The 222,786-nt window shown below is 67.1% G+C and carries 210 protein-coding genes, 6 tRNA genes and 2 pseudogenes (2 of these 218 cut by a window edge); 88 read left to right on the top strand and 130 right to left on the bottom strand.

Translation table 11 applies throughout. The features are described from left to right. Positions 1-1,433, bottom strand: partial view of a class I poly(R)-hydroxyalkanoic acid synthase gene (gene phaC, locus AC5WJ1_RS06260; protein WP_135705029.1) — the 5' portion only. The gene continues 337 nt to the left of window position 1, outside the view; only the first 1,433 of its 1,770 coding nucleotides appear in the window; it begins with the start codon at positions 1,431-1,433; its stop codon lies off the left edge, out of view. Positions 1,434-1,866: 433 nt separating this feature from the next. Between phaC and AC5WJ1_RS06255 the strand changes: the two genes are divergently transcribed. Then, positions 1,867-2,097: a hypothetical protein gene (locus AC5WJ1_RS06255; RefSeq protein ID WP_494476421.1), complete on the top strand. Its 231-nt coding sequence runs from the start codon at positions 1,867-1,869 to the stop codon at positions 2,095-2,097. A gap of 10 nt (positions 2,098-2,107) precedes the next feature. Here AC5WJ1_RS06255 and pgeF read toward each other — a convergent pair whose 3' ends face one another. Both pgeF and AC5WJ1_RS06245 read right to left on the bottom strand, forming a co-directional pair. Continuing rightward, on the bottom strand, positions 2,108-2,911 hold the full coding sequence (gene pgeF / locus AC5WJ1_RS06250; protein ID WP_494476420.1) for a peptidoglycan editing factor PgeF: 804 nt from the start codon (positions 2,909-2,911) through the stop codon (positions 2,108-2,110). After that, entirely contained in the window at positions 2,895-4,142 is a 1,248-nt protein-coding gene (locus AC5WJ1_RS06245) for an RluA family pseudouridine synthase (protein ID WP_494476419.1), read from the bottom strand. Before AC5WJ1_RS06245 ends, pgeF begins: the two co-directional genes overlap by 17 nt. A gap of 17 nt (positions 4,143-4,159) precedes the next feature. Between AC5WJ1_RS06245 and AC5WJ1_RS06240 the strand changes: the two genes are divergently transcribed. Then, the gene (locus AC5WJ1_RS06240) at positions 4,160-4,990 is read left to right on the top strand and encodes an outer membrane protein assembly factor BamD (protein WP_133096836.1); all 831 of its coding nucleotides are present in this window, start codon (positions 4,160-4,162) and stop codon (positions 4,988-4,990) included. 83 nt (positions 4,991-5,073) lie between these two features. On the opposite strand, the gene yoaA is transcribed toward AC5WJ1_RS06240, so the two are convergent. Genes yoaA through AC5WJ1_RS06225 form a run of 3 tightly spaced genes read right to left on the bottom strand, consistent with a single transcriptional unit; the run spans position 5,074 to position 8,346 of the window. Continuing rightward, positions 5,074-7,281: a DNA repair helicase YoaA gene (gene yoaA / locus AC5WJ1_RS06235; RefSeq protein ID WP_494476418.1), complete on the bottom strand. Its 2,208-nt coding sequence runs from the start codon at positions 7,279-7,281 to the stop codon at positions 5,074-5,076. A 22-nt stretch (positions 7,282-7,303) separates the two neighbouring features. Next, on the bottom strand, positions 7,304-7,507 hold the full coding sequence (locus tag AC5WJ1_RS06230) for a DUF465 domain-containing protein (protein ID WP_013956445.1): 204 nt from the start codon (positions 7,505-7,507) through the stop codon (positions 7,304-7,306). Between the two features lie 35 nt (positions 7,508-7,542). Continuing rightward, positions 7,543-8,346 (bottom strand): hypothetical protein, encoded by an 804-nt coding sequence (locus AC5WJ1_RS06225; protein WP_135705024.1) that lies wholly within the window; start codon positions 8,344-8,346, stop codon positions 7,543-7,545. A gap of 143 nt (positions 8,347-8,489) precedes the next feature. On the opposite strand from AC5WJ1_RS06225, the gene AC5WJ1_RS06220 reads away from it, so the two are divergent. Further along, complete coding sequence (locus AC5WJ1_RS06220) at positions 8,490-10,835, top strand: Tex family protein (protein ID WP_133096833.1); 2,346 nt, start codon at positions 8,490-8,492, stop codon at positions 10,833-10,835. A 57-nt stretch (positions 10,836-10,892) separates the two neighbouring features. Here the strand turns inward: AC5WJ1_RS06220 and AC5WJ1_RS06215 are convergent, their stop codons facing one another. Next, positions 10,893-12,251, bottom strand: coding sequence for an ATP-binding protein (locus AC5WJ1_RS06215; protein ID WP_135705022.1), 1,359 nt, complete (start codon positions 12,249-12,251; stop codon positions 10,893-10,895). After that, positions 12,248-12,919, bottom strand: coding sequence for a response regulator (locus AC5WJ1_RS06210; protein ID WP_133096831.1), 672 nt, complete (start codon positions 12,917-12,919; stop codon positions 12,248-12,250). The genes AC5WJ1_RS06215 and AC5WJ1_RS06210 overlap by 4 nt, the downstream gene beginning before the upstream one ends. A 221-nt stretch (positions 12,920-13,140) precedes the next feature. Between AC5WJ1_RS06210 and AC5WJ1_RS06205 the strand changes: the two genes are divergently transcribed. Then, the gene (locus AC5WJ1_RS06205) at positions 13,141-14,883 is read left to right on the top strand and encodes a glycosyltransferase family 39 protein (RefSeq protein WP_494476526.1); all 1,743 of its coding nucleotides are present in this window, start codon (positions 13,141-13,143) and stop codon (positions 14,881-14,883) included. A 65-nt stretch (positions 14,884-14,948) separates the two neighbouring features. Beyond that, on the top strand, positions 14,949-16,004 hold the full coding sequence (locus AC5WJ1_RS06200; protein WP_135705021.1) for a bifunctional UDP-4-keto-pentose/UDP-xylose synthase: 1,056 nt from the start codon (positions 14,949-14,951) through the stop codon (positions 16,002-16,004). 33 nt (positions 16,005-16,037) lie between these two features. Here the strand turns inward: AC5WJ1_RS06200 and AC5WJ1_RS06195 are convergent, their stop codons facing one another. The 11 genes from AC5WJ1_RS06195 to AC5WJ1_RS06145 form a co-directional block, all read right to left on the bottom strand. Beyond that, complete coding sequence (locus AC5WJ1_RS06195; protein WP_133096830.1) at positions 16,038-17,117, bottom strand: alpha/beta fold hydrolase; 1,080 nt, start codon at positions 17,115-17,117, stop codon at positions 16,038-16,040. Positions 17,118-17,395: 278 nt separating this feature from the next. Next, complete coding sequence (locus AC5WJ1_RS06190; RefSeq protein ID WP_135705019.1) at positions 17,396-17,800, bottom strand: hypothetical protein; 405 nt, start codon at positions 17,798-17,800, stop codon at positions 17,396-17,398. A gap of 233 nt (positions 17,801-18,033) precedes the next feature. Beyond that, positions 18,034-18,501, bottom strand: coding sequence for a hypothetical protein (locus AC5WJ1_RS06185; protein ID WP_240745949.1), 468 nt, complete (start codon positions 18,499-18,501; stop codon positions 18,034-18,036). Positions 18,502-18,782: 281 nt separating this feature from the next. Further along, complete coding sequence (locus AC5WJ1_RS06180) at positions 18,783-20,684, bottom strand: potassium transporter Kup (RefSeq protein WP_135705018.1); 1,902 nt, start codon at positions 20,682-20,684, stop codon at positions 18,783-18,785. Positions 20,685-21,002: 318 nt separating this feature from the next. After that, complete coding sequence (locus AC5WJ1_RS06175) at positions 21,003-21,740, bottom strand: ABC transporter ATP-binding protein (protein ID WP_135705017.1); 738 nt, start codon at positions 21,738-21,740, stop codon at positions 21,003-21,005. After that, positions 21,737-22,498 carry an ABC transporter ATP-binding protein gene (locus AC5WJ1_RS06170; RefSeq protein ID WP_135705016.1) on the bottom strand — a complete coding sequence of 254 codons (762 nt, stop codon included), beginning with the start codon at positions 22,496-22,498 and terminating at the stop codon, positions 21,737-21,739. The genes AC5WJ1_RS06175 and AC5WJ1_RS06170 overlap by 4 nt, the downstream gene beginning before the upstream one ends. Next, positions 22,495-23,583: a branched-chain amino acid ABC transporter permease gene (locus tag AC5WJ1_RS06165; protein ID WP_494476417.1), complete on the bottom strand. Its 1,089-nt coding sequence runs from the start codon at positions 23,581-23,583 to the stop codon at positions 22,495-22,497. The genes AC5WJ1_RS06170 and AC5WJ1_RS06165 overlap by 4 nt, the downstream gene beginning before the upstream one ends. Position 23,584: 1 nt before the next feature. Beyond that, positions 23,585-24,451, bottom strand: a complete 867-nt coding sequence (locus tag AC5WJ1_RS06160) for a branched-chain amino acid ABC transporter permease (protein ID WP_063238635.1) — start codon at positions 24,449-24,451, stop codon at positions 23,585-23,587. A gap of 256 nt (positions 24,452-24,707) precedes the next feature. Continuing rightward, positions 24,708-25,910, bottom strand: a complete 1,203-nt coding sequence (locus AC5WJ1_RS06155; protein WP_195429522.1) for an ABC transporter substrate-binding protein — start codon at positions 25,908-25,910, stop codon at positions 24,708-24,710. 121 nt (positions 25,911-26,031) lie between these two features. Next, a complete protein-coding gene (locus AC5WJ1_RS06150) occupies positions 26,032-26,847 on the bottom strand; it encodes an alpha/beta fold hydrolase (protein WP_195429524.1) in 816 nt (271 codons plus the stop codon). Between the two features lie 25 nt (positions 26,848-26,872). Next, complete coding sequence (locus tag AC5WJ1_RS06145) at positions 26,873-28,510, bottom strand: benzoate-CoA ligase family protein (RefSeq protein ID WP_494476416.1); 1,638 nt, start codon at positions 28,508-28,510, stop codon at positions 26,873-26,875. Between the two features lie 305 nt (positions 28,511-28,815). On the opposite strand from AC5WJ1_RS06145, the gene AC5WJ1_RS06140 reads away from it, so the two are divergent. The 14 genes from AC5WJ1_RS06140 to AC5WJ1_RS06075 all read left to right on the top strand — a co-directional run bounded on the left by AC5WJ1_RS06140 (position 28,816) and on the right by AC5WJ1_RS06075 (position 42,611). Next, positions 28,816-29,778 carry a helix-turn-helix transcriptional regulator gene (locus tag AC5WJ1_RS06140; RefSeq protein WP_135706244.1) on the top strand — a complete coding sequence of 321 codons (963 nt, stop codon included), beginning with the start codon at positions 28,816-28,818 and terminating at the stop codon, positions 29,776-29,778. 128 nt (positions 29,779-29,906) lie between these two features. Continuing rightward, on the top strand, positions 29,907-31,586 hold the full coding sequence (gene boxC / locus AC5WJ1_RS06135; protein WP_494476415.1) for a 2,3-epoxybenzoyl-CoA dihydrolase: 1,680 nt from the start codon (positions 29,907-29,909) through the stop codon (positions 31,584-31,586). 42 nt (positions 31,587-31,628) lie between these two features. Continuing rightward, complete coding sequence (boxB, locus tag AC5WJ1_RS06130; protein WP_135705013.1) at positions 31,629-33,053, top strand: benzoyl-CoA 2,3-epoxidase subunit BoxB; 1,425 nt, start codon at positions 31,629-31,631, stop codon at positions 33,051-33,053. Between the two features lie 51 nt (positions 33,054-33,104). Beyond that, positions 33,105-34,343, top strand: a complete 1,239-nt coding sequence (gene boxA, locus AC5WJ1_RS06125) for a benzoyl-CoA 2,3-epoxidase subunit BoxA (RefSeq protein ID WP_135705012.1) — start codon at positions 33,105-33,107, stop codon at positions 34,341-34,343. Between the two features lie 123 nt (positions 34,344-34,466). Beyond that, on the top strand, positions 34,467-34,856 hold the full coding sequence (locus AC5WJ1_RS06120) for an MbcA/ParS/Xre antitoxin family protein (protein ID WP_063238628.1): 390 nt from the start codon (positions 34,467-34,469) through the stop codon (positions 34,854-34,856). Further along, a complete protein-coding gene (locus AC5WJ1_RS06115) occupies positions 34,816-35,568 on the top strand; it encodes an RES family NAD+ phosphorylase (protein ID WP_133096818.1) in 753 nt (250 codons plus the stop codon). The genes AC5WJ1_RS06120 and AC5WJ1_RS06115 overlap by 41 nt, the downstream gene beginning before the upstream one ends. A gap of 122 nt (positions 35,569-35,690) precedes the next feature. Then, a tRNA-Met gene (locus AC5WJ1_RS06110) sits at positions 35,691-35,767 on the top strand. Between the two features lie 249 nt (positions 35,768-36,016). Beyond that, complete coding sequence (locus AC5WJ1_RS06105; RefSeq protein ID WP_135705011.1) at positions 36,017-36,601, top strand: NUDIX hydrolase; 585 nt, start codon at positions 36,017-36,019, stop codon at positions 36,599-36,601. Between the two features lie 37 nt (positions 36,602-36,638). After that, the gene (aat, locus tag AC5WJ1_RS06100) at positions 36,639-37,391 is read left to right on the top strand and encodes a leucyl/phenylalanyl-tRNA--protein transferase (protein ID WP_133096816.1); all 753 of its coding nucleotides are present in this window, start codon (positions 36,639-36,641) and stop codon (positions 37,389-37,391) included. A gap of 67 nt (positions 37,392-37,458) precedes the next feature. After that, complete coding sequence (locus AC5WJ1_RS06095; RefSeq protein WP_133096815.1) at positions 37,459-38,253, top strand: arginyltransferase; 795 nt, start codon at positions 37,459-37,461, stop codon at positions 38,251-38,253. Between the two features lie 81 nt (positions 38,254-38,334). Continuing rightward, complete coding sequence (locus AC5WJ1_RS06090; RefSeq protein WP_133096918.1) at positions 38,335-39,369, top strand: quinone-dependent dihydroorotate dehydrogenase; 1,035 nt, start codon at positions 38,335-38,337, stop codon at positions 39,367-39,369. 403 nt (positions 39,370-39,772) lie between these two features. Continuing rightward, positions 39,773-40,750, top strand: a complete 978-nt coding sequence (locus AC5WJ1_RS06085; RefSeq protein ID WP_135705010.1) for an ABC transporter substrate-binding protein — start codon at positions 39,773-39,775, stop codon at positions 40,748-40,750. Between the two features lie 168 nt (positions 40,751-40,918). Further along, the gene (locus AC5WJ1_RS06080; protein WP_029047685.1) at positions 40,919-41,815 is read left to right on the top strand and encodes an ABC transporter permease; all 897 of its coding nucleotides are present in this window, start codon (positions 40,919-40,921) and stop codon (positions 41,813-41,815) included. A gap of 1 nt (position 41,816) precedes the next feature. Then, positions 41,817-42,611 carry an ABC transporter ATP-binding protein gene (locus AC5WJ1_RS06075; protein ID WP_063238620.1) on the top strand — a complete coding sequence of 265 codons (795 nt, stop codon included), beginning with the start codon at positions 41,817-41,819 and terminating at the stop codon, positions 42,609-42,611. 135 nt (positions 42,612-42,746) lie between these two features. Here the strand turns inward: AC5WJ1_RS06075 and AC5WJ1_RS06070 are convergent, their stop codons facing one another. The 3 genes from AC5WJ1_RS06070 to AC5WJ1_RS06060 all read right to left on the bottom strand — a co-directional run bounded on the left by AC5WJ1_RS06070 (position 42,747) and on the right by AC5WJ1_RS06060 (position 45,722). Further along, a complete protein-coding gene (locus AC5WJ1_RS06070) occupies positions 42,747-43,793 on the bottom strand; it encodes a tripartite tricarboxylate transporter substrate binding protein (RefSeq protein WP_133096813.1) in 1,047 nt (348 codons plus the stop codon). A 97-nt stretch (positions 43,794-43,890) separates the two neighbouring features. After that, complete coding sequence (locus AC5WJ1_RS06065; RefSeq protein WP_135705009.1) at positions 43,891-44,724, bottom strand: phosphate/phosphite/phosphonate ABC transporter substrate-binding protein; 834 nt, start codon at positions 44,722-44,724, stop codon at positions 43,891-43,893. Continuing rightward, entirely contained in the window at positions 44,721-45,722 is a 1,002-nt protein-coding gene (locus AC5WJ1_RS06060) for an ornithine cyclodeaminase family protein (protein ID WP_133096811.1), read from the bottom strand. Before AC5WJ1_RS06060 ends, AC5WJ1_RS06065 begins: the two co-directional genes overlap by 4 nt. Positions 45,723-45,837: 115 nt before the next feature. On the opposite strand from AC5WJ1_RS06060, the gene AC5WJ1_RS06055 reads away from it, so the two are divergent. Next, positions 45,838-46,725, top strand: a complete 888-nt coding sequence (locus tag AC5WJ1_RS06055) for a LysR family transcriptional regulator (RefSeq protein ID WP_133096810.1) — start codon at positions 45,838-45,840, stop codon at positions 46,723-46,725. Positions 46,726-46,759: 34 nt separating this feature from the next. Here AC5WJ1_RS06055 and AC5WJ1_RS06050 read toward each other — a convergent pair whose 3' ends face one another. Genes AC5WJ1_RS06050 through AC5WJ1_RS06040 form a run of 3 tightly spaced genes read right to left on the bottom strand, consistent with a single transcriptional unit; the run spans position 46,760 to position 49,181 of the window. Continuing rightward, a complete protein-coding gene (locus AC5WJ1_RS06050; protein WP_133096809.1) occupies positions 46,760-47,029 on the bottom strand; it encodes a hypothetical protein in 270 nt (89 codons plus the stop codon). Beyond that, positions 47,026-48,438, bottom strand: a complete 1,413-nt coding sequence (locus AC5WJ1_RS06045; RefSeq protein WP_135705007.1) for a LutB/LldF family L-lactate oxidation iron-sulfur protein — start codon at positions 48,436-48,438, stop codon at positions 47,026-47,028. Before AC5WJ1_RS06045 ends, AC5WJ1_RS06050 begins: the two co-directional genes overlap by 4 nt. 17 nt (positions 48,439-48,455) lie before the next feature. Then, positions 48,456-49,181 carry a (Fe-S)-binding protein gene (locus AC5WJ1_RS06040; protein WP_494476414.1) on the bottom strand — a complete coding sequence of 242 codons (726 nt, stop codon included), beginning with the start codon at positions 49,179-49,181 and terminating at the stop codon, positions 48,456-48,458. Between the two features lie 233 nt (positions 49,182-49,414). Here AC5WJ1_RS06040 and AC5WJ1_RS06035 point away from each other — a divergent pair, with 233 nt between their 5' ends. The 3 genes from AC5WJ1_RS06035 (at position 49,415) to AC5WJ1_RS06025 (ending at position 52,510) form a co-directional block, all read left to right on the top strand. Further along, the gene (locus tag AC5WJ1_RS06035; protein ID WP_029047693.1) at positions 49,415-50,200 is read left to right on the top strand and encodes an IclR family transcriptional regulator; all 786 of its coding nucleotides are present in this window, start codon (positions 49,415-49,417) and stop codon (positions 50,198-50,200) included. A 146-nt stretch (positions 50,201-50,346) separates the two neighbouring features. Further along, on the top strand, positions 50,347-51,075 hold the full coding sequence (locus AC5WJ1_RS06030) for a FadR/GntR family transcriptional regulator (protein WP_135705006.1): 729 nt from the start codon (positions 50,347-50,349) through the stop codon (positions 51,073-51,075). 22 nt (positions 51,076-51,097) lie between these two features. Then, positions 51,098-52,510, top strand: a complete 1,413-nt coding sequence (locus tag AC5WJ1_RS06025; protein WP_494476413.1) for an FAD-binding oxidoreductase — start codon at positions 51,098-51,100, stop codon at positions 52,508-52,510. Between the two features lie 63 nt (positions 52,511-52,573). Here the strand turns inward: AC5WJ1_RS06025 and pbpG are convergent, their stop codons facing one another. Continuing rightward, positions 52,574-53,593: a D-alanyl-D-alanine endopeptidase gene (gene pbpG, locus AC5WJ1_RS06020; protein ID WP_434032915.1), complete on the bottom strand. Its 1,020-nt coding sequence runs from the start codon at positions 53,591-53,593 to the stop codon at positions 52,574-52,576. Between pbpG and AC5WJ1_RS06015 the strand changes: the two genes are divergently transcribed. Then, positions 53,559-53,822 carry a hypothetical protein gene (locus tag AC5WJ1_RS06015; RefSeq protein WP_494476412.1) on the top strand — a complete coding sequence of 88 codons (264 nt, stop codon included), beginning with the start codon at positions 53,559-53,561 and terminating at the stop codon, positions 53,820-53,822. The two genes, pbpG and AC5WJ1_RS06015, sit on opposite strands and share 35 nt — an antisense overlap. A 220-nt stretch (positions 53,823-54,042) precedes the next feature. Here AC5WJ1_RS06015 and AC5WJ1_RS06010 read toward each other — a convergent pair whose 3' ends face one another. The 4 genes from AC5WJ1_RS06010 to AC5WJ1_RS05995 form a co-directional block, all read right to left on the bottom strand. Continuing rightward, positions 54,043-54,756 (bottom strand): nitroreductase, encoded by a 714-nt coding sequence (locus tag AC5WJ1_RS06010; RefSeq protein WP_133096803.1) that lies wholly within the window; start codon positions 54,754-54,756, stop codon positions 54,043-54,045. 25 nt (positions 54,757-54,781) lie between these two features. Next, positions 54,782-55,228 (bottom strand): acyl-CoA thioesterase, encoded by a 447-nt coding sequence (locus AC5WJ1_RS06005; RefSeq protein WP_133096802.1) that lies wholly within the window; start codon positions 55,226-55,228, stop codon positions 54,782-54,784. Positions 55,229-55,325: 97 nt separating this feature from the next. Further along, positions 55,326-56,252: a DMT family transporter gene (locus AC5WJ1_RS06000; RefSeq protein WP_494476411.1), complete on the bottom strand. Its 927-nt coding sequence runs from the start codon at positions 56,250-56,252 to the stop codon at positions 55,326-55,328. Further along, positions 56,249-57,169 (bottom strand): histone deacetylase family protein, encoded by a 921-nt coding sequence (locus AC5WJ1_RS05995; RefSeq protein ID WP_494476410.1) that lies wholly within the window; start codon positions 57,167-57,169, stop codon positions 56,249-56,251. The genes AC5WJ1_RS06000 and AC5WJ1_RS05995 overlap by 4 nt, the downstream gene beginning before the upstream one ends. Before the next feature lie 366 nt (positions 57,170-57,535). Between AC5WJ1_RS05995 and phaP1 the strand changes: the two genes are divergently transcribed. Beyond that, the gene (phaP1, locus tag AC5WJ1_RS05990) at positions 57,536-58,114 is read left to right on the top strand and encodes a TIGR01841 family phasin PhaP1 (RefSeq protein WP_133096799.1); all 579 of its coding nucleotides are present in this window, start codon (positions 57,536-57,538) and stop codon (positions 58,112-58,114) included. 354 nt (positions 58,115-58,468) lie between these two features. On the opposite strand, the gene lpdA is transcribed toward phaP1, so the two are convergent. The 4 genes from lpdA to aceE form a co-directional block, all read right to left on the bottom strand. After that, positions 58,469-60,256 carry a dihydrolipoyl dehydrogenase gene (lpdA, locus tag AC5WJ1_RS05985; protein ID WP_494476409.1) on the bottom strand — a complete coding sequence of 596 codons (1,788 nt, stop codon included), beginning with the start codon at positions 60,254-60,256 and terminating at the stop codon, positions 58,469-58,471. Between the two features lie 33 nt (positions 60,257-60,289). Then, a complete protein-coding gene (locus AC5WJ1_RS05980; RefSeq protein ID WP_133096797.1) occupies positions 60,290-60,919 on the bottom strand; it encodes an Ntn hydrolase family protein in 630 nt (209 codons plus the stop codon). A 76-nt stretch (positions 60,920-60,995) separates the two neighbouring features. Beyond that, on the bottom strand, positions 60,996-62,660 hold the full coding sequence (gene aceF, locus AC5WJ1_RS05975) for a dihydrolipoyllysine-residue acetyltransferase (protein ID WP_494476408.1): 1,665 nt from the start codon (positions 62,658-62,660) through the stop codon (positions 60,996-60,998). A 167-nt stretch (positions 62,661-62,827) separates the two neighbouring features. Next, entirely contained in the window at positions 62,828-65,515 is a 2,688-nt protein-coding gene (gene aceE, locus AC5WJ1_RS05970; protein WP_135705000.1) for a pyruvate dehydrogenase (acetyl-transferring), homodimeric type, read from the bottom strand. A 423-nt stretch (positions 65,516-65,938) separates the two neighbouring features. Here aceE and AC5WJ1_RS05965 point away from each other — a divergent pair, with 423 nt between their 5' ends. Then, on the top strand, positions 65,939-68,524 hold the full coding sequence (locus tag AC5WJ1_RS05965) for a PAS domain-containing sensor histidine kinase (protein ID WP_135704999.1): 2,586 nt from the start codon (positions 65,939-65,941) through the stop codon (positions 68,522-68,524). Between the two features lie 148 nt (positions 68,525-68,672). Then, the gene (locus tag AC5WJ1_RS05960; protein WP_029047707.1) at positions 68,673-69,305 is read left to right on the top strand and encodes a response regulator transcription factor; all 633 of its coding nucleotides are present in this window, start codon (positions 68,673-68,675) and stop codon (positions 69,303-69,305) included. Positions 69,306-69,377: 72 nt separating this feature from the next. Here the strand turns inward: AC5WJ1_RS05960 and AC5WJ1_RS05955 are convergent, their stop codons facing one another. Further along, the gene (locus AC5WJ1_RS05955; RefSeq protein WP_133097426.1) at positions 69,378-70,058 is read right to left on the bottom strand and encodes a hypothetical protein; all 681 of its coding nucleotides are present in this window, start codon (positions 70,056-70,058) and stop codon (positions 69,378-69,380) included. 195 nt (positions 70,059-70,253) lie between these two features. Here AC5WJ1_RS05955 and folD point away from each other — a divergent pair, with 195 nt between their 5' ends. The 4 genes from folD (at position 70,254) to AC5WJ1_RS05935 (ending at position 76,167) form a co-directional block, all read left to right on the top strand. Continuing rightward, complete coding sequence (gene folD, locus AC5WJ1_RS05950; protein ID WP_133097427.1) at positions 70,254-71,105, top strand: bifunctional methylenetetrahydrofolate dehydrogenase/methenyltetrahydrofolate cyclohydrolase FolD; 852 nt, start codon at positions 70,254-70,256, stop codon at positions 71,103-71,105. Between the two features lie 122 nt (positions 71,106-71,227). Further along, positions 71,228-73,321, top strand: coding sequence for a M3 family metallopeptidase (locus AC5WJ1_RS05945; RefSeq protein ID WP_434032917.1), 2,094 nt, complete (start codon positions 71,228-71,230; stop codon positions 73,319-73,321). Further along, positions 73,318-74,148, top strand: a complete 831-nt coding sequence (xth, locus tag AC5WJ1_RS05940) for an exodeoxyribonuclease III (RefSeq protein WP_494476407.1) — start codon at positions 73,318-73,320, stop codon at positions 74,146-74,148. The genes AC5WJ1_RS05945 and xth overlap by 4 nt, the downstream gene beginning before the upstream one ends. Positions 74,149-74,322: 174 nt before the next feature. Then, complete coding sequence (locus AC5WJ1_RS05935; protein WP_371704846.1) at positions 74,323-76,167, top strand: SulP family inorganic anion transporter; 1,845 nt, start codon at positions 74,323-74,325, stop codon at positions 76,165-76,167. Between the two features lie 207 nt (positions 76,168-76,374). On the opposite strand, the gene AC5WJ1_RS05930 is transcribed toward AC5WJ1_RS05935, so the two are convergent. Then, on the bottom strand, positions 76,375-76,638 hold the full coding sequence (locus tag AC5WJ1_RS05930; protein WP_029047712.1) for a DUF1488 family protein: 264 nt from the start codon (positions 76,636-76,638) through the stop codon (positions 76,375-76,377). Positions 76,639-76,864: 226 nt separating this feature from the next. Here AC5WJ1_RS05930 and AC5WJ1_RS05925 point away from each other — a divergent pair. Then, a tRNA-Lys gene (locus AC5WJ1_RS05925) sits at positions 76,865-76,940 on the top strand. Positions 76,941-77,068: 128 nt separating this feature from the next. Here the strand turns inward: AC5WJ1_RS05925 and AC5WJ1_RS05920 are convergent. Both AC5WJ1_RS05920 and AC5WJ1_RS05915 read right to left on the bottom strand, forming a co-directional pair. Further along, positions 77,069-78,457, bottom strand: coding sequence for an 8-oxoguanine deaminase (locus tag AC5WJ1_RS05920; RefSeq protein ID WP_195429546.1), 1,389 nt, complete (start codon positions 78,455-78,457; stop codon positions 77,069-77,071). A 121-nt stretch (positions 78,458-78,578) separates the two neighbouring features. After that, a complete protein-coding gene (locus AC5WJ1_RS05915; protein WP_133097430.1) occupies positions 78,579-79,487 on the bottom strand; it encodes a LysR family transcriptional regulator in 909 nt (302 codons plus the stop codon). Between the two features lie 138 nt (positions 79,488-79,625). Here AC5WJ1_RS05915 and AC5WJ1_RS05910 point away from each other — a divergent pair. The 3 genes from AC5WJ1_RS05910 to AC5WJ1_RS05900 all read left to right on the top strand — a co-directional run bounded on the left by AC5WJ1_RS05910 (position 79,626) and on the right by AC5WJ1_RS05900 (position 81,750). Continuing rightward, a tRNA-Lys gene (locus AC5WJ1_RS05910) sits at positions 79,626-79,701 on the top strand. A 385-nt stretch (positions 79,702-80,086) separates the two neighbouring features. Further along, complete coding sequence (locus AC5WJ1_RS05905; RefSeq protein WP_135704996.1) at positions 80,087-81,067, top strand: tripartite tricarboxylate transporter substrate binding protein BugE; 981 nt, start codon at positions 80,087-80,089, stop codon at positions 81,065-81,067. 320 nt (positions 81,068-81,387) lie between these two features. Then, positions 81,388-81,750, top strand: a complete 363-nt coding sequence (locus tag AC5WJ1_RS05900) for a hypothetical protein (RefSeq protein ID WP_494476406.1) — start codon at positions 81,388-81,390, stop codon at positions 81,748-81,750. A 63-nt stretch (positions 81,751-81,813) separates the two neighbouring features. On the opposite strand, the gene scpC is transcribed toward AC5WJ1_RS05900, so the two are convergent. Next, the gene (gene scpC, locus AC5WJ1_RS05895) at positions 81,814-83,331 is read right to left on the bottom strand and encodes a succinyl-CoA:acetate CoA-transferase ScpC (RefSeq protein WP_135704995.1); all 1,518 of its coding nucleotides are present in this window, start codon (positions 83,329-83,331) and stop codon (positions 81,814-81,816) included. A gap of 410 nt (positions 83,332-83,741) precedes the next feature. Between scpC and AC5WJ1_RS05890 the strand changes: the two genes are divergently transcribed. After that, positions 83,742-84,356 (top strand): winged helix DNA-binding protein, encoded by a 615-nt coding sequence (locus tag AC5WJ1_RS05890; RefSeq protein WP_195429548.1) that lies wholly within the window; start codon positions 83,742-83,744, stop codon positions 84,354-84,356. Between the two features lie 206 nt (positions 84,357-84,562). Further along, the gene (locus tag AC5WJ1_RS05885; protein WP_135704993.1) at positions 84,563-89,431 is read left to right on the top strand and encodes an NAD-glutamate dehydrogenase; all 4,869 of its coding nucleotides are present in this window, start codon (positions 84,563-84,565) and stop codon (positions 89,429-89,431) included. Between the two features lie 30 nt (positions 89,432-89,461). Here AC5WJ1_RS05885 and AC5WJ1_RS05880 read toward each other — a convergent pair whose 3' ends face one another. The 3 genes from AC5WJ1_RS05880 to AC5WJ1_RS05870 form a co-directional block, all read right to left on the bottom strand. Continuing rightward, entirely contained in the window at positions 89,462-89,833 is a 372-nt protein-coding gene (locus AC5WJ1_RS05880; protein ID WP_494476405.1) for a hypothetical protein, read from the bottom strand. A gap of 101 nt (positions 89,834-89,934) precedes the next feature. Then, positions 89,935-90,123, bottom strand: a complete 189-nt coding sequence (locus AC5WJ1_RS05875) for a hypothetical protein (protein WP_133097437.1) — start codon at positions 90,121-90,123, stop codon at positions 89,935-89,937. A gap of 45 nt (positions 90,124-90,168) precedes the next feature. Further along, complete coding sequence (locus AC5WJ1_RS05870; protein ID WP_133097438.1) at positions 90,169-90,558, bottom strand: DUF6566 family protein; 390 nt, start codon at positions 90,556-90,558, stop codon at positions 90,169-90,171. Between the two features lie 229 nt (positions 90,559-90,787). Between AC5WJ1_RS05870 and AC5WJ1_RS05865 the strand changes: the two genes are divergently transcribed. The 4 genes from AC5WJ1_RS05865 (at position 90,788) to AC5WJ1_RS05850 (ending at position 92,330) form a co-directional block, all read left to right on the top strand. Beyond that, a complete protein-coding gene (locus tag AC5WJ1_RS05865) occupies positions 90,788-91,063 on the top strand; it encodes a hypothetical protein (RefSeq protein WP_240745948.1) in 276 nt (91 codons plus the stop codon). Between the two features lie 38 nt (positions 91,064-91,101). Next, on the top strand, positions 91,102-91,608 hold the full coding sequence (locus AC5WJ1_RS05860; RefSeq protein ID WP_135704992.1) for a cupin domain-containing protein: 507 nt from the start codon (positions 91,102-91,104) through the stop codon (positions 91,606-91,608). A 185-nt stretch (positions 91,609-91,793) separates the two neighbouring features. Then, complete coding sequence (locus AC5WJ1_RS05855; RefSeq protein WP_133097440.1) at positions 91,794-92,042, top strand: hypothetical protein; 249 nt, start codon at positions 91,794-91,796, stop codon at positions 92,040-92,042. 3 nt (positions 92,043-92,045) lie between these two features. Then, a complete protein-coding gene (locus AC5WJ1_RS05850) occupies positions 92,046-92,330 on the top strand; it encodes a hypothetical protein (RefSeq protein WP_133097441.1) in 285 nt (94 codons plus the stop codon). A gap of 206 nt (positions 92,331-92,536) precedes the next feature. On the opposite strand, the gene AC5WJ1_RS05845 is transcribed toward AC5WJ1_RS05850, so the two are convergent. The 14 genes from AC5WJ1_RS05845 to phaZc all read right to left on the bottom strand — a co-directional run bounded on the left by AC5WJ1_RS05845 (position 92,537) and on the right by phaZc (position 105,239). Continuing rightward, positions 92,537-92,818, bottom strand: a complete 282-nt coding sequence (locus tag AC5WJ1_RS05845) for a hypothetical protein (RefSeq protein ID WP_240745947.1) — start codon at positions 92,816-92,818, stop codon at positions 92,537-92,539. A 207-nt stretch (positions 92,819-93,025) separates the two neighbouring features. Next, positions 93,026-93,102 (bottom strand) — tRNA-Pro (locus AC5WJ1_RS05840). 56 nt (positions 93,103-93,158) lie between these two features. Then, positions 93,159-93,581 carry a MerR family transcriptional regulator gene (locus tag AC5WJ1_RS05835; RefSeq protein WP_133097442.1) on the bottom strand — a complete coding sequence of 141 codons (423 nt, stop codon included), beginning with the start codon at positions 93,579-93,581 and terminating at the stop codon, positions 93,159-93,161. Positions 93,582-93,713: 132 nt separating this feature from the next. Then, positions 93,714-94,124: an integration host factor subunit alpha gene (locus AC5WJ1_RS05830; protein ID WP_063238522.1), complete on the bottom strand. Its 411-nt coding sequence runs from the start codon at positions 94,122-94,124 to the stop codon at positions 93,714-93,716. 89 nt (positions 94,125-94,213) lie between these two features. Further along, positions 94,214-96,661: a phenylalanine--tRNA ligase subunit beta gene (pheT, locus tag AC5WJ1_RS05825; protein ID WP_195429550.1), complete on the bottom strand. Its 2,448-nt coding sequence runs from the start codon at positions 96,659-96,661 to the stop codon at positions 94,214-94,216. A 70-nt stretch (positions 96,662-96,731) separates the two neighbouring features. Further along, positions 96,732-97,763: a phenylalanine--tRNA ligase subunit alpha gene (gene pheS / locus AC5WJ1_RS05820; RefSeq protein ID WP_029047729.1), complete on the bottom strand. Its 1,032-nt coding sequence runs from the start codon at positions 97,761-97,763 to the stop codon at positions 96,732-96,734. Between the two features lie 250 nt (positions 97,764-98,013). Continuing rightward, positions 98,014-98,370 carry a 50S ribosomal protein L20 gene (rplT, locus tag AC5WJ1_RS05815; RefSeq protein ID WP_008650487.1) on the bottom strand — a complete coding sequence of 119 codons (357 nt, stop codon included), beginning with the start codon at positions 98,368-98,370 and terminating at the stop codon, positions 98,014-98,016. A 28-nt stretch (positions 98,371-98,398) separates the two neighbouring features. Continuing rightward, entirely contained in the window at positions 98,399-98,596 is a 198-nt protein-coding gene (rpmI, locus tag AC5WJ1_RS05810) for a 50S ribosomal protein L35 (protein ID WP_006575466.1), read from the bottom strand. A gap of 166 nt (positions 98,597-98,762) precedes the next feature. Continuing rightward, entirely contained in the window at positions 98,763-99,284 is a 522-nt protein-coding gene (infC, locus tag AC5WJ1_RS05805) for a translation initiation factor IF-3 (protein ID WP_081479471.1), read from the bottom strand. Positions 99,285-99,331: 47 nt separating this feature from the next. After that, positions 99,332-101,239, bottom strand: a complete 1,908-nt coding sequence (gene thrS / locus AC5WJ1_RS05800) for a threonine--tRNA ligase (RefSeq protein WP_135704990.1) — start codon at positions 101,237-101,239, stop codon at positions 99,332-99,334. A gap of 367 nt (positions 101,240-101,606) precedes the next feature. Continuing rightward, positions 101,607-101,683: transfer RNA gene (locus AC5WJ1_RS05795), tRNA-Val, on the bottom strand. A 21-nt stretch (positions 101,684-101,704) separates the two neighbouring features. Next, positions 101,705-103,930: a RelA/SpoT family protein gene (locus AC5WJ1_RS05790; protein ID WP_494476404.1), complete on the bottom strand. Its 2,226-nt coding sequence runs from the start codon at positions 103,928-103,930 to the stop codon at positions 101,705-101,707. A 15-nt stretch (positions 103,931-103,945) separates the two neighbouring features. Further along, complete coding sequence (locus AC5WJ1_RS05785) at positions 103,946-104,308, bottom strand: RidA family protein (RefSeq protein ID WP_135704988.1); 363 nt, start codon at positions 104,306-104,308, stop codon at positions 103,946-103,948. Positions 104,309-104,360: 52 nt separating this feature from the next. Next, positions 104,361-105,239 (bottom strand): 3-hydroxybutyrate-oligomer hydrolase PhaZc, encoded by an 879-nt coding sequence (gene phaZc, locus AC5WJ1_RS05780; protein ID WP_133097447.1) that lies wholly within the window; start codon positions 105,237-105,239, stop codon positions 104,361-104,363. A 229-nt stretch (positions 105,240-105,468) separates the two neighbouring features. Between phaZc and AC5WJ1_RS05775 the strand changes: the two genes are divergently transcribed. Further along, entirely contained in the window at positions 105,469-106,245 is a 777-nt protein-coding gene (locus tag AC5WJ1_RS05775; protein ID WP_133097448.1) for a 3-hydroxybutyrate dehydrogenase, read from the top strand. Between the two features lie 9 nt (positions 106,246-106,254). Continuing rightward, positions 106,255-106,743, top strand: coding sequence for a DUF411 domain-containing protein (locus tag AC5WJ1_RS05770; RefSeq protein WP_135704987.1), 489 nt, complete (start codon positions 106,255-106,257; stop codon positions 106,741-106,743). A 51-nt stretch (positions 106,744-106,794) separates the two neighbouring features. Here AC5WJ1_RS05770 and AC5WJ1_RS05765 read toward each other — a convergent pair whose 3' ends face one another. The 3 genes from AC5WJ1_RS05765 to AC5WJ1_RS05755 all read right to left on the bottom strand — a co-directional run bounded on the left by AC5WJ1_RS05765 (position 106,795) and on the right by AC5WJ1_RS05755 (position 108,726). Continuing rightward, a complete protein-coding gene (locus tag AC5WJ1_RS05765; RefSeq protein ID WP_133097450.1) occupies positions 106,795-107,175 on the bottom strand; it encodes a putative zinc-binding protein in 381 nt (126 codons plus the stop codon). 199 nt (positions 107,176-107,374) lie between these two features. Then, positions 107,375-108,013, bottom strand: coding sequence for a CoA transferase subunit B (locus AC5WJ1_RS05760; RefSeq protein WP_133097451.1), 639 nt, complete (start codon positions 108,011-108,013; stop codon positions 107,375-107,377). An 11-nt stretch (positions 108,014-108,024) separates the two neighbouring features. After that, positions 108,025-108,726 carry a CoA transferase subunit A gene (locus AC5WJ1_RS05755; RefSeq protein ID WP_063238512.1) on the bottom strand — a complete coding sequence of 234 codons (702 nt, stop codon included), beginning with the start codon at positions 108,724-108,726 and terminating at the stop codon, positions 108,025-108,027. A gap of 189 nt (positions 108,727-108,915) precedes the next feature. Here AC5WJ1_RS05755 and AC5WJ1_RS05750 point away from each other — a divergent pair, with 189 nt between their 5' ends. Beyond that, the gene (locus AC5WJ1_RS05750) at positions 108,916-109,461 is read left to right on the top strand and encodes a PAS and helix-turn-helix domain-containing protein (RefSeq protein ID WP_133097452.1); all 546 of its coding nucleotides are present in this window, start codon (positions 108,916-108,918) and stop codon (positions 109,459-109,461) included. Between the two features lie 3 nt (positions 109,462-109,464). Here the strand turns inward: AC5WJ1_RS05750 and AC5WJ1_RS05745 are convergent, their stop codons facing one another. The 5 genes from AC5WJ1_RS05745 to AC5WJ1_RS05725 all read right to left on the bottom strand — a co-directional run bounded on the left by AC5WJ1_RS05745 (position 109,465) and on the right by AC5WJ1_RS05725 (position 113,967). Continuing rightward, positions 109,465-109,866, bottom strand: a complete 402-nt coding sequence (locus AC5WJ1_RS05745; RefSeq protein WP_133097453.1) for an acyl-CoA thioesterase — start codon at positions 109,864-109,866, stop codon at positions 109,465-109,467. 52 nt (positions 109,867-109,918) lie between these two features. Further along, a complete protein-coding gene (locus AC5WJ1_RS05740) occupies positions 109,919-110,947 on the bottom strand; it encodes a DctP family TRAP transporter solute-binding subunit (protein ID WP_135704986.1) in 1,029 nt (342 codons plus the stop codon). Between the two features lie 61 nt (positions 110,948-111,008). Further along, positions 111,009-112,313 (bottom strand): TRAP transporter large permease, encoded by a 1,305-nt coding sequence (locus tag AC5WJ1_RS05735; protein WP_195429556.1) that lies wholly within the window; start codon positions 112,311-112,313, stop codon positions 111,009-111,011. Continuing rightward, positions 112,310-112,912: a TRAP transporter small permease gene (locus AC5WJ1_RS05730; RefSeq protein WP_133097455.1), complete on the bottom strand. Its 603-nt coding sequence runs from the start codon at positions 112,910-112,912 to the stop codon at positions 112,310-112,312. Before AC5WJ1_RS05730 ends, AC5WJ1_RS05735 begins: the two co-directional genes overlap by 4 nt. Positions 112,913-113,181: 269 nt before the next feature. Further along, a complete protein-coding gene (locus AC5WJ1_RS05725) occupies positions 113,182-113,967 on the bottom strand; it encodes an SDR family oxidoreductase (RefSeq protein ID WP_133097456.1) in 786 nt (261 codons plus the stop codon). 302 nt (positions 113,968-114,269) lie between these two features. On the opposite strand from AC5WJ1_RS05725, the gene AC5WJ1_RS05720 reads away from it, so the two are divergent. Further along, positions 114,270-115,958: an electron transfer flavoprotein-ubiquinone oxidoreductase gene (locus AC5WJ1_RS05720; RefSeq protein WP_133097457.1), complete on the top strand. Its 1,689-nt coding sequence runs from the start codon at positions 114,270-114,272 to the stop codon at positions 115,956-115,958. 82 nt (positions 115,959-116,040) lie between these two features. Here the strand turns inward: AC5WJ1_RS05720 and AC5WJ1_RS05715 are convergent, their stop codons facing one another. Further along, positions 116,041-116,952, bottom strand: coding sequence for a flagellar brake protein (locus tag AC5WJ1_RS05715; protein WP_135704984.1), 912 nt, complete (start codon positions 116,950-116,952; stop codon positions 116,041-116,043). A 244-nt stretch (positions 116,953-117,196) separates the two neighbouring features. On the opposite strand from AC5WJ1_RS05715, the gene AC5WJ1_RS05710 reads away from it, so the two are divergent. Next, positions 117,197-117,907, top strand: coding sequence for a FadR/GntR family transcriptional regulator (locus AC5WJ1_RS05710; protein WP_195429558.1), 711 nt, complete (start codon positions 117,197-117,199; stop codon positions 117,905-117,907). Between the two features lie 55 nt (positions 117,908-117,962). Further along, entirely contained in the window at positions 117,963-119,069 is a 1,107-nt protein-coding gene (locus AC5WJ1_RS05705; protein WP_195429560.1) for an NAD(P)/FAD-dependent oxidoreductase, read from the top strand. On the opposite strand, the gene AC5WJ1_RS05700 is transcribed toward AC5WJ1_RS05705, so the two are convergent. The 5 genes from AC5WJ1_RS05700 to AC5WJ1_RS05680 all read right to left on the bottom strand — a co-directional run bounded on the left by AC5WJ1_RS05700 (position 118,991) and on the right by AC5WJ1_RS05680 (position 124,751). Continuing rightward, positions 118,991-120,274, bottom strand: a complete 1,284-nt coding sequence (locus AC5WJ1_RS05700) for an MFS transporter (RefSeq protein WP_195429562.1) — start codon at positions 120,272-120,274, stop codon at positions 118,991-118,993. The two genes, AC5WJ1_RS05705 and AC5WJ1_RS05700, sit on opposite strands and share 79 nt — an antisense overlap. Positions 120,275-120,284: 10 nt before the next feature. Continuing rightward, on the bottom strand, positions 120,285-121,394 hold the full coding sequence (gene aroC / locus AC5WJ1_RS05695) for a chorismate synthase (protein WP_195429573.1): 1,110 nt from the start codon (positions 121,392-121,394) through the stop codon (positions 120,285-120,287). Positions 121,395-121,468: 74 nt separating this feature from the next. Next, entirely contained in the window at positions 121,469-122,191 is a 723-nt protein-coding gene (locus tag AC5WJ1_RS05690; RefSeq protein WP_135704979.1) for a glutathione S-transferase C-terminal domain-containing protein, read from the bottom strand. A gap of 33 nt (positions 122,192-122,224) precedes the next feature. Next, positions 122,225-124,123 carry an MFS transporter gene (locus AC5WJ1_RS05685; RefSeq protein WP_195429575.1) on the bottom strand — a complete coding sequence of 633 codons (1,899 nt, stop codon included), beginning with the start codon at positions 124,121-124,123 and terminating at the stop codon, positions 122,225-122,227. A 184-nt stretch (positions 124,124-124,307) separates the two neighbouring features. After that, entirely contained in the window at positions 124,308-124,751 is a 444-nt protein-coding gene (locus tag AC5WJ1_RS05680; protein WP_133097465.1) for a CBS domain-containing protein, read from the bottom strand. A gap of 236 nt (positions 124,752-124,987) precedes the next feature. On the opposite strand from AC5WJ1_RS05680, the gene AC5WJ1_RS05675 reads away from it, so the two are divergent. From AC5WJ1_RS05675 to AC5WJ1_RS05665, 3 genes are all read left to right on the top strand, one after another. Next, positions 124,988-126,295, top strand: coding sequence for an O-acetylhomoserine aminocarboxypropyltransferase (locus AC5WJ1_RS05675; RefSeq protein ID WP_133097466.1), 1,308 nt, complete (start codon positions 124,988-124,990; stop codon positions 126,293-126,295). After that, on the top strand, positions 126,295-127,119 hold the full coding sequence (locus AC5WJ1_RS05670; RefSeq protein WP_494476403.1) for an alpha/beta fold hydrolase: 825 nt from the start codon (positions 126,295-126,297) through the stop codon (positions 127,117-127,119). The genes AC5WJ1_RS05675 and AC5WJ1_RS05670 overlap by 1 nt, the downstream gene beginning before the upstream one ends. A gap of 104 nt (positions 127,120-127,223) precedes the next feature. Further along, positions 127,224-127,541 (top strand): Mpo1-like protein, encoded by a 318-nt coding sequence (locus AC5WJ1_RS05665; protein WP_133097468.1) that lies wholly within the window; start codon positions 127,224-127,226, stop codon positions 127,539-127,541. Between the two features lie 19 nt (positions 127,542-127,560). Here the strand turns inward: AC5WJ1_RS05665 and AC5WJ1_RS05660 are convergent, their stop codons facing one another. Then, a complete protein-coding gene (locus AC5WJ1_RS05660; protein ID WP_135704976.1) occupies positions 127,561-128,901 on the bottom strand; it encodes a YihY family inner membrane protein in 1,341 nt (446 codons plus the stop codon). 187 nt (positions 128,902-129,088) lie between these two features. Between AC5WJ1_RS05660 and wrbA the strand changes: the two genes are divergently transcribed. Genes wrbA through AC5WJ1_RS05645 form a run of 3 tightly spaced genes read left to right on the top strand, consistent with a single transcriptional unit; the run spans position 129,089 to position 131,546 of the window. Further along, entirely contained in the window at positions 129,089-129,691 is a 603-nt protein-coding gene (gene wrbA / locus AC5WJ1_RS05655) for an NAD(P)H:quinone oxidoreductase (RefSeq protein WP_195429581.1), read from the top strand. Continuing rightward, complete coding sequence (locus AC5WJ1_RS05650; RefSeq protein WP_135704974.1) at positions 129,688-130,095, top strand: DUF2069 domain-containing protein; 408 nt, start codon at positions 129,688-129,690, stop codon at positions 130,093-130,095. Before wrbA ends, AC5WJ1_RS05650 begins: the two co-directional genes overlap by 4 nt. A gap of 32 nt (positions 130,096-130,127) precedes the next feature. Continuing rightward, positions 130,128-131,546, top strand: coding sequence for an FAD-binding oxidoreductase (locus AC5WJ1_RS05645; RefSeq protein WP_494476402.1), 1,419 nt, complete (start codon positions 130,128-130,130; stop codon positions 131,544-131,546). A gap of 18 nt (positions 131,547-131,564) precedes the next feature. On the opposite strand, the gene AC5WJ1_RS05640 is transcribed toward AC5WJ1_RS05645, so the two are convergent. Beyond that, a complete protein-coding gene (locus AC5WJ1_RS05640) occupies positions 131,565-131,750 on the bottom strand; it encodes a hypothetical protein (protein ID WP_494476401.1) in 186 nt (61 codons plus the stop codon). Positions 131,751-131,941: 191 nt separating this feature from the next. Between AC5WJ1_RS05640 and AC5WJ1_RS05635 the strand changes: the two are divergent. Continuing rightward, positions 131,942-132,097 (top strand): annotated as a pseudogene (locus tag AC5WJ1_RS05635) (MaoC/PaaZ C-terminal domain-containing protein); the annotation flags it as partial. Beyond that, positions 132,092-132,508 (top strand): annotated as a pseudogene (locus AC5WJ1_RS05630) (SDR family NAD(P)-dependent oxidoreductase); the annotation flags it as partial. The pseudogenes AC5WJ1_RS05635 and AC5WJ1_RS05630, both read left to right, overlap by 6 nt. Before the next feature lie 33 nt (positions 132,509-132,541). Here the strand turns inward: AC5WJ1_RS05630 and AC5WJ1_RS05625 are convergent. From AC5WJ1_RS05625 to AC5WJ1_RS05615, 3 genes are all read right to left on the bottom strand, one after another. Next, complete coding sequence (locus AC5WJ1_RS05625; protein ID WP_494476400.1) at positions 132,542-133,426, bottom strand: pirin family protein; 885 nt, start codon at positions 133,424-133,426, stop codon at positions 132,542-132,544. Between the two features lie 189 nt (positions 133,427-133,615). Further along, positions 133,616-134,086, bottom strand: a complete 471-nt coding sequence (locus AC5WJ1_RS05620) for a MaoC family dehydratase (RefSeq protein ID WP_494476399.1) — start codon at positions 134,084-134,086, stop codon at positions 133,616-133,618. A gap of 49 nt (positions 134,087-134,135) precedes the next feature. Continuing rightward, positions 134,136-135,119 carry a tripartite tricarboxylate transporter substrate binding protein gene (locus AC5WJ1_RS05615; protein WP_494476398.1) on the bottom strand — a complete coding sequence of 328 codons (984 nt, stop codon included), beginning with the start codon at positions 135,117-135,119 and terminating at the stop codon, positions 134,136-134,138. A 161-nt stretch (positions 135,120-135,280) separates the two neighbouring features. Between AC5WJ1_RS05615 and AC5WJ1_RS05610 the strand changes: the two genes are divergently transcribed. Together AC5WJ1_RS05610 and AC5WJ1_RS05605 are read left to right on the top strand one after the other, a co-directional pair. After that, positions 135,281-136,180: a LysR family transcriptional regulator gene (locus AC5WJ1_RS05610; protein WP_494476397.1), complete on the top strand. Its 900-nt coding sequence runs from the start codon at positions 135,281-135,283 to the stop codon at positions 136,178-136,180. A 133-nt stretch (positions 136,181-136,313) separates the two neighbouring features. After that, positions 136,314-137,504 (top strand): CaiB/BaiF CoA transferase family protein, encoded by a 1,191-nt coding sequence (locus tag AC5WJ1_RS05605; RefSeq protein WP_494476396.1) that lies wholly within the window; start codon positions 136,314-136,316, stop codon positions 137,502-137,504. Between the two features lie 62 nt (positions 137,505-137,566). Here the strand turns inward: AC5WJ1_RS05605 and AC5WJ1_RS05600 are convergent, their stop codons facing one another. Next, positions 137,567-138,001 (bottom strand): VOC family protein, encoded by a 435-nt coding sequence (locus AC5WJ1_RS05600; protein ID WP_494476395.1) that lies wholly within the window; start codon positions 137,999-138,001, stop codon positions 137,567-137,569. A gap of 178 nt (positions 138,002-138,179) precedes the next feature. Here AC5WJ1_RS05600 and AC5WJ1_RS05595 point away from each other — a divergent pair, with 178 nt between their 5' ends. Then, positions 138,180-139,061, top strand: coding sequence for a LysR family transcriptional regulator (locus AC5WJ1_RS05595; RefSeq protein ID WP_133097487.1), 882 nt, complete (start codon positions 138,180-138,182; stop codon positions 139,059-139,061). 27 nt (positions 139,062-139,088) lie between these two features. On the opposite strand, the gene AC5WJ1_RS05590 is transcribed toward AC5WJ1_RS05595, so the two are convergent. Then, on the bottom strand, positions 139,089-142,598 hold the full coding sequence (locus tag AC5WJ1_RS05590; protein WP_135704962.1) for a pyruvate carboxylase: 3,510 nt from the start codon (positions 142,596-142,598) through the stop codon (positions 139,089-139,091). Between the two features lie 103 nt (positions 142,599-142,701). Then, positions 142,702-143,124 carry a hypothetical protein gene (locus AC5WJ1_RS05585; protein WP_240745946.1) on the bottom strand — a complete coding sequence of 141 codons (423 nt, stop codon included), beginning with the start codon at positions 143,122-143,124 and terminating at the stop codon, positions 142,702-142,704. A 199-nt stretch (positions 143,125-143,323) separates the two neighbouring features. On the opposite strand from AC5WJ1_RS05585, the gene AC5WJ1_RS05580 reads away from it, so the two are divergent. Then, positions 143,324-144,094 carry a ferredoxin--NADP reductase gene (locus AC5WJ1_RS05580; protein ID WP_029049770.1) on the top strand — a complete coding sequence of 257 codons (771 nt, stop codon included), beginning with the start codon at positions 143,324-143,326 and terminating at the stop codon, positions 144,092-144,094. A gap of 65 nt (positions 144,095-144,159) precedes the next feature. Here the strand turns inward: AC5WJ1_RS05580 and AC5WJ1_RS05575 are convergent, their stop codons facing one another. Next, positions 144,160-144,414, bottom strand: a complete 255-nt coding sequence (locus AC5WJ1_RS05575; RefSeq protein ID WP_135704961.1) for an RNA-binding protein — start codon at positions 144,412-144,414, stop codon at positions 144,160-144,162. 234 nt (positions 144,415-144,648) lie between these two features. Between AC5WJ1_RS05575 and AC5WJ1_RS05570 the strand changes: the two genes are divergently transcribed. Beyond that, positions 144,649-145,002 (top strand): hypothetical protein, encoded by a 354-nt coding sequence (locus tag AC5WJ1_RS05570; RefSeq protein WP_135704960.1) that lies wholly within the window; start codon positions 144,649-144,651, stop codon positions 145,000-145,002. Positions 145,003-145,161: 159 nt separating this feature from the next. Here AC5WJ1_RS05570 and AC5WJ1_RS05565 read toward each other — a convergent pair. The 6 genes from AC5WJ1_RS05565 to cysS all read right to left on the bottom strand — a co-directional run bounded on the left by AC5WJ1_RS05565 (position 145,162) and on the right by cysS (position 151,489). Then, positions 145,162-145,255, bottom strand: a tRNA-Ser gene (locus AC5WJ1_RS05565). 130 nt (positions 145,256-145,385) lie between these two features. Next, complete coding sequence (locus AC5WJ1_RS05560; RefSeq protein WP_063238703.1) at positions 145,386-146,636, bottom strand: aspartate kinase; 1,251 nt, start codon at positions 146,634-146,636, stop codon at positions 145,386-145,388. 133 nt (positions 146,637-146,769) lie between these two features. Further along, the gene (tilS, locus tag AC5WJ1_RS05555; protein WP_494476394.1) at positions 146,770-148,209 is read right to left on the bottom strand and encodes a tRNA lysidine(34) synthetase TilS; all 1,440 of its coding nucleotides are present in this window, start codon (positions 148,207-148,209) and stop codon (positions 146,770-146,772) included. Beyond that, complete coding sequence (locus AC5WJ1_RS05550; RefSeq protein ID WP_029046926.1) at positions 148,175-149,146, bottom strand: acetyl-CoA carboxylase carboxyltransferase subunit alpha; 972 nt, start codon at positions 149,144-149,146, stop codon at positions 148,175-148,177. The genes tilS and AC5WJ1_RS05550 overlap by 35 nt, the downstream gene beginning before the upstream one ends. 115 nt (positions 149,147-149,261) lie before the next feature. Further along, entirely contained in the window at positions 149,262-150,116 is an 855-nt protein-coding gene (locus tag AC5WJ1_RS05545; protein WP_371704857.1) for a DNA-3-methyladenine glycosylase family protein, read from the bottom strand. Then, a complete protein-coding gene (gene cysS / locus AC5WJ1_RS05540) occupies positions 150,101-151,489 on the bottom strand; it encodes a cysteine--tRNA ligase (RefSeq protein ID WP_133097493.1) in 1,389 nt (462 codons plus the stop codon). The genes AC5WJ1_RS05545 and cysS overlap by 16 nt, the downstream gene beginning before the upstream one ends. A gap of 213 nt (positions 151,490-151,702) precedes the next feature. Between cysS and AC5WJ1_RS05535 the strand changes: the two genes are divergently transcribed. The 4 genes from AC5WJ1_RS05535 to AC5WJ1_RS05520 all read left to right on the top strand — a co-directional run bounded on the left by AC5WJ1_RS05535 (position 151,703) and on the right by AC5WJ1_RS05520 (position 154,509). Then, positions 151,703-152,434 carry a tetratricopeptide repeat protein gene (locus tag AC5WJ1_RS05535; protein ID WP_135704959.1) on the top strand — a complete coding sequence of 244 codons (732 nt, stop codon included), beginning with the start codon at positions 151,703-151,705 and terminating at the stop codon, positions 152,432-152,434. Positions 152,435-152,506: 72 nt separating this feature from the next. Next, positions 152,507-153,091: a peptidylprolyl isomerase gene (locus AC5WJ1_RS05530; protein ID WP_133097495.1), complete on the top strand. Its 585-nt coding sequence runs from the start codon at positions 152,507-152,509 to the stop codon at positions 153,089-153,091. Positions 153,092-153,111: 20 nt separating this feature from the next. Continuing rightward, on the top strand, positions 153,112-153,612 hold the full coding sequence (locus AC5WJ1_RS05525; RefSeq protein ID WP_195429604.1) for a peptidylprolyl isomerase: 501 nt from the start codon (positions 153,112-153,114) through the stop codon (positions 153,610-153,612). A 99-nt stretch (positions 153,613-153,711) separates the two neighbouring features. Then, positions 153,712-154,509 carry a UDP-2,3-diacylglucosamine diphosphatase gene (locus AC5WJ1_RS05520; RefSeq protein ID WP_133097497.1) on the top strand — a complete coding sequence of 266 codons (798 nt, stop codon included), beginning with the start codon at positions 153,712-153,714 and terminating at the stop codon, positions 154,507-154,509. 54 nt (positions 154,510-154,563) lie between these two features. Here AC5WJ1_RS05520 and cysE read toward each other — a convergent pair whose 3' ends face one another. Further along, positions 154,564-155,307, bottom strand: a complete 744-nt coding sequence (cysE, locus tag AC5WJ1_RS05515; protein WP_133097498.1) for a serine O-acetyltransferase — start codon at positions 155,305-155,307, stop codon at positions 154,564-154,566. Between the two features lie 309 nt (positions 155,308-155,616). Next, on the bottom strand, positions 155,617-156,465 hold the full coding sequence (locus AC5WJ1_RS05510) for an RNA methyltransferase (protein ID WP_133097499.1): 849 nt from the start codon (positions 156,463-156,465) through the stop codon (positions 155,617-155,619). 192 nt (positions 156,466-156,657) lie between these two features. Here AC5WJ1_RS05510 and AC5WJ1_RS05505 point away from each other — a divergent pair, with 192 nt between their 5' ends. From AC5WJ1_RS05505 to AC5WJ1_RS05480, 6 genes are all read left to right on the top strand, one after another. Next, entirely contained in the window at positions 156,658-157,479 is an 822-nt protein-coding gene (locus AC5WJ1_RS05505; protein WP_133097500.1) for an inositol monophosphatase family protein, read from the top strand. A 228-nt stretch (positions 157,480-157,707) separates the two neighbouring features. Next, positions 157,708-157,923 carry an HP1242/YdcH family protein gene (locus AC5WJ1_RS05500; protein WP_133097501.1) on the top strand — a complete coding sequence of 72 codons (216 nt, stop codon included), beginning with the start codon at positions 157,708-157,710 and terminating at the stop codon, positions 157,921-157,923. Between the two features lie 14 nt (positions 157,924-157,937). Then, positions 157,938-159,077 (top strand): polyphosphate kinase 2, encoded by a 1,140-nt coding sequence (gene ppk2, locus AC5WJ1_RS05495; protein ID WP_243737043.1) that lies wholly within the window; start codon positions 157,938-157,940, stop codon positions 159,075-159,077. Between the two features lie 64 nt (positions 159,078-159,141). Beyond that, positions 159,142-159,576, top strand: a complete 435-nt coding sequence (locus AC5WJ1_RS05490) for a universal stress protein (RefSeq protein ID WP_133097503.1) — start codon at positions 159,142-159,144, stop codon at positions 159,574-159,576. Between the two features lie 216 nt (positions 159,577-159,792). After that, the gene (gene mutS / locus AC5WJ1_RS05485; RefSeq protein WP_494476525.1) at positions 159,793-162,495 is read left to right on the top strand and encodes a DNA mismatch repair protein MutS; all 2,703 of its coding nucleotides are present in this window, start codon (positions 159,793-159,795) and stop codon (positions 162,493-162,495) included. After that, positions 162,492-163,526, top strand: coding sequence for a metallophosphoesterase family protein (locus tag AC5WJ1_RS05480; protein WP_133097504.1), 1,035 nt, complete (start codon positions 162,492-162,494; stop codon positions 163,524-163,526). Before mutS ends, AC5WJ1_RS05480 begins: the two co-directional genes overlap by 4 nt. 83 nt (positions 163,527-163,609) lie before the next feature. On the opposite strand, the gene AC5WJ1_RS05475 is transcribed toward AC5WJ1_RS05480, so the two are convergent. Further along, positions 163,610-164,137, bottom strand: a complete 528-nt coding sequence (locus tag AC5WJ1_RS05475) for an FKBP-type peptidyl-prolyl cis-trans isomerase (RefSeq protein ID WP_029046911.1) — start codon at positions 164,135-164,137, stop codon at positions 163,610-163,612. 11 nt (positions 164,138-164,148) lie between these two features. On the opposite strand from AC5WJ1_RS05475, the gene AC5WJ1_RS05470 reads away from it, so the two are divergent. Both AC5WJ1_RS05470 and AC5WJ1_RS05465 read left to right on the top strand, forming a co-directional pair. Further along, positions 164,149-165,354: a cupin domain-containing protein gene (locus tag AC5WJ1_RS05470; protein WP_195429607.1), complete on the top strand. Its 1,206-nt coding sequence runs from the start codon at positions 164,149-164,151 to the stop codon at positions 165,352-165,354. A 199-nt stretch (positions 165,355-165,553) separates the two neighbouring features. Beyond that, positions 165,554-165,796, top strand: a complete 243-nt coding sequence (locus AC5WJ1_RS05465) for a hypothetical protein (RefSeq protein ID WP_084402413.1) — start codon at positions 165,554-165,556, stop codon at positions 165,794-165,796. Positions 165,797-165,873: 77 nt separating this feature from the next. On the opposite strand, the gene AC5WJ1_RS05460 is transcribed toward AC5WJ1_RS05465, so the two are convergent. The 7 genes from AC5WJ1_RS05460 to AC5WJ1_RS05430 all read right to left on the bottom strand — a co-directional run bounded on the left by AC5WJ1_RS05460 (position 165,874) and on the right by AC5WJ1_RS05430 (position 171,935). Further along, entirely contained in the window at positions 165,874-166,662 is a 789-nt protein-coding gene (locus AC5WJ1_RS05460) for an MBL fold metallo-hydrolase (RefSeq protein WP_133097505.1), read from the bottom strand. Positions 166,663-166,734: 72 nt separating this feature from the next. Continuing rightward, complete coding sequence (gene bamC, locus AC5WJ1_RS05455; protein WP_133097506.1) at positions 166,735-167,967, bottom strand: NlpB/DapX family lipoprotein; 1,233 nt, start codon at positions 167,965-167,967, stop codon at positions 166,735-166,737. Positions 167,968-168,015: 48 nt separating this feature from the next. Continuing rightward, positions 168,016-168,900 carry a 4-hydroxy-tetrahydrodipicolinate synthase gene (gene dapA, locus AC5WJ1_RS05450; RefSeq protein ID WP_133097507.1) on the bottom strand — a complete coding sequence of 295 codons (885 nt, stop codon included), beginning with the start codon at positions 168,898-168,900 and terminating at the stop codon, positions 168,016-168,018. 148 nt (positions 168,901-169,048) lie between these two features. Continuing rightward, the gene (locus AC5WJ1_RS05445; RefSeq protein WP_133097508.1) at positions 169,049-169,636 is read right to left on the bottom strand and encodes a class I SAM-dependent methyltransferase; all 588 of its coding nucleotides are present in this window, start codon (positions 169,634-169,636) and stop codon (positions 169,049-169,051) included. 10 nt (positions 169,637-169,646) lie between these two features. Then, positions 169,647-170,312, bottom strand: coding sequence for a site-2 protease family protein (locus AC5WJ1_RS05440; RefSeq protein WP_133097509.1), 666 nt, complete (start codon positions 170,310-170,312; stop codon positions 169,647-169,649). Between the two features lie 113 nt (positions 170,313-170,425). After that, complete coding sequence (locus AC5WJ1_RS05435; protein ID WP_133097510.1) at positions 170,426-171,049, bottom strand: L-threonylcarbamoyladenylate synthase; 624 nt, start codon at positions 171,047-171,049, stop codon at positions 170,426-170,428. Positions 171,050-171,089: 40 nt separating this feature from the next. Then, positions 171,090-171,935 (bottom strand): 3',5'-nucleoside bisphosphate phosphatase, encoded by an 846-nt coding sequence (locus AC5WJ1_RS05430; RefSeq protein WP_133097511.1) that lies wholly within the window; start codon positions 171,933-171,935, stop codon positions 171,090-171,092. 181 nt (positions 171,936-172,116) lie between these two features. On the opposite strand from AC5WJ1_RS05430, the gene AC5WJ1_RS05425 reads away from it, so the two are divergent. Then, positions 172,117-173,202 (top strand): NAD(P)/FAD-dependent oxidoreductase, encoded by a 1,086-nt coding sequence (locus AC5WJ1_RS05425; RefSeq protein ID WP_135704955.1) that lies wholly within the window; start codon positions 172,117-172,119, stop codon positions 173,200-173,202. A gap of 15 nt (positions 173,203-173,217) precedes the next feature. Here the strand turns inward: AC5WJ1_RS05425 and AC5WJ1_RS05420 are convergent, their stop codons facing one another. Then, positions 173,218-174,111: an alpha/beta fold hydrolase gene (locus AC5WJ1_RS05420; protein ID WP_494476393.1), complete on the bottom strand. Its 894-nt coding sequence runs from the start codon at positions 174,109-174,111 to the stop codon at positions 173,218-173,220. Positions 174,112-174,270: 159 nt separating this feature from the next. Between AC5WJ1_RS05420 and AC5WJ1_RS05415 the strand changes: the two genes are divergently transcribed. Next, positions 174,271-176,010 carry an acetate--CoA ligase gene (locus tag AC5WJ1_RS05415; RefSeq protein ID WP_494476392.1) on the top strand — a complete coding sequence of 580 codons (1,740 nt, stop codon included), beginning with the start codon at positions 174,271-174,273 and terminating at the stop codon, positions 176,008-176,010. Here the strand turns inward: AC5WJ1_RS05415 and AC5WJ1_RS05410 are convergent. Further along, on the bottom strand, positions 176,007-176,861 hold the full coding sequence (locus AC5WJ1_RS05410) for a ferritin-like domain-containing protein (RefSeq protein WP_135704952.1): 855 nt from the start codon (positions 176,859-176,861) through the stop codon (positions 176,007-176,009). The two genes, AC5WJ1_RS05415 and AC5WJ1_RS05410, sit on opposite strands and share 4 nt — an antisense overlap. Positions 176,862-177,008: 147 nt before the next feature. On the opposite strand from AC5WJ1_RS05410, the gene AC5WJ1_RS05405 reads away from it, so the two are divergent. From AC5WJ1_RS05405 to AC5WJ1_RS05395, 3 genes are all read left to right on the top strand, one after another. Then, positions 177,009-177,533, top strand: coding sequence for a gamma carbonic anhydrase family protein (locus AC5WJ1_RS05405; protein WP_135704951.1), 525 nt, complete (start codon positions 177,009-177,011; stop codon positions 177,531-177,533). Positions 177,534-177,575: 42 nt separating this feature from the next. Further along, positions 177,576-178,583 carry an Hsp33 family molecular chaperone HslO gene (gene hslO / locus AC5WJ1_RS05400; protein ID WP_133097516.1) on the top strand — a complete coding sequence of 336 codons (1,008 nt, stop codon included), beginning with the start codon at positions 177,576-177,578 and terminating at the stop codon, positions 178,581-178,583. Positions 178,584-178,722: 139 nt separating this feature from the next. After that, the gene (locus AC5WJ1_RS05395; RefSeq protein WP_135704950.1) at positions 178,723-179,154 is read left to right on the top strand and encodes a hypothetical protein; all 432 of its coding nucleotides are present in this window, start codon (positions 178,723-178,725) and stop codon (positions 179,152-179,154) included. 37 nt (positions 179,155-179,191) lie between these two features. Here the strand turns inward: AC5WJ1_RS05395 and ftsB are convergent, their stop codons facing one another. The 12 genes from ftsB to edd all read right to left on the bottom strand — a co-directional run bounded on the left by ftsB (position 179,192) and on the right by edd (position 192,132). After that, positions 179,192-179,533: a cell division protein FtsB gene (gene ftsB, locus AC5WJ1_RS05390; RefSeq protein WP_029046895.1), complete on the bottom strand. Its 342-nt coding sequence runs from the start codon at positions 179,531-179,533 to the stop codon at positions 179,192-179,194. Positions 179,534-179,716: 183 nt separating this feature from the next. Then, complete coding sequence (gene eno / locus AC5WJ1_RS05385) at positions 179,717-181,006, bottom strand: phosphopyruvate hydratase (protein ID WP_494476391.1); 1,290 nt, start codon at positions 181,004-181,006, stop codon at positions 179,717-179,719. A gap of 88 nt (positions 181,007-181,094) precedes the next feature. Beyond that, on the bottom strand, positions 181,095-181,388 hold the full coding sequence (locus AC5WJ1_RS05380; RefSeq protein ID WP_133097519.1) for a DUF1330 domain-containing protein: 294 nt from the start codon (positions 181,386-181,388) through the stop codon (positions 181,095-181,097). 82 nt (positions 181,389-181,470) lie between these two features. Next, positions 181,471-182,340: a 3-deoxy-8-phosphooctulonate synthase gene (gene kdsA / locus AC5WJ1_RS05375; RefSeq protein WP_135704949.1), complete on the bottom strand. Its 870-nt coding sequence runs from the start codon at positions 182,338-182,340 to the stop codon at positions 181,471-181,473. A gap of 27 nt (positions 182,341-182,367) precedes the next feature. Continuing rightward, positions 182,368-184,020, bottom strand: a complete 1,653-nt coding sequence (pyrG, locus tag AC5WJ1_RS05370) for a CTP synthase (protein WP_135704948.1) — start codon at positions 184,018-184,020, stop codon at positions 182,368-182,370. 173 nt (positions 184,021-184,193) lie between these two features. Continuing rightward, positions 184,194-185,000, bottom strand: coding sequence for an alpha/beta fold hydrolase (locus AC5WJ1_RS05365; RefSeq protein ID WP_133097522.1), 807 nt, complete (start codon positions 184,998-185,000; stop codon positions 184,194-184,196). An 11-nt stretch (positions 185,001-185,011) separates the two neighbouring features. Then, positions 185,012-185,833 carry a proteasome-type protease gene (locus tag AC5WJ1_RS05360; RefSeq protein WP_133097523.1) on the bottom strand — a complete coding sequence of 274 codons (822 nt, stop codon included), beginning with the start codon at positions 185,831-185,833 and terminating at the stop codon, positions 185,012-185,014. A gap of 130 nt (positions 185,834-185,963) precedes the next feature. Further along, positions 185,964-186,809 (bottom strand): transglutaminase family protein, encoded by an 846-nt coding sequence (locus AC5WJ1_RS05355; protein ID WP_195429609.1) that lies wholly within the window; start codon positions 186,807-186,809, stop codon positions 185,964-185,966. Between the two features lie 56 nt (positions 186,810-186,865). Next, complete coding sequence (locus AC5WJ1_RS05350; RefSeq protein WP_133097525.1) at positions 186,866-187,819, bottom strand: alpha-E domain-containing protein; 954 nt, start codon at positions 187,817-187,819, stop codon at positions 186,866-186,868. 79 nt (positions 187,820-187,898) lie between these two features. After that, positions 187,899-189,374: a circularly permuted type 2 ATP-grasp protein gene (locus tag AC5WJ1_RS05345; protein ID WP_133097526.1), complete on the bottom strand. Its 1,476-nt coding sequence runs from the start codon at positions 189,372-189,374 to the stop codon at positions 187,899-187,901. A 322-nt stretch (positions 189,375-189,696) separates the two neighbouring features. Then, the gene (locus tag AC5WJ1_RS05340; RefSeq protein WP_195429611.1) at positions 189,697-190,182 is read right to left on the bottom strand and encodes a gluconokinase; all 486 of its coding nucleotides are present in this window, start codon (positions 190,180-190,182) and stop codon (positions 189,697-189,699) included. Positions 190,183-190,236: 54 nt separating this feature from the next. Beyond that, the gene (edd, locus tag AC5WJ1_RS05335; protein WP_135704945.1) at positions 190,237-192,132 is read right to left on the bottom strand and encodes a phosphogluconate dehydratase; all 1,896 of its coding nucleotides are present in this window, start codon (positions 192,130-192,132) and stop codon (positions 190,237-190,239) included. 255 nt (positions 192,133-192,387) lie between these two features. Between edd and AC5WJ1_RS05330 the strand changes: the two genes are divergently transcribed. Further along, positions 192,388-193,338 (top strand): MurR/RpiR family transcriptional regulator, encoded by a 951-nt coding sequence (locus tag AC5WJ1_RS05330; protein WP_135704944.1) that lies wholly within the window; start codon positions 192,388-192,390, stop codon positions 193,336-193,338. On the opposite strand, the gene AC5WJ1_RS05325 is transcribed toward AC5WJ1_RS05330, so the two are convergent. From AC5WJ1_RS05325 to AC5WJ1_RS05310, 4 genes are all read right to left on the bottom strand, one after another. Next, entirely contained in the window at positions 193,335-195,773 is a 2,439-nt protein-coding gene (locus AC5WJ1_RS05325) for a DNA internalization-related competence protein ComEC/Rec2 (protein ID WP_135704943.1), read from the bottom strand. The genes AC5WJ1_RS05330 and AC5WJ1_RS05325 overlap by 4 nt on opposite strands. Positions 195,774-195,844: 71 nt before the next feature. Continuing rightward, on the bottom strand, positions 195,845-196,696 hold the full coding sequence (locus AC5WJ1_RS05320) for a TatD family hydrolase (protein WP_494476390.1): 852 nt from the start codon (positions 196,694-196,696) through the stop codon (positions 195,845-195,847). Between the two features lie 22 nt (positions 196,697-196,718). Next, positions 196,719-197,459, bottom strand: coding sequence for a lipoprotein-releasing ABC transporter ATP-binding protein LolD (gene lolD, locus AC5WJ1_RS05315; protein ID WP_133097574.1), 741 nt, complete (start codon positions 197,457-197,459; stop codon positions 196,719-196,721). After that, entirely contained in the window at positions 197,452-198,702 is a 1,251-nt protein-coding gene (locus AC5WJ1_RS05310; RefSeq protein WP_195429626.1) for a lipoprotein-releasing ABC transporter permease subunit, read from the bottom strand. Before AC5WJ1_RS05310 ends, lolD begins: the two co-directional genes overlap by 8 nt. Before the next feature lie 146 nt (positions 198,703-198,848). On the opposite strand from AC5WJ1_RS05310, the gene AC5WJ1_RS05305 reads away from it, so the two are divergent. Together AC5WJ1_RS05305 and recJ are read left to right on the top strand one after the other, a co-directional pair. Then, positions 198,849-199,955, top strand: coding sequence for a hypothetical protein (locus AC5WJ1_RS05305; RefSeq protein ID WP_494476389.1), 1,107 nt, complete (start codon positions 198,849-198,851; stop codon positions 199,953-199,955). Positions 199,956-200,007: 52 nt separating this feature from the next. Further along, positions 200,008-201,714, top strand: coding sequence for a single-stranded-DNA-specific exonuclease RecJ (recJ, locus tag AC5WJ1_RS05300; protein WP_135704939.1), 1,707 nt, complete (start codon positions 200,008-200,010; stop codon positions 201,712-201,714). Between the two features lie 27 nt (positions 201,715-201,741). Here the strand turns inward: recJ and AC5WJ1_RS05295 are convergent, their stop codons facing one another. Next, positions 201,742-202,473, bottom strand: a complete 732-nt coding sequence (locus AC5WJ1_RS05295) for a peptidoglycan DD-metalloendopeptidase family protein (RefSeq protein ID WP_135704938.1) — start codon at positions 202,471-202,473, stop codon at positions 201,742-201,744. 204 nt (positions 202,474-202,677) lie between these two features. Between AC5WJ1_RS05295 and prfB the strand changes: the two genes are divergently transcribed. The 4 genes from prfB (at position 202,678) to AC5WJ1_RS05275 (ending at position 207,290) form a co-directional block, all read left to right on the top strand. Continuing rightward, positions 202,678-203,782 (top strand): peptide chain release factor 2 gene (prfB, locus tag AC5WJ1_RS05290; RefSeq protein ID WP_135704937.1). Its coding sequence is split into 2 segments (ribosomal slippage): positions 202,678-202,758 and positions 202,760-203,782, totalling 1,104 coding nucleotides; the frame shifts between segments, so codons are not numbered across the junction. A 130-nt stretch (positions 203,783-203,912) separates the two neighbouring features. Beyond that, positions 203,913-204,671 (top strand): SDR family oxidoreductase, encoded by a 759-nt coding sequence (locus AC5WJ1_RS05285; RefSeq protein WP_133097580.1) that lies wholly within the window; start codon positions 203,913-203,915, stop codon positions 204,669-204,671. A 51-nt stretch (positions 204,672-204,722) separates the two neighbouring features. After that, entirely contained in the window at positions 204,723-206,279 is a 1,557-nt protein-coding gene (lysS, locus tag AC5WJ1_RS05280; RefSeq protein WP_494476388.1) for a lysine--tRNA ligase, read from the top strand. A gap of 237 nt (positions 206,280-206,516) precedes the next feature. Beyond that, a complete protein-coding gene (locus AC5WJ1_RS05275; protein WP_494476387.1) occupies positions 206,517-207,290 on the top strand; it encodes a glycine zipper 2TM domain-containing protein in 774 nt (257 codons plus the stop codon). A 78-nt stretch (positions 207,291-207,368) separates the two neighbouring features. On the opposite strand, the gene iscX is transcribed toward AC5WJ1_RS05275, so the two are convergent. The 14 genes from iscX to uvrB form a co-directional block, all read right to left on the bottom strand. After that, complete coding sequence (iscX, locus tag AC5WJ1_RS05270) at positions 207,369-207,563, bottom strand: Fe-S cluster assembly protein IscX (RefSeq protein ID WP_133097583.1); 195 nt, start codon at positions 207,561-207,563, stop codon at positions 207,369-207,371. Between the two features lie 34 nt (positions 207,564-207,597). Next, a complete protein-coding gene (gene fdx / locus AC5WJ1_RS05265) occupies positions 207,598-207,936 on the bottom strand; it encodes an ISC system 2Fe-2S type ferredoxin (RefSeq protein WP_111519648.1) in 339 nt (112 codons plus the stop codon). A gap of 40 nt (positions 207,937-207,976) precedes the next feature. Next, the gene (hscA, locus tag AC5WJ1_RS05260; RefSeq protein WP_133097584.1) at positions 207,977-209,842 is read right to left on the bottom strand and encodes a Fe-S protein assembly chaperone HscA; all 1,866 of its coding nucleotides are present in this window, start codon (positions 209,840-209,842) and stop codon (positions 207,977-207,979) included. A gap of 107 nt (positions 209,843-209,949) precedes the next feature. Then, positions 209,950-210,468 carry a Fe-S protein assembly co-chaperone HscB gene (gene hscB / locus AC5WJ1_RS05255; protein ID WP_133097585.1) on the bottom strand — a complete coding sequence of 173 codons (519 nt, stop codon included), beginning with the start codon at positions 210,466-210,468 and terminating at the stop codon, positions 209,950-209,952. Between the two features lie 55 nt (positions 210,469-210,523). After that, the gene (locus tag AC5WJ1_RS05250; RefSeq protein ID WP_135704934.1) at positions 210,524-210,763 is read right to left on the bottom strand and encodes a DUF3565 domain-containing protein; all 240 of its coding nucleotides are present in this window, start codon (positions 210,761-210,763) and stop codon (positions 210,524-210,526) included. A gap of 22 nt (positions 210,764-210,785) precedes the next feature. After that, complete coding sequence (iscA, locus tag AC5WJ1_RS05245) at positions 210,786-211,106, bottom strand: iron-sulfur cluster assembly protein IscA (protein ID WP_010809024.1); 321 nt, start codon at positions 211,104-211,106, stop codon at positions 210,786-210,788. A gap of 41 nt (positions 211,107-211,147) precedes the next feature. Continuing rightward, positions 211,148-211,546, bottom strand: a complete 399-nt coding sequence (gene iscU / locus AC5WJ1_RS05240) for a Fe-S cluster assembly scaffold IscU (protein WP_010809025.1) — start codon at positions 211,544-211,546, stop codon at positions 211,148-211,150. A 66-nt stretch (positions 211,547-211,612) separates the two neighbouring features. Continuing rightward, positions 211,613-212,836 (bottom strand): IscS subfamily cysteine desulfurase, encoded by a 1,224-nt coding sequence (locus AC5WJ1_RS05235; RefSeq protein WP_276609610.1) that lies wholly within the window; start codon positions 212,834-212,836, stop codon positions 211,613-211,615. Positions 212,837-212,903: 67 nt separating this feature from the next. Then, positions 212,904-213,458: a Fe-S cluster assembly transcriptional regulator IscR gene (gene iscR / locus AC5WJ1_RS05230; RefSeq protein ID WP_063238406.1), complete on the bottom strand. Its 555-nt coding sequence runs from the start codon at positions 213,456-213,458 to the stop codon at positions 212,904-212,906. Positions 213,459-213,630: 172 nt separating this feature from the next. Then, positions 213,631-214,119 carry a low molecular weight protein-tyrosine-phosphatase gene (locus tag AC5WJ1_RS05225; protein ID WP_133097589.1) on the bottom strand — a complete coding sequence of 163 codons (489 nt, stop codon included), beginning with the start codon at positions 214,117-214,119 and terminating at the stop codon, positions 213,631-213,633. 169 nt (positions 214,120-214,288) lie between these two features. Further along, positions 214,289-214,531, bottom strand: a complete 243-nt coding sequence (locus tag AC5WJ1_RS05220) for a hypothetical protein (RefSeq protein ID WP_133097590.1) — start codon at positions 214,529-214,531, stop codon at positions 214,289-214,291. Between the two features lie 36 nt (positions 214,532-214,567). Beyond that, the gene (locus AC5WJ1_RS05215) at positions 214,568-214,789 is read right to left on the bottom strand and encodes a hypothetical protein (protein ID WP_029046863.1); all 222 of its coding nucleotides are present in this window, start codon (positions 214,787-214,789) and stop codon (positions 214,568-214,570) included. A 20-nt stretch (positions 214,790-214,809) separates the two neighbouring features. Continuing rightward, positions 214,810-215,112 carry a putative quinol monooxygenase gene (locus tag AC5WJ1_RS05210; protein ID WP_434032944.1) on the bottom strand — a complete coding sequence of 101 codons (303 nt, stop codon included), beginning with the start codon at positions 215,110-215,112 and terminating at the stop codon, positions 214,810-214,812. Between the two features lie 76 nt (positions 215,113-215,188). Next, a complete protein-coding gene (uvrB, locus tag AC5WJ1_RS05205) occupies positions 215,189-217,273 on the bottom strand; it encodes an excinuclease ABC subunit UvrB (protein WP_494476386.1) in 2,085 nt (694 codons plus the stop codon). Positions 217,274-217,530: 257 nt separating this feature from the next. On the opposite strand from uvrB, the gene AC5WJ1_RS05200 reads away from it, so the two are divergent. Both AC5WJ1_RS05200 and AC5WJ1_RS05195 read left to right on the top strand, forming a co-directional pair. Further along, the gene (locus tag AC5WJ1_RS05200) at positions 217,531-218,727 is read left to right on the top strand and encodes an amino acid aminotransferase (protein ID WP_135704932.1); all 1,197 of its coding nucleotides are present in this window, start codon (positions 217,531-217,533) and stop codon (positions 218,725-218,727) included. A gap of 325 nt (positions 218,728-219,052) precedes the next feature. Beyond that, positions 219,053-220,309 carry a polyhydroxyalkanoate depolymerase gene (locus tag AC5WJ1_RS05195; RefSeq protein WP_133097594.1) on the top strand — a complete coding sequence of 419 codons (1,257 nt, stop codon included), beginning with the start codon at positions 219,053-219,055 and terminating at the stop codon, positions 220,307-220,309. Between the two features lie 45 nt (positions 220,310-220,354). Here the strand turns inward: AC5WJ1_RS05195 and AC5WJ1_RS05190 are convergent, their stop codons facing one another. Further along, positions 220,355-221,011, bottom strand: a complete 657-nt coding sequence (locus AC5WJ1_RS05190; protein ID WP_133097595.1) for a TetR/AcrR family transcriptional regulator — start codon at positions 221,009-221,011, stop codon at positions 220,355-220,357. A 293-nt stretch (positions 221,012-221,304) separates the two neighbouring features. Here AC5WJ1_RS05190 and rsxB point away from each other — a divergent pair, with 293 nt between their 5' ends. Further along, on the top strand, positions 221,305-222,114 hold the full coding sequence (gene rsxB / locus AC5WJ1_RS05185; RefSeq protein WP_135704931.1) for an electron transport complex subunit RsxB: 810 nt from the start codon (positions 221,305-221,307) through the stop codon (positions 222,112-222,114). Next, positions 222,111-222,755 carry an endonuclease III gene (nth, locus tag AC5WJ1_RS05180; RefSeq protein WP_133097597.1) on the top strand — a complete coding sequence of 215 codons (645 nt, stop codon included), beginning with the start codon at positions 222,111-222,113 and terminating at the stop codon, positions 222,753-222,755. Before rsxB ends, nth begins: the two co-directional genes overlap by 4 nt. An 18-nt stretch (positions 222,756-222,773) precedes the next feature. Here nth and AC5WJ1_RS05175 read toward each other — a convergent pair whose 3' ends face one another. Continuing rightward, positions 222,774-222,786 carry the 3' portion of a TetR/AcrR family transcriptional regulator gene (locus tag AC5WJ1_RS05175; protein ID WP_135704930.1) on the bottom strand. 614 nt of this gene lie beyond the right edge of the window, so 13 of the gene's 627 nt are visible here — the last part of the coding sequence; its start codon lies beyond the right edge, outside the window; the stop codon is at positions 222,774-222,776.

Raw genomic sequence — 222,786 nt, 5'->3', positions numbered from 1 at the left:
CGCGAGCCGTAGAGATACGTCGGCGTGTCGATGCTGCCCAGGTCGACCGGCACGTTGCACACGGTCAGCTTGTTGGGCACCTTCAGCTCGTCCTGCAGGTAGGTGTGGCGCAGGTACCAGCAGTACCACGGGCCCGGCAGGTTGGTGGCGTCGCCATTCCAGAACAGCAGGTCGAACGGCACCGGCGTGTTGCCCTTCAGGTAGTTGTCGACCACGTAGTTCCACACCAGGTCGTTCGGGCGCAGGAACGAGAAGGTATTGGCCAGCTCCAGCCCGCGCAGCAGCGAGCAGGGTGCGCCGGCACCACCGCCCAGCGTGGCTTCGCGCAGCTGCACATGGGCTTCGTCCACGAACACGTCGAGGATGCCGGTATCGGCGAAATCGAGCAGCGTGGTCAGCAGCGTCAGGCTCGAGGCCGGATGCTCGCCGCGCGCGGCCAGCACTGCCAGCGCGGTCGAGACGATGGTACCGCCCACGCAGAAGCCCAGCACGTTGATCTGGTCCTGGCCGCCGATATCGCGCGCAACCTCGATGGCCTTGATGGCGCCGTGCTCGATGTAATCGTCCCAGGTGGCGGCCGCAAGGCTGGCATCGGGATTGCGCCACGACACCAGGAACACCGTATGGCCCTGCTCCACCGCATGCCGCACCAGCGAGCTTTCCGGCTGCAGGTCGAGGATGTAGTACTTGTTGATGCACGGCGGCACCAGCAGCAGCGGGCGCGCATGGACCTTGGCGGTCAGCGGCTTGTATTGCAGCAGCTGGAAGTATTCGTTTTCATAGACCACCGCACCTTCGGTCACGGCAACGTTGCGGCCGACCTCGAACGCGGTCTCGTCGGTCTGCGAAATCTTGCCGCGCGTCAGGTCTTCGAGCATGTTGCGCACGCCGGCGCGCAGCGATTCGCCGCCCGATTCGATCAGCAGCCGCTGCGCTTCGGGGTTGGTGACCAGGAAATTGGCCGGCGACATGGCATCGACCCATTGCGAGATCGCAAAGCGGATGCGCTGGCGCGTCTTGGCATCGGCCTCGACAGCGTCGGCCAGCTCGGTCATGGCGCGTGCGTTGAGCAGGTAGAACGCGGCGGCGAAGCGATAAGGAACGTTATTGCGCCACGCCTCGCCGGCGAAGCGCCGGTCATGCAGCGGCCCCGCGGCGTCGGGATTACCCTCGGCCATGGCCTGCCACAAGGCCACGAAGTCGTTCATGTAGCGCTTCTGGATATCGCCCAGCTGCGCCGGGGCGATCTTCATGCCTGCGAGCGCGTCCAGGCCCGGAATGCCTGCGACGGCCGCATGGCCGTTACCTCCTGTGCCCTGCCACTGGCGGGACCATTCCAGCCATGTGGCTGGATCGAATGGCCCCGGCGTGAACTTGAACGGTTGGGACTTGCCTTCCTGGATGGAAGCTGCCGCACCTTTGCCGGTCGCCATGATGTGAATTGTCTCTCTGCCGTCACTATACGAACCGGCTCCGGGCATTGCCCTGGCCGGCACTTTTGCATTGGGAGATGCTATCCGGATGGACCCGGCGCGCGCCTCACCCGAACCGGGCAGGCTAGCCAGATAATTCGCCGGAACCCCGGCGCCGCGCTTGCGCGGCGGATTCCGCCCATCCCGATAGCAACTCCCTTTTTACCGGCTACCGCGGCGCTCTGGCTGGCAACGCCATGCGGTATGCTTGCCGGCAAAAACCCTTGGAATCGTCAGCGATCCCGAGACATTTGAGGCCATTGTTGCCTTGCAACGTATGTACTGTCAATGTGGAAATCCGTCCTGGCGAAACGGGCTCCCTGACCTACCGGACGGTATGCCACGCCTGCCTCCGCCGAGGCTCCGCAGGATAGGCGAGAAGGATGAAAATTTTATGTACATCGTAGCCATTGGCTGGCTCTATGTCGCGCTGATGATGGCGATCACCGAGCACACGGTGGTGGCGGGCGTCGCCACGTTCGTGTTCTATGGGCTGGCGCCGGTGGCACTGGTGGTGTACATCCTGGGCACGCCGGCGCGGCGGCGGCGCAAAGCGCAAGCCGAGCGCGCGGCGCAGGCCGGCGGCAATGCGCCGCCGGTGGCGGAAACACCGCGGGAGAAGTAGGACTGACGCCTCAGTCGGCCAGCCAGACCAGGCTGGCCATGCGGCCGGTCACGCCGTCGCGGCGATAGGAGTAGAAGCGCGCTGCGTCGGTGACGGTGCAGGCATCACCGCCATACACCTCGGTGCAGCCGGCCCGTGCCAGCCGCGTGCGCGCGAGTGCATAGATGTCGGCCAGGTACTTGCCCGGGGCACCGGCACGGAAAGCCGCCGCAACAGCGGCCTGCTCGCCGGCATGCGCCTGCGCCAGGAAGGCGTCGCGCACCTCGGCGCCGACCTCGAACGCATCCGGCCCGATGGCCGGACCCAGCCACGCCAGCCAGCGCTGGTCCTGACCGCCGGCCGCGGCCTGCATGCGGGCCAGCGTGGCTTCGATAACGCCATTGCACAGCCCGCGCCAGCCGGCGTGCGCCGCACCCACCACCGTGCCTTGCGCATCGCACAGCAGGACCGGCAAGCAGTCGGCCGTCATCACGGCGCAGACATGGCCCGGTGCGCTCGCGACACTGGCATCGGCCTGCGGGGCCTGATCGCCTGCACCGGCCACGTGGCCGGCCGTGACCACGGCGCAGCCATGCACCTGGTCAAGCCAGCGCGGCATCGACGGCAGGTGCGCGGCCAGCCGTTCCCGATTGCGCGCGACGTCCGCCAGATCGTCGCCCACATGCGTGCCCAGGTTGAGCCCGCCCGGCATGCCGCCGGCAAGCCCGTACGGTCCCTGGCTGACGCCGCCATGGCGTGTGGTCGAGAGCGCGCGCACGCGCGCCGGCGCCGGCCAGCCGGGCACCAGCCATTGGGAGTCAGGCGTCGCGCTCATCGTCTTCATCCTCGTCACCCTCGCCGGCATATTCCCAGTGGGCTTCACCGCCTTCCCACACCTCGCCCCAGGCCTCTTCTTCCTCTTCATCCTGCGCGCTTTCGAAGTCGAGCGCATCGACCAGTGCCTGCAGGTCCGCCGGCGGCTGCGCGGTCCACGACATGTGCCGGCCGGTGGCCGGATGCACTAGGCCAAGCTTGTACGCATGCAGTGCCTGGCGCTCGAACGGCACCGGCAGCGGCACGCGGATGGCCGGACGCTGGCCGCGCTGGGTCGCGCGGAAGTAGACCGGATCGCCCACCAGCGGATGGCCGATCGATTCGAAGTGCACGCGGATCTGGTGCGTGCGCCCGGTCTCGAGCTTGCACATCACCATCGAGACAAAGCTGCGGCCCAGCGGCACCGTGGCCAGCGTGCGGAAATGCGTGCGCGAGGGCTTGCCGCTGGCCGTATGCACCACCGCCATGCGCGTGCGTTCGCGCGCGTCGCGGCCGATCGGCGCGTCGATGGTGCCCTCGTCGTAGGTGCGGCCCCACACCAGCGCAATGTACGTGCGCTTGACCGTGCGCGCCTGCAGCTGGCGCACCAGGTCGGTCTGCGCGGTCAGGGTGCGCGCGACCACCATCAGGCCAGATGTTTCCTTGTCGAGCCGGTGCACGATGCCCGCACGCGGCAGGGCGCTGGCGGCCGGGTCGCGATGCAGCAGCCCGTTGAGCACGGTGCCGCTCCAGTTGCCGGCGGCCGGATGCACCACCAGCCCGGCGGGCTTGTTGATGATCAGCAGCGTGTCGTCTTCATAGACCACGTCCAGCGGCACATCTTCCGGCGCAAAGGCAGAAGATTCGGGCGCGGCCTGCGGCTGCACCTCGATGCGGTTGCCCATCTGCACCGCATCGCGCGGGCGCCGCACCTGGCCGTCAACGCGCACCGCGCCGCTTTCGATCCACTGCTGCAGGCGGCTGCGCGAGAACTCGCTGAAGTGACGCGCGAGCAATTTGTCGAGGCGTTCGCCATGCGCGGCACTGTCCACCTCCAGGGACAGCGTTACCCCGGCCTCGGCGCCCGGCGCGGCATTGGCCGGCGCGGCCTCGGCAAGGTCCTCGAATTCCTCGGAATCGGCCACGGCTGCGGCGGCGCGCACCTGTTCGGGTGGCAGTCCTCCCACACCCGCGCCCGGTCGGGCTTGAGGTTGGGGGCTTGGGCTATAATGCTTGACGCTATTTTTCTTCATCCGGGATACGATTGCCCATGCAATTGCAGAGCATGAAACGCGCGCCGTGGCGCGCGACAATTGGAGCGGTTCTGCTCGCAGGCGGCTGCGTCATGCTGTCGGCATGCGGCCTGCTGGCGGACCAGCCCGACGAAACTGCCGGCTGGTCGGCCAACAAATTATATTCGGAAGCCAAGGACGCACTGGATGGCGGCGACTACACCCGCGCCGTCAAGCTGTACGAAAAGCTCGAAGGCCGCTATCCGTTCGGGCGCTATGCGCAGCAGGCGCAGATCGACACCGCCTACGCCAACTACAAGGACGGCGAGACGGCCGCAGCGCTGGCCGCGGTGGACCGCTTTATCCAGCTGCACCCGAACCACCCCAACATCGATTACGCCTACTACCTCAAGGGGCTGATCAACTTCAACGACAACCTGGGCTGGCTGGGCCGCTTCTCCGGCCAGGACCTGAGCGAGCGCGACCCCAAGGCCGCACGCGCCGCCTACGACGCGTTCAATACGCTGGTCACCAAGTACCCGGACAGCAAGTACACCCCCGACGCCGCGCTGCGCATGCAGTACATCGTCAACTCGCTGGCCCAGCACGAGGTGCATGCCGCGCGCTACTACTACAAGCGCGGCGCCTACCTGGCCGCGGTGAACCGCGCGCAGCAGGCGCTGAAGGACTATGACGGCGCGCCGGCTAACGAGGAAGCGCTGTACATCATGATCCGTTCGTACGATGCGCTGGGCATGAAGGACCTGCGCGACGATACCGCCCGCGTGATGGAGAAGAACTTCCCGGAAAGCGACTTCATCAAGTACGGCGAACGCCGCAAGGACAAGTCCTGGTGGGAAGTGTTCTGAACCTCGCCAACGCCCACGGGCGGCGATAAAAAACGGGACGTGTCGCATGACCGTCCCGTTCTTGCTTTCCAGGGGTGCGCCCTTCAGTCTTCCGCGCCCGCTACCGCGGCACGCGCCGCCTTGCCCTCCCCGCGCAGCGATTCCAGGAAGCGCACCACCGTGGCCGCCTCGCGCGTGCGCGTGAACGGCGGCAGGCTCTGCCAGATCTGGCGGCCATAGGGCTTTTCCACCAGCCGGGTGTCGAAGATGGCCAGCACGCCGCGGTCGGACTCCGAGCGGATCAACCGCCCCGCGCCCTGCTTCAGCGTGATCACCGCATGCGGCAGCTGGTGCGCGGCAAACGGACTCAGCCCCTTCTTCTGCAGCACTTCCATGCGCGCGGCCAGCACCGGGTCGTCGGGCGGCGCGAACGGCAGCTTGTCGATGATCACCAGCGACAGCGCCTCGCCGCGCACGTCCACCCCTTCCCAGAAACTCTGGCTGCCCACCAGCACGGCGTTGCCCAGTTCGCGGAAGCGATCGAGCAGCTCGGTGCGGCTGGCCTGGCCCTGCACCAGCAGCGGCAGGTTCAGCCCGCGCTCGGCGAAGGCGTCGTAGAGCAGGTCGGAGGCGCGCTGCACCGCGCGCAGCGTGGTGCACAGCAGGAAGGTGCGCCCGCCGGCCGCTTCGATCAGCGGCAGCGCGGCCTGCACCACGGCATCGGTGAACTGCGGCGACTGCGGCGCGGGCATGTCGCGCGGCACATACAGCAGCCCCTGCTTCGCGTAGTCGAACGGACTCGGCAGCGTCAGCGAACGGTCCTTGTCGAGACCAAGCTGGGCTGCATAGTGCGTAAAGTTGCCCTTGACCGACAGCGTGGCCGAGGTAAAGACCCACGCACGCGGCTGGCCGCCGCGCTGGCGCGAGAAAATCGGCGCGATCGACAGCGGGGTTCGGTGCAGCTGCACGGTGTGGGAGAACACTTCGACCCAGCGTACGGTTTCAGCGGGCGCCGGCGCCTGGGCTGCCTCGCCGCCTTCACTGCCCTCGCCTGCCGGTGCGGCGGGCGCGGCAACGACATCGCTGCGCCATGCCGCCAGCCGCTCGGCCAGCTCCAGCGCGCGCCGGTGGCACTGCTGCAGCGATTCGGCGCGCTCCGCCTGGCTTTCCAGCATCTCGACGAAGGCGGACAGCGCCTCGTCCAGCGCATCGAGCGTTTCATTGAAGGGCTCGGCAATGCGGCGGTCGGCCTCGATCTGGCCCAGCGCCAGCCGCGCGTTGTCCTTGCCGAACGCCAGCCGCAGGTCGCGCGCGGCACGCTCCAGCGGCGCGCCCAGCGCCACCCAGTCGACCGCATCGCGCGCATGCGACAGGCCTTCGGCCACCGTGTCGCGGGCCAGCTCGAGCAGCTGGCTGGTCGACAGCGTTTCGCCGAAGAACAGCGTCGCAGTCTCGGGCAGCTGGTGCGCTTCGTCGAAGATCACGGTGTTGGCGGCAGGCAGCAGCTCGGCCATGCCGGTATCGCGCAGCACCACGTCGGCGAAGAACAGGTGATGGTTGACCACCACCACGTCGGCCTGCTGCGCTTCCTTGCGCGCGCGCATCACGAAGCAGTCCTTGTAGAACGGGCACTCCGAGCCCAGGCAGTTGTCGCGCGTCGACGTCACCATCTGCCACACCGGCGCGTTCTCGGGCACGGCGGCCAGCTCGGCCTTGTCGCCGGTCTTGGTTTCCTTGACGAAGCGACCGATGTCACGCAGCCACGCGGCGTCCTGGCGCGATGCCAGCCGCCCGGCCGCCTGCGCGCGTTCGAGGTGATAGTGACAGACGTAGTTGGCGCGGCCCTTGAGCAAGGCCACCGAGACCGGCACGTTCAGCGCATGGCGCACCGTCGGGATATCGCGCAGGAACAGCTGGTCCTGCAGGTTCTTGGTGCCGGTGGACAGGATGACCTTGCCGCCCCACAACATGGCCGGCACCAGGTAGGCGTAGGTCTTGCCGGTGCCGGTGCCGGCCTCGACGATGACGGTGTCGTTGGATGCGATCGCCTCGGCGACGGCATCGGCCATCTTGTGCTGCGAAGCGCGCGGCCGGTAGCCCGGGATGGCCTGCGCCAGCGTGCCGGTATCGGCAAAGATGGTGCCAAGCTCGGCGCTGCGGCTGGCTGCGGCGTCCATGGCGCTGGCGGCGACGTCATGCAGGTCCGTGGCGTCGTCCGCGCTGGCGGCATCGTCTTGCTCGGGGGAATCGGAAAGGTCGGACAAGGTGGGGGAATACTTTGTGTAAGCCGCCGGTCGGTGTGCCGGCGGCATCTGGTGCGGGCGGCCCGGATGCTCAGGCCGGCACGTCGGGTTCCAGCTGCAATTGCAGCAGCGTGATGGCGTCCTTCAGCTTCAGCCGGCGCTTCTTCAGGCGGCGCAGTTGCAGCTCGTCATGGACGGCGTCGCTCGCGAGCCGGTCGATCAGGAAGTCCAGGTCGCGGTGCTCGATCTGCAACTCCATGATGCGCCGCTCCAGGGTATTCAGGTTGCTGTCCATGTGCGCCTCCGCTGTACGGTCACAGTGCGATCGGCTCAGAAGCCGAACGGGCGCGGCGCCGACGCCTGGCCCTGCTGCTCCTTGGCCTTGGCGCGCCGCTCTTCCAGTTCCTTCTGGCGCCGCTCGAGGTCGCGTTGCTTGGCCTCGTACGCCTTCACGTTTTCCTCGCGCTGGCGCGCCTGCTCGGCGCCCTTTTGCTGCGCCTCCTTCATCTTGGCGTCATAGTCGGACTGCTTCTGCTGGTACGCCTGCGCATTGGCGGCACGCTGCGGCGCTTCACCCTGGCGTTGCGCGTCGCGCAGTTGCTGTTCCTGCTGCTTCTTCTCGAACGCGGCGCGGCTGGACTGCTCGCTGGCGGCACGCTGCGGCTGGCTGGCCTCGAATTCGGCCCGGCGCAGCGCCTGCTCGCGGTCGCGCTCGGCAGCGCGGTGCGCGCGTTCGGCCTCGCCGACTTCCAGTTCGCGCTTGCGCAGCACCTGCAACTCCTCGCGCTGGACTTCCTTGGCCTTGTCGATGCAGCTGTTGACGAAGAACTTGCTGTAGCACTCGTGCTCGGCCGCGGAAAAACGGTAGTTGGTCCAGGCGCGGGAATCGCCGATGGCCTTGCGTTCGGCACCGAAGTCGCGCGGAGCTCCGGCGGCCGGCGCAGAAGCTTGCGCCAGCGCCGGTCGCACCGGCATCAGCGCGGCGCCGGAGGCGAGCGCCAGCACGGCCAGGCTGGCAGCCTGGAAAAGGACGGATTTCGGCACGTTGGCGACAGTTGGCATGGCCGGCGAGGTGGCGGGAGAAGTTACCGCGGAAGTAGCCAGGGCGGCGGCCTGACGGGGCTTGACGATCATGACGGGATTCTAGCATCCGGGCCGCCTGGCGGCCTGCCCCGCACATGCCGGTAACGCCCCTTGCGCGAAGCCGGCGGCAAGCGTGGCCGAACTGCGGCGCGCTTGTGGCAAAATGCCCCGCTTTCGACCGACTGCGTTTTCAGATGTCCAACCTGCCCGCTTCCGTCTCGCAAAAAATCGTGTCGCTCATCGCGGCTGAACTGTCCGTGCAGCCGCGCCAGGTCGCGGCCGCCGTGGACCTGCTCGACGAGGGCGCCACCGTCCCGTTCATCGCCCGCTACCGCAAGGAAGTGACCGGCAACCTGGACGACACGCAGCTGCGCAACCTGGAAGAGCGACTGCTCTACCTGCGCGACATGGAAGACCGCCGCGCGGCCATCCTGGCGTCGATCCAGGAGCAAGGCAAGCTCACGCCCGAGCTGCAGGCTGCCATCGAGGCCGCCGAAACCAAGCAGACGCTGGAAGACCTCTACCTGCCCTACAAGCCCAAGCGCCGCACCCGCGCCCAGATCGCGCGCGAATGCGGACTGGAACCGCTGGCGCTGGCGCTGCTGGCCGACCCCACGCTGGACCCGCAGGCCGAGGCCGCCAGGTACGTCAACGGCAACCCGACCGCCGACGGCGGCGTGCCCGATGTGAAGGCCGCGCTGGACGGCGCGCGCGACATCCTGTCCGAGCAGTTCGGCGAGACCGCCGAGTTGCTGGGCAAGCTGCGCGAACACCTGTGGAACAACGGCGTGGTCGCCTCCACCGTGATGGAAGGCAAGGAAACCGCCGAGGAAGAGAAGTTCCGCGACTACTACGCCTACAGCGAAACCATCCGCACGGTACCGTCGCACCGCGCGCTGGCGCTGTTCCGCGGCCGCAACGCGGGCGTGCTGATGGTCAAGCTGGGCCTCGGCGAAGAACAGGACGCGCTGGTGCCGCACCCGTGCGAAGGCATGATCGCGCGCCATGTCGGCATCCAGCAGCTGGGCCGCCCCGCCGACAAGTGGCTGGGCGACGTGTGCCGCTGGTGCTGGCGCGTGAAGGTGCAGCCGCACCTGGAAACCGAGCTGCTGACGCAGCTGCGCGAAACCGCCGAAAGCGAAGCCATCAAGGTGTTCGGCCGCAACCTGCATGAACTGCTGCTGGCCGCGCCGGCCGGCCCCAAGGCCGTGATGGGCGTCGACCCCGGCATCCGCACCGGCTGCAAGATCGCGGTGGTCGACAGCACCGGCAAGCTGCTCGACACGGCCACCATCTACCCGCACGAGCCGCGCCGCGACTGGAACGGTTCGCTCGCCACGCTGGCCCGCCTGGCGAAGCAGCACAACGTCGCGCTGGTCTCGATCGGCAACGGCACCGCCAGCCGCGAGACCGACAAGCTGGTGCAGGACCTGATGAAGCAGATGCCCGAGCTGAAGCTGACCAAAATCGTGGTCAGCGAGGCCGGCGCATCGGTCTACTCGGCGTCGGAACTGGCCGCCAAGGAATTCCCGGACCTTGACGTGTCGCTGCGCGGCGCGGTGTCGATCGCACGCCGCCTGCAGGACCCGCTGGCCGAACTGGTCAAGATCGATCCCAAGTCGATCGGCGTGGGCCAGTACCAGCACGATGTGAACCAGCGCGAACTGGCGCGTACCCTCGATGCAGTGGTGGAAGACTGCGTGAACGCCGTGGGCGTGGACGTCAACACCGCCTCGGCGCCGCTGCTGGCGCGCGTATCGGGCCTGAACACGGTGCTGGCGCGCAATATCGTCGAATACCGCGATGCCAACGGCGCCTTTGCCAACCGCAATGCGCTGAAGAAGGTGCCGCGCCTGGGCGACAAGACCTTCGAGCAGGCGGCCGGCTTCCTGCGCATCAACGATGGCGACAACCCGCTGGACCGCTCATCGGTGCACCCGGAAGCCTATCCGGTGGTGCAACGCATCCTGGACGCCATCAAGAAGGGCCTGCGCGACGTGATGGGCAACCGCGAAGCGCTGCGCGGCCTGTCGCCGGAAAAGTTCACCGACGAGTCGTTCGGCCTGCCGACCGTGCGCGACATCCTGTCCGAGCTGGAAAAGCCCGGCCGCGACCCGCGCCCCGAGTTCAAGACCGCGACCTTCCAGGAAGGCGTGGAGGACGTGAAGGACCTGCAGCCCGGCATGGTGCTGGAAGGCGTGGTCACCAACGTGGCGGCGTTCGGCGCGTTCGTCGATATCGGCGTGCACCAGGACGGCCTGGTTCACATCTCGGCGCTGTCGAACAAGTTCGTCAAGGACGCGCACGAAGTGGTCAAGGCCGGCCAGATCGTCAAGGTCAAGGTGATGGAGGTCGACGTCAAGCGCAATCGCATTGGACTGTCGATGCGGCTGGACGACGAGCCGGGCCAGGCGGCACCGCGAGCCGGCGGCGGCGACCGCGGCGGCCAGCGTAACGGCGGCAAGGGCTCCGGCGGCGGGCGCCGCGAGCCGGAGCCGGCGGGCGCGATGGCAGCGGCATTTGCCAAGCTCAAGCGCTGAACGGCACGCTCCACGCAAAATCAAGGACGCCCCGCACGAAACTGTGCGGGGCGTTTTTCATTGCGCGCCGCCGCGGGCGATCGTCACGACCAGTCCGGTCGCGCCGTCGGTCCGGTTGGCAAAGGCAAGGTCGAGTCCGTGCAGCCTCGCCACGCGCAGGGCGATGGAAACGCCGAGGCCATGCCCATGCTCGCGGTGCGCCCCGCCCCCGCGGAAGAAGCGGTCGCCGAGCCGCGCCAGCACATCGGGCGCGATGCCCGGCCCCTGGTCGCGCACGGAAATACCGCCCGGCTCGAAATCCACCGTGACCAGCGCGCCCGGCGGGCTGTAGCGGATGGCATTGTCGAGCAGGTTGCGCAGCAGCAGGGACAGCAGGTTGGCATCGCCCGCGACCGGCAGCGGTTCGCCGCCCTGCTCCGGCCATTCGAGCTCCACATCGACCTGCTTCTGCTGCGCCAGCGCCAGGCAGTCCGACAGCGCCTGCTGCGCCACCGGCAGCCAGCTGACCGGCTGGCGCGACGGCAGCGCCGAGGCATCCTCCAGCCGGCTCAGCGTCAGCAGCTGCGATACCAGCCGGCTGATGCGGTCGATGCCGGCGGCGACGTTGGCGCGGGCCCGGTCGCGCTCTACGGCGTCCGGCGAGCGCTCGGCAAGCTCCCATTGCGCCCTCAGCGCGGCCAGCGGCGTGCGCATCTCGTGCGCGGCGTCGGCGGTCAGGCGGCGCTCGTGCTCGATCGAATCCGACACGCGCTCCAGCAGCCGGTTCATCGCGTGGACCAGCGGTACCAGCTCGCCAGGCACCGCCGCCAGGCTGAGCGGCTGGCGATCGTCGGGCGCGCGCCGTTCGATGTCGGCCGACAACGCCCGCACCGGCGCCATCGCGCGGCGCGTGAACCAGATCAGCAGCGCGATCAGCAGCGGCAGGCCCGCGGCCCATGGCAGCACCTGCGCGGCGATATAGGACAGGATCAGCTCGTTGCGCTCGGCCAGTTGCTGGCCGACGCAGACACGCCAGCCGGTATCCGGATCGTCGAGGTAGTACAGCCGCCAGCGCTGGTGGTCGAGCACGGTATCGGTAAAGCCCTTCGCGCCCGGCGCGCGCGGCAGCAGGTCGCCCTCCGGATCGATATGCAGCGGCTGCCCGTTTGGCAGCCACGCGGCGATGGCGAGGTCGCCGAGGCCGGCATCGCCCTGGTCGCCTTCCACCAGCTGCGGCAGCCGCGTGCGCGACGGCCCGGCGGCAAGGTCGACCATCGGCGCCACCGAGTGCATCTGCAGCGCCATGCGCACCATGTCGGTGTCATACAGCTCGTTGATCTCATGCCGGGCGCGCACGTAGGTCAGGCCGATGGTCAGCAGCCAGACCACCGGCGTGGCGATCAGCACGGCCAGGATAAGCCGGCGCTGCAGCGTCATTGGCAGTCCTCGGCTGCGCCCAGCGTGTAGCCCGCGCCGCGGAAGGTGCGCACGATCCTGGGATGGATCTTTCGGCGCAGGTGGTGGATGTGGACTTCCAGCGCATTGCTTTCCACGCCGCCCTGCCAGTCATAGAGCTTGTCGCGCAGGAAATCGCGCGTCAGCAGGCGGTTGGGGTGTGCCAGCAGCAACTCGAGCAGCATGGCTTCGCGGCTGGTCAGCTCCACCGGCGTGCCGGCCCAGTATGCCTGCCGGCGGGCGGGATGGAATTCCAGCGCGCCGTGCTTCCACACCGGCGACGACATCCCCACGGCGCGGCGTGTCACGGCGCGCAGGCGCGCGGCCAGTTCGTCGAGCGCGACCGGCTTGACCAGGTAGTCATCGGCGCCGGCATCGAGCCCGCCGATGCGGCTTTCGATCGCATCGCGCGCGGTCAGGACGATCACGGGAATGCGGCAGCCGCGCGCGCGCCAGCGCGCCAGCAGCGCCATGCCGTCCTCGCCGGGCAGGCCGAGGTCCAGCACCACGGCGTCATAGCCGGCCATCTCGAGCGCATGGTCGGCCTCTGCGGCGGTGCTGAACCAGTCGACCGCATAGTCCAGCAGCTGCAGCCCGCGCCGCAGGCCGTCGCCGAGCATGGGGTCGTCTTCAACAATAAGGATTCTCATGTTCCGGGTTGTTATGCGGCCGTCACGCCACGCAGGGGATCGATTGTGCGCTTGCAAGCTTAATGTGCCATTAAGGTTGCCGGCTTATCCTCGCGCTCGCATTGCCAGGCCTTGTCCTGTTCAACGCCGCGCCTGGCGCCGGCGCCGACAAGGCCGTCAACTCTTCCGCCCGCGCCGCCTTGCCGTCACACCTGCCCTCCAGCCCTGCCAGCCCCGCCGTTCTGCCACACGCCGAGCGCCTCGCCGCGCGGCCCGACCATGCCGTGCGCGTGGCAGGCATTCCCGCCATTGCGCTCGCGCTCGCGGTGCTGGCGTTCGCGCTGCTGTGGTTCGGCACGCTGGGGGCACGCCACCTGCTGGGACCGGATGAAGGCCGCTACGCCGAGATCGCGCGCGAGATGCTGGCCACCGGCGACTGGGTCACGATCCGCTATGACGGGCTGAAGTACTTCGAGAAGCCGCCCTTCCACCTGTGGGTGACGGCAGTGTCATATACGCTGTTCGGCATCGGCGAATGGCAGGCGCGGCTGTGCGTCGCGCTTGCCGGCCTGGCCGGCGTGGCGGCATCGATGCTGGCGGCGGCGCGCTGGTTCGGCGCGCGCGCGGGATGGCTGGCGGGGCTGGTGCTGGCATCGGCGCCGATGTGGAATGCCGCGGCACACTTCAATACTCTCGACATGACGCTCTCCGGCGTCCTGGCCTGCGCCCTGGCGGGCATGCTGCTGGCGCAGCACCCCCGCACCACGCCAACGTCGCGACGCAACTGGATGCTGGCATGCTGGACGGCGATGGGTATCGCGCTGCTGACCAAGGGGCTGGTCGGGGTGGTGCTGCCGGGACTGGCACTGGTGGCGTACACCTGCGTCACGCGTGACCTGGCGCTGTGGCGGCGCCTGCATGCGCTGGCGGGCATTGCGGTGATGCTGCTGGTGGCGGTGCCGTGGTACTGGCTGGTGGCACGTCGCAACCCCGAGTTCCTGCACTTCTTCTTCGTGCACGAGCACTGGCAGCGCTACACGTCGACGGTGCATGCGCGCCAGGGTCCGCCGTGGTACTTCGTGCCGCTGGTGCTGGGCGGGTTCATGCCGTGGCTTGGGGTGCTGCCCGCAATGGTCCGCACCGTCAGGCATCGCGCCGGGGCCAGCGTGACCACCGTGACCACCACCATGACAATCGGCCCGGCACCGTTCCAGCCCGCGCTGATGTGCGCTGCGTGGGCATTGTCGATCTTCGCCTTCTTCAGCCTGTCAGGCTCCAAGCTGCCCGGCTACATCCTGCCGGTGTTCCCGGCGCTGGCGATCCTCGCCGGTGCCGCGCTGGCGCAAACCGGCGTGCCGGCGTGGCGCACGCAGCTTTGGGCGATGCTGGCGATCGGCGCGCTCGGGCTGCTGGCGAGTCCCGTGGTGGCGAACCTCGATTCCAACAACACACCGAACGTGCTCTATCGCGCCTACGCCGTATGGGTGGCGATGGCGTTTGCCCTCATCTGCGCCGGCACGCTCGCCGCGCTGTGGCTGCTGCGCCGGCACGGGCGCATGGCAAGCATCACGGCTTACGCGCTGGGCATGCTGCTGGCATTCACCGTTGCCCTGCTCGGCCATGAGGCCATCGGCCGCTCGGCCTCGGGCATCGCCCTGGCTGCGCCGATCGAGCGCGTGCTGCGGCCCGGCATGCCGCTCTATGGCGTGGGCATGCTCGACCATACATTGCCCTTCTACCTGCGGCATCCGCTCACCATGGTGGCGCAGCCCGATGAACTGGCCTTCGGCACGGAGCAGGAGCCGCAGAAGTGGCTGCCGACCATCGACGCCTTTGTCGATGCGTGGCAGCACGGCCCGCGTGCCGTGGCGCTGTTGTCGCCGCGGACGTTTGCCGAACTGAGCGCGCGCGTGCCGATGCATGTGATCGCGCGCGACTGGCGGCGCGTGGCCGTGGCCAACTTCCCCGTCGCCGGCGTGCGCTAGCGTGCTGCCGGTGTTTCGTGCCGCACTCGTGCGGCACGCTTCTTTTCGATGCGATCGTCAACACAATGCAAGGCAAGAAAGTACTGATTCTCGGCGTCAACGGCTTCATTGGCCATCACCTGACGCGCCGCATCCTGGAAACCACGCCGTGGGAGGTCTACGGCATGGACATGAACACGGACCGCCTGGGCGACCTCGTCGATCACCCGCGCATGCACTTCTTCGAAGGTGACATCACCATCAACAAGGAGTGGATCGAGTACAACATCCGCAAGTGCGACGTGGTGCTGCCGCTGGTCGCCATCGCCACGCCGGCCACCTACGTGCGCCAGCCGCTGCGCGTGTTCGAGCTGGATTTCGAGGCCAACCTGCCGATCGTGCGCGCCGCGGTCAAGTACGGCAAGCACCTGGTGTTCCCGTCGACCTCGGAGGTCTACGGCATGTGCAGCGACGAGGAGTTCGACCCGGAAGCCTCGCCGCTGGTCTACGGCCCGATCAACAAGCCGCGCTGGATCTATGCCTGCTCCAAGCAACTGATGGACCGCGTGATCCACGCCTACGGCATGGAGCAGGGCCTCCACTACACGCTGTTCCGCCCCTTCAACTGGATCGGCGCGGGGCTGGACTCGATCTTCGAGTCGAAGGAAGGCTCGTCGCGCGTCGTGACGCAGTTCCTCGGCCATATCGTGCGCGGCGAGCCGATCAAGCTGGTCGACGGCGGCGCGCAGAAGCGCGCGTTTGCCGATATCTCGGACGGCATCGGCGCGCTGATGCGCATCATCGAGAACCCGAGCGGCATCGCCAGCGGCAAGATCTTCAATATCGGCAATCCGGCCAACATCCATTCGGTGCGCGAGCTGGCCGAGATGATGCTGAAGATGGCCGCGGACTACCCCGAATACGCCGAGGAAGCGCGCAAGACGCAGATCGTCGAAACCTCGTCGGGCGACTTCTACGGCAAGGGCTACCAGGACGTGCAGCACCGCGTGCCGAAGATCGACAACACCGTCGAGGAACTGGGCTGGAAGCCCGAGGTCACGATGGAGCAGTCGCTGCGCCGCATCTTCGAAGCCTACCGCGGGCACGTGGCCGACGCGCGCACGCTAGTGAACCAGTCGTAGGCGCAGGCAGGCAGGCCACAGGCGCTCGATGTCCTAAGCGTCCGCCCGGTCAAACCCCGCCTTGCGCGCCAGCACGATGGCCTGCGCGCGGTTCTCCACTTCCAGCTTGGCGAAGATGCTGGTGATGTGGTTGCGCACGGTCTTTTCGCACAGGTCCAGGCGCGCGGCGATCTGGGCGTTGTCGCGGCCCTGCGCGATCAGCTCGACGATATCGCGCTCGCGCCGCGTCAGCGCGGTGAAGGCGGGATCGCGCACCGGTGCCGAGGCCGGCAGGAAGGCACGCACCTCGTCGAGCCATCGGTTCCAAGCGGGCTCGGTGTCGAGCAGCAGGTGATTGCCGCTTTCCAGCGGCACGAAGCGCGCGCCGGGAATTTCGCTGGCGATCAGGCGGCCCTCGTCGAACGGCACGCGCGCGTCGCGCACCGCATGCAGCACCAGCGTCGGGCACGTGACCCTCGGCAGCAGTTCGACCACATCGATCTCGTTGAACACGCGCATGAAGCGCGCGGCATTCAGCGGCGACGTGGAGACCCGCTCCAGCTCGTTGAACCACGCATGCTGCTCGGCCGTGCCGCCCGGGATGAACTGGGTCGTGAAGAACTGGCGGAAGGCGGGATTCTCCTGGCCCCAGCCTAGCTCGGCGAGCTTGTTCATCAATTCGGCTTCCTCGCGCAGGCGCGGGCTCAGGTTGTCGCGCTTGAGCCGCCCGCGCGCATAACCGCCGTGGAGGATCAGGTGGCTGACGCGCTCGGGGTGCGCCACGGCGTAGGCCACGGCGATCGATGCGCCCTGCGAGATACCCAGCAGCGGGAAATGCTCCACGCCGTTGGCATCGACGATGGTTTCGAGGTCGCGCAGCCACGCGTCGAACGACAGGTCTTCGATATCGCGGTCGGACAGCCCGCAGCCGCGTTCGTCATAGCGGATCAGCGTGTGGTGCGCCGACAGGGCCATGATCATGTGGCTCCACACCGGGCTGTCCACATCGAACTCGAGGTGGCTCATCCAGTTGGCCGCCTTCACCAGCGGCGCGCCGCTGCCCGTGACGGCGTAGGCAAGGCGAACGCCATCCCGGCTGGTGCACAGGCGAATCTGCTGCTTGAACATCGGCATGTCGGGCCGCGCGGTGCTGGGACGGCCTGCCGGCGGCGCGGCCCTCGGGACCGTGCCTGCCAGGCGGGCGCGCCGCGTGACTTCACTAGTGTAGGAAAGGATCGGTGCGGCTTTGCAAGGGATTGCGCAAGCGCGCATGGCGTTGCGCGAATGCACCGGCCCGGCATGAAACCGGGCCGGTGGTCAGGGACGAGCGTGCGGCAGCGTTTGGCACGGGCGGGTCCTGACGCACATGCGGGCGCATGTGCGCTGGCATGGTGCCTCACCGAGGCACACGGTTATGCATGGCTGAGGCATTCGCCACTGTCGCGCGGGCCGCTGCGTGCGCCGTCGCTGTAGCCGTCGCGCGATCTGGTGCGGGTCCCTTCCGTAAACGGGTCGAACTGTCCCATGCGCGCGCCGTCGGTATATGGATCGGGCTTGCGCATGCCGTCACGGTACGGATCAAAGTCACGGACCGCGCACACTGACATGCCCTGGCGCGCCACCACGGACAACATCGTGGCCTCGGTCGCGGGCCCGTGCGCTCCGTCGGTGAAGGCGTCGCGCTGTCCGTGGCGGACATGCGCGGCAGTCCGCGTGGCTTCGTCACCCGCCCCGGCGTGGGCGGTCGGGCTCGCGCCGACCGCCAGTGCGGCAAGTGCGGTGACGGTGAGCAGGGTCTCGGCAAACTTCTTATGCATTGCTATCTCCAACCGGGGATGCCGGCAGCGTGGCCGCTGCGGTCCCTCATGCAGGCGATCACCAACGGAATGCACGGGCCGCACGGGATCGCCTTGGCCGTGCGGGCCGATTGCCCGGCGCCTGCCGGCTGCCCTCCCATCCCGGCAGCGGTGCGGCGCCTGACTCCTGGATCAGGAAGATGCGGGTGTGGGGGGTGCGGGCGCGCATGGCGCCCCGCTTCAGTCGCTCAACGTCAGTGCAGCCATCCGAACATCGCGAGCAGCGGCACCAGCGGCATTAGCGGCGACAGCGCCGGCGACGGCATCAGCCGCGCCGGACTGCGCCAGCGTGCCGCCAGGCCCGCCGACACGCGGTCGGCGGCCAACTGCACCGCGGTGCGCCAGAGCGCCGCATCCGGCGCCTGGCGGCCGCGCAGGGAGCGCGCCAGCGACAACGCGCGTCCCAGCTCGCGCGCCGGCGCGCCGTGATCGTGGTCCAGCTCGCGCAGCGAGGCCAGCCACGACTCCCAGTTCGCGTGTGAATGACAGAAGACGTAGAGCAGCAGCAGCGCCGGCGGCAGCAGCACCGCGCCGGTGGGCGCGATGCGCTCGCGCAGCATGCGTCGCAGCCATGGCGGCAGCGCACGTCGCGGCAGGCGCGCGCGACGGGCTTCGTCGGCATGCCGGCTGGACGGGCGAGACCACTGCTGCAACGAACGCATGGCACGGCTCCTCGAGGAGGCGGACCGCCACGAAGGGGTCCTGTGACAAGTTGAGGGTTGCATTGTCCGGCCCGGGGCCGGCGCGCGCATGAGGCCGTGGTCCCGGGCCGGCTGCTGCGACGCCCGGGTTTCCGGGACAAGTGCCCCGGGGGAGCGCCGGCGGGTGGCGCATGGCAGACGCGCGCCTCGACCGCGCGGGCCGCGTCAGACAAAAAAGCCCCGGGACACGCCTTGCGGCGCCGTCCCGGGGCTTGCAGCGGCGGGCACCAGGCCCGCCCGCTTCAGATCTCGACCTTGGTACCCAGCTCCACCACCCGGTTGGCCGGGATCTGGAAGAAATCTGACGGCTTGGCGCCGTTCTGATGCATCCAGGCGAACAAGCTTTCGCGCCACATCGGCATGCCCGGCAGCTTGGACGGAATCACCGATTCGCGCGCGATGAAGAACGAGGTTTCCATCAGCTCGAAATGCATGCCGAGCTTGCGGTCGGCCAGGTCCAGCACCTTCTGCACGTCCGGCGTTTCCTTGAAGCCGTATTCCGACTTCAGGATAAAGACGCCGCCGCCCAGGTCCTTGCAGCTCAGGCGATGATCGTCGTCGACATACGGCACGTCGCGCGTGATGAAGTGCAGGAACACCACGCGCTCGTGCAGCACGCGGTTATGCTTGAGGTTGTGCAGCAGCGACACCGGCACCGACTCGGTGTTGCCGGTCAGGAACACCGCGGTGCCCTCGACGCGGTGCGGCGGGTGCGCCAGCAGGCCGGCGATGAACGGCTCCAGCGGGATGCCGTCTTCCAGGCTGCGCGCGCGCAGCAGCTTGCGGCCGCTGTACCAGGTCATCAGCATGAAGAAGGCCATGCTGCCCAGCAGCAGCGGGAACCAGCCGCCTTCGGCGACCTTGAGCAGGTTGGCGGCAAAGAACGACAGGTCGACCAGCAGGAAGCCCGCGCCGACCAGTACCACCAGCGCCGTGTTCCACTTCCACACATTGCGCATGCACACCGCCGCCAGGATGCTGGTGATGACCATGGTCGTGGTCACGGCGATGCCGTAGGCCGCCGCCAGGTTCTCGGACTTCTTGAACGAGATCACCACGCCGATCACCAGCACCAGCAGCAGCCAGTTGACCACCGGCAGGTAGATCTGGCCGATCTCCGCGGCCGAGGTGTAGCGCACGCGCATGCGCGGCACAAAGCCCAGCTGGATCGCCTGGCTGGTCAGCGAGAAGGCGCCGGAGATGACCGCCTGCGAGGCGATCACCGTCGCGCAGGTGGCCAGCAGCACCATCGGGATCAGCAGCGGCTCCGGCACCATCAGGTAGAACGGGTTCTCGGCGCCGGCGGGGTTTTGCAGCAGCATCGCGCCCTGGCCGAAGTAGTTCAGCATCAGGCACGGCATCACCAGGATGAACCAGCCGAGGCGGATCGGCCGCGCGCCGAAATGGCCCATGTCGACGTACAGCGCCTCGGCCCCGGTCAGCACCAGGAACACCGAGCCCAGCACGATAAAGGCCTGCAGCGCATGCTCGACCAGGAAGGTGATGCCGTACAGCGGATTGACCGCCTTGAGGATTTCCGGCGCCTGGACCAGGTTGAACACGCCCAGCGCACCCAGCGTCACGAACCAGGCCGTCATGATCGGACCGAACAGCTTGCCCACCGCGTGGGTGCCATGCCGCTGGATCAGGAACAGCCCGGCCAGGATGGCCAGAGTGATCGGTATCACGAATTGCGACAGCTGCGGCGCCGCGATCTCCAGCCCTTCCACCGCCGACAGCACCGAGATCGCCGGCGTGATGACCGCATCGCCATAGAACATGCAGGCGCCGAAGATGCCGAGCATCATCAGGATCTTTGCCTTGCCCGAGCGCGGCGCCACGGTACGCAGCACCAGCGCCATCAGCGCCAGCACCCCGCCCTCGCCGTCGTTGTCGGCGCGCATCACGAACACCACGTACTTGATCGAGACCACGATGATCATGGCCCAGAACAGCATCGAGATGACTCCCAGCACGGCGTCGGGGCTGAAGGCGATGCCATGTTCCTTGCTGAAGCACTCCTTGAGCGCGTACAGCGGGCTGGTGCCGATGTCGCCGAAGACGACGCCGACCGCGCCGAGCACCAGGGCGCGTGTACTGGGACTCTCGACGAAATAATGGCTGGTTGTGGACTGGGTAGTCATGAGATTGGGTCTGCCCGGCCGGCTTGCCGGCAGTTTTGTTGGCTCTGGCAGCCGCCACCCGGCGCGGGGTGCCGACTGCTGCGACCGTTTTCCGGCGCTTTTTGCGTTCTATTGCATTGCACAAACCCGCGCAATTCTAGATGAACTGCCCGCGAACGACCACTCCGGTGATCCGGATGCCGTTTTCGTGACCGAGCAAGCATGGGAGGGAAGTGGCCGGTGGTCAAGGCCCGGGTAAGCAATAAAGCGTGTCCTTGCGCCCGCAAGGGCCGTTGTGGCACAACAACATTTGTGCCTCAGGCGGCACCCAGGAGGGGCCTATACGCCGAGGTAACGATCCAGCGCTTCCGGCTTGCCGGCCAGGTCGGCCGCCGGGCCAGCCAGTACCACCCGGCCTTTTTCCAGCACCACGGCGCGGTCGGCGTGCGCCAGCACCGAGCGGAAGTTGCGGTCTACCACCACCGAAGCGATCCCGGTGGCGCGCACCGTGGCGATGACTTCCCAGATCTCGCGCACGATGCGCGGGGCCAGCCCTTCGGTGGCTTCGTCCAGCACCAGGCAGTCGGGATTGGTCATCAGCGCGCGGCCGATCGACAGCATCTGCTGCTCGCCGCCGGACAGTTGCTGGCCGCCATGCGAGAGGCGCTCCTTCAGGCGCGGGAACAGGTCGAGCACACGCGCCTCGTCCCAGTCGTTGCGGCCATTGCTGCCCTTGCGGGCGGCCATCAGCAGGTTTTCACGCACCGACAGGCTGGGGAAAATGCCCCGCCCTTCCGGCACGTAGGCGACGCCGAGGCGCGCCACCTCGTAAGGCTGCGCCCGCGACATGTCGCGGCCGGCCACGCGGATCTGCCCCTGGCGCTGGCGCACGTGGCCCAGCAGCGTGCGCAACAGCGTGCTCTTGCCCATGCCGTTGCGCCCCAGCAGGCCCACGGTCTCGCCCACGCCCACGGTGAAATCGATGCCGCGCAGCACATGGCTGGAGCCGTACCAGGCGTTGATGCCGGTGGCTTCGATCATCGGTGTGCTGGTGAGTGTGCTAGTAGGCGTACTCATGCGGCCTCGTTTTCTTCTTCGCCCAGGTAGGCAAGCTGGACTTCGCGGTTGGACCGGATCGCCTCGGGCGTGCCGGTGGCGATCACCGCGCCGTTGACCATCACGGTGATACGGTCGGCAACCGAGAACACCGCGTCCATGTCGTGTTCGACCAGCAGGATGGCATGGCCCTCGCGCAGGCCGCGCAGCAGCCCGAGCATGCGCGTCGATTCCTCGGCGCCCATGCCGGCGAGCGGCTCGTCGAGCAGCAGCGCAACCGGCTGCGTAGCCAGGCACATCGCCACCTCGAGCTGGCGCTTCTGGCCATGCGCCAGGTCGCTGGCGCGCCGGTCCGCCAGCGGCGCCAGGCCGGCGCGCTCCATCGCCTCGTCGGCCAGCGTGGCGCTGGTGCGGCAGCCCTGCGCGCTTTCCCACAGGCGCCAGGCCCGCTGCGCGCGCGACTGCGCGGCCAGCCGGCAGTTCTCGCGCACGGTCAGCGGCAGGAAGATGTTGTTGCGCTGGTAGCTGCGCCCCACGCCGTGCCGTGCCAGCCGCGGCTGCGACCAGCCGGTGACCTCCTCGCCCTTCAGAAACAGGCGCCCTGACGTGGGCGGCAGCTCGCACGACAGCATGTTGATCAGCGTGGACTTGCCCGCGCCATTGGTGCCGATCACGGCATGGATCTCATGCAGCGCCAGCGACAGGTCGACGCCGGCCACGGCAGTAAGGCCGCCAAAGCGGCGCGTGAGCTGCTGCGCCTGCAATACCGGGGTGTTCATGCGGCCTCCGTATTTCGCGCGTTGCCATCATTGGTCTCGCTGGCTTCGCTCCCCTGCCCGCCATTGTGCCTCCCGGTCTTGCCGCGGCGCCCGTGCCGCAGCACCGCGGGCAGGCTCACCAGCCCCCGCGGCAGCAGCGCGACGGCAACGATGATGAAGCCGCCCATCACGAGCTGCCAGTGCTTGGTCAGCGTGCTGAACCATTCGGCCAGCAGCACGAACGAAAACGCCCCCAGCACCGCCCCGGCAAGGCTGCCGACACCGCCCAGGATCACCATCAGCATGGCGTTGCCCGACTGGTGCCACGACGCGATCTCCGGGTTGACGAAGCCGAACTGGATCGCATAGAGGAAGCCGGCCAGCCCCGCCAGCACCCCGCCGGCGACAAAGGCGCCTAGCTGGTACCGATAGGTGGCATAGCCGGCGGCGCGCATGCGCTGCTCGTTATGGCGGATGCCCACCAGCGCATGGCCGAAGCGCGAACGCAGCACCAGCGCCAGCAGCGCGACCGTGGCCACCAGGCCCGCCCACACCAGCCAGTAGAAGTGCGTGGGGTCGGTGACGGTCAGCAACTGCTCGCCCGGCACCGGGAATTCCGGGCGGAAATAGATATAGGTGCCGTCGCTGCCGCCCGCGAGCTTGGTGTCATGGAAGACGAAGTAGACCATCTGCGCGAAGGCCAGCGTCACCATGATGAAATACACGCCGCGCGTGCGCAGCACCAGCGCGCCCACCACCAGCGCCAGCGCGGCCGAGGCGGCCAGCGCGCCGGCCAGCAGCAGCCAGCCGTTGCCCGGCCCGGATTGCGGCGCGAGCATCGCGGTGGCGTAGGCCGCCATGGCGAAGTACGCGGCATGCCCCAGGCTCACCAGCCCGGTATAGCCGATCAGCAGCTGCAGCGACAGCGCGAAGATCGCCATGATCATCACCTTGCTGAGCAGCTCGATATAGAACTTGTGGCTGTCCGCGGTCAGCAGCAGCGGCAGCACCGCCAGCACGGAGAAGGCCACCAGCCAGCCCAGCGCGGCAAGCAGCGCGGCATTGCCGCGGGAATGCCGGCGCGCCGGCAATGTCGTCGGATTCATGTCAGCCCGCCTTGAACAGCCCCTGCGGCTTCCACAGCAGGATCACCGCCATCAGCAGGTAGATCAGCACGCCGGCCGCCTCCTGCCAGAACACCTTGCCAAAGGTATCGACGAAGCCCAGCAGCAGCGAGGCCACCAGCGCGCCCTTGACCGAGCCGATACCGCCGATCACCACCACCACGAAGCACACGATCAGCACCTGCCCGCCCATGCCCGGATACACCGACGACACCGGCGCCGAGATCATCCCCGCCAGCACCGCCAGCGCCACGCCCAGCGCGAACACGAAGCGGTACAGCACGGTGATGTTGATGCCGAGCGACTGCACCATCTCGCGGTTGGTCGCGCCCGCGCGGATCATCATGCCCAGCCGCGTGCGCCGGATCACGTAGTACATGGCCGCGGCCACCGCCAGGCACACCGCGGAGATAAAGAGCCGGTACACCGGGTACGTCATGTCGTTGCCGATCGGCAGCGCGCCGTCGAGCAGCGCCGGCACCTGCACGCCGTGCACATCGTCGCCGACCAGGATGCTGCGCAGCTCTTCGAACACCAGGATCAGGCCGTAGGTCATCAGCACCTGCTGCAGGTGGTCGCGCTCGTACAGGTAGCTGAAGAAGGCCCACTCCAGCACGTAGCCGAACACCACCGCCAGCACGATGCCGAGCGGGATCGCGATAAACAGGTTGCCGGTCAGCCCGGCGAGCGTGAAGGCAAGGTATGCGCCCAGCATATAGAAGCTGCCGTGCGCCAGGTTGATCACGCCCATGATGCCGAAGATGAGCGTCAGGCCGCTGGCGACCAGGAACAGCAGCAGGCCGTACTGCACGCTGTTCAGGCACTGGATGAGGAAGGAGACGATGTCCATGCGGGCACTTCTGCAGACTACGACAGGGAAGACGGTTTTGGGTGCGCCAAAGCCGCCCGAACTTGCCTGAGCAAGGTGTTCTCCCTCTCCCCGCATGGGGAGAGGGGTGGGGTGAAGGGTGGTTTAGCCAGGTACCAGATCAAGCGGAGCCTTCGGTCTTGAATCGATGGGCGTCAGCCTTTGACCCGCATGCCCTCACCCCCTGCCCCTCTCCCGCAGGCGGGAGAGGGGAGCAAACACGCGGGTATTGAAGCGCTTACAGCCTGCACCCACGCGCCGGATCCGCCAGCGCCTTCACCGCCACCGAGCTGACCTTGTTCTCGCGCCCGTCCACCTTGCGCAGGTAGAAATCCTGCACCGGGTTGTGCGCCTTCGACAGCGTAAAGGCACCGCGCGGGCTGTCGATCTTGGCCGAGCCCATGGCCTTGTACAGGTCCGCCTTGCGCGTCATGTCGCCCTTGACCGCACTGGCACCGGCCGCGAGCAGCTGTGCCGCGTCATACCCCTGCACCGCGTAGACGTCGGGCTGCAGCTTGAAGGTCTTGGCGTAGTCCAGCCGGAAGTTCTTGTCGCGCGCATTGCTCAGGCCGTCCGCGTAGTGCAGCGTCGTTTCCAGCCCCTGCGCGGCGTTGCCCTGCGCTTCCAGCGTGCCGTCGGTCAGGAAGCCCGAGCCGTACAGCGGGATCTTGTCCTTCAGCCCCGCCGCGGCCCAGTCCTTGACGAACTTGACCGCGCCGCCGCCGGCAAAGAACACGAACACGGCATCCGGCTTGAGCGAAGCCACCTCGGTGATCAGCGCCTGGAATTCGACGTTGGGGAAGGGCAGGCTCAGCTCCTTCACCACCTTGCCGCCCTTGGCCTCGAAGGCCTCCTTGAAGCCCTTGACCGACTGCTCGCCGGCGGCGTATTTCCACGTCAGCGTCACCACCTTCTTGAGCCCGCGCTCGGCCAGCACCTGGCCCATCGCATAGCCCGGCTGCCAGTTCGAGAATGAAGTGCGGAAGATGTTCGGGCCGCACAGCGGACCGGTGGCTTCATCGACGCCGGCGTTGGGGATGATCAGCAGCGTGTTGTTTTCCTTGGCGACCTTGACGATGCCCATCTGCACGCCCGAATGCACCGTGCCGACCACCACGTCGACCTGGTCGCGCTTGACCAGCTTGGTGGCGTTTTCCGGGGCCTTGGCGGGGTCGGATTCATCGTCGACCTTGAAGTACTCGATCTCGCGGCCGCCGAGCTTGCCGCCCTGCTGCTGCACATACATGCGGAAGCCGTTCTCGATGGCGGTGCCGAGCGCCGCGTACGTGCCGGTGTACGGCAGCATGAAGCCGACCCTGATCTTGCCGCCCGGTGCGGGCTGGGCTGGCGGGGCGGGCTGGGCCGAGGCGCCGGCCATGGCAAACACGGTGGCGGCGGCAAGGCAGGCAGGCGCGAGCCCGCGCGGTGTGAAGCGACGCATCAATGTCTCCTGGTGGTCAAGCCGGCGGCTTACCGGACCGTTGCCGGTCCCCCTGCCGCTGCCGTGGCCTGCGACGGCGCATGCTGCGCCGCGGACCCTGCGGAGCGGGCGGGAAGCCCAATTATTTTAGGTATGAAGTATGTGTGTTTATATGCCGAACCGCGGCCTGCGTCAACGCCTCAGGCTGGTCGCGGTGTGGCGAATGCCCGCATCGCGCGAGTTTAAGCAACGTGGTTTGTGGGGCATATCGATGGATACCCTCGATCTGCGCCATGGTGCCGTACTCGTCGTCTTCGCCCTGCACCGCCAGCACCGGGCCCGTCAGCCCCGACAGCAGCGGACGCAGGTCCCACTGGCGGAAATCCGGGTCGAGCCAGATATCGTTCCAGCCCCAGAAGGCGGATTCGACGTCGTCATGATGGCGCCCCAGCCGCTGGCGCAGGTCGGTGTCGAGATAGACCTGGCGCGTGGCGGCGATGCTGCTTACTGACAGGTCTTCCACCACGATATGCGGCGCGAGCACGGTGATGCCGTCCAGCGCCTGCGGGAAGCTGGCGGCATAGATCAGCGCGATGGAAGCGCCATCGCTGTGCCCCATCAGCCAGGGCACGCCATGCTTGCGGCCGGGCCCGATATCGAGCGCGTCGAACAATGCCGGCAACGCCTCGCGCGCCTGGCGGTGCATGAAATCGGGGCGCCATTTCTCGGCATGCGGGCGCGGCGTGGAACGGCCGTAGCCGTAGCGTGAGAACACCAGCCCGCGATAGTCGCCGGCCTCGCAGAAATCGCGCGGGAAATCGCGCCACATGCTGACCGAGCCCAGGCCTTCGTGCAGGAAGACCACCAGCGGACGCTGCGTGCGCTCGGGGCGCAGCCACTGGTATTCGATCTGGATACGGCGTTCGTCGAACGGGATTTCCACCAGGCTGGTGGGCATCGGCATCTTGTCGTCTGGCATCGCTTCAGGAAGGAGTTGTCTGGGACTGGCGCGCGGCTTCCTCGCGCTGGCGCAGCCGGAAACGCTGGATCTTGCCGGTGGCGGTCTTGGGCAGTTCCGGCACGCATTCGATCTGGCGCGGGTACTTGTAGGGCGCGAGGCGCGCCTTGATGAACGCCTGCAGCTCCGCGGCCATGCCGTCCTGCCATTGCTGGCCCGGCCGCAGCACGACGAAGGCCTTGGGCTTGACCAGCTCGTCGGCATCGGCCACGCCGATCACCGCGGCTTCGAGCACGGCCGGGTGCAGCGCCAGCGCGGCTTCGACCTCGAACGGCGAGACGTAGATGCCGCCGACCTTGAGCATGTCGTCGCTGCGCCCTGCATAGGTGTAGTAGCCGTCGGCATCGCGCAGGTACTTGTCGCCGCTGCGCGTCCATTCGCCGACAAAGGTGTCGCGGGTCTTGTCGCGATTGCACCAGTACATCAGCGCCGCGCTCGGTCCCTTGATGTAGAGGTCGCCGATCTCGCCGGGCGCGCACGGTTCGCCGCGCTCGTCCAGCAGCTTCAGTTCGTAGCCCGGGACGGCCATGCCCGTGGTGCCGTAGCGCACCTCGCCGGGCCGGTTCGACAGGAAGATATGCAGCATCTCCGTGGAGCCGATGCCATCCAGGATGTCGCAGCCGAAATGCGCCAGGAAACGCTCGCCGATATCGCGCGGCAATGCCTCGCCGGCGGAGGTGCACACGCGCAGGGCCACGTCGCTGCGCACGGGCAGGTCGGGCGCGGCGAGCATGCCGGCGAACAATGTCGGCACGCCGAAAAACACTGTTGGCCGCTGCTCCCGCAGTCGCCGGAACACCGCCGTCGGCGTGGGCCGTTCGGCCATCAGCACGGTGGTCGCGCCAACCGACATCGGGAAGGTCAGCGCATTGCCCAGCCCGTAGGCGAAGAACAGCTTGGCGGCCGAGAACACGACGTCGTCCTCGCGAATGCCGAGCACCTGGCGGGCATAGAGATCGGCGGTGTAGAACAGGTTGCCGTGGGTATGCACCGTGCCCTTGGGGCGGCCGGTCGAGCCCGACGAATAGAGCCAGAACGCCATGTCATCGGGGCCGGTGCGCGCGACCGGCGCCGGCGAGCGGGTGCGCGCCAGCATCGCGCCCACGCTGCATGCCGGCGCCGCATCGCCATGCGGGGCGGCCTGGATCACCATCGGCGACAGGCCGCTCTTGTCGATCGCTGCCTGCATCACCGGCAACAGCGGCGTCGATACCACCACTGCGCGGGCGCCGCTGTGCGCGAGCATGTACGCATAGTCGTCCGCGGTCAGCAGCGTGTTGACCGCCACCGGCACCACCCCGGCCAGCAGGCAGCCGAGAAACACCGTGGGGAAGTCGACAGTATCGAGCGCGCACAGCAGCAGCCGCTCTTCCTGCCGGAATCCCGCATCGCGCAGCGCGCCGCCAAAGCGGCGGGCGCGGGCATCGAGCGCGGCGTAGGTCAGCGAAGTGGCGTCGTCGACATAGGCGACCTTGTCGCCCCGCCCTGCTTCGAGGTTGCGCGAAAGCAGGTCTTCGGCGGCGTTGTAGCGCGTCGGCAGCACCGCGACGGTGCCGTCCGGCGCTGCAGTGCGGGCAATGGCGGCGGTATTCGGGGGCGTCATGTCTCCACTCCTTGGTGTCGCATGCCGCGCGCTGCCTGGACCGGTAGCTACGCGCCAGGCGCCAGGCCAGTCGCTGTTATCTCGATGTCCGGATCACTTGCGTGCCGGCATCCGCTTTGCGATGCATTTTATTTCATATCAACTATTATGCAAGCAAGGGGATGCACTATAAGACAGCGCCTTGCGGGGAGCCGCCGGGCGGGAGCCCGAAGCACCACAGGGCGCGGCAACCCTGCTCGTATAATGCGCCCTTGCTTTTTGCCAGGCGGCCCAGGCGCCGCCCGGCCAACATGACCTTCGACACCATGCGCCGCGACCCAGCCCCGCTGCCTGCCACCGACCCCGACGCCCGCCCCGCGCGCGAAGCGTCCGCGCCGGCCGCCAATGCCGAGCGCGACCCTTACCTGACCCAACTGGGCGACCGCATCCGCTCGCTGCGCGCCTCGCGCGGCATGTCGCGCAAAGACCTGGCGCGCGGCGCCGGCGTGTCCGAGCGCTACCTCGCCAACCTCGAAACCGGCACCGGCAATGCCTCGGTGCTGCTGCTGCGCCAGGTGGCCGGCGCGCTCGACGTGCCGCTGCCGGTGGTGCTGGCCGAGGTGGACGGCCCGAACGGCTTGAACGGCCAGCAGGCGACGGAGTTCGCGCAGATGGTGCAATGGCTGGCGCAACTGCCGGCCGCGGACCTCGCGCGCGTGCGTGAAGCCTGCCGCCATGCGCTGGCGCCTGAAGAATCCGGTGACGCGCGCCACCGCCGCATCGCGCTGATCGGCCTGCGCGGCGCCGGCAAGTCCACGCTGGGCCGCGCGCTGGCGGCCGCGCGCGACGTGCCCTTCGTCGAACTGAACACCGTGATCGAGCAGGAAGCCGGCGCCAGCCTGTCCGAAATCCATTCGCTGTATGGCCAGGCCGCCTACCGCCGCTACGAGATGCGTGCGCTGGAACGCACGCTGCGCGAGAACGAGCGCATGGTGCTGGCCACGCCGGGCAGCCTGGTGTCGGAGCCGGGCACCTTCAACCTGCTGCTGGCGCACTGCTACACCATCTGGGTGCGCACCTCGCCGGAAGAGCACATGGCGCGCGTGGTGGCCCAGGGCGACATGCGCCCGATGGAAGGCAACCGCGAGGCCATGGCCGACCTGCGCCGCATCCTGCAGGCGCGCACGCCGCTGTACGCCCGCGCCGATATCTCGATCGACACCAGCGGCCTGGATGCCGCGACCTCGCTGCAACAGCTGCGCGCACAACTGCAGGCCGCGGGCGCCTGACCTCGCTTTACCCGCTCTCACCCCGCACGCGTTGCGCGCGCGGGGCAATCAGGCATTGCGCCGCGCCCTCCTCTGCACTATATTTCATCAAAAGCCGCAAGGCACTATAGTGCATCAAGGAGACAGCCATGTCCGCGCCGGCACCCGCCCCCGAAGCCCCCGTTTCCGTCACGTTCGAGCGCCATCCCGACCAGTACCGCCACTGGAAGCTCAGCTTCAACGGCCCAGTCGCCACGCTGGCGATGGACGTCGACGAGGAAGCCGGCCTGTGGCCCGGCTACGCGCTTAAGCTGAATTCGTACGACCTCGGCGTCGACATCGAACTGCATGACGCGCTGCAGCGCATCCGCTTCGAGCATCCCGAAGTGCGCACCGTGGTGCTGACCAGCGCGCGCGAGCGCATCTTCTGCTCCGGCGCCAATATCTTCATGCTGGGCCAGTCGTCGCACGCGTGGAAGGTCAACTTCTGCAAGTTCACCAACGAGACCCGCAACGCCATCGAGGATGCCAGCGAGCATTCCGGGCTGAAATTCATTGCCGCCTGCAACGGCACCACCGCCGGCGGCGGCTACGAGCTGGCGCTGGCCTGCGACGAGATCGTGCTGGTCGACGACCGCTCTTCCGCGGTCAGCCTGCCCGAAGTGCCATTGCTGGGCGTGCTGCCCGGCACCGGGGGCCTGACCCGGGTGACCGACAAGCGCAAGGTCCGGCGCGACCATGCCGACATCTTCTGCACCACCACCGAGGGCGTGCGCGGCCAGCGCGCAAAGGACTGGAAGCTGGTCGATGAAGTGGTCAAGCCGGCCCGCTTCGCCGAGTACGTCGCCGAGCGCGCCGCGGCACTGGCCGCCGCCAGCGACCGCCCGCAGGGCCACCACGGCATCACGCTGACGCCGCTGTCGCGCACGGTCGAGCCCGACGGCTACCGCTACGAGACCGTGCGCGTGCATATCGATCCCGCGGCACGCAAGGCCACGCTCACCATATTCGGCCCCGACAAGCACCAGCCCGCCGATCTGGCCGGCGTGGTCGCCGCCGGCGCGCAATGGTGGCCACTGAAGATGGCGCGCGAGCTCGACGATGCCATCCTGACGCTGCGCACCAACCACCTCGGCATCGGCATCTGGGTGCTGAAAACCGATGGCGACCCGGCGCAGGTACTGGCCGCCGATGCGCTGCTGGAAGCCAATGCCGGCCACTGGTTCGTGCGCGAGACCATCGGCATGCTGCGCCGCACGCTGGCGCGGCTGGACGTGTCGTCGCGCAGCCTGATCGCGCTGATCGAGCAGGATTCGTGCTTCGCCGGCACGCTGCTGGAACTGGCGCTGGCGGCTGACCGCAGCTACATGCTGCACCTGCCCGACGCGCCCGACGACGCGCCGCGCATCTTTGTTTCGCCAGTCAACTTCGGCCGCTACCCGATGCCGAACGGGCAAGACCGGCTGGCCGCGCGCTTCTATGGCGACGAGACCGCGCTGGCCGCGGTGCGCGAACACGTCGGCGCCCCGCTCGACGCGCTCAGCGCCGACTCGCTCGGCCTGATCACCGCCGCGCCGGACGATATCGACTGGGAAGACGAAATCCGCATCGCGCTGGAAGAGCGCGCCAGCCTGTCGCCGGACGCACTCACCGGCATGGAAGCGAACCTGCGCTTCGGCGGCGCCGAGAACATGGCAACGCGCATCTTCGGCCGGCTGACCGCGTGGCAGAACTGGATCTTCCAGCGGCCCAACGCCGTCGGCGAGAACGGCGCGCTGAAGGTGTTCGGCACCGGCAACAAGGCGCGCTTCGACTGGGACCGGGTGTAGCGCCCTGCCCCCTGCCCCGCGCAAGGACAACGAGGAGACACCGTGAGCATCGACTACAGCCAGAAGATCCCCAACAACGTCAACCTGTCAGACGACCGCGCGCTGCAACGCGCGCTCGAGCACTGGCAGCCCGCCTTCCTCGACTGGTGGCGCGACATGGGGCCCGATGGCTCGCACAACTTCGACGTGTACCTGCGCACCGCGGTGTCGGTGGACCCGTCGGGCTGGGCGCATTTCGAGCACGTCAAGATGCCCGACTACCGCTGGGGCATCTTCCTGCAGCCGGCCGACCCGGAGCGCAGGATCCATTTCGGCGAACACAAGGGCGAAGCCGCGTGGCACGATGTGCCCGGCGAGCACCGCGCCAACCTGCGCCGCATCATCGTCACGCAGGGCGACACCGAGCCGGCATCGGTCGAGCAGCAACGGCACCTGGGCCTGACCGCGCCCAGCCTGTACGACCTGCGCAACCTGTTCCAGGTGAACGTGGAAGAAGGCCGCCACCTGTGGGCCATGGTCTACCTGCTGCACCGCTACTTCGGCCGCGACGGCCGCGAGGAAGCCGAGGCGCTGCTGGAGCGCCGCTCCGGCGACCAGGACAACCCGCGCATCCTCGGCGCCTTCAACGAGCGCACGCCGGACTGGCTGTCGTTCTTCATGTTCACCTACTTCACCGACCGCGACGGCAAGTTCCAGCTGTGTGCGCTGGCCGAGTCGGGCTTCGATCCGCTCGCGCGCACCACGCGCTTCATGCTGACCGAGGAAGCGCACCACATGTTCGTCGGCGAATCGGGCGTATCGCGCGTGATCCAGCGCACCTGCGAGGTCATGCGCGAGCGCGGCATCGAAGATCCGGAACAGGTGCGCGCCGCCGGCGTGATCGACCTGGAGACGATCCAGCGCTACCTGAACTTCCACTACAGCGTGACCATCGACCTGTTTGGCGCGGACCAGTCGTCTAACGCTGCCACCTTCTACAGCGCCGGCCTGAAGGGCCGCTTCGAGGAAGGCAAGCGCGCCGACGACCATGTACTCAAGGGCGATGTCTACCGTGTGCTGGAAGTGCGCGACGGCCGCCTGGGCGAGCGCGAGGTGCCGATGCTCAATGCTCTCAATGAAGTGCTGCGCGACGACTACATCAAGGACAGCATGGGCGGCGTGGCGCGCTGGAACAAGGTGATCGAGAAAGCCGGCATCTCCTTCCGCCTGACCGTGCCGCACAAGGCCTTCAACCGCAAGATCGGCACGCTGGCCAACGTGCATGTGTCGCCGCAGGGAGAACTGATCTCAGAGGCCGAGTGGAAGGCCAACGAACGCAAGTGGCTCGCCACGGACGAGGACCGCGCCTTTGTCGCCAGCCTGATGGGCCGCGTGGTCGAGCCCGGCAAGTACGCCAACTGGATCGCGCCGCCGGCGGTGGGTATCAATCGCCAGCCGATGGATTTCGAGTACGTGCGTTTCAACTGAACCAGGCAAGAAGCCGGCAAGGAGATACCGGACTAACCAGAGATAAGAGCAATGGGCGCCCCCGACATCATCAAGCAGCACCTGATCGACCCGGAAATCTGCATCCGCTGCAATACCTGCGAGGACACCTGCCCGATCGACGCCATCACCCACGACGACCGCAATTACGTGGTCAAGGCCGAGGTCTGCAACGGCTGCAATGCCTGCCTGTCGCCGTGCCCGACCGGCGCCATCGACAACTGGCGCACCATGCCGCGCGGCGACGCCTATACCATCGAGGCGCAGCTGTTGTGGGACGAACTGCCGGCCGAGGTGCCGTTGCCGGAGCTGGACACTGCGATCGAAAACACCGCGGCCGCGGCGCCCGCTACGGCGGCGCCTGACGTGAGCATCCAGGCGGTCGAAGCCAGCCGCCACACCTCGCAGCGCGCGCCATGGTCGGCGGCGCACCCGTATGTGAACCTGCACGGCGTGCGGGCGCCGGTCGCCGCGACGGTGGCCGGCAACTACCGGCTCACCGCCGACGACGCCTCCAGCGATATCCACCATATCGTGCTGGACTTCGGCACCCATTTCTTCCCGATCCTCGAAGGCCAGTCGATCGGCATCGTGCCGCCGGGCACCGACGCCGCGGGCAAGCCGCACTACATCCGCATGTACTCGGTGGCCAGCCCGCGCGACGGCGAGCGCCCCGGCTACAACAACCTCGCGCTGACGGTAAAGCGGGTCGACCAGGACCATGACGGCCGGCCGGTGCGCGGCGTGGCATCCAGCTACCTGTGCGACCTGGCCAAGGGCGACACCGTGCAGGTGGTGGGTCCGTTCGGCACCACCTTCCTGATGCCCAACCACGCCGAAGCCAGCGTGATGATGATCTGCACCGGCACGGGCTCCGCACCCATGCGCGCCATGACCGAGCGCATGCGCCGCAACCTGGCGCACTTCAGCGGGCGCCGGATGCTGTTCTTCGGCGCCCGCAATGCCAACGAACTGCCCTACTTCGGCCCGCTGCTCAAACTGCCCAGGGATTTCCTCGACATCCACTTCGCCTTTTCGCGCGATCCCGATACACCGCGCCGCTATGTGCAGGACGCCATCCGCGAGGCGGCCGATGCCGTGGCGACCCTGCTGGCGGACCCGAACGGCCATGTCTACATCTGCGGACTGAAAGGGATGGAGGAAGGCGTGCTGGCCGCCTTCAACGCGGTCTGTGCCGGCGCCGGCCGCAGCTGGGCGGAACTGGAAGCCATCATGAAAGCCGAGGGCCGGCTGCATATCGAGACCTATTAGCCGGCACGCCTGTCTAACCGGAACCGGCCCGCCAGCATCCGGCGGGCCGGACCTTTTTGCCCCAAACACTTCCCTTCTGAAATCGTTCGCCTATAATCTTTCTGAAGAAACAGGAGCAAGGCGATGCAATCCAGGCGGATCCCGGAAACAGACCCCGCCGGCGGCCCCGACCCCGGCACCACGCTGACCAAGGCGGTAATGCGTGCCGCCGGCTTCCTTGGCATCAGCCAGGCGGTGGTGGCAAGCGTGCTGGGGATCAGCACGGCTTCGGTATCGCGCATGGCATCCGGCGGCTATGTACTCGACGCGCACCGCAAGGAGTGGGAATTCGGCGTGCTCTTTGTACGCCTGTTCCGCTCGCTGGACGCAATCCTCGGCCATGGCGACCAGGCGCGGCTGTGGCTGACGCATGAAAACCTGGCACTGGGCGGCAAGCCCATCGAAATGATCCGCACAACGGAAGGTCTGGTCCGTGTCGTTCACTACCTGGACGCCACCCGCGGTCGCATCTGAGCGCCGGCAGTTCGCGCTCACGTTGTGGCGGGCGGTGGAAGCCCAGCACGTTGTCTCCACCATGCCGCTGGTCGACAGCCTCGAAGAACAGGCCGTGCTGGAAGCCGTGCTCGATGCCGGCAAACCTGCGGTACCGGTCGAGGCACGCCACCTGCACTATCTGCTGTTCACCCCCTTTCGCTACCCGCCGTCTCCCTGGGGTTCGCGCTTCCGTGCCGCGCAGGATCCCGGCGTGTTTTACGGCGCCGCGGAGATCCGCACGGCCTGCGCGGAGCTGGGCTACTGGCGCTGGCGCTTCCTTAACGACAGTCCGGCGCTGCCGGGCATCGACGCGCGCGCGCAGACGCTGTTCGAAGTGCGCATCGCCACCGACGGCGTGGCGCTCGACGCCCCGCCCTTCGACCGCGATCGCGATGCCTGGACCGATCCCGACCGGCACGAACCCTGCCAGGCCTTCGGCCGCGTCGTGCGCGAAGCCGGCCTCGGCATGATCCGCTACACCTCGGTACGCGACCCGCATCACGGCCTGTGCGGCGCCGTGCTGACGCCGCGCGCTTTCGCCCACCCGCAGCCACTGGCAACCACCACCTGGATGCTGACCGTGCGCCCCGACCGCGTGATCTGGCAGCGCGACGACCTGCAGCAGCGCGACAGCTTCGAGTTCGCCGCCACGCTGTGGCAGCGCACAAGCGATAGTCCGGGCGAGGGCTGAACCTGTTCGCGCTCGCGGCGATCTAATCGTTGTGGCACGCGGGTTTTCGCGGCGCTTGGCGATACTTCCAGTCAGGTGTTGCAATGCGCAACCAGGTGCCCTATAATCTTTTCTTCGACGGACGCGGGGTGGAGCAGTCTGGCAGCTCGTCGGGCTCATAACCCGAAGGTCGCAGGTTCAAATCCTGCCCCCGCAACCAACCGCTGATGATGCGGTTGGACACTGCAAGTCATCCGATCCGATTCGGTCCCATTCGGTCCGCTCGACAGACAAACCCGCCACTGGCGGGTTTTTTGTTTTGGCCGCGCCGTTTTGCGCAGCCTCAGCACACACGCCGGCAGCATCATCGGTGCGGCATGCAACCGACCTCACCGTGCTGCCCTGCTGACCCGCCGCGGCGCCCTCCGCGAGGGTGATACACTTTCGCCATTCCTCCCGGACGCCCCTCATGAAATTCTGCTCGAACTGTGGCCATGCGGTCGTGTTGCGTGTGCCTGACGGCGACAACCGCCCGCGCAGTGTCTGCGACAGCTGCGGCACCATCCACTACGTCAACCCGCGCAATGTCGTGGGAACGATTCCGGTCTGGGAAGACAAGATCCTGATCTGCAAGCGCGCGATCGAGCCGCGCTATGGCTCCTGGACCCTGCCCGCCGGCTTCATGGAAATCGGCGAGACCACCGCGCAGGCCGCCGCGCGCGAGACGCTGGAAGAAGCCGGCGCGCGCGTGCAGGTGGGCGAGCTGTTCTCGATCCTCAATGTGCCGCATGTGCACCAGGTCCACCTGTTCTACCTGGCCACGCTGGACGACCTGGACATCGCGCCGGGCGAGGAAAGCCTGGAGGTCAAGCTGGTGGAAGAGGCCGACGTGCCGTGGGACGAACTGGCGTTCCCGACCGTGATCCACACGCTGCGCTGCTTCTTCGCCGACCGCGCCGCCGGCCGGCTGCAGGACGGCAGCTTCCGGCTGCATAGCCTGGATATCGACAAGCCCATGCGCCCGCTGACCAGCCGGGCCACGGTCACGCCCTGAGCGCCGGCCGGCGCGCGCAACACCCGGCACGGCCCTCATGATCGCCTGGCTGGAGCCGCACGACCCGTTTCCTCCGGTGGAGGAGGCGCTCGGGCCCGATTCCGACGCGCCCGGCTTGCTGGCGGCTAGCCGCGACCTGTCGCCCCAGCGCCTGCTGCTGGCGTACCGGCAAGGCATCTTTCCGTGGTATTCGAGTGGCCAGCCGGTGCTGTGGTGGAGCACCGACCCCCGCATGGTGCTGGCGCCGCAGGCATTGCGCGTGTCGGTGACGCTGCGCAAGACGCTGCGCCGCGTGCTGCGCGACGCGGACTGGGAAATCCGCGTCGACGACGATTTCGCGGCGGTGATGCGCGCCTGCGCCACCACGCCGCGCGACGGGCAGGACGGCACCTGGATCACCGGCGACATCATCGCCGCCTATGGCACGCTGCACCGCAACGGCCTGGCGCATTCGGTCGAGACCTGGTTCCGCGGCGAGCGTGTCGGCGGCTTGTACGGCGTGGCGCTGGGACGGATGTTCTTCGGCGAGTCGATGTTCGCGCACCGCACCGACGCCTCCAAGATCGCGCTGGCGGCGCTGTGCGCCTTCCTCGGCAACCACGGCGTGGCGATGATAGACTGCCAGCAGGAGACCGACCACCTGGCCTCGCTGGGCGCCAGCCCGATCCCCCGCGCGCAGTTCGTGGCACATGTGCGCGCGGCGGCGCTGCAGCCCGCGATCCACCCGTGGCGGTTCGACAAGTCGGTGCTGGAGTGCTGGGCCGGAACGCCAGCCGCGCCAGCCGGTTGAATCCCGGGAAGGACGCCGCCCCCGCCAAACGTCCGCCCGCATCGTCCCGCCCGGAGCCCCCAGAGTCATGAGCAAGCTGAAGGAACTACCGCTCTCTGCGCTGCAGTTCTACGCTACGGCGCCCTACGCTTGCAGCTACCTGGAAGGCCGCATGGCGCGCTCGCAGGTCGCCACGCCCGCGCACCTGATCAACGCCGACGTCTATTCGCGCCTGGTGCGCGCAGGTTTCCGGCGCAGCGGCATCTTCACCTACCGGCCATATTGCGACGATTGCCATGCCTGCACGCCGTGCCGGGTGCTGGTCGACCAGTTCACGCCCGACCGCTCGCAGCGCCGCGCCTGGCGCCGGCATGAGCACCTGCAGGCGCTGGTGGCGCCGCTGACCTACGTCGAAGAGCACTATTCGCTGTACCTGCTGTACCAGTCGATGCGCCACGCCGGCGGCGGCATGGACCAGGACAGCCGCGACCAGTACGAGCAGTTCCTGCTGCAAAGCCGTGTCAATTCGCGCCTGGTCGAGTTCCGCGAACCTCCGGGATCGCCCGAGGCAGGCCGCCTGCGCATGGTCAGCATGATCGACGTGCTCGACGACGGGCTGTCGTCGGTCTACACCTTCTACGACCCGCTCGAGCGCAACGCCAGCTACGGCACCTTCAACATCCTGTGGCAGATCCAGCAGACCCACGCGCTCGGCCTGCCGCACCTGTACCTGGGCTACTGGATCGCCGACAGCCGCAAGATGGCGTACAAGGCACGCTTCCAGCCGCTGCAGGTGCTGACCGGCAACCACTGGCACGCCTTCGAGGAAAAGGACGCCGCCGCGGCCCCAGACGCCCCCGACACGCCTCCCGCGAAGGAGTAGCCCGCCACCGGGCAAGCGGCCCAGCCGCTACAATGCCGGGCTGGAATTCACTCTGTGACGGCCCCGCCGGCCGGCTGCCCCGTGCTCAACGCGCTCTACCCCCTGTTTCGCCCCGCCCTGTTCTCGATGGATGCCGAGGACGCCCACCATTTCACGCTGAACAACCTGCTGCGCGCCCACCGCATGGGCCTGGGCGGCTGCATCGGCAACAAGATCGCCGACGATCCGCGCACCGTGATGGGCGTGCGCTTCCCCAACCCGGTCGGGCTGGCCGCCGGGCTGGACAAGGACGGCGCGTATATCGACGGGCTGGCCGCGTTCGGCTTCGGCTTTATCGAGGTGGGCACGGTCACGCCGCGCGCGCAGCCGGGCAACCCGCGCCCGCGCATGTTCCGCCTGCCGCAGGCGGATGCGCTGATCAACCGCATGGGCTTCAACAACGGCGGCGTCGATGCCTTTGTCGCCAACGTCAAGGCGTCGCGCTGGAAGGCCGAGGGCGGCGTGCTGGGGCTGAATATCGGCAAGAACGCCGATACGCCGATCGAGCGCGCCAATGACGACTACCTGTACTGCCTGGAGCGGGTCTACCCGCACGCCAGCTATGTGACGGTCAATATCTCGTCGCCCAACACCAAGAACCTGCGCCAGCTGCAGGGCGCCAGCGAGCTGGACAGCCTGCTGTCGACGCTGAAGGACGCGCAGCAGCGCCTGGCCGACCAGCACAAGCGCTACGTGCCGCTGGCGCTGAAGATCGCCCCGGACCTCGACGCCGACCAGATCGGCAATATCGGCGACGCGCTGGTGCGGCACAAGATCGACGGCGTGATCGCCACCAACACCACCATTTCGCGCGAGGCGGTCAAGGGGCTGCCGCATGCCGAGGAAGCCGGCGGCCTGTCGGGGCGCCCGGTGTTCGAGGCCTCCACGCGCGTGGTGCGCGCGCTGCACGCCGTGGTCGGCGATGCGGTGCCGATCATCGGCGTGGGCGGCATCTTCAGCGGCGCCGATGCGCGCGCCAAGATCGACGCCGGCGCGAAGCTGGTGCAGGTCTACAGCGGGCTGATCTACCGCGGCCCGGCGCTGGTGCGCGACTGCGCCGCGGCCTTGCGTCGCTAAGCCTTCTCCATCCCCCTGCCGGGGCCCGGCTCGAGGAAAACCTCGACGCCCGGGATGCGCAATTGCATGAAGATGGGATCGCCGCAATCGGGGTAATCCACAAGGAAATCACGAATCCCGCGCAATAATATGCGCCTGAATGGCCGATAGCGGGCGTCTGACAGCATCGGATGCCGCGCTTTGGCATGATGACTACGCATTTCGTGCGCGAGAAGTGGTATCCTCGCAGGCTTATCGCTGTCGCATCCGACGCGCCCGCGCACGCTCCCTCTCGCCGCAGGAAGCCGCCGCGCACGCCCCGGACCGGCACCGTCCGCCAGTGCACGGGCGAGCGCCAGGACAGCGGACCGAACCATCCGCGGCCGCATCCATCCAGAACCGAGCATTCGGGGGAGAACAGATAATGAAGTCCATCAAGGGTCTCGCAGCAACCAAGTCGATCCTGGGCGGCGCCGTGGCGCTGGCCTTGCTGTACGGCGGCGCCGTGCAGGCCCAGACCGTCAAGGTGCTGTCGATCGTCGACCACCCCGCGCTGGACGCGATCCGCGACGGCGTGCGCGCCGAACTGAAGGCGGCCGGCTATGACGCCGACAAGAGCCTGAAGTGGGAATACCAGAGCGCCCAGGGCAACACCGGCACCGCCGCGCAGATCGCCCGCAAGTTCGTCGGCGACAACCCGAACGCCATCGTTGCCATCGCCACCCCGTCGGCCCAGGCCGTGGTCGCCGCGACCAAGACGGTGCCGGTGGTGTACTCGGGCGTGACCGATCCGGTCGCCGCGCAGCTGGTCAAGAGCTGGGCCGCTTCGGGCACCAACGTGACCGGCGTGTCGGACAAGCTGCCGCTGGACAAGCAGGTCGCCCTGATCAAGCGCGTGGTGCCGAAGGCCCGGAACGTGGGCATGGTCTACAACCCGGGCGAGGCCAACTCGGTGGTGGTGGTCAAGGAACTGAAGGAGCTGCTGGCCAAGGAAGGCCTGACGCTGAAGGAAGCCGCCGCGCCGCGCACCGTGGACATCGGGCCGGCCGCCAAGAGCCTGATCGGCAAGGTCGACGTGATCTACACCAACACCGACAACAACGTGGTGTCGGCGTATGAGTCGCTGGTCAAGGTCGCCAACGAATCGAAGATCCCGCTGGTGGCGGCCGATACCGACAGCGTCAAGCGTGGCGCGGTGGCCGCGCTGGGCATCAACTACGGCGACCTGGGCCACCAGACCGGCAAGGTCGTGGTGCGCATCCTGAAGGGCGAGAAGCCGGGCGCGATCGCTTCGCAGACCAGCGACAACCTGGAGCTGTTCGTGAACACGGGCGCCGCCGCCAAGCAAGGCGCCACGCTGTCGCCGGAGCTGATCAAGGAAGCCAAGACGGTCATCAAGTAAGCACGTCACTGCCCGCCGCCGTCGCAATACGGCGGTGCCCTGCCGCGCCTACCCGGCGCGGCAGGCGCAGACCGGGCGAGGCGGCGGGCGGCTCCACACGGGCCGCCGTGCCGCCCCGCTCCAAACCGGCGCCAGGGTAGCCGCCGGCCCCCGCAACAGGATTCCCCCATGTCCCTTTTTTCCCTTCTGGGCGCCCTGGAGATCGGCCTGATCTTCAGCCTGGTCGCGCTCGGGGTGCTGATTTCCTTCCGCATCCTCAACTTCCCCGACCTGACCGTTGACGGCAGCTTTCCGCTGGGCGGCGCCGTTGCCGCGACGCTGATCGCCGCCGGCCAGGACCCGTTCCTGGCGACCGTGGTCGCGATCGCAGCCGGCGCGCTGGCTGGCTGGATCACCGGCTGGCTCAACGTGCGTCTCAAGATCATGGACCTGCTCGCCAGTATCCTGATGATGATCGCGCTGTACTCGGTCAACCTGCGCATCATGGGCCGCCCCAACGTGCCGCTGATCACCGAGCCGACCCTGTTCACCATCCTGCAGCCGGAATGGATGCCTGACTACGTGCTGCGCCCGCTGGTACTGTTCATCGTGGTGGTGATCGCAAAGCTCGGCCTGGACTGGTTCTTCAGCTCGCAACTGGGCCTGGCGATGCGCGCCACCGGCGCCAACCCGCGCATGGCCCGCGCGCAGGGCATTCCCACCGGCCGCGCCACGCTGGCCGGCATGGCGCTGTCCAATGCGCTGGTGGCACTGGCCGGCGCGCTGTTCGCGCAGACCCAGGGCGGCTCGGATATCTCGATGGGCATCGGCACCATCGTGATCGGCCTGGCCGCGGTGATCATCGGCGAAACCGTGCTGCCGGCGCGCCGCCTGATCTGGACCACGCTGGCCGTGGTGCTCGGCGCCATCCTGTACCGCTTCTTCATCGCGCTGGCGCTGAACAGCGACTTCATCGGCCTGAAGGCGCAGGACCTGAACCTCGTCACCGCCGCGCTGGTGACGATCGCGCTGGTGCTGCCGGCCACGCGCAAGAAGCTGTTTGCCCGCAAGAACGGAGGTGCCTGAGATGCTGCGCGCACAAGACCTGAAGCTCACCTTCAACCCGGGCACCCCGATCGAGACCCGCGCGCTGCGCGGACTCACGCTGGAAATCCCGAGCGGCCAGTTCGTCGCCGTGATCGGCTCCAATGGCGCCGGCAAGTCGACCTTCCTGAACGCGATCAGCGGCGACCAGATGGTCGACTCGGGCCGCATCACCATCGATGACACCGACGTCACGCGCCAGCCGGCATGGGACCGGGCGCACCTGGTGGCGCGCGTGTTCCAGGACCCGATGGCCGGAACCTGCGAGGCGCTGACCATCGAGGAGAACATGGCCCTGGCGATGGCGCGCGGCGCGAAGCGGGGTTTCCGCCCGGCGCTGAACCGCGCCTCGCGCGAGCTGTTCCGCGAGAAGCTGCGGCTGCTGAACCTGGGGCTGGAAAACCGCCTGACCGACCGCATCGGCCTGCTGTCCGGCGGCCAGCGCCAGGCGGTGAGCCTGCTGATGGCATCGCTGCAGCCGTCGCGCATCCTGCTGCTGGACGAGCATACCGCCGCGCTGGACCCGAAGACCGCCGCGTTCGTGCTGGAACTGACCGCGCGCATCGTCGAGGAGAGCAAGCTGACGACGATGATGGTGACGCACAGCATGCGCCAGGCGCTGGACTACGGGCAGCGCACGGTGATGCTGCACCAGGGACAGGTGGTGCTGGATGTCTCTGGCGACAAGCGCAAGGGGCTGGATGTGCCGGACCTGCTGAAGATGTTCGAGCAGACGCGGCATGAACAGCTGGATGATGACGCGCTGTTGCTGGGCTGACAGCGCTGACATCCAAGAAGAATGGGGAGCTTTGGCTCCCCATTCTTTTGCGTTCGATGACGCTTGAGTGTCCCGAATGTTTGCTCCCCTCTCCCGCGAGCGGGAGAGGGGAGCAAACCGGCAGCATGCAAACGACTAATCGATCGTGATGCGCCGCTGTCTGATCAACCCCGCCCACCGGACACTCTCCTTCTGGATTGTTGCCGCCAGCTGCTGCGGCGTGCCACCCGCCGCCTCCATCCCCAGCGTTGCCAGCTTTTCCTTCAGCGCCGCATCGGCCAGCACCGCGTCGGCATGCTGGCTGAGCTTGCGTACGATCTCGGGCGGCGTACCCGCCGGCGCCATCAGCGCATACCACGACACCGCCTCGAATTTCGGGAAGCCCTGCTCCGCGATCGTCGGCACATCGGGCAGCACCGTCGAGCGTTTGGTGCTGGCCACGCCCAGGGCGCGCAGCTTGCCTGCCTTGATATAGGGCAACGCCGCCGACAGCTGCGCGAACATCATCGTCACCTGCCCGCCGACCACATCGGTCATGGCCGGGCTCACGCCCTTGTACGGCACGTGGTTCAGCTTGACGTTGGCATCGAGCTGCAGCAGTTCCCCGGCGAGGTGCGCCTGGCTGCCGGCGCCGGGCGAGGCGAAACTCAGTTCGCCCGGTTTCTGTGCGGCCAGCTTGAGCAGGTCCGCCAGCGATCTGGCCGGCGTGGCCGCGTTGACCACCAGCACGTTTTCGGCGGTGGCGAGCATCGCCACCGGCGCCAGGTCGGACTGCTTGTAGGGAAGGTTTGGCATCAGCGTGGGATTCACCGCGATATTCCCGACCGGCACCAGTGCGATGGTGTAGCCGTCTGGCGCTGCCTTGGCCACCATGTCGACACCGATGGTGCCGGCGGCGCCGGCCTTGTTCTCGACCAGCACGCTCTGGCCGGTGGCCTTGGCGATGCCCTCCCCGACGGCGCGCGCCAGCACGTCGGCGGGGCCGCCGGCGGCAAACGGCACGATCAGGCGGACCGGCCTGGCGGGATAAGCCGGCGGCTGGGCATGGGCCGGCGCCGCACCGAGCCATGCCGCGCAGGCTGCCGCACAGGCAAACAGGCAATGCATGGCAAGGCGCCGGATGTCAGAACTCACGAAAGACTTAACATCGGATTTCACAGCGGCATTCACAGCGGATTTCATGACGTTTTCCCCAATTTGGCAGTAATCAGGCTATGGCTCCTCCACCGCGCCGGCAGTCTTGTTATCGCCGATGGCCGTGTGCGGTCAGACACGTTGCCTATCCCGTGCCCCGCTCTGCAGCGGCGGGACCGGTCAGCGCAAAGCTCGCGCGATCCGCTTCATTCGCCATCGCGGGCAGGCAGGCATAGTCGCCCGGCTGCACCTCAACGAAGCGCGCCAGTTCCAGCGACGCCAGCAGCGCGGTGCCGGCGGCATCCTCATGCATTCCCAGCAATGCCGCACGCACGCGAGCACACTGCTGCGGATCGGTTCCCGCCGACGCGACCAGCACCGGAATCGGTGCGGGCGGCGTCAGCGCCAGCGTCTTCAGCTGCGCGGCAAGCCCCGGGTCATAGCGGCGCAGCAGGTCCATCACATAGCTGTCGATCACCCCCACGTCGGCATCGCCAGCAAGCACGGCATCGATGACCTCGCGCGGAGTTGGCGTGGCCATCGCAGCGGGCCGGTACAGCGACTGCGTACCCGCCGGTGCCAGCCGCATCAGGTAATGGCGCGGCGCGTTATAGCCCGAGTTCGACTCAGGCAACATGCATGCCAGCCGCCCGCCGAAGGTTTGCGCCAGGGACTGCACCGGCGCATCGGCGCGCACGATGAACTCCGTGAAATAGACCGGCCTTCCGCCATAGCGCGCATGCGACGGAACCGGCGCGGCCAGCAACTGCGGCGTAACCGGCGCGCTCGCGTACGGATAGCCACACATGAACACGCAGCCGCAGTCCGGCCGCGCCCACAGCGCGCTGACCGGCGCCGGCGCGGGATGCCCGACATACGGCAACGCAACGCCCGCGCGCTCGGACACGCGCGCCAGCAGCGCGCGCCATGCCGCTTCGGCCTGCGGCGTTACCGCGTACATGCGGGCATTGGCAATCATGCGTACACCAGCTTCTGGCCCAGCCCGCGCTGCTCGGCCTTCTTCAGGATGGCATGTCCCAGCGCGATATCGCTGAGCGACAGGCCGCGGTGCCAGAACAGGTTGGTTTCGTCGTCGCTCTGGCGGCCGGGCTTGCGGCCGGCGGCGATCTCGCCCAGTTCGGCGTAGAGCGTCTGTTCCGACAGCTTGCCCGCTTCGACATGCGCGCGCAGCGAGCCGAACATGCCGCCCTTGCACTGGCCCCAGTCGTCCACCACCATCCGCGTCATGATGTCGGTCAGCGACAGCTCGACCGCGCTCATGGTGCCGTAGGGCACGACGAACGCACCGGGCTTGATCCATTCGGTCTTGAGCATCGGCGTCGGGCGCTCCAGGCGCGACGCCTCGACCACGATGTCGGCGCCGCGCACGCACGATTCCCAGTCGTCGGTCACCACGATCTTCTTGCCGAGATCGCGCTCCAGCCGCGCGGCAAAGGCATTGCGGCTTTCCGGACGGCGCGAATGCACGCGGATCTCGTCGAAGTCATAGAGGCTGTCGAGCAGGCGCACATTCCAGTACGAGGTGCCGCGCGCGCCGATATGGCCCAGCACCTTGCTGTCGCGGCGTGCCAGGTGCTTGGCGCCGAGCGCGGTCAGCGCGCCGGTGCGGGCATCGGTGATGAAGGTGGCGTCGATCACCGCCACCGGCATGCCGGTGCGCGGATCGAACAGGTTCAGCATGGCCATCTCCGAAGGCAGGCCGAGCTTGTAGTTGTCGACGAAATCGCCGACGACCTTGACGCCGGCCAGCCCCAGCGGCGCCACGTAGCCGCGCAGCACGTTGAAGTGGCCGTTGAAGGCCGGGTCCGGCATCAGGTGCACGCGCGGCTCGATCACGGTCTGGCCATTGCCCTGCGCAACCAGTGCCTGCTCCACCGCATCGATGATTTCGGCATCGGTCATTTCCAGCCGCGCAATGTCCCGGCCGTTGAGGTAGGTGAGATGAATGTCAGCCATACGGTCCCCGCTCTCCAGATCAGTGTGTGGTGTGTCGATGGAGTCCAGTGTAGGGTTGGCGCCCTTGACTGTCATATGCTTATATATCCGCCTGCCTTAACATCAGGTTAATGCCATGAAAATGAACCTGCGCCAGATCGAAGTCTTCCGCGCGGTGATGCTGACCGGATCGATCAGCGGCGCATCGAAGCTGCTCTATGTGTCGCAACCGGCCATCAGCCGGCTGATGTCGCACACGGAACAACGGCTCGGCCTCGAACTGTTCCGCCGCACCAAGGGGCGGCTCTACCCCACGCCGGAAGCGCGGCGGCTGCTGGGCGAAGTCAATGCGGTCTATGAAGGGATCGAGCGCGTCAACGAGATCGCCGAGGATCTCGCCGCCAACCGGACCGGCAGCCTGCGCATCACATGCAGCCCCAACCTGGGGCAGACCGTGCTGCCGCGCGCGATCGCCAGCTTCCGCGCCGCGCACCCGGCGGTGCGCGTGGTGGTGCGCACGCAGATCCCCGGCAACATGTTGCGTGCGCTGCTATCGGGACAGGTGGACCTGGCGGTGTCGAACATGCCGCTGACGCACCCCAACCTGGAGGCGCGGCTGCTGGTGAAGAACGAGATCGTGGCGCTGGTGCCGGTGGAACATCGGCTGGCCACGCGCAAATGGGTGCGTCCCGCCGACCTGATCGGCGAAGACCTGATTGGCTATGGACCCGATGTGCCGTTCGCGCTGCTGGTGCACGAGATGTTCGGCAACGATGGCGACCAGCCCGACATGCGGGTACAGGTGGAGCAGGCCCATGTGGCGCGCGCGCTGGCGCAGGCCGGTGCCGGCATCGCGCTGGTCGATGCCATGACGGTATTCGGCGCGAACTGGCCCAATATCGTCGCCGTGCCGATCCGCACCAGGGTCAATGCCTCGGTGCAGATCTTCCATGTGCAGACGGAGCCGCTGTCGCGGCTGTCGCTGGAGTTCGTGGAGACGCTGACGGGGATGATGAAGCGTTGAGCCGCGGGGGCGGCTGCGGCGAGGCGTATCGGCCTCAGGCCGTGGCCGCCTTGTCCAGCCACCTCGCCAGCTGGTCCGTCACCGCGCTGCTCGAGAACGAGCAACTGTCCTGCGCAAACACCGCCGACATCTCCAGCCTGCGCAGCAGCTCTTCCATCGCCTGCCCATAGACGGGCGGCAGCGCCAGCCCGCTGCCGGCATCGCGCCACGCACGCACGAGTTCCTGCGCGGGCATGGCCCCCGCGACGTGCCGGTCCAGTGCGGCGCGCATGCGCGCCAGCGTTTCCGTGTTGGCTGCGCTCATGAACGCGCCCTCCTTTCCTTGTAGAGTTCGCGGAACGTGCGGCCCGACGGGGCCGGCATGTCGCGGGTTTCGGTCCAGCCCTTGCCGGCCATCGGCAGGCTGGTGATCAGCTTGTTGCCGCCGCCCATGCGGCCCAGCCACCAGGCACCGATGCGCGTGGCAAAGGCATACAGGTCGGGCCGCTTGGCCACGTAGCCCCAGGCCTTCAGCGCAAAGCGCTCCTGCCACGGTCGCAGGCCGCGTTCCATCTGCTTCTCGCGCAGCTTGCGCAACAGGTCCGACAGCGGGATCGAAGCCGGACAGACCCGATTGCATTCGCCGCACATGGTCGCCGCCTGCGGCAGGTCCACCGCATTCGCCAGGCCTACGTAGCTGGGCGTCAGCACGCTGCCCATTGGCCCCGGATAGACCCAGCCATAGGCATGGCCGCCGATCTTCTGGTAGACCGGGCAATGGTTCATGCAGGCGCCGCAGCGGATGCAGCGCAGCATCTCCTGGAAATCGCCACCGATCAGCCCCGAGCGGCCGCCGTCGACCAGCACGAAGTACATATGCTCGGGGCCATCGCGCTCGCCTTCGGCGCGCGGGCCGGTCAGCAGCGAGAAGTAGTTGGAGATCGCCTGGCCAGTGGCCGAACGCGGCAGCAGGCGCATGACCGTGGCCAGGTCTTCCAGCGTCGGCAACACCTTCTCGATGCCGGTCACGGCCACGTGCACGCGCGGCATCACCGTGCACATGCCTTCGTTGCCTTCATTGGTAACCACCGCGACCGACCCGGTCTCGGCGATGATGAAGTTGCCTCCGGTCACGCCCATGTCGGCCGACAGGAATTCCGGGCGCAGCACCTCGCGCGCCTCGCGGGTCATCTCCGGGATATCGGTCAGCCGCGGCTTGTGGTGAACCCTGGCGAACAGGTCGGCGATCTCGTCCTTGTCCTTGTGCACCACCGGCGCAATGATGTGCGATGGCGGCTCCGAGTCGTTGATCTGCAGGATGTACTCGCCGAGGTCGGTCTCGATGCTCTGCACACCCATCTCGCCCAGCACCTGGTTCAGGCTCATTTCCTCGGTCACCATCGACTTGCTCTTGATGACCTTCTTCACGCCGTGCTTCTGCGCGATCTCGGCGACCAGGCGCGCGGCGTCGGCGGTGGTCTCGGCGAACAGGACCGTGGCGCCGCGGCTGGTGGCGTTCTGCTCGAACGTCGCCAGCCAGACATCGAGGTTTTCGAGCGCGCGGTTGCGGCGCTCCTTCAGCGCCTCGCGCGTGGCGTCGAAGTCGATGTCGCGGATGGCATCGGCGCGTGCCGTGACGAACTTGGTCGAGAGCTTCTTCAGGTTCTGCTGCAGGCGCTGGTCGGCCAGCTTCTGGCCGGCGCGCGCCTTGAATTCCATACTGTGGACTTGCATCGTGGCGTCTCTCGTTGTCAGGCGTCGCCGGCCAGCACCTGGGCGATATGCAGCACGCGGGTCTGGCTGTCGCCGGTGCGGCGCAGCCGGCCTTCGATATTGAGGATGCAGCCCAGGTCGCCCAGCACCACCGCATCGGCGCCGCTGGCCTTGATGTTGGCGCATTTCTCGTCGACGATGGCCGTCGAGATATTGCCGTACTTGACCGAGAACGTGCCGCCGAAGCCGCAGCAGGCTTCGCAGTCCTTCATCTCGGTGAGCTGGACGCCGGGCAGGCGCGACAGCAGTTCGCGCGGCTGTTGCTTGACGCCCAGCTCGCGCAGGCCGGAACAGGAATCGTGGTAAGTGATATGGCCGGCAAAACCGGACGGCAGCGTCTCGACGCGCGCAACGTTGACCAGGAACTCGGTCAGCTCGTACACCCGTTCGCGCAGGCGTTCATAGCGGCCGTTCAGCTCCGGATCGTCGCCCAGCAGGTCACCGTAGTGGTGGCGGATCATGCCGCCGCAGCTTCCCGACGGGACCACGATGTAGTCGAACATCTCGAACTCGCGCAGGAATTTCTCGGCGAGATCCCGCGACACGGGGCGCTCGCCCGAGTTGTATGCCGGCTGGCCGCAGCAGGTCTGCGCCTCGGGCACCATGACCTCGTAGCCGGCGGCTTCCAGCAGCTTCAGCACCGAAAATCCGATCTCCGGACGCATCAGGTCCACCAGGCAGGTGGCGAACAGACCGACTCGCATTGTTGGCTTCTCCAGACCCCAAAACCCTGCAATTATGCGCGCCTTGGGCCGCGCGTGGCGCACAAGCGGTTCATCGCCGGCATGAATGCGGTGCGAAACACATCACTTTCCCAGGCGACATCACGGGGCGATTCTTACCGTAATGTCATTTCACCTATTGAAATTTTCACGATGCGAGATAGAATCAGGCAGATACTTAAAAATGCCGCAAAGCAACATTCTCTCTTTCCACTATGTCCGAAGCAGACAAGTCACCCGGCAAGACGTCCATCCAGGTCATCGAGCGCATGATGACCCTGCTGGACGCCCTCGCCCAGCACGCCGACCCGGTCAGCCTGAAAGAGCTGTCGCTGGCCACGGGCCTGCATCCTTCCACCGCGCACCGCATCCTTAACGACATGGTGGCCTGCCGTTTCGTCGATCGTTCCGATCCGGGCAGCTACCGTCTTGGCATGCGCCTGCTGGAACTGGGCAACCTGGTCAAGGCTCGCCTGTCGGTGCGCGACGCTGCGCTGGCGCCGATGCGCGCGCTGCACCGCGTGACCGGGCAGACGGTCAACCTGTCGGTACGCCAGGGCGACGAGATCGTGTATATCGAGCGCGCCTACAGCGAGCGCTCCGGCATGCAGGTGGTGCGCGCCATCGGCGGCCGCGCGCCGCTGCACCTGACCTCGGTCGGCAAGCTGTTCCTGGCCGCCGACGAGTCGGCGCGCGTGCGCAACTACGCCACCCGCACCGGCCTGGCCGGGCATACCCGGACCTCGATCACGGACCTGACCAAGCTGGAGCGGGAGCTGAACTGGGTCCGCACCAATGGCTACGCCCGCGACAATGAAGAACTGGAACTGGGCGTGCGCTGCATTGCCGCCGGCATCTACGACGACTCGCGCCGGCTGGTGGCGGGCCTGTCGCTGTCGGCCCCGGCTGACCGGCTCCAGGACAGCTGGCTGCAGAACCTGAAGGAAACCGCGCTGCAGATCTCGCGCGGCATGGGCTACGTGTCCGAAGCCGCGGCCTGAGCGCCGGCATTCGTTCGAGAGCGCGACGACGCGCGGGCCGCCAGCAATGGCGGCCCGCGCGTTTTTGCTTCCGGCATCGGGCACATTGATTCATATAGGTTTACCCTTAGTTTTCTGATAACCAGCAAACCTTATAATCGACGGCCATGCGAACCCGTGCCGTCACCCTCACCGAACAGGTCACCCGCCAGTTGCGCGCCGATATCGAAAGCGGCGCGTACCCGGTCGGCACCCGGCTGCCGACCGGCAAACAGCTCTCGGAGCAATATGGCGTCAGCGCCGCGGTGATCCGCGAAGTCACCGAGCACCTGCGCTCGCAGGGCTTTGTCGAGACGCGCCAGGGCGTGGGCTGCACGGTGCGCTCGCGGACCGGCGCGGCGGGGTTCCAGCTGCCGCGCGAGCCCGATATCGACGCCGCCGGCCTGGCTGACCTGTACGACCTGCGCATCGACCTGGAAGGCGCCGCGGCCGCGCTCGCGGCCGTGCGCCGCACCGATGACGACGTCGCCGCGCTGGCTGCGCTGCTCGAGCGGCTGCATGCCCACCTCCACGACGGGCAGCCGGCAACCGATATCGACGCGGCCTTCCATATCGGCATCGCCGCGGCGACGCATAACCCGTATTACCGCCAGTTGCTGCAGTACCTGAACCTGCAACTGCACCAGGCAGTCGCCACCGCGCGCGCCAATACGCTGCGCCAGCCCGGGCTGGCCGAAGGCGTGCAGGCCGAACATGAAGCCATCGTCGACGCGATCCGCCGCGGCGACCCCGACGCGGCCCGGACCGCCGCGGTCACCCACCTGCGGAACGCGGCGCGGCGTCTTGGCCTGACGCTGCGCGCGCGCGCCGCCAGCCCTTCCCCCGCGGAGCCCTGACACCACGGAAACACCGAACATCATGCAAACCGCTCATTTCGCCCAACGCCTCGCCGAAGCGCTCGGCCCCGACACTGTCCTGACCAACCCCGACGACATCGCTCCGTGGCTGTCTGACTGGCGCGGCATCTATCGTGGGCAGGCGCAGGCAGTGGTGCGGCCGCGCAGCGTGGAACAGGTCTCGCGCGCGCTGGCGCTGTGCCAGCAGGCGGCGGTGCCGGTGGTGCCGCGCGGCGGCAATACCGGCCTGTGCGGCGGTGCTACGCCTGACGGTCAGGCGGGCAACGTGGTGCTGAGCCTGGACCGCATGAATGCGGTGCGCTCGCTCGACACCATCGCCAACACCATGGTGGCCGAGGCCGGCTGCATCCTCGGCAACCTGCGCCGCGCCGCGCAGGAGGCCAACCGGCTGTTGCCGCTTTCGCTGGCGGCCGAGGATTCGTGCCAGATCGGCGGCAACCTGGCCACCAATGCCGGCGGCGTCAACGTGGTGCGCTATGGCATGGCGCGCGAGCTGGTGCTGGGCGTCGAAGCCGTGCTGCCCAACGGCGAGGTGTTCAACGGCTTGCGCACGCTGCGCAAGGACAATACCGGCTATGACCTGAAGCAGCTGCTGATCGGTTCGGAAGGCACGCTGGGCGTGATAACGGCGGCGGCGTTGCGGCTGTTCCCACGCACCGATGCGCGCAGCGTGGTGCTGGCGGCAGTAGCCTCGCCAGCGCAATCGCTGGAGCTGTATGAGCTGCTGTTCGCGCAGTGCGGCGCGCGCCTGCAGGCATTCGAGTTCTTTACCGGAGACTGCCTCGACCTGGTGCTGACGCACGCGGAAGGCGTGCAGGAACCGTTCGCGCAGCGCTATCCCGCCTATGTGCTGGTCGAACTGGCAGACACCACGGATGAGGATGCGCTCAACGCGCTGCTGGAGCGCGTGATCGGCGAAGCGCTGGAGCGCGAACTCTGTCTCGACGCGGCGGTCTCGGCATCGCTGGCACAGCTGCAGGCGCTGTGGAAACTGCGCGAGGAAATCTCCGAGGCACAGCGCGCCGATGGTCCGCACCTGAAGCACGACGTGTCGCTGCCGATCGAACAGATCCCGGCGTTCATGGCGTCAATGGCAAGCCGGCTGCGCGCGCTCGACCCGGCGATCCGGCCCTTTGTCTTTGGCCACTTCGGCGATGGCAATCTGCACTACAACCTGTCGCGCCCGGCAGGCGCCCCCAAGGACTGGGCAGCGGCCCAGGGCGAGGCGGTGACTGACGCGGTGCTGGATGAAGTGATGCGCTACGGCGGCAGCATTAGCGCCGAGCACGGCATCGGCCAGCTCAAGCGCCATGCCTTCCTGGCGGTCAAGGATCCGCTGGAGTTGCGGCTAATGCGAGAGATCAAGGCGGTATTCGATCCGGCCGGGATCATGAACCCCGGCAAGCTGCTCTGAGCGCTGTCGCGCTGGTAAAAAAACGCGCCGGGATCCGGCGCGTTTTTCATTGCAGGCCAGCGATCAGATACCACGCCCCTGCTGCGAAGCCAGGATCGCGTGCGCGCCGCCCGGACGCTGCGTCAAGTTAGGGGAAGAGGGAAAGCCCTGCGGGTGCTGCGACGGCGCATGCTCCAGCCAGTCCTTGACACGGTTGGCATCGGCAAAGCGCGACAGCTTGCCCGCCGAATCCAGGAACACCATCACCACATTGCGGCCCTGCACGCGTGCCTGCATCACCAGGCACTGGCCTGCCTCGGAGATAAAGCCGGTCTTCTGCAGGCCGATCTCCCAGTTGCCGCCGCGCACCAGGCGGTTGGTGCTGACATAGTGCTGCGTGCGGCCCAGCACGTTGACCTCATGCTCGGTCTGGGTCGAGAACTCGCGGATGGTCGGGTTGCGGTATGCGGCGTTGACCATGCGCACCAGGTCCATCGCGCTCGAGACATTACTGCTCGACAGGCCGCTTGAGTCGACAAAGTGGCTGTCGTTCATGCCCAGCTCGCGCGCCTTGCGGTTCATGGCCTGCACGAAAGACGGCAGCCCGCCCGGATAGTGGCGGCCCAGCGCCGAAGCGGCACGGTTCTCGGACGACATCAGCGCCAGCAGCAGCAGTTCCTGGCGGGTCAGCTGCGTACCAAAGCGCAGGCGCGAGCTGCTGTGCTTTTCGGTGTCGCGGTCTTCCTCGGTGATGGTCAGCACTTCATCCATCGGCAGGCGCGCGTCCATGACCACCAGCGCGGTCATCAGCTTGGTGATCGAGGCGATCGGCAGTACCGCCGAGGCGTTCTTCTGGAACAGCACCTCGTTGGAGCCCTGGTCCATCACCAGCGCCACGCTGGAGCGCAGCGCGAGCGCGTCATCGGTGTCGCGCAGCCCCATCGCCTCGCCCAGCGATGGCTTGGCGGGCGTGAACACGGCGCGCACCGGCGCCGCGCGATGCGCGGCCACGACCTGGCGCTTGCCGTTTTTCAGCACGATCACCTTGCGGCCGGAACGGGCTTCGCTCTTGGCAACCTTGCTGGTGCGCGACTTCGCGCTCACAGCCTTGGAAGCGGATTTTTTGGTGACTTTAGCGTTAGTTGCCTGCTTTTTAGACGCTTTTTGCGTGCTTGCGGACGTACTGGCAGCTTCGGCGACGGGAGCTGCAACCACCGACACCGACACCAGCACCGCGGCGGCAACGGCGGACAAGGGCGTGGAGCCGAAGAATCTGGAAAAAATGGAATCAGACCGAAACATGATTCGTTCAGCGCATGAGGAATGGCGCTAGTGTAGAAAATTAAGAAATTGTTAGCAAGATTAAAGACTTACAGACGCTCCTTAAAGTTCGATTTACAAACATTTCCACATGGTGGAAAAAGTTGACCACAGGTCACGTCCGCAAACGAACTACAATCGCTCCGCCTTGCTCACCCCAGTAACAATCACGGCCAATACGGCAATTCGCTCTCTATATCGGCAGCAATCGTTACACATTGATACAAACCTCTCTATGAGAGGAAACGCGCAAACCCGCTCACCGGTTCCCGTTCGGTGGTCATGCGATTTTCCGGCGCGTCCGGATCGGCAAATCCCAGCGACATGCCGCACACCACCATTTCCTCCGGCGGCAGCAGCAAGTGGCTGGCAATGATCTTGTGGAACTGCGTGAACGCCGCCTGCGGGCAGGTATCCAGCGCGCGCGCCCGCGCGGCAACCATGATGCTTTGCAGGAACATGCCGTAGTCGAGCCAGCTGCCCTGCTCCATGATGCGGTCGATGGTAAAGATCATCCCCACCGGCGCATCGAAGAAACGGAAGTTGCGCGCGTGCTGCTCATGCATGCGCGCCTTGTCCTCGCGGCTGATCTCAAGCAGGCCGTACAGGTCCCAGCCCACCTTGCGCCGTCGCGCCAGGTAGGGGTTGGCCCATTCGCGGGGGTAGTACGGGTATTCCTCCAGGTACTTGCTGTCGCGCTCGGGGTCTTCGTAAGCGGCAAGCACATCGGCGCACAACTTTGCCTTGGCTTCTCCCGACAGGACATAGACCCGCCATGGCTGCGTATTGGTGCCGGAGGGAGCGCGGCTGGCGACGGCCAGAATGTCTTCCACGGTCTCCCGCGGCACGGGCGTATCGAGAAAGGCCCGCACCGAACGCCGTGTCAGGATCGCACGATCCACGCACGCCACGGCGTCCTGCGAACCCGGTTTCATCTCGAGGGACATCTTGTTCGTCTCCATTGCCCCGCCGTCACCCTTGCGCGCCTGCGACCGCCAGCGGCAGCAGCGCCTCGCGCAGCGGCGCCGGCAGCGGTACCGGCCGGCGCGTGGCGCGATCGACATAGACGTGGATGAAATGCCCCTGCGCGGCGGCAACCTCGTTGTCGCCGCTGAACAGGCCGACCTCATAGCGCACGCTCGACGTGCCGAGCCTGGCGACGCGCAAGCCTGCGACCACGGTCTCCGGGAAGCTGAGCGACGAGAAGTAGTTGCACTGCGTCTCGATCACCAGCCCGATTGTCTTGCCCGACTCGAGATCGAGCGCACCCTGCCGGATCAGGTAGGTATTCACCACGGTGTCAAAATAACTGTAGTAGACAACGTTGTTAACGTGGCCATAGACATCGTTATCCATCCAACGTGTCGTGATCGGCTGGAAGTACGGATAGGCACTGCGCGGGTCGGCTTGTGGCTTCATGGGGCGAGCAAGGAACTGGGCAAGAACGGAAAAGGGAAACGGAGTGCGCCAGGGCAACCGTTGACGCGTTCGCGCCTGCGAAACGAACGCACCAGCGCTACCTGCGGATGACCAGTGCCACCCCTGACGCAGCAAGCACCATGCCCGCGGCGGCCAGCGGCGGGAAGCGTTCGCCGAAGAGCAGCCAGGCCATCACGGCAGTGGTTGGCGGCGTCAGGTACATCAGGCTCGACACCCTGGTTGCCGCGCCCTGGCGGAGCAGCACGAACAGCAGCGAGATGGCGCCGATGGACAGCGCCACCACCGACCACGCCAGCGCGCCGATCATGGCGGCGGTCCATTGCACGCCGCGGGTCTCGAACAGGAACATGAACGGCAGGCAGGCGAGCGCGGCGGCGCCGAACTGGATCACGGATCCCATGCGCAGGTCGAACACCGGGCAGAAGTGCTTCTGGTAGACCGTGCCGACGGTAATGCTGAGCAGCGCGCCGACCGCCAGCGCCAGGCTTGCCGGCGTCAGCGCGCTGGTGCCGAGCTTGTTGCCCACCACCAGTGCCACGCCGGCGATGCCCAGGAGCAGGCCCAGCCACTGGCGCCCGCTGATGCGCTCGCCCAGCCGCGCGGCGATCAGCGCGGTCAGGATCGGCTGCATGCCCGCGATCAGCGCCGACACGCCGGCCGGCATGCCGAGCTTGATCGCCGCCCACACGCCACCAAGGTAGCCGCCCTGCAGCAGCAAGCCCGCCACGGCAAGATGGCCGACCACGCGCCAGTCGGTATGTGTCGAGCCGGCCGCGCGCGGCAACGGCACGCCGGCCAGCAGCACGAACGGCACCATCAGCACCAGCACGCCGGCAAAGCGCAGGAACAGGAATGTCATCGGTTCCGCATACGGCATGCCGTACTTGGCAACGATGAAGCCGGTGCTCCAGATCAGCACGAACAGCCACGGCATCGCCGCCACCCATGCCGTCTGGGGGGTGCCCGCGCCCACCGCGCGGCCGGGTTCTGCCGCGGCGCTCATGACACCCCCACCAGCGTGCCGTGGCGGGCATGGTATTGCGCGGCCAGGCGCACGGTCTGCACGTGGACCGCGACCGTGTCTTCGATCTGGTTGCCGTAGCCACCGGCCATCGCCACCGCCACCGGCAGTCCGCGCGCCATGGCGGCGTCGAATACCAGTTGGTCACGCCGCGCCAGGCCGGCGAAGCTCAGTTTGAGCCGCCCGAGCCGATCGCCCTCGTGCGGATCGGCGCCAGCCAGGTAGATCAGCAGGTCGGGCGCGAAGCGGCTGAACAGCGTATCCAGTGCCGCCTGCAGCGCACTGGCATAGCCATCGTCGTCGCAGCCGTCCAGCAAGCCGACGTCGAGGTCGCTGGCTTCCTTGCGGAACGGGTAGTTTTTCTCGCCGTGCAGCGACAGCGTGAACACGGTGGGGTCGCCTTGCAGGATCGACGCCGTGCCGTTGCCCTGGTGCACGTCGAGATCGACCACCGCCACGCGGCGCACGTCGCCGTCGCGCTGTAGCACGCGCGCCGCAATGGCAGCGTCGTTGAACACGCAGAAGCCGCCTCCCTTGTCGGCATACGCGTGATGCGTACCGCCCGCGAGGTTCACGGCAACGCCTTCGCGCAAGGCCGCCCGGCACGCCTCGATGGTGGCACCGGCAGAGCGCCGCGAGCGCTCGACCATGGCTTCGGACCACGGGAAGCCGATTTCGCGCTGGCGGGCGGCATCCAGCGTGCCGGCGGAAGCGGCCTGTACGTATTCCGGCGTATGCGCCAGCAGCAGGGCATCGTCGCCGGCGCGCGGCGCCTCGGCCAGGCGCAGGCCAGGAATCTGGGTTGCGACCGTGTCGCGCAGCATGCTGTACTTGCGCATCGGGAAACGATGTCCCGGCGGCAGCGGCAACACGAAATGGTCGGCGTAGAAGGCGAGCATGGGTCGGCCTGTGCGGTTCTGTTCACGTCTTGTCGGTTTTCGCAGGCGGCGGCCAGCCGTACAGCGAGGCAAGCCGCGATGTTAGCATCGCTCACCATCCCTCGCCGCCCTGCCGAAATGCCTGCTGCGGCACAAAATCAGCGCACCGCCACAATCTTTTTGTGCGACGCACAAAATGCGCTTGACATTAAACCTGGCTTCCCTAGAATTGGAATTGTTGCGGCGCATCAAAGCATCGGGCGCGGCACACAACCACCCACACGCGCCTGGGCTGGCCGAAACGGGAAACACCGTCACGGCCCTGACATCTAGGCGGCTTATTTTTGTATTTTGCTTGACCTTGAAGTTCACCACTGGAGACCAGCAATGATCCTGACCCCGGAACAAGTCGCAGCAGCGCAAAAAGCAAACCTGGAAACGCTGTTCGGCCTGACTACCAAGGCATTTGAAGGCGTCGAAAAGCTTGTCGAACTGAACCTGCAGGTCGTGAAGACCACGTTCGCCGAAAACGTGGAAAACGCCAAGAAGGCGCTGTCGGCCAAGGACGCACAGGAACTGCTGGCCCTGCAGGCCGCAGCCGTGCAACCGGTCGCCGAGAAGACCCTGGCTTACACCCGTCACCTGTACGAAATCGCTTCGGAAACCCAGAGCGAGTTCACCAAGGTGGCCGAGGCCCAACTGGCCGAAGGCTCGAAGAACGTGCAGGCGCTGGTCGAGAACTTCGCCAAGAACGCCCCGGCCGGTTCGGAATCGACCGTGGCCATCGTGAAGTCGGCGATCTCGGCTGCTAACAACGCCTACGAGTCGGTGCAGAAGGCGACCAAGCAAGCCGTGGAAATCGCTGAAACCAACTTCCAGGCCGCTGCTTCCGCCGCCACCAAGGCTGCCCAGCAAGCCAGCGCCACGGCCCGTACGGCCACGGCGAAGAAGGCTACGGTTGCCTGATAGCTGTTTGCCTTGACGATGGACCGGCTCCGGCCGGTCCGTTGGCAAAGCGCATCGAAGCGGAAACCTGCCGGTGTGTTTTGCCAACGATGAAGGTGGTGTCCCGACCGAGGATAGCGGCACTGCCTGGTCTGCCGATGTCTCCTCGGTACCGCGGTCTCCTTGTCCAAAGGTATCGTTAAAGCCTGGCCTGCAAAGGCCGGGCTTTTTTTTGGTTTTTCTCTTTCCCGCTTGTGCAGCGCCCCGCCCTGTTGGCCCCCAGTGTGGTGGCCTCGGGCTTCTGGCGGTTAATTGCATTCTCGGGCCAAAAAAAGAACCCGCCCGGAGGCGGGTTCTGCGCTTGCTGCGGAATCCTCAGCGCTTGCGCGGCGGCGGCACGTCGGTACAGGTACCTTCGTAGATCTCAGCCGCCATGCCGATCGATTCGCCCAGCGTCGGGTGCGGGTGGATGGTCTTGCCGATATCCACCGCATCGGCGCCCATCTCGATCGCCAGGCACACTTCGCTGATCAGGTCGCCGGCGTGCGTACCCACGATACCGCCGCCGATCACGCGATGCGTTTCCTCGTCGAAGATCAGCTTGGTAAAGCCCTCGTCGCGGCCATTGGCGATGGCGCGGCCCGAAGCGGCCCACGGGAACACACCCTTGCTGTACTTGAGGCCCTGCGCCTTGCACTCGTCTTCGGTCAGGCCGGCCCAGGCCACTTCCGGATCGGTAAAGGCCACCGACGGGATCTGCTTGGCATCGAAGAACGCCTTCTCGCCATGCGCGGCTTCCGCGGCCACGTGGGCTTCATGCACCGCCTTGTGCGCCAGCATCGGCTGGCCGACGACGTCGCCGATCGCGAAGATATGCGGCACGTTGGTGCGCATCTGCTTGTCGACGTTGATAAAGCCGCGGTCGGTCACGGCCACGCCCGCCTTTTCGGCGGCGATGCGCTTGCCGTTGGGCGCGCGGCCCACCGACACCAGCACCAGGTCGTAGCGTTGCGCCTCGGCCGGGGCCTGCTCGCCCTCGAACTTTACGTAGATGCCGTCCGGCTTGGCTTCCACCCCGACCGTCTTGGTATTCAGCATGACCTTGCCGAAACGGTCCTTGTTCTTCTTTTCCCAGACCTTGACCAGGTCGCGGTCAGCGCCGCCCATCAGGCCCGGCAGCATCTCGACGACATCGATTTCCGCGCCCAGCGTGCTGTAGACCGTGGCCATTTCCAGGCCGATGATGCCGCCGCCGATGACCAGCATCTTGTTGGGCACTTCCGGCAGTTCGAGCGCGCCGGTCGAGTCGACGATGCGCGGGTCTTCCGGGATGAAGGGCAGCTTCACCGCCTGGCTGCCGGCGGCGATGATGGCCTTCTCGAAGCGGATCACGGTCTTCTTGCCGGTGCTGCGCTTGCCCTCGCCCTCGGTCAGCTCGACTTCCATATGGTGCGGGTCGAGGAAGTTGCCGATGCCGCGCACCACCTGCACCTTGCGCGCCTTGGCCATGCCGGCCAGGCCGCCGGTCAGCTTGCCGACCACCTGGTTCTTGTAGTGGCGCAGGCCGTCGAGGTCGATCTTGGCTTCGCCGAACAGGATGCCATGGGCGGCCAGCGCCTTGGCTTCGTCGATCACGGCGGCGTTGTGCAGCAGCGCCTTGGAGGGGATGCAGCCCACGTTCAGGCAGACGCCGCCAAGCGTGCTGTAGCGTTCGACCAGCACGGTATTCATGCCCAGGTCGGCGGCGCGGAAGGCGGCCGAGTAGCCGCCGGGGCCGGCGCCCAGCACCAGCATTTCGCACTGGATATCGGCACCGCCGCTATGCGTTGCGGCGGCCGGCGCAGCGGCGGCCGGTGCCGCGGCAGCCTGCGCAGGCGCAGCGGCCGGAGCCGGAGCTTGCGCGGGCGCCGGTGCAGCGGCGGCGGCCTCGGCCTCCACGGTGCAGATCACCGCGCCCTGGCCAACCTTGTCGCCCACCTTGACCTTGACTTCCACCACCTTGCCGGCGACCGACGACGGCACATCCATGCTCGCCTTGTCGGACTCCAGCACGATCAGGGACTGTTCCGTCTCGACCGTATCGCCGGCCTTGACCAGTACCTCGATCACTTCCACCGCGTCGAAATCGCCGATATCCGGCACCTTGACTTCGATCACACTCATATTTGCTCCTCAATACGCGCCCGCCTCTCGGCTTCAGGGCGCGCCGTCGTTGTTGGTTGCCGCATCCGCCGCCGGCGCTGCGCCATTGTCTGCATCGTGCAGCCGCACCGTATGGACCTCGATCGGCCCCGATGAGCTTTTGTCGAACTCCACGCCCGCATCGACGCCGATGCGCGCGATCTCGCCCGCATCCAGGTCGGGCCGGTCATACACCGCGTGCATCGCGCCCAGCGCGTAGTTGCGGCCCGAGCCGATGCCCCAGAAACGGTCGAACGAAAACACCTCGCGATACGAATAGACGCCGAAGATGCCGGCCGGATTGGCGATCAGGCATACGATCTGCGACGACTCGTAGGGATCGTCCTCGTCTTCCTTGGTGTTGACGAAGTACTCCGTCTTCAGCTTCTCGTGCACCTTCAGGAAGGTGCGGAACACGTCGTCGCGCGAGTCCAGCCGGCACTCCTCGCCCAGGCCCGCCAGCAGCGTGCGCATGACCGGGAAGTGCGCGGTCGTCCCGGCCAGCGCGATAAAGCCGTCGCCGACCGGAAAGACCTTCTGGTTGCGCTCATACGCGCGCGACAGCCGCGTATCGCCGAAGGTGACCAGCGCGTCCGCCGCGATCGCCACCTCGGCGCCCTTCTTGACGACAACACAGGTAGTCATGGCTCGCTCCTCTGAATCAACTCAGGTGGCTGGCCTTTCGCACACCGGCAAAGCCGGTGTGCGTCGCGGCTGCTTTTTACAGCAGGATGCGGCGGAAGTCGGCCAGCAGTTGCGCGAAGTACGTGTTGAAGCGCGCAGCCTCGGCGCCGTCGATGACGCGGTGGTCCCACGACAGCGACAGCGGCAGCGTCAGGCGCGGCGCGAACTGCTTGCCGTCCCACACCGGCTTCTGGAACGACTTGCACACGCCCATGATGGCCACTTCCGGCGCGTTGATGATCGGCGTGAAGTACGTGCCGCCCAGGCCGCCCAGCGACGAGATCGAGAAGCAGCCGCCCTGCATCTGGTCCGGCTTGAGCTTGCCGTCGCGCGCCAGCTTGGCCAGCTCGCTCATTTCCTGGCTGATCTCCAGCACGCCCTTCTTGTCGGCGTCCTTGATCACCGGCACGACCAGGCCATTCGGGGTGTCGGCGGCGAAACCGATGTTGAAGTACTTCTTCAGCACCAGGTTGTCGCCGTCGAGCGAGGCATTGAAGTTCGGGAACTTCTTCAGCGCCGCGACCGTGGCCTTGATCATGAAGGCCAGCATGGTGACCTTGATGCCGGACTTCTCGTTTTCCTTGTTCAGCTGCACGCGGAAGGCTTCCAGCTCGGTGATGTCCGCTTCGTCATGGTTGGTGACGTGCGGGATCATGACCCAGTTGCGGTGCAGGTTGGCGCCGGAAATCTTCTTGATGCGAGACAGGGCCTTGCTTTCCACCTCGCCGAAGCGGGTGAAATCGACCTTCGGCCACGGCAGCAGGCCGAGCTCGCCACCGCCGCCGCCAGCCGCGGCAGCCTGGGCCGGCGCGGCGGCCTGGCCGGTCATCACGCCCTTGACGTAGTTCTGCACGTCCTGCTGCGTGATGCGGCCCTTGGGGCCGGTGCCGGCCACGCGCGACACGTCGACGCCCAGCTCGCGTGCGAACTTGCGCACCGACGGGCTGGCGTGGGCGGCCTTGCCGCTTACGCCAGCGACGGCCGGCGCGGCGGCAGCCGCTGCTGCCGGAGCCGGGGCCGCCGCGGGCGCGGGTGCCGGGGCGGGCGCGCTGGCAGCGGCCGGTGCCGGAGCCGCCGCGGCAGCCGGAGCCGGTGCCGCGGCGGCGCCTTCCAGGATCAGCAGCAGCGTACCTTCGGACACGTTGTCGCCAACCTTGACCTTGACTTCCTTGACCACGCCGCCCTGTGGCGACGGCACGTCCATGGTTGCCTTGTCGGATTCCAGCGTCACCAGCGCGTCTTCGGCGTTGATGGTGTCGCCCGGCTTGACGTGGACTTCGATGACCGGCACGGCGTCGTAGTCGCCGATATCGGGTACCTTGACTTCGATGGCGCCGCCACCGCTCGCGGCAGGGGCTGCCGCGGGAGCCGCTGCCGGCGCGGCAGCGGGTGCGGGCGCTGCGGCGGCCGGCGCCGGAGCAGGCGCAGCGGCCCCGGCGGGCGGTGCCGCGGAGGCCTCGTTGGCCGCTTCCAGCATAACCAGCACGGAGCCTTCGGACACGTTGTCGCCCACCTTGATGCGGACGTCCTTGACCACGCCGGCCTGCGGCGAGGGCACGTCCATGGTGGCCTTGTCCGATTCCAGCGTCACCAGCGCGTCTTCCGCGTTGATGCTGTCGCCGGGTTTCACATGCACTTCGATGACGGGAACGGCGTCATAGTCGCCGATATCCGGCACCTTGATTTCAATTGCTTGACTCATTCAGTGTCTCCTGGGCAGGCCGGCGCGCACGACATCCGCAAGCGGCGAGATTACCTTCGCCGCCCGCTTCTGTCACGCCGCCATGCCGCAAGGCGCCAGCCGGCGGTTTGCCGGGGCGCCCGCGGCACGGCGTCGCCGTACTGCGGGGGTGGGTGCAGGCTGCCGGATCAGACCGACATCGGGTTGGGCTTGCTCGGGTCGAGGTTGTACTTCTTGATGGCCTCGGCCACCTTGTCGCGGCTGATGGCGCCCTCGTCGGCCAGCGCCTTGAGCGCGGCCAGCGTGACCCAGTGGCGGTCCACTTCAAAGAAGTGGCGCAGCTTCTCGCGGGTATCCGAGCGGCCGAAGCCGTCGGTGCCCAGCACCACGTAGCGGCGCGGCACGAACGGGCGGATCTGCTCGGCGAAGGCGCGCACGTAGTCGGTCGATGCAATCACCGGGCCGCGGACCGACTTCAGCTTCTGCGTGACAAAGGCTTCGCGCTGGGCTTCGGCCGGGTGCAGCAGGTTGAAGCGCTCGGCGGCCTGGCCTTCGCGGGCCAGCTCGGTGAAGCTCGGGCAGCTCCACAGGTCGGACTCGACGCCCCAGTCCTTCTTCAGCAGCTCGGCGGCGGCAACCACCTCGCGGAAGATCGTGCCGGAGCCCAGCAGCTGCACGCGCGGCGCGTTGCTGTTCTCGACGCCCTTGCGGAACTGGTACATGCCCTTGACGATGTCCTGCTCTACGCCAGCCGGCATTTCCGGATGCTCGTAGTTCTCGTTCATCACCGTCAGGTAGTAGTAGACGTCTTCCTGCTCGGCGTACATGCGGCGCAGGCCGTCCTGCATGATCACCGCCAGTTCGTACTGGTAGGTCGGGTCGTACGAGATGCAGTTCGGGATCGCGGCGTGGAACACGTGCGAGTGGCCGTCTTCATGCTGCAGGCCCTCGCCGTTCAGCGTGGTGCGGCCGGCGGTGCCGCCCAGCAGGAAGCCGCGCGAGCGCATGTCGGCAGCGGCCCAGCACAGGTCGCCGATACGCTGGATGCCGAACATCGAGTAGTAGATGTAGAAGGGGATCATCTGCACGCCGTGCGTCGAGTACGACGTGGCGGCGGCGATCCAGTCGCACATGGCGCCGGCTTCGTTGATGCCTTCCTGCAGCACCTGGCCAGTCTGCGATTCCTTGTAGAACATCAGCTGGTCATGGTCTTCCGGCACATACTTCTGGCCTTCCTGGTTCCAGATGCCGACCTGGCGGAACAGGCCTTCCATGCCGAAGGTGCGCGACTCGTCCGGGACGATGGGCACCACGTGCTTGCCGATCTGCTTGTCTTTCAGCAGGGTGTTCAGGATACGCACGAAGGCCATGGTGGTGGACACTTCGCGGCCTTCGCCGGTGGCCTTCAGCAGCGCCTCGAACGCGGACAGCTGCGGGACCGGCAGCGCTTCGGCCTTCTGGCGGCGGGCCGGCAGGTAGCCGCCCAGGTTCAGGCGCGCCTGGCGCATGTATTCCAGTTCCTTCGAACCTTCCGGGAAGGTGATGTACGGCACATCTTCCAGCTGGTCGTCGGCAACGGGGAGATTGAACTGGTCGCGGAACTTGCGGATCGCGTCCACCGGCATCTTCTTCTGCTGGTGGGCCACGTTCATGGCCTGGCCGGCGTCGCCCATGCCATAGCCCTTGATGGTCTTGGCCAGGATCAGCGTGGGCTGGCCCTTGTGCTCGCTGGCGGCCTTGTAGGCGGCGTAGATCTTGTGCGGATCGTGGCCGCCGCGGTTCAGGCGCCAGATATCGTCGTCGGACCAGTCGGCCACCATCGCCTTCAGCTCAGGCGTGTTGAAGAAGTGCTCGCGGACGTAGGCGCCGTCCTTGGCCTTCATGGTCTGGTATTCGCCGTCGACGCATTCCATCATGCGCTTCATCAGCAGGCCCTTGGTGTCGCGCGCCAGCAGCGAATCCCACTTGCTGCCCCACACCACCTTGATCACGTTCCAGCCGGCACCGCGGAATTCGGATTCCAGTTCCTGGATGATCTTGCCGTTGCCGCGCACCGGACCGTCCAGGCGCTGCAGGTTGCAGTTGATGACGAAGACCAGGTTGTCGAGCTTCTCGCGGCCGGCCATGCCGATCGCGCCCAGCGATTCCGGCTCGTCGGTCTCGCCGTCGCCCAGGAAGGCCCAGACCTTGCGGTCGCCGGCCTTGGCCAGGCCGCGGCTGTCCAGGTACTTCATGAAGCGGGCCTGGTAGATGGCCATGATCGGGCCCAGGCCCATCGACACCGTCGGGAACTGCCAGAAGTCCGGCATCAGCCACGGGTGCGGGTAGGACGAGATGCCGTGGCCGTCGACTTCCTGGCGGAAGTTGTCGAGCTGGTCCTGGCTCAGGCGGCCCAGCAGGAAGGCGCGCGAGTACACGCCCGGTGCCGAGTGGCCCTGCACGAAGACCAGGTCGCCACCGCTCTGTTCCGAGGGGGCGCGCCAGAAATGGTTGTAGCCCACGTCATACAGCGTGGCCGCCGAGGCAAACGAGGAGATATGGCCGCCGACGTTGGTGTGCTTGTTGGCGCGCAGCACCATCGCCATGGCGTTCCAGCGGGTGTACGAGCGGATGCGGTGCTCGATGTCCTGGTCGCCGGGGATGCGGGCCTGCTGCTCCACCGGGATGGTGTTGATGTACTGCGTCTCGGCGTGGAACGGCTGGGTCACGCCGTTCACGCGTGCGTACTCGATCTGCTTGTCGATCAGGAACGCGGCGCGTGCCGGGCCCTCGGCGGCGAGGACGCCCTGCAGGGCATCCAGCCATTCATGGGTTTCCTGGGGATCGGCGTCGTTGGCGCTGGATGCGCCGAGAATCTGCTCTGGTACGGCGGACATGACTGTCTCCTGGGTGAATTCGTGCTTCCGTGCCTGCGCTTCCGGCGCCGGCTTTGGGGGCTCTACGGGTTGACTCGCACCGTTGCGGGTTCGGCGCTGCCGCGCCTTGCATCGGGGCCGCCGCCGGGGAACCTGTTCCGGCTCCTCCGCGCGGCAGGCGCATGGCTACCGCCCGCATTCTTGGGTCGAACCGATTCTATGGAAGCCCATTGGGCAACACAAGTGAAATTTTCAAATTGCGATATCGTTTTTTACGATGTGGAATAATGACGCAATGCACCAAGATCCACGCCACGACGCGCATGGCGCCAGCCGCAAGGGCGCCCGCGCGGACAGCGGCGGCCGGGATTTCATTGGCGCTTTCCCCAAGCGACGCACCGCAATAATCTCGGTACACTGAACGGTCAGCCGTCAATCCCTCCCATGCCGTTCCTCGATCGCTACCTCTCCCGCCTGCGTGCAGCCATGCTTTCTCCCGATGCTTCGGGCACAGCCAAGGCCGCCGGGGGCGACACCGGCCACAACCCGCCTCCGGCGACGGGGCTCGGTCCGATCGACACCCTCGACCCCGACGACGGCGCGCCGGTGGCGGCCCCGCGCGGCCTGTGGTGGCTGCGCTGGCGCAATCTCGTCGCCACCAGCTGGTTCATGTTCATCCCGCTGGTCGCGATCGTGCTGTTCACGGTGGCAATGGGCGTGATCCTGTGGTCGCTGCACGAGACCGAGCGCCAGCAGCAACGCGATGCGCTGTACCGCGACGCCGCCTGGGCGCAACAGCGCGTACGCCTGTCGCTGCTCAGCAACCAGGACCAGCTGGCCTCGCTGGCGCGCGACATCGCCGCCGCGCAACTGGAGCAAGGCGCCTACCGTACCGCCGCCCAGGAAATCCTGCGCGAGAACTCCGAGATCGTCTTTATCAACTGGCTCGACGCCACCAAGCGCGGCCGCTGGTCGCTGCCGTCGACGTCCGAGTTCGCGGTGCGCCTGCGCGAAAACCAGGACCAGCCGCTCGAGCCCGAAGTGCTGGACACCTTCGATGCCGCGCGCGAAACCCAGCGCGTGGTCTACTCGCGCCCGCTGGTCAACGACCGCGGCGACAGCTTCATGCTGATGCAAGTGCCGATCGTGCGCGACAACGAGTTCCTCGGCACGCTCGGCGCGCTGTACTCGATCAACGGCATCCTGACGCACCTGCTACCGCCGGAGCTGACCGAGCGCTACCGCTTCTCGCTGATCGATAAGAACAACCAGACCCGCGCCAGCACCTCGCTGCGTCCAGTGCCCGGCAACGCGCTGTCGTATGAAGTGCTGCTGGATCCGCCCGGCCACTCGCTGTCGCTGCGCGCCGACGCCTACCCGCCGCCGTCGAACCTGCCCAACAACATGCTGCTGTGGCTGGTGGTGGGCCTGTCCTGCTTCCTGCTGTGGAGCCTGTGGAGCATGTGGCGCCATACCAGCCGCCGCTCCGAGGCGCAGCGCGCGCTGCTGGCCGAGACCTCGTTCCGGCGCGCGATGGAAAACTCGATGCTGATCGGCCTGCGCGCGCTCGATCTGAACGGCCGCATCACCTACGTCAACCCCGCCTTCTGCCGCATGACCGGATGGCAGGAGAACGACCTGGTCGGCCGCCTGCCGCCCTTCCCCTACTGGCCGCCGAACGACCAGCAGGAGATGCAGAAGCAGATCGACCTGACGCTGCAGGGCAAGTCGCCCGCCGGCGGCTATGAGATGCGCACGATGCGCCGCGACGGCAGCAGCTTCTACGCGCGCATGTATGTGTCGCCGCTGGTCGACAGCCGCGGCCGCCATACCGGCTGGATGAGTTCGATGACCGACATCACCGAGCCCAAGCGCGCGCGCGAGGAACTGGCCGCCGCGCATGACCGCTTCACCACAGTGCTGGAGAGCCTGGACGCCGCGGTGTCGGTGCTCGCCACCGACAAGGCCGAGCTGCTGTTCGCCAACCGCTATTACCGCCAGCTGTTCGGCTGGGAGGCCGAGGGCCACCTCAAGCTCGCCGGCGACGATCTCGACAAGGAACAGGTCTCGAGCGACAACACCGATTACGTCGACGCCTACGCCGGCCTGCCCGCTTCCGAGCTGATGCCCTATGCGTCGGACGCGCGCGAGGTGTTCGTGCCCGACATGCAGAAATGGTTCGAAGTGCGCCGCCGCTATATCCAGTGGGTGGACGGCCACCTGGCGCAGATGCAGATCGCCACCGACATCACCGTGCGCAAGGCCGCCGAGGAAATGGCGCGCCAGCATGAGGAACGCCTGCAGTTCACCAGCCGCCTGACCACCATGGGCGAGATGGCGTCGTCGCTGGCGCACGAGCTGAACCAGCCGCTGGCCGCCATCAACAACTACTGCATGGGCGCGGTGGCGCGGCTGCATTCGGGCCGCAGCACGCCGGAAGACCTGATCCCGGTGCTGGAGAAAACCTCCGCGCAGGCCGTGCGCGCGGGCACCATCATCAGCCGCATCCGCGGCTTCGTGAAGCGCAGCCAGCCGCAGCGCCGCGAAGCGGCGCTGCACGATATCGTCGCCGATGCCGTGGGCCTGGCCGACCTGGAGGCGACCCGCCGCCGCGTCACTATCCTGACCCGGCTGCCGGCGCCGCCGATGACCATCTATGTCGACCCGGTGCTGATCGAGCAGGTGTTGGTGAACCTGCTCAAGAACGCGGTCGAAGCCATGGCCGGCCTGCCGGCGCTGCGCGCCGGCGGCGTGGTGCGCCTGCACGCGCGCGTGGAGCCGGGCGAGTTCGGCGACAACGTCCATATCGATGTCATCGACCAGGGTCCGGGCGTCGACGAAGCGACCAAGGAACGGCTGTTCGAGCCCTTCTTCAGCACCAAGTCCGACGGCATGGGCATGGGGCTGAACATCTGCCGCTCGATCATCGAGTCGCACCAGGGCCGGCTGTGGGTGGAGAACAATGTCGACGGCATTGGCTGCACCTTCAAGATCATGCTGCCGCTGCATCCGGTGATGGCCGAACAATAATCCCCGCATTCGACCGCTGTCCGATTCGTTCCGGACGCCCCCGGCAGGCCGGCGCGGACTCCCTACGCATGTGGGGGATCCGTCTCGCCACAGAGGCCCCGGGGCGGTTACACTTCGCAGCAATGAATTGTTGTCCCGAGGAGACTACATGACCGCAACGCCAAACCCCACGCCCCACCGCGGCGAGACCGTGTTCATCGTCGACGACGATGAAGCCATGCGCGACTCGCTGACCTGGCTGCTGGAGGGCAATGGCTACCAGGTTCGCAGCTTTACCAGCGCCGAGCAGTTCCTCGCCGCCTACGACGCCAGCCAGGTGTCCTGCCTGATCCTCGACGTGCGCATGCCCGGCATGAGCGGCCCGGAACTGCAGGAGCGGATGATCGCCGAGAACATCAATATCCCGATCGTCTTTATCACCGGCCATGGCGACGTGCCGATGGCGGTATCGACCATGAAGCGCGGCGCCATCGATTTCATCGAGAAGCCGTTCGACGAATCCGAACTGCGCGCGCTGGTCGAGCGCATGCTGCAGAAGGCCCGCACCGACCACTCGGCCGCGCGCGAGCAGCGCGCCGCCAAGGACCTGCTGGGCAAGCTGACCACGCGCGAGCAGCAGGTGCTGGAGCGCATCGTGGCAGGCCGCCTGAACAAGCAGATCGCCGATGACCTGGGCATTTCCATCAAGACGGTGGAGGCGCACCGCGCCAACATCATGGAAAAGCTCAACGTCAACACGGTCGCCGACCTGCTGCGCCTGGCCCTGTCGCGCAACAGCTGACCTGCGGCGCCGGCTGGCCTCCTCAAGCCCTCCTGGCCAGCCTTTCCGGGCGCCACTGCCGGCGCCCCGGTCTCAATTCTTCAGGTAATCTTCGTCCCGGAACGTGACCACCCATTGTGGCCGGTAGACCACAAAGACGGCCACCAGCAGCCCGGTCAGGAACGCCTCGCCAAACGCCAGGATCAGCGTAGCCGCCAGCGTATCGGCCACGGTGAACGGCAGCCCCGGCGCCATCACGTGCCGCCACGCCGCCTGCGCGGCACTCGCGCCCAGCGCGGCCAGCCCCGCGGTGAAATAGCCGTGCCCCAGGATAAAGATGAACGGATGGCGCGGCAGCCAGCGCCGCATCAGCGCCTGCAGTCCGGCCGAAAGCAGCGCCGGCACCAGCGCCAGCCAGGTATAGCGCACCCATAGCGAAGGCCAGTCGAACAGCGCCCAGCTGTGGCCGGCCAGGTATTCGAGCCCGAACAGCGACACCAGGTCCACCACGAACAGCGACAGCAGCGCCAGCGGCAGCCCGAACAGCGTCACCATCAGCGTGGCGCCCAGCAACTGGATCACCAGCCCGCCGACCAGCGTGGCGCGCACCGTCCACAGCAGCGCCACCAGCACCATCGCCCCCAGCCAGGCGTGCTGCAGCGAATTGCGCCGCAGCAGGCGCCACGGCCGGCGGCTCAGCGCCCACAGCAGTCCGGCGAGGGACACGACAACGAGCAGCGGATCTGACAGCAGGGACGGGAGCGCGGTGTGCATGCGGCCGATGCTACCAGTCCCTTACCCCTACAACCCTTGCATCCGGTCAAGCTGCGCGCGCCAGCCCGCACTGACCCTTTATAATTCGCCTTTGATCCGCATGCCCGCATGACGGGCGCACGCCACCCGCGGCCGAAGCCATCTGCCGGATCCGCCCAAATTCGCACAAACCCGCCCAAACCGGTCTTTTCCTCCATGTCTGCCCAACTGATCGACGGCAACGCCCTTGCCAAACAAATCCGCTCCGAAGCCGCCCAGCGCGCCGCCAGCCTGACCGAGCGCGGTCACCGCCCCGGCCTCGCCGTGATCCTGGTCGGCGAGGACCCGGCCAGCCAGGTCTACGTGCGCAACAAGGTCAAGGCTTGCCAGGACAACGGCTTCCACTCCTCGCTGGACCGTTACCCGGCCGACCTGTCCGAGGCGGAATTGCTGGCCCGCATCGACGCGCTCAACCAGGACCCGAGCATCCACGGCATCCTGGTGCAGCTGCCGCTGCCCAAGCACATCGACAGCCACAAGGTGCTGGAAGCGATCGCCCCCGAAAAGGACGTCGACGGCTTCCACGTCGCCAACGCCGGGGCGCTGATGACCGGCGCCCCGCTGTTCCGCCCGTGCACGCCGTATGGCTGCATGAAGATGCTGGATTCGATCCAGTACCCGCTGCGCGGCGCGCGTGCCGTGGTGGTCGGGGCCTCCAATATCGTCGGCAAGCCTATGGCGATGCTGCTGCTGCAGGCCGGTGCCACCGTCACCATCTGCAACAGCAAGACGCGCGATATCGGCGCCCATACCCGCGACGCTGACGTGATCGTCGCCGCGGTCGGCAAGCGCAACCTGATCACCGCCGACATGGTCAAGCCGGGCGCCGTCGTGATCGACGTGGGCATGAACCGCGACGACAACGGCAAGCTGTGCGGCGACGTGGACTTCGCGGGTGTGCGCGAGGTGGCCGGCTACGTCACGCCGGTGCCTGGCGGCGTCGGCCCGATGACCATCACCATGCTGCTGGTCAACACGCTGGAAGCCGCGGAACGCGCCGCGGGCTGAAGCGCGCGCGCGTTCGGCGTACATTCGACCTACAGTACGCCACACGGGGTGCTGGAAATGCCCGCACCCCGCCCCCATCTGCGGGGCATCGACCTTTGAGGCCAGCCAACCGAGAACACGCCATGGACCAAGCCGCACAAGCCACCCCGGCCAACAATCCGCTGCTGGACTTTTCCGACCTGCCCCGCTTCGCCGAGATCCGGCCCGAGCACATCAGCCCGGCGCTGGACGTGCTGCTCGAAAATGCGCAGCAGGCGGTCGCCCGCGCCGAGGATCCGGCCACGCCGGCCGACTGGGCCAACGCCGTGCAGGCGCTGGAAGCCGCCACCGAGCCGCTGGGCCGCGCCTGGGGCGTGGTCAGCCACCTGAGCGCGGTCGCCGACACGCCGGAACTGCGCAAGGCACACGCCGACAACCTGCCGCGCATGACCGAGTTCTGGTCGTCGCTCGGCCAGAGCCTGGCGCTGTATGAAAAGTACAAGGCGCTGGCCGCCAGCCCCGAGTTCGCCGGCATGAGCGCGGCCCGCCACCAGCTGATCGAGAACGAGCTGCGCGGCTTCCGCCTGGGCGGCGCCGAGCTGCCCGAAGACCGGAAACCGCGCTTCGCCGAGATCCAGGAGCAGCAGGCGCAGCTGTCCAAGGCCTTCTCCGACCATGTGCTGGACGCCACCAACACCTACGCGCTGATCGTCGAGGACGAGGCACGCCTGGCCGGCCTGCCCGACGATGCGCGGGAAGCCGCCCGCCACGCCGCTGAGAAAGACGGCAAGGCCGGCTGGAAATTCACGCTGCACTTCCCCTCGTACTTCCCGGTGCTGCAGTACGCCGACGACCGCGCGCTGCGCCAGACGTTGTACGAGGCCAATGTCACGCGCGCCTCGGAACTGGGCGCGCAATACGGCCAGGGCCAGGGCGAGTGGGACAACACCGCCAACATGCGCGACCAGCTGGCGCTGCGCCGCGAAGAAGCGCAGATGCTCGGCTACCAGTGCTACGGTGAAGTCTCGCTGGTACCTAAGATGGCCGAGTCGCCGGCCGAAGTGCTGAAGTTCCTCGACGAGCTGGCCATCAAGGCAAGGCCCTACGCCGAGAAGGACTGGGCCGAGCTGAAGGCCTTCGCCGCCGCCGAACTCGGCCTGTCCGACCTGCAGCCGTGGGACGTGGCCTATGCCTCGGAAAAGCTGCGCCAGCAGCGCTATGCGTTCTCCGAGCACGAGGTCAAGCAGTACTTCCCGGAACCCAAGGTGCTGGAAGGCCTGTTCGGCGTGGTGCAGAAGCTGTTCTCGGTGCGCATCGAGGCCGAGCCGGCGCAGACCTGGCACAAGGACGTGCGCTTCTTCCGCGTGACCACTGCGGACGGCACGCTGCTGGCCCAGTTCTACATCGACCTGTACGCGCGCGAAGGCAAGCGCGGCGGCGCCTGGATGGACGACGCGCGCGGCCGCAAGGTGCTCGAGCAAGGCGGCGTGCAGACGCCGGTTGCATACCTGACCTGCAACTTTTCCGCGCCGGTGGGCAACAAGCCCGCGCTGTTCACGCACGACGAAGTGATCACGCTGTTCCATGAGTTCGGCCATGGCCTGCACCACATGCTGACGCAGGTGGGCGAGCTGGGCGTGTCCGGCATCAACGGCGTGGAATGGGATGCGGTGGAACTGCCGTCGCAGTTCATGGAAAACTTTTGCTGGGAATACGAAGTGCTGACCGGCATGACGCAGCACGTCGACACCGGCGCGCCGCTGCCGCGCGCATTGTTCGACCGCATGCTGGCCGCCAAGAACTTCCAGAACGGCATGATGACGCTGCGCCAGATCGTGTTCTCGTCGTTCGACATGCACCTGCATACGGACTTCGACCCGGCCGGCGCCGCCTCGGTGCTGGAGCTCTCGCGCCAGATCAATGACCGCGTGCACGTGGTGCCGCAGCATCCGCTGTCGCGCTGGCCGAACACCTTCAGCCATATCTTTGCCGGCGGCTACGCGGCGGGCTACTACAGCTACAAGTGGGCGGAGGTGCTGTCGGCCGACGTCTATGCGGCGTTCGAGGAAGCGGCACAGCTGTCGGGCACCGTGCTCGACAGCGAGACCGGCGCGCGCTACCAGCGCGAGATCCTGTCGGTGGGCGGCAGCCGCCCGGCGATGGAATCCTTCGTCGCCTTCCGCGGCCGCGCGCCGCAGATCGATGCGCTGCTGCGCCACGGCGGGATGGCGGCATGAGCGCGGTTGCACTACCCGCCACCGGTCCGCTGCGGATCGCGAGCTGGAACGTCAATTCGCTGAAGGTGCGCCTGCCGCAGGTGCTGCAATGGCTGGCCGAGCAGGACCAGGCCGGCGCGCCGATCGACGCGCTGTGCCTGCAGGAACTGAAGCTGCCGGACGACAAGTACCCGCTGGCCGAACTGGAGAATGCGGGCTTCCACAGCATCTACACCGGCCAGAAAACGTACAACGGCGTGGCCATTCTCGCGCGCGACGCCAGCATGCCCGGGCCGGTCGACGTAGTGCGCAATATTCCCGGCTTCGAGGATGCGCAGCAGCGCGTGATCGCCGCCACCTACGGCGACCTGCGCCTGGTCTGCGCCTACTTCCCCAACGGCCAGTCGCCCGAGTCGGAGAAGTTCACGTACAAGCTCAAGTGGCTGGAAGCGATGACGGCGTGGCTGCGCGACGAAATGCAGCGCCATCCGCGCCTGGCGCTGCTGGGCGACTTCAATATCGCGCCCGAAGACCGTGACGTGCACGATCCGGCCAAGTGGGTCGGCCAGAACCTCGTGTCGCCGCCGGAGCGCGCCGCCTTTGCCGCACTGGTGGAACTGGGCCTGGCCGATGCCTTCCGCAGGTTCGAGCAGCCGGAGAAAAGCTTCTCCTGGTGGGACTACCGCATGCTGGCGTTCCGCCGCAATGCCGGGCTGCGCATCGACCATATCCTGCTGTCGCCGGAGCTGGTCGAGCAATGCTCCGCCTGCGTGATCGACCGCGTGCCGCGCACCTGGGAACAGCCCTCGGATCACACTCCGGTGGTCGCCACGCTGCACTGCGGCTGAGGCCCGCCACGGGCTGCGGCCGCCACGGCATGCGCCGCCAGTCCACGCATTCACGCAAGCCCGGGCATGCCCGGCTCGCCCCGAGGCGGCCTGCCCGCTACACTGACGGCATGAACCCCGCATGAACCCCTGAACGCGGCAAGACCGCGGACAGGGGCGCCGAGGCCTGTTCCCATGTCCGTATCCACGCAAGGCTCATTCCTGCATCGCATGTTCCCGTGGCGCCAGCGCGTCGACCGCGCCACGCTGCGCGCCGACCTGGTCGCCGGCCTGCTCGGCGCGGTGCTGGTGCTGCCGCAGGGCGTGGCCTTCGCCACGCTGGCCGGACTGCCGCCGCAGTACGGCATCTACAGCGCGGTGGTGCCCTGCATCGTCGCGGCGCTGTTCGGTTCGAGCTGGCATGTGATGTCGGGGCCGACCAATGCCAATTCGCTGGCGTTGTTCGCCATGCTGAGCCCGCTCGCGTTCGCCGGCAGCCCCGCGTATATCGGGCTGGCGCTGGCGGTGACCATCGTGGTCGGCGTGATGCAGCTCGCGGTCGGCACGCTGCGGCTCGGTTCTCTCGCCAACTTTATCTCGCCGTCGGTGCTGCTCGGCTTTACCTGCGGCGCGGCGACGCTGATCGGGTTGTACGCGCTGAAGGATGTGTTCGGACTGCAGGTGCCGACCGGCACCAGTGCCTTCGGCGTGCTGCGCCACCTGGCCGAGCATGCCGAGACCATCAACTGGTCCGCAGCGGCAGTCGCCGCCGTGACGCTGGCGGTGACGCTGCTGTGCAAGCGGCTGTGGCGCAAGCTGCCGTTCATGCTGCTGGGGCTGCTCGCCGGCTATGGCGTGGCGCTGCTGCTGAACCAGGCCGGCGCCTTCGCCCAGCATGTGAACGTGGTCGGGCCGATCCCTTCGGCGCTGCCGCATTTCCATGTGCCCGACGTCGACTGGCGCAAGCTGCCCGACCTGCTCGGCATCGCCTCGGCGCTGACCATCGTCGCGCTGGGCCAGTCGATCTCGATCGCCAAGGCGGTGGCGCTGCGCTCCGGGCAGCATATCGACGCCAACCGCGAATTCATCGGCCAGGGCCTGTCCAATATCGCCGGCGGCTTTTTCTCCGGCTATATCTCGTGCGGCTCGCTCAACCGCTCGATGCCCAACTTTGAAGCCGGGGCGCGCACACCGCTGGCCAGCGTGTTCTCGGCGTTGTGGCTGGTGGCGCTGGTTGCGCTCAGCGCGCCGCTGCTGGCGCAGATCCCGATGGCGGCGATCGGCGCCATGCTGCTGCTGGTGGCGTGGGGACTGCTCGATCTCGCCCGGCTGCGGCGCATCTTCACGCTCAGCCGTACCGAGTTCGCGATTGCCATCGGCACCTTCGCCGCGACGCTGGTGATCCGGCTCGAAATGGCGGTGCTGCTCGGCACCGTGCTGTCGCTGGTGGCCTACCTGTACCGCACCTCGAGGCCTGCAGTGCGCAGCCTGGTGCCGGATGCCGACGACCCGGGCCGGCGCTTCACGCCGCTGGACGAACTGCACCGCCCGCAGCCGGAATGCCCGCAACTCAAATTGCTGCGCATGGAAGGCGCGATCTACTTCGGCGCCGTCCAGTACGTGACCGACCGCCTGCACTGGCTGCGTGAGGTCAATGCCGGCCAGACGCACTTGCTGGCGATGACCAAGAGCATGAATTTCATCGACCTGGCCGGCGCGGAAATGTGGGAAAACGAGCTGGCCGAGCGCCGCGCGATGGGCGGCGATCTCTACTTCCACCGCCCGCGCACGCAGGTGCTGCAGACGTGGGAGCAGACCGGCTTCAGCAACAAGCTGGGGCCGGACCATATTTTCCCGACCAAGCGGCAGGCGCTGCACACGATCATCGGCAAGCTGTCGCCCGAGATCTGCGCGCAGTGCCGCGCCAGGATCTTTGAAGAATGCGCGTCGCGGCCGGGGGCATCAGGGCACGACGCCGTCGATGCCGATGCGGCCAGCGCACCGCGGCCGCAGGCATGCGCCACCGCGGCGGCACGCTGACGCGTCGCGCACAAGATGCCGTCAGCAAGAAAAAGCCTGCCGAGGACAGCGTTAGACGACCGGAAATTGAAACAGCGGGGAAGACGTTGGTGCCTGCGCCGGCGTTGCGGGGCCGGGTACGCAAGGCCGGACGGCCCTACGCGGTGATGCCTGATGGTGGATGGGCGCCCGCGGCATGCCGACGTCTGGCCGGGGCATCCATCCTCATCAGATCGGCGCCACGTGGGCGCGCTTGACGACGATTGGCTGGGGCGCGCCCTGCTCGATCAGCACCACGGCGGCGCGTTCGATGGTTTCGCGTCCGGCACGGAATGCCTCTTCCAGCGACAGCACCTGGTCGGCGCTGAAGCCTTCCCACAGTGCTTCGCGTGTCACTACGCAAGTCACTTTCTCGCCATTGACGATCGCCTGGAAGAGCAAGCCTTCATTATTGATGTCGTAGCGTTCTTGCTCTTGGAATTTGATATCCATCGGTGCAGCCCTCCATATGCAAGTGGAGAAGAATCCTAACATGGCTCCGACCATATCGTGCGGATCCGCCTTGTGCGATTGCGCTCAATCCGATGACCGGCAAGGCTGGCGTTCGGTTCCGTTCACCTGATCGTCACTGGCATCGGCATGCGCGAAAGGCGTTGCACACGGTTGTTTGCAAACTGTTGACAGCGCCGGAAATCATGCTAGAATCTCGTTCTTCGTTGGGGCGTTAGCTCAGTTGGTAGAGCAGCGGACTCTTAATCCGTAGGTCGAGTGTTCGAGTCACTCACGCCCCACCAGCGAATACAGAAAGGCCGGAAGCAGCGATGCTTCCGGCCTTTTGCTTTTTCCGCTGCTGCTTTCCGTTCCGGGTTTTCTCGAAAATGCCGCAGGCAGTGCACGCCTGCGGCAGTTCACCTCCCCGCGCTCACGCGCCGACGCTGGCGCGCTCGAACAGCGTGTGCGCCAGTGCGCGATGCCGCGTCAGCACGTTGGGCAGGTCCGCCGTCAGCAGCACGCCGTCGCGCACCACTTCGCGCCCGTTGATCACGCTCGCCGCGACATTGGCCGGGGTGCAGAACACCAGCGACGCAACCAGGTCGTGGCCGCCGCCGGCGAAGCCCACCCCCGACATATCGAAGGCAACAAAGTCCGCCGACATGCCCGGCGCGAGCGCGCCGATATCGTCGCGGTTGAGCACGCGTGCGCCGCCCAGCGTGGCGATCTCCAGCGCCTCGCGCGCGCTCATCGCGGCCGGGCCGTAGCCGACACGCTGCAGCAGCATGGCCTGGCGCGCTTCACCCAGCATGTGCGCGCCGTCGTTCGACGCGCTGCCGTCGACACCCAGCCCGACCGGCACGCCCGCATCGCGCATCGCCCGCACCGGCGCGATGCCGGATGCCAGCCGCATGTTCGAGCACGGGCAATGCGCCACGCCGGTGCCGGTACGCGCGAACAGCGCAATGCCTTCGTCGTCGAGCTTCACGCAGTGCGCATGCCAGACATCGTGACCGACCCAGCCCAGGTCTTCGGCATACTGCGCCGGCGTCAGGCCGAATTTCTCGCGCGAGTATGCGATGTCGTTGTCATTCTCGGCCAGGTGGGTGTGCAGCGACACGCCATAGTGGCGCGCCATCACGGCCGACTCGCGCATCAGGTCGCGCGACACCGAGAACGGCGAGCAAGGCGCCAGCACCACGCGCAGCATCGCGTGGCGCGCGCTGTCGTGGTACTGCTCGACCAGCCGCTGGCTGTCGCGCAGGATCGCGGCTTCATCTTCGACCACCACGTCGGGCGGCAGGCCGCCCTTGCTGCGGCCCACGCTCATCGAGCCGCGCGCGGCGTGGAAGCGCATGCCCATCTCCTGCGCGGCGGCGATCGAATCGTCCAGGCGCGAGCCGTTGGGAAACAGGTAGAGGTGATCGCTGGTGGTGGTGCAGCCGGACAGCATCAGCTCGGCCATCGCGGTCCTGGTCGACACGGCAATCATTTCCGGCGTCAGGTGCGACCACAGCATGTACAGGTTGGTCAGCCACGAGAACAGCTCGGCATCCTGCGCGGCGGGCACGGCGCGCGTCAGGCTCTGGTACATGTGGTGGTGCGTGTTGACCAGGCCCGGTGTCACCACGCGGCCGCGCATATCGAGCACCTGCGCGCTGCCATCGTCGACCATGCGGCGGTATTGCGGCGGCAGCCCGGCGGTCGGACCGACCCATTGCACCGCCGGGCCTTCGGCGACCAGCGCGCCGTCGCGGATCTCGCGGCGCTGCGCGTCCATGGTGACGAGTACGTCGGCGTTCAGGGCAATCAGGGTCATGGCGGCATTCCTTAGGTTCTCGGGGACAGATGCCGCCAGTCTAAGGCGAAGGCGTGCTCGCGCCTAAGCATTGAATTCCGAGCACTGTGTCCACAAAAAGTGGACATCCACCCTACCCCGCCTAGCGGGCCTGGGCGAACAACGTGGCCAGTGCATCGCCGATGCGTTCGGCCATCAGCTCCGCGGCCGCGCTGAGGGTGCCGCGGGCACGCGCCACCAGCGTTAGCGTCTGCCCCTGCAGGTGGCGGTCGCGCAGCGGCACGTACACCAGCGCCTGCCGCGCGCGCTCTTCCATCACGTCGAGCGGGTTCAGCAGCGCCACGCCAGTGCCCAGCATGACCAGCTGGCGGATCAGCACGGTCGAGGTCGATTCCGCCACCGGCGAAACTTCGATGGCATTGCGCGAGAAGGCCGCGTCCAGCAGGGCGCGGATCGATAGCGACGGCGCCGGCAGGATCAGCGGATAGCCGACGCATTCGCTCAGCAGCACGGACGGCTGCGCCGCCAGCGCATGGCCCGGCGGCACCACCGCGCCGATCTGCCAGTCGCTGCTGGCCAGCGTGCGAAAGGCGGGCAGCTCCGGCAGATCGTAGCCAAGCCCGAGATCGGCATCGCCTTGCTCGACCGCCGCGACGATATCGGCAACCGGCAGGTCATTCACCCGCACCACGATGCCCGGATAGCGCTGGCGGAAGTCATGCACCAGCGACGGCATCAGCGAGCCGGCCAGTCCCGCGGTGACCGCCACGGTGACCTCGCCGCGGCGAGCGCCCTTGAATTCCTCGATACGTTCGCGCAGCGCGTCATGCTCGCGCAGCGTCTGGCGGACGTGGGCCAGCACCATCTCGCCCAGCGGCGTCAGGCGCAGCCGCTTGTTGATGCGCTCGAACAGCGGCGCGCCCAGCTCGGCTTCCAGGTCAAGGATCTGCCGGTTCACGGCCGTCGGCGCCACGTGCAGGTGCTCGGCCGCCTTGCGGATCGAACCGCGGCGGACAACCTCGTCGAGATAGCGCAGGACTCTGGCGTGCATGGGCTGGCCGTGTCAGGGTGTATCGGGGGGTGCCGAATTGTAGCGGCGGGCGCGAGCCCCGCGGCCGTCCCCTTCGCGGAAAATGGCGAAAGGGTATTGCGCAGTATCCGATACCTTGCTACAATCTTTTTCTTCGTTGGGGCGTTAGCTCAGTTGGTAGAGCAGCGGACTCTTAATCCGTAGGTCGAGTGTTCGAGTCACTCACGCCCCACCAGCGAATTCAGGAAAAGCCGGAAGCTTGCTTCCGGCTTTTTTCATTTCCGCCTTCGTTTCCGTTCTCATTCCCGCTCGCCCTTCCCTCGCTCCCCTCTCCTGCGCAAGCCGCTGCCAGGCAGCACGGCACGACCGCCGTTTTCTTGATACGCGGGTTGTCACCAATTCCTTTCCACGCGCTTTCCCGGTTGAATCGCTTCCGCGCACGTTGTGGAACTTGGTTCCGTATCGCGGAACCGCAACGCGCAGGCCGCTGCCGCACCCCGGCGCGGCCGGGTCAGCCGGCGCGGGAAGACTGACGGCGCGGGGCGCACGATGGTGGCGCCCGATAGAAACGCCTGCAGCCCGCCTGGCAAGCAATCAGTGAAAGAAGAACGGAGGCATCCTTGAAAGCAGTCAACAATGCAGGCGCAGCCGCCTGCCTCGCAGCCATCGGCCTGGCCTGTGCCGGCTTTGCCCAGGCGCAGTCCTACCCCACCAAGCCGATCCGCCTGATCGTCCCGTTCGCGGCCGGCGGCACCACCGATATCGTCGCGCGCGCGGTCTCCGACGGCCTGGGCCGCGAGCTGGGCCAGCCGGTGGTGGTGGAAAACCGCGGCGGCGGCGGTGGCGCGATCGGCGCCGACGCGCTGGCCAAGTCCGCGCCGGATGGCTACACCCTGGGCATCGCCACGGTCAGTACCATGGCGACCAACCCAGCCACCAATCCCAAGAATCCGTACGACCCGCTCAAGGATTTCGCGCCGATTACCAACCTGGTCAACGTGCCCAACGTGCTGACGGTGAACCCGAAGGTGCCGGCCAAGACGCTGAAGGAATTCGTCGCACTGCTGAAGGCCAACCCGGGCAAGTACAGCTACGCGTCCGCCGGCAAGGGCAGCATCTCGCATCTGGATGGCGAGCTGTTCAAGGACATCACCAAGACCGACATGGTCCATATCCCCTACCGCGGATCGGGCCCGGCGCTGAACGACACGCTGGCCGGCCAGGTCAACGCGCAGTTTGACAACCTGCCGTCGTCGATGCCGCATATCCAGGCCGGCAAGCTGCGTGCGCTGGCAGTGGCGGCACCCAAGCGCGTCGAGGGCCTGCCCGATGTGCCGACCTTTGCCGAAGCCGGCATGAAGGACATGAACAACATGGCCTGGTATGGCCTGGTCGCCCCGACCGGCACGCCCGCTGCCATCATCACGCGCGTGCACGATGCCGCGGTCAAGGCACTGCAGGACCCGAACGTCAAGCGCCGCCTGGCTGAAAGCGGCGCCTACACCGACGGCAACACCTCGGCCCAGTACGCCGCGCAGATCAAGCGCGAACTGGACCTGCGCAAGAAGATTGCGCATGACCAGAACATCACGCTGGAATAACCGGCCTTTGTGTCAAAGAGGACATCGAACGGCTGCCACATGGCAGCCGTTTTTTCGTCTGGACGCCACAAAACGTGCCGATTAAATCGCTCTCCAATGGGAAATTTCTGTTCTCGGAGCCGAATCTTGATCCTGGACAGGACGCAACCTCCGCCCAAGCGTTTCAATATCCATAGAAGAAACTTTCACTTTGCGGACACGCGCCAACTCGGTACATTAGCTGGGTGATCCGCCACACGGCCGGCCGCATGCCGGACCACGCTCGGCCCCAACCCGTCATCGCGCAGGCGCTGCGATGCCGATATCGCGAGGATAAAGAGATGCTGAAGAAGACCGTTTCGACCCTGATCGTTGCAGCATTCGCCGCTGTGGGTGCGACGCAGGTTTATGCGCAGAAGAACTACACCGAGGGCGGCGACCTCTACGGCGGCAGCCACACCAAGAAGCAGGCCAGCCCGAACCAGAACCCGGCGAAGTCGGGCAAGTTCGATCCCTACACCGATGGCGCCAAGCAGTCGACGCGCTCCGACCTGACCAACTCGGGCAAGAAGTTCGACCCGAACACCGACGGCGCCAAGGCCGGCAAGTACGATCCGTACACCGACGGTGCCAAGACCGGCAAGTACGATCCGTACACCGATGGCGCCAAGGCGCCCGCCAGCCAGGGCGACAAGGCACAATAAGCCCGCACTGCCCAGGCAAGACAGCCCGCTTCGGCGGGCTGTTTGCATTGTTGCGTACGCGTTTCAGGCAGCCAGCGCCTGCGCCGGCTGTGGGGGCTGCATCGTGCCGCGATCGCGGAAGCCGACGTGCCAGGACAGCGCCTCTTCCAGCAAGTGAGGCGTGTGGCCACCGTGGGCGCCGGCGCGGCGGAAATAATCGCCCAGCAATTCGCGGTATTGCGGGTCGGCGCAATTGGCGATGACGGTGTGCGCGCGCTCGCGCGGCGCCAGGCCGCGCAGGTCGGCCAGGCCATGCTCGGTGACGATGATGTCGACGTCGTGCTCGGTGTGGTCCACGTGCGCCACCATCGGCACGATGCTGGAGACATCGCCGCCCTTGGCCACCGACTTGGTCACGAACACCGACAGGTGCGCATTGCGCGCAAAGTCGCCGGAGCCACCGATGCCGTTCATCATGTGCGTGCCGCCCACGTGCGTGGAATTGACGTTGCCGTAGATGTCGCACTCCAGCGCGGTGTTGATGGTGATCAGCCCCAGCCGGCGCAGGATCTCTGGATGGTTGCTGATCTCCTGCGGGCGCAGCAGCAGCCGCGAGCGGTAGCGGTCCAGGTTCGACAGAAAGCGCTGGTAGACCTCGCGCGTCAGCGTCACCGACGATGCCGAGGCGAACGACAGCCGGCCCGCATCGAGCAACTCGATGGTGCTGTCCTGCAGCACCTCGGAATACATCTTCAGGTCGCGGAACGGCGAGTCGACCAGCCCGTGCAGCACGGCGTTGGCAATGGTGCCGATGCCGGCCTGCAGCGGCTGCAGCGACGGCGACAGCTTGCCCGCGCGCACTTCGCGCAGCAGGAAGTCATTGAGGTGGCCGGCGATGCTGCGCGTCTCGTCGTCCGGAGGCAGCGCATTGGAGGGGCTGTCGTCCTTGGCGGTGATGACGATGGCGGCAATCTTTGCCGGATCGATCGGGATATACGGCAGTCCGATGCGCTGTTCCGGCGCGATCAGCGGGATCGGCTGCCGGTACGGGCGGTGGACCGGGAAATAGATGTCGTGCAGCCCCTCCAGCTCCAGCGGCATGTTCATGTTGATTTCGACAATCACCTTGCGCGCCAGCATGGCAAAGCTGGCCGAATTGCCCACCGAGGTGCTGGGGATGATGCCGCCCTGCTCGGTGATCGCGACAGCCTCGACCACCGCCACGTCCACCGGCGCGATCTGGCCGGAACGCAGCTGCTCGACGGTTTCGGACAGGTGCTGGTCGATGAACATCACTTCGCCGGCGTTGATCTTGCGGCGCAGCGTGGCATCGGACTGGAACGGCAGCCGGCGCGCGATCACGTCGGCCTCGGCCAGCACGCGGTCGATGTCGTTGCCGAGCGAGGCGCCGGTCATCAGGGTAATGCGCAGTGGCTCGGTCGCCGCACGCCGCGCCAGCGCGAACGGGACTTCCTTGCAGTCGCCCGCGCGGGTGAAACCGCTCATGCCTACGGTCATGCCGTCGCGGATCAGCGCGGCGGCTTCGTCGGCCGAGACTACCTTGTCATGCAGCCTGGCCAGGCGAATGCGTTCCTTGTACATCCATATCTCCGGTCTGGCGGCGCAGGCCCTTGCCCATGCCGCTCGCCCCGCGCCTTGTTTGCCGAAGGCTGGCGTTGTGGGGTCTCCGGCTCGCAGTGTAGCCAGCCGCCCCCATTCCGGCTGTGATTTAAAGTCATGGGCAGCAGTCGCTTTCCTCATAGGCGGCGGCAGTGCCAGCGACCTTCGCTCCACTAACTGCAGCCAGAGTCTCAGGGCATACCCGCAATGTCACAAAAATGGCAAAAGTTTCTGGTACTGTCTCGCCCTATCGGTTGAAGGGGCCCGCCAGAGAGGTCCAGCAACCGTGCCGCCCGGGCCGGCCATGCTCGGCCCATCAACCCGTTGCACCAGCGTGACGGGTGCCTGCAGCATCGTAGTGGCGGCAAATTTAAAATCAGGAGACGCCATTCATGCAGCCCAGACCTCTCGAACCCAACGAGCCGGTCGTCCTTGCACTGGTCGACGCCGTCACCGCCTGGCAAGACGCCCTGGAACAGACCCTCTCCGCCTCTGGCCTGACTTACGCCAAATGGCTGTTGCTGCGCGCGATCAAGCGCGGCGACTTCGTACGCGGCGCCCCGTTGCCGGGCGCCATGCCGATCGACGTTCCGCAGTCCGAACTGCTGCTGCATGAACTGCGTCGCGACGGCTGGATCGAGCATGCCGAAGCCACCACGCCGTCCATCGCCGACACCGCCGCGAGCCGCCTCGAACGCGTTTCGCAGGCGCTCAGCGCGCTGCACAGCGTGTCGGTGGCACCGTTCAACCCCCAGGAGCGCGTGGCGCTGGGCAGCCTGCTGGAACGGATGAAGCTCCGGCTGAACGACCACACCATGCGCCAGATCCGGGTGGGCGGCGAAGCCGCTCGCCAGGACAGGCTGGCGAGTGCAGGCGGTACCGGCGCTACTGCCGGCGGGATTGCCCCGCAGGGCGGCGCGCCGGCGCCCTGCGCCTCCTGCACGGGACTGCCCCCGGTCGCGCATCGCCCGGCCTCTTGTCCCACCCTCGCCAGCGCGCGCTTCTGAGGCGCGTAGCCAGGCCGGTTGCCGCCCCTTCTGCAGGCGGGCCGGCCGCACTGTCCGGATCGTTCGCTTTCTTCGCGACTTTATCCCGCCAGGTGCGCTGATTTTTCCTAAAGTATGAGCATGCCCCGGCACATGCCCGACCGGGCGGCGAATTGCCGCGCGGGCCGCGCGAGCCGCGTCGTCTATCGATACCGCGAGGAGAGATCATGCCGCAGGAGAACGAAGACAAAGTCGCGCACCTGCTGGACGAACTGCTTGCCTTTGCGCGGGAGCGGCTGCCGGCGGCCACCTTCAGCGCCGCCGAGCCCTTCCTGCGGCACTACTACGACCAGGCTGACCTCGACGACCTGCTGCACTGCGAAGTCGCCGACCTGTATGGCGCCGTGATGGCGCACTGGCAGACCGCGCAGAAGTTCGTCCCCGGCAGCGCGCGCATCCGCATCTACAACCCCACGCTGGAAGAGCATGGCTGGCACTCCGACCATACCGTGGTCGAGATCGTCAACGACGACATGCCCTTCCTGGTCGACTCAGTGACCATGGAGATCAACCGGCAAGGATTGGCGTTGCATTCGGCCATCCACCCGGTGTTCCGCGTCTGGCGCAGCGCCGCCGGCGGGATCGAGCGCATCGCACTGGGCGGCGCCGGCGAGCCCGGCGACAATTCGCGCCTGGAATCCTTCATCCACTTCGAGGTCGACCGCAGCGGCGAGGCCGCGCGGCTGGAAGCGCTGCGCAGCGGCATCGCGCGCGTGCTGGGCGACGTGCGCGCCGCGGTCGAAGACTGGCCGGCGATGTGCGACATCACCCAGGCCACCATCGCCGCACTGGCGCAGGCGCCTGACGCCGCCTCCCCTGACAGCACCGAGGCCCGCGCCTTCCTGGAATGGATGATGGACGACCATTTCACCTTCCTCGGCCAGCGCGACTACCAGCTGGTGGCGCAGGAAGGGCGCTATTTCCTGCGCGGCGTACCGGGCTCGGGCGCGGGCATCCTGCGCGAGAGCCTGCGCGAGCCGGACGCCGATGACCTGACGCCACTGCCCGCCGCGGCCACCGCCATCATCGAAGGCCCCTCGCCGATCTTCGTCACCAAGGCCAACTCGCGCGCCAGCGTGCACCGGCCGGGCTATCTCGACTATATCGGTGTCAAGCTGCTGGATGCACAGGGCCAGCTATTTGGCGAGCGCCGCTTCGTGGGCCTGTACACCTCGACCGCGTACACGGCGCCGATCGCCGAGATCCCGCTGGTGCGGCGCAAGTGCGCCAATATCCTGGCGCGCGCCGGCTTCCTCACCAAGGGTCACCTGTACAAGTCGCTGGTCACGATCCTCGAGCAATATCCGCGCGACGAACTGTTCCAGGCGAGCGAAGACGAACTGTTCAGCATTACCACCGGCATCCTGCGGCTGCAGGAGCACCAGCGCACGCGGCTGTTCGTGCGGCGCGACCGTTTCGACCGCTTTGTCTCGTGCCTGGTGTTCGTGCCGCGCGACAAGTACAACACCGACCTGCGCCAGAAGATCCAGAAGCTTCTGACCGCGGCCTTCCACGGCACCAGTTGCGAATTCACGCCGCTGCTGTCGGAATCGCCGCTGGCACGCATCCAGCTGACCGTGCGCGGCGAGCCGGGCACGATGCCGCATGTCGATACCGCCGAACTGGAACAGCGCATCGTCCATGCCAGCCGCCGCTGGCAGGACGACCTTGCCGAAGCGCTGCACGAGAGCCACGGCGAAGAACAAGGCAACCGGCTGCTGCAGCGCTACGGCGGCTCGTTCCCCGCGGGCTACCGCGAAGACTACCCCGCCCGGACCGCGGTGCGCGACATCGAGCTGATGGAGCACGCGCTGCGCGCCCACCACAGCGCGCGCGGCATGGCCATGAACCTGTACCGGCCGATCGAGGCCGCGCCGGGCGCGTTCCGCTTCAAGGTCTACCGCGCCGGCGAGCCGATCGCGCTGTCGCACAGCCTGCCCATGCTCGAACACCTGGGCGTGCGGGTGGACGAAGAGCGCCCCTACTTGATCGAGCCCGACAGCGGCGCGCCGGTGTGGGTGCATGATTTCGGGCTGGAGATCGCCGACAGCGGCGGCGCGGCGGACTTCGATATCGCGCGCGTCAAGGCGCTGTTCGAAGACGCCTTTGCGCGCGCCTGGCATGGCGAGATCGAGAACGACGACCTCAACCGGCTGGTGCTGCGCGCCGAGATGGCCGCGCGCGACGTCACCATCCTGCGGGCCTATGCACGCTATTTGCGCCAGGTGGGCTCGACCTTCAGCGATGCCTATATCGAACGCGCGCTGACCGGCAATGCGGGCATCGCGGCGATGCTGGTCGCGCTGTTCATCGCGCGCTTCGACACCGTGAGCCAGGTGGCTGCCGATACCGCGCGCCAGGCACGCTGCGACAAGCTGCTGGCCGAGATCGAGGCCGCGCTCGACAAGGTGCCCAACCTCGACGAGGACCGCATCCTGCGGCTCTTCCTGGGCGTGATCCAGGCCACGGTGCGCACCAACTACTTCCACCGCAGCGACGACGGCCAGCCGCGTCCCTACGTGTCGTTCAAGTTCAACCCGGCGCTGGTGCCGGGGCTGCCCGAGCCGCGGCCGATGTTCGAGATCTGGGTCTATTCGCCGCGGGTCGAGGGTGTGCACCTGCGCGGCGGCCGCGTGGCGCGCGGCGGGCTGCGCTGGTCCGACCGCCGCGAAGACTTCCGCACCGAGGTGCTGGGGCTGATGAAGGCGCAGATGGTGAAGAACACGGTGATCGTGCCGGTAGGCTCCAAGGGCGGCTTCGTGGTCAAGCGCCCGCCGCCGCCGACCGACCGCGATGCCTTCCTGCAGGAAGGCATCGCCTGCTACCAGACTTTCCTGCGCGGGCTGCTGGACCTGACCGACAACCTTGTCGGCGGGCAGCTGGTGCCGCCGCCCGACGTGGTGCGGCACGACGACAACGATCCCTACCTGGTGGTGGCGGCCGACAAGGGCACCGCCACGTTCTCCGACTTCGCCAATGCGATTTCCGCCGAGTATGGCTTCTGGCTCGACGATGCCTTTGCCTCCGGCGGCTCGGTCGGTTACGACCACAAGAAGATGGGCATCACCGCGCGCGGAGCGTGGGAATCGGTCAAGCGGCATTTCCGCGAGATGGGCGTCGATATCCAGACCACCGACTTCACCGTCGCCGGCGTCGGCGACATGTCGGGCGACGTGTTCGGCAACGGCATGCTGCTGTCGCCGCATATCAAGCTGGTAGCCGCCTTCGACCACCGTCACATCTTCCTTGACCCCGACCCGGATCCCGCGCGCACGCTGGAGGAACGCACGCGGCTGTTCAGTCTGCCGCGCTCGAGCTGGGCCGACTACGACGCCACGCTGATCTCCGCCGGCGGCGGCATCTTCCCGCGCACCGCCAAGACCATCGCGCTGACGCCGCAGGTGCAGGCGGTGCTCGGCGTCACGGCCAGCGCGCTGTCGCCGGCCGAGCTGATCCACGCCATCCTGATGGCGCCGGTCGACCTGCTCTACAACGGCGGCATTGGCACTTACGTCAAGTCGAGCCAGGAAACGCATCTGCAGGCCGGCGACCGTACCAACGACGCGGTGCGCGTCAATGGCAATGAACTGCGCTGCAAGGTGGTCGGCGAAGGCGGCAACTTGGGTTTCACCCAGCTGGGCCGCATCGAGTTCGCGCGCAAGGGCGGCCGCATCAACACCGATGCCATCGACAACTCCGCCGGCGTGGACTGCTCCGACCATGAGGTCAATATCAAGATCCTGCTGGGCCTGGTGATGGCCGACGGCGAGATGACCGAGAAGCAGCGCAACAAGCTGCTCGCCGAGATGACCGACGAGGTCGGCCTGCTGGTGCTGCAGGACAACTACTACCAGACCCAGGCGCTGTCGGTGGCCGGGCGCCACGCCACGGCGCTGCTCGACGGCGAGGCGCGGCTGGTGCGCTGGCTGGAGCGCGCCGGCCGGCTGAACCGGGCGCTGGAATTCCTGCCTTCGGACGAAGAGATCGCCGAGCGCAAGCTGGCGGGCGAAGGGCTCACGTCGCCCGAGCGCGCGGTGCTGCTGGCCTACAGCAAGATGTGGCTGTACGACGCGCTGCTCGATTCCGACGTGCCCGAAGACCCGCTGGTCGGCGGCCTGCTGGCCGATTACTTCCCGGTGCCGCTGCGCCAGCGCCATGGCGATACCATGCATCGCCACCCGCTGCGGCGCGAGATCCTGTCGACGCACCTGACCAACATGCTGGTCAACCGCATCGGCGCTACCTTCGTGCACCGGATCATGGAAGAAACCGACGCGCGCCCCGCCGACATCGTGCGCGCCTGCCTGATTGCGCGCGACGTGTTCGGGCTGACCGCGCTGTGGCAGGAGATCGATGCGCTGGACAACCGCGTGCCCGATGCCGAGCAGGCACGCATGTTCGGCCAGGTGGCGGTGCTGCTGGAGCGGGCCTGCCTGTGGTTTATCCGCTATCTACGCAGCGGCGGCCAGGCCAGCGCCGAGCTGGCGCGCTTTACGCAGGCGGCGCAGTGGCTGGTGCCGCAGTTGCCCCAGCTGCTGCCGCCCGCCGATGCGGCGGCGCTGGCGGAGCATGCCAGGACCTTTTCCGATGCAGGTGTCGACGAGGCGCTCGCCTTGCGCGTTGCCGGCAGCGAGATCTCGGCGGCGGCGTTGGATATCGCCGAAGTGGCCAACGCGTGCGAGCGCAGCCTCGACCTCGTTGCGGGGGTGTATTTCGCGCTGGACAGCCACCTGAGCTTCAGCTGGCTGCGCGAGCGTGCGCTGGCGCTGCCTTCTGACACGCACTGGGACCTGCTGGCGCGCACCACCACGCTCGAAGACCTGGGCCGGCTCAAGCGTGCGCTGACGGTCAGCGTGCTGTCGCAGCAGGGAGAACTGGAATCGCCGGAAGCGATGATCGATGCCTGGCGTGCCAGCCGCCATGGCGCGCTGGAACGCTTTACGCGCATGCTGGCCGACCAGCGCGCATCGGGTGCGGCGGGACTGTCGATGCTGTCGGTCGCGGTGCGCGAGATCGGGATGCTCGAGCGCGGCTAGCGCGCCATGCGTGGCGCGGGCGAGGCGCGCTTATTCGTCCGCGCTGCCTTCGTCGCCGCTGTCGTCATCGCCGTCGAGGTCGGTGTCGAGACCGTCATCGTCCTGGCGGGCGCGCAGCTCCAGCCCGAGCAGCACCAGCAGCTCGAAGGCATCTGACAACAGGTGCTTCTGCCGGGGCAGCAGGCTGGCGTAAGGCATGTCGTAGATCGACTGGTGCGCGGCGCGCTGCCCCTTCAGGCCGCGGTCGCGCGCAATATCCGACAGCAGCGCGGCAAACCCGGACAGGTCCTGCGCCGCCAGCGCCGAATTCAATACCTTGGCGATGACTTCCGGGGAAGCGTTCGCCCAGCCCATGCGTTCAGCATTGGAAGCGGAATCTTGAGGGAAGTCGGCAAAGTCCATTTTGTGTTTAACGGTCTCGCCCAATGGAGCTTAAGTCGGCAGCCATGTGAATTTGACCCCACATGCGTGGGGTTCTGCACAGGCTCGCCGCGCCGATACAGCTAGCGCGCTGCCGGCTTCGCGGCTACCTGCCGATAGACCGTGGTGCCGTCACGCGCGGTGCGGGCTTCGACATAGTTGCGGGCGCCGCATTGCGGGCAGCGGAATACCGGCCCCTGCCCTTCGTTGCGGATCTGCACCTCGTCCGGCTCCCAGCGCGCGCCGCAAGCCTGGTTCCCACAAACAAACATGAACTCTCCTGAAAATTGAAAATTAAGGGCCCAATAGCGGCCCGCTCAACCATTGCGTTGCACCCACTGCCGCGCCCATGAAATCGCCGCGGCGCGGGCATCCTCCGGCGTGGCGTGCGTGGTCGGCGGCGCGCCGCCTTCCAGCACGACGGCGCCGGACTCCCAAATATCGCACAACGCCTTGAAACGTCCCGGCCCCAGCGCGTGGCAGAACACGTGGATGACAAAGCCGCGATACTCGACCACGTCGGTCGCGTCATCGGTCAGCGCGCGATCGGCGGTGGCATTGGATGGCACCACCGGCGCGTCCACACGCGGCTCCGGCCTGCCTCGCGCCGGACTTGCCCGCAGCAACGCCGCGCAGGCACCGCCCAGCGCCGCACCGATGGCCACGCCCAGGCCAAACCAGCAAGCCCTGCTTTTACACTGCGCCATCGGCATTCCCTGTCAGCGGCCTCCTGCCGGTCATCCTGTCACCCGCGCAAGACCGCCGGCAGCGTGCGCGGTATTGCTTTCAGAAGGTTATACCAATCCGGAAGAAGGCCATTGGCGGCGCGCGGTGCGCTGAAATAAGAATTCGGAACGTGACCAGACCGCGGGCGGCGACTATACTGTATATTCATACAGTAATCAGCAGGCGTCCTGCATCTGGCCGCGCTGCCGCATGGTCCTTGCCATAATGCCCCTGTACCAGTCCGATTCCATCCTGCTCGAGGCCTTTTATTTCGGCGACGATGCCGAATCCCTGCGCCTGCCCTGCGGCAGCGTCAGCATTGACGCCGGCGCCATCATCGTCCACGGCATCGAGCCCAACCTGCTGTGGTCGCTGCGCTGGACGCCCGATTTTCTCTCGTTCGAAGCGCACGGCACGCATCACCGCTATCCGGTCAGCCGCCCTGCGCTGGTCGGCCCCGCGCAGGCACGCTTCGCCCTGCTTTAAGCTATCGCTTCCGCCCGCCATGCCCTGCCGACACCGACATGCCAGACCGCAGCCTTGCCGCCAACGAACTGATCCGCACGCTTGAACTAAAGCCGCACCCGGAAGGCGGCTTCTACCGCGAAACCTACCGCAGCGAAAAACGCGTCGTGTGCGCCGACCAGCGTACGCGCGAAGCCAGCACCGCGATCTACTACATGCTGTGCGGCAACGACTTTTCCGCATGGCACCGCATCTGTTCCGACGAGTTGTGGCATTTCCACGCCGGGTCGCCGGTAGACGTGCACAGCATCGCCGACGGCGGCATCGTCACGCAGCGTCTCGGCGATCCGTTGCGCCACGACGGTGCGTCATTCCAGGCGATGGTGCCCGCGGGCCGATGGTTCGCCGCGGAACGCGTGGACCTTGGCGACGGCGTCGACTTTGCGCTGGTCGGTTGCACCGTGGCGCCGGCCTTCCAGTTCAGCGAGTTCGAACTGGCCGATGCAGCCGCGCTTGCGGGCCTGGCAAGCGGGCACGACGCCCTGCTGCGCCGGCTCTCGCGATAGCGCGCGGCAAAAAAACAGCCCACCGCGGCGGGGTGCGGGCGGGCCGTCAGCACTGCGGCGCCAGTCTACGCCGTCACCGCGCGCGCCCATCGGCAAAGAACCCGGGTAGCCCACCGCTTTTTCCTCCGACAGTCCGCACAGAGCGCTATACTGTATATCCATACAGTACTTCTTCTGTGCGCCCTATGTCACCCGAACCCGCCAACTGCCCCGTCTGCGGCGCCGCTGCCGAGCGCCTGCGTGCCGCGCCGCGCAGCTACCGCTACACCTGCCCCAGCTGCGGCATTTTCCAGATCAGCTCACGCGCGCTGACCTGCCGCCCCGGCCTGCCGGCCTCGGCGCGCGAGGATATCCGCCGGCTGCGCGCCTACGGCCACCTGCCGCTGCTGGACCTGACCCGGGACGGCGTCAGCATCAGTCCTGGCAGGCCCTGACCGATGGGCAACAACAAGCGCGCGTCCCGCTGCCACGTGCCGGCAGCGGCACCCGACAGCTACCCCGTCCCCGGGGCCAACGGCATCCTGGGCCGCATCCCCGGCCACTACATTGCCGCCGCGCTGGGTACGCTTGGCCCCGCCACGCGCGACGGTCCCGCCCACCGCGAAGTGCTGCTCGAAGCCGGCCATGCCGGCACCGTGCGGCTGTTTATCGAAAGGAAGCAGGCACGCCATGGCCGGTACACGCATTACTACTGGTCCGCATACCGCGCCGAGCCCGAGTGAGCAAGCGAATCGGAAGGCGGCACCGGCGGGCGCCAGCGGTTTGCGTCGCAAGAAGACGCGATCCGTCCTCCGTCGTAATCAGGACTAAAAACGGGACTAAAAACAGGACTAAAGCAGGAAGGACGCCATCGTCCGGTCATGCCATGGCCGCAGCCAGAACATTCACTACACGCGTAATGCGGAAACGGTTGCGGCGAAGGTCGCGTTCATGAACGCTTGCATTCAACCTTCTCTTCATACTCTCCGTCCTCATCCCATTTACGCTCGATCAGGCACGGACCGTCGCGATACTTTTCCTTGTGCTCATAGCCGCGCGGACCGCCCTTGCACTTGCGCTCTTCCTTGTATTCGCCATCCCGCTTGACCTCGCGCTCGATCTTGCAGGGGCCGCTGCGGAATTTCTCCTTGTACTCGCCGCCGGCATGGGAAACCGGTGAGCCAATCAGGCAGGAGAAGATGACGATAGGGGTAAGGTGTATGCGTGCCATGGGAACGACCTGCGCAGGGGATGACCGAGCATAACAACAGCCGCTGCCAGCGGCTGTATCAAAGCGTTACGCCTCGTCACATCCGTGCGCCCCGATGCGGACGCATGGCAATGCGATGCAAGCCATGGCAAACGAAATCGGATCATTGCAGGCGATGACTCGCAAAGAAAAAACCCGCTTGGCTTTCACCAAGCGGGTTTCTTGTTCTGGTCGGGGCGAGAGGATTTGAACCTCCGACCACCTGCACCCCATGCAGGTACGCTACCAGGCTGCGCTACGCCCCGAAAGAAGAAGATTATATCAGAAGCATTTCCCGTATGACTAGCTCCGGAAGCACAAATTATCCGGGCTTCGCGATCTCGCGCAGCTGCGCGAGCAGGTGCTGCACCTCGACCAGTTCGTTGCGCAGACCGGCTACATCGATCGACAAGGCTGCCGGGCTTTCCTCGCGGCGTTCGTCAGCGGGTTCCGCCGCGGCGGCAGTGTGATGACGGCCTTCGTCGAGCCGGTTGCGCGCGCCGTTGATGGTGAAGCCTTGCTCGTACAGCAGCTCGCGGATGCGCCGGATCAGCAGCACCTCATGGTGCTGGTAGTAGCGGCGGTTGCCGCGGCGCTTGACCGGCTTGAGCTGCGTGAACTCCTGCTCCCAGTAGCGCAGGACATGCGGCTTGACGGCGCAAAGCTCGCTCACCTCACCGATGGTGAAGTAGCGCTTGGCCGGGATCGGCGGCAACGCGATGCGTTCGCTGGATTTGTCCGACATGCAGTGTGTAGACGAGCGTCAGGCCATGCCGGCCATGAGGTTGGCGCGCAGGGTTTTGCGCGCCCAGAAGGATACCGATGCAGGCCTGCGGAGGCAATCCGCCTTTCGGGTGATGCGTGACGTGGCGAAGCGTCAGCCGGCGATGTCCGCGCGCTCTTCCACCAGGCCCTTGAGCTTCTGGCTGGCGTGGAACGTCACGACCCGGCGCGCGGTGATCGGAATCACTTCACCGGTCTTGGGATTGCGGCCGGGACGCTGCGGCTTGTCACGCAACTGGAAATTGCCGAAGCCGGACAGCTTGACGCTGTCGCCCTGCTCCAGCGCTTCGCGGATGACGTCGAAGAAAGCTTCGACCATGTCCTTCGATTCGCGCTTGTTCAGGCCGACCTGGTCGAACAGCATCTCGGCAAGTTCGGCCTTGGTCAGCGTGGGAACTTCGGGCGCGCGGGTATCCGGCGTCGCGTCGTCAAGGGTGGAAGCCTGCCGGTCGCTCATGTCACCCAGTGCTGCAGCGGTCATGGAATTCGCGTCTCGATCATTCATGTCGATCGCTCTAGTGTCTGTCTGGCGATCCGCCCGGGGCAAGGCCCGGGCGCCCTTGTTTATCGTAAGCCGTCGCTAGTAGCGTCAGTCTAGCCACGCAGCCGGGCCTGGAAGGCCTCTGTCAGCGCGTCGACCATGGAGCGCACTGCGCTGTCGACGGTTTCGTCCTGGAGGGTCGACCCAGTATCTTGCAAGGTCACCCGGAACGCAAGGCTTTTCTCGTCCGCGCCGATGGCGGCCGAAGCGGCCTTGGGACGGAACTCGTCGAACAGCGCGAGGCTCTGGCAGAAGCGGCCATAGCCCTGCTTTTCCAGCGCCGCGCGCATGGTGTCGAGCATGTCCTGCACGCGTACCGATTGCTTCACCACCACGGCCAGGTCGCGCACGGCGGCCGGGAACTTGGAGATTTCGGTGTACGTGGGCAGGCCGGTCTCGCGCAGTGCGTCGAGCTCCAGTTCGAACAGCACCGGCGCGTGCTGCAGCTCGTATTCCTGCAACCAGCGCGGATGCAGTTCACCGACCACGCCAACCGGCTTGCCATCGACCAGCACGCGCGCGGCGCGGCCGGGATGCAGCGCCGGGTGCGACACCGGCTCGAAGCGCGGCACGCGCGGATGGAACAGTGCCTCGACATCGCCCTTGACGTCGAAGAAGTCGACGTTGCGCGTGGCGATGCCCCACTGCTCTTCAAACGCCGGGCCGTAGGCGATGCCCGCGGCCATCATCGGCTGGTGGTAGCCGGCCACCGTCAGGCCGCCGTCCTGCACGTTCTCGTCGCGATGGAACACACGGCCCACCTCGAACATGCGCACGCGCGCGGCCTTGCGGTTCAGGTTGTAGCGCACCTTGTCGACCAGGCCGCCGACCAGCGACGAACGCATCACGGCCAGCTGGCTGGCGATCGGGTTGAGCAGGCGGATCGGCTTGTCGTTGGCGGCGAAGTCGCGTTCCCATTTCTCTTCGACGAAGGCGAAGTTGATGACTTCCTGGTAGTCGCGCGCAGCCAGCGCGTGGCGCACCACATGCGTCGAGCGGCGGGCTTCGTTGGTCGGGCGCATTTCGCTTTCGGCGATCGGCGGACGCGCCGGGATGCGCTCGAAGCCGTAGATACGCGCGACTTCCTCGATCAGGTCCTCCTCGATCTCGACGTCGAAGCGGTAGCTCGGCGGCGTGACCTCGAACACGTCGCCTTCGGCGCCTTGCACGCGCGTGAACGGCAGCTGCAGGCGCTGGAACACGTCGGCGATGGCGGCCGGCGACAGCTCGATGCCGAGCACGCGCTCGGCGCGCGCCACGCGCAGGCTGACCGGCTTGCGCACGGGCAGGTTGACCACGTGGTCGTCCACCGGGCCGGCCTGGCCGCCGCAGATCTCGAGGATCAGCGCGGTGATGCGCTCGATATGCTCGACCGTGGTGGCGTAGTCCACGCCGCGCTCGAAGCGATGGCCGGCGTCGGTCGAGAAGTTGTAGCGGCGGCTGCGGCCCTGGATCGCGGCCGGCCACCAGAATGCGGCTTCGAGGTAGATGTCGGTGGTGTCCAGCGTGACGGCGGTGCTGTCGCCGCCCATGATGCCGGCCAGGCTCTCGATCTCCTTCTCGTCGGCGATCACGCCGACCTGTTCGTCGACCTCGATGGTGTTGCCGTTCAGCAGCTTGATCTGCTCGCCCTTGCGGCCCCAGCGCACGTCCAGGCCACCGTGGATCTTGTGCAGGTCGAACACGTGCGACGGACGGCCCAGCTCCAGCATCACGTAGTTCGAGATATCGACCAGCGCGGACACGCTGCGCTGGCCCGAGCGCTCCAGGCGCTGCACCATCCACAGCGGCGTGACGGCACGCGCATTGACGCCGCGGATGACGCGGCCGGAGAAACGGCCGCACAGGTCGGGCGCCGACACCTTTACCGGCAGCTTGTCCTGGATCGTCACCGGCACCGGCTTCATGTCGGGCAGGTTCAGCGCGGCACCGGTCAGCGCCGACACTTCGCGCGCGACGCCGTGGATCGACAGGCAGTCCGCCTTGTTGGGCGTCAGCTTGATGACGAAGACCTGGTCATCCAGGTCCAGGTACTCGCGGATGTTCTGGCCGACTGGCGCGTCTTCCGGCAGCACCAGCAGGCCGCCGTGCTCCTCGGACAGCTTCAGTTCGCGCGCCGAGCACAGCATGCCGTAGCTCTCCACGCCACGCAGCTTGCCGACCTTGATCTCGAACGGCTGGCCGCCGTCCTCTGCCGGCGGCAGCACCGCGCCGACCAGTGCGCACGGCACCTTGATGCCGGGCTTGACGTTGGGCGCACCGCAGACGATCTGCAGGGTCTCGCCGGTGCCGGCATCGACCTGGCACACGTTGAGGCGGTCGGCATTGGGATGGCGCTCGGTCGACAGCACGTGCGCGACCACCACCTTGTCGAACGGCGGCGCGACCGGGCCCACCTCTTCCACTTCCAGCCCGGCCATAGTCAGGCTGTGCGACAGCGCGTCGGTGGAGATCTTTTCAGGGTTGGCGAAGGTGCGAAGCCAGGATTCCGAGAATTGCATGGCGCTTCTGATCCGGTAAGTATTCTGTGTAGTCGGTGACGAGTGATGCGGCGGCTGAATCAGTCCCGCGTCAAGCGAACTGGCGCAGGAAGCGCACGTCGCCCTCGAAGAACAGGCGCAGGTCGTTGATGCCGTAGCGCAGCATGGTCAGGCGCTCGAGGCCGGAGCCGAACGCGAAACCGATATAGCGCTCGGGATCGAGGCCCATGTTGCGCAGCACGTTCGGGTGCACCTGGCCCGAACCGGATATTTCCAGCCATTTCCCATTGCCAAAGGCCATGTCGATTTCCGCCGACGGCTCGGTGAACGGGAAGTACGACGGGCGGAAGCGCACCTGGATGTCATCGCGCTCGAAGAACTTGCGCAGGAAATCGGTGTACACGCCCTTCAGGTCGGCAAAGCTGACGTCCTCGCCGATCCACAAGCCTTCGACCTGGTTGAACATCGGCGAGTGCGTGGCATCGCTGTCGACGCGGTAGGTACGGCCCGGGCAGATCACCTTGATCGGCGGCATCGCCTTGCCCGCGTACTTCTCCACGTGCATCTTGGCGTAGCGCACCTGCATCGGGCTGGTGTGCGTGCGCAGCAGCAGGAGCTTGTCGTCGCTGTCGCGGCCATCGACGTAGAAGGTGTCCTGCATCGAACGCGCCGGATGGTTGTCCGGGTTGTTCAGCGCGGTGAAGTTCATCCAGTCGGTTTCGATCTCGGGGCCGTCGGCCACGTCGAAGCCGATCGAGCCGAAGATCTGCTCGACACGCTCCCACGTGCGCATCACCGGATGCAGGCTGCCGCGGGCGACCGCGCGGCCCGGCAGCGTGACGTCGATGGCTTCGGCGGCCAGGCGCGCGTTCATCAGCGCGTCGGCCAGCGCCTGGCGTCGCGCCTGCAGCGCGGCTTCCACCTGCTGCTTGACCTGGTTGATGCGCGCGCCCTCGCTCTTGCGGGTCTCCGGGTCGAGCTTGCCGAGGCCCTTGAGCAGTTCGGTCAGCGCGCCGGTCTTGCCCAGGAAGCGGGCCTTTTCGTTTTCCAGCGTGGCGTTGTCATTGGCGGCGGCGAAAGCGGCCTGGGCGTCAGCGACGATTTGGTCCAGATCCTGAGACATGGCGGCGGTCGTGGAGTGTTCTGACGTCGGCGGAACAATGTCAAAAAACAAAGCCGGCGCGACGTGGGTTGGCACTGCGTGCGGTATGCGTTTCCGGATGCCGTCTCGATAACAAACGCAAGACGGCATCCGGAACTGCAAATAAAAACGGGGCTCGGTGAGGAGCCCCGTTTCAGCGGACCTTGCGGTCGGCGGTCGACCTTGCGGTCGGTGCTTGCCCGGCGGCGCTTACGCGCCGCCGCAGCCGGCATCAGGCAACGGTGGCTTTCACCTGGTTGACGATGGCGGCAAAGGCAGGCTTGTCGTGAATAGCCATGTCCGACAGCACCTTGCGGTCCAGTTCAATCGAGGCCTTCTTCAGACCGTTCATGAACACGCTGTAGGTCATGCCATGCTCACGCGTCGCGGCATTGATACGCGCAATCCACAGGGCGCGGAACACGCGCTTCTTGTTGCGGCGATCGCGGTACGCGTACTGGCCAGCACGCATGACCGCCTGCTTGGCGATGCGATAGACATTATTGCGACGGCCGCGGTAACCCTTGGCAGCGTCGATGACTTTCTTGTGACGGGCCCGTGCAGTGACCCCACGCTTTACTCGAGGCATGTAATTCTCCTTTCGTTATCGTCAGGGGTTATGCGTAAGGCATCATCGCGCGCACCGACTTCAGGTTCGTCTCATGGACGTCCTGAGTACCGCGCAGTTGACGCTTGTTCTTGGTGGTCTTCTTGGTCAGGATGTGACGCTTGAAGGCCTGGCCACGCTTGAACGAACCGTTCGGACGGGCAGTAAAGCGCTTGGAAGCGCTTTTCTTCGTCTTCATCTTCGGCATGAAAAACTCCAGCTCATATGACATGCATGCAGGTGGCCGGCTCACGCCGACGCTTGCAAGACCCGCATCCACTTGTTGTTGCACGACGCCCTTGCGGGCGCGCGCGACTTCCGCACGAAGCAACGCCGGAATGCGCTGGCATCCCGGCCGCTGCACCGCGCAAGAATTACTTCTTCTTCTTGGGGGCGAGCACCATCACCATCTGGCGCCCTTCCATCTTCGGCATCTGCTCGACCTGGCCGATCTCTTCCAGATCCGCCTTCAGGCGTTCGAGCATGCGCGCGCCGATTTCCTGGTGGGCCATCTCGCGACCACGGAACCGCAGCGTGATCTTGGTCTTGTCGCCATCTTCCAGGAAGCGCTTCAGGTTGCGCAGCTTGACGTTGTAGTCGCCATCATCCGTACCCGGCCGGAACTTGACTTCCTTGACCTGGATGATTTTCTGCTTCAGCTTGGCCTCGTGGGCGCGCTTGGCTTCCTCGTACTTGAACTTCCCGTAATCCATGATCCGGGCGACGGGCGGAGTCGCGTTGGGCGCGATCTCCACCAGGTCCAAGTCCTTGTCCTCAGCCAGCCGCAGAGCGTCCATGAACTTGACGATGCCGAGCTGCTCGTTATCAACCCCTACCAGGCGCAATTCAGGCGCGCTGATTTCCCGGTTGATGCGATGACCTTTGTCCGTAGCGATGTTGCGTTACCTCAAGAAGACAAAAAAACAAGCCGTGCTCACCACCCTCAGGCTTTGCTGGCGACGTCGTGTTGCAGACGCTCAACAAACGCGGAGACGGGCATCACACCCAGATCCACGTTGCCACGGGCACGCACGGCCACTTGATTGGCATCCCGTTCCTTGTCGCCCACCACTAGCAGGTAGGGAACCTTCTGAAGGGAATGCTCGCGGATTTTATACGTAATTTTCTCGTTGCGCAAATCGGCCTTGGCCCTAAACCCTTGTTTTTGCAGCAATTGCACGACGTTTTCGGCGTATTCTGCCTGCGAATCCGCAATATTCATGACCACGACCTGGTCCGGGGCCAGCCAGGCGGGCAGCGCGCCGGCATGGTTTTCCAGCAGGATGCCCAGGAAGCGCTCGAAGGAGCCCAGGATCGCACGATGCAGCATGACCGGGCGCTTACGCGAGTTGTCCTCGGAGACGTACTCGGCACCCAGGCGCTCCGGCAGCACCAGGTCGAGCTGCAACGTGCCGCATTGCCACGAGCGGCCGATTGCGTCCTTGATGTGGTACTCGACCTTCGGGCCATAGAATGCGCCCTCGCCCGGCAGCTCCTCCCATTCCACGCCGCAGGCGCGCAGCGCCAGGCGCAGGCCTTCCTCGGCGTGGTCCCAGACCTCGTCCGAGCCGGCGCGCTGGTCGGGGCGCAGCGACAGCTTCACCGAAACGTTCTTGAAGCCGAAGTCGTCGTAGACCGAGAACGCCAGTTCATTGAAGGCCTTCGCTTCCGCGACGATCTGCTCTTCCGTGCAGAAGATGTGGGCATCGTCCTGCACAAAGCCGCGCACGCGCATCAGGCCATGCAGCGCGCCCGAAGGCTCGTTGCGATGGCAGGCGCCGAACTCGGCCAGGCGCAGCGGCAGGTCGCGGTACGAACGCAGGCCGTGATTGAAGATCTGCACGTGGCCCGGGCAGTTCATCGGCTTGATCGCGTAGTCGTGTTTTTCCGACTCCGTGACAAACATGTTCTCTTTGTAGTTCTGCCAGTGGCCGGACTTTTCCCAGAGCGAACGGTCCATCACCTGCGGCGTGCGCACTTCGTCATAGCCGGCGTCGCCCAGGCGGCCGCGCATGTATTGCTCGACGGCCTGCCACACCTGCCAGCCCTTCGGGTGCCAGAACACCATGCCGGGCGCCTCTTCCTGCAGGTGGAACAGGTCGAGCGTCTTGCCCAGCTTGCGGTGGTCGCGCTTCTCGGCCTCTTCCAGCATGTGCAGGTAGGCTTCCTGGTCTTCCTTCCTGGCCCAGGCCGTACCGTAGACACGCTGCAGCATCTCGTTGCTGGAGTCGCCGCGCCAGTAGGCGCCGGCCACCTTCATCAGCTTGAAGACCTTGAGCTTGCCCGTCGACGGCACGTGCGGGCCGCGGCACAGGTCGACGAAATTGCCTTCGCGGTACAGGCCGATTTCCTGGTCGGCCGGGATCGAGGCGATGATCTCTGCCTTGTACTTCTCGCCCATCGACTCGAACAGCGCCACTGCCTCATCGCGGTTCCACACCTCGCGCGTGACCTTCTCGTCCTTGCGGGAGAGTTCCGTCATCTTCTTCTCGATGGCCGCGAGGTCTTCCGGCGTGAAGGGACGCTTGTAGGCGAAGTCGTAGTAGAAGCCGTTCTCGATCACCGGCCCGATCGTAACCTGCGCTTCCGGATACAGTTCCTTGACGGCATAGGCCAGCAAGTGCGCCGTGGAGTGGCGGATGACGTCGACGCCGTCGGCGTCCTTGTCCGTGACGATGGCCAGCTGGGCGTCGTCTTCGATCTTGTAGCTCGTGTCGACCAGCTTGCCGTCCACCTTGCCGGCCAGCGCGGCCTTGGCCAGGCCGGAGCCGATGCTCTGCGCCACTTCGGCAACCGTCACCGGGCCCGGAAACTCGCGGCGGGACCCATCCGGCAGCGTGATTGCGATCATTTGGACTCTCCAGGATTCCGCCGGCGGCGCGCTGCGCATGGGCCGGGCGGATCAAACTGCATCTTGCGGGCACCGGTCCGCGGCTGCGCGACCCGGCGATTGTTCGATTGCTTTTTGCCGCACACATCGCTCCGCCGAAGCGCGCGAGAGCGGCAGCTTATCAGGCTGCTGGCAGGCGACAGGCGAAAAAAAACGCGGCCAAGGCCGCGTTTCTCTTTGTCAAACCCGTTTCAACCGGGTCGGAAGGCGCACCTCGACTACTGTCGCTTGCCAGCGGTAGTAGTTCGCGGTGTCATGAACATGATGCCTTTCCGTTCCATTTCAGGTTGAATCGGACTTGCCGCACTTCGTTGTTACTGCAATTCGTTGGTAGGCTCGATTGGACTCGAACCAACGACCCCCACCATGTCAAGGTGGTGCTCTAACCAGCTGAGCTACGAGCCTAGCAAAGACGCAAGTATAGCATCACTTTCTTTTTGCCTGCAATACCCCCTGCACCTCTTCGATCAGCGACAGCGCGCGCTGCAACTGCGTGGCCTCCGATACCTCCGCGGTGAACTGCATGCGTGCCACGCCCTTGCTCGACAACGTCTTTACGCCGGTGACGTTGATCTTCTCGCGCGACAGCACTTCCGAGATATCGCGCAGCAGCCCTTGCCGGTCGATGGCTTCGACATGGATGTCGACCGGATAGACCGCGGCATGGCTCTTCTTGCCCCACTCGGTCTGGATGACCCGCTCCGGCGCGCGCGCCGACAGCTGCTGGAAGGTATGGCAGTTGCGCCGATGGATCGACACCCCGCGTCCGCGCGTGACAAAGCCGACGATATCGTCCGGCGGCGCCGGCTTGCAGCAGCGCGACATCTGCGTCATCAGCGAATCCACGCCCACCACCAGCACGCCGCTCTTGGCGCCGCGCGCCACGCTGGTGGCGCGGCTCTTCTTGGTGACGGCGTCTTCCTCGCTGAGCGATGCCTGGATTTCGCCTTCCGGGTGGCGCAGCGCATGCTCGACATGGCGCAGGCTGAACTCGTCCTTGGCCACCGCGGCGAACAGGTCGTCGGGCGTCTTGAAGTTCAGCCGCGCGGCCAGATCTTCCAGCTTGACCGCGGTCTTGCCCTCGCGCTGCAGGGTCTTGTCGATCAGCGCGCGGCCCTGCGCGATGGTCTCCTGCGAATCCAGCGCGTTGAACCACGCCCGCACCTTGGCGCGCGCACGGCTGCTGGCCAGGTAGCCAAGCTCCGCATTGAGCCAGTCGCGCGACGGCCCGCCCTGCTTGACCGCGATGATCTCGACGGTCTGGCCGTTCTTCAGCGTGGTATTCAGCGGCACCATGGTGCCGTCCACGCGCGCGCCGCGGCAGCGGTGGCCGAGGTCGCTGTGCAGGTAATAGGCAAAGTCCAGCGGCGTGGCGCCCTGCGGCAGCGCCACCACGCGCGCCTGCGGCGTCAGCACATAGATGTGGTCGTCGATCGCCGCGTGCTTGATCTGCTCCCACTCGTCATGCGCCACGCTGTGGTCGGCATCGTCCTTCCATGCCAGCAGCTGGCGCAGCCAGGCGATCTTCTCGTCGTAGCGTTCGCTGGCGGAGAACTGCCCACCGTAGCCCTTGCTGCCCGCTTCCTTGTAGCGCCAGTGGGCCGCGACGCCGTATTCGGCGAAGTGGTGCATCTCGTGCGTGCGGATCTGCACCTCGAAGGCGCGGCCGTCATCGCCGATCACCACCGTGTGCAGCGACTTGTAGCCGTTGGCCTTGGGCCGCGAGATGTAGTCGTCGAACTCGCGCGGGATCGGCTGCCAGATATGGTGGACGATACCCAGCACCGTATAGCAGTCCTTGATATCGTCGACGATCACGCGGAAGGCGCGCACATCGTACAGGTCGGCAAAATCCAGCTCCTTGCCGCGCATCTTCTTCCAGATGCTGTAGATGTGCTTGGGCCGGCCGCTCACTTCGGCACGGATGCCCGCGGCCGTCAGCTCGGACTGCAGCCGCGCGATGGCGCCGGCGATATAGCCTTCGCGCTCGATGCGCTTTTCGTCCAGCAGCCTGGCGATGCGCTTGTAGGTGTCGGGCTGCTCGAAGCGGAACGCCAGGTCTTCCAGCTCCCACTTCATCTGCCAGATACCGAGGCGGTTGGCCAGCGGCGCGTAGATGTCGAGCGTTTCGCGCGCCACGCCGGCGGTCGGCGTGTGCTTGGTCTCGGCCAGCCAGCGCAGCGTCTGCAGACGCGAGGCCAGCCGCACCAGCACCACGCGGATGTCCTGCGCGAATGCGAGCAGCATTTTGCGCAGCGCCTCGACCTGCTCGTGGCGCGCCTGCGCCTCGTTCTTCGACGGCGTGGCCGCTTCCACATCGGGGCGATTGCCGGCGATGGCACCGATGCGCAGCAGCTGCCGCACACCGTTGACCAGCCGCGCCACTTCTTCGCCGAAGCGCGGCTCGATCTCGGCTTCGGTGTCGGGCACGAATGCCGCCAACCCGAACAGGCAGGCGGCCGCGCGCGCGGCATCGTCCACGCGCAGGCCATCGAGGATGCGCAGCATCCCCTCAGCGTGCGACTGCACCGTCTCGCCCGTAGGCAGCGCCACGCCGGCGCCGTGCTCGCGCACGTACGCCAGCGCACGGCCCACCAGTTCAGCATCCGGAATGCCTGCGATCCGGCCAGCCAGGTCGGTCGACGTCACCATGTCCCTACGCCTGCATCAGTTGAGCGCAGCGGTCACCACCACTTCGATCAGGTAATCGGGATTGGCCAGGCGGGCTTCCACCGTGGCGCGCGGGGGCGTGTTGCCTTGCGGCACCCAGGCGTCCCAGACCTCGTTCATCTCGCCGATCAGGTCGACGTTGGCGAGGAAGATCTGGCACGACAGGATGCGGGTCTTGTCGCTGCCGGCCTCGGCCAGCAGGCGGTCGATATGGCCGAGCACCTCGCGCGTCTGGCCGCGGATATCGGCCTTAGGGTCGACCTCGGGCACCTGCCCGGCCAGGTAGACCACGCCGTTGTAGACCGCATATTCGGACAAACGCTTGCCCACGTGGGCGCGCTTCAGTTCAAGGTTACTCATGACAATGCGTTGATCGATAAAAATACAGGTCCGCCGCGCGATGCGCGCCAACTCACCCGACAAAAAACTGCCGGGCGATCGCGATCTGCGCCGGATCGACAAAGGTTGGTGCATGCCCCACTTCAGGGACTTCCACCGAGCTCACATGCTTGCCGCGTGCCACCATCTCGGCGACGGTCTCGCGCAGCAGCAGGTCGGACTGCGCGCCGCGCACCACCAGCACCGAGGCTTCGATGGCCTCGAAGCTGCGCCACAGCGAGGCCTCGCCCGCCGCCACCGCTTCCGGCGTGGACTTGCGGAAGGGCACGGCCAGTTGCGGGTCGTAATGCAAGCCCCATTCCAGGCCGTCGCCGCCCTGCACCGGCTTCAGGATGGCGGCGTTCAGCTCGCGCCACTGCTCCGGCGTGTGGCGGCCGAACGACGCGCTGATGGTCTGCAGGTATGCCAGCCCTTCCTCAAAGGTCTTGAAGCGTACCGGCAGGCCCAGGTAGGCACCGATGCGCTCGACCGCCGACGGCGCGATCCTGGGGCCGACGTCGTTCAGCAGCAGCTTGCGCACCGGCGACTTGGGCAGCCCCGCCAGTCCCATGCCGATCAGCCCGCCCATCGAGGTGCCGAACCAGTCCACCTGCTCGACATTGAGCCGGGCGATCAGCGTGACCATGTCGGACACGTACTGCGGCACGATGTAGCTGTCCGGATTGGCCAGCCATTCCGAGCGGCCGCGCCCGACCACGTCGGGGCATACCACGCGATAGTCGCCGCACAGCGCGCTGGCGACGGCATCGAAGTCGCGGCCGGTGCGCGTCAGCCCGTGCGCGCATACCAGCACGCGCGGATTCGCGGGATCCCCCCATTCGTGGTAGGCCATGCGGTGCAGGCCCGCCGGACTGATGCACTGGACAAAACCGAGGCGCGGACTGGCAGACATCTGGACTCCCTGACGGACCCGGCCGGGACCGCGAAAAAGCGGCGCTGCCGGTGGTTGAGCAAAACTGGATTGTACGCCGCACCGGGTACAATGCCACAGCACACTGTCTGCGCCACCGCACGCGCCCGCGCGCCGATGCATGCCGGTGCGTGGCGGTGCCAGACCAGGCGGACCGGGCCACCCGGGCCGCCCTTTCCTTCCTGTGGAATCTCTCTCGACGGAGGCTTACATGCTCAAAGGCAAGACTGCTCTGGTGACTGGCTCGACCAGCGGCATCGGGCTCGGCATCGCAAAGGCACTGGCGGCCCAGGGCGCCAACATCATCGTCAATGGCTTTGGTGACGCGGACGCCGCAAAGAACGAGATCGCGCAGGCCGGCCAGGGCATCCAGGTCGGCTACCACGGCGCGGACATGAGCAAGGCGTCAGAGATCGAGGACATGATGCGCTATGCGCAGGCCGACTTCGGCGGCGCCGACATCCTGGTCAACAACGCCGGCATCCAGCACGTCGCCCCCATCGAGGACTTTCCCACCGAGCGCTGGGACGCCATCATCGCCATCAACCTGACCTCGGCCTTCCACACCACGCGCCTGGCGCTGCCCGGCATGCGCCAGAAGAACTGGGGCCGCATCATCAACGTGGCGTCGACGCACGGGCTGGTCGCGTCGGCACAGAAATCGGCCTACGTGGCTGCCAAGCACGGCATCGTTGGCTTCACCAAGGTGACCGCGCTGGAAACCGCGCAGACCGGCGTGACCGCCAACGCGATCTGCCCGGGCTGGGTGCTGACCCCGCTGGTGCAGAAGCAGGTCGAAGCCCGCGCGCAGAAGGAAGGCATCCCGGTCGAGCAGGCCAAGCGCGAGCTGGTGCTGGAGAAGCAGCCCTCGGGCGAGTTCGTGACGCCCGACGAGCTGGGCGCGCTGGCAGTGTTCCTGTCGTCCGACGCGGCACGCCAGGTTCGCGGCGCGATCTGGAACATGGATGGCGGCTGGGTGGCGCAGTAAGGATCTACGATGCAACGACGACGTTTTCTCGGCACCCTGGGCGCGCTGGCGCTCGGCACGATCGCGGTGGGCGCGCTGGGGCCTGCGGCCGATGCCTTCGCGCAGGCCAGGCCTCTTGCCATCGACGTCTACAAGAGCCCGCTGTGCGGCTGCTGCGAGGAATGGGTCAAGCACCTGCGCACCAATGGCTTCACGGTGACGGTGCATGATGTCGAGGATACCGGCGATTACCGCAAGCGCTTCGGCATGCCGGAGCGCTTCGGCTCCTGCCATACCGGCTACATCGGCGGCTACGCGATCGAGGGGCATGTGCCGGCCGCCGATATCCGCAAGCTGCTGGCCGCCAAACCCAAGGCAGTCGGGCTGGCGGTGCCGGGCATGCCGGTCGGCTCGCCGGGCATGGAACAGGGGCCGCGCAAGGATCCGTTCGACGTGCTGCTGGTCAAGGCCGACGGCGCGGCCTCGGTGTTCACCCGCTACAACAAGCCGGCGGCCTAAGGCGTCCGCCCCGCCGCCCTGCCGGATGCGCCGCCGCGCGTCCGGCCTTCCCTAAACCCCCGCAAGGCTTTCCAAAGCCGCTTCGACTTCCCGCCACACCGCCTCGGTCTCGCCCTCGGTGCATTCACCGTGCTGCCGCTTGACCGCCCCCAGCCGGTTCAGCACCAGGTGCTGGTCCGGCACCACGCCCACGTTTGCCAGGCAAGCCTGCACGCAAGCCAGCGGGCAGCCATCCAGCGCCAGGATCGGCCGGCCCGATTGCGCCACGCGCGTCAGCGCCGGCACGCCGCCGCCCACGCCGCTGATGCACGACATTTCGGCGCGGCCGCTGCGGTCCAGCCGCACCGCGCACGCATTGGCCAGTTGCGCCACGCTGGAGCAGCCAGAGCAGGCATACACCAGTGGCAGGGATCGGGTGGGAGAAGCCGGCATCGCGTACCTTCCGTCAGGACTTTGGTTGGCAGGACCACGCCTGCCGGGAAGCGGCCAGCATAGTGACTTGTGCGGCGGCGGGCCATTCGCCGATAGAGCTAGCCCGCACGGCCGATCGGCGTGGTCGGCAACACCAAATGAAAAAAGCCCTGTGGCGCAGTGCGCCACAGGGCCCGTCAGGCAATGGCCGAAGGCTTGCTTACAGCAACGGCGCCCCGGTCTTCGCCTGGATTTCCTCGCGGCTGACGCCCGGTGCGGTTTCGACCAGCTTCAGGCCTTCCGCAGTCACGTCCATCACGCCCAGGTCGGTGATGATGCGATTGACCACGCCCACGCCGGTCAGCGGCAGGTTGCACTGCTTCAGGATCTTGATGTCCTCGGTGCCGTCCTTCTTCTTGGCGGTGTGTTCCATCAGCACCACCACGCGGCCGACGCCGGCGACCAGGTCCATCGCGCCGCCCATGCCCTTGACCATCTTGCCCGGGATCATCCAGTTGGCCAGGTCGCCCTTCTCGCTGACCTGCATCGCGCCCAGGATGGCCAGGTCGATGTGGCCGCCGCGGATCATCGCGAAGGAATCGGCCGAGGAGAAGATCGACGAGCCCGGCAGCGTCGTCACGGTCTGCTTGCCGGCATTGATCATGTCGGCGTCGACTTCTTCCTCGGTCGGGAACGGGCCGATGCCGAGCAGGCCATTTTCCGACTGCAGCCACACTTCCATGCCCTCCGGCACCCAGTTGGCCACAAGCGTCGGCAGGCCGATGCCCAGGTTGACGTAGAAACCGTCCTGCAGCTCAGCCGCGGCGCGCGCGGCCATTTCGTCACGTGTCCATGCCATGATGCGTCTCCTTAGCTGGCCGCGCGCACGGTGCGCTGCTCGATGCGTTTTTCGGGATTGGTGTTCAGCACCAGGCGCTTCACGAAGATGCCGGCCAGGTGGATCTCGTCCGGGTCCAGCTCACCGGTCTCGACGATATGCTCGACCTCGGCAATGGTGACCTTGCCCGCCATCGCGCACATCGGGTTGAAGTTGCGCGCGGTGCGGCGGAACACCAGGTTGCCGGCCTTGTCGGCCTTGTATGCCTTGACCAGCGCCACGTCAGCCGTCAGCGAACGCTCCATCACGTACGTCTCGCCATCGAATTCGCGGACTTCCTTGCCTTCGGCGACGATGGTGCCGACACCGGTCTTGGTGAAGAAGGCCGGGATACCCGAGCCGCCGGCGCGCAGCTTCTCGGCGAGCGTGCCCTGCGGGGTGAATTCGAGTTCGAGTTCGCCCGCCAAGTACTGGCGCTCGAACTCCTTGTTCTCGCCCACATAGGACGAGATCATCTTCTTGATCTGGCGCGTGGCCAGCAACTGGCCCAGGCCGAAGCCGTCGACGCCGGCATTGTTGGAGATGCAGGTGAGCTGCTTGACGCCGCTGTCGCGCAGCGCGGCGATCAGCGCCTCGGGGATGCCGCACAGGCCGAAACCGCCAACGGCGATCGTCTGGCCGTCGCGGACGACGCCTGCAAGCGCTTCTGCGGCGCTGGCGTAGACCTTGTTCATGTTCGCTCCTTCCTCGGTAGTTCCTCGGGGTTCCGCTGTTGTGCTTCCGCCGCCCGCTTGTGCGGTGGGCGACGCAGGGAAATTGTAACGGTACAATCGGCGCAGTCGATGACGGGCGCCGTTTATCGTCCGACCGACAGCATACGCAAGCCCCGCCGGCTACGCCATTACGTAAAAATACATAAGTAGATGCCCGCCATCGACTACCAGACCGCTTTCCAGCTCGCCCCCGTGGGCCTGGTGCTGTCACGCGAGCGCGTGATCGAGGACTGCAACGAGGAAGTCTGCCGGATTTTCGGCACCACGCGCGAGGCGCTGCTGGGCCAGTCGTTCCAGGTACTCTACCCTACCGCCGACGAGTTCGAGCGCACCGGCGCCCGCATCGCGCCGATCATGAACAAGCGCGGGATGTATTCGGACGAGCGCATCATGAAGCGCGCCGGCGGCGAACTGTTCTGGTGCCACGTCACCGGACGCGCGCTGGACCGCGCGCAGCCGCTGGGCGCGGGGATCTGGACCTTTGAAGACCTGTCGCAGAAGCGGCAGGTGACGGCCGAGCTGACCGCGCGCGAACGCGACATCGCGGCACAACTGGTGGAAGGCAAGACCAGCAAGCAAATCGGCAAGCTGCTGGCGATCAGCCCGCGCACCGTGGATATCTACCGGGCGCGGCTGATGAAGAAGTATGGGGCGAGTACGTCGGTGGACCTGGTGCAGCGGCTGGTGAACCACTGAGGGTTAGCCTTCGATAATCGCCCGGATCTCCGGCGGCACCGGCACCGATTTCTCCACCGCATAATCGCACCACACGACCTTCGCCCCGCCCTCCGCCCACACCACGTCAGGCAGATCGGTACGCCGGATCTCCATGCGCGTTTCGAAACTGGTGCGCCCCAGTTGCCCCGCATAAACGCGGCATTCGATATTGCCCGGATAGCGCAGCTGCTTCAGGAAGGTCATATGCGCATTGATGATGACCGGCCCCTGCCCTTGCGCATCCTTGCCGCCGCGCCCCAGCGACGCGAACCACTCGATGCGCGCCTGCTCCAGGTACTGGAAGTAGACGGTGTTGTTGACATGGCCCATCGCATCCATGTCGCCCCACCGGATCGGCATGACCACCGTATAAACGTGCTTCATCTCAGCCTCCAAAGCAACAGGCCCGCCAACGCTGGCGGGCCTGCTGCATGACTTAGCGCTTGGCGATCGCGCCTTCGGCCTTGGTCACCAGGTCGGTGCCGATCTGCTTCTTCCACTTGTCGTAGACCTTGGCGGTCGCCTTGCGGAAGGCGTCATGCTCGGCCGGCGTCAGGTGCGTGACCTTGACGCCATGGCCTTCCATTTCCTTCCAGGCGGGCGCACCGGCCTCGGCCAGGCCCTTGCGGGCCAGCGCGATTTCCTGCTTGCCGGCGTCGATGGCGGCCTGCTTGACGATCTCGCGGTCGGCCGGGGTCCAGCTTTCCCAGATCTGCTTGTTGACCACGAAGATCAGCGGGTCAGCCACGTAGCCCCAGGTGGTCACGAACTTCTGGCCGACCGTGTACAGCTTGGCGGCGGCGAACACCGATTGCGGGTTCTCCTGGCCATCGACCGCGCCCGAGGCCATCGCCGGCTGCGCGTCGGCCCAGCTCATCTGCGTCGGGTTCGCGCCCAGCGCGTTGAAGGTCTCGATGTACAGCGGCGAGCCCACCACGCGCAGCTTCAGGCCCTTGAGGTCGTCCGGCTTGCGCAGCTCGCGCTTGGAGTTCGACACCTCGCGGAAGCCGTTCTCGCCCCAGGCCAGCGGCACCACGCCGGCCTTCTCCAGCGTGGAGAAGATCGACTTGCCGACTTCGCCCTGCGTCAGCGCGTCCAGCGCCTTGTAGTCGGGCATCAGGAACGGCAGCGAGAACAGGTTCAGCTCCTTGACCTGCGGCGACCAGTTGATGGTCGAGCCGACCGCCATGTCGATCACGCCCTGGCGGATCGCCGAGAACTCGCGGGTCTGGTCGCCGGCCACCAGCGAAGTGCCGGGGTACAGCTTGATATTGATGCGGCCGTTGGTGCGCTGCCTGACCAGGTCGGCCCAGATCTCGCCGCCCTTGCCCCACGGGAAGGCCGGGCCGAGCACCAGCGACATCTTGTACTCGGACTTGTAGGTCTGGGCCATCGCGCCGGCGGGGGCGAAGGCGGAAGCGGCAATGGCGGCGGCCGTTGCAAGCATCAGGGCACGACGTTTCATTTCATCTCCTCTCGGGAATCGTCAGTTCTTGTTTGTGAATGCAAAATGAAGTCAACAGCGATCAATAGCCGAGGTACTCCGGCAGCCAGGTCGCCAGCGGCGGATAGGCCAGCACCATCAGCATGGCGATGAACATCGCCAGCAGCATCCATATCACCCAGGGCACGGTTTCTTCCATGCGCACGCGGGCGATCCGGCACGACACCATCAGGTTCACGGCCAGCGGCGGCGTGAACTGTCCGAGCGCCACCTTCAGCGTCAGCACCACGCCGAACCACACCGGGTTCCAGTGGAAGGCATTGGCGATCGGCAGCAGCAGCGGCACGAAGATCAGGAAGATCGAGATGCCGTCGAGGAACATGCCAACCGTCATCAGCAGCAGCACGATCAGCGCCAGCACGCCGTATTCGCCCAGCCCGGAGCTGGCGATCGCCTGCGCCAGCGGATCGATCACGCCGAGCGTCGACAGCGCATAGGCGAAGATGCCGGCCAGCGCGACCACCAGCAGGATCACCGCCGAGGTCTCGGCCGCTTCCTGGAAGATCGTGAACAAGTCGCGCATGCCGATGCTGCGGTACACCACCATGCCGACGAACAGGCCATAGACCACCGCCACCACCGCGGCTTCGGTCGGCGTGAACCAGCCCGCGCGCATGCCGCCGAGGATCAGGAACGGCGCCACCAGGCCCCACGCCGCTTCGCGCAGGCTCTTCCAGAACGGGGGGCGCGGCAGCGCGGCTTCGGCGGCGCCCATGTTGTGCTTGCGCGCCAGCCACACCGCCGGCACGATCAGCGCCACGCCGGCCAGCACGCCCGGGATCATGCCCGCGGCGAACAGCGCCGGCACTGAAGCGCCCGGCACCAGCACGCTGTAGATGATGAAGGCCACCGACGGCGGGATCAGGATGTCGGTCGCGGCCGCCGCGCCGACCACCGCGGCGCTGTACGAGCCGGGATAGCCCGCGCGCGACATCGCCGCGATCATCACGCCGCCGACCGCGGCCGCGTTGGCCGGGCCCGAACCGGAAATGCCGCCGAGGAACATCGCCACCAGGATCGCCACCAGCGGCAGCATGCCCGGTCCACGCCCGACCACGGCAATGGCGAAGGTCACCAGCCGCTGCGCCACGCCGGAACGGTCGAAGATCGACCCCACCAGCACGAACATCGGAATCGCCAGCAGCGGATACTTGGCCAGCCCCGCGTAGAAGTTCTGCGGCACGGCCAGCAGGCCGAACATCTGGGTGTCCAGGTTGGACAGGCCGATCGCGACCAGGCCACCCAGCCCCAGCGACACGCCGATGGGCACGCCCAGCAGCATCAGGCCGATAAAGACCACGAACAGGATGATGGCAACCAGCGTCATTGCAAACGCTCCTTCGCCACCCGGTTCTGTTCATGCAGCGCCTTGAGAGCACGCACGTTGCGCAACGCCAGGCCCAGCGCGCGCAGTGCGATGCCGGCCGACAGCACCGGCAGCCAGATCGAGTACCACCAGCTCGGCACGCCGATGCCGGGCGAGGTTTCGCCGAAGGTGTACTCATCCCACGTAATGCGCGCGCCCAGCACCGCCAGCGCGACGAACATTACAGCCACCGCCAGTGCCGACAGGATCGCCAGCCGGCGCTGGCGCGCCGCGCTGCCGCGCTCAAAGAAGAACTCGATGCGGATATTGCGATCGCGCGCCACCGCGGCGCTGCCGGCAACGAGCGCCAGCACGATCATCAGGAAGACCGAGAATTCCTCGGTCCAGGCAAACGACTCGTCGGTGAAATAGCGGACGACCACGTTGGCGAAGGTGATGCCGACCAGCAGCAGCATCACGATCACGCCAATCCAGTCCTCGAGGCGGGGTGAAACCCGGAATTCAGCGTCCTGCGCTTCGTCTGCCGCCCGCGGGATCACCGCGGAATCGACGACGTGTTGCGGCACGGCATTGCGCCGTGCCTCTTCTTGTTGCTCCATCTCCCCGGCCTCCGGTCCAGGGCCGCTTGGGCCAGGCGGCCACTGCGGCATTTTTTGCTTGTATGTAAAGACTTAGTCTAAAGACATGGCGGATTATGCCAAGACTGGCACACCGCGCATCAACTTTCTTTGATTGGAAACTGGAAGCCGCGCTCGAAAGCCCGCCCCAAGGGGACCGGATAAAGCCCTGGGGGGGCCAATGGTGGTGCTCCGCCGCACGCTTGTGGCGCGCGGGCGGCAAGCGGGCGGCGCGGCGCCGGCGGCCGGGCTCAGACCATGCCGTCGTCAGCGGTGATCACCGCGCCATTGATGAATTGCGACTGGTCGGAAGCCAGCAGCAACAGCAGGCCGTCGAGGTCGTCGGGCTTGCCCAGGCGCTTGCGCGGCAGCATCTGGATCAGTTTCTGGCCGGCGTCCGAGTCCCAGTGGTGGTGGTTGATCTCGGTATCGATATAGCCGGGACAGATCGCGTTGGTATTGATGCCGTGGCGCGCCCATTCCAGCGCCATGGCCTTGGTCATGTGCACCACCGACGCCTTGCTCATGCAATAGATGCCGATCTGCGACAGCACCTTCAGGCCCGCCACCGATGCGACATTGACGATGCGCGCCTGCGGCAGCGGGGTGCCGTTCTTTTCGGCGCCCTTGGCCCGCGCGATCATGCGCTTGGCGACTTCCTGCGCGACGAAGAAGGCGCCGCGCGTATTGGTGTCGAAGACGAAATCAAAATCGTCGGGCGTGACGTCGGTCAGCTTCTGCGTGGTCGACACGCCCGAATTGTTGACCAGGATGTCGATCGAGCCGGCTTCGGTTTCCGCATGCGCCACGGCGGCGCGGATGCTGTCTGGATCGGTGACGTCGAGTCGCACCACGTGCGCGCTGCCGCCCTCGGCCTCGATCGCCGCACGCAGTTCCTTGAGGCGCTCGGTGCGGCGCGAGGCCAGCACGACCTTGGCCCCGGCGGCGGCCAGCACCGTGGCAAAACGCGAGCCGAGCCCGCTCGATGCGCCGGTCACCAGCGCTACCTTGCCTTCCAGATTGATCGACAAACCCATGATGACCTCTTGTGCGGGCGCCCCTCCAGCCTCTTCGGGTGCGGAAGGCGGCATACCAGAAAAAAGAACGACCGTTCCAAAAAAATCCTTGCCTGTGGGTGGCGAGTCCCGGACAATGCCGGAGATTCTAAGAACTTGGCCTGCAAAGGGAAAGAGGGAAAACGAGCGATCCGGCCGGCTATCGGCCGCAAACAGCCGTCAAAATCCCTTCCGGTGCCCCGCCGGCTCAAGTTCGAGCAGAACGATCACCGCACTTCCCACAATTGCATAGCTAGCAGCAAAGAAATAGAGGGTTAGAGACAATGGATCAGCAACAGCTCCTGGAGCAGTTCGGCCCGCGTGAAGCCATGGAATACGACGTGGTCGTGGTCGGCGGCGGCCCCGCCGGCCTGGCCACGGCCATCCGCCTGAAGCAACTCGCGCAGGAGAAAGGCAGCGACGTCAACGTATGCGTGCTGGAAAAGGGTTCCGAGCCCGGCGCGCATATCCTGTCGGGCGCCATCATGGATCCGCGCGCCCTCAACGAGCTGATCCCGAACTGGCAGGAGCTGGGCGCGCCGCTGAACCAGCCGGTCAGTGAAGACAAGTTCCTGTTCCTGAACGAGTCGGGCTCCAAGGGCACGCCGCCGGCGCTGCTGCCGGAGTGCTTCCACAACCACGGCAACTACATCATCAGCCTGTCGAACTTCGTGCGCTGGCTGGGCCAGCAGGCCGAGGCGCTGGGCGTCGAGATCTTCCCGGGCTTCCCGGCCGCCGAGGTGCTGTACAACGAAGACGGCTCGGTCAAGGGCGTGGCTACCGGCAACATGGGCATCAACAAGGAAGGCGAGCCCACCGACAACTTCCAGCTCGGCATGGAGCTGCATGCCAAGTACACCATCTTCGCCGAAGGCTCGCGCGGCCACCTGGGCAAGCAGCTGATCGCCAAGTTCGGCCTGGACGCCGGCAAGGATCCGCAGAGCTACGGCATCGGCCTGAAGGAGCTGTGGGAGATCGACCCGGCCAAGCACAAGCCCGGCCTGGTGGTGCACACGGCCGGCTGGCCGCTGGACCCGGCCACCTACGGCGGCTCGTTCCTGTACCACATGGAAGACAACAAGGTCGCGGTCGGCTTTGTGGTCGGCCTGGACTACACCAACCCGTGGCTGTCGCCGTTCGAGGAATTCCAGCGCTTCAAGACGCACCCGGAAATCCGCCAGTACTTCGAAGGCGGCAAGCGCCTGTCGTACGGCGCGCGCGCCATCACCGCCGGCGGCCTGCTGTCGCTGCCCAAGACCGTGTTCCCGGGCGGCGCGCTGGTCGGCTGCGATGCCGGTTACCTGAACGCCTCGCGCATCAAGGGCAGCCATGCCGCGATCAAGACCGGCATGCTGGCCGCCGAGGCCGCCTATGACGCGCTGCAGGGCGGCCGCCAGCACGACGAGCTGACCGCCTACCCCGCCGCGTTCGAGCAGAGCTGGCTGTACAAGGAACTGCTGCAGGCCAAGAACTTCAAGCAGTGGTTCAAGAAGGGCCGCACCACCGCCACGCTGATGACCGGCATCGAGCAATGGCTGCTGCCCAAGCTGGGCATCCGCAACCCGCCCTGGACCATCCACCGCGTCAAGCCGGACCATGTGTACCTGAAGCCGGCGGCCGAGTGCGAGAAGATCGCCTACCCGAAGCCGGACGGCAAGCTGACCTTCGACCGCCTCAGCTCGGTGTTCATCAGCAACACCAACCACGAGGAAAACCAGCCGGCGCACCTGACGCTGAAGGACGCCAGCGTGCCGGTCAGCATCAACTGGGACAAATTCGCCGGCCCCGAGTCGCGCTACTGCCCGGCGGGTGTGTACGAGTTCGTGCAGGACGAGACCTCGGGCAAGGAACGGCTGCAGATCAACGCGCAGAACTGCGTGCACTGCAAGACCTGCGACATCAAGGACCCCACGCAGAATATCGTGTGGGTCACGCCGGAAGGCGGCGGCGGTCCGAATTACGTCGGCATGTAAGGCCCCCGGCGCGCAAGCGCCCGGCGCATGGAACGGCACCGGTTTCCCGGTGCCGTTTTTTTATTGGCGGGCTGCGCGCAGGCTACAGTGGCAGGCGCGTCGTGGATAGCAGCTGCTCGTAGATGTAGCACTGCAGCAGCGTCATCTCGCGCTCCGCCAGCAGGTCGAAAGCCACGCCGAAGGCAGGGAAATCGCCGTCGTCCTGTCCGGCCGCGCCTGGTGCCACCCTGACCCAGCCGTCGACGATGACTTCGCTGTCGAACGACGCGGCCCGGAGCTGGAAGCGCAGCCGCACGCGGCTGCCCGGCGCGGGCGACGGCGCGGTGGTCTGCACCAGCGCACCGCCGGTGCTGAGGTCGGACAGCAGCGCCAGCCGCGCCGTGCCCGCCCGCACCGCGACGGCCACGCCATGAACGCCGTCGTCGTCTTCCGGAGGCTCGGTCAGGTATGCCGCCAGCCGCGTCGGCACGCGCGCCGCCTTGCGGACCGGGGTCGCGTGCAAGTTGGTCGGCGCCGACAGCACCAGGTAGCGGAACGGGCTGCGGCAGACCGCGGTGATGGTCGAGGTAAAGCTGTGGATCGCCTGTCCGGAGAAGCCGCGCAGCAGCACGGTGTCGCCCGCCTGCAGCGCCAGGTCGCGCCCGCCCAGTTGCGGCCAGGTCACGAACAGCCCCTGCTCGATAAAGCCGATCAGGCGGCTGGCGGCGGCGCGTGCGGACTCGCCTTCATGCTTGATGTGGAGCAGCGTGCCGACCTGCAGGCCAACCGGCCCTGGCGCGGTGCGCATGCCGGTGTCGGCATCAGTATCGCCGCTGTCGTCGCTTTCGCTGCCATTACCCGCGCGGCAGAGCACGCCGTGCCGGAACACCAGGGCGAGGTCGCGCGCATCGGGAATGACGCTGCCGCTGCCGAGCACCAGGTTGCCGTCGCCGTCGAGCAGCGACCAGGGCAGCGGGTGTCCGACCGGAAGATCGTTGGGAGTGAGCTGGATCATGGCTGTTTGCAAAGGGCCCCGCGTTTGTCGCCGCGCGCGGAGCATGGCAAACCCACGGCGGAGGTGCCGGGCAGCATCCGCCACCTGTATCCGGATTCTATCGGCCGCGGGCCGCAGAAGTTAAGCAAATACCGGTGGGTCTAGGCCGCCATGTGTAGCACCGCCCATTGCGGAAAGCTTGACTCGCGACAACTTCGGTACCACAATTGCACAAAAGCTGTCTTACAGCCTGACATATCTGCCCATGACCCTGCACCGCCCGCCCTCGCTGGCCAGCCGTATCGCCCAGTCCTTGCACGACGACATCCTCGCCGGCCGCTACGCCGCGGGCGGACGCCTGCCCGCCGAAGCCACTCTGGCCGACACCTTCGGCGTAAGCCGGCCGATCGTGCGCGAAGCCATCGCCCAGCTCAAGGCCGACGGCGTGCTGGTCACGCGCAAGGGCTCTGGCGCCTTTGTTTCGGAAACCCCGGGCGGCCAGGCCTGGCGCGTGGCGAGCGCGCCGGACGGCGGGCCCACGCTGGCGCAGCTGTTCGAGTTGCGCCGCGTGGTCGAGACCGCCTGCGCCGAGATGGCGGCCGAGCGCCGCACCACGGCCGATGTCGACGCGATCCGTGCCGCGCTCGCAGCCATGCAGGCGCAGGCCGACGGCCATGGCGACATGGCCAGCGCGGCCGCCGCCGACATGGCTTTCCACCACGCCATCGCCGAGGCCGCACACAACCCCTGCTTCACCGGCCTGACCGATTTCGTCAGCCAGCAGATGCTGGCGGCACGCCAGCGCGCGTGGGAGAACACCGCGCGGCTCGGCGCCGCCACCGGCGCCCCGCGCGCCGCCGACACCGAGCACGCGGCGCTGGCCGACGCGATCGCCGCCGGCAATGCCCCGGCGGCGCGCGAGGCCGCGCAACGGCACCTGTCCGCGGCGGCCGCGCGGCTGGGCCTGGCGGGCTGAATCCCGCCACACGGCAACCAGCACTGCAACAAACCACAGCAACAAGGAAACGAGCATGGAAAAGGTGGACTGCGTCGTCATCGGCGCCGGTGTCGTAGGACTGGCAGCCGCGCGCGCCCTCGCGCTGCAGGGCCGCGAGGTGATCATCCTGGAAGCGGAAAACGCCTTCGGCACCATCACCAGCGCGCGCAACAGCGAAGTCATCCACGCCGGCATCTACTATCCCGCCGGTTCGCTGAAGGCAGACCTGTGCGTGCGCGGCAAGGCCATGCTGTACGACTACTGCGCCACGCACCACGTGGCGCACCAGCGCTGCGGCAAGCTGATCGTCGCCACCAGCGCGGCGCAGGTGGCGACGCTCGACGGCATCCGCACCAAGGCGGCGGCCAACGGCGTCGACGACCTGCGGCTGCTCTCGCGCGACGAAGCGCAGGCGCTGGAGCCGCAGCTGCAATGCCATGCCGCGCTGCTGTCGCCCTCCACCGGCATCGTCGACAGTCACGGCCTGATGACCGCGCTGCTGGGCGATGCCGAGAACGCCGGTGCGGTGCTGGCGGTGCAGTCGCCGGTGCTGGCCGGCGCGATCACGGCGGACGGGATTCGGCTGGAAGTGGGCAGCGAAGATGGGGGCGCCACCACGCTGCTGGCGCGCACGGTGGTGAACTCGGCCGGCCTGACCGCGCCGGAACTGGCGCGCCGCCTCGACGGCATGCCCGAAGCCCATATCCCGCCGCAGTACTACGCCAAGGGCTGCTATTTCACGCTGGCCGGACGCGCGCCGTTCTCACGGCTGATCTATCCGGTGCCCGAGGCCGCCGGCCTGGGCGTGCACCTGACGCTGGATCTCGGCGGCCAGGCGCGCTTCGGCCCCAACGTGCGCTGGATCGACGATATCGAGTACAGCGTAGACCCGGCCGATGCCGACAGTTTCTATGACGAGGTGCGCCGCTACTGGCCGGGACTGGCCGACGGCGCGCTGCAGCCGGGCTATGCCGGCATCCGCCCCAAGATCAGCGGCCCGCACGAGCTGGCGGCGGACTTCCGCATCGACGGCCCCGCCGTGCACGGCGTGCCGGGGCTGGTTCACCTGTTCGGCATCGAGTCGCCGGGGCTGACCTCGTCGCTGGCGATCGCCGAGCGCGTCTGCGCCGCGCTGGCCTGAGCCGCATCGCCGCCTGCCGCACCCTCCGCGCGGAAGCTCATCGCCGCGCAGAAGGCGCCGGCCGCCGCGGCCACGGCGGCCAGCCCGAAGGTGTGTTGGGGCGCCAGCGCATTCCAGGTCCAGCCCATCACCAGCCCGCCGAGCGTGCCGCCGACGCCGTAGGAAATGCCCGTGTACAGCGCCTGCCCGCGCCCCTGCAACGGGCCGGCGAACCATGCCTGCAGCCGCTTCAGGCTGGCGCTGTGGTGCGCGGCGAAGGTGGCCGCGTGCAACACCTGCACCAGCGCCATCAGCCAGGCAAACTGCGCGAAGTAGCCGGTCAGGCCGAAGCGGACCGCCGCCAGCACAAAGGTGCCAGCCAGGATGGTGCGCAGCGCGAAGCGCGCGAACAACAGGCCCTGGTAGTAGAAGAAGACGATCTCCGCGACCACGCCGATGGTCCACATCACGCCGATGGCGAACTTGCTGTAGCCAAGCTTCTCCAGCCACAGCGAATAGAACACGTATAGCGCGGCATGCGCGAACATCATCAGGAAGGCCGACGCCAGGAACCACGCCACGTCAGGCCGGCGCAGCAGCGGCAGCGCGCGCGGCGCGGGCATGCGCGGCCCTTCGTCGGCGGCATCGCGCATGGTCAGCACCACGCCCGCCAGGATCGCCAGCAGGCCGCTGGCCACCCACGGGAACGCACGCATGCCAACCGCCTCGAACAGCGCCCCGCCGGCCAGCACCGCGCCGATAAAGCCGACCGAGCCGAACATGCGGATGCGGCCGTAGCTATGATCGAAGGCGCCATGGCGGCGCAGCGTGGAGATGGTGAGGGCATCGCCCAGCGGCGACATCGCGCTGGTGAGCAGGCTCAGCGTCAGCATCATCGCCATCATGCCGCCGTAGCTGCCCACGCCGGGCAGCATCAGGAACGCCAGCAGCGAGGTGAACGCGCTCACGCGCAGGATGCGCACGCGCGTGTGCATCACGTCGGACAGCCAGCCCCACAGGTAGGGCCCGACGATGCGGCTGACCTGGAAGCTGGCCATCAGCACGCCGATCTGCACCGGGTTGAAGCCGCGATCGGCGAAATACAGGCTCACATACGGCGAGATGACGCCGACGTAGCCGTAGTAGCCGAGGTAGAAGAGCCCGAAGCGGGCATAGTCCGGGCGAGCGGCGCCCGTCGCGCCGCCAGCCCCACGGAAGGTGGCCAACTCAGCGCGATCAGCGCGTCTGGCCGGCCTGCGCCGGAATATGCGGCGTGTCGGTCCTGACGTCGCCGCACTGCGCGCGGTGGCGCAGGGCGTGGTCCATCAGCACCAGCGCCAGCATGGCCTCGGCGATCGGCGTGGCGCGGATGCCGACGCACGGGTCGTGGCGCCCGAAGGTCTCGACCGTGGCGGCGTTGCCGGCCTTGTCGATCGACTCGCGCGGCGTGCGGATCGAGGACGTCGGCTTGATCGCCAGCGACACGGTGACGTCCTGCCCGGTGGAAATGCCGCCCAGCACGCCGCCGGCATTGTTGGTGCGGAAGCCCTCGGCGGTCAGCTCGTCGCCATGCACGCTGCCGCGCTGCGACACGCTGTCGAAGCCGGCGCCGATCTCAACGCCCTTGACCGCGTTGATGCCCATCATCGCATGCGCGATGTCGGCGTCGAGGCGGTCGAACAGCGGCTCGCCCAGCCCGACCGGCACGTTGCTGGCCACCACCTCGATGCGCGCGCCGACCGAATCGCCGTCGCGGCGCAGCGCGTCCATATAGGTTTCCAGCTCAGGGATGATGTCGGCGTTGGGCGCGAAGAACGGGTTCTCGGGCACATGCGACCAGTTGGCGAACGGCACCGCGATCTCGCCCAGCTGTGACATGTAGCCCCGGATCTCGGTGCCGTACTTCTCGCGCAGCCACTTCTTGGCCACCGCCGCCGCGGCCACCACCGGCGCGGTCAGGCGCGCCGACGACCGGCCGCCGCCGCGATAGTCGCGGATGCCGTACTTCTGCCAGTAGGTGTAGTCGGCGTGGCCCGGGCGGAAGGTTTCGACGATATTGCCATAGTCCTTGCTGCGCTGGTCGGTGTTGCGGATCAGCAGGCAGATCGGCGTGCCGGTGGTCTTGCCCTCGAACACGCCGGACAGGATCTCGACCTGGTCGGGTTCCTTGCGCTGGGTGACGTGGCGCGAGGTGCCGGGCTTGCGGCGGTCCAGGTCGCCCTGGATATCGGCCTCGCTCAGCGCCATGCCCGGCGGGCAGCCATCCACCACCGCGCCGATGGCGGGGCCGTGCGATTCGCCGAAGGTGGTAACAGTGAAGAGCAGGCCAAGGGTGTTGCCGGACATGATGGAAACCGCACAGGAATTGGGGACGGCCTCCATTGTAAGGCCATTGCCCGCCCGCTGGCGGCCCGGCGGGCTCAGGCCGCCGCGGTTTCCGGTGCAAAGTCCGGGTAGAACTCCGCCCGCATCCGGTCCATGTAGGCGACCAGGTTGGCATGCCCTTCCGCCGCGGTGCGGATCGGCGTGTCGAACGTGGGGCACAGCAGGCTGCCGGCAAAGGCGAACAGCGTGGCGTCGGCGCCGCATGGCTTGTCGCCCATCAGGTAGCGCTTGTCGCCCAGGATATCGGCGATCGAGGTCACGCCCTTGCTGGCGAGCGCCACCAGTTCTTCCTCGCTGTGCCGGCCCAGCCCCTGCCCCCACAGCGTCTTCCTGACCTTGTAGCGCACCAGCCGCTCGGCCAGCCCGCGCACCGGTGCCGGCACGCCGCGGAAGAACTGCGCCGGGCCGCGCTCGAAATTGGCCTGGTCGAGCCAGCGCACCCGTGCCACCGCCCAGTACAGGTGGTCTTCCATCAGCTTCTCGGCGGCCCAGGCGATGCCGCGCTCGGCGGGGCTCAGGCCGGCGTCGAAATCGATGTGGTAAGTCTTCTCGATATGCCAGCGGATCAAGGTTGAATCCGCCACGATCCGGCCCATGTCATCGAGATACGGCAGCTTGCCCTTGGGCGCGCGCCGCAGGCTGCCGGGGCGGGCGTGGTATGGCAGGCCGGCAAGCTTGAGCAGCATTTCGGCCTTGGTGACAAACGGGCTGGCGTCAGGCAGCCCGAAGGCCGGGCCGAAGGTATAGAGCGTGATCATCGTGGGTCCGGGTCCGCGTGGGAGAACCTGCGTTCAGCGCCAGTCGCCGCGCAGGGCCTGCACCATCTGCTGCAGCCCCTCGGGCGTGGCCGCTTCCGGCGGCACCGGCTCGCCCACCACCAGTTCCAGCCGGTTCAGGATGCCGCGGCGGAACGGCCGCGACATCGCCGGCGCATCCTTGCGCGAGAAAAAGCTGCCCCACAGCCCGCGCAGCGCCATCGGCACCACCGGCACCGGCGTGCGGCGGATGATCTGCTGCACGCCCTGGCGGAACGGATTGATCTCGCCGTTGGCGGTGATCTTGCCCTCCGGGAAGATGCAGACCAGGTCGCCCTCCTCCAGCGCCTGCGCCACGCTGTCATACGCGCGCCTGAGCATGTCCGGGTGTTCGTGCGCGGGCGCGATCGGGATCGCGCGGGCCTGGCGGAAGAACCACGACAGCAGCGGCACGCTGAAGATGCGGTAGTCCATCACGAAGCGCACGGGACGCGGGCTGCATGCCATCAGCACCACCGCATCGGCGAAGCTGACATGGTTGCAGACCAGCACTGCGGGCCCATCGGCGGGAATGCGCTCGGCGTTCACGCGGCGCAGCCGGTACAGCGTATGCACCAGGATCCAGGCGATAAAGCGCAGCAGGAATTCCGGCACCAGCGAATAGATGTAGACCGCCACCACCGCGTTGAGCAGCCCTACCACCAGGTACAGCTGCGGGATGCTGTAGCCGGCGTTCGCCATCGCCACGCCCAGCAGCGAGGCCGCGATCATGAAGAAGCTGTTCAGGATGTTATTGGCGGCAATGATGCGCGCGCGGTGCGTGGGCGCGCTGCGGCTCTGGATCAGCGCGTACAGCGGCACGCTGTAGAAGCCGCCGAACATCGCCAGCAGGAACAGGTCGGCCAGCACGCGCCAGTGGCGCGCCTCGGCCAGGAAGCCGCCGATGCCGGTCAGCGCGGCCGGCGGCTGCCCCTGGCTGGCAAAGTACAGGTCGACGGCAAACACCGTCATGCCGATCGAGCCGAACGGCACCAGCCCGACCTCGACATGGCGCCCGGACAGCCGCTCGCACAGCAGCGAACCGGTGCCGATGCCCAGCGAGAACACCGCCAGCAGCAGCGTGACCACGTTCTGGTCGCCGCCCAGCACATCCTTGGCATAGCTGAAGAAGGAGGTCAGGAAGGTCGCGCCGAGGAACCACAGCCACGAGATCCCGAGCAGGCTCTGGAATACCGTGCGATTGCCGTGCGCCAGCACCAGGTTGCGCCAGGTCTCGGAAAACGGGTTCCAGTTGACGCGCAGTTCAGGCTGGGGCGCCGGCGACACCGGGATCCGGCCCGACACCACGCGCCCGGCCACGGCGATCGCCACGCACACGGCGCCGACATACAGCGGCCCCACCACCGTGCCGCCCTGCTGCAACCCCGCCAGCTCGCCGCCGACCAGCGTGCCGATCAGGATCGCGACGAAGGTGCCCATCTCGACCAGCCCATTGCCGCCGACCAGCTCGCTTTCATCCAGGTGCTGCGGCAGGTAGGCAAACTTGACCGGCCCGAACAGCGTCGAATGCAGCCCCATCAGGAACGTGCCGGCGTAGAGCAGCGGCGCGCTATGCCAGGCAAAGCCGGCCAGCCCCAGCACCATGATGGCGATTTCCAGCGACTTGACCAGCCGGATCAGGCGCGACTTCTCGATCTTGTCGGCGACCTGCCCGCTGGTGGCGGAGAACAGCAGGAACGGCGCGATAAAGATGGCCGAGATCAGGAAGGCGGCACTGCGCGCGTCCACGCCCTCGAACAGCGCCGTGTGATAGGTCACCAGCGACGTGAAGGCGACCTTGAAGACGTTGTCGTTCATCGCCCCCAGGAACTGGGTCCAGAAGAACGGGGCGAAGCGGCGCGCGCCGAGCAGTCGGAACTGGCTGTGTTGGCTCATGGATGACCGGTCGGCCTGCTGGGGCCGCCGCGGAAATGGATACGCCGGCAAGTTTGCCGGAGCCGGAAACCGGCCGCCATCATGCCACCGCCACGCGGCCGCGCGGCGCCAGTCGCAACAATTTTCCGAAGGGGACTACGGGACAGGCTGCCCCGCCGCCGGCAGGGCGGGCGCAGCCGGGCGTTCAGGCCCGCTCTTCAGGCCAGTCGCGGATATAGGCCTTGAGCATCTTGTTCTCGAAGCTCTGGTCCTCGACCACCGCCTTGGCGACGTCATAGAAGGAAATCACGCCCATCAGCGTGCGGTTGTCGAGCACCGGCAGGTAGCGGGTGTGACGCTCAAGCATCATCCGGCGGACTTCGTTCACATCGGTTTCCATGGTGCAGGTCAGCGGCGCATCGTCCATCACCTTGCGGATGCTGCTGGTGCCAAGGGTGCCGCCGTTGCGGGCCAGAGTCTCGATGATTTCGCGGAAGGTCAGCATGCCGACCAGGTCGCCGTATTCCATCACCACCAGGGAGCCGATGTCGCGCTCGGCCATGGTGTTGACTGCGAGCAGCAAGGAGGTGTCAGGCGTCACGGTGTAGAGCGTATTGCCCTTGATCTGCAGGATGTCGCTGACTTTCATGTTGGTCTCCGCTGCCTTGTACTGAGCTGTGCTGATTTGCGCCGGCCACATCGCGGGGGCGATGCCGGTCACTTCGTTATCTGTCCGGGATGTGCGGGCAGAGATGCCCGTGCGTCCGATCCTAGCCCAAACCAGCCGGCAAAGTAAAGCAGGAGGCCGGTTTGCGGGTGATCTGCCAGCGTGGGCGTGCGCACGATGCTACGATGCTGGCCGGAGATAACTACACCCGACCGACCATGTCCGGAACCCGCTTCGATACGCTGGCGCTGCACGCCGGCGCCGCGCCAGACCCCGCCACCGGGGCGCGCGCCACCCCCATCCACCTGACCACCTCGTTCGTGTTCCGCGACAGCGAGCACGCGGCGTCGCTGTTCAACATGGAGCGGGCGGGCCACGTCTATTCGCGCATCTCCAACCCGACCGTGGCCGTGCTCGAAGAGCGCATCGCGGCGCTGGAGAACGGCGCCGGCGCGATCGCCACCGCCTCCGGCCAGGCCGCGCTGCACCTGGCCGTGGCCACGCTGATGGGGGCCGGCTCGCACGTGGTGGCGTCGTCGGCGCTGTACGGCGGCTCGCACAACCTGCTGCACTACACGCTGCGCCGCTTCGGCATCGAGACCACCTTCGTCAAGGCGCGCGACATCGACGCCTGGCGCGCCGCGATCCGCCCCAATACCAAGCTGCTGTTCGGCGAGACGCTGGGCAACCCGGGCTTGGACGTGCTCGACATCACCACGCTGGCGCAGCTCGGCCAGGACCACGGCATCCCGCTGCTGGTCGATTCGACCTTCACCACGCCCTACCTGTTGCGCCCGTTCGATCTCGGCGCGGGCCTGCTCTACCACTCGGCGACCAAGTTCCTGGGCGGCCATGGCACCACCATCGGCGGCGTGCTGGTCGAGGGCGGCACCTTCGACTTCGAAAAATCGGGCCGCTTCCCCGAGCTGTCCGAGCCCTATGAAGGCTTCCACAACATGGTGTTCACCGAGGAAAGCACGGTGGCGCCCTTCCTGCTGCGCGCGCGCCGCGAAGGCCTGCGCGACTTCGGCGCCTGCATGAACCCGATGGCCGCGTGGCAGCTGCTGCAGGGCGTGGAGACGCTGCCGCTGCGCATGAGCCGCCATGTCGACAACACCCGTAAGGTGGTGCAGTTCCTGGCCTCGAACCCGATGGTGGAGTCGGTGTCCTACCCCGAGCTGGAATCGCACCCCGACTACGAACTGGCCAAGCGCCTGCTGCCGCGCGGCTGCGGCGCGGTGTTCAGCTTCAACCTGAAGGGCAACCGCCTGGCGGGCCAGCGCTTTATCGAAAGCCTGTCGCTGTTCTCGCACCTGGCCAACGTGGGCGATGCGCGCTCGCTGGTGATCCACCCGGCGTCGACCACGCACTTCCGCATGGACGCGGCGGCGCTGCAGTCGGCCGGCATCGCCGAGGGCACGATCCGCCTGTCGATCGGCCTGGAAGACCCGGACGACCTGATCGACGACCTCAAGCGCGGCCTGAAGGCCGCCGAGAAGACCATGAGCAAGGGAGGGCAGGCCTGATGGAACTGAACGTTGCAGGCCAGCCGGCCTACGCCTATACCGGCGGCAAACCCTTCGATCCCGCCCTGCCCTGCGCGGTGTTTGTCCACGGCGCGCAGAACGACCACAGCGTGTGGGCGCTGCAGACGCGCTGGTTCGCCAACCACGGCTTCTCGGTGCTGGCGGTGGACCTGCCCGGCCACAACCGCAGCCAGGGCACGCCGCTGGCCACCATCGAGGCCATGGCCGACTGGGTGATGGCGCTGGTGGCCGCCGCCGGCGTCAAGGCGCCGGCCTTCGTGTTCGGCCACAGCATGGGTTCGCTGATCGCGCTCGAATGCGCGGCGCGGCATCCGCAGGCGGTGCGCGGCATCGCCTTGCTCGCCACGGCCTATCCGATGAAGGTTTCCGATGCGCTGCTCGATGCCTCGCTGAACCGTGAGAGCGAGGCCATCGCCATGGTCAACGCGTGGTCGCATTCGAGCCTGGCCAACAAGCCCTCATCGCCGGGTCCCGGCGCCTGGATGCACGGCGGCAGCCAGCGGCTGATGGAGCGCGTATCGCGCAACAACCCGCAGGCGCATGTGTTCCACAACGACTTCTCCGCGTGCAATGCCTATGCGCACGGCGAGGAAGCCGCCGCCGCGGTAGCCTGCCCGGCGCTGTTCATCACCGGCAGCAAGGACATGATGACCTCGCCCAAGGCGGCGCAGGCGCTGGCCGGCAAGATGGCGAAGGCCAGCCTGGTATCGGTGCCGTGCGGCCATGCGCTGATGGGCGAGCGCCCGGACGAAGTGCTGGACGCGCTGGCGGCCTTTGCGCGCAAGGTGGTCGCGGCGGGCTGACAGCTGCGCCGGATGGCCGGCCATGCCGGCGGCCATCCTCCCTTCAGGGGCATGGGGGCGTGGAAGGTCTACACTGCACAACATAAGACCTGCCGGAGACAGCCATGGCCCACGCCCACAGGCGCGAGTTCGAGAACTTCGCGGCCTTCTACCCCTACTACCTGAGCGAGCACCAGGACCGTACCTGCCGGCGCCTGCATTTTGTCGGCTCGACCGTGGCGCTGCTGTGCCTCGTGGCGCTGGTAGTGACCGGCAATGCGTGGTGGCTGCTGGGCGCCGTGGTCGCCGGCTACGCCTTCGCCTGGGCCGGTCATTTCGGCTTCGAGAAAAACCGGCCCGCAACCTTCCGCCATCCGCTCTACAGCCTGATGGGCGACTGGGTCATGTACGCCGAAATCTGGCGTGGCAAGATTCCTTTCTGACGCGGCCGCCGCCCAGGGCTCACACTTGCCCGTGCCAGCCCGGCGGCACCACCTCCAGCGTGCGCCGTTGCGGCGCCCCATCTTCCGCCGCAGGCGGCAAGTCGGCCGGCTGCTGGCGGAAAACCGCCTCCAGCGTCTGGTCCAGCTGCGGATTGTCCAGCAGCGACCGCAGCGACTCGGCGCCACGCAGCTGCTGCGCCAGCGCGGTGCGCGGCAACCGCGGCAGGTTCAGCACCAGCCGGTCGTGCAGCATGCGCAGCGTCACCTGCGACGGATCGCACAGCAAGGCCCAGTGCGCCTGCCCGCCCTCCTGCTGCAGCCGCCCGACCAGGTGCATGGCCTTGAGCTTGCCGAGCAGCCCCGCCAGGTAATCCGCTTCAACGCGCAGCTTGCGCCCCAGGTCCAGTTCGCCCACGCTGCGCGGCACCTCGTCGCGGGCGCGGTAGAGCAGCAGCAGCACGCCCAGTGCATCGAAGAACTCGCTGCCGGCAAAGGTGCGGCGGCGCCAGTAGCCTTGCCGGATCACCGGCATGTTGGCAGCGATGGTGGCGCCCAGCAGCGTCACCAGCCAGCTCAGGTAGATCCACAGCAGGAAGATCGGCAGCGCCGCGAAGGTGCCGTAGACCGCCGTATAGGCCGGGATATGCGTGACGAAATAGCCGAAGCCGCGCTTGGCGAACTCGAACGCGATCGCCGCCACTACGCCGGCGACGATGGCATCGCGCCACTCCACATAGGCATTGGGCACCGCGGTGTACAGGAAGGCAAAGGCCAGCGCCGACAGCACCACCGGCGTCGCGCTGACCAGCAGGCCGATCCCCACCGGCATGGTGCCGACGTAGCCCGCCGAGATCGAGATCAGGTAAGAACTGATCGACAGGCTCGCGCCGATCAGTACCGGCCCGAAGGTCAGCACCGCCCAGAACACCAGCACCCGCTGCGCCAGCGGGCGGCGCTGCTTGACGCGCCAGATCGCGTTGAGCGCGTCCTCCACCGTCAGCATGGTGAGCACCGACGTCACCATCAGCCCGCCCAGGCCCAGCGCCGTCAACCCGCGTGCGCTCTTGGCGAACTGGCCGATGTAGCGCGAGATCGATTCGCTGACGTTGCCGGGAATCAGGTTCTGGAACAGGAACGCCTCGATGGCATTGCGGAAGTCGCGGAATACCGGGAACGCGGCTAGCAGCGCGAACGCCACCGTCAGCACCGGCACCACGGCCAGCACGGTGGTAAAGGTCAGGCTCGCGGACACCTGCGGCAGCCGGTCTTCGCCGGCGCGGCGCACGACATAGCGCGCCAGTGCGCGGACCTTCTGCAGGTTCCATTCCCTGCGCAGACGGGCAACGCGGGTACCAAGCATGCGGCAGCAATCTCCTCGTGGATGGATGGATCGATTTGAACGTTGGCAGCGCCGGCGGGCGGACGGGCATCTGCCGGGATGCGGAAGCGGCGCTTCGCGGGGGAGCGCGCGCGGGGGCACATCTATAATACGCGCATTGCCTGCGGCACCCGCCGCCTCCTTCCGGCAGCGCCGGCCATCCCGCTCCATGACCGACATCCTCGTCCTGTATTACAGCCGCCACGGCAGCACCCGCAAACTCGCCGAACTGATCGCCCACGGCATCGACAGCGTCCCCGGCGCCCAGGCGCGCCTGCGCACGGTGCCGCCGGTCTCGACCGTGTGCGAGGCCACCGCCCCCGACATCCCCGCCGACGGCCCACCCTATGCCGAGCTGCGCGACCTGGAAGAGTGCGCGGGCCTCGCGCTGGGCAGCCCCACGCGCTTTGGCAACATGGCCGCGCCGGTCAAATACTTCCTGGACGGCACCGTGGCCCAGTGGCTGTCGGGCGCGCTGACCGGCAAGCCCGCCTGCGTGTTCACCGCCACCGGCAGCCTGCACGGCGGCCAGGAGACCACCCTGCTGTCGATGATGCTGCCGCTGCTGCACCACGGCATGCTGATCATGGGCCTGCCCTATTCCGAGAAGGGCCTGATGACGACCGCCTCGGGCGGCACGCCGTACGGCCCGAGCCACCATGCCTATGTCGACAATCGCGGCCCCATCACCGAGGACGAATCGGCGCTGGCGATGGCCATGGGCCGACGCCTGGCGCAAGCCGCGCTGCGCCTGTCCGGAGCGCAGGCATGAACGCGCCCGCCGACAGCGACAGCGCGCTGCACAGCCCCTGGCTGCATCGGATCAGCGCGGGCAGCCTGGTGGCGCTGATGGTGCTGTGCATCGCCTGGGAATGGTTCCTGGCGCCGCTGCGTCCGGGCGGCTCGTGGCTGATCATCAAGTTCTTGCCGCTGCTACTGCCGCTGCGCGGCGTGCTGACGCGCAACCGCTACACCATGCAGTGGTCGTCGATGCTGATCCTGCTGTTCTTCACCGAGGGCATCGTGCGCGCCACCAGCGACCGCGGCTTCTCCGCGACGCTGGCCTGGGTGGAGGTGGCACTGACGCTGGTGTTCTTCACCAGCACCATCCTGTACCTGCGGCCGTACAAGCGCCGCGCCCGAGCGGCCGCCAAGGCAGCGCCGCAAAAGCGCTGAGCCGGCGCTCCCCACGAATCGATTTCCCGCCCATGACCTCGTCCCAAGATTCCTTACTCGCCCTGTGTCGCGCCGCGCTGGGCCCGCAGCACGTGCTGACCCAGGCCGCCGACAAGGCCCCCTACCTGACCGACTGGCGCAAGCGCTACAGCGGCGAGGCGCTGGCCGTGCTGCGCCCCGGCACCACCGAGGAAGTCGCGGCCGCGGTCCATGCCTGCCATGCGCACAAGGTCGCGGTGGTGCCGCAGGGCGGCAATACCGGCCTGTGCGGCGGCGCCACGCCGGCGGCCGGGCGCGATGCGGTGGTGCTGTCGCTGCAACGGCTCAACCGCATCCGCCAGGTCGATCCGCTCAACAACACCATCACCGTCGAAGCCGGCGTGGTGCTGCAGCACCTGCAGGGCGTGGCGCGCGAGCACGGCCGGCTGTTTCCGCTGAGCCTGGCGGCCGAGGGCAGCTGCACCATTGGCGGCAACCTGTCAACCAATGCCGGCGGCACCGCAGTGCTGCGCTATGGCAATACGCGCGAGCTGTGCCTGGGGCTGGAGGTGGTGACGCCGACGGGCGACACCTGGCATGGCCTGCGCGGCCTGCGCAAGGACAACACCGGCTATGACCTGCGCGACCTGTATATCGGCGCCGAAGGCACGCTCGGCATCATCACCGCCGCCGTGATGAAGCTGTTCCCGCTGCCGCGCGCCTCGGTCACCGCGCTGGCCGCGGTGCAGAGCCCGCGCGCCGCGCTGGCGCTGCTGGCGATCGCGCAGTCGCATGCGGGTGCAATGCTGACCGGCTTCGAGCTGATGTCGGCGCGCTGCATGGCGCTGGTGACGCAGCACTACCCCCAGCTGCGCTACCCGTTCGCCGACATCCACCCGCAGCTGGTGCTGATGGAGCTGTCCGACAGCGAGGGCGAAGCCCACGCGCGCGGCATCTTCGAAACGCTGATGAACGCCGCCTTCGACGCCGGCGTGGTGCTTGACGCCGTGGTGGCCGAGTCGGTGCAGCAGTCGCGCGATTTCTGGAACCTGCGCGAGCATATCCCGCTGGCGCAGGTCGAGGACGGCAAGAACATCAAGCACGATATCGCCGTGCCGGTCTCGCGCGTGGCGGACTTCATCGAGACCACCGACGCGCTGCTGCAGAACGCCTTCCCCGGCGCGCGCATGGTGACCTTCGGCCACCTTGGCGATGGCAACCTGCACTACAACGTATCGCCGCCGGAAGGCGTCGACCATGACGCCTTCCTGGCCAACCAGGACCAGGTCAACCGCATCGTGCACGACAGCGTGCGCTCGCACTGCGGCTCGATCTCCGCCGAGCATGGCGTGGGCCAGCTCAAGCGCGAAGAACTGCAGCACTACAAGAGCGAGGTCGAGCTGGCGCTGATGCGCGCGATCAAGGGCGCGCTCGACCCGCTGGGGCTGATGAACCCGGGCAAGGTACTCTGAGCACGCTCACGCGCTCACTTACGCGCCGCGCGCCAGCTCCGCGCGGATATGGTCCGCAACGCGCTCGAGCAGCTGGTCGAGATGGCCGCGCAGCCGGGCAAACCCGTCATGCGGCACGAAGCGCGCCTCGTCCAGGTACAGCGCGCGGTTGATTTCGATCTGCAGGCTGTAGCGCCCGCGCGCCGGGTCCGAATACGCCGACACTAGTTCCGCGCCCTTGTACGGCCAGTTGATGCCGACATGCTGCCGATCCGCATGTGCTGGACGCCGCCGGCCGCAACCTGTGGGGCCACACCAGGACGGCGAGCACGTAGCCGACCTGCGCAGCGTGCTGGTGCAACGCAACGGCTGAACGGAGACCCACATGAGCAAACTGAGCTTCGACCAGGTCAAGGTTGGGCGACACGCTGCCACCGCTGACGCTGGAACCGGTCAACCGCACCACGCTGGCACTGTTCGCCGGCGCGTCGAACGACCACAACGCCATCCACATCGACATCGACTACGCGCGCAAGGCCGGCATGCCCGACGTGTTTGCGCACGGCATGCTGTCGATGGCCCACCTCGGCCGCCTGCTGACGCAGTGGGTCGCCAGGCGCCTGGCACGCGAAGGCGCGCGCCTGGTCATCAACGACCTCGACGCCGAACCGGCACAGCAGACGGTGGAGGAGCTGAAGGCGATGGGCGTGGAAGCGGTGGCGGCGTGCGTGGGCAACGTGACCGCGCCGGATTTTGCCGACCGCTTCATCAACACGGCGATGAGCAATTTCAAGAGCATCGACATCATCGTCAACAACGCCGGCTTCACCTGGGACGACGTGGTGCAGAAGATGAGCGACGAGCAGTGGTACGCCATCCTGGATTGCCACATGACCGCCCCGTTCCGCATCCTGCGCGCCGCCTACCCGCATATCAAGGCGCTGGCGGCTGCCGACAAGGATGCCGGCCGCGAGGTGTACCGCCTGCAAGGGCCCCGCGGGGCCCTTTTTCTCATCTTACCCGCGCGGGCTGCCGGACGCCGCCATGTTGCCGAAGCGTCCGCTGCTGAAGTCCTGGAAGGCCTGCGCGATTTCTGCCTCGGTATTCATCACGAACGGACCGTGGCCGACGATGGGTTCGTCGATCGGCTCGCCGCTGAGCAGCAGCACCACCGCGTCGCTGCCCGCCTCCAGTGTGACACCGTCACCGGCTCCGTCCAGCACCACCATCTCGGCATCACGGACCGTGGCTTCGGCATTGACGGTGACGCGGCCGCGCAGCACCACCAGCGCGGTATGCCAGCCGTCGGGCAGCGGCAGCCTGGCCGCGCCGCCCTGCTGCAGGCGCATGTCCCACACGTGCATCGGCGTGAAAGTGCGGGCCGGGCCGGCCTTGCCGCCGTACTCGCCCGCGATCACGCGCACGCTGCCCGCGCCATCGGGCAGCGCCACCTCGGGAATATCGCTGTCGACGATGGCCTGGTAGCCGGGCGCGGTCATCTTGTCGCGGGCGGGCAGGTTGACCCACAGTTGCACCATTTCCAGCGCGCCGCCGCTGCGGCTGAAGTCCGGCGAATGGAACTCCTCATGCAGGATGCCCGCTCCCGCGGTCATCCACTGCACATCGCCGGGCCCGATCACGCCGCCCTGCCCGGTCGAATCGCGGTGCGCGACTTCGCCCTTGTAGACGATCGTCACCGTCTCGAAGCCCCGGTGCGGATGCTGGCCCACGCCGCGTGGCGCCTGCGTCGGCGTAAAGTCCGCCGGGCCGGCGTAGTCCAGCAGCAGGAACGGGCTGAGCTGCCTGCCATGGCTCTGGTAAGAGAACATCGAACGCACCGGAAAGCCGTCTCCGACCCAGTGCGAACGCGGTGCGCTGTAGACACCCAGGATGCGCTTCATGTCGATCTCCGGAAGTGCCGGCCGGGACAGCCCGCGATGCGCGGGATCTTGCCGAGGCGGCCGGCGCCAGTTGATGGATCGATCATAGGTGTCGCGTGCCAGGTGCGGTAGACAGCGCCGGCGCATCGCAGCGTTCTGCCGCTGGAACGATGCCCCCGGCACCGCTTACGGCTGGCCGGCCATGCCGCATCAGCCCGCGCCGGCGCTGCGCTTGCGCAGCAGGTAGCGCTGTGTTCCGTCCATCACGCACACGTCGTTCTGGTTGCGCACCTCGGACCGCATCGCCAGCACGCCGGTGGTGCGCCCCGGCACCAGCTCGCTGACCGTGAGGCTGCTGTACAGGGTATCGCCAACGTAGACCGGGGCAAGGAAACGGCTGCTCTGCTCGATAAAGCCCTTCAGCGATTCCTCGACCATATGCGGGAACAAGCCCGCCCCTGCCGCAGTCTGGATCACGACCTGGAAGCCGTGCGCAAGCATGTGCGGCATGCCGTGCGCGCGGCAATATTCGACGTCGTAGTGGACCGGATGGTTGTCGCCGCTGGCCAGCTGGAAGGCGGCGAACAGCGCGTCGGTCATGGTGCGGGACGGCAGGTTGAAGCGCTCGCCGAGCTCGAAATCCTCGAAATAGCGTTGCGGGCAAAGCTGGTAGGCCTTCATCGGTTCTCCTTATTGCGTGGTATCGCTTGCGGTCCGCCGGGGATTCCGGTCATTCCGCCTTCATGTTGGTAGCAACGGCCACGCGCTTCCACTTGTCCAGTTCGGCACGCAGGAAATCGCGCAGGCCCTGCGGCGTCGGCTTGATTTCCAGCACCAGGCCAAGCTCGTAGGCCTTGCCCTGCAGCGCCGGATCGCCGAGCGCCTCGCCAAGCGTCGCCGAGAGCTTCTCGATCACCGCGGGCGGTGTCTGGACCGGCGCGAACACGGCGTTCCAGGTGTAAGCCTCATAGCCGGTGACGGTTTCGGCGATCGCGGGCGTGTCCTTTGTCTGCGGCAGCCGCCTGGCCATCGACGTCCCCAGCAGCCGCACCGTGTCCGCGCGCACCTGCGCCAGGCCGGTCGGCGCGCTATCGATCATGAATTCGACATGGCCGCCGATCAGGTCGGCCATGGCCGGCGCGCTGCCGCGATACGGCACGTGCACGGCGCGGGTGCCCGCGGTGTAGTTCAGCAGTTCGCCGGCCAGGTGCGGGGCGCTGCCGACACCGGCCGAGCCATAGTTGACCTTCCCCGGGCGCGACTTCAGGTAGGCGATGAATTCCGGCAGCGTCCGGGCTGGCACGTTCTTGTTGACCACCAGCACCAGCGGCGCGCGCGCCGCCAGCCCGACGGGCGCGAAATCCTCCACCGTGCGATACGGCAGCCGTGCGTGAATGCTCGGGTTGACGGCATGCGCGACCGTGGTCAGCAGCAGCGTGTAGCCGTCCGGTGCGGCCTTGGCCGCGGCTTCCGTGCCGACGATGGTGCCCGCGCCCGAACGGTTCTCGACCACCACCGCGGTGTTGAGCTTGCTGCCCCAGCTGGCCGCCAGGGAGCGCGCGAAGGTGTCGGTCGGCCCGCCGGCGGCATAGGGCACGATCAGCCGCACCGGTCGCGCGGGGTAGTCGGCCTGTGCCGCTGCCGGCGGCACGCACGCCAGCAATGCCGCGGCGCTGCCCAGCGCGGTGGCGATCCTGCGCAAGTTTGAAGTCATGTCGGTCTCCTGGTCCTGTTTCCGGCATCGCCATGGACTGGCTGCCGCGACGAGCGGAAATATAAAATCCGATCTTCAGAACACACCAGTCGAAAGCGCCACGGGTCCCGTTAGAAATCTTCTAAAGCGCCCGCCGGCGTGGCTGGAAACCGGAGACAAGCATGCGTTTCGAACTGACCGACCTGCGCGTATTCCTTGCCATCGCACAGGCCAGGAGCGTCACCGGCGGCGCCTCGGATGTGCACCTGACGGCGCCTTCGGCCAGCTACCGTCTCAAGAACCTGGAACAGGCGATGGGCGTGCCGCTGTTCAACCGCACGCAGAAAGGCATGGCGCTGACCCCGGCCGGCGAAACGGTATTGCGCTACGCGCAGGCCATCATGGAAAACGTGGAGCGCCTGCAGCGCGAGATGCAGCGCCATACCGACGGCATCGAAGGGCATATCCGGGTCTACGCCAACAGCAGCACCATGGCCAGCCTGCCGGCGGCACTGAGCCGCTTCCTGGCGGCCTATCCCAACGTCAATGTCGACCTTGAAGAGCACCTGAGCGAAGACAGCGTGCGCGCAGTGATCGAAGACCGCGCCGACGTCGGCCTGGTGGCGGGCGCCATCGACCTGCGCGGGCTGGAGTTCATCCGCTACGGCGTCGACGAACTGATGTTCGTGGTGCCGGCACGGCACCCGCTGGGCATGCTGGACATGGTCAGCCTGGCGCAGGCGCTCGAACATGACCTGGTGACGGTCGGCAGCAAGAGCAGCAACTTCCTGTTCCTGGCCGACATGGCGGCACGGGCCGGCATCAAGCCGCGCGTGCGCGTGCATGCGCCCGACTTTGCCGCGGCCATGCGCTGCGTGCAGGAAGGTGCCGGCATTTCGCTGGTGCCGCGTTCCGTGGCGGGCCCGCTGATCGCGCAGGGGACGGTGGAAGGCGTGGCACTGGATGAAGCGTGGGCGCGGCGCGAGCAGCGCATCGTGGTGCGCAGCCAGAAAGCGCTGCCGGCCTATACGCGGGACTTTATCCGCTACGTTGCCGAATGGGGAACGCCCGAGGCGGCATAGCAGGCGGGACGATCGCAGCGTTTGAAACGCTCGAACAGGCCTTAGGAAATATCGACTATCCCGGCAGGTAGCACCGTTCCTATACTGGCTCGCCCCGGCCCGCGTGCCGTCCAGAACACTACAGCTTCCCGCCATGCAAACCTCTCAACGCCCGCTCGATGGCATCACTGTCCTGGCGCTCGAGCACGCCGTCGCCGCGCCCTTCGCCAGCCGCCAGCTCGCCGATCTCGGCGCGCGCGTCATCAAGGTGGAACGCCCCGTCGTCGGCGATTTCGCGCGCGATTACGACCACACCGTGCACGGACAGTCGTCGTTCTTCGTCTGGGCCAACCGCGGCAAGGAAAGCCTGGCGCTCGACCTGAAGAAACCGGAGGCAAAGGCCGTGGTGCGGAAGCTGCTTGCCGGGGCCGACGTCCTTATCCAGAACCTGGCCCCTGGTGCGGCCCAGCGCATGGGGCTGGACTTCACATCATTGCATGAGGATTTTCCGCGCCTGATCGTTTGCGATATCTCCGGCTACGGCGACAGCGGCCCGTACCGCGACAAGAAGGCCTACGACCTGCTGATCCAGGCGGCGGCCGGCCTGATCTCGGTGACCGGCACCGACGGCGCGCCGTCGCGCACCGGCATCTCGATCGCCGACATCGCCGCGGGCATGTATGCCTATACCGGCATCCTCTCGGCGCTGCTGCAGCGCGGCCGCACCGGCACCGGCATGCGCGTCGAAGTCACCATGCTGGAGGCGCTCGGCGAATGGATGTCGTACCCCCTGAACTTCGCCCACTACGGCGGCACGCCGCCTGCGCGCAATGGCGTGGCGCACCCCGGCATCGCACCCTATGGGCAGTACCAGACCGGCGACGGCGCCAGCGTGATCTTCGGCCTGCAGAACGAGCGCGAATGGCAGCGCTTCTGCGTGGAGGTGCTGGAAGACTCCGCGCTGGCGGCGGACGAGCGCTTCAGCTCAAACCTGCAGCGCGTCGCCAATCGTGCCGAGCTGGACCAGGAGATCGGCCGGCATCTGCGCGGCATGACTCGCGAACAACTGGTCGAGCGGCTCGATCGCGGCGGGATCGCCAACTCGCCGTTGAACGACATGCACGACCTCTGGCGCCACCCGCAACTCGCCGCGCGCGATCGCTGGCGCAACGTGCGCACGCCGGGTGGCATGGTGCAGGCCTTGTTGCCGCCGGCGACGCTGTCGGGCGTGGCCGCATGCATGGGCGATGTGCCTTCCGTGGGCGAGCATTCCGTCGCCGTGCTGCGATTGATCGGGATGCCTGATGCGGAGATCGAGGCCCTGGCGGCAGCGGGCGCCATCTGAGGCGCCAGGCGCGCAGGCGGCAGCCGCAGCGGCTGCCTGCCCTCTTCCAGCGCGTTGCCGCCTTACTTGGCGAACAACGACGACAGGTCGGCGAAGGCCTTGATCTCCAGCGCGTTACCCGACGGGTCCAGGAAGAACATGGTGGCCTGCTCGCCAGGCTCGCCCTTGAAGCGGATGTGGGGTTCGATGATGAACTCGACGCCTGCAGCGCGCAGTTTTTCTGCCATCGCCTCCCATTCGGGAATCGATAGCACCGCGCCGAAGTGCCGCACCGGCACCTGGTCGCCATCGACCGCGCTGGTCTTGCTGTGGCCGACTTCCTCCGGCGCCAGGTGCGCCACGATCTGGTGGCCGAAGAAGTTGAAATCGATCCAGTCAGGCGAGCTGCGCCCTTCCGGGCAGCCGAGCAGCCCGCCATAGAATGCGCGCGCCTCGGCAAGGTCGCGCACGGGAAAGGCGAGATGGAAGGGAGGAATGCGGGGGGCGGTAGTAGTCATGGGCTCGGGCTGAGTGAAGCCTAGTGGGGAATAAATCTGGCGGCGGCTCTTGAGGCCTGTAACCAGGGCCTGCAACCAGGGCCTGCAACCGCCATCGTCCGCTTAGTCTAAGCATCGCCATTCACCATGAAAAGCGATATATTTTTGCCCTGAGCAACAATTATTTCGATCTATCGCGATGCTGCGCGAACTTCAGACTTTCCTCGCGGTGGTCCGCTACGGCACCTTTGCCAACGCGGCCGCCCATATCGGGCTGACGCAATCGGCGGTCAGCGCACAGATCCAGCGGCTGGAACAGGAACTGGGCTTTGCACTGTTCGATCGCACGGGCCGCGCGGCCGTGCTCAATGCCGATGGCCGCGAAACGCTGGCGGTTGCCGAAGAACTGATGGCCGTGTATGCCAGGCTCGGCCGCCATGCGGGCAGCCCGCGCACCGGGCTGGTCCGCATCGGCGCCATCGCATCGGTCCATGTCTCGTTCCTTGCCGATGCGCTGGCCAGCTTCCGGCATGAGATGCCGGGATACCGAATCAAGCTGGTGCCGGGCGTGTCGCTGAACCTGCTGGGCCAGGTCGATTCGGGCGAAATCGATATCGCGGTGATGATCAGGCCGCCGTTCGCGTTGCCTTCCGACCTGCAGTGGCGCACGCTGCTGGCCGAACCGTTCGTGCTGCTGGTCCCTCGCGCCCAAGGCAAGCGGCCATGGCGCGAGTTGCTGGAGAGCGAGCCGTTTATCCGCTATGACCGCGGCTCGTTTGGCGGGCGCGTGGTCGACCAGTTCCTGCGCCGTGCGCGTATCCCGGTCAGGGACGCGATCGAACTGGACGACTTGCAGGGCATCGCGCAGCTGGTGCAGCGCGGCCTTGGCGTCGCGCTGGTGCCGATCACCGGCACGACGGCATGGCCGAAAGGCGTGGCGGCGCTCAGCCTCGGCGATGACACCTTCCATCGCGAGATCGGGCTGGTGGAGCGTCCGCACCATAGCCGCCAGGCGGCGGCCACGCTGCTGGCGCAACGCATCGCGCAGGCTGCGCAGAGCATGGCGCGGGCGCTGCCCTGACGCCGCGCTGCCGCGGCGCCAGCCACGTCACTGCGCCGGCTTCAGCTCGATCAGCAGGTCCTTCGCCGCCACCCGGTCGCCCTGCTTCACATGCACCACGGCGATCTCGCAGTCGCGGTCGGCGGCGATATGGGTTTCCATCTTCATCGCCTCCAGCGCCAGCAGCGTCGTGCCCGCGGCCACGCGCTGCCCCGGTTGCACGGCCACGGTCACGATCGAACCCGGCATCGGCGCGGCGATATGCAGCGGATTGTCGGGCTCGGCCACCGGACGGCTCTGGCGCGCGGATGCCGCCTGCGTGGTGATGCGCTGCTCGACCAGCGCCGTGCGCGATTGCCCGTTCAGCTCGAACTGGACCTTGATGCGGCCTTCCTCCGCATCGGGATGCGTGCCCTGCAGCGAGACCAGCAGCGTCTTGCCCGCGGCGATGTCGATGGCCACTTCTTCCTGCGGCTGCAGGCCGTACAGGAATGCCGGCGTCGGCACCACCGAGGTGTCGCTGTAGTTGCGCACATGCGCGTGGTAGTCCACCGCCTGCTTCGGGTACATCAGATAAGACGCCAGCTGGCGGTCGTCGAGCGGCTCCTCGCAGGCCGCTTCCGCGGCGGCACGCGCGGCATCGAGGTTGACCGGCGGAATCTGGTCGCCGGGCCGGTACGGAGCGGGCGGTTCGCCGCGCAGCACCTTGCGCGACAGTCCCGCGGGAAAGCCGTCGGGCGGGAAGCCCAGCTCGCCCTTGAACAGCGACACCACCGACTCGGGGAAAGCGATTTCCTTGCCCGGGTCGCACACGTCCGCGGCGCTCATGTCATTGGCCACCATCATCAGGGCCAGGTCGCCGACCACCTTGGAGGTCGGCGTCACCTTGACGATATCGCCGAACATCTGGTTGACCTCGGCGTATGCCTGCGACACCTCGGTCCAGCGATGCTCGATGCCGAGCGAGCGCGCCTGCTCGCGCAGGTTGGTGTACTGGCCGCCGGGCATCTCGTGGCGGTACACGTCGGCGGTGCCGGCGCGGATCTCGGATTCGAACGGCGCGTAGTAGCGGCGCACCCCTTCCCAGTACATCGAGGCTTCGTGCAGGCGCTCCAGGCTCAGGCCCGGATCGCGCTCGCTGCCGGCCAGCGCCGCGGCGATGCTCGACAGGTTGGGCTGCGAGGTCAGCCCGCTCATGGCGTCGAGCGCGCCGTCCACCGCATCGCAGCCGGCCTCGATCGCCGCCAGCGCCGACGCTGCCGAGATGCCGCTGGTGTCGTGCGTATGGAAATGCACCGGCAGCCCGGTCTCTTCCTTGAGCGCCTTGACCAGCGCGGCCGCCGCCTGCGGACGGCAGATGCCCGCCATGTCCTTGATGCCCAGCACATGCACACCCGCTTGCTGCAGCTCGCGCGCGATGCCGACGTAGTACTTCAGGTCGTACTTGGCGCGCGACTTGTCGAACAGGTCGCCGGTATAGCAGATGGCGCCTTCGCACAGCGCGCCGCTTTCACCGACCGCATCGATCGCCACGCGCATGTTGCGCACCCAGTTGAGCGAATCGAACACGCGGAACACGTCCACGCCGGCGCTGGCGGCCTGGCGCACGAAGAAGCGCACGACGTTGTCCGCGTAGTTGGTGTAGCCGACGGCGTTGGAGCCGCGCAGCAGCATCTGGAACAGCACGTTGGGCACGCGCTCGCGCAATTGCTCCAGGCGCTGCCACGGGTCTTCCTTGAGGAAGCGCAGCGCCACGTCGAAGGTCGCGCCGCCCCAGCACTCCAGCGAGAACAGCTGCGACAGCTCGCGTGCATAGAACGGCGCGATCGGCAGCATGTCGGCGGTGCGCATGCGCGTGGCAAAGAGCGACTGGTGCGCGTCGCGCATAGTGGTGTCGGTCAGCAGCACCTGCTTCTGCTCGAGCATCCAGCGCGAGAACTTCTCGGCGCCAAGCTCGCGCAGGCGGTCGCGCGTGCCGTACGGCAGCGGCTTGCTGTTGTCGACCGCGGGCAGCACCGCTGCCGGCAGCGGCAACGGCGGCAGCGTGCGGCCGGCCATTTCCGGGTGCCCGTTGACGCAGATCTCGCCGAGATAGCGCAGCAGCTTGGTGGCACGGTCCAGGCGCTTGGTGAATTCAAGCAGCTCCGGCGTCTTGTCGATAAAGCGCGTGGTGACGTCGCCGGCGCGGAACGCCGGATGGTTGATGACGTTCTCCAGGAACTGTAGGTTGGAGGCCACGCCGCGGATGCGGAACTCGCGCAGCGCGCGGTCCATGCGGCGGATCGACTCGGGCGCGGTCGGCGCCCAGGTAGTGACCTTGACCAGCAGCGAGTCGTAGTACGGCGTAATTACCGCGCCACCATAGGCGGTGCCGGCATCCAGCCGCACGCCGAAGCCGGCGGCGCTGCGATACGCGGTGAGACGGCCGTAGTCTGGCAGGAAGCCGTTCTCGGGATCCTCGGTCGTGATCCGGCACTGCAGCGCGTGGCCGTTCAGATGGATATCCTGCTGGACCGGCACGCCCGCGGCGCGCACGACGATGTCGCCGTTCTCGTTGCGCGTGTTCTCGGTCATGCCGAGATAGCCGCCTTCCGTGATCCGGATCTGCGCCTTGACGATATCGACGCCGGTGACCATCTCGGTGACCGTGTGCTCGACCTGGATGCGCGGATTGACTTCGATGAAATAGAACTGGCCGGAATCGGCGTCCATCAGGAACTCGACCGTGCCGGCATGGGAATACCCGACCGCGCGCATCAGCCGCATCGCCGCCTCGCACAGCTCGGCACGGCCGGCATCGTCAAGGTACGGCGCGGGCGCGCGCTCCACCACCTTCTGGTTGCGGCGCTGCACGGTACAGTCGCGCTCGTACAGGTGCACCAGGTTGCCATGCGTGTCGCCGAGCGCCTGCACTTCGACGTGGCGCGCGTTGCGCACCAGCTTCTCGACATAGACCTCGTCGTTGCCGAACGCGGCCAGCGCCTCGCGCCGCGCCGCGGCCAGCGAGCCTTCCAGGTCCTGCTCGCTCTCCAGGATGCGCATGCCGCGCCCGCCGCCGCCCCAGCTGGCCTTGAGCATCAGCGGATAGCCGATGCCCGCGGCCAGGCGCTTGCAGGCCTCCAGGTCGTGCGGCAGCGGATCAGTGGCCGGCATCACCGGCACGCCCGCCTCGATCGCCGCATTGCGTGCTGCCACCTTGTTGCCGAGCCGGCGCATGACCTCGGGCGACGGGCCGATCCAGCGGATGCCGGCATCGATCACGGCCTGCGCGAAGTCCGGATTCTCCGACAGGAAGCCATAGCCCGGATGGATCGCATCGACCTTCGCATGGCGCGCGATGCGCAGGATGTCTTCGATATCGAGATAGGCCGCCAGCGGCTTCTTGCCCTCGCCGACCAGGTAGCTCTCGTCGGCCTTGAAGCGATGGAGGGCGAGGCGGTCTTCCTTGGAGTAGATCGCCACGGTCCGGATATTCATCTCAGCGGCGGCCCGCATGACGCGGATCGCGATCTCGGAACGGTTGGCAATCAGCAGCGATTTGATGGGAGCGTAGTTCATGGCACGCACAAGGAAACTGAGGGCAACCGAGACGCCGCGCAGGCAGCACGGCGGCTCGGGTCATTCGAAGGGACCGCGCCACGGCAGGTGCCGTGGGCGGCGGCTAGTCGAAATGCGCAAACTGCGCAAACGGGCTGTGTGAATCCATCCAGTCGTCATGCCTGGCCACGGCCGCCCAGGCCCAGTTGGTACGCTGTGGCGCCGGCTTGCCGCCGCAACGATCGTCGTGGTGGCGGCCGGCACGTGGCTGGCTGTCATCTGCGGCAAGCGCGCGGCTTTCTGCGCCAGCTGCGCCGGCTGCATTCGTTCCGTAGTACATCGCGGTGCATTCCTGTTCAAGACCAAGGGCGCCTGCCCTGCAACGCAATGCGATCGTCGGGTCACGGCAGCTTTGCCGGCACGACGGCTGGACGTGCGGCGGGTCTCGGAGCGCAAAAAGCGGGCCATACCGGATTTGGTTGATTTGCGAGGATTTCGCGCCGCAAACCCGGCATACGGGTTTCAGAATTGAAACCCCGGATTTCATCACTGCGCATAACCCTATCCCGGGCGGGGTTCCGTCGACGTGGCCCGGGCACGCCGGCCGCTGCCGTTTTACAATACGCGTCGAAGTGGATCATTGCGTTCCCGTGATCCGCCGCCTTTGCCGGTAACTGCCGACAGGCGCACATGTCCGGTCACCATCCTCCCCGGCGGCTTGCCCGCGGGCCTTGGCGTTTCCTCCGATGAGCAACCTCTACCAGCAATCCATCCTCTCCGTTCACCACTGGACCGACACGCTGTTCAGCTTCACCTGCACGCGCGACCCGGGTTTCCGCTTCGAAAACGGCCAGTTCGCCATGGTCGGCCTGGAAGTCAATGGCCGCCCGCTGCTGCGTGCCTACAGCATCGCCAGCGCCAACTATGAAGAAACCCTGGAATTCTTCAGCATCAAGGTGCCGGATGGCCCCCTGACGTCGCGCCTGCAACACCTGCGCGAAGGCGACCAGATTTTTGTCGGCAAGAAGCCCACCGGCACGCTGCTGGTCGAAAACCTGCTGCCCGGCAAGACCCTGTGGCTGCTGGCCACCGGCACCGGCCTGGCCCCGTTCCTGTCGATCATCCGCGATCCCGAGGTGTATGCCCGCTACGACAAGATCGTGCTGACCCACACCTGCCGCTATGTCGATGAACTGGCCTACCAGCAACTGCTGAACGAGCACCTGCCCGAGCACGAGTACCTGGGCGAGATGGTGCGCGAAAAGCTGGTTTATTTCCCCACCGTCACGCGCGAAGACTTCCACACGCGCGGCCGCATCACCGAGCTGATCGAGTCGGGCGAACTGTTCGAGCGCCTGGGCGTGCCCCCGTTCTCGACCGAGAACGACCGCCTGATGCTGTGCGGCAGCCCCGACATGCTCAAGGAAATCCGCGTCATGCTGGAAGAGCGCGGCTTCGAGGAAGGCAATATGAGCGAGCCCGGCCACTTCGTGCTCGAGAAGGCCTTCGTCGGCTAAGCGCCGGCACTTCGCAGGCGCAGGCCTGCTGCCTGCGGGTCGTCGCGCCCGCAGGTCCTTCCCGCCTATTCGAAGCGCTCCGTGAGCACCATTGCCTCAACCTGGCGCTTCTTCCAGAACAGATGGTTGATGCGCGGCTGCAGCATCCGCAGCGCGGCGTCCTCTACCGCGTTGAAATGCACCGCCACCGCCGGGCGCGAGCCATCCCCCGGCAGTCGCTCGAGCTCGTCGAACGCCGGGAAGCCGTAGCGGATGAGGAAGTCGCGGATCTCGTCGTCGGTGGTTTCCATATCGACGTTCGAAAGCATCAGCACACTCATTGGCTTCTCCTGAAGTCCTGGAAGCCCTTGCGGGCATGTCCCTGAACTAGGTTTATGGCAGGCAAGGCCAGAACGCAAATCGTGGCCCGGGCGGCGTGCCATCGCCCTTCCCAGCCCCGACAGGCGGCTCCGCCCTGCCGGCACCGGCGCCATCGGATTCTGGCAATTCCGGGCGCGGCACATATGATGGTTCTAGGAAGCCGGCCGGCTGCCCGGCAATCGAGGAGGGACAACATGCCGATATCGACAAGATGGCTGCTGACCGGCTTGCTGGCACTGGGCAGCGTCGCGACAGCCCTGGCACAGCAATCCCCGCCGAAGGGGGGCGCCGCAGGTGCCATTTCGGAAGCCGTGCAGGAAGGCGCCAATCCCTACCGCCCGCCGTCGGCTCCCACACTCGACCCCGACCAGATCACGCGCGACAAATGCGAATCGCTGAAAGAGCAGTTCAACGCCACGCCGAAGAAGCGCACGTACCAGTCGACCACCTCGGCGACGCAGAACGCGCAGGGCCGGCCGATTCCGAAGGTCGAGCGCGACAAGTCGCGCAAGGAGCTGCAGCAGGCGTATCGGGATAATTGCACGTAGCGGTGCATGACGGCGCCGGCAGGTCGATGCAGCGGGCCACAGGGAACGGCGCGGCGAATATCGGATCGGCAAATATCGGCGCCACAAAAAACGCGCCACAAAAAACAAAACCCCGGAAGACCGCGATCTTCCGGGGTTCCGCCGCCAATACAGATGTAGTGGCGGAGACGGAGGGATTCGAACCCTCGATCCAGGTTTTGGCCCGGATGCTCCCTTAGCAGGGGAGTGCCTTCGACCTCTCGGCCACGTCTCCCAAACTTGCGTTGTGTGAGGGAGCCACACAACGAAGCGCGTATTCTAGCGACGCCACGCGGGTTGGTCAATGAAAAATCGATGACTCAACACAAAATCTGCAGCGCCGCCAGAAAATGCTTACGAACGGATCACGCCTGTTCCAGTTCGAAGGCCTTGTGCAGGGCGCGCACGGCCAGTTCCATGTACTTCTCGTCGATCAGCACCGAGATCTTGATTTCCGAGGTGGAGATCATCTGGATGTTGATGCCCTCTTCCGACAGCGTGCGGAACATCTTGCTGGCGATGCCCACGTGCGAACGCATGCCAACGCCCACCACCGACACCTTCGACACCTTCGGGTCGCCCGACACGCTGCCGGCGCCGATATGCGTCTTCACGCCGTCGTCCAGGATCGCCAGCGCGCGCTGGTAGTCGGCGCGCGGCACGGTGAAGGTGAAATCGGTCTTGCCGTCGACGGACTGGTTCTGGATGATCATGTCGACGTCGATGTTGGCGTCGGCGATCGGGCCCAGGATCTGGTAGGCGATGCCCGGCTTGTCCGGCACGCCCAGAACGGTGATCTTGGCCTCGTCACGGGCAAAGGCGATGCCGGAGATGACGGCTGCTTCCATTTCAGACTCTTCCTCAAAAGTGATCAGCGTGCCCGAGTGCATTTCCTGCTCGAGCGGCATAAGCGGGTCGGTCAGCGACGACAGCACGCGGGTCTTCACGCGGTACTTGCCGGCGAATTCCACCGAGCGGATCTGCAGCACCTTGGAGCCGAGGCTGGCCATTTCCAGCATTTCCTCGAAGGTGATCTGGTCCAGGCGGCGGGCGTCCTCGACCACGCGCGGGTCGGTGGTGTACACGCCGTCGACATCGGTGTAGATCAGGCACTCGTCGGCTTCGATCGCGGCGGCGATGGCCACGGCCGAGGTGTCCGAGCCGCCGCGGCCCAGCGTGGTGATGTTGCCGTCGTCGTCGATGCCCTGGAATCCGGTGATCACGACCACGCGGCCGGCGTCGAGGTCGCCGAGGATGCGCTCGTCGTCGATCGATTCGATACGCGCCTTGGTGTACGACGAGTCGGTCTTCACCGGCACTTGCCAGCCGGTGTAGCTGACCGCGTCGATGTTCTCGCCGTGCAGGGCGATAGCCAGCAGTGCCACGCTGGCCTGCTCGCCGGTGGAGGCGAGCATGTCCAGTTCACGCGGATTGGGCTGCGGCGAAATTTCCTTGGCGAGTCCCAGCAGGCGATTGGTCTCGCCCGACATGGCCGAAGGCACCACGACTACGCGGTGACCGGCGCGGTGCCACTTGGCAACGCGCTTGGCGACATTCTTGATGCGTTCCGTGGAACCCATCGAAGTGCCGCCGTATTTGTGAACGATGAGAGCCATCTTCTTGTCGACGCCAGCGATTGTGCAAAGCCCTTGAAAATACACGAACAAGGCTTGTCAGGCAAGGCGAAGCCGAGGTTTGCGGGCTTTCCCGATGTGATCGACGCGCTTCGTCATTGCCGCGGCGAGGCGTTCAGCGCGCCGCGCCCGGCACTTGCGGCGGCTGCGCATGCCATTCGACGCGCCAGCGCGGTGCCGCCGCCTCGGCCGGCCAGCGGCGGTGCATGCCGAGTCCGGCGGCAAGCACGAGGGTGTCGCCTGCCCACAGCAGCGGCAGCCACGCCCGGCGCCAGGCGGGGATGCCAGCCTCCTGGCAGGCTTGCTTGAGCGCGCGTGCCGGGCCTCCGGGCCGCAGCACCAGCCGTTCGCCGCCGGCACGCGGCGCCAGCCGCAGCGGCTGGCGCAGCACGGCTTCGGGCACGCCGAAGCTGTCGTCGCGGAAGAAGCGCAGCTCGCCGCGCCATGCGGGCACGACGATGCGGTCCTCGCCGCGCCAGTCGAGCGACACGGTTTCGGGAGGCTGCGCGGGCGGCGGCGTGCACGCCAGCACGCGGCCGCGGAAGCGGCGCAGGACTAGGCCGTCATGGGCGATGGCTGGCTCGCCGCCCTCGTGCGCGACCAGTTGCGCGCGCATCGCCGCAAGGCGCGCGGTCGATGGCGCGCGCGTGCCGAGGTCGCGCAGCCACAGCCGCAGCACCGCATCGGCCTGCGCCGCCGGTAGTGCGCGCAAACCGGCTAGATCGAGTTCGGCGAGCGTATCGGCATCGCGGCCCGGATGCGCCAGCTGCGCCATCGCGGCGGCGGCCAGCTGGTCGATCAGCTCGTTGGCCTGCGCGAAATGCGCCGCGGCCTGGGCCACGTTGGCGAGCAATGCAGGGAAAGCCGTCACCAGCGCCGGCAGGTGCGCTCGCAGGGCGTTGCGGGCATAGCGCGCGTCGGCATTGGAGGGATCGTCGATCCAGCGCAGCGCATTGGCGGCGCAGTAGGCATCGATCTCATCGCGGCTCAGGTCCAGCCACGGCCGCAGCAGCATCACGCCGCTGTGCGCTTCGAGCGGGCGCAGCGCGGGCATGCCGGCCATGCCGGCCACCCCGGCGCCGCGAAACAGCCGCAGCAGCACGGTCTCGACCTGGTCGTCCTGGTGATGCGCGAACAGCAGCAGGCGCGCCCCGCTGTCGGCGCACATCGCCGCCAGCGCTGCATAGCGCGCGCGGCGCGCGGCAGCTTCCACGCCCTCGCCCGCCGCCTGCCGAACCGCGACCCGGCGCACGAAATAGCCGATCTGCCACTGCCCGCACAACTCCTCGCAGAAGCGGTCCCATTCGTCGGCGGCATCCTGCAGGCCGTGATGCACGTGCAGCGCGACCACGCGCGCCGCCGTGCCCTGCGTGGCGGCGCGCGCGGCATGCAGCAGCGCGACCGAATCGCGTCCGCCCGACAGCGCCACCGCGATCACCGGCGCGCCGCTCCCAGAAACAACAAAGGCCGCACCGCCCTGCAGGGCCTGTGCGACCTTGTCGGTCAGCCGGGCGGACGGATCATTCCGGGGCGCCGGTTTCCTTGAACTTGCCATAGGCCAGCAGGCGTTCGTAGCGGCGCGCCTGCAGTTCCTTCACGCTGATGCCCTGGAACTGGCGCAGCGACTCGGCCAGGGTGCGCTTTAGCAGCGCCGCCATGGCCTTGTGATCGCGGTGCGCGCCGCCGAGCGGCTCGTTGACGATCTTGTCGATCAGGCCCAGCGCCTTCAGGCGGTGCGCGGTCAGGCCCAGCGCCTCGGCGGCTTCCGGCGCCTTCTCGGCGGTCTTCCACAGGATCGAGGCGCAGCCTTCCGGCGAGATCACGGCATAGGTGGCGAACTGCAGCATCTGCACCACGTCGCCGACGGCGATCGCCAGCGCGCCGCCCGAACCGCCTTCACCGATGATGGTGGCGATCAGAGGCACCTTCAGGCCGGCCATCACGTACAGGTTGTGGCCAATGGCCTCGGACTGGCCGCGCTCTTCCGCGTCGATGCCGGGGAATGCACCCGGGGTGTCGACGAAGGTGAAGATCGGCAGGCCGAACTTGTCCGCCAGTTCCATCAGGCGCTTGGCCTTGCGGTAGCCCTCGGGCTTGGGCATGCCGAAATTGCGCAGGGCGCGCTCTTTCGTGTCACGGCCCTTCTGGTGGCCGATCACCATGCACGCCTGGCCGTTGAAGCGCGCCAGGCCGCCGACGATCGACAGGTCGTCGGCAAAGGTGCGGTCGCCGTGCAGTTCGTGGAAATCGGTAAAGATCTCGCGCACGTAGTCCAGCGTGTAGGGACGCTGGGGGTGGCGGGCGATTTGCGCAACCTGCCACGGGGTCAGGTTGGCATAGATGTCTTTGGTCAGCTGCTGGCTCTTGCCGGCCAGCCGCGAAATCTCTTCGGAAATATCGACAGCCGAATCGTCCTGCACGAAGCGCAGTTCTTCGATTTTTGCCTCGAGTTCGGCAATGGGCTGCTCAAAATCCAGGAAGGTGGTTTTCATAAAATCACACGTACCTGTCTGTGAAGGGGCGCATTCTACCGGAAATTGGCCGCTATCTTAGCGCCTGCCAGATAGCGTGCAACGCACCTGCTTCTGATTTTTGTTGTTCCGATGCCTAGTACGTCACAGGCAACGGGTCCAGACTACGCCACATATACCAGGTTGCCACCGTCCGCCACGGTTCCCAGTTGGCCGCCACCTCGCGCGCCTCGCTGCGCGTGACCGGTTCTCCGCTGAAATAGTTGGCGGAAATCGCATTGATCAGGCCGATATCGTCGAGCGGCAGCACGTTGGGCCGCATCAGATTGAACATCAGGAACATCTCGGCCGTCCAGCGGCCGATGCCGCGGATCTGCGTCAGCTCCGCGATCACCGCTTCGTCGTCCATCTGCGCCCATTCGGCCACGTGCACCCGGCCCGCCTTGAAGTGGTCGGCCAGGTCGATCATGTACTCGGCCTTGCGCTTGGACAATCCGCAGCCGGCCAGCTTCTCGGTGCCCGCGCGCAGGAACTGTGCCGGCGTCAGCTTGGGACAGGCCGTGTGCAGGCGCTCCCACACCGACTGCGCCGCCTTGACCGAGATCTGCTGGCCCACCACGGCGCGCGCCAGCGTGACGAAGGGATCGCCGCGCGACACCAGGTGCGCCGGGCCGTAGCTCGGGATCATCTTGCGCAGGATGCGGTCGCGCTTCATCAGGTCGGCGCAGGCTTCGTCCCAGTAAGCGGGACGGACCGCGTCAATGACGGTCTCGACCGGCAGCGGCAGCGCGTCGGCCTCGGGCAATACCGCCTTGGCGTTGCGCGTGGACTTGGCCACCGCCTTGCCCGCCGCCTTGCCGTCGGACAGCGGTGCCTCGCTGGCGCTCGCCTTGGCCGGACGCGGGCCGGCCGCCTTCGACCGGCCGGCGGCTGCCGGCACGGCGGTGGCGTTGGCGGGCTTGCGCGCGGCAGCGTTCAAGCACGCCTCCACTCGGTCGCGCCACCCGGCTTGTCTTCCAGCACGATGCCGGCGGCAAGCAGTTCGGCGCGGATGCGGTCGGCTTCGGCGAAGTTGCGCTCGGCCTTGGCCGCCTTGCGCGCGGCGATGCTGGCTTCGATTTCCTCGGCGCTGGGGCCGTCCGCGGACTTGCCGCCCTGCAGGAAGGTATGCGGATCGCGCTCGAGCAGCCCCAGCGTGCCGGCCAGCGCCTTGAGCTGGCGCGCGGCGCTGGTGGAGCCGGTGCGGTTGATCTCGCTGGCCAGGTCGAACAGCACCGACATCGCGATCGGCGTGTTGAAGTCGTCGCCCATGGCTTCGGCGAAGCGCTTCGCGTGCGGCTCTTCCCAGTCGACCGCGCAGCCGCCGGGCTGCGTGTCCTTCAGCGCGGTGTACAGGCGCGTCAGCGCATGGCGCGCGTCGTCCAGGTGCGCGTCGCTGTAGTTGAGCGGGCTGCGGTAGTGCGCGCGCAGGATGAAGAAACGCACGACTTCGGCGTCGTACGCCTTCAGCACTTCGCGGATCGTGAAGAAATTGCCAAGCGACTTGGACATTTTTTCGTCGTTGATGCGCACGAAACCGTTGTGCATCCACATGTTGACGAACGGCTTGCCGCTGGCCCCTTCCGATTGCGCGATCTCGTTCTCATGGTGCGGGAACTGCAAATCCGCCCCGCCGCCATGGATGTCGAAATGCTCGCCCAGCAGCGCGCAGCTCATGGCAGAGCATTCAATGTGCCAGCCCGGCCGGCCGCTGCCCCACTTCGACTCCCACTTGGTCTCGGGCGGCTCGCTGGCCTTGGCGGATTTCCACAATACGAAGTCGAGCGGGTCCTGCTTGGCGTCGTTGGCACTGACGCGCTCGCCCGCGCGCAGGTCTTCCAGCGACTTGCCGGACAACTTGCCATAGCCGTCGAACTTGCGCACCGAGTAGTTCACGTCGCCATCGCTGGCCTGGTAGGCCAGGCCCTTCGCTTCCAGCTTGCCGATCATGTCGAGCATCTGCGGCACGTAGTCGGTCGCGCGCGGCTCGTGGTCGGGACGGATCACGCCCAGCGCGGCGGCGTCTTCGTGCATGTACTGGATGAAGCGCGTGGTCAGCGCGCCGATGGTCTCGCCATTCTCGGCGGCGCGGCGGATGATCTTGTCGTCGATATCCGTGATGTTCTGCACATATGTCACCTCGTAGCCGGCGGCACGCAGCCAGCGATGCACCATGTCGAACACCACCATCACGCGCGCGTGGCCGACGTGGCAGTAGTCGTACACCGTCATGCCGCAGACATACATGCGGACCTTGCCGGGTTCGATGGGCACGAATGGCTGCTTCTCACGCGCGAGCGTGTTGTAGATGTTCAGAGGCTGCATGAAACGAAGTGAATGGTCGGGGGAGGCGGCACTGGCGCCACTGGCGCAATTCCGCCGCGCCCCATATCTTACCGGAAGGCGATGTGCCGGTAGACCGCGCGCCGGGGATTTGCCGCGGCCGCCCGCGCTTGCCGACGCTTGCCCGGACCATGGCTTTAGTGCCGGCCGTGCCGCTTTGCTAGAATGCCGCGGAGTATAACGGACCTGTCTTCAATGAGCCTGCTGCTGCCCTCCTCGCCTACCGCCGCGCTCGCCGCCGCGCTTCGCCCGCGTCCCGCATTGGCCGCCACGGCTGCCCTGGCCCTGGCCGCAGCGCTGGCCGGGCCCGCGCAGGCCCAGCAGGGACCGCTGTCGCTACCCGCGCCCACGTCGCCGCTGGACGGCATCCGCTCGACCGACCCCGGCATGACCCAGGCCCAGCAGGCCGCCAACGCGCGCCGCTATGACGACGCCATCAAGGGCTTCGACCGCGTGATCGCGGCCAATCCGCGCAACGCGCAGGCACGGTTCCAGCGCGCCTGGGCGCTGGCGCAGTCCGGGCGCGAGGACGCCGCCATCCAGGCCTTCACGGAAATGGCGGCGGACTTCCCCGAATTGCCCGAGCCGCACAACAACCTGGCGCTGCTCTATGCCAAGCGCGGCGACCTGAAGCGCGCCGAGGCCGAACTGCTGCTGGCCACCGAGGTCAAGCCGGCCTTTGCAATCGCCTACACCAATCTGGGCGACGTCTACCGCCGCCTGGCCGAGCAGGCCTATGCGGAGGCGCTGCGCCGCAATCCGGCCGATACCCGTGCGAGCGCCGGGCTGCGCCAGTTGCGCCCGGAGGCAGCCACCGGCACGCCCGCGGCGACGGGCACGACCGGGACCGCGGGCGTGCCGTCCGGCAACCGCAAGCCGGCTCCGGCACAGCGCGCGGCCCCGGCCAGCGCCCCGGCAGCCAACTGACGCCCCTGCCAAGAATGTCCGGGCGCAATGGCGTCCGGGCCGTTTGCATCCCGACTCACCGGAGTTCCACCCATGATCCGTTCCCGTCGCATCGCCCTGGCCGCACTGACCGCAGGCGCGCTCGCGTTGTCGTCGTTCAGCGCGCTGGCGCAGCAGAAGGCCGCCGAGCGCGTCCAGTTCGTCACCAGCGCCGGCAAGTTCACGGTCGAACTGTACCCGGACGTCGCGCCCAAGACCGTGGCCAACTTCCTGGAATATGTAAAGAGCGGCTTCTATAGCGGCACCATCTTCCATCGCGTGATCAACGGCTTCATGGTGCAGGGCGGCGGCTTCGACCGCGACATGAAGGAAAAGCCCACGCGCGCGCCGATCCCGCTGGAAGCCCGCGGCGGCCTGAAGAACAAGGCCGGCACGCTGGCCATGGCGCGTACCAGCAACCCCGACTCGGCCACCGCGCAGTTCTTCGTCAATGTGGTGGATAATCCGAATCTCGACTACCCGCAGCCGGACGGCAACGGCTACGCAGTCTTCGGCAAGGTGGTGGAAGGCATGGACACGATCGACAAGATCAAGAGCGTGCCGACCACGGCCTACGGCCCCATGCGCAATGTGCCGGCCTCGCCGATCGTGATCGAGTCGGCCACTGTCGTCAAATAACACACCGAACAGAGGAAACCATGTCCAAGGTCCAGCTTCAAACCAACCAGGGTGTCATCACCATCGAACTCGACGCCGAGAAGGCGCCGAAATCGGTCGAAAACTTCCTGTCGTATGTCCGCAAGGGCCACTATGACAACACCATCTTCCACCGCGTGATCAAGAACTTCATGATCCAGGGTGGCGGTTTCGAGCCCGGCATGAAGCAAAAGAGCACCGACGCGCCGATCGAGAACGAAGCCGGCAATGGCCTGAAGAACGACCGCTACACCGTGGCCATGGCACGCACCAACGCGCCCCACTCGGCCACCGCTCAGTTCTTCATCAACGTGGTCGACAACGACTTCCTGAACTTCACCTCGCCGACGCCGCAGGGCTTCGGCTACGCCGTGTTCGGCAAGGTAGTGGAAGGCACCGACGTGGTCGACCAGATCAAGGGCGTGCGCACCGGCAGCTCGGGCTTCCACCAGGACGTGCCGCTGGAAGACGTGGTGATCGAGAAGGCCACCGTCGTCGAGTAATTGTCGACTAAATCGTCGACCAAGCGTCGAGCAAGCCATGCACCCTGATTGCGGTTACGTGCACCCGGCCCGGCCGGCACTTCCCTCCCGGCCCCGCGCATGACCGCAATCCCCCGCACGCCGGTGGCCGGTCCCCTCGAGGTACAGGCGCCGGCGTGGTTCATTTCAGACCTGCATCTCACGCCCGGCATGCCACGTACGCTGGCAGCCTTCGAGCGCACGCTCGAGCGCGCCGCGCACGACGCGCGCACGCTGTTTATCCTGGGCGATTTCTTTGAATTCTGGATTGGCGACGAGGAAACCGACTCGCCGTTCGCACAACGCGTGGCCGGTGCCCTGCGCGCGCTGGCCGCGCGCGGCGTTGCCGTGTACCTGATGCATGGCAACCGCGACTTCCTGCTGGGCACGCGCTTTGCCGCCGCCGCAGGCGCGCAGTTGCTGCCCGATCCCACGGTGATCGATTGCGCCGGCCAGCGCGTGGTGCTCAGCCACGGCGACATGCTGTGCATCGACGACGAGCGCTACAACCGCTTCCGCCGCTGGACCCGCAAGGGCTGGGTGCAGCGGCTGTTCCTGGCGCTGCCGCTGCGTACGCGCCTGGGGATCGCGCGCAAGCTGCGTGCGGACAGCGAAGGCAACCGCGCGCGGCAGGCCGCCGAGGGCAACGGCGTACCGATGGTCTACGGCGACGTGACGCCCACTGCCGCGGCCGAACTCTTCGGCATGGCCGGGACCAGGCTGATGGTGCATGGCCACACCCATCGCCCGGCGCGCCACGAACACGCCGCGGGCGTGCGCTGGGTGCTGACCGACTGGGACCTGGACGGGCGCCATCCGCGCGCCGCCGTGCTGCAGCTCGACGGCGGCGGTTTCCGATTGCTGCCGCAGACCGACTGAGATCGCGCAAGATCGCGCGAAAAAAAAGCGGCCGTTGCCGGCCGCCCTCTTTCCCTACTTCATCAGCTTGCGCAACTCGCTCGCATCGAAGCGGTCGTTCGGCGTGTTCTCCAGGTGCTCGCCCAGCCGGTCCAGCGCGGCCAGCACGGCCTCGATGCGCTCGTGCTGGCGCGCGGCATTGTCGATCAGGCTCTTGAGCGCCAGCGACACCGGGTCGTCGGCGTTCGGCGTGATGCCATAGGCCGAGAACTCCTGCTTGGCGCCCTGCTGCGCCGCCGGCGCATCGGGCAGGATGATGCGCGCCGGCACGCCCACCGCGGTTGCGCCCGGCGGCACCGGCTTGAGCACCACGGCGTTGGAGCCCACGCGCGCGCCGTCGCCCACCACGAAGCCGCCCAGCACCTTGGCGCCCGCGCTCACCACCACGTTGGCGCCCAGCGTCGGATGCCGCTTCTGGCCCTTGTACAGCGAGGTGCCGCCCAGCGTCACGCCCTGGTAGATGGTGCAGTCGTCGCCGATCTCGGCGGTCTCGCCGATCACCACGCCCATGCCGTGGTCGATGAACACCCGGCGCCCCAGCCTCACCGCCGGATGGATCTCGATGCCGGTCAGGAAGCGCGACCAGTGCGAGATCCAGCGTCCCAGCCAATGGAAGCCCCCGTTCCAGCACGCGTGCGCAAAGCGGTGGAAGACCACGGCGTGCAGGCCGGGGTAGCAGGTCAGGATTTCCAGGCGGCTGCGCGCGGCGGGATCGCGCAGCATGATCGTGTCGATATCTTCCTTAAGGCGAGAGAACATCTTGGTCGTGTCGTGTTGCCGCGCCGTGCGCCGCGCCACGCGAGACTTGCGCCTGGGGCAGGGTCGCCGGCGAGGTCGGTGGCCGGTGGGGACGGGATCAGGGAGTGTAAGTGATTTGCGGCCGGCGTTCTGGCGCCGGCCATTGGCCCCGGATCCGTCAGGGATTTTGCAGCGGCAGTGCGGCGATCAACATCGCCCCGGCGCGCGCCAACCTGCCGCGACGGGCCGACAGCGTGCGCGCTTGCCACGTACGCCTGCGTCGTCCGTTCTCGGAATGCTGCGGGTTGCTGCCACTGTGCGTCTCTCCAGTTACGACTTGCGGTCCGGCTGGCCCTGCGCCATCAGCATATGCTTGGCGATGCCGCGCAGGATGTTGACTTCCTCGCGCTCCAGCCCGCTGCGGGCAAGCAGCCGGCGCAGCCGCGGCATCAGCTTGCGCGGATTGGCGGGGTCGAGAAAGCCGATCGCTTCCAGGCCCGCCTGCAGGTGCCCGAACATGGCCTCGACCTGCTCCGCCGTGGCCGGCTCACCAGCATAGCCGATATTGGCGCCCGCGTCCGCCGCCGCAACGGCAGGCGGAGCTGCATCGAGCAGCGCCAGCCGCATCTCGTAGGCGATCAGCTGCACGGCCTGCGCCAGGTTGAGCGAGGCATAGGCGGGATTGGCGGGGATATGCGTGACCGCCGCGCAGCGCTCGACCACGTCGTTGGGCAGGCCATAGCGCTCGTTGCCAAAGACAAAGGCGATGTCGCCGCTGCCGGCCAGCGTCTGGCATGCGCGCGCCGCAGCGGCGCGCGGCAGCAGCCGCGGCGGCCCGAACTCGCGCTGGCGCGCGGTCATGGCCACGGTCAGCGCCGCGCCGGCCAGGGCCGCGTCGATCTGGTCGACGATCACGGCGCCAGCCAGCACATCGTCGGCGCCGCTGGCCATGGCGATGGCGTCGGCATGGCCCAGCACGCCGGGTTCGCGCGGCGAGACCAGCACCAGGCTGCCGAAGCCCATGGTCTTGATCGCGCGCGCGACCGAGCCGACGTTGCCCGGGTGGCTGGTCTCGACCAGCACGAAGCGCACACGGCCGAAGGCATCGGGTTCTGCGCCGGCTGCGTGCGGCGCATCAGGCTCGCCTGTTGGGCGGCTCGTATCATTTGCCGGGTTCATATACAATTCGGGGTTCTTCTCTGGCGCGGCGCCAGGTCATGACGTGCCTGCGAGACTCTCGCGGCACATCCAGTAACCAGACCGGCGACGCCCTGCGTTCTTCTACAATCCGTTGTGTTGTCAGCTGCCCATGAGCGGGCGCGCGGTGCCGTGGCGCCCCGCCGCATCTTCATGGCCGGCCTGGAGAGATTCATGCATCCGATGCTCAATATCGCCGTCAAGGCGGCCCGCAAGGCGGGATCCATCATCAACCGCGCGTCGCTCGACGTCGATCTGGTGCGCGTCTCGCGCAAGCAACACAACGATTTCGTTACCGAGGTCGACCGCGCCGCCGAAGCCGCGATCATCGAGATCATCCGCACCGCCTACCCGGAACACGCCATTCTAGCGGAAGAGTCCGGCCAGTCCTGGGCCGAAGGCGAAGACGCCCACGAATACACCTGGGTCATCGACCCCCTCGACGGCACCACCAACTTCATCCACGGCTTCCCGCAGTACGCGGTCTCGATCGCCCAGCTGCACCGCGGCACGCCGGTGCAGGCCGTGGTCTACGATCCGACCCGCGACGAGCTGTTCACCGCCAGCAAGGGCGCCGGCGCCTTCCTGAACAACCGCCGCATCCGCGTGACCCGCCGCGACAAGCTGGCCGACTGCCTGATCGGCACCGGCTTCCCGTTCCGCGACCTGGAAGGCGTGGATGAATACCTCGAGGTCTTCTCGCTGATGACGCGCAGCTGCGCCGGCCTGCGCCGCCCGGGCGCCGCCGCGCTGGACCTGGCCTATGTCGCCTGCGGCCGCCTGGACGGCTTCTTCGAGCGCGGCCTGAAGCCGTGGGACATGGCCGCCGGCATGCTGCTGATCACCGAGTCGGGCGGCCTGGTCGGCAACTACAACGGCGAGCCGCGCCAGATGGAGCAAGGCGAAGTGCTGGCGGGCAACCCCAAGGCCTTTGCCCAGATGGTGCGCCTGCTGTCGCCGTACTCGCTCGACAACGCCAAGCCGGCCACTGCCTGAGTCGGTGGCATGGCCTGATGGCCATCGCCCGCAACACAAACGCCCGCCGCGCCCCGGCGGGCGTTTTGCTTTGCGGCCGCAGCGCTTGCCGGCGCGCAGAGACTATTCGCATATTTCCCGCCGCCCCGGCCGACCATGATCCCCGTCAAGGTCGCGCCGCCCTGCCCTCCCCAGAATGAATCCAAGCGCCACGCCCCGTGCGCGCGGATCAAGCCGAGGAGAGCCCGCATGTTTCCTGAATACCGCGACAAGATCTCGCTCCTGAAGACGCAGGACGCCCACTTCGCCCGCCTGTTCCATCGCCACAATGCGCTGGACCAGGAGATCCACAACATGGAGTCCGGCCTGGTGCCGGCCTCGGGCTTCGAAATCGAGCGGCTGAAAAAGGAGAAGCTACAGATCAAGGATCAGCTCTACCAGATCCTGCGCCAGCGTGTGGCCTGAACGAAGGACTGCACATGACCGATCGCAATACGCCTGCCGCCCATGCCCACGCCCATGCGCACGCTCATACCCACGTCACTTCGCAGCCCCATGTCCGCCCTGCTGCGCGCGGCGATGTGCTGCCGACCAACACGGCCCTGTCGGCCGAACGCAATGAAATCAGCGATGCTGTCGATGCCGCCGTGCAAGTGGCCGCCAGCAGCATGCAGGACGTTCTCGCCAGCCGCGCCGGCCAGGGCGCCAGCATGCTCGACGCCATGCGCACGCTGCTCGACGGCCTGGCGCCCGATGAGGCCGCGCAGCTGCGCAGCCTGATCCTGGAAGGCGATCCCGGCGCCTGGCAGGCGGGCCGCCGGCGCCAGCCCGACGATGAACTCGCGGCCGGCTGGCGCGACGGGGCGTACCCTTACCAGAACCTGATGTCGCGCCGCAATTACGAAAAGCAGAAATACCGGCTGCAGGTAGAACTGCTCAAGTTCCAGGCCTGGGTGCGCGAGACCGGGCAGCGCGTGGTAATCCTGTTCGAAGGCCGCGATGCCGCCGGCAAGGGCGGCACCATCAAACGCTTCATGGAACACATGAACCCGCGCGGCGCCCGCGTGGTGGCGCTCGAAAAGCCGACGGAATCCGAACGCGGCCAGTGGTATTTCCAGCGCTACGTGCAGCACCTGCCGGCCGCCGGTGAAATCGTGCTGTTCGACCGCTCCTGGTACAACCGCGCCGGCGTCGAACACGTGATGGGCTTCTGCTCCTCGCGTGAGTACCAGGACTTCCTGCAGCAGGCCCCGGAGTTCGAGCGCCACCTGGTACGCAGCGGCATCCACCTGTTCAAGTTCTGGTTCTCGGTCAGCCAGAAAGAGCAGCGGCGCCGCTTCCGCGAACGCGAGATCCATCCGCTCAAGCAGTGGAAGCTCAGCCCGGTCGACATTGCGTCGCTCGACAAATGGGACGAGTACACGCGCGCCAAGGAGGCGATGTTCGCGCATACCGACACCGCCGACGCGCCGTGGACGGTGATCCGCTCGGATTGCAAGAAGCGCGCGCGGCTCAATGCGCTGCGCTACATCCTGGCGCGCTTCCCCTATGCCAACCGGGACACCACCGCCATCGGCCAGGCCGATCCACTGATCGTCGGGCGCGCGCTGGCCAACTGATTCCCGGGCGGCAACGCAGGACGCCGCCTGCCCTCTTTCGCCTTACTCACCAGAAAAGGACCCCATGTTCAAGCACATCCTGCTCCCCGTCGACGGCTCGGAGCTTTCGCACAAGGCCGTTTCCGCCGCCATCCAGTTTGCCCGCACCACGGCGGCCAGGCTCACGCCATACATGTGCGTGGAGAGCTATCCGTATGTGCTGTCCAGCGACAGCTCGCACGAAAAGCGCGAGGTGTACCAGCAGCGCGTGGAAGCCGAGGCGCGCCAGGAACTCGCCAAGGTCGAGGCCGCGGCAGCGCTGGCGGGGGTGCCGTGCACCAGCCACGTCTCCAGCGCCTCGGTGCCGTACCAGGGCATCATCCATGCCGCCAGGGAACTGGGCTGCGACGTCATCTTCATGGCCTCCCACGGCCGCAAGGGACTCAGCGGGCTGCTGCTGGGCAGCGAAACGCAGAAAGTGCTGACCCATAGCGACATCCCTGTGCTGGTATTCCGCTGATCCAGGGCCGTACACCCCGTCTGCGGCGCATCGGCGGCGGCACCGTGCTGTACCATATCGCCCATATTCGAAAACGCCCCTTCGTGCCGCGGCCACAGGCCGCCGGACCAGTGCCCGGCCGCCCCCGCGGGGGCGCTTTTCCGCGACACGCAAGGCGGCGCTCCGAGCGGATCGGGCGGCACAACGCAGGCCCACCGCCAGACAGGCTAAATGGCAATGGGATTGCAGAAGAAAACCGACCCTGAACAGGCACAGGCAGACGCCGCAGGCAGCCGCCACACGCCAATGATGCAGCAATACCTTCGCATCAAGGCAGACCACCCCGACACCCTGCTGTTCTATCGCATGGGTGACTTCTACGAGCTGTTCCACGACGACGCCGAAAAGGCCGCGCGCCTGCTCGACATCACGCTGACCGCGCGCGGCGCCTCGAATGGCGTGCCGATCCGGATGGCCGGCATTCCCTTCCATTCGGCGGACCAATACCTGGCACGGCTGGTAAAGCTCGGCGAGTCGGTGGCCATCTGCGAGCAGATCGGCGATCCCGCCACCAGCAAGGGACCGGTAGAGCGCAAGGTGGTGCGCATCGTCACGCCGGGCACGCTGACCGACGCGGCGCTGCTGCCGGACAAGGTCGACACTTTCCTGATGGCGGTGCACCAGCAGACCACGCGCCGCGGCATCAGCAAGACCGGGCTGGCGTGGCTGAACCTGGCCAGCGGCGAACTGCGCCTGATGGAGTGCGAGGTGGCGCAACTGGGCCGCGAGCTTGAGCGCATCCGCCCGGCCGAACTGCTCTATGCCGACGGCATCGACCTGCCGGCGCTGGCCTGCGCGCGCACGCGCCTGCCCGAATGGCATTTCGACCAGGATGCGGGCTCGCGCCGGCTGCGCGAGCAGCTGGGCGTGGCGAGCCTCGATCCGTTTGGCTGTGCCGGTCTGGGCGCGGCGATCGGCGCCGCCGGCGCGCTGCTGAACTACGCAGCCACCACGCAGGGCCAGTCGCTGCGCCACGTGCAGGGCCTGAAGGTAGAGCGCGAGTCGGAATACATCGGCCTGGATTCGGCCACGCGCCGCAACCTGGAACTGACCGAGACGCTGCGCGGCGGCGAGTCGCCGACGCTGTTCTCGCTGCTGGATACCTGCTGCACCACGATGGGCAGCCGCGCGCTGCGCCACTGGCTGCACCATCCGCTGCGCGACCCGGCCGTGCCGCAGGCGCGGCAACAGGCCATCGGCGCGCTGATCGACCAGGGTACCGATACGCTGCGCGCCGCGCTGCGCCGGCTGGCCGACGTCGAGCGCATCACCTCGCGCCTGGCACTGCTGAGCGCGCGCCCGCGCGACCTGTCCTCGCTGCGCGACACGCTGCGCGCACTGCCCGACGTGCAGGCCTGCATCCGCGACGAACAGGACAGCGCGCTGCTGGCGCAGACTCTGCAGGACCTGGCCGTACCGCAGGCGTCGCTGGACCTGCTGGTGCGCGCGGTCGCCGAGGAACCCGCGACCGTGGTGCGCGACGGCGGCGTGATCGCACGCGGCTACGACACCGACCTGGACGAGCTGCGCGATATCTCCGAGAACTGCGGCCAGTTCCTGATCGACCTGGAAGCGCGCGAACGCACGCGCACCGGCATCGCCAACCTGCGCGTCGAGTTCAACCGCGTGCATGGGTTCTATATCGAGGTCACCAACGGCCAGGCCGACAAGGTGCCCGACGACTACCGCCGCCGCCAGACGCTGAAGAATGCCGAGCGCTATATCACGCCCGAGCTGAAGTCGTTCGAGGACAAGGCGCTGTCGGCGCAGGACCGCGCGCTCGCGCGCGAGAAGCAGCTTTACGATGGCCTGTTGCAGGCACTGCTGCCGCATATCGGCGAGCTGCAGCGCGTGGCCGGCGCGCTGGTGCGCCTCGATGTGCTGGCGGCGCTGGCCGAGCGCGCGCAGACGCTGGACTGGTCCGCGCCCGAGCGTGTGCGCGAGAACGTGGTCGACATCGTGCAGGGCCGCCACCCGGTCGTGGAAGGCCAGCTGGCAGCGGAATCGGTGGCGTTTATCGCCAACGACTGCCAGCTCAACGAAGCGCGCAAGCTGCTGCTGATCACCGGCCCCAACATGGGCGGCAAGTCGACCTTCATGCGCCAGACCGCGCTGATCGTGCTGCTGGCCTGCGTGGGCGCCTACGTGCCGGCGCGGCGGGCCGTGATCGGCCCGATCGACCGCATCTTTACCCGCATCGGCGCGGCTGACGACCTGGCCGGCGGGCGCTCCACCTTCATGGTGGAAATGACCGAAGCCGCCGGCATCCTGCACCACGCCACGCCGTCTTCGCTGGTGCTGATGGACGAGATCGGCCGCGGCACGTCCACCTTCGACGGGCTGGCGCTGGCGTGGGCGATCGCGCGCCACCTGCTGTCGCACAACCGCAGCCATACGCTGTTCGCGACGCACTATTTCGAGCTGACGCAGTTGCCGCAGGAATTCCCGCAGGCCGCCAACGTGCACCTGTCCGCGGTCGAGCACGGTGACGGCATCGTATTCCTGCATGCGGTGCAGGATGGCCCCGCCAGCCAGAGCTATGGCCTGCAGGTGGCGCAGCTGGCCGGCGTGCCGCAGCCGGTGATCCGCGCCGCGCGCAAGCACCTGGCATGGCTGGAGCAGCAATCGGCCGATGCCACGCCGACGCCGCAGCTCGACCTGTTCGCGGCGCCGACGCTGCCGGACACCGATGACGACGATGACGACAAGGGCGAAAGCCATGCCGCGGCCACGCCGCAGCGGGCCGCACTGGCTCCGGAGCATGCCGCGCTGATCGACACGCTGGCCGACCTGGACCCGGACAGCCTGACGCCGCGTGCCGCGCTCGATGCGCTGTACCGGCTCAAGTCGCTTGCAGGCGAGGCGGTCGGCACGGCATGAACGCCAGGCGCCGGCACGCCGGCCGCATCCTAGCCGCGGCATTGCTGCTGTGCGCGGCCAGTACCGCATGGCCGGCACCCGCCGGCCGCGGGGGCAAGGCCGCGCCCAAGCCGAAGGTGATGCGCGTCGCGCTGATCGCCGACCTGCCGCAATGGCCTGCCGCCGAGGCCAACGCCACCGCACTGCTCGACAGCTTTGCCGAACGCAGGCTCGACCTGGTGATCCACGCCGGCGGCATCAAGGGCGATACCGAATCCTGCAGCGACGCCATCCTGACGAGCCGCCAGCAGCTGCTGGCGCAGTCGCCGTTGCCGCTGCTCTACGTGCCGGGCGAAACCGACTGGGCCGAATGCCGGCTCCCGGTCAACGGCAAGTTCGACTCGGTCGAGCGGCTGAACCGCCTGCGCGAGCTGTTCTTCCCCGAGGACGCCACGCTGGGACAGCATCCGCGCCCGGTGGTGCGGCAGTCCGACCAGGCCCTGTTCCGCACCTTCCGCGAGAACGCGCGTCTCGTGCTCGGCGACATCCTGATCGTCGGCCTAAACGTGCCTGGCGACAACAACCACTACCGCAACGAGGGCGGGCGCAACAGCGAGTTCGAAGACCGGCGCGAGGCTAACCGCCAGTGGCTGGCACGCGCGTTCTCGCTGGCGCGGCAGCGCGACATGAATGGCATCGTCGTGGTGGCCCATGCCGACCCGCACTTCGCCAACGGCTGGGAGAAGAAAGGCCGCCCGACGCTGCTGGACGGGTTCATGCGCCACCGCACGCGCGACGGCTACCTGGAATTCAAGCGCCAGCTGCGCGACCTGAGCGCGCGCTTTCCCGGCCAGGTGCTGCTGGTGCATGCCGGCGAGAGTGGCTTCGGCATCGACAAGCCGCTGCGCGACAACGCCGGCAAGGTGCTGCAGAATTTCACGCGGGTTTCGCTGCCGGACAATACGGTGGCGCAATGGACCGAGCTGGTGATCACGCCGAACGCGGCGGCGCCGTTCTCGGTTTCGCTCCGGGACGCGCCGGCCACGCCCTGAGCCGCGGTGCCACGCCCATGCAAAACGCCCATGAAAAAAGCCGGCTAGGCCGGCTTCCTTCATGGGCCACGGAGGGCGCGGGATCAGTGCAGCGTGCGCGGGGTATCGTCGTCCTCGTCCTCGTCCACCACCTCGATACCCGAGGCGCCGTGGGCGTGGCCGTGCTCGATTTCCTCGGCGGTGGCCTCGCGCACTTCCGAGACCTTCAGCCAGAAGCGCAGCGCCATGCCGGCCAGCGGATGGTTGCCATCCAGCACCACCTTGTCTTCGGCCACGTCGGTCACGGTGTAGATGACGGAGTCTTCTTCATCGCCGTCCTCGGGCATGCCTTCGAACTGCATGCCGACTTCCAGAGGCTCGGGGAAGCGATCGCGCGGCTCGACCTTGACGAGTTCGGCATCGTAGTCGCCGAAGGCATCTTCGGGCTCGAGCTGCAGCTGGGTCTCGAAGCCGGTGTCATGGCCGTCGAGCGCTTCCTCGATCTTGGGGAACGTGCCATCATACCCGCCGTGCAAATAGACCATGGCTTCATCTGACTCTTCGATCAGATTGCCTTGCGCGTCCGACAGCTTGTACATCACGGACACTACCGTGTTCTTAGCGATTTTCAATTCTTGACTCCATGAACGATTCCGCATTATACGCACAGGCCCTGCCCCCTGGCCCCGTCGATCCAGACACTCCGCTCGACCTGCTTGGTGGCATGACGCCGGCTGCATTCATGCGGGATGTCTGGCACCGCAAGCCACTGCTGATTCGACAGGCGGTACCCGGAATCGTGCCGCCTGTGTCGCGCGATGCGCTTTTCGACCTTGCCGATCGCGACGAAGTCGAATCGCGCCTGGTGACGCACTTCCGCAATCGCTGGAAGCTCGAACATGGTCCATTTGCGCGCGAAAACCTCCCCGCCGTCAAGACCCGCCAGTGGACTTTACTGGTGCAGGGCGTGAACCTGCACGATGCCGCAGCGGCCGAGCTGATGGGCCGCTTCCGCTTCGTGCCCGACGCGCGCCTGGACGACCTGATGATCAGCTACGCGTCCGATGGCGGCGGCGTCGGTCCGCACTTCGATTCCTACGACGTATTCCTGCTGCAAGTCTCGGGCCGGCGCCGCTGGCGCATCTCGTCGCAGACCAGCCTGGAGCTGGTCCCGGACATGCCGCTGAAGATCCTTGCCGATTTCAGCGCCGAGGAGGAATGGGTGCTGGAGCCGGGCGACATGCTGTACCTGCCGCCGCAATACGCCCACGACGGCGTCGCCGAAGGCGAATGCATGACCTGCTCGATCGGCTTCCGCGCGCCGGCCTACCGCGAACTGGCGGGTCACTTCCTGGCGTGGCTGTCCGAGACGGTGGAGGACAACGAAGACCTGGGCGGGCGCTACGCCGATGCCGGCGAACGTGCGGCGACGAAGCCCGCGCAACTGCCCGCCGGTATGGCCAAGGCCGTGGCCGAGCGGCTCAAGGCGCTGCAATGGAATTCGCAGATGGTGTCGGAATTTCTTGGCTCCCATCTGTCAGAACCGAAACCCGGGGTCGAATTCGCGGAGATATCCGACCTGCCGCAGCGCCGTTATGAGAAACTTGCGGCCCAGCATGGCGTCGTTCTTGCACCCGCCTCGATTGCACTTTACGACCGGAACAATTTCTTCCTCAATGGGGAAGCCTACGAGCCGCCGGCCGAATTGATGCCCTGGCTGAAGAAGCTGGCCGATAATCGCCACCTTAGTGGCGATGATGTTGCCGCATGTGCCGTTCTTCCTGACCTGATGGAGACTTTTCATCACTGGACACAGGAGGGATGGCTACAATTGGGACCCCGGCTGTAATAATGCGTAACATTGCAATTCAGTAAATTTCGGCGCTACACAAGCCGGGAAAACGCGGATATAATCGTTGGCTGGCTAGTACTGTGGACCACTGCATATGTCGGCACCCGGGAGGGCCTCTATTTTGCAGTTCAAGAGCGATAATTACCGGTAATTATTCATCGCCTGTTTTCCGTTATTACAAGTTAAAGGACGAACAATGAAGAAGTCTCTCCTGATCGCATCGCTGCTGGCCGCTGTTGCTCTCGCCGCTTGCGGCAAGAAGGAAGAACCGGCTGCTCCGGCCGCTGACACGGCTGCTCCGGCTGCCGCCGCTCCGGCTGCTGAAGCTTCGGCTCCCGCTGCTGAAGCCCCGGCTGCTGCCGCTGCTGACGCCTCGGCCCCGGCTGCTGAAGCCTCGGCTCCGGCTGCTGACGCTTCGGCTCCGGCTGCCAAGCAGTAATCGGTTTCGACCGACAAAAAAACCGGCCTTCGGGCCGGTTTTTTTTATTGGGCGCCGCAAGGCGCGTCGTGCTCGGTTCAGGCACGCACCGCTTGCCAGTCCAGCCCCATTTCCTGATCGGCTACCAACACTTCCGAAGGCAACGCGCCCAGCGCCGCAGCCAGCGCGCCCGTTGCCAGCTCACGCGTGTTGTTCTGCTTGCTCAGGTGTGCCGCCACGACGCGGTTCAGGCCGGCATGCGCGACCTGCCCCAGGATGCTCGCCGCCACCTCATTGGCCAGATGGCCGAAGTCACCGCCAATCCGCCGCTTCAGCGACGCCGGGTAGACCGAGTTGCGCAGCATCTCGCGGTCGTGATTGCACTCCAGCACCAGCGCATCGACACCTGAGAGGCGCGCCGTCACATAGGGCGTTTCCATGCCCGCGTCGGTCAGCACGCCCAGGCGCGACTGCCCATCGGACAGCACGAACTGCAGCGGCTCGCGCGCGTCGTGCGGGACCGTGTATGGCATTACCTGGATGCCGCCAATGGCAAAGGCGTGGTCTGCGCCGCAGACGCGCACATCGGCAAGGTCGGCGCCACGCATATGCGAGGTCGCCAGCCAGGTGCCGTGGCTGGTGTGGACCGCCAGCCGGTGCCGTGCCGCAAAGGCGTAGGCCGAGCCGACATGGTCGCCATGCTCGTGCGTGACCAGCACGGCGTCGAGTTGGTCCGGCGTGACGCCAAGCCGCTCCAGGCGCCGCGCGGTCTCGCGGATGCCGAAGCCGCAATCAAGCAGCACGCGCGTGGTGGTGGTGTCTTCGCGGGATTCGATCAGCAGCGAGTTGCCCTCGCTGCCGCTGCCGAGGAAGGCGAAGCGCATCATGGCCACGCCCTCCCCGCCGTGCAGTTGGCAGGCCGGCCAGAACGGCCGGTGGTTGAGCCGGTCACCGCCGGCTCAGTGCAGTTGCTCGTCGAGCAGCGACAGGATGCGCTTGCCGATTTCGCCGTTCTCAGGCTGGCCGGCATCGTTGAGCACCGTCACCAGCGTGCCGCTGCCGGTACCCTTGAGCGCCACGCGGTATTTCTTGGCGGTCTTGGGATCATCCGGCTTGGTGAACAGCTTGGAGAAGAAGCCACGGTTGTCGACGTTGGTGCGCGGATCCACGTAGCGCACGTAGTACAGGCCCTGGGCACGGTCGCGGTCTTCGATGGTGAAGTTGACGCGATCCAGCGACAGGCCGACCGAGCGCCAGGCGCGATCGAATGGCTCCGGCAATTGCAGCGCCGGGGCGCCATTGACCTGGGCCAGGTAAGACTTCTGTGCAGCGCCGCCGGCTGCGGCAGCCGTAGCACCGGCTGCGCCAGCCGCGGCCGCATCGGCCGTCGCGGCGCTGCTGCCGGCCGCCGCCGGATTCTTGGCCATGCGGTCGGCCTGTTCCTTCTGCACGCCCAGGCGTTGCGCCAGGCGCGACAGGAACTCGGCTTCCAGCTCGGGATCGGCCGGCCGCGGGGTCCAGACGGTGCTGGACTTGTCGATGCCGGTCAGTTGCTCCTGCGCGCCGCGGTGGCTGATGAACACTTCCAGCGTGCCGTTCTGCGCACGCTCGACGCGGGTGCGGAACTTGTCGCGCTCGGAGGTCGAGTACAGGCCGTCGAACACCTTGCCGATGGTATTGCGGATGATGTCCTGCGGGATCTTGGCGCGGTTCTCGGCCCAGTCGGTCTCCATGATGCCGGTCTCGGGCGAGTCCTGCACCAGCAGGAAACCGCTTTCCTGCCAGAAACCACGCAGTTGCTGCCACAGCTGGTCGCCGCGCATGCCGTTGCTGATCACCAGCCAGCGCGTGTTGCCGTCGCGCTCCATGCGGATGCCCTGCGCCGAGGGCAGTACGTTCTCGGTCGGGGATTGCTCGCGCACCTTGGTCGCCTGGCTATAGGTCGACAGCGTCGAAGTGCCGTTGGCATCGGGCACCGAGTAGCGGCGGTCGCCTTCCAGCTTGGTCAGGTCGGGCGGGATGTCCAGCGTAGGGGTGCGCTTCGACGCCGACGACTTGTAGTCGATCTTGTCGGGCTGCATCGCTTCGTTGAGGCTGCTGCAGCCGGTGATCACGCCCGCGGCCAGCACGGGCACAACCAGGGCGGCGCGGCGGACTTGCGTCGCGCCGCGGCGGTTAAGCTTCGATTTCATTGACACGCAATCCTAGTTGAGGGAGCGACAGCAAGACGCCGCGGTAAATCAGGCCAGCAGGCCGGCGGCGGCCAGTGCCTTGCGTACGGTTTCGTGGTTGGATTCCGACAGCGGGGTCAGCGGCAGGCGGATGCCGCCTTCCATCTTGCCCATCTGCTGCAGGGCCCACTTCACCGGGATCGGATTGGCTTCGACGAACATGGCCTTGTTCAGTCCGATCAGTTCCATGTGCAGGCGGCGCGCGGTGACGACGTCGCCCTTCAGTGCCGCCGCGCACATCTCGTGCATCTTGCGCGGGGCCACGTTCGCAGTGACCGAGATATTGCCCTTGCCGCCCAGCAGGATCAGCGCGACCGCGGTGGGATCGTCGCCGCTGTAGATGGCAAAGCTTTCCGGCGCGTCGTTGATCAGCTGCGCGGCCCGGTCGATATTGCCCGTGGCTTCCTTGACGCCGACGATGCCCGGCACCTGCGCCAGGCGCAGGATGGTGTCGTTGCTCATGTCGGCAACGGTGCGGCCCGGCACGTTGTACAGCAGCACCGGCAGCTCCACCGCTTCCGCGATGGTGCGGAAATGGCGGTACATGCCTTCCTGGGTCGGCTTGTTGTAGTACGGCACGACCTGCAGCGATGCGTCGGCACCCACCTTCTTGGCGAAGGCGGTCAGCTCGATGGCCTCCTTGGTGGAGTTGCCGCCGGTGCCCGCGATGATCGGGATGCGCTTGCCGGCCTGTTCCACGGCCACGCGGATCAGCTCGCAGTGCTCCTCGACGGAAACCGTCGGGGATTCACCGGTCGTGCCGACGATCACGATGGCGTCGGTACCCTCGGCGACGTGCCAGTCGACCAGTGCGCGCAGGGCCGGGAAGTCCAGGCTTCCGTCCTCATGCATCGGAGTGACGATGGCGACGATGCTGCCGGTAATCTGTGTCATAACGTTAAGGAATTCGGGATGCGAATAACGGGATTGTACCGGAACCGCAGGCGGCTTCGACCGCCGGCGGCAGGCAGGATGACTCGGGGTTGATACCAACTGTTTCAACGTGTGCAGCGGCATTCTCGCCGACAGCGCACACGCGCTTTCAGGGGTCCAGGCGGTAGCGTGCCGGGGTGGCCGCATCCGGCACGGCGGCGGCCTCGCGCACCGCACACAGGCGCTGCACGAAGGCCGTTTTCGGCACTTCCTGCACGCCGTCTTCATAGGCGATGACGCGCAGTCCATGCGTGCGCGCCACATCGAGCAACTCTCCGGGACGGAGCAGAAAGTCGGGCCGCGACGGCTTGCCGACGGTCTCGTTGCCCGCCGCGAAGGTCTCGTAGAGCCACACCCCACCCGGCGCCAGCGCCGCGGCCAGGTGCGGCCACAGCGGCCGGTGCAGGTAGTTGGTGACGACGATGGCGTCGAACGGCGCCTCGTCGGCCAGCGGCCAGGCCCCCTGCTCCAGGTCGGCCACGCGCCCGGTCACGCCGGACGGCAGCGCGGCAATGGCGGCGGCATCGCGGTCAACTGCCAGCACCGCATGCCCGCGCGCGGCCAGCCAGGCGGCATGGCGGCCGCTGCCACAGGCCAGATCAAGCACGCGGGCACCGGGACGCAGCAGGTGCGCCCAGCGGGTGACCCAGGCGGAAGGTGCGGACAGGCCGGCATGCGGCGCTGGAACGTCGCTCATGGCGCCCCCGTCAGTGCAGCAGCATCACGACCGGGCGCAGCATCAGCTCGATCAGCGACATCAGCACGTTGACTACCGGCGTCATCCAGATAGTGGTGATCACGCCCGCGGCGACCAGCGCCAGCACCACGAAAATCCCGTAGGGCTCGATGCGCGACACCGCGCGCGCCACGCCCTGCGGCAGCAGTGCGGTCAGCACGCGGCCGCCGTCCAGCGGCGGCACCGGGAACAGGTTGAAGGCGGCCACCACCAGGTTGACGCGCACGCCGGCCAGCGCCATTTCGCCAAAGAAGGGTTCGCGCACGCCGGCCCACGTCAGGCCGATCGCCAGCAGCACCCAGACGAAGGCCTGCACCACGTTGCTGGCGGGGCCTGCCAGCGCCACCCACATGCCATGCCAGCGCGGATTGCGCAGGCGCTCGAACACCACCGGCACCGGCTTGGCATAGCCAAACACGAACTGGCCGCTGGTCATGATGTAGAGCAGCAGCGGCACCGCGATGGTGCCGATCGGGTCGATATGGCGGATCGGGTTCACGCTGACGCGCCCGAGCGAATAGGCCGTGTTATCGCCGAATACTTTGGCCACATAACCGTGCGACGCCTCGTGCAGCGTGATGGCGAACAGCACCGGCAGGGCATAGACCGCGAAGGTCTGGATAAGGGAGGAATCCATGTCGGCTATTGTAACGGGCCGCCGGCTTGCCAGGCGCACGGCGGCGCACCTGTGGCGGCGGCGCACCGCGGGCCTGGCGCCCGAAGTCCAGAGCCCGGGTTCAGAGCCCGGGTTCAGAGCCCGAAGCGCGAGATGTCGCCGCGGCCGGCGCGCACCAGTTCGGGCTCGCCGCTGGTCAGGTCGATCACCGTGGTCGGCTGCGCCGGCGCCGGACCGCCGCAGACCACCAGGTCGAGCTGCTTCTCCAGCCGGGCGCGGATTTCCGCCGGGTCGTTGAGCGGCTCGTCGTCGCCGGGCACCTGCAGCGTGGCCGAGATCAGCGGCTCGCCCGCTTCGCCCAGCAGCGCCAGCGGGATGGCGTGGTCGGGCACGCGTACGCCGATGGTCTTGCGCGCCGGGTGCGACAGGCGCCGCGGCACTTCCTTGGTGGCTTCCAGGATAAAGACGTACGGCCCGGGCGTGGCGCCCTTGATCCAGCGGTACTGGCGGTTGTCGACGCGGGCGAAGTTGCCCAGTTCGGACAGATCGCGGCACATCAGCGTCAGGTGGTGGCGATCGTCGATGCCGCGCAGCCGGCGCAGGCGCTCGACCGCGTGCTTGTCGTCGAGCTGGCAGGCGAGCGCGTAGCTGGAATCGGTCGGCAGCGCGATCAGTCCGCCCTTCTGCAGGATCTGCGCGGCCTGCTTGATCAGGCGCGACTGCGGGTTGAGCGGATGGATCTCGAAGTACTGGGACATGCAGGGCGCCTTTGGTTTTGCTTTTCGTTGGGCTGGCTGGTTACCAGTCGTGCCAGACCGGCGTGACCGTGGACGGCAGCGGCGGCAGCGTGCCGAGTTCGACCCGGCCTTCGCCGGGTCCGTGGAAATCCGAGCCGCGCGAGGCCAGCAGCCCGTAGTGGCGCGCCACCTCGGCATAGCGGCGGTACTGGTCCGGCGTGTGGCTGCCGGTCACGACCTCGACGGCGCCGCCGCCGAGCGACTTGAACTCGTCGAACAGGGCATCGTGCTGGGTGTCGGTGTAGTGGTAGCGGCCTGGGTGCGCCATCACGGCGATGCCGCCGGCGGTGCGGATCCAGCCCACGGCTTCGGACAGGCTGGCCCAGCGATGGCCGACATAGCCGGGCCGGCCTTCCGACAGGTATTCGCTGAACACGTCGCCGATGGTTGCGCAGTGGCCCTGGTCAACCAGCCAGCGCGCGAAATGGGTGCGCGAGATCAGGTCGGGATTGCCAACGTACTTCAGCGCGCCCGCGTAGGCGCCTTCGATGCCGACCCTGGCCAGCGCCTCGGCGATGTCGCGCGCACGCCGGGCACGTCCCGAACGGGTGTCGGTCAGGCCATCGATCAGCTCGGGACAGAACGGGTCGATCTGCAGGCCGACCACATGCACGGTCTGCCCGGCCCACGTCACCGATATCTCCACGCCGGGCACATAGCGCATGCCGAATTCTTCGGCCGCGGCGCGCGCCGCGGCCTGCCCGCCGACCTCGTCGTGGTCGGTCAGCGCCCAGTACTGGACGCCCGCATCGCGCGCGATCTCAGCCACCGCGCGGGGCGACAGCGTGCCGTCGGACACGGTGGAATGGCAGTGCAGGTCGGCGTTGATGGCGTGGGCGTTTTGCATGGGGCTCATTCTACTCCGATCGCCCTTTGCCAGCGTGGCGCCGGCGGCCTGCCGGAGGTGGTCCGGCGCCCATGGCAAAGCCCTGCCGGCAACGCTGGCGTCGCCGGGAAACGGGCTGGCGCGGGGTATAGTCGGGCTTTGCACCATCTTCCGCGGGCCGTCCGTGCCCGCCTTGCCCACCATGTCTACCGACGCCACCACCGCCGCGACCACGTCCGCCGTCACCACCACTGACGTCCTGATCGTGGGCGCCGGCCCGGTCGGGCTGTTCGCCGCCTTCCAGGCCGGCGTGCTCGGCCTCAAATGTGAACTGATCGACGTGCTCGACCGCGCCGGCGGCCAGTGCACCGAGCTGTATCCCGAGAAGCCGATCTACGACATCCCGGCCGTGCCCGGCTGCCTGGCGCAGGAACTGGTGGACCGGCTGCTGGAGCAGTGCGAGCCGTTCGCCTTCCCGATGCATTTCGGCCAGCGCGCCGAAAGCGTGTCCGAAATCCCCGGCGCCCCGGCGCAGGACGGCCATCCGGCGCACCAGCGCATGCTGGTCACCACCGATGGCGGCAAGCGCTTCGATGTCGCGGCGGTGCTGGTCTGCTCCGGCGCGGGCGCGTTCGCGCCGCAGCGCGTGGCGCTGCCCGAGGCCGCGGCGCTGGAAGATCGCCACGTGCACTACGCCGTGCGCGATGTATCGCGCTTTGCCGGCAAGCGCGTGATCGTCGCCGGCGGCGGCGATTCGGCGCTGGACTGGGCGCTGGCGCTGCGCAAGGTGGCCGCGCGCGTGACGCTGCTGCACCGGCGCGAGGGCTTCCGCGCCGCCGATGGCACCGTGGCCGAGATGCGCGCCGCGGTGGCGGCCGGCGAGATGGATTTCGTGGTCGGCATGCTCGGCACCCTGCGCACCGACGGCGATGCACTGGCCGAAGTGGAAGTGCGCACCCGCGACGGCAGCCAGATGCTGCCCGCCGATGAGCTGGTGGCGCTGTACGGCCTGGTGTCCGAACCCGGCCCGATCGCGCAATGGGACATGGACATGCGTGCCGGCCGCATCCTGGTCGACACCACCACGTATGAAAGCTCGCGCCGCGGCATTTTCGCCGCGGGCGATATCGCCTTCTATCCCAACAAGCAGAAGCTGATCTTGTCAGGCTTCCACGAAGCCGCGCTGGCGCTGCGCAAGGCGTATCACTACGCCTTCCCGGAGAAGGCGCTGGTGCATGTCCACACCAGCAACAACGCCGCGCTGAAGGAAAAGCTCACCCACGCCTGAACGCGGGCGCCGTCCCTAGCGGCAGAACGACTCGACCAGCTCGGCCACCGCGGCCGGCTGGTCATGGTGCAGCATGTGGCCGGCGTCATCGATCACGGCCTCGCGGAAATCGCGGAAGGCGCGGAAGCGCTCCTTGAACTCGTCGATGCCCTGCTTGTGGGCGATATGGCGCAGCGTCTCCGAATCGCGCGCCTCGACATGCAACACCGGCGCGCTGACCTGCTCCCAGATCGCCATCACTTCATCGAGCCGGTACAGCAACGGATTGACCAGCTTGTGCGCCGGGTCGCCCAGGATTTCCCAGCGGCCGTCGGCATTGCGGCGCGACCAGTGCGCGGCCAGGAACGCGGCGCGGTCGTCGGGCAGGCGCGGGTTGGTCTTCTGCAGGCGCGCGGCGACGCCGTCGACACTGTCGTAGGTCTTCAGCTCGGCGCCAATGCGCAACTCGTCCAGCCAGCGCGCGTAGCGTTTGGGGGCATGCGCCGGCCGTGTCGCCGTCATGCCGAAGCCTTCCAGGTCCACCACGCGGCGCACGCGTTCGGGGCGGATGCCGGCATACAGGCAGATCACGTTGGCGCCCATGCTGTGGCCGACCAGGTCCACCTGCCCTTCCGGCTGGTAGTGGTCGAGCAGCGCCTCCATGTCGGCGATGTAGTCCGGGAACCAGTACGACTGCGTGCCGGGATAGCGCGAAGGCCAGTCGGTCTCGCCAAACCCGCGCCAGTCGGGAGCGATCACGTGCCAGTCGCCGCGCAGGTGGTCGACCAGGAACTGGAACGAGGCGGCCACATCCATCCAGCCATGCAGCATGAACAGCTTGCGCGCGCCGGGCGTACCCCAGTGGCGCACGTGGTAGCGCAGCCCGCGCAACGTGATAAATTCAGACCGCGAGGTTTCCTTGATTGTCATTGTCTCCACCCTGGCGTCGGGTCTTCCTGCCGCGGGGGCTGGCGAAGGGAAGCCTCGACAAAATAGAACGATCGTTCGCTTGTTGGCATTATAGCGGCCAGCGCCATTTGCAGCTTGCCGCGCAGGGCGAACGGACAGCAGACCTTCAGGAGACCTTGGATGGCCGCAGCTGCCTTGCCGGCAAGCCGGCGCGACGACTACCGCGCGCTGTACGAATCCTTCCGCTGGGAAATCCCCCCGAACTTCAACATTGCCGAAGCCTGCTGCGGCCGCTGGGCGCGCGATCCGGCAACCATGGACCGCATCGCCGTCTATACCGAGCACGAAGACGGCCGGCGCAACGCGCATACCTTCTCCTACATCCAGGCCGAGGCCAACCGGCTCTCGGCGGCGCTGCGCGACCTGGGCGTGGCGCGCGGCGACCGGGTGGCGATCGTGATGCCGCAGCGGATCGAGACCGTGATCGCCCACATGGCGATCTATCAGCTGGGCGCGATCGCGATGCCGCTGTCGATGCTGTTCGGGCCGGAGGCGCTGGCCTACCGCATCGCGCACAGCGAAGCCAGCGTGGCGATTGCCGACGAAACCTCGATCGACAACGTGCTCGCCGCGCGCCCTGAATGCCCGGCGCTGGCCACCGTGATCGCCGCCGGCGATGCGCATGGCCGCGGCGACCATGACTGGGACGTGCTGCTGGCCGCGCAGCTGCCCACCTTCACTGCCGTAGAGACCAAGGCCGGCGAGGCCGCCGTGCTGATCTACACCAGCGGCACCACCGGCCCGCCCAAGGGCGCGCTGATCCCGCACCGCGCGCTGGTCGGCAACCTGACTGGCTTTGTCTGCTCGCAGAACTGGTTTCCGCAGGACGGCGACGTGTTCTGGAGCCCGGCCGACTGGGCCTGGACCGGCGGGCTGTGGGATGCGCTGATGCCGGCGCTGTACTTCGGCAAGCCCATCGTCGGCTACCAGGGCCGTTTCTCCGCCGAGCGCGCCTTCGAGCTGCTCGAGCGCTACGCCGTCACCAACACCTTCCTGTTCCCGACCGCGCTCAAGCAGATGATGAAGGCCTGCCCCGAGCCGCGGCAGCGCTACGACATCAGGTTGCGCGCCTTGATGAGCGCCGGCGAAGCGGTTGGCGAGACCGTGTTCGGCTGGTGCCGCGACGCCCTCGGCGTGATCGTCAACGAGATGTTCGGCCAGACCGAGATCAACTACATCGTCGGCAACTGCACCGCGCAGAACGACGGCGAGCGCCTGGGCTGGCCGGCGCGGCCCGGCTCGATGGGACGCCCCTACCCCGGCCATCGTGTGCAGGTGATCGACGAAGAAGGCCGCCCCTGCGCGCCGGGCGAGGACGGCGAAGTTGCGGTCTGCGCCACCGATAGCGCCGGGCATCCGGACCCGGTGTTCTTCCTCGGCTACTGGAAGAACGAGGCGGCGACCGCGGGCAAGTACGTCGAGCGCGACGGCCTGCGCTGGTGCCGCACCGGCGACCTCGCGCGCATCGATGCCGACGGCTACCTGTGGTACCAGGGCCGTGCCGACGATGTGTTCAAATCCTCGGGCTACCGCATCGGGCCGAGCGAGATCGAGAACTGCCTGCTCAGGCATCCGGCGGTGTCCAACTGCGCCGTGGTGCCCTCGCCCGATCCCGAGCGCGGCGCGGTGGTCAAGGCCTTCGTGGTGCTGACGCCGGCGGTGGCGCGCTCATTCGACGCCGACGCGGCGCTGGTGGCGGAACTGCAGGCGCATGTGCGCGGGCAGCTGGCGCCGTACGAGTATCCGAAGGCGATCGAGTTTATCGACCAGTTGCCGATGACGACCACCGGGAAGATACAGCGGCGGGTGCTGCGCTTACTGGAGGAAGAGCGGGCGGCGCAGCGCCGGCAGTCGGCCTAGCCAGCCGACGCTTCCAGCCAGGCCAGCTCATCCTCATCAAACCCGGCCGCGCGCCGAGCATCGAGGTTGAATGGCCCGCGCAGCTTCGGCGCACGGTACTGCTCGGCCAGTCGCGCATAGGTAGCAACCGGCTCCAGCTTGCGCTGCGCGCACAGCCAGCGGTACCAGTGGTTGCCGATCGCAACATGGCCGACCTCGTCGCGCAGGATGATATCGATGATCGCCGCGGCGGCATGATCCCCGGCGCCGGCCAGCCTGGCGCGCACCGGCGGCGAGGCATCGAGCCCGCGCGCTTCCAGCGTGCGCGGCACCAGCGCCATGCGCGCCAGCACGTCGCCGGCGGTCTTGTCGGTCATCTCCCACAGGCTGTTGTGCGCGGGAAAATCGCCGTAGGCCGCACCCAGTGTGCCCAGATGCCCGGCCAGCAGCGTGAAATGCAGCGCCTCTTCGTCGGCCACGCGCAACCAGTCGCGGTAGTAGGCCGGCGGCATGCCGGAGAAGCGCCACACCGCATCCAGCGCGAGGTTGATAGCGTTGAATTCGATATGGCACAGCGCGTGGATCATCGCCGCGCGGCCGGCGGGCGTATGCAGCGAGCGGCGCCGTTCGACGCCCTGCGGCGCCACCAGTACCGGCCGTGCCGGACGTCCCGGGATGGTATGGCCCGCGCCGGCATCGATCGCCTCGTCCGCATGCAGCGCCGCATCGGACAGCGCCATGGCATCGCGGTACAACGCGCGCGCGGCGCCGGCCTTTTCGCGCGGATCGGTCATGCACAGCACCGCCAGCGCGCGATGGCGCGGCGAAAGTGACGGATCAGGCAAAGCGGCGGCGGGAGTTTTTTCTGGCATGGGCGTAAAATCCGGACTGCCGCCATTGTAGGGCCTCGCCGGCACCCACCCTTGTGCCTGGCCATGCAGTTCCCCACAGACCCGCTGACTCTTTAAAGTCCGGCGGCAACCCCCACTTCAACAAAAGCCTTTCGTGCAGGAGACCTCATGGCGCTTTACCAGCTCGGCGACGTCAAGCCCAATATCGACAGCGAAGCCTACGTGGCCCCGGAAGCCACCGTCATCGGCAACGTGACCCTCAAGTCCCGCGCCAGCGCCTGGCCCGGTGTCGTGATCCGCGGCGACAACGAGCCGATCATGGTGGGGCATGACACCAATATCCAGGAGGGCGCGGTGCTGCACACCGACCCGGGCTGCCCGCTGACCCTGGGCGACAAGGTTTCGATCGGCCACCAGGCCATGCTGCATGGCTGCACTGTCGGCGAAGGCTCGCTGATCGGCATCCAGGCCGTGGTGCTGAACCGTGCCGTGATCGGCAAGGAATGCCTGGTGGGCGCGGGCGCCGTGGTCACCGAGGGCAAGGTCTTCCCGGACCGCTCGCTGATCCTGGGCGCGCCGGCCAAGGTGGTGCGGCAGCTGACGGATGAGGACGTCGCCAACCTCTATCGCAACGCCGAAACCTACGCCTCGCGGCAGGCCATGTACAAGCAACAGCTCAAGCGGATCGGCTGAACGCAGCCGCGACCGCGTCCATCGCATTACTCGACAGACAACGTGACTCAGACTACCCCCACCACCCCCGACACCCTGCAGAAGTTCCTGTTCGACGCCGCCCCGGTGCGCGGCGAACTGGTGCGCATGGAAGCCACCTGGCAGGAAGTGCTGGGCCGCCACCGCTACCCCACGCCGGTGCGCCGGCTGCTGGGCGAGATGATGGCCGCCGCGGCACTGCTGTCAGCCAACCTGAAGTTCAACGGCGCGCTGGTGATGCAGCTGCACGGCGACGGCCCGGTGCGGATGCTGGTGGTGGAATGCCTGTCCGACCTGTCGATGCGGGCCACCGCCAAGCTGGCCGAGGGCGCCGAGATTGCCGACGACGCCACGCTGGCCGACCTGGTCCATGCGCACGGCCACGGCCGCTTTGCCATCACGCTCGACCCCAAGGACAAGCTGCCGGGACAGCAGCCGTACCAGGGCATCGTGCCGCTGGCGGACGAGCACGGTCCGCTGCCGTCGATCAGTGCGGTGCTGGAGCACTACATGAAGGCCTCCGAGCAGCTCGACACGCGCCTGTGGCTGGCCGCCGACGATCGCGTGGCCGCCGGCATGCTGCTGCAGAAGCTGCCCTCCTACGGCGGCACCGCCGACGTAGGCGAAACCGGCGCGCCGCTGGCCAGCCATGCCAGGGCCCAGGACCTGGATACCTGGGATCGCGCGGTGCAGCTGGGCTCCACGCTCAAGGCCGAGGAACTGCTGGCCGAATCGCCCGAGACGCTGCTGCGCCGCCTGTTCTGGGAAGACCTGCAGGACGCCGGCCTGCGCGTGTTTGAGCCGATGACGCCGCATTTCCATTGCTCGTGCTCGCGGCCCAAGGTGGCGGGCATGCTGCAGTCGCTGGGGCGTGAAGAGATCGAGGGCATCATCGCCGAGCGCGGCAACGTGGAGATCCATTGCGATTTCTGCGGCCAGCGCTATGAATTTGACCCGGTCGACTGCGCCCAGCTGTTCTCGGCCACGCACATCGCCACCGGCGCCGGGGCCGGCGCGCACCAGCACCACTGAGGCGGCATTCCTCGGCTCGGCCCGTGGCGGGAGCGGCAGGGGAGCGGCAGGGAGCGGCGAAATGGAAACATCCGGCGCGCCGCCCGGTCCAACGGCTGTACGATCGCTATACCCGCGAGCCGTGAGCCTGAGGACCGTCATGAACGCCGAAGCCTCCCTCCCGTTACCAGAATCCGGCGCCACGACAGCGGCCGCCACGCGCGGCTGCTTGCGTGGCGCTTTTGTTTTGGCCGCGGCAGTCGCCCTGCTGCTGGCCACCGGCTGCGCGCAGATCCCGCGCGACGCCAACGGCTCGCCCCCGACGGCGCGGCTCGCCCCGAATGCCATGCCGCCCGCCCGGCTGACGCCCGAAGCACGGCAAAAGCTCGATGCCCTGAACCAGGAGGTGCTGCGCGAGCAGGCCGACGCCATCGCGCGGCAGCAACAGGCCGAGGCCTATGCGCGTGCGGCATATGCCTATCCCAATACCAGCTGGAACCTGTTTTACGGAGGATGGGGGGGCGGCCACTGGGGTGGCGGCGTCAGCGTGGGAATGCCCGGCTACTGGGGCGGCTATCCGTACTGGTGGTGACGGCCACGGTGCCGCCGGGCAGGAAGCAGAACGTTGATCAGTGTCCGCCGCGCCCGGCGACGGAGTTCGCCGGCGGCGGCAGCGGCGGCGTGGCGCTGACCTTGGGAGCCGGTGCCACGAACTGCACGAACACCTCGCCTTCCCTCACCATGCCCAGCTCATAGCGCGCACGTTCCTCGATCGCGCCGGTGCCGTCCTGCAGGTCGGCAACTTCCCCTTCCAGCTTGGCATTGCGCAGCTTGAGCGTCTGGTTGCGGGTACCTTGCTCGGTCAGCTGGCGGTTCAGGTCCCAGACGCGCAGCCAGCCACCCTTGCCCAGCCAGAGCGGATACTGGACCGCGAGCAGCAGCACGAACAACAGCAGCGAAATCAGACGCATGAAAGGTTGCGGACGAGAAATTCCGCACAATGATCTGCGAAGTCGGCCCGGAAGGCAATTGCCAGGCAGATTTCGATACAAAAACGGCGGTGGCCGGATGTTATCCGTGCCACCGCCTTTTCACAGCCATCACGTCATGCCGCACTAACGCACTAATGCGCTAACGGGCACGACGGGCAAGGTTCAGCGCAGGTTGTAGAACGCGCCCTTGCCCGGGTAGCTGGCGATATCGCCGAGGTCTTCCTCGATGCGCAGCAGCTGATTGTACTTGGCCATGCGGTCCGAGCGCGACAGCGAGCCGGTCTTGATCTGGCCGGCGTTGGTGCCCACGGCGATGTCGGCAATGGTGCTGTCTTCGGTTTCGCCCGAGCGGTGCGAGATCACGGCGGTATAGCCGGCGCGCTTGGCCATCTCGATGGCGGCGAAGGTTTCGGTCAGGGTGCCGATCTGGTTGATCTTGATCAGGATCGAGTTGCCGATGCCCTTCTCGATGCCTTCCTTCAGGATCTTGGTGTTGGTGACGAACAGGTCGTCTCCCACCAGCTGCACGCGCTTGCCCAGCTTGTCGGTCAGCGTCTTCCAGCCGTCCCAGTCGCCTTCGGCCATGCCGTCCTCGATCGACACGATCGGGAACTTGTCGCACAGGTTGGCCAGGTAGTCGGCGAACTGGGCCGAGGTCAGCTTCAGGCCTTCGCCTTCCAGCTGGTACACGCCTTCGCCTTCGTGGTAGAACTCGCTGGCGGCGCAGTCCAGCGCCAGCAGCACGTCTTCACCGGCGCGGTAGCCGGCCTTCTCGATGGCTTGCACGATGGTGTTCAGGCATTCCTCGTTGGACGAGAAGTTCGGCGCGAAGCCGCCCTCGTCGCCCACCGCGGTGGACATGCCCTTGTCGGCCAGGATCTTCTTCAGCGCGTGGAAGATTTCGGCGCCGCAACGCAGCGCTTCGCGGAAGCTGGTCTGCGACACCGGCATGACCATGAATTCCTGGATGTCCAGGCTGTTGTTGGCGTGCGCGCCGCCGTTGACGATGTTCATCATCGGCACCGGCAGTTGCATCGCGCCCGAGCCGCCGAAGTAGCGGTACAGCGGCAGGCCGGCTTCTTCAGCGGCGGCCTTGGCCACGGCCATCGACACGGCCAGCATGGCGTTGGCGCCCAGGCGGCCCTTGTTCTCGGTGCCGTCGAGGTCGATCAGGGTGCGGTCCAGGAAGGCCTGCTCGGAGGCGTCCAGGCCCATGATGGCTTCGGAGATTTCGGTGTTGATGTGCTCGACGGCCTTCAGCACGCCCTTGCCCAGGTAACGCGACTTGTCGCCGTCACGCAGTTCGATGGCTTCGCGCGAACCGGTCGATGCGCCCGACGGCACCGCGGCGCGGCCCATCACGCCCGATTCCAGCAGCACGTCGCATTCGACGGTGGGGTTGCCGCGCGAGTCGAGAACCTCGCGACCGATGATATCTACGATTGCACTCATGAATTCCTCTCTGACTGTTGATTCTTGCTGCTGCTGATTACTTCAACCTGTGCCTGTGTCAGGCGCGTGTCAAGCTGCCCGACAACCCTCAGGCAGCGCCTTCCACCACGATCATGTTCATCTTTGCCGCATGCTCGCGCGCCTTGCGGGCCGCGCGATAGGCTTCGCCGTCGTGGAACGACTTGGCGGCTTCATAGCTGGGGAATTTCAGCACCACGACGCGGCTCGGCGCCCACTCGCCTTCCAGCGGCTCGGTCTTGCCGCCGCGTACCAGCACCTCGGCGCCATGGATCTGCATGGCCTTGCTCGACAGCACTTTGTATTCTTCGTACTGCTGGGGGTCGGTCACGTCGACGTAGGCGATGATATAGCCCGCGGCCATGGAGAATCTCCCGATTTTTTGTATTGTCTTTCGATATGGTTTGTCACCACCGGCATTGCGGTGGTGACAAGACCGGGCCTGCTCAGGCGCAGGCCGGCCAGCCGAAGTTGTCTTCCAGGAAACCGGCGCGCTTGACCAGCGTGTCCAGTTCCTTGAGTACGGCCAGCAGTTCCTTCATGCGCGACAGCGGCACCGCGTTGGGGCCGTCGGACATCGCCTTGCTCGGATCCGGGTGCGTTTCCATGAACAGGCCCGCCACGCCGGTGGCGACGGCGGCGCGCGACAGCACCGGCACGAACTCGCGCTGGCCGCCGGAGCTGGTGCCCTGGCCGCCCGGCAGCTGCACCGAGTGGGTGGCGTCGAACACCACCGGGGCACCGGTCTCGCGCATGATCGCCAGCGAGCGCATGTCGGACACGAGGTTGTTGTAGCCGAACGAGACGCCGCGTTCGCAGGCCATGAAGACGTCATCCGGCAGGCCGGCTTCGCGCGCGGCGTCGCGGGCCTTGTCGATCACGTTCTTCATGTCGCCCGGCGCCAGGAACTGGCCCTTCTTGATGTTCACCGGCTTGCCGCTCTGGGCGCAGGCACGGATGAAATCGGTCTGGCGGCACAGGAAGGCCGGGGTCTGCAGCACGTCGACCACGGCGGCGACGGGCTTGATCTCGTCGATCTCGTGGATGTCGGTCAGCACCGGCACGCCGACTTCGCGCTTGACGGTCGCCAGGATCTCCAGGCCCTTCTCCATCCCCAGGCCGCGGAACGATTTGCCGGAAGAACGGTTGGCCTTGTCGAACGACGACTTGTAGATGAACGGGATGCCCAGTTCAGCGGTGATGGCCTTGAGCTCGCCGGCGGTATCCAGCGCCATCTGCTCGGACTCGATCACGCACGGACCGGCGATCAGGAAGAACGGCTTGTCGAGGCCGACCTCGAATCCACAGAGTTTCATGACAGACTCCTCTCTTGCCGCCTGGCCTCAGGCGCCCTTGCGCTGCTGGCTGGCAAGCGCGGCTTCGACGTAGGCCTTGAACAGCGGATGGCCGTCACGCGGCGTCGAGGTGAATTCCGGGTGGAACTGCACGCCGACGAACCACGGGTGCATCGACTCCGGCAGCTCCATCATTTCCGGCAGGTTCTCGGTCGGGGTACGGGCCGAGATCACCATGCCGGCGTTTTCCAGCGTCGGCACGTAATGGTTGTTGACCTCGTAGCGGTGACGGTGGCGCTCGTTGACCTCGGCGCCGTAGATGGCGTTGGCCTTGGTGCCTTCCTTGACCGGCACGCGCTGCGCGCCCAGGCGCATGGTGCCGCCCAGATCGGAATCGGCCGAGCGCTGCTCGACCTTGCCTTCGCGGTCGACCCACTCGGTGATCAGCGCGACCACCGGGTGTTCGGTTTCAAGGTTGAATTCGGTCGAGTTGGCGTCGGCCATATTGGCCACGTGGCGGGCAAACTCGATCACGGCCAGCTGCATGCCCAGGCAGATGCCCAGGTACGGCACCTTGTTCTCGCGGGCGTACTGGATCGCGCGGATCTTGCCTTCCGTGCCGCGCTTGCCGAAGCCGCCCGGCACCAGGATTGCGTCGAGGGGGGCCAGCACTTCGAGGTGGCCCGATTCCAGTTCCTCGGAATCGATGTACTCGATGTTGACGCGCGTGGCGGTGTGCATGCCGGCGTGGCGCAGCGCCTCGATCAGCGACTTGTACGACTCGGTCAGGTCGACGTACTTGCCGACCATGCCGATGGTGATTTCGTGCTCGGGATGTTCCTGGGCGTTGACCAGCTTCTGCCACATCGACAGGTCGGCCGGGCGCGGATCCAGGCGCAGTTCCTCGCAGATCAGCCGGTCGAGGCCCTGCTCGTTGAGCATCTGCGGGATCTTGTAGATGCTGTCCGCATCCCACACCGAGATCACGGCGTCCTGCGGGATATTGGCGAACAGCGAGATCTTGGCGCGCTCGTCGTCCGGGATCGGGCGGTCGGCGCGGCACAGCAGCGCGGTCGGCGAAATGCCGATTTCACGCAGTTTCTGCACCGAGTGCTGGGTCGGCTTGGTCTTCAGCTCGCCGGCGCTGGCAATGAACGGCACCAGCGTCAGGTGCACGAAGGCAGCGTGGTTGCGTCCCATGCGCAGGCTCATCTGGCGCGCGGCTTCCAGGAACGGCAGCGATTCGATGTCACCCACGGTACCGCCGATTTCCACCAGCGCCACGTCGGCCTTGCCGTCGTGCGAGGCAGCGGCGCCCTTCTCGATGAAGGCCTGGATCTCGTTGGTGATATGCGGAATCACCTGCACGGTCTTGCCGAGGTATTCGCCGCGGCGCTCCTTGCGGATCACCGATTCGTAGATCTGGCCGGTGGTGAAGTTGTTCGACTTGCGCATCTTGGCCGAGACGAAACGCTCGTAGTGGCCGAGATCGAGGTCGGTTTCCGCACCGTCTTCCGTGACAAACACCTCGCCATGCTGGAAGGGGCTCATCGTGCCGGGATCGACGTTGATGTAGGGATCTAGCTTGAGGAGGGTGACTTTGAGGCCGCGCGACTCAAGAATGGCCGCGAGCGAGGCAGCAGCGATGCCCTTGCCGAGAGAAGAGACGACGCCACCGGTGACGAAGACGAATTTGGTCATAAACCGAGCTTGCCGGGGAAATCGGGATTATACATGAGAGCCCGGTCCGCGCCGACCCGGAAATTGTGACAGCCCCGCCCGCCAATCGCCTGGCGGGCGGGGCTCTATGGGGATCTTCCGGGCCGCGCGGCAGGCTGCGCCGCATGCGCCGCTTGAAAATGATCAACGAAGGATCAGCGCCCGTCGCGGCGCATCGCTCCGATCAGGTCGCGCACCAGTTGCGCCGTTTCCTGCGGCCGCTCCATCGGGTATAAATGGCCGCCCTCGATAAAGCGCAGGTTTTCGCCCACGAGCTTGCGGGTCGCGGCAAGGCCGCACTGGCGCACCTCGCGCGAGCGCGTACCGGCGACAAAGCCGACCGGCACCGGCGCGCCCCGCCTGAGCTTGCGCCCCAGGCTGGTAGGCAGCGTGCGGTAGATCCAGTACTCGACCTCGCGGTCGAAGCGCAGGCGCCGCTCGTTGCCCTTGCCGGTCGGCTCGGTGCCATGGAGCGCATAGTCGCGCAGCACCTCCTGGTCCCACACGGCAAAATTCGGCTTGCCGCGGAAGTGCTGCCACACGGCCTCGGCATCGGGCCAGTGCGTGCGCCGGTTCTTCGTCACCGCCGCCGGGCCGGGCTTTTCGTCGATGCCGAGCACCTGCGCCGTCTTCAGCAGCGAGGCGCGCCAGCCGGCAATGATCGGCGAATCCAGCATCACCACGCCGCGCACCCATTCGGGCCGGCGCAGCGCCGCCATCATCGACAGGAAGCCGCCCAGCGAATGGCCCACCAGCCAGACCGGCTCGCGGTACTGGCGCCCCACTTCCTCGAGCAGTTCTTCCACCAGATGCGGCCAGCCACGCGTGACCGGAAACTGGGGCCGGTGGCCGTAACGGTCCACGGCGCGGAACTCGAACTCGCCGTCCAGTTCGCCGAACAGCTTGCGGTACGTCGTGACCGGAAAGCCGTTGGCATGTGAAAAATGGATGATCTCGCGCACCGCCCCGCCCCTCATTCCTGGGTGCGGGAGGGATTGCGCCTGGCGCGCACGGGCTGGCCCCAGCAGTCGCCCTCGCCGCTGCGCGCCAGCGGGAAGTCGGCCGGCAGGGCCGGGTCCCATTCGGGGTTGTGGATTTCGCCGAACACCTGGCGCAGCCGGTGGCCCCAGGTATCGCGGATCATGCGGAAATAGGCGTTGCGCTCGTCGATGTTGACGAAGCGCGTCACGCGCAGCGAATCCGCCTCGTAGACCAGCAGGTCCAGCGGCAAACCCACTGAAATATTGGACTTCAGCGTCGAATCCATCGAGATCAGCGCGCATTTCGCGCCCTCGGCCAGCGGCAGCGACGGATGCACGACGCGGTCGATGATGGGCTTGCCGTACTTGGCCTCGCCGATCTGGAAATAACAGTTTTCCGGCGTGGCTTCGACGAAGTTGCCGGCGGCATAGATGTTGAACAGCCGCACCCGCTCGCCGCGGACCTGGCCGCCGAAGATCAGGCTGACGTTGAATTCGATGCCGGCATCGCGCAGCGCATGCGCGTCGCGCTTGTGCACCTGGCGCACCGCGTCACCGACGATGGACGCGGCTTCGAACATGTCCCGCGCGTTCCACAACGAGCGCTTGTCGTCGTGGTTCTCCGCCAGGATCTGGCGCACCGACTGGCTGATGGCGAGGTTGCCCGCGGTCATCAGCACCATCACGCGGTCGCCTGGCTCTTCGAACACGGTCATCTTGCGTGCCGTCGAGATGGCGTCCACCCCGGCGTTGGTGCGGGAATCGGACAGGAATACCAGGCCGGCATCCAGCCGCATGGCTACACAGTACGTCATGGTCTTGTTCTGGTGTTCTTGTCGGACGGCCGGGAGTGGCCGGCCGGAGGGCTGCATTAACGGATTCTAGCGCCGCTGCCGTGTCTCGGTGCCGGTTCTGGAATGTGGCACCTAATTGGCGCGGCCGAAGCTAGACCGGATCGACAAGCGGCGTGATCACGACATTGACCTCGAGCGTCTCGCCGGCACCGCCCTCCAGGATGCCCCGGACCGGTGCGGCAGACTGGTAGTCGCGCCCCACGGCGAGGCGGACATGGCGCTCGTCGGTGAGGCAGCCGTGGGTGATGTCGATGCTGCACCAGATCTCGCGCTGGGGATCCAGACAAACGTCGGCCCATGCATGGCTGGCCAGTTCGGTCGCGGCGGGATCGTAGAAGTAGCCGCTCACATAGCGCGCCGGCACACCGAGCGCGCGGCATACCGCCACCATCACTTGCGCCTGATCCTGGCACACGCCGCTGCCCAGGCCGAACGCCTCGGCGGCTGAAGTCCCGACATCGGTGGTATTGGGCTTGTAGCGGACGCGTTCGCCGACGGCCTGGGCCAGCGCCAGCAACGCGGGAATTTCATGGCCCGAGGCCAGGAAAGGCGCGGCGAAGGCCTGCATCTCGCGCGGCGCCGTGGTCAGCGGCGTGCTGCCGAGGAAGTACAGCGGCGACACGCGCGATTCGCCGGCCGGCGGCGCATCGCAGAAGGCATGGTGGCCGTCGCGGTCGAGGTCGCCATGCGGAGGCAGCACTTCCACTTCGCCGCTGGCTTCGATGGCAATGGTGTCCGCCGGGCCCGCCACGGTGAAGTTGTGCACGATGTTACCGAAGCCGTCGCACGCCGCCGACGGGTTGCCCGGCGTGCTCAGCTGCCAGCTGTGCACGGTCTGCAGCGGGCCCGAGCGCGGCTCGAGCCGCAGCTCGTGCACGCTGCGGCGCACCGGCTCGGCATAGCGGTAGACAGTATGGTGGTGGATCTTGTATTTCACGGTATCAGGGCGCGGCGCGGCGGCGGCAGCACATGGTCGTTGCCGGCGCGCCCATGTCAGGCCGCCTGCAGCGGTACCAGGAAGTCCCGGCTGATGCCATTGCCGAGATCGCCGATGCGCTCCAGGAAGCTGGTCAGGTACGCATGCAGGCCGACGGCAAAGATGTCGTCGATGCGCGCGTATTTGAGGTCGGCGTGGAGTTTACCAGCCTGCCGCTCGGTCTCCGCCGACTGCTGGTTGCGCACCATGGCCAGGATCGTCACCACCTCGTCCATGCTCGACACCAGCGAGCGCGGCATGTCGGGGCGCAGCACCAGCAGTTCGGCCACGCGCTGTGGCGTGACCACCGCGCGATACACCTTGCGGTAGACCTCGAAGCCGGACACCGAGCGCAGCACCGCAGCCCAGTGGTAGAAGTCGTTCTGCTCGCGGTTGGGATCGCTGTCGTCACTGCCCGAGGCCTGGAACTTGACGTCGAGGATCCGCGCGGTATTGTCGGCGCGCTCCAGGAAGGTGCCCAGCCGCATGAAGTGAAAGGCATCGTCCTTGAGCATGGTGCCGAACTGCACGCCGCGCGCCAGGTGCGAGCGGAACTTGACCCATTCGAAGAAGCTCGACGGGTCTTCCCTGAGTACGCCGTCGGCGATCATGCGCTGCACGTCGAGCCAGGTCGTGTTGACGGTTTCCCAGACTTCGGTGGTCAGCGAGCCGCGCACCGCGCGCGCGTTCTCGCGTGCCGCGCGCAGGCAACTCATGATCGACGACACATTGGTCATGTCGCGCACCATGAAGTCGATCACGTCGTCGCGCGACAGCAGGCCGTACTTGTGGTCGAAGGCCTGCGTCAGCTCCGAGATATCGAGCATCGCCCACCAGCCCTGCTCGGCCACCTCGGCCGACTGCGGCAGCAGCGAGGTCTGGTAGTTGACGTCGAGCATCCGTGCGGTGTTTTCCGCGCGCTCGGTGTAGCGGGCCATCCAGAACAGGTGGTCGGCGGTACGGCTCAGCATGTGGGCTCTCCTGGCATGGCAGCGGCGGTGTTGATCGCGGTGTTGCTCGCGGTCTTGATCGCGTGAGGGGCTGTCGTCGTCATCGTTCGAGCACCCAGGTGTCCTTGGTGCCGCCCCCTTGCGAGGAATTGACCACCAGCGAGCCCTCGCGCAGCGCCACGCGCGTGAGCCCGCCGGGCACCATGCGCACCTCCTTGCCCGACAGCACGAACGGGCGCAGGTCGATATGGCGCGGGGCGATGCCCGACTCCACATAGGTCGGGCAGGTCGACAGCGCCAGCGTCGGCTGCGCGATGTACTGCTCGGGCCTGGCCTTGACCACCTCGCGGAAGGCATCGATCTCGGCGCGCGTCGCGGCCGGACCCACCAGCATGCCGTAGCCGCCGGCGCCGTGGGTTTCCTTGACTACCAGCTCTTGCATATGGTCGAGCACGTACTGCAGGTCGTCGGGACGCCGGCACATGTAGGTGGGTACGTTGTTGAGGATGACCTCTTCGCCGAGGTAGAAGCGGATCATGTCGGGCACGTACGGATAGATCGACTTGTCGTCCGCCACGCCGGTGCCGATCGCATTGCAGATGGTCACGTTGCCGGCACGGTAGACCGACAGCAGCCCGGCCGCGCCAAGCGCGGAATCGTGCCGGAACACCAGCGGGTCGAGGAAGTCGTCGTCGACGCGCCGGTAGATCACGTCGATGCGCTGCGGCCCCTGCGTGGTGCGCATGAACAGGTGGTCGTCCTCGACGAACAGGTCGCTGCCTTCGACCAGTTCAACGCCCATCTGCTGCGCCAGGAAGGCGTGCTCGAAGTACGCCGAGTTATACATGCCCGGAGTCAGCACCACCACCGTGGGATCGGCGATCGCCTGCGGCGATACGCCGCGCAGCATGTCGAGCAGCAGGTCGGGATAGTGCGCCACCGGCGCGACGCGGTTGCGTGCGAACAGGTCCGGGAACAGCCGCATCATCATCTTGCGGTTTTCCAGCATGTACGACACGCCGGAGGGCACGCGCAGGTTGTCTTCCAGCACGTAGAACTCGCCCTCGCCGGCACGCACCACGTCGATGCCGGCCACGTGCGCATAGATGTCGTGCGGCACGGTGACGCCGAGCATCTCGGGTCGGTACTGGGCGTTGTTGTAGATCTGATCGGGCGGGATCACGCCGGCCCGGATGATGTCCTGGCCGTGGTAGATGTCGTGGATGAACCGGTTCAGCGCAGCCACGCGCTGGCGCAGGCCTTTTTCCAGCAGCGCCCATTCGCTGGCCGGGAAGATGCGCGGGATCACGTCGAACGGGATGGTGCGCTCGGTGCCGCTGTTGGCTTCGTCCTTGTCGCCATAGACGGCAAAGGTAATGCCCACGCGCCGGAAGATCAGGTCCGCCTCGGCCCGCTTGTTGTCCATGGTGCCGCCGGACTGCCGCGCCAGCCAGTCAGCGAAATGCCGGTAATGCGGGCGTACCGCCCCGTCGGGCAATGCCTGCCCTGCCTGGATGACCGTGGGCGCCCCGTCGGCGCGCCAGTCCAGCATCTCGTCGAAAAACCGCCCTGCCATGATGGCCGTTCCTCCATGTAGTGGGCGTCGGGTGCTGCCACTGCCCCGCATCCGGCCGCCCTGGTTTGACCTGGCTGTCCTGCCACAAGCCCGCCGCGTTATTGCCTCGGGGCCCGGGAGGGTCTCCGATGGCATTGGCGCGGCGATACTGTCGAGTCACTGGCCCTTTCAGCATACCTGTACCGGCGAAAGCCGCAAGCTGGCGAATCCTGGCCGGCACGGAAAGTGAGCTAGCAAGATGTCTGCCAGCGCACGCAAAAACGGCCGCCGGCGAGGCTGGCGGCCGTCATTGCGATGGCGCGGTGGATCGCGGGCGAAAGGCTCAGCGAGCGGAAGCCTGCAGGATGGTGTCCACCAGGACTTCGGGCGACTGGCGGATATCGAGCTCCAGCGCGTCGCGCGGCGCTTCCAGCGTATCGAACTGGCTCTGCAGCAGCTCGGGATTGAAGAAGTGGTCGCTGCGGGCGGACAGGCGCCCGGCGATCAGTGCGGCATCGCCCTTCATGTGGACGAAGGTCACGCCGCCGTCTGGCGGCGTGAGCCGGTCGCGGTACGCCTGGCGCAGGGCCGAGCAAGTGAACACGTGGGTCCGGCCTTCGGCGCGCGCCGTGTCGATGGCGGCGCGCATCGCCGCCAGCCAGGGCCAGCGGTCTTCGTCGGTCAGCGGGATGCCCGCGTGCATCTTGGCCTTGTTGGCCTCGCTGTGGAATTCGTCCGCGTCATGGAAGCCGCAGCCCAGGCGCTGCGCCAGCAGCTGGCCGACCGTGGTCTTGCCGCTGCCGGAAACGCCCATCAGGATATAGATCATGTCTGCTCCGTCGGTCTTGGTATCGTCTTGCTGTCGTGAGGCAGGTGCGCAAGGCTATTGTGCGACGGTTTGCGCCGCCACGGCAGCGGCGGATGCGCCTGGCGCGGCGCCGGCATCCGCTTCGGACAGGTCGAGTGCGCTGCCCCCCTCTTCCGCGATGCGCGCATGGCGCCGGAACGAGCCAAACAGGCCGCGCCCGAGGCTGAACCGGGCAAAATCGTCGGCCGGGGCCGGCGCCGGCTCGCGCGCCGCGAACTCGCCCTCGTCGCCCAGCCATTGCAGCACGCCGGCGACCGCGTCGACGCGGATGCGGTCGCCGTCGCGCACGCGGGCCAGCGCGCCGCCGGCCAGTGCCTCAGGGCCGACGTGGATCACCGCAGGCACCTTGCCCGACGCGCCCGACATGCGCCCGTCGGTCACCAGCGCCACCTTGTGGCCGGCGTCCTGCAGCGCGCCCAGCACCGGCGTCAGGCGGTGCAGCTCGGGCATGCCGTTGGCGTTCGGCCCCTGGAAGCGGACCACGGCGACCAGGTCGCCATTCAGTTCGCCGGCATCGAACGCGGCCTGCAGCGCTTCCTGCGCATCGAAGACGCGCACCGGCGCCTCAACCACGCGATGCTCGGGCGCCACGGCCGAGACCTTGATCACACCGCGGCCCAGGTTGCCCTGCATCAGCCGCAGCCCGCCTTCGGGCGAGAACGGCGCCGCGGCGCTGGCAACGACCTGGGCGTCGCCGCTTGCCGTCGCCCCCTCGCGCCATTGCAGCACGCTATCGCGCATCACCGGCTCCTGCGTGTAGCGCGCCAGGCCCGGGCCCGCGACGGTCTGCACGTCCTCATGCAGCAGCCCGGCCTGCAGCAGCTCGCGGATAATCAGCCCGGCCCCGCCGGCGGCATGGAAGTGGTTCACGTCGGCGGAGCCGTTCGGGTACACCCGCGCCAGCAGCGGCGTGATGCGCGACAGTCGGTCGAAGTCGTCCCAGTCGATGATGATGCCGGCGGCGCGCGCCATGGCCACCAGGTGGATGGTGTGGTTGGTCGAGCCGCCTGTCGCCAGCAGGCCGACCATGGCGTTGGCCACGGCGCGCTCGTCGACGATGCGCGCCAGCGGCAGGTAGTCGCTGCCGCGCGCACTCAGCGCAATCGCGCGCTGCGCCGCCGCGGCCGTCAGCGCATCGCGCAGGCCGCTGTCCGGGTGGACGAAGGCCGCGCCGGGCAGGTGCAGGCCCATGATCTCCATCAGGAACTGGTTGCTGTTGGCGGTGCCATAGAAGGTACAGGTGCCGGCCCCGTGGTAGGCCTGGCATTCGGCCTCGAGCAGCGCATCGCGGCCAACCTGGCCGGTGGCGTAAAGCTGGCGCACGCGCGCCTTCTCCTTGTTGGACAGGCCGGTGGCCATCGGGCCCGCCGGCACGAACACTACCGGCAGGTGGCCGAACTGCAGCGCGCCCATCAGCAGGCCCGGCACGATCTTGTCGCACACGCCCAGCATCAGCGCCGCATCGAAGGTGTTGTGCGACAACGCGATGGCCGTGCCCATGGCAATCGCATCGCGCGAGAACAGCGACAGCTCCATGCCGGCGTTGCCCTGCGTGATGCCATCGCACATCGCCGGCACGCCGCCCGCCACCTGCGCCACGGCCCCGACCGCGCGCGCGGCTTCGCGGATGACGCCGGGGTAGCGCTCATAGGGCTGGTGCGCCGACAGCATGTCGTTGTACGCGGTGACGATGCCGAGATTGGGCGCATGGTCGACGCGCAGCTTCAGCTTGTCGTTGGCTGGCAGTGCGGCGAAGCCGTGCGCCAGGTTGGCGCAGGACATGCCGCGCAGCGGTCCCAGCTCGGCTTGCGCACGCTCGCAGCGTGCAAGGTAGGCGGCACGGCTGGCGCGGCTGCGGGCAACGATGCGTTCGGTGACGGCCAACAGCTCGGCATGGACGGCAATGGGCATGGCGGAGGCGTTCCTTTTGTCGGGGCGTAGCACCAAAGCGGCGCGATCGCATGTAGATTTTCTACATTATTACCGATAGCAATGCCGCCGTCGACTGGATCATGCATCACAATGGCGCTCAATCTTGCTTGTTTTCCCACATCACGGGCAAACCCTGACAGCCAGGCGGGCACGATTTCGGGCACGATGCCTCGCCAACGGATGTAGAATCTCTACATTAGAGAATCCCGAACAACCTGATATCCGCCCGCCGCCATGCGCGACCGAATCCTTGCCGTCTACGACACGCTCCGCCCCTCCGAACGCCGACTGGCGGACTACGTCGCCGAGCACGGCGCCGCCGTGATCCGCCTGTCGATGCCCGAACTGGCCGAGCGCGCGGGCGTGTCGCAGCCCACCATCGCACGGTTCTGCGCCGCACTGGGCTACGACGGCTTCCGCGAGTTCAAGCTGCAATTCGCGCAGAACGTCGGCGGCGGCATGCCATTCGTGCACCAGGATGTGGACGCCCACGACCGCCCCGCCGACATCGCCGGCAAGGTGTTCGACCGCACCATCGCCACGCTGATGAGCGTGCGCAACGCGCTGTCGGCCGACCAGATCGAACACGGCATCCACCTGCTGGCGCGCGCCCGCCGCATCGAGTTCTACGGCTGCGGCAATTCCGGCATCGTCGCGCTCGACATCCAGCACAAGTTCTTCCGTCTCGGCATCCCGACCGTCGCCTATTCCGACCCGCATGTCTTCAGCATGTCCGCCGCGCTGCTCGGCGCCGGCGACGTGGCGGTGCTGGTGTCCAACAGCGGCCGCACCTGGGACATGCTGACTGCCGCCACGCTGGCGCGAAGCAGCGGCGCCAGCGTGCTGGCGATCACCCACAGCGGCTCGCCGCTGGCCAAGCTGGCCGACGTTTGCGTGTTTTCCGATGTCGAGGAAGACAGCGAGGTCTATACGCCGATGACCTCGCGCATCAGCCACCTGGTGCTTGGCGACGTGCTGGCCGCGGGCGTGGCACTGGAGCGCGCGGAAACGGTTGCCGCCGGGCTGCAGCGTGCCAAGGCCCACCTGCGCGAACGCCGCATCGCGGGCGCCGAGCCAGCACGCACGCTGCCGCCTGCCCGAGGCCGCGCCAAGCCCCAGCCGGCTGCCGCCGACGCGCAACCTGCCCCGGCGGCCACCCGCGCGCGACGCCGCAAGGCCCGCTAGCGCGGCGCATCCGGCCTGGTGCGCCAATAGCGCGGCTCAGCCTGCCGGAACACCGACAGCGTATAGCCCGCCGGCGCGGTGGCCATGGTCACCGCGCCGGTTTCGTCAGTGCGGTAGCGCGCGATGCCGGCGCGTCCATAGCGCTCCCACACGTCGGCGCGGGGGTGGCGGTAGCGGTTGGCATAGCCAAGCTGGAATACCGCCGCCCGGGGCCGCACCGCGTCCAGCCACGCTGCACCGGAAGAGGTGCCGCTGCCGTGGTGCGCCACCACCATCACGTCGGCATGCAGCGCTTCGGGCGGCAGCCTGTCGATCAGCGCGCGTTCTTCGGCCACGCCGATATCGCCGGTCAGCAACAGGCGATGCCGCGCGGTCGCCACGCTCAGCACACAGCTACGGGCGTTGCTGGCGATCGCCGCCTGTTGCGACTGCAATGGCAACGGATGCAGCACCGTGAAACGCACGCCGTCCCAGTCCCATTGCTGGCCGTCCGCGCACGGCGCCCAGCCGGATGCTGGCGGCCCGAGCAAGGCATGGTGCGGCGGCGCGCCGGTACTGCGCGCCGCTACGGCCACCGCCGCCGCCACGTCAGCCACACCACCGGCATGATCCGCGTCTTCATGGCTGACCATCAGCTGGTCGAGCCGGCCGAGACCCAGGCCGCGCAGCACCGGCACCACCACTTGCGCGCCCGCACTGGAGCCCGATGCATAGCCAGGGCCCGTGTCGTACAGCAGCGCATGCGTACGCGTCTGCACCAGCACCGCGGTCCCCTGCCCCACGTCGAGCATCACCGCACGGAACTCGCCATGCGCCACCGGCGGGCCGCGCGCCAATACGAGCGGCAACACCAGCAGGCCGCCATGCAGGCGCGCCGCGGCACTGGCAGGCGGCGCCAGCAACAGCGCGATCCCGAGCAGGGCGAGCAGCAGCGGCAAAGGCCCCGATGCCGGCGCCTCCCACATGGCCCACGGCAGGCCGGAAAGCCAACCCAGCAAGGCGGCCAGCCATACCATGGCCTGGTGCGCGACGGCCAGCAACGGCGTGGCCAGCATGGCCGGCGCGGCGGCGGCGGCCAGCGACAGTGGCGTCACCAGCAGGCTGACCACCGGGATCGCGATAGCATTGGCGAGCGGCGACACCACCGACACCTGCTGGAACAGCAACAGCGTCAGCGGCACCAGCCCGGCTGTGACCGCCCATTGCGTGCGCGCCGCGGCGGCAAGCGTGGCACGCATGCGTTGCCAGCGAGTTTCCGGCGCGCCATGCCCGGACCGGGCAGCGTAGAAGATCACCGCCACCGCGCCGAAAGACAGCCAGAAGCCCGGCGACATCACCGCCCACGGATCCAGCAGCAACGCCGCCAGTGCCGCACAAGCCAGCACCACCGACGCCGGCGGTGCCCGCCCACTCCACACCGCCAGTGCGGCCACGCATAGCATCGCCACCGTGCGCAACGCGGGCACCTGCATCCCGGCCAGCAGCCCGTATGTCACCGCACCGGCTACCGCCGTCACCAGGGCCGCGTGCCTGGCCGGCAGCCACAGGGGCAGCGGCCGGCGCAGCCGGCGCCCCAGCCCGAACGAATGCCGCCACAGCATGCCGGCGAACGACCCCGCCATGCCAGCGATCATGGTGATGTGCAGGCCTGAAATGCTGACAAGGTGGCTGATGCCGGTACGCCGGAACAACTGCCAGTCTTCCGTATCGATGCCGCGCTGGTCGCCGATCACCAGCGCGACCAGCACCGGGCCATAGCGCGCATCATCCGGCAGCGCCGCGCGCAGGTGATCGCGCACTGCCGCGCGCCACGCTTCGATGCGCCATGCGAGCCGTTCCCGCGTTGCCTCCTGCGGCGGACCATGCGCGCGTCGTACGTAGCCCGTCGCGCCATAGCCCTGCGCCAGCAGCCAATAGGCATAGTCGAAGCCGAAGGGATTGGCCAGTCCGCGCGGGCGCCGCAGGCGTATGGTCAGGGTATAGCGCTGGCCGGGGTACAGGTCAGGCGGCGCGTCGCGCCAGTGGAGAAGCAGCCGGCCGGGCAACGTCAACCCTGGTTCGTCCGCCCCATCCGGCACGGTCTTCCCGACGGTGAAGGCAAAGCGGACGCCGCCCGCTGATTCGGACGGCAATCCGGAAACCACACCCTGCACGTCGAGATCGCGCGATTCGAGCGATGCGGGCAACCACTCCCGCAAGCGCATATCGGCGCGCCATGCCGCCCAGCAGAACGCGGCACCAACGGCCACCGCGGCCACGGCGGCCAGCACCAGTCCCCGCCATGCGGCACGCAGGCGCCTGCCACGCAGCAGCATCGCGATGGCCGCCAGCACCAGACCGGCAGCGGCCACGCGCACGACGTCCTGCCGCGGCAGCGTTGCCTGCTGCTGCAGCAGCCAGCATCCCGCGACGAACGCCACCACGAACACGCGCACGGCATCTCCCCGGCTGATTGCACACAGCCAGAGTTGTAACCGCACGATGCAGCGGAAAGCTTGTCAGCCTGTCAGGAAATCGTGGAAGTTGTGTGTGTGGCCGGCGCCATGGATTCGGCGAACGCAGCCAGCCGCGGCAGTGCCTCGACGGCATTGCGCCAGGTTGCCTGCGCCAGCGCCGCGGCATCGATGCCGCGCAGATCGCTCAGCACGCGCGCCACGCCGGCGACTTCGGCGGGGGTGTTGCGCACCTTGTGCTGCTCGCCGAACTGGTCGTCGGCAAGCCACGCGGGTGCGATATCGGGAGCGTCGGTTTCCAGCACCAGCGCCTCCAGCGGCATGTCCGTGGCCAGCCGCCGGATCTGGCGCGCGCGGCTGAAGGTCAGGTTGCCGCCGAAGCCAAGCTTGAAGCCCTGCTCGACAAAGCGCCGCGCCTGCTCATGGCTGCCGTTGAACGCATGGGCGATGCCGCGCTTCACGCCCAGCTTGCGCAACTGCGCGCCGACCTGGTCCTGCGACTTGCGCACATGCAGCAGCACCGGCAGGTCAAATTCGCGCGCGATCTTCAACTGTTCGGCATAGAGCCAGGCCTGGTGATTGCTATCGAGACCGGCGACAAAGAAATCGAGCCCGATCTCGCCAATGCCGACGAAGCGCGGATCGCCCATGCTGGCCGCCACCTCGCGCCGCAGCGCATCGATATCGGCCTGCCCGCTACCGGGCGAGCAGAGCGGATGGATGCCGAGTGCGTAGACACAGCGCGAGTCCTCGTGCGCCAGCTTGCGCACCGCCTCGAAATTCCACACCGCCACCGCCGGCACGACCATGCCGCGCACGCCGGCGGCCTCGGCCGCGTCGGCTACCTGGCGCCGGTCAGCGTCGAATTCGCGCGCGTCGAGATGGCAGTGGGTGTCGATCCACATGGTGCAATGCCGGGGGCCCGGCCTAGCGTTCCTGGTGCAGGTGGCCGTCGCGCAGCCGCAGCACGCGGTCGCAGCGGCCGGCCAGGTCGAGGTCGTGGGTGACGATGACGAAGCTGGTGCCGAGCGTGCGCGACAGTTCGAGCATCAGATCGTAGACGCCGCCGGCGGTATGGTCGTCGAGGTTGCCGGTCGGTTCGTCGGCCAGCACGCAGGCGGGTTGCCCCACCAGCGCGCGCGCGATCGCCACGCGCTGCCGCTCGCCGCCGGACAGCTCGCCCGGCCGGTGTTTGGAGCGGCCGCCCAGCCCCACGCGCTCCAGCATCGCCTGCGCCGTGCCGCGCGCATCGTGCTGCGTCATGCCGCGGATACGCATCGGCATCGCCACGTTGTCGAGCGCGGTGAATTCCGGCAGCAGGTGATGGAACTGGTAGACAAAGCCCAGCGAGCGGTTGCGCACCACATTGCGCTCGCGCTCGCGCAGCGCCGTGAACGGCTTGCCGAGCAGCGCAACGCGGCCCGAGTCGGGATTGTCGAGCCCGCCCAGCACATGCAGCAGCGTGCTCTTGCCCGAGCCGGACGCACCGACGATGGCGACCTTCTCGCCGGCATTGACGCGCACGTCCACGCCGCGCAGCACTTCGACATCGAGCCCGCCCTGGCGAAAACGCTTGGTCAGGCCCTCCGCCACCAGCACCGGCGAACCGGCGACCGCCTGGCCCGCCGCATTGGGGGCGGTATCCGCTTGCAGCACGGCTTCACTCATAGCGCAGCGCCTCCGCGGGGTTGACGCGGGCGGCACGCCAGCTGGGGTACAGCGTGGCCAGCGTGGCCAGCACGAAGGAAATGATGCCGATGGTGGCGATGTCGTTCACGCGGGGATCCGAAGGCAATTCACTGATGAAATAGATGTCGCGCGGCAGGAACTGCACGCTGAGCACGCGCTCGATAAACGGCACAATCACGTCGATATTGGTCGCGATCAGCGTACCGCCGGCCACGCCCAGGATGGTGCCGATAAAGCCGATGGCGACGCCCTGCACGATAAAGATCTTCATGATCGAGCGGGGCTGCGCGCCCATGGTGCGCAGGATGGCGATATCGGCCTGCTTGTCGGTCACGGTCATCACCAGCGTCGACACCAGGTTGAACGCGGCCACCGCGATGATCAGCGTCAGGATGATGAACATCATGCGCTTCTCGGTCTGCACCGCGGCGAACCAGTTGCGGTTCTGCTTGGACCAGTCGCGCAGGTACAGCTCGCCCGACATGGTGCCGGCGAGCTGCTGCGCCACCTGCGGCGCGCGCTGCATGTCCTGCAGCTTCAGCCGCACACCGGTAGGTCCGCTCAGGCGGAACAGCGTCTCGGCGTCATGCATGTTGACCAGCGCCAGCGCGCTGTCGAACTCGAAGTGGCCCGACGAGAAGATGCCGGTCACGGTGAACTGCTTGAGCCGCGGCAGCACGCCGGCCGGCGTGATGGTGCCCTGCGGCGCGACCAGCGTAACCTTGTCGCCGACCTGCACGCCCATGGCATTGGCCAGCTCGTTGCCCAGCGCGATGCCGAATTCGCCCGGCACCAGCGCGTTCATGCTGCCGGACTTGAACTGGCTGCCGATGTCCGAGACCTTGGGTTCCTGCGACGGCTCGACACCACGCAGCAGCACGCCGCGCACGGCATCGTCGCGGGTCAGCATGGCCTGCGCCGCCACATAGGGCGCGGCGCCGACCACTTCCTTGTTCTGCATCGCCTCGGCCGCGGTGTGCTGCCAGTCGGGCAGCGACGACGGGCCGATGACCTCGATATGCGCCAGCACCGACAGCATGCGGTCGCGCACTTCTTTCTGGAAGCCGTTCATCACCGACAGCACCACGATCAGCGCGGCCACGCCCAGGGCGATCCCGAACATCGAGATCATCGAGATAAACGAAATAAAGGTGTTGCGGCTGGCGCGCTTGCTGGCGCGGGTGTATCGCCAGCCGATCTGCCACTCGTAGGGAAAGTTCAAGAGGATTCCTGTTGTTTCGGGATATCGCCGCCGCCCTTTCAAGGGGCGCCGGCGGCACTCAGGGAGCCGTGGCGAACGCCTTCCACGATGCACGGAAGCGGCGCGGGACTGGCATCGACCAGCCGGAAGTTTACAATCTCGCCACCATGATGACGCACCTGACCCTGATTGTGCCCTTTTCCGTCCCGCCGGGCGCCGGCGACGACGGCCGTGACGACGTCATTCCCGGCGCGCTGCTGCGGCAGTTGGAGCTGCCAGCGCTCGGAAAGTTGCTGACGCGGGCCACGCCGGGCCCGCGCGAGCGGCACGACGACCCGTTCCTGCGCAGCCTGCCGCAGGAACGCTGGCTGGCCGCCAAGACGGGGCTCGACACAGGCCGGGTGCCGTCGGCGCCTTATATGCGGCTGGCCGACAGCAACGCAGCCGCCCCGGCGGCGGACGGCCAGTCCTGGGCCTGCCTGCAGCCGGTGCACATCCACGCGGCACGCGACCACCTGGTGCTGATGCCGCCGGCGCATCTCGGCATCCGGCCGGATGAGGCGGCCGCGCTGCACGCCGCCATCGAGCCGCTGCTGCAGGAATCCGGCATCGCGCTGCAGACGCCCTGCCCGGTACGCTGGTACCTTCCCGAGTCAGTGTTCGGCCCGCTGGAAGCGACCACGCCGCTGCGCGCGGCCGGGCGCAACATCGATATCTGGATGCAGGCCGGCGAGCGTGCGCGCGACTGGCGCCGGGTACAGAACGAGATCCAGATGACCTGGTTCGACCACCCGGTCAACCAGGCCCGCGAGGCGCGCGGCGAGCTGCCGGTGAACTCGGTCTGGCTGTATGGCGGCGGCACGCTGCAGGCCGTGCCCCGCCTGGCCGACACGGTACTGAGCGACGACCCGTTCCTGGCCGGGCTGGCGCTGGCCGCCGGCAGCCGCGTATTGCCCGTGCCAGCGGGATTGGCCGGCGTGGCGGCGCCCGGGGGATCGGCGTTGGCGATGCTGGAACTCGCCACCGAAGCCCATATCACGGAGGACTGGGGCCTGTGGATCGAGCGCATGCATGCGCTCGATGCCGACTGGTTCGCACCGGCGCTGGAGGCGCTGGCCGCAGGCGGCATCGGCGGCGTGACGCTGGTGCTGGGCGGCGAGAACCACTTTGCCGAGTTCACCGTGACCCGCGCCGACCTGCGCAAGTTCTGGCGCGGCATGGGCCAGCGCGGCGACTGGCGCGCGCTGCTGTCCGACCTCGCCTTTGCCGCCTGAACCTCGCCGAACGCCAGCCAACGACCCACCGCAAGAACAAGACCGCCCCGCCATGACCCGGATCGCCATCCGCACCTATTCCTCCGAACACGTCTCCACGCTGGCCGCCGCCGGACTGCATCCCACGCTGGCCCGCATCCTGGCCGCGCGCGGCGTGGCCCGCACCGCCGAGCTGGCGACCGACCTGCCTGAACTGGTGCCACCGGGCGCCATGAAGGGCATCGGCCATGCCGCCGCCTACCTGGCCGACGCCATCGCCGCCGGCAAGCGCCTGCTGATCGTCGCCGACTATGACTGCGACGGCGCCACCGCCTGCGCGGTCGGGGTGCGCGGACTGCGCATGCTGGGCGCGCGGGTCGAGTACATCGTCCCCAACCGCTTCGAGTACGGATACGGCCTGACGCCGGAGATCGTGGCGCTGGCGGCCAGGCAGCAGCCGGACGTGATCGTCACCGTCGACAACGGCATCGCCAGCGTCGACGGCGTGGCCGCGGCCAATGCGCTGGGGATCGACGTGGTGGTGACCGACCACCACCTGCCGGGCGCCGAACTGCCCGACGCGGCGGTGATCGTCAACCCGAACCAGCCGGGCTGCGAATTCCCGAGCAAGAACCTGGCGGGCGTGGGCGTGATGTTCTACGTGCTGCTGGCGCTGCGCGCCGAGCTGCGCCGGCGCGGCGTCTACACCCAGGCCACCCAGCCGCCGCTGCAGACGCTGCTCGACCTGGTGGCGCTGGGCACCGTCGCCGACGTGGTCAAGCTCGACACCAATAACCGCATCCTGGTGGCGCAGGGCCTGCGGCGGATGCGCGCGGGACGCATGCAGCCGGGCGTGGCGGCGCTGTTCCGCGCCGCGGGCCGCGAGGCGTCGCGTGCCAATACCTTCGACCTCGGCTTCGGGCTGGGCCCGCGCCTGAACGCGGCCGGCCGGCTGGCGGACATGTCGCTGGGCATCGAATGCCTGCTGACCGACGATGCCAACCGCGCCTGGGAAATCGCCCAGGAGCTCGACAGCATGAACCGCGAGCGGCGCGATATCGAGGCCGGCATGCAGCAGGAGGCCTTGCAGATCCTGGAGCAGCCCATGGCCGGTCTTGCCGGCCCGGATCCGTCGGCGCGCTTTACCGTCAGCGTGTTCAACGACACCTGGCACCAGGGCGTGATCGGCATCGTCGCATCGCGGCTCAAGGACAAGTACCACCGCCCCACCATCACCTTCGCGCCCGGCGATGAAGCCACCATCAAGGGCTCGGGCCGCTCGATCCCGGGCTTCCACCTGCGCGACGCGCTCGACCTGGTGTCCAAGCGCTGCCCCGGCATGATGGTCAAGTTCGGCGGCCATGCCATGGCGGCCGGCCTGACCGTGCGCGCCGAGCGTTTTGCCGAGTTCCAGGAAGCCTTCGAAGCGGTCGGCAAGGAATGGCTGACCGACGACCAGCTCGCGCGCGTGATCGAGACCGACGGCGATATCGAGGACCACTGCTTCAGCCCAGAATTCGTCACCCTGCTTGAGCAGCAGGTGTGGGGCCAGGGCTTCCCGGCACCGACCTTTTGCGGCGAGTTCGACGTGCTGCGCCAGAGCGTGCTCAAGGGCAAGCACCTGAAGCTGCAGCTCGGGCGCGGCAGCCAGCGCTTCGACGCGATCTGGTTCAACCACGCCGAATCGCTCGGGGCCAGCGCGCAGGTGGCCTACCGGCTCGACAACAACACCTTCAACGGGGTCACGCGCGTGCAACTGGTGATCGAGCACGCGCAATAGCGTGCCGGCCGGGGCATCGCCCCGGTCCTAGCCGCGCGCGGGGAGATAGGCCGCCGGATCGACCGGCTTGCCATTGGCGCGCACTTCGAAATGCAGTTCGCTGGCGCTGGCGCCCATGCGGCCCACGTCCTGCCCGGCCGCCACCGTGGTGCCCTCGCTGACCAGCGGCTGGTCCAGGTTGCCGTAGACGGTCAGCCAGTCGTCGTTGTGCTTGACGATCACCAGCATGCCGTAGCCGCGCAGGTTGCCCACATGGATGGCCCGGCCGGCCGCGGCGGCGCGCACCGTGCCGTTGGCCGGCACGGCAATGGTCAGGCCCTTGCTGGCGGGCGGCGAGTAGCGCGCGATGACGCGGCCGTCGGCCGGCCATTGCAGGCGGATGCTGCTGGCGGGCGGCCTTGACGCGCCGCTGTCGGCGCGTGGGGTATCGGTGACGGCCTGGCCGGTGCCGGTCGAGGCGGTCGAGCCGGCCGAGGCGGCGGCACTGCCGCCGGGCGGCCGCACGCGGATCAGCTGGCCCACTTCGATCTGGCTGGGGCTGGCGATGTCGCTGTTCCAGCGGGTCAGGTCGCGCACGGTGCGGCCGTGCTTGCGGGCGATCGAATAGAGCGTATCGCCGCGTTCCACGCGGTAATAGCCATCCGGCACGGGGCCGCCGGTGGTGCCGCAGCCGGCCGCGACCGCGGCGGCGGTGGCGGCCAGCAGCAGGCCCAGCGCGCGGCGCCGGCCTGCCTCGATGTCATGTCTGGTTTTCGTCATGCGTCCCTGTTTGTCTTCATGCCGGGGGGCGGCTTGCGAATGCGTATTATCGCCGCGTGCGCTGCCCGGCACCGCCGGATAGACCATCGCATGGCCTTTCCGTTCGCCGCGCGGCACGCCATGGCCGCCGCAAATGCCCGAATCCGCGACCGATCCCGGGCACCAATCCGCTATAATTCAAGGTTTTCGAAGCGCAGGAACATCATGGAAGCAGAACGCCTCAACGCCATCTCCAGTGCCATCTCCGATCTCCGTTCCCGGACGGAAGATCTACGGGGGTATCTTTGACTACGATGTCAAAGTAGGAAGGCTGGACGAAGTCAACGGCCTGCTGGAAGACCCGGACGTCTGGAACAACCCCAAGCGCGCCCAGGATCTCGGCAAGGAAAAGAAGGCCCTCGAGGGCGTGGTAAGCGTCCTCGGCAAGCTCACGGACGACCTTAGCGGTGCCGAGGAACTGTTCGAGCTCGCCAAGGAAGAAGGCGACGACGAGACCCTCGAATCGATCGAAACCGACGTCCAGGGCTTCGAGGAGATTGTGGCGGGCATGGAATTCCGCCGCATGTTCTCCGGCGAAATGGACCAGGCCAACGCCTTTATCGACATCCAGGCCGGCGCCGGCGGCACCGAAGCCTGCGACTGGGCCTCGATGCTGCTGCGCCAGTACCTGAAGTACTGCGAGCGCAAGGGCTTCAAGGCCGAGGTGCTGGAAGAGTCCGAAGGCGACGTGGCCGGCATCAAGAGCGCGACCATCAAGATCGAGGGCGAATACGCCTTCGGCTACCTGCGTACCGAGACCGGCGTGCACCGCCTGGTGCGCAAGTCGCCGTTCGATTCGTCGGGCGGGCGCCATACCTCGTTCTCGTCGGTGTTCGTCTACCCCGAGGTGGACGACTCGTTCGAAGTGGAAGTCAACCCGGCCGACCTGCGCGTGGACACGTACCGCGCTTCGGGCGCCGGCGGCCAGCACATCAACAAGACCGATTCGGCCGTGCGGATCACGCACATCCCGACCGGCATCGTGGTGCAGTGCCAGAACGACCGCTCGCAGCACCGCAACCGTGCCGAGGCCATGTCGATGCTGAAGTCGCGCCTGTACGAGCACGAGATGCGCAAGCGCCAGGCCGAGGCCGACAAGCTGGAAGCCGGCAAGACCGACGTGGGCTGGGGCCACCAGATCCGCTCCTACGTGCTGGACCAGAGCCGCATCAAGGACCTGCGCACCAACGTGGAAATGTCCAATACCCAGAAGGTGCTGGACGGCGACCTGGACCCGTTCATCGAGGCCAGCCTCAAGCAGGGACTGTAAGGCAACGACCGTTGTCCGCGCCGCCCGCCCTGCCGGCGCGGCCGGCGGCGGCACAGCAATCCATCCAACGCTGTACCGCCGCCCGCGCCGCACCGCACGGCGGCAGGGCGACATCTCCGACCGGGGCACCATGAGCGAAGCCAATCACCTCTACATCATCACCGGCGCCTCGCGCGGCCTGGGCGCGGCACTGACCAACGCCCTGCTCGTGCCGGGCAACCGCCTGATCTGCGTGGCGCGCAGCCGCAACAACGAGCTGGAGCGCATCGCCACCATGAGCGGCGTGCCGGTGGCCTGGCACCTGCAGGACCTGTCCCAGGCCGGCCCCGCGGCCACCTGGCTGGCCAGCGTGATCGATACCCTCGACCAGCCGCCGGCCAGCGCCACGCTGATCTTGAACGCCGGCGTGGTCGAGCCGATCGGCCCGGTCTCGCGCCTGCAGGAAAGCACGCTGGTACCGCACTTGCTGACCAACCTCGCGGCGCCGATGACGATGACCGCTGCGTTCCTGGAGCGCACCGAGAAGTTCGACTGCCCGCGCAAGGTGCTGGCGATCTCTTCCGGCGCGGCACGCCGCCCGATCGAGGGCTGGAGCGCCTACTGCGCCGGCAAGGCGGGCCTGGACATGTTCATGCGCTCGGTCAACGCCGAGTACGCGCAGGCACCGGCACCGCGCACCGTGCGCGCGGTGGCGCTGGCGCCGGGCGTGATCGATACCGGCATGCAGAACGTGATCCGCAACGCCGACTTTGCCCAGGTCCAGCGCTTCCGCGACCTGAAGGCGAACGAGCAGCTCGCTTCCGCCGAGGAAACCGCGGGCCGCATCGTCGCCTACCTGCACCGCCCGGATTTCGGCAGCACCGAGCTGGACGATCTCCGCAATTACTGAAGCCATACTGATCCCGCGCGCGGCCCGCCGCGTGCGACGCTAGAAGACATCATGACCGAACCGAATCACGCCCAGGCCAAGTCGCAGGCCAAGCCAGCCGCCGCGGACACGCCCGCCGTCGACGAGAACAAGATCATCGCGGAGCGGCGCGAGAAGCTGGCCGCGCTGCGCCAGCAAGGCGTGGCCTTCCCCAACGATTTCCGCCCCACGCACCAGGCCGCCGCGCTGCACGCGCAGTATGGCGAGACCGACCAGGCCGCGCTCGAAGCCAGCCCGGTCGAGGTCGCGATCGCCGGCCGCATGATGCTCAAGCGCGTGATGGGCAAGGCCAGTTTCGCCACCGTGCAGGACGGCAGCGGCCAGATCCAGTTCTACATCACCCGCGACAAGGTCGGCGAAGAGGTCTACGCCGCCTTCAAGCACTGGGACCTGGGCGACATCATCAGTGCCCGCGGCGAGCTGTTCCGCACCAACAAGGGCGAGCTGTCGGTGCAGGTGCGCGAGCTGCGCCTGCTGTCCAAGTCGCTGCGTCCGCTGCCGGACAAGTTCCACGGCCTCGCCGACCAGGAGATGAAGTACCGCCAGCGCTATGTCGACCTGATCGTGTCGCCGGAAACGCGCAACACCTTCCGTGCCCGCACCAACGCGATTTCGTCGCTGCGCCGCCATATGGCCGACGCCGGCTTCATGGAAGTGGAAACGCCGATGCTGCACCCGATCCCGGGCGGCGCCGCGGCCAAGCCGTTCATCACGCACCACAACGCGCTGGACATGCAGATGTTCATGCGCATCGCGCCCGAGCTGTACCTGAAGCGCCTGGTCGTCGGCGGCTTCGAGCGCGTGTTCGAGATCAACCGCAACTTCCGCAACGAGGGGGTGAGCCCGCGCCACAACCCCGAGTTCACCATGATGGAGTTCTACGCGGCCTACACGGACTACCGCTGGCTGATGGACTTCACCGAAGACCTGATCCGCAAGGCTGCGATCGACGCGCGCGGCAGCGCCGTGCTGACCTACCAGGACCGCGAGCTCGACCTGTCGAAGCCGTTCCATCGCCTGACCATCTGCCAGGCGATCCAGAAGTTCGCGCCGCAGTACACCGACGCGCAACTGGCCGATGCCGAGTTCCTGCGCGTCGAGCTGAAGAAGTTCGGCGTCAACACCAACGCGCCGCAGTTCCTCAATGCCGGGCTGGGCACGCTGCAGCTGGTGCTGTTCGAGGAAACCGCCGAGAGCCAGCTGTGGGAGCCGACCTTCATCGTCGACTACCCGGTCGAGGTCTCGCCGCTGGCGCGCGCTTCGGACACGGTGCCGGGCATCACCGAGCGATTCGAGCTGTTCATCACCGGCCGCGAGATCGCCAACGGCTTCTCGGAGCTGAATGATGCCGAGGACCAGGCCGACCGCTTCCGCAAGCAGGTCGAGCAGAAGGATGCCGGCGACGAGGAGGCGATGTATTTCGACGCCGACTATATCCGCGCGCTGGAATACGGCATGCCCCCGACGGGCGGCTGCGGCATCGGCATCGATCGCCTGGTGATGCTGCTGACGGATAGCCCGAATATCCGCGACGTCATCCTGTTCCCGCACCTGCGCAAGGAAGACTGACGGTTTGCTCCCTCTCCCGCAAGCGGGAGAGGGAGCAAACAAGCGGTAGGTCAAGACACGCCGCACGGGCCATCCTCTGTTACAGCCCCACCTCCCCGCCGCACCAAGCCACGCCCAACTCATTGATACAAAAGGCCTTTTCCGCCTACATATATTTACAAAAACAAACGGAAAACGCCCTCCGCTTCCGCCAAACTGGTTCCATCCCATCGCGGCCATCGCCGCACCGGAGCCACAATGCAGAGCCAAGCCACTTCGCACGACCACACCCCCACACCGCTGCAGCCGCTGCCGCCGCAGCGCCGGCTGCATCCGCTGATCGGCGCGGCAGCCGTGGCCGTGGTCATTGCCAGCCTGACCGCCGTCGCCGCCGTCACCGGCGTGCTGCCGCTCGGCAAGGCCGACCCTGATCTGCACGCACCGCAAAGCCAGCAAGCTGCACAGGCGCCGCAAGGGCCTTTGCCGGTCACCACGCAGACCGCCCCGCCGCCAGGCAGTACTACGCGTCCGCCTGTCTACGACGACGGCCAGCCCGCGCAATCGCGCCAGAACGCCACTTCCTCGCAGCCGACGCAAGCGGCACCGCGCACCCCTCCCGCGCGCCAGGCCGCCCAGCGCGATAGCGAGCCCCGCGCCAGCCAGAGCGCCGCCACCGAGCGCCCGGCCGCCAAGGGCAGCCCATATGCCGGCCGCATCGTCGCCGTCACGCCGATAGAGACCCAGAAGCCCAACACCAGCGGCCTGGGCGCGCTCGGCGGCGCCGTGGTGGGCGGGCTGCTGGGCAACCAGGTGGGCAAGGGCAATGGCCGCATCGTCGGCACGGTTGTCGGCGCGGTGGGCGGCGGCGTCGCAGGCAACCAGATCGAAAAGGCCGTGAGCAAGGACACCCACTATCAGGTGCGCGTCCGCATGGATGACGGCAGCCACCGCACCTTCACGTATGAGCAGGACCCCGCGGTGCAGGTCGGCGAGCGCGTGCACATGGAAAACGGTGCGCTGGTGCGAGGCTGACCCTCCAAATTCGCGCTGCACCAATGCAAAAGGCCGGCGATCACGCCGGCCTTTCTGCTTCATTCCGATACCGAGAGCTTATTCCGCTTCCTGGATCCAAGCTTGCTGGATCGCCTCCAGGATCTTCTCGCCCGAACGCGCCGGATCGTCGGCGAAGCCGTCGAGCTCCAGCACCCAGCTGCGCAGGTCGGTAAAGCGCACGCCGGCCGGGTCGACGTCAGGATACTTGTCGTACAGCGCGGCGGCGATATCGTAGGTATCGGTCCACTTCATGGGTTCGTTCTCCGCTGAGATCTGTGCCGGCGGCTCAGTGGCCTTCCTTGGCGTGGTTGATGGTGTACTTGGGAATCTCGACGGTCAGGTCTTCCTCGTCGACGATGGCCTGGCACGACAGGCGCGAATTCGGCTCCAGGCCCCAGGCCTTGTCGAGCAGGTCCTCTTCCTTCTCCTCGGCCTCGTTGAGCGAATCGAAGCCTTCGCGCACGATCACGTGGCAAGTGGTGCAGGCACAGGATTTCTCGCACGCGTGCTCGAGCTCGATACCGTGGGAAAGCAGCGAGTCGAGGACGCTGACGCCCTTCTCGGCTTCGATCACCTTCCCTTCCGGGCAGTATTCGACGTGGGGCAAAACAATGATCTGTGGCATGTCGTTTCCTGGGTTCTGTAGTGCGGTGCAGGCGCGGTGATCAGCCCAGTTCCTGTACCTTGCGCCCGGCCAGCGCGCTCTTGATCGAGCGGTCCATGCGGCGGGCGGCGAATTCATCGGTGCCGTGCGACAGTTTTTCCACCGTGGCGCGGATCGCCAGGTGATCTTCACCCCTGGCGATCTCGCGCACGCCGGCGATCAGCGCTTCGACCTGTGCGCGCTCCTCGGCCGACAGCAAGTCGCCATCGGTCTGCAGCGCACGCTCGGTGGCCTCGACCAGGCGGTCGGCCTCGACACGTTCCTCGGCCAGCGCACGGCTCTTCATGTCGTGCTCGGCTTCGCGGAAGCTGTCCTGCAGCATGCGCGCGATATCGTCGTCGGCCAGCCCGTACGACGGCTTGACCGTCACCGAGGCTTCCACGCCCGAATGCGTCTCGCGCGCGGTCACCGACAGCAGGCCGTCGGCGTCGACCTGGTAGGTCACGCGGATGCGCGCCGCGCCAGCCACCATCGGCGGGATGCCGCGCAGCTCGAAGCGCGCCAGCGAGCGGCAGTCACTGGCCAGCTCGCGCTCGCCCTGCAGCACGTGGATCGCCATCGCAGTCTGGCCGTCCTTGAAGGTGGTGAACTCCTGCGCACGCGCCACCGGGATGGTGCTGTTGCGCGGGATGATCTTCTCGACCAGCCCGCCCATGGTCTCGACGCCCAGCGACAGCGGGATCACGTCGAGCAGCAGCCAGTCTTCGCCCGGCGCATGGTTGCCGGCCAGCAGGTTGGCCTGCATCGCGGCGCCCAGCGCCACCACGCGGTCGGGGTCGAGATTGGTCAGCGGGGTCTGGCCGAAGTAGTCGCCGACCGCCTTGCGGATCGACGGCATGCGCGTGGCGCCACCGACCAGCACCACGCCCTTGACGTCGTCGGGCGTCACGCCGGCGTCGCGCAGCGCCTTGCGCACCGGTGCCAGTGTCTTCTGCACCAGATTGGCGGTGATCTTCTCGAAGGTCTCGTCGGTCAGCGTCAGGTGGACGATCTCGCCGGAGTCGAGCACTGCGTCGATCACGGTGCTGTCCGCTTCCGACAGGGCTTCCTTGGCGGCGCGCGCGCGCACCATCAGCAGGCGCATGTCCTGCGCCGACAGCGGCTGCAGGCTGGCCTGCTCGACGATCCAGCACAGCAGCCGCTGGTCGAAGTCATCGCCGCCCAGCGCGGAATCGCCGCCGGTGGCCATCACTTCGAACACGCCGCGCGTGAGCTTGAGCACCGAGATATCGAAGGTGCCGCCGCCCAGGTCATAGACCGCGTAGACGCCTTCGGCGGCGTTGTCGAGGCCATAGGCAATGGCCGCGGCGGTGGGCTCGTTCAGCAGGCGCAGCACTTCCAGGCCGGCCAGGCGCGCGGCGTCCTTGGTCGCCTGGCGCTGTGCCTCATCGAAATAGGCCGGCACGGTGATGACCGCACCGACCAGGTCGTCGCCCAGCGTGTCTTCGGCACGCTGGCGCAGCGTGGCCAGGATCTCGGCCGAGATTTCCACCGGGCTTTTCACGCCCGCGGCGGTCTTGATCTGCACCATGCCCGGCGCATCGACGAAATCGTACGGGCTGTGCTCGATATTGGCCACGTCGCGCAGGCCGCGGCCCATGAAACGCTTGACCGAGACGATGGTGTTCTTGGGATCGCGCACCGCTTCGTCCTGGGCCCGGTAGCCGATATGCGCGGTACGGTCCGGCAGGTAGCGCACGACCGAAGGCAGCAGCGCGCGGCCGCGCTCGTCGCCCAGCACCTCGGGGATGCTGCTGCGTACCGCGGCCACCAGCGAGTTGGTGGTGCCGAGGTCGATGCCGACGGCCAGGCGGCGTTGGTGGGGCGCCGGCGACATGCCGGGTTCGGAAATCTGGAGCAGTGCCATGGTAATTCTTCGCTGTCTTGTACGGCATGGGAAACCGCCATGCGGGCGGCATGGGTGCGGTTTTCAAGCCGGGCGCCATTGTGTCACGGCCCCGGCAATCGTGCCGGTCAGTCTTCCAGCCGGTCGATAGCCTCGCTGGTATCGTGCTCGATCTTCTCGATAAACATCAGTTGGCGGACCGCGCCACCGGCGGCTTCGTTGTCGCCGGCGTCGAGCAGCGCGCCCATTGCGGCGTGGCGCTCGCGCTTTTCCCGGCGCAGCTCGCGCAGCAGCGCATCGAGGCGGTCCACGTCGCGCGCTTCCACCGCTTCCTGCAGTGCTTCACGCCACTCCATCTGCTGCATCAGGAAGGCGGGCGACATGGCGGTGTTGTTCTCCGCCTGCACGTCGACGCCGCGCAGCTTCAGCAGGTAGGTCGCGCGGCGCAGCGGCTGGCGCAGCGTGCGGTACGCTTCGTTGGCATGCGCGGCCCACTGCATGGCCACGCGGCGCTCGGCATCGCCGGCGTTGGCGAAGCGGTCCGGGTGCGCCTGCGACTGCACGGTGCGATAGGCCGCGTCCAGCGCGGCCTCGTCGACGCCGAACTGTGCCGGCAGGCCGAACAGCGCAAAAAAATCGTCTTTCAACTGCTTCCCCAAGAAAAAAGAGCGGCCGCGCCGCCCCTTCGTCCATTCGCCGCCATCACCGGCCGGCAGGCTGGCTGGCCCGCGCCAGCGCCCACTCCGCCGGCGCTTCATTGCGGTCGCACTTCAGGCAGTTCACCCGCGTGCCGATCATGCCGGCGCGGCCCTGCACGCTCTGCGTCCACGGCCGCAACTGCCACGGCGGATCGTGCCGGACGTGCTGGCCATGGCCGCAATCGAGTTCGGCCACCCAGTGGCCTTCCTCGTCCCGGTGGAACCCGGTGATGCTGCGCTCCACCGACGCTACCGCGATGTGCTGCTCAGACCGTGAAGGACTCGCCGCAGCCGCACTCGTCCTTGACGTTGGGGTTGTTGAAGCGGAACCCTTCATTCAACCCTTCGCGCGCATAGTCGAGCTCGGTGCCGTCGATATACGGCAGGCTCTTGGCGTCGACGATGACCTTGATGCCGTGCGACTCGAACACCGCGTCTTCCGGCAGCAGCTCGTCCACATACTCCAGCTTGTAGGCCAGGCCAGAGCAGCCGGTGGTCTTCACGCCCAGGCGCAGGCCCACGCCCTTGCCGCGGCGTTCCAGGTAGCGGGCGACGTGCTTGGCCGCCTTCTCGGTCATCGTGATCATCGTTGCGTCTTCCTTCGTGCTTCGCTTGTCGATCGACAGGATCAGGCGGCCTTCTGCTCGGCGCCGTGCTTCTTCTTGTAGTCTTCGACAGCGGCCTTGATCGCGTCTTCAGCCAGGATCGAGCAGTGGATCTTCACCGGCGGCAGCGCCAGTTCCTCGGCGATCTGGGTGTTCTTGATCTCCAGCGCCTGGTCCACGGTCTTGCCCTTGACCCACTCGGTCACCAGCGACGACGAGGCGATGGCCGAGCCGCAGCCATAGGTCTTGAACTTGGCGTCTTCGATCACGCCAGCCTCGTTGACCTTGATCTGCAGCTTCATCACGTCGCCGCAAGCCGGGGCGCCGACCATGCCGGTGCCGACCGCATCGTCGTTCTTGTCGAACGAACCGACGTTGCGGGGGTTTTCATAGTGGTCGAGAACCTTCGTGCTGTATGACATTTTGCTTACCTCTTGCGTATCTTTTGCGGGGGGTCTTGCTGTAATTTTTTCTGATCCGTCGGGCGCTCAGTGCGCGGCCCACTGGATCGAATTCAGGTCGACGCCGTCCTTGAACATTTCCCACAGCGGCGACAGGTCGCGCAGCTTGCCGATCTTCGACTTGAGCAGCTCGACGGTGAAGTCGATCTCCTGCTCGGTGGTGAAGCGGCCGACCGTGAAGCGGATCGAGCTGTGCGCCAGCTCATCGTTGCGGCCCAGCGCGCGCAGCACATACGACGGCTCCAGCGAGGCCGAGGTGCAGGCGGAGCCCGACGACACCGCCACGTCCTTGATCGCCATGATCAGCGACTCGCCCTCGACGAAGTTGAAGCTGACGTTCAGGTTGTGCGGCACACGGTGTTCCAGGTCGCCGTTCAGGTAGACCTCTTCCATGTCCGACAGGCCGTTCCAGAGGCGGTCGCGCAGCATGCGGATGCGTTCGTTCTCGGTGGCCATTTCCTCGCGGGCGATGCGGAAGGCTTCGCCCATGCCGACGATCTGGTGCGGGGCCAGCGTGCCCGAGCGCATGCCGCGCTCATGGCCGCCGCCGTGCATCTGCGCCTCGATGCGCACGCGCGGCTTGCGGCGCACGTACAGCGCGCCGATGCCCTTGGGGCCATAGGTCTTGTGGGCCGAGAACGACATCAGGTCGCACTTCAGCTTGTTCAGGTCGATCGCCACCTTGCCGGTCGCCTGTGCGGCGTCGCAGTGGAAGATGATGCCCTTCTCGCGGCAGATCTCGCCGATCTGCTCCACGTCCTGGATTACGCCGATCTCGTTGTTGACCAGCATCACCGACACCAGGATCGTGTCCGGGCGCAGTGCCTGCTTGAACACGTCCATGTCGAGCAGGCCGTTTTCCTTCACGTCCAGGTAGGTCACCTCGAAGCCCTGGCGCTCCAGTTCGCGCGTGGTGTCGAGCACGGCCTTGTGCTCGGTCTTCACGGTGATGATGTGCTTGCCCTTGCCCGAATAGAAGTTCGCGGCACCCTTGATCGCCAGGTTGTCCGATTCGGTCGCACCCGACGTCCACACGATCTCGCGCGGGTCGGCGCCGACCAGTGCGGCGACCTGCTCACGCGCTTCTTCCACCGCGCGCTCCGCGTCCCAGCCGTACGCATGGCTGCGCGAGGCGGGGTTGCCGAACTGCTCGCGCAGGTACGGAATCATCTTGTCCGCCACGCGCGGGTCCACCGGCGTGGTGGCCGAGTAATCCATGTAGATGGGGAAATGTGGGGTGCTCATCGTTATGACTGCCTTTTAGGGACCGCTGTATCGCTGATTACTGTCGTTGCCTGCCGCGTGCGTTGGTAGACGCTCAGGACTGCGCCAGGCTGAATACTGAATTCACCACCCTCGCCCGGACCGGCTTTTCCTGCTTGTCGGCCTTGCCGCGCGCGGCGGCGGCGGCCGGCTGCGCGGCTTCCTCGCGCATGTCGTGCAGCACCGCGGGTTGGCGGGCACGCTGCTGGTCGACCAAGTTCTTGAGGGAGACGGAGTCGAGGTACTCGACCATCTTCTGGTTCAGCGTTGCCCACAGTTCGTGGGTCATGCAACGCCCGGAGCCGTCATCTCCGTTACAATTACCCTTTCCGCCGCACTGGGTGGCGTCCAGCGGCTCGTCGACGGCGATGATGATGTCCGCCACCGTGACGTCTTCGGCCTTGCGCGCCAGGCTGTAGCCACCGCCCGGGCCGCGCACGCTTTCGACGATCTCATGCCGGCGCAGCTTGCCGAACAGCTGTTCCAGGTAGGACAGCGAGATCTTCTGGCGCTGGCTGATGCCGGCGAGCGTCACCGGTCCCTGATCCTGGCGCATGGCCAGGTCGATCATCGCAGTGACCGCGAAGCGGCCTTTGGTGGTCAGTCTCATGGTGCAGGGCTCTGGGGGGTAAAGCGAATACTTGATCGTTTCCGTCAAGTATAAAGGTACCCGACTAATTCAGTCAACTACCCTGCCGCAGCGCATCAAACCCCGCGCCCTCTTCCCGGCAGCCCTCGCCGGGCTTGCCGCACGCGGCGGCATGACCCGCGCCCGTGCCGGCTCAACCGGCGGCGGCCTGCAGGCGCTGGCGCAGCATCGCGACCAGCCCATCGCAGGCATCCTCGACATAGTCGAGCACGCGCTCGAAGCCGTCGCCCTCGCCGTAGTACGGATCGGGCACTTCTTCGGCATCGTGGCAAGTGGCGAAGCTCATCAGCAGGCGAAGCTTGTCACCGGCGCCGGGATGCAGCCGGGACAGGCCGGCGAGGTTTTCGCGGTCCATCGCCAGGATCAGGTCGAAGCGGTCGAAGTCAGGCAGGCCGACCTTGCGGGCGCGCAGCGCCGACAGGTCGTAACCGCGGCGCAGCGCGGCGCGCTGGGTGCGTGGATCGGGCGCACGGCCCAGGTGGTACTCATGGGTGCCGGCCGAGTCCAGTTCGACCAGCTGCTCCAGCCCGGCCACGGCGAGCTTGGCGCGCAGCACCCCCTCCGCCGTTGGCGAGCGGCAGATGTTGCCCATGCAACACATCAGAATGGCGTATTTCTTCATCGGTCGATCGACAGCGGGGCTGGAGAAAGCGCAGGCGCGGCCACGGCACGGCGGCGCTCAAAGGCCCCTTGCCCGCCGGGCCTGGTGGTTCGGAGAGGCAGAATTCTAGCCGCCTGCACGGAACGGACGCCAAAGCCCTCCGGTGCCCTCGCCATGGCGGCGGGCCGGCCTATGCGAGCTGCTTGGCCAGGCGCTCGCCGTGCGCAAACCCGGCCACCAGGGCAGCTTCGGCGGATTTGAAATGATCGGTGATGCGCGAGGTCTCGGTCAGCGTGCCGGCGGCGCGGATATTGGTCCCCGGGCGGCAGACGCGCACCGTGTACGACCATTCGCTTTGCGAGCGTTGCTTGACCTGGACCTGCACCTCGTGGGTTTCATAGACCTTTTTCTTCCACTCGCCGACTTCGGTCATTGTGTTTTCTCCTCGGGAAATGGGACAGGATAGCGGCTAATTGACCTCACCGGCATCGATGGCCCGCATTGCCGCGGCCTCGGCCAGCGCAACGGCCGCCTCCTGCGTGGGCGCATCGCCGGCGATGGCCTCGTAGGTGGGCCCGGCCGGCTCGCCAAAGGCATCGGCAATGCGCATCTGCCCGGCAAAGCCCCCTGCGGCATTAGGCACCGCGCTGGCCACGACCAGGTAGCCCCCGTACTCGAACTGGCGCTCCATGGCAGCTCCTTGAGCCCGGCTCACGCCGGCAGCTTGGCCGCCAGCACTTCCAGCTTCTGGATCGGCGGCGTACCCATGAACAGTTCCGGCGCCCGGGCCATCAGCGCGGCGGCAACCTTGCCGGCCAGGTGTGCCTCGCGCGCGGACTCATCGGCAAAGGCATCGAAGATGCCGAACATCGACGGCCCCAGGCGCAGCGCGAACCAGGCTGCGGTGCCGGTCTCCTGCTGCACCAGCGCCAGTCCGTCGCGCAGGAACTGCTCGACTTCCCGCTCCTTGCCGGGCCGCGCTTCCAGCGGCACCCACAGGCCAAGCTTCACCATGATGCGTCTCCGGGATCGGTGATGACGCTTTTCACTATAGGCCAGCCGCGGCGCGCGCCGGCGCCACTGCCGGACCTCACGCCGGCGGCAGCACGCCCTCGCCGCTGGCGCCGAACACCTGCGCCTTGAGCTTGGCCAGCTGATCGCGCACCTGTGCCGCCTGCTCGAACTCCAGGTTGCGGGCATGGTCGAGCATGAGCTTTTCCAGCCGCTTGATTTCCTTGGAGACCTGCTTCTCGCTCATGTCCTCGTAGCGCGCCTGCTCCTGCGCTGCCTGCAGCTCGGCCCTGGCATCGCTGGCGTTGTAGACGCCGTCGATGATGTCCTTGATGCGCTTGACCACGCCGCGCGGAACGATGCCGTTGGCCTCGTTGAAGGCCATCTGCTTGGCGCGGCGGCGCTCGGTCTCGCTGATGGCCTTCTGCATCGAGTCGGTCATGCGGTCGGCATACAGGATGGCGGTGCCATTGACGTTGCGCGCGGCGCGGCCGATGGTCTGGATCAGCGAGCGCTCGGCGCGCAGGAAGCCTTCCTTGTCCGCGTCCAGGATCGCCACCAGCGAGACTTCGGGGATATCCAGGCCCTCGCGCAACAGGTTGATGCCGACCAGCACGTCGAAGGTACCCAGGCGCAGGTCGCGGATGATCTCGACACGCTCCACCGTATCGATATCCGAGTGCAGGTAGCGCACCTTGACGCCGTTCTCGGACAGGAACTCGGTCAGCTGCTCGGCCATGCGCTTGGTCAGCGTGGTCACCAGCACGCGCTCGTTGACCTCCACGCGCGCGTGGATTTCCGACAGCAGGTCGTCCACCTGCGTGGTCGCCGGACGCACGATGATGGTCGGCTCGACCAGCCCGGTCGGGCGCACCACTTGCTCCACCACCTGCCCGGCGTGGTCCTTCTCGAACTGCGCTGGCGTCGCCGTGACGAACATCACCTGGCGCATCTTGCGCTCGAATTCGTCGAACTTGAGCGGGCGGTTGTCCAGCGCCGACGGCAGCCGGAAGCCGTACTCGACCAGCGTGGTCTTGCGCGCGCGGTCGCCGTTGTACATGCCGTTGAGCTGGCCGATCAGCACGTGCGACTCGTCCAGGAACATCAGCGCATCGGACGGCAGGTAGTCGACCAGCGTTGGCGGCGGCTCGCCCGGGCGAGCGCCGGACAGGTGGCGCGAATAGTTCTCGATGCCCTTGCAGAAGCCCAGCTCGGAAAGCATTTCGAGATCGAAGCGGGTACGCTGCTCCAGCCGCTGCGCCTCCACCAGGCGGTTTTCCTTGTGGAAGAACTCCAGCCTGTCGCGCAGCTCGTCCTTGATCGCCTCGATCGCGCGCAGCACGGTCTCGCGCGGCGTTACATAGTGGCTCGAGGGATAGACCGTGAAGCGCGGGATCTTCTGTTTCACGCGTCCGGTGAGCGGATCGAAAAACTGCAGCGACTCCACTTCGTCGTCGAACATCTCCAGCCGCACCGCCATCTCGGCGTGTTCCGCCGGGAAGATGTCGATGGTGTCGCCGCGCACGCGGAACGTGCCGCGCTGGAAATCGGTCTCGTTGCGGGTGTACTGCATGGCGATCAGGCGCGCGATCACGTCGCGCTGGCTGATCTTGTCGCCGGCCCGCAAAGTGAGAATCATCTGGTGGTATTCGTTCGGGTTGCCGATACCATAGATCGCAGAAACCGTCGCCACGATCACCGTGTCGCGGCGCTCCAGCAGGCTCTTGGTCGCCGACAGACGCATCTGCTCGATATGCTCGTTGATCGACGAGTCCTTCTCGATGAACAGGTCGCGCTGCGGGACGTAGGCCTCAGGCTGGTAGTAGTCGTAGTAGCTGACGAAGTACTCGACCGCATTGCGCGGGAAGAACTCGCGAAACTCGGCATATAGCTGGGCCGCCAGCGTCTTGTTGGGCGCGAACACGATCGCCGGCCGTCCCAGCCGGGCGATCGTGTTGGCCATGGTGAAGGTCTTGCCCGACCCGGTCACGCCCAGCAATGTCTGGTACGAGAGGCCGTCCTCCACCCCCTCCACCAGCTGGCGGATCGCCTCCGGCTGGTCCCCGGCGGGCGGGAACGGCTGGTACAGCTGGAACGGGGAGCCGGGAAATGTGACGAATTTGCTTTCGTCCAGGGCCGGCGCGGCTTCTGCGAGGTTCGACATAGGGGGCGGAATAGCGGGAGAGGTAATTAAGAAGTAACGAAAGAAGTGATGGCGAGACTAGGGAAAAACCTCAGGAAAACGGGCGGATACGCTAGAATCTTGGGGTTGACAGCCCCCGCTTCAAACCGTTTCAGGCCCGTCCCGAACGGCATGGGGCCGATTCCGCCCAGAACGGAACGGGGCCTGCCAGCCGCCAGCGCAGTCCGAAGCATTCTACGCCTTCCCGTTTTCTTTCATTGCCGACCACGAGATTCCAAATGAGTTTGTTTTCTGCCGTCGAGATGGCCCCGCGTGACCCGATCCTGGGCCTCAACGAAGCCTTCAATGCCGACACCCGCGCCACCAAGGTCAACCTGGGCGTTGGCGTGTACTTCACCGACGAAGGGAAAATCCCCCTGCTGCGCGCCGTCCAGGAGGCAGAAAAAGCCCGTCTGACCACCGCCACCCCGCGTGGCTACCTGCCGATCGAAGGCATCGCCGCCTATGACCAGGCAGTGCAGACGCTGCTGTTCGGCAAGGAATCGCCGCTGATCACCGAAGGCCGCGTGGTGACGGCCCAGGCACTGGGCGGCACCGGCGCGCTGAAGATCGGCGCCGACTTCCTCAAGCGCCTGTACCCGGACGCCAAGGTCGCCATCAGCGACCCGAGCTGGGAAAACCACCGCGCGCTGTTTGAAGCCGCCGGTTTCCCGGTCGTCAACTACGCTTACTACGACGCTGCCAGCCACGGCCTGAACTTCGCCGGCATGGTGGAATCGCTGAAGTCGTACCCGGCCAACACCATCGTCGTGCTGCACGCCTGCTGCCACAACCCGACCGGCGTCGACCTGTCGGCCGAGCAGTGGAAGCAAGTGGTGGAACTGGTCAAGGAACACAACCTGATCCCGTTCCTGGACATGGCCTACCAGGGCTTCGCCGACGGCATCGACGCCGACGGTGCCGCCGTGCGCCTGTTCGCCGACTCCGGCCTGCCGTTCTTCGTGTCCAGCTCGTTCTCGAAGAGCTTCTCGCTGTACGGCGAGCGCGTGGGCGCGCTGTCGATCGTCACCACCGGCAAGGAAGAAGCCCAGCGCGTGATGTCGCAGGTCAAGCGCGTGATCCGCACCAACTATTCCAATCCGCCGACGCACGGCGGCACCGTGGTCGCCACCGTGCTGAACAGCCCGGAACTGCGCGCCATGTGGGAAGAAGAGCTGGCCGAGATGCGCGACCGCATCAAGCTGATGCGCCATGCGCTGGTGGACAAGCTGGCCGCCAAGGGCGTGCCGGGCGACTTCTCCTTCGTCAAGGCGCAGCGCGGCATGTTCTCGTACTCGGGCCTGACCTCGGCCCAGGTGGACCGCCTGCGCAACGAACACGGCATCTACGCTGTCGGCACCGGCCGCATCTGCGTGGCGGCGCTGAACAGCCGCAACATCGATGCGGTGGTCGATGCGATCGCAGCGGTGATGTAAGGCTGCCAGCGTTGCTGCGCGGCAACGGGCGGCAACACGTGACAGTGCGTTGCAACTGGCGCAAGCATCACAAAGCGTCATTAAAAAAGCGGCCTCGGCCGCTTTTTGCATTTGTTTTCAGTCTTGTAGGACAGTGTCATCCAAATATCAGGCGAATGCCTTATTGTGTTCCGCAGATAGGGAAGTACCTTAAGGTATATGCTGCAAAGCAAGATCGTTAGCACGGTCGTTCGATAACGGGCATAATCCGCGACGATCCCAGGTGTATTGTCAGTACATTAGTACTTGGTGGTACGTGACCAAAAGTAAGACAGGCAGAAACGGCATGCTCTACCAACTGCATGAGTTCCAGCGCTCGATCCTGCACCCGCTCACCGCATGGGCCCAGGCGACCGCCAAGACTTTCACCAATCCCCTCAGCCCGATGTCGCTGGTTCCCGGCGCCCCCCGGCTTGCGGCGGGCTATGAGCTGCTGTACCGGCTCGGCAAGGAATACGAAAAGCCGGCATTCGACATCAAGTCGGTGCGCTCCAACGGCCGCGACATCCCCATCGTCGAACAGTCCGTGCTGGAAAAGCCGTTCTGCAAGCTGCTGCGCTTCAAGCGCTATGCCGACGACCCGGAAACCATCAAGCTGCTGAAGGATGAGCCGGTGGTGCTGGTGTGCGCGCCGCTGTCGGGCCACCACGCCACGCTTCTGCGCGACACCGTGCGCACGCTGCTGCAGGACCACAAGGTCTACGTGACCGACTGGATCGACGCGCGCATGGTGCCGGCCGAAGACGGTGCCTTCCACCTGTCGGACTACATCTACTATATTCAGGAATTCATCCGCCATATCGGCGCCGAAAACCTGCATGTGGTGTCGGTGTGCCAGCCGACCGTGCCAGTGCTGGCCGCGATCTCGCTGCTGGCCTCGGCCGGCGAGACCACGCCGCGCACCATGACCATGATGGGTGGCCCGATCGATGCCCGCAAGAGCCCGACCGCAGTCAATTCGCTGGCCACCAACAAGTCCTTCGAGTGGTTCGAGAACAACGTGATCTACACCGTGCCGGCCAACTACCCCGGCCACGGCCGCCGCGTGTACCCGGGCTTCCTGCAGCATGCCGGCTTCGTGGCGATGAACCCGGACCGGCACCTGTCCTCGCACTATGACTATTACCTGAGCCTGGTCGAGGGCGACGCCGACGACGCCGAGGCGCATGTGCGCTTCTACGACGAGTACAACGCGGTGCTGGACATGGCCGCCGACTATTACCTCGACACCATCCGCGAAGTGTTCCAGGAATTCCGCCTGGCCAACGGCACGTGGGCCATCGATGGCAAGCCGGTGCGGCCGCAGGATATCGAGGGCACCGCGCTGATGACGGTGGAAGGCGAACTGGACGATATCTCGGGCGCGGGCCAGACTGCCGCCGCGCACGATCTGTGCAGCGGCATCCCGAAAGACCGCAAGCAGCACATCACCGCGCCGCGTTGCGGCCACTACGGGATTTTCTCGGGCCGGCGCTGGCGCGAGAACATCTATCCGGACCTGCGCGATTTCATCCGCAAGTATCACCAGACCGCGGCGAAGTAACGCTGCCGCAGACAGGACAACGCCCGCAATCGCGGGCGTTTCCTTTCAGGTCGCGCTCTCGGGACAGCAGGAGCGCTTCAGGTAGCAGAGCAGCATCTCGGAATGCAGCTCGGCAAAACGCTCGTGCTCATGTTGCGAAGCCACGTCGCGCCCGGTCACGGCGCTGATGGTGTAGCGGTTGGACAGCACGTAGTAACCCAGCGCCGAGATCGTCAGGTAGAACTGCGGCACGTCGATGTTGTCACGGAAGACGCCCTGCTGCTGGCCCCTGCGGATCACGTCGGCCAGCACATCCACGACCGGGTTGATCAGCTGCTGCAGCTGCGCGGATTTCTTCAGGTGACGGGCTTCGTGCAGGTTCTCGCTGTTGATCAGGCGGATGAACTCGGGGTGCTCGTAATACCAGTCCCAGACAAAGCGGGCCAGCGCGCGCACGCCGGCGATCGGGTCTTCGTCGACCAGGTGCAGCCTTTCTTCAGCGGCGCGGAATTCGGCGTACTGTTTTTCCAGCACGGCCAGGAACAGCCCTTCCTTGCTGCCGTAGTAGTAATACAGCATGCGTTCGTTGGTTTCCGCGCGCCGGGCAATCTGGTCGACGCGGGCGCCGGCCAGACCACCCTTGGCAAATTCCTCGGTGGCCGCAGCGAGGATTCGTCGGCGCGTCCCTTCGGGATCGCGTTTGGTCTTGGTCTCTGTTGACATGGATGGCAGGTCGATCGTTGCGCGGATTATGGCACACACCGGAATGCGGCAGTCCGGCTGCGCGACGCGCATCATCGCCGTTTCTGTCCACCGGCGAAATCGGGGATAATCCTTGCGGCGCGAGGGCTCGAAGAGGCCCGCCGGCGACGGTTACGCCGGATTATTGTGCGCCGGCGCAGTCCCGCCGGGTGTTTCCCGGGCGGCAGTTGTGTCGCCAAACACGCATAGCGCCGCCCCATAAACGTCCAGTCCTGTCCTGATCCGGTTTGTCTCCTGAATTCCAGCCTGTTGTCGTGAATCCCGCCGTCAAATCCCTCGCCGACCGCATCGAGGCACTGTTGCCCCAGACTCAGTGCACCAAATGCGGATTCAACGGCTGCCGCCCGTACGCCGAGGCCATGGCCGCCGGCGAAGCGGCCTGCAACCGCTGCCCGCCGGGCGGCGCGGAAGGCGTGCGCCGGCTGGCCGGGACGCTTGGCGTCGAACCCATGCCGCTCGATCCGGAGCGCGGCAACGAGCAACCGCGCGCGGTCGCGCTGATCGACGAGAGCCTGTGCATCGGATGCACCCTTTGCATCCAGGCATGCCCTGTCGATGCCATCGCCGGCGCCGCCAAGCAGATGCATACGGTGATCCCCGAACTGTGTACCGGCTGCGACCTGTGCGTGGCGCCCTGCCCGGTCGACTGCATCGCCATGGTCCCGGTCACCGGCGACCGCACCGGCTGGGACGCCTGGTCACAGGCCCAGGCCGACGCTGCCCACGCGCGCTACCTGGCGCGCCAGGCCAGGCTGGTGCGCGAGCGCGAGGAAAACGACGCGCGCCTGGCCGCCAAGGCCGCGGCCAAGCTGGCCGCGGTGCAGGCCGAAGCTCCGCAGGACGACGCCGAGCGCGCCGCGCAGGAACGCAAGCGCGCCATCATCCAGGCTGCGATCGAGCGCGCCCGCCAGAAACAGCAGGCCGCGCGTCCGCGCAATATTGAAAACGTCTCCCCCGCCGTCCAGGCGCAGATCGATGCCGCCGAAGCGCGCCGCGCGCGCGCCGGCCTGACCGAGCCGGGCGTCGGCCCCAACGCCAAACCCGACCCGGAACGACAACAATGAACGCCGCCAAGTGCCGTGCCATTTTCGAGACGCTGCGCGAAGTCAACCCGGCCCCGGCCACTGAACTGGAATACAGTTCGCCGTTCGAGCTGCTGATTGCCGTGCTGCTGTCGGCGCAGGCCACCGACGTCGGCGTCAACAAGGCCACGCGCCGGCTGTTCCCGGTCGCTCACACGCCTCAGCAGATGCTCGACCTCGGCGAAGCCGGGCTGAGCGAATACATCAAGACCATCGGCCTGTACAAGACCAAGGCCAGGCATGTGATCGAGACCTGCCGCATCCTGGTCGAGCGGCACGGCGGCAAGGTGCCGCCCGACCGCGAAGCGCTGGAAGCGCTGCCGGGCGTGGGCCGCAAGACCGCCAACGTGGTCCTCAATACTGCCTTTGGCGAGCCCACCATTGCGGTCGACACGCATATCTTCCGGGTCGCCAACCGCACCGGGTTGGCGCCGGGCAAGAACGTGGAGGTGGTCGAGCAGAAGCTGCTCAAGTGCGTGCCGCATGAATTCCTGCACGATGCGCACCACTGGCTGATCCTGCACGGCCGCTACGTGTGCAAGGCGCGCAGGCCGGAATGCTGGCACTGCGTGATCGAGCCTTTATGCGAGTTCAGGGAAAAGACGGAAGCGCCGCAGCTGTGAAGCGCCCGGCGGCGGGCCTTAGTGCGGCTCG

It is taken from the genome of Cupriavidus sp. MEYA8 (genome assembly GCF_059278825.1).
This window is presented reverse-complemented; position numbering and strand designations above follow the sequence as displayed.

What these genes read in the sequence shown, in the direction of transcription:
- AC5WJ1_RS06055 (WP_133096810.1), top strand. Translation starts at nt 45,838, where the DNA reads ATGAAAATGAACCTGCGCCAGATCGAAGTCTTCCGCGCGGTGATGCTG.
- AC5WJ1_RS05570 (WP_135704960.1), top strand. Translation starts at nt 144,649, where the DNA reads ATGCCGATATCGACAAGATGGCTGCTGACCGGCTTGCTGGCACTGGGC.
- AC5WJ1_RS06045 (WP_135705007.1), bottom strand. Translation starts at nt 48,438, where the DNA reads ATGCAAGTCCACAGTATGGAATTCAAGGCGCGCGCCGGCCAGAAGCTG.
- cysE (WP_133097498.1), bottom strand. Translation starts at nt 155,307, where the DNA reads ATGTTCTCTCGCCTTAAGGAAGATATCGACACGATCATGCTGCGCGAT.
- rplT (WP_008650487.1), bottom strand. Translation starts at nt 98,370, where the DNA reads ATGCCTCGAGTAAAGCGTGGGGTCACTGCACGGGCCCGTCACAAGAAA.
- AC5WJ1_RS05765 (WP_133097450.1), bottom strand. Translation starts at nt 107,175, where the DNA reads ATGCCGGCTTCTCCCACCCGATCCCTGCCACTGGTGTATGCCTGCTCT.
- ftsB (WP_029046895.1), bottom strand. Translation starts at nt 179,533, where the DNA reads ATGCGTCTGATTTCGCTGCTGTTGTTCGTGCTGCTGCTCGCGGTCCAG.
- AC5WJ1_RS05620 (WP_494476399.1), bottom strand. Translation starts at nt 134,086, where the DNA reads ATGAAGGCCTACCAGCTTTGCCCGCAACGCTATTTCGAGGATTTCGAG.
- AC5WJ1_RS06060 (WP_133096811.1), bottom strand. Translation starts at nt 45,722, where the DNA reads ATGGCTGACATTCATCTCACCTACCTCAACGGCCGGGACATTGCGCGG.
- AC5WJ1_RS05215 (WP_029046863.1), bottom strand. Translation starts at nt 214,789, where the DNA reads ATGGAGCGCCAGTTCGAGTACGGGGGCTACCTGGTCGTGGCCAGCGCG.
- dapA (WP_133097507.1), bottom strand. Translation starts at nt 168,900, where the DNA reads ATGACACAGATTACCGGCAGCATCGTCGCCATCGTCACTCCGATGCAT.
- uvrB (WP_494476386.1), bottom strand. Translation starts at nt 217,273, where the DNA reads ATGTCGAACCTCGCAGAAGCCGCGCCGGCCCTGGACGAAAGCAAATTC.
- fdx (WP_111519648.1), bottom strand. Translation starts at nt 207,936, where the DNA reads ATGCCACAGATCATTGTTTTGCCCCACGTCGAATACTGCCCGGAAGGG.
- eno (WP_494476391.1), bottom strand. Translation starts at nt 181,006, where the DNA reads ATGAGTGCAATCGTAGATATCATCGGTCGCGAGGTTCTCGACTCGCGC.
- AC5WJ1_RS05755 (WP_063238512.1), bottom strand. Translation starts at nt 108,726, where the DNA reads ATGAACAAGGTCTACGCCAGCGCCGCAGAAGCGCTTGCAGGCGTCGTC.
- AC5WJ1_RS06255 (WP_494476421.1), top strand. Translation starts at nt 1,867, where the DNA reads ATGTACATCGTAGCCATTGGCTGGCTCTATGTCGCGCTGATGATGGCG.
- lpdA (WP_494476409.1), bottom strand. Translation starts at nt 60,256, where the DNA reads ATGAGTGTGATCGAAGTCAAGGTGCCGGATATCGGCGATTTCGACGCG.
- pheS (WP_029047729.1), bottom strand. Translation starts at nt 97,763, where the DNA reads ATGTCTCAGGATCTGGACCAAATCGTCGCTGACGCCCAGGCCGCTTTC.
- AC5WJ1_RS06155 (WP_195429522.1), bottom strand. Translation starts at nt 25,910, where the DNA reads ATGCGTCGCTTCACACCGCGCGGGCTCGCGCCTGCCTGCCTTGCCGCC.
- recJ (WP_135704939.1), top strand. Translation starts at nt 200,008, where the DNA reads ATGACCCGGATCGCCATCCGCACCTATTCCTCCGAACACGTCTCCACG.
- cysS (WP_133097493.1), bottom strand. Translation starts at nt 151,489, where the DNA reads ATGCAGCCTCTGAACATCTACAACACGCTCGCGCGTGAGAAGCAGCCA.
- AC5WJ1_RS06070 (WP_133096813.1), bottom strand. Translation starts at nt 43,793, where the DNA reads ATGAAATCCGCTGTGAATGCCGCTGTGAAATCCGATGTTAAGTCTTTC.
- AC5WJ1_RS05415 (WP_494476392.1), top strand. Translation starts at nt 174,271, where the DNA reads ATGGCCGCAGCTGCCTTGCCGGCAAGCCGGCGCGACGACTACCGCGCG.
- AC5WJ1_RS05965 (WP_135704999.1), top strand. Translation starts at nt 65,939, where the DNA reads ATGCCGTTCCTCGATCGCTACCTCTCCCGCCTGCGTGCAGCCATGCTT.
- iscU (WP_010809025.1), bottom strand. Translation starts at nt 211,546, where the DNA reads ATGTCATACAGCACGAAGGTTCTCGACCACTATGAAAACCCCCGCAAC.
- AC5WJ1_RS05915 (WP_133097430.1), bottom strand. Translation starts at nt 79,487, where the DNA reads ATGCACGCCAGAGTCCTGCGCTATCTCGACGAGGTTGTCCGCCGCGGT.
- AC5WJ1_RS06080 (WP_029047685.1), top strand. Translation starts at nt 40,919, where the DNA reads ATGTCCCTTTTTTCCCTTCTGGGCGCCCTGGAGATCGGCCTGATCTTC.
- AC5WJ1_RS05830 (WP_063238522.1), bottom strand. Translation starts at nt 94,124, where the DNA reads ATGAATGATCGAGACGCGAATTCCATGACCGCTGCAGCACTGGGTGAC.
- AC5WJ1_RS05190 (WP_133097595.1), bottom strand. Translation starts at nt 221,011, where the DNA reads ATGTCAACAGAGACCAAGACCAAACGCGATCCCGAAGGGACGCGCCGA.
- AC5WJ1_RS05760 (WP_133097451.1), bottom strand. Translation starts at nt 108,013, where the DNA reads ATGGCATGGACACGTGACGAAATGGCCGCGCGCGCCGCGGCTGAGCTG.
- AC5WJ1_RS05500 (WP_133097501.1), top strand. Translation starts at nt 157,708, where the DNA reads ATGTTTCCTGAATACCGCGACAAGATCTCGCTCCTGAAGACGCAGGAC.
- ppk2 (WP_243737043.1), top strand. Translation starts at nt 157,938, where the DNA reads ATGACCGATCGCAATACGCCTGCCGCCCATGCCCACGCCCATGCGCAC.
- AC5WJ1_RS05600 (WP_494476395.1), bottom strand. Translation starts at nt 138,001, where the DNA reads ATGACTACTACCGCCCCCCGCATTCCTCCCTTCCATCTCGCCTTTCCC.
- AC5WJ1_RS05625 (WP_494476400.1), bottom strand. Translation starts at nt 133,426, where the DNA reads ATGAAGCGCATCCTGGGTGTCTACAGCGCACCGCGTTCGCACTGGGTC.
- AC5WJ1_RS05715 (WP_135704984.1), bottom strand. Translation starts at nt 116,952, where the DNA reads ATGATCCAGCTCACTCCCAACGATCTTCCGGTCGGACACCCGCTGCCC.
- AC5WJ1_RS06160 (WP_063238635.1), bottom strand. Translation starts at nt 24,451, where the DNA reads ATGGACATCGTCTCCTTCCTCATCCAGTGCCTGAACAGCGTGCAGTAC.
- boxA (WP_135705012.1), top strand. Translation starts at nt 33,105, where the DNA reads ATGGGCGCCCCCGACATCATCAAGCAGCACCTGATCGACCCGGAAATC.
- aat (WP_133096816.1), top strand. Translation starts at nt 36,639, where the DNA reads ATGATCGCCTGGCTGGAGCCGCACGACCCGTTTCCTCCGGTGGAGGAG.
- tilS (WP_494476394.1), bottom strand. Translation starts at nt 148,209, where the DNA reads ATGGCAAGTTCAAGGAAACCGGCGCCCCGGAATGATCCGTCCGCCCGG.
- AC5WJ1_RS06190 (WP_135705019.1), bottom strand. Translation starts at nt 17,800, where the DNA reads ATGCATAAGAAGTTTGCCGAGACCCTGCTCACCGTCACCGCACTTGCC.
- AC5WJ1_RS05935 (WP_371704846.1), top strand. Translation starts at nt 74,323, where the DNA reads ATGTCCGTATCCACGCAAGGCTCATTCCTGCATCGCATGTTCCCGTGG.
- xth (WP_494476407.1), top strand. Translation starts at nt 73,318, where the DNA reads ATGAGCGCGGTTGCACTACCCGCCACCGGTCCGCTGCGGATCGCGAGC.
- AC5WJ1_RS06065 (WP_135705009.1), bottom strand. Translation starts at nt 44,724, where the DNA reads ATGATTGCCAATGCCCGCATGTACGCGGTAACGCCGCAGGCCGAAGCG.
- AC5WJ1_RS05665 (WP_133097468.1), top strand. Translation starts at nt 127,224, where the DNA reads ATGGCCCACGCCCACAGGCGCGAGTTCGAGAACTTCGCGGCCTTCTAC.
- AC5WJ1_RS05590 (WP_135704962.1), bottom strand. Translation starts at nt 142,598, where the DNA reads ATGAACTACGCTCCCATCAAATCGCTGCTGATTGCCAACCGTTCCGAG.
- AC5WJ1_RS06000 (WP_494476411.1), bottom strand. Translation starts at nt 56,252, where the DNA reads ATGAGCGCCGCGGCAGAACCCGGCCGCGCGGTGGGCGCGGGCACCCCC.
- AC5WJ1_RS06085 (WP_135705010.1), top strand. Translation starts at nt 39,773, where the DNA reads ATGAAGTCCATCAAGGGTCTCGCAGCAACCAAGTCGATCCTGGGCGGC.
- AC5WJ1_RS05330 (WP_135704944.1), top strand. Translation starts at nt 192,388, where the DNA reads ATGCGCGACCGAATCCTTGCCGTCTACGACACGCTCCGCCCCTCCGAA.
- AC5WJ1_RS06185 (WP_240745949.1), bottom strand. Translation starts at nt 18,501, where the DNA reads ATGCGTTCGTTGCAGCAGTGGTCTCGCCCGTCCAGCCGGCATGCCGAC.
- AC5WJ1_RS05550 (WP_029046926.1), bottom strand. Translation starts at nt 149,146, where the DNA reads ATGAAAACCACCTTCCTGGATTTTGAGCAGCCCATTGCCGAACTCGAG.
- AC5WJ1_RS05645 (WP_494476402.1), top strand. Translation starts at nt 130,128, where the DNA reads ATGACCTCGTCCCAAGATTCCTTACTCGCCCTGTGTCGCGCCGCGCTG.
- AC5WJ1_RS05470 (WP_195429607.1), top strand. Translation starts at nt 164,149, where the DNA reads ATGAACGATTCCGCATTATACGCACAGGCCCTGCCCCCTGGCCCCGTC.
- AC5WJ1_RS05225 (WP_133097589.1), bottom strand. Translation starts at nt 214,119, where the DNA reads ATGAAGAAATACGCCATTCTGATGTGTTGCATGGGCAACATCTGCCGC.
- AC5WJ1_RS05535 (WP_135704959.1), top strand. Translation starts at nt 151,703, where the DNA reads ATGAGCCTGCTGCTGCCCTCCTCGCCTACCGCCGCGCTCGCCGCCGCG.
- AC5WJ1_RS06050 (WP_133096809.1), bottom strand. Translation starts at nt 47,029, where the DNA reads ATGAGCGCAGCCAACACGGAAACGCTGGCGCGCATGCGCGCCGCACTG.
- AC5WJ1_RS05210 (WP_434032944.1), bottom strand. Translation starts at nt 215,112, where the DNA reads ATGGTGAAGCTTGGCCTGTGGGTGCCGCTGGAAGCGCGGCCCGGCAAG.
- AC5WJ1_RS05360 (WP_133097523.1), bottom strand. Translation starts at nt 185,833, where the DNA reads ATGACGTACTGTGTAGCCATGCGGCTGGATGCCGGCCTGGTATTCCTG.
- AC5WJ1_RS05340 (WP_195429611.1), bottom strand. Translation starts at nt 190,182, where the DNA reads ATGATCTATATCCTGATGGGCGTTTCCGGCAGCGGCAAGACCACGGTC.
- AC5WJ1_RS05745 (WP_133097453.1), bottom strand. Translation starts at nt 109,866, where the DNA reads ATGAAGCACGTTTATACGGTGGTCATGCCGATCCGGTGGGGCGACATG.
- AC5WJ1_RS05690 (WP_135704979.1), bottom strand. Translation starts at nt 122,191, where the DNA reads ATGATCACGCTCTATACCTTCGGCCCGGCCTTCGGGCTGCCTGACGCC.
- AC5WJ1_RS06035 (WP_029047693.1), top strand. Translation starts at nt 49,415, where the DNA reads ATGTCCGAAGCAGACAAGTCACCCGGCAAGACGTCCATCCAGGTCATC.
- AC5WJ1_RS05350 (WP_133097525.1), bottom strand. Translation starts at nt 187,819, where the DNA reads ATGCTGAGCCGTACCGCCGACCACCTGTTCTGGATGGCCCGCTACACC.
- AC5WJ1_RS05955 (WP_133097426.1), bottom strand. Translation starts at nt 70,058, where the DNA reads ATGCACACCGCGCTCCCGTCCCTGCTGTCAGATCCGCTGCTCGTTGTC.
- AC5WJ1_RS05285 (WP_133097580.1), top strand. Translation starts at nt 203,913, where the DNA reads ATGAGCGAAGCCAATCACCTCTACATCATCACCGGCGCCTCGCGCGGC.
- AC5WJ1_RS06175 (WP_135705017.1), bottom strand. Translation starts at nt 21,740, where the DNA reads ATGAGTACGCCTACTAGCACACTCACCAGCACACCGATGATCGAAGCC.
- AC5WJ1_RS06195 (WP_133096830.1), bottom strand. Translation starts at nt 17,117, where the DNA reads ATGCCGATGTTCAAGCAGCAGATTCGCCTGTGCACCAGCCGGGATGGC.
- AC5WJ1_RS05885 (WP_135704993.1), top strand. Translation starts at nt 84,563, where the DNA reads ATGCCGCAGGAGAACGAAGACAAAGTCGCGCACCTGCTGGACGAACTG.
- AC5WJ1_RS06220 (WP_133096833.1), top strand. Translation starts at nt 8,490, where the DNA reads ATGTCCAACCTGCCCGCTTCCGTCTCGCAAAAAATCGTGTCGCTCATC.
- hscA (WP_133097584.1), bottom strand. Translation starts at nt 209,842, where the DNA reads ATGGCACTGCTCCAGATTTCCGAACCCGGCATGTCGCCGGCGCCCCAC.
- AC5WJ1_RS05425 (WP_135704955.1), top strand. Translation starts at nt 172,117, where the DNA reads ATGTCTACCGACGCCACCACCGCCGCGACCACGTCCGCCGTCACCACC.
- AC5WJ1_RS05295 (WP_135704938.1), bottom strand. Translation starts at nt 202,473, where the DNA reads ATGACGAAAACCAGACATGACATCGAGGCAGGCCGGCGCCGCGCGCTG.
- AC5WJ1_RS05380 (WP_133097519.1), bottom strand. Translation starts at nt 181,388, where the DNA reads ATGGCCGCGGGCTATATCATCGCCTACGTCGACGTGACCGACCCCCAG.
- AC5WJ1_RS05725 (WP_133097456.1), bottom strand. Translation starts at nt 113,967, where the DNA reads ATGGGTTTGTCGATCAATCTGGAAGGCAAGGTAGCGCTGGTGACCGGC.
- pgeF (WP_494476420.1), bottom strand. Translation starts at nt 2,911, where the DNA reads ATGAGCGCGACGCCTGACTCCCAATGGCTGGTGCCCGGCTGGCCGGCG.
- AC5WJ1_RS05735 (WP_195429556.1), bottom strand. Translation starts at nt 112,313, where the DNA reads ATGACGCTGGTTGCCATCATCCTGTTCGTGGTCTTTATCGGCCTGATG.
- AC5WJ1_RS05960 (WP_029047707.1), top strand. Translation starts at nt 68,673, where the DNA reads ATGACCGCAACGCCAAACCCCACGCCCCACCGCGGCGAGACCGTGTTC.
- yoaA (WP_494476418.1), bottom strand. Translation starts at nt 7,281, where the DNA reads ATGCCGCCGGCACACCGACCGGCGGCTTACACAAAGTATTCCCCCACC.
- AC5WJ1_RS05790 (WP_494476404.1), bottom strand. Translation starts at nt 103,930, where the DNA reads ATGGTGACGTCGACCGACCTGGCTGGCCGGATCGCAGGCATTCCGGAT.
- AC5WJ1_RS05685 (WP_195429575.1), bottom strand. Translation starts at nt 124,123, where the DNA reads ATGAGCCAACACAGCCAGTTCCGACTGCTCGGCGCGCGCCGCTTCGCC.
- AC5WJ1_RS05705 (WP_195429560.1), top strand. Translation starts at nt 117,963, where the DNA reads ATGGAAAAGGTGGACTGCGTCGTCATCGGCGCCGGTGTCGTAGGACTG.
- AC5WJ1_RS06245 (WP_494476419.1), bottom strand. Translation starts at nt 4,142, where the DNA reads ATGAAGAAAAATAGCGTCAAGCATTATAGCCCAAGCCCCCAACCTCAA.
- AC5WJ1_RS05595 (WP_133097487.1), top strand. Translation starts at nt 138,180, where the DNA reads ATGCTGCGCGAACTTCAGACTTTCCTCGCGGTGGTCCGCTACGGCACC.
- AC5WJ1_RS06165 (WP_494476417.1), bottom strand. Translation starts at nt 23,583, where the DNA reads ATGAATCCGACGACATTGCCGGCGCGCCGGCATTCCCGCGGCAATGCC.
- bamC (WP_133097506.1), bottom strand. Translation starts at nt 167,967, where the DNA reads ATGAAATCGAAGCTTAACCGCCGCGGCGCGACGCAAGTCCGCCGCGCC.
- AC5WJ1_RS06240 (WP_133096836.1), top strand. Translation starts at nt 4,160, where the DNA reads ATGCAATTGCAGAGCATGAAACGCGCGCCGTGGCGCGCGACAATTGGA.
- AC5WJ1_RS05850 (WP_133097441.1), top strand. Translation starts at nt 92,046, where the DNA reads ATGGGCAACAACAAGCGCGCGTCCCGCTGCCACGTGCCGGCAGCGGCA.
- aceF (WP_494476408.1), bottom strand. Translation starts at nt 62,660, where the DNA reads ATGAGTCAAGCAATTGAAATCAAGGTGCCGGATATCGGCGACTATGAC.
- AC5WJ1_RS05900 (WP_494476406.1), top strand. Translation starts at nt 81,388, where the DNA reads ATGCTGAAGAAGACCGTTTCGACCCTGATCGTTGCAGCATTCGCCGCT.
- AC5WJ1_RS05750 (WP_133097452.1), top strand. Translation starts at nt 108,916, where the DNA reads ATGCCCGCCATCGACTACCAGACCGCTTTCCAGCTCGCCCCCGTGGGC.
- AC5WJ1_RS05520 (WP_133097497.1), top strand. Translation starts at nt 153,712, where the DNA reads ATGACCGCAATCCCCCGCACGCCGGTGGCCGGTCCCCTCGAGGTACAG.
- AC5WJ1_RS05770 (WP_135704987.1), top strand. Translation starts at nt 106,255, where the DNA reads ATGCAACGACGACGTTTTCTCGGCACCCTGGGCGCGCTGGCGCTCGGC.
- AC5WJ1_RS06180 (WP_135705018.1), bottom strand. Translation starts at nt 20,684, where the DNA reads ATGACTACCCAGTCCACAACCAGCCATTATTTCGTCGAGAGTCCCAGT.
- AC5WJ1_RS05890 (WP_195429548.1), top strand. Translation starts at nt 83,742, where the DNA reads ATGCAGCCCAGACCTCTCGAACCCAACGAGCCGGTCGTCCTTGCACTG.
- AC5WJ1_RS06150 (WP_195429524.1), bottom strand. Translation starts at nt 26,847, where the DNA reads ATGCCCACCAGCCTGGTGGAAATCCCGTTCGACGAACGCCGTATCCAG.
- AC5WJ1_RS06120 (WP_063238628.1), top strand. Translation starts at nt 34,467, where the DNA reads ATGCAATCCAGGCGGATCCCGGAAACAGACCCCGCCGGCGGCCCCGAC.
- edd (WP_135704945.1), bottom strand. Translation starts at nt 192,132, where the DNA reads ATGCCCATTGCCGTCCATGCCGAGCTGTTGGCCGTCACCGAACGCATC.
- AC5WJ1_RS05305 (WP_494476389.1), top strand. Translation starts at nt 198,849, where the DNA reads ATGATGACGCACCTGACCCTGATTGTGCCCTTTTCCGTCCCGCCGGGC.
- boxC (WP_494476415.1), top strand. Translation starts at nt 29,907, where the DNA reads ATGTCCGCGCCGGCACCCGCCCCCGAAGCCCCCGTTTCCGTCACGTTC.
- AC5WJ1_RS05710 (WP_195429558.1), top strand. Translation starts at nt 117,197, where the DNA reads ATGACCCTGCACCGCCCGCCCTCGCTGGCCAGCCGTATCGCCCAGTCC.
- iscR (WP_063238406.1), bottom strand. Translation starts at nt 213,458, where the DNA reads ATGAGACTGACCACCAAAGGCCGCTTCGCGGTCACTGCGATGATCGAC.
- phaP1 (WP_133096799.1), top strand. Translation starts at nt 57,536, where the DNA reads ATGATCCTGACCCCGGAACAAGTCGCAGCAGCGCAAAAAGCAAACCTG.
- AC5WJ1_RS05275 (WP_494476387.1), top strand. Translation starts at nt 206,517, where the DNA reads ATGCAGAGCCAAGCCACTTCGCACGACCACACCCCCACACCGCTGCAG.
- AC5WJ1_RS05420 (WP_494476393.1), bottom strand. Translation starts at nt 174,111, where the DNA reads ATGACAATCAAGGAAACCTCGCGGTCTGAATTTATCACGTTGCGCGGG.
- AC5WJ1_RS05575 (WP_135704961.1), bottom strand. Translation starts at nt 144,414, where the DNA reads ATGAGTGTGCTGATGCTTTCGAACGTCGATATGGAAACCACCGACGAC.
- wrbA (WP_195429581.1), top strand. Translation starts at nt 129,089, where the DNA reads ATGACCGACATCCTCGTCCTGTATTACAGCCGCCACGGCAGCACCCGC.
- AC5WJ1_RS05930 (WP_029047712.1), bottom strand. Translation starts at nt 76,638, where the DNA reads ATGGATATCAAATTCCAAGAGCAAGAACGCTACGACATCAATAATGAA.
- AC5WJ1_RS05405 (WP_135704951.1), top strand. Translation starts at nt 177,009, where the DNA reads ATGGCGCTTTACCAGCTCGGCGACGTCAAGCCCAATATCGACAGCGAA.
- AC5WJ1_RS05720 (WP_133097457.1), top strand. Translation starts at nt 114,270, where the DNA reads ATGGATCAGCAACAGCTCCTGGAGCAGTTCGGCCCGCGTGAAGCCATG.
- AC5WJ1_RS06010 (WP_133096803.1), bottom strand. Translation starts at nt 54,756, where the DNA reads ATGTCCCTCGAGATGAAACCGGGTTCGCAGGACGCCGTGGCGTGCGTG.
- AC5WJ1_RS05410 (WP_135704952.1), bottom strand. Translation starts at nt 176,861, where the DNA reads ATGCCAGAAAAAACTCCCGCCGCCGCTTTGCCTGATCCGTCACTTTCG.
- AC5WJ1_RS05510 (WP_133097499.1), bottom strand. Translation starts at nt 156,465, where the DNA reads ATGAACCCGGCAAATGATACGAGCCGCCCAACAGGCGAGCCTGATGCG.
- AC5WJ1_RS05320 (WP_494476390.1), bottom strand. Translation starts at nt 196,696, where the DNA reads ATGTGGATCGACACCCACTGCCATCTCGACGCGCGCGAATTCGACGCT.
- AC5WJ1_RS05785 (WP_135704988.1), bottom strand. Translation starts at nt 104,308, where the DNA reads ATGAGTAACCTTGAACTGAAGCGCGCCCACGTGGGCAAGCGTTTGTCC.
- AC5WJ1_RS06225 (WP_135705024.1), bottom strand. Translation starts at nt 8,346, where the DNA reads ATGATCGTCAAGCCCCGTCAGGCCGCCGCCCTGGCTACTTCCGCGGTA.
- AC5WJ1_RS05610 (WP_494476397.1), top strand. Translation starts at nt 135,281, where the DNA reads ATGCGTTTCGAACTGACCGACCTGCGCGTATTCCTTGCCATCGCACAG.
- AC5WJ1_RS05505 (WP_133097500.1), top strand. Translation starts at nt 156,658, where the DNA reads ATGCATCCGATGCTCAATATCGCCGTCAAGGCGGCCCGCAAGGCGGGA.
- scpC (WP_135704995.1), bottom strand. Translation starts at nt 83,331, where the DNA reads ATGTACAAGGAACGCATTCGCCTGGCCAGGCTGCATGACAAGGTAGTC.
- AC5WJ1_RS05660 (WP_135704976.1), bottom strand. Translation starts at nt 128,901, where the DNA reads ATGCTTGGTACCCGCGTTGCCCGTCTGCGCAGGGAATGGAACCTGCAG.
- AC5WJ1_RS05445 (WP_133097508.1), bottom strand. Translation starts at nt 169,636, where the DNA reads ATGAGCGACGTTCCAGCGCCGCATGCCGGCCTGTCCGCACCTTCCGCC.
- AC5WJ1_RS05870 (WP_133097438.1), bottom strand. Translation starts at nt 90,558, where the DNA reads ATGGCGCAGTGTAAAAGCAGGGCTTGCTGGTTTGGCCTGGGCGTGGCC.
- AC5WJ1_RS05525 (WP_195429604.1), top strand. Translation starts at nt 153,112, where the DNA reads ATGTCCAAGGTCCAGCTTCAAACCAACCAGGGTGTCATCACCATCGAA.
- AC5WJ1_RS06140 (WP_135706244.1), top strand. Translation starts at nt 28,816, where the DNA reads ATGCGCCGCGACCCAGCCCCGCTGCCTGCCACCGACCCCGACGCCCGC.
- AC5WJ1_RS05845 (WP_240745947.1), bottom strand. Translation starts at nt 92,818, where the DNA reads ATGGCACGCATACACCTTACCCCTATCGTCATCTTCTCCTGCCTGATT.
- AC5WJ1_RS06215 (WP_135705022.1), bottom strand. Translation starts at nt 12,251, where the DNA reads ATGACGCTGCAGCGCCGGCTTATCCTGGCCGTGCTGATCGCCACGCCG.
- AC5WJ1_RS05670 (WP_494476403.1), top strand. Translation starts at nt 126,295, where the DNA reads ATGGAACTGAACGTTGCAGGCCAGCCGGCCTACGCCTATACCGGCGGC.
- AC5WJ1_RS05650 (WP_135704974.1), top strand. Translation starts at nt 129,688, where the DNA reads ATGAACGCGCCCGCCGACAGCGACAGCGCGCTGCACAGCCCCTGGCTG.
- AC5WJ1_RS05580 (WP_029049770.1), top strand. Translation starts at nt 143,324, where the DNA reads ATGAGCAACCTCTACCAGCAATCCATCCTCTCCGTTCACCACTGGACC.
- AC5WJ1_RS05465 (WP_084402413.1), top strand. Translation starts at nt 165,554, where the DNA reads ATGAAGAAGTCTCTCCTGATCGCATCGCTGCTGGCCGCTGTTGCTCTC.
- AC5WJ1_RS06030 (WP_135705006.1), top strand. Translation starts at nt 50,347, where the DNA reads ATGCGAACCCGTGCCGTCACCCTCACCGAACAGGTCACCCGCCAGTTG.
- phaZc (WP_133097447.1), bottom strand. Translation starts at nt 105,239, where the DNA reads ATGTCTGCCAGTCCGCGCCTCGGTTTTGTCCAGTGCATCAGTCCGGCG.
- kdsA (WP_135704949.1), bottom strand. Translation starts at nt 182,340, where the DNA reads ATGAAACTCTGTGGATTCGAGGTCGGCCTCGACAAGCCGTTCTTCCTG.
- AC5WJ1_RS05775 (WP_133097448.1), top strand. Translation starts at nt 105,469, where the DNA reads ATGCTCAAAGGCAAGACTGCTCTGGTGACTGGCTCGACCAGCGGCATC.
- folD (WP_133097427.1), top strand. Translation starts at nt 70,254, where the DNA reads ATGTCTGCCCAACTGATCGACGGCAACGCCCTTGCCAAACAAATCCGC.
- AC5WJ1_RS06230 (WP_013956445.1), bottom strand. Translation starts at nt 7,507, where the DNA reads ATGGACAGCAACCTGAATACCCTGGAGCGGCGCATCATGGAGTTGCAG.
- AC5WJ1_RS05865 (WP_240745948.1), top strand. Translation starts at nt 90,788, where the DNA reads ATGGTCCTTGCCATAATGCCCCTGTACCAGTCCGATTCCATCCTGCTC.
- AC5WJ1_RS05560 (WP_063238703.1), bottom strand. Translation starts at nt 146,636, where the DNA reads ATGGCTCTCATCGTTCACAAATACGGCGGCACTTCGATGGGTTCCACG.
- AC5WJ1_RS05195 (WP_133097594.1), top strand. Translation starts at nt 219,053, where the DNA reads ATGCTCTACCAACTGCATGAGTTCCAGCGCTCGATCCTGCACCCGCTC.
- AC5WJ1_RS06075 (WP_063238620.1), top strand. Translation starts at nt 41,817, where the DNA reads ATGCTGCGCGCACAAGACCTGAAGCTCACCTTCAACCCGGGCACCCCG.
- AC5WJ1_RS05480 (WP_133097504.1), top strand. Translation starts at nt 162,492, where the DNA reads ATGAACGCCAGGCGCCGGCACGCCGGCCGCATCCTAGCCGCGGCATTG.
- aceE (WP_135705000.1), bottom strand. Translation starts at nt 65,515, where the DNA reads ATGTCCGCCGTACCAGAGCAGATTCTCGGCGCATCCAGCGCCAACGAC.
- rpmI (WP_006575466.1), bottom strand. Translation starts at nt 98,596, where the DNA reads ATGCCGAAGATGAAGACGAAGAAAAGCGCTTCCAAGCGCTTTACTGCC.
- AC5WJ1_RS06005 (WP_133096802.1), bottom strand. Translation starts at nt 55,228, where the DNA reads ATGAAGCCACAAGCCGACCCGCGCAGTGCCTATCCGTACTTCCAGCCG.
- AC5WJ1_RS05920 (WP_195429546.1), bottom strand. Translation starts at nt 78,457, where the DNA reads ATGACCCTGATTGCCCTGAACGCCGACGTACTCGTCACCATGGACGCG.
- pyrG (WP_135704948.1), bottom strand. Translation starts at nt 184,020, where the DNA reads ATGACCAAATTCGTCTTCGTCACCGGTGGCGTCGTCTCTTCTCTCGGC.
- AC5WJ1_RS05490 (WP_133097503.1), top strand. Translation starts at nt 159,142, where the DNA reads ATGTTCAAGCACATCCTGCTCCCCGTCGACGGCTCGGAGCTTTCGCAC.
- nth (WP_133097597.1), top strand. Translation starts at nt 222,111, where the DNA reads ATGAACGCCGCCAAGTGCCGTGCCATTTTCGAGACGCTGCGCGAAGTC.
- AC5WJ1_RS05680 (WP_133097465.1), bottom strand. Translation starts at nt 124,751, where the DNA reads ATGAAAGTCAGCGACATCCTGCAGATCAAGGGCAATACGCTCTACACC.
- AC5WJ1_RS05980 (WP_133096797.1), bottom strand. Translation starts at nt 60,919, where the DNA reads ATGACTACCTGTGTTGTCGTCAAGAAGGGCGCCGAGGTGGCGATCGCG.
- AC5WJ1_RS05880 (WP_494476405.1), bottom strand. Translation starts at nt 89,833, where the DNA reads ATGGACTTTGCCGACTTCCCTCAAGATTCCGCTTCCAATGCTGAACGC.
- AC5WJ1_RS05530 (WP_133097495.1), top strand. Translation starts at nt 152,507, where the DNA reads ATGATCCGTTCCCGTCGCATCGCCCTGGCCGCACTGACCGCAGGCGCG.
- AC5WJ1_RS05585 (WP_240745946.1), bottom strand. Translation starts at nt 143,124, where the DNA reads ATGAAATCCGGGGTTTCAATTCTGAAACCCGTATGCCGGGTTTGCGGC.
- AC5WJ1_RS06105 (WP_135705011.1), top strand. Translation starts at nt 36,017, where the DNA reads ATGAAATTCTGCTCGAACTGTGGCCATGCGGTCGTGTTGCGTGTGCCT.
- AC5WJ1_RS05675 (WP_133097466.1), top strand. Translation starts at nt 124,988, where the DNA reads ATGTCCGGAACCCGCTTCGATACGCTGGCGCTGCACGCCGGCGCCGCG.
- iscA (WP_010809024.1), bottom strand. Translation starts at nt 211,106, where the DNA reads ATGATCACGATGACCGAGAAGGCGGCCAAGCACGTCGCCCGCTACCTG.
- AC5WJ1_RS06095 (WP_133096815.1), top strand. Translation starts at nt 37,459, where the DNA reads ATGAGCAAGCTGAAGGAACTACCGCTCTCTGCGCTGCAGTTCTACGCT.
- AC5WJ1_RS05395 (WP_135704950.1), top strand. Translation starts at nt 178,723, where the DNA reads ATGAACGCCGAAGCCTCCCTCCCGTTACCAGAATCCGGCGCCACGACA.
- AC5WJ1_RS05605 (WP_494476396.1), top strand. Translation starts at nt 136,314, where the DNA reads ATGCAAACCTCTCAACGCCCGCTCGATGGCATCACTGTCCTGGCGCTC.
- AC5WJ1_RS05860 (WP_135704992.1), top strand. Translation starts at nt 91,102, where the DNA reads ATGCCAGACCGCAGCCTTGCCGCCAACGAACTGATCCGCACGCTTGAA.
- AC5WJ1_RS05615 (WP_494476398.1), bottom strand. Translation starts at nt 135,119, where the DNA reads ATGACTTCAAACTTGCGCAGGATCGCCACCGCGCTGGGCAGCGCCGCG.
- AC5WJ1_RS05440 (WP_133097509.1), bottom strand. Translation starts at nt 170,312, where the DNA reads ATGGATTCCTCCCTTATCCAGACCTTCGCGGTCTATGCCCTGCCGGTG.
- AC5WJ1_RS06025 (WP_494476413.1), top strand. Translation starts at nt 51,098, where the DNA reads ATGCAAACCGCTCATTTCGCCCAACGCCTCGCCGAAGCGCTCGGCCCC.
- AC5WJ1_RS06170 (WP_135705016.1), bottom strand. Translation starts at nt 22,498, where the DNA reads ATGAACACCCCGGTATTGCAGGCGCAGCAGCTCACGCGCCGCTTTGGC.
- AC5WJ1_RS05345 (WP_133097526.1), bottom strand. Translation starts at nt 189,374, where the DNA reads ATGGCAGGGCGGTTTTTCGACGAGATGCTGGACTGGCGCGCCGACGGG.
- pheT (WP_195429550.1), bottom strand. Translation starts at nt 96,661, where the DNA reads ATGCAATTCTCGGAATCCTGGCTTCGCACCTTCGCCAACCCTGAAAAG.
- AC5WJ1_RS05855 (WP_133097440.1), top strand. Translation starts at nt 91,794, where the DNA reads ATGTCACCCGAACCCGCCAACTGCCCCGTCTGCGGCGCCGCTGCCGAG.
- AC5WJ1_RS06145 (WP_494476416.1), bottom strand. Translation starts at nt 28,510, where the DNA reads ATGACGCCCCCGAATACCGCCGCCATTGCCCGCACTGCAGCGCCGGAC.
- AC5WJ1_RS05460 (WP_133097505.1), bottom strand. Translation starts at nt 166,662, where the DNA reads ATGATGCGCTTCGCCTTCCTCGGCAGCGGCAGCGAGGGCAACTCGCTG.
- AC5WJ1_RS05430 (WP_133097511.1), bottom strand. Translation starts at nt 171,935, where the DNA reads ATGCAAAACGCCCACGCCATCAACGCCGACCTGCACTGCCATTCCACC.
- AC5WJ1_RS05995 (WP_494476410.1), bottom strand. Translation starts at nt 57,169, where the DNA reads ATGCTCGCCTTCTACGCCGACCATTTCGTGTTGCCGCTGCCGCCGGGA.
- AC5WJ1_RS05945 (WP_434032917.1), top strand. Translation starts at nt 71,228, where the DNA reads ATGGACCAAGCCGCACAAGCCACCCCGGCCAACAATCCGCTGCTGGAC.
- AC5WJ1_RS06200 (WP_135705021.1), top strand. Translation starts at nt 14,949, where the DNA reads ATGCAAGGCAAGAAAGTACTGATTCTCGGCGTCAACGGCTTCATTGGC.
- iscX (WP_133097583.1), bottom strand. Translation starts at nt 207,563, where the DNA reads ATGAAGTGGACCGATACCTACGATATCGCCGCCGCGCTGTACGACAAG.
- AC5WJ1_RS05435 (WP_133097510.1), bottom strand. Translation starts at nt 171,049, where the DNA reads ATGTCCCAGTACTTCGAGATCCATCCGCTCAACCCGCAGTCGCGCCTG.
- lolD (WP_133097574.1), bottom strand. Translation starts at nt 197,459, where the DNA reads ATGAGTGAAGCCGTGCTGCAAGCGGATACCGCCCCCAATGCGGCGGGC.
- AC5WJ1_RS06210 (WP_133096831.1), bottom strand. Translation starts at nt 12,919, where the DNA reads ATGAGAATCCTTATTGTTGAAGACGACCCCATGCTCGGCGACGGCCTG.
- thrS (WP_135704990.1), bottom strand. Translation starts at nt 101,239, where the DNA reads ATGATCGCAATCACGCTGCCGGATGGGTCCCGCCGCGAGTTTCCGGGC.
- AC5WJ1_RS05200 (WP_135704932.1), top strand. Translation starts at nt 217,531, where the DNA reads ATGAGTTTGTTTTCTGCCGTCGAGATGGCCCCGCGTGACCCGATCCTG.
- AC5WJ1_RS05730 (WP_133097455.1), bottom strand. Translation starts at nt 112,912, where the DNA reads ATGGAGCAACAAGAAGAGGCACGGCGCAATGCCGTGCCGCAACACGTC.
- aroC (WP_195429573.1), bottom strand. Translation starts at nt 121,394, where the DNA reads ATGTCCGGCAACACCCTTGGCCTGCTCTTCACTGTTACCACCTTCGGC.
- AC5WJ1_RS06040 (WP_494476414.1), bottom strand. Translation starts at nt 49,181, where the DNA reads ATGCGAGTCGGTCTGTTCGCCACCTGCCTGGTGGACCTGATGCGTCCG.
- AC5WJ1_RS05740 (WP_135704986.1), bottom strand. Translation starts at nt 110,947, where the DNA reads ATGAAACGTCGTGCCCTGATGCTTGCAACGGCCGCCGCCATTGCCGCT.
- lysS (WP_494476388.1), top strand. Translation starts at nt 204,723, where the DNA reads ATGACCGAACCGAATCACGCCCAGGCCAAGTCGCAGGCCAAGCCAGCC.
- AC5WJ1_RS05875 (WP_133097437.1), bottom strand. Translation starts at nt 90,123, where the DNA reads ATGTTTGTTTGTGGGAACCAGGCTTGCGGCGCGCGCTGGGAGCCGGAC.
- mutS (WP_494476525.1), top strand. Translation starts at nt 159,793, where the DNA reads ATGGGATTGCAGAAGAAAACCGACCCTGAACAGGCACAGGCAGACGCC.
- AC5WJ1_RS05835 (WP_133097442.1), bottom strand. Translation starts at nt 93,581, where the DNA reads ATGTCGGACAAATCCAGCGAACGCATCGCGTTGCCGCCGATCCCGGCC.
- AC5WJ1_RS05220 (WP_133097590.1), bottom strand. Translation starts at nt 214,531, where the DNA reads ATGACCGAAGTCGGCGAGTGGAAGAAAAAGGTCTATGAAACCCACGAG.